General features: G+C 50.0%; 181 protein-coding genes, 1 tRNA gene and 1 CRISPR repeat array (2 of these 183 only partly in view). Of the genes, 67 read left to right on the top strand and 115 right to left on the bottom strand.

What is annotated here, in order from left to right; translation table 11 throughout:
* Together ACYVJM_RS17065 and ACYVJM_RS17060 are read right to left on the bottom strand one after the other, a co-directional pair.
* On the bottom strand, positions 1–409 hold the beginning of the coding sequence (locus ACYVJM_RS17065; RefSeq protein WP_461149434.1) for a fatty acid desaturase. 623 nt of this gene lie to the left of the window's left edge; the window shows 409 of its 1032 coding nt (coding positions 1–409); it begins with the start codon at positions 407–409; its stop codon lies beyond the left edge, outside the window.
* Positions 410–714: 305 nt separating this feature from the next.
* Positions 715–1407 carry a porin family protein gene (locus ACYVJM_RS17060; protein WP_461149433.1) on the bottom strand — a complete coding sequence of 231 codons (693 nt, stop codon included), beginning with the start codon at positions 1405–1407 and terminating at the stop codon, positions 715–717.
* A gap of 286 nt (positions 1408–1693) precedes the next feature.
* On the opposite strand from ACYVJM_RS17060, the gene ACYVJM_RS17055 reads away from it, so the two are divergent.
* On the top strand, positions 1694–2497 hold the full coding sequence (locus ACYVJM_RS17055; protein ID WP_461149432.1) for a lysophospholipid acyltransferase family protein: 804 nt from the start codon (positions 1694–1696) through the stop codon (positions 2495–2497).
* A 98-nt stretch (positions 2498–2595) separates the two neighbouring features.
* On the opposite strand, the gene ACYVJM_RS17050 is transcribed toward ACYVJM_RS17055, so the two are convergent.
* The 5 genes from ACYVJM_RS17050 to ACYVJM_RS17030 all read right to left on the bottom strand — a co-directional run bounded on the left by ACYVJM_RS17050 (position 2596) and on the right by ACYVJM_RS17030 (position 7469).
* Positions 2596–4017, bottom strand: coding sequence for an inorganic phosphate transporter (locus tag ACYVJM_RS17050; RefSeq protein ID WP_461149431.1), 1422 nt, complete (start codon positions 4015–4017; stop codon positions 2596–2598).
* A 293-nt stretch (positions 4018–4310) separates the two neighbouring features.
* Positions 4311–5360: a dual-specificity RNA methyltransferase RlmN gene (gene rlmN, locus ACYVJM_RS17045; RefSeq protein ID WP_461149430.1), complete on the bottom strand. Its 1050-nt coding sequence runs from the start codon at positions 5358–5360 to the stop codon at positions 4311–4313.
* A 43-nt stretch (positions 5361–5403) separates the two neighbouring features.
* Complete coding sequence (locus tag ACYVJM_RS17040; protein WP_461149429.1) at positions 5404–6249, bottom strand: carboxypeptidase-like regulatory domain-containing protein; 846 nt, start codon at positions 6247–6249, stop codon at positions 5404–5406.
* Between the two features lie 145 nt (positions 6250–6394).
* Positions 6395–6940 (bottom strand): CvpA family protein, encoded by a 546-nt coding sequence (locus ACYVJM_RS17035; RefSeq protein ID WP_461149428.1) that lies wholly within the window; start codon positions 6938–6940, stop codon positions 6395–6397.
* A gap of 79 nt (positions 6941–7019) precedes the next feature.
* On the bottom strand, positions 7020–7469 hold the full coding sequence (locus ACYVJM_RS17030) for a GatB/YqeY domain-containing protein (protein ID WP_461149427.1): 450 nt from the start codon (positions 7467–7469) through the stop codon (positions 7020–7022).
* 156 nt (positions 7470–7625) lie between these two features.
* Between ACYVJM_RS17030 and ACYVJM_RS17025 the strand changes: the two genes are divergently transcribed.
* Positions 7626–8354 carry a pyridoxine 5'-phosphate synthase gene (locus ACYVJM_RS17025; RefSeq protein ID WP_461149426.1) on the top strand — a complete coding sequence of 243 codons (729 nt, stop codon included), beginning with the start codon at positions 7626–7628 and terminating at the stop codon, positions 8352–8354.
* A 229-nt stretch (positions 8355–8583) separates the two neighbouring features.
* On the top strand, positions 8584–9660 hold the full coding sequence (gene mnmH / locus ACYVJM_RS17020; RefSeq protein WP_461149425.1) for a tRNA 2-selenouridine(34) synthase MnmH: 1077 nt from the start codon (positions 8584–8586) through the stop codon (positions 9658–9660).
* Here mnmH and ACYVJM_RS17015 read toward each other — a convergent pair.
* Positions 9641–10231, bottom strand: a complete 591-nt coding sequence (locus ACYVJM_RS17015) for a hypothetical protein (protein WP_461149424.1) — start codon at positions 10229–10231, stop codon at positions 9641–9643. The genes mnmH and ACYVJM_RS17015 overlap by 20 nt on opposite strands.
* 200 nt (positions 10232–10431) lie before the next feature.
* On the opposite strand from ACYVJM_RS17015, the gene prfA reads away from it, so the two are divergent.
* Positions 10432–11505, top strand: coding sequence for a peptide chain release factor 1 (gene prfA, locus ACYVJM_RS17010; RefSeq protein ID WP_461149423.1), 1074 nt, complete (start codon positions 10432–10434; stop codon positions 11503–11505).
* Positions 11506–11588: 83 nt separating this feature from the next.
* On the opposite strand, the gene ACYVJM_RS17005 is transcribed toward prfA, so the two are convergent.
* The 17 genes from ACYVJM_RS17005 to ACYVJM_RS16925 form a co-directional block, all read right to left on the bottom strand.
* Positions 11589–13100, bottom strand: coding sequence for a sulfatase family protein (locus tag ACYVJM_RS17005; protein WP_461149422.1), 1512 nt, complete (start codon positions 13098–13100; stop codon positions 11589–11591).
* 114 nt (positions 13101–13214) lie between these two features.
* Positions 13215–14534 carry a Gfo/Idh/MocA family protein gene (locus tag ACYVJM_RS17000; RefSeq protein ID WP_461149421.1) on the bottom strand — a complete coding sequence of 440 codons (1320 nt, stop codon included), beginning with the start codon at positions 14532–14534 and terminating at the stop codon, positions 13215–13217.
* Positions 14535–14685: 151 nt separating this feature from the next.
* On the bottom strand, positions 14686–16974 hold the full coding sequence (locus ACYVJM_RS16995; protein WP_461149420.1) for a DUF7133 domain-containing protein: 2289 nt from the start codon (positions 16972–16974) through the stop codon (positions 14686–14688).
* A gap of 17 nt (positions 16975–16991) precedes the next feature.
* On the bottom strand, positions 16992–17813 hold the full coding sequence (locus ACYVJM_RS16990) for a ceramidase domain-containing protein (RefSeq protein ID WP_461149419.1): 822 nt from the start codon (positions 17811–17813) through the stop codon (positions 16992–16994).
* Between the two features lie 136 nt (positions 17814–17949).
* Positions 17950–19416 carry a RagB/SusD family nutrient uptake outer membrane protein gene (locus ACYVJM_RS16985; protein ID WP_461149418.1) on the bottom strand — a complete coding sequence of 489 codons (1467 nt, stop codon included), beginning with the start codon at positions 19414–19416 and terminating at the stop codon, positions 17950–17952.
* Positions 19417–19436: 20 nt separating this feature from the next.
* Entirely contained in the window at positions 19437–22439 is a 3003-nt protein-coding gene (locus tag ACYVJM_RS16980) for a SusC/RagA family TonB-linked outer membrane protein (RefSeq protein ID WP_461149417.1), read from the bottom strand.
* Between the two features lie 412 nt (positions 22440–22851).
* Entirely contained in the window at positions 22852–25101 is a 2250-nt protein-coding gene (locus ACYVJM_RS16975) for a PVC-type heme-binding CxxCH protein (protein WP_461149416.1), read from the bottom strand.
* 194 nt (positions 25102–25295) lie between these two features.
* Positions 25296–26888, bottom strand: a complete 1593-nt coding sequence (locus tag ACYVJM_RS16970; RefSeq protein WP_461149415.1) for an arylsulfatase — start codon at positions 26886–26888, stop codon at positions 25296–25298.
* 192 nt (positions 26889–27080) lie between these two features.
* Positions 27081–30113 (bottom strand): DUF6797 domain-containing protein, encoded by a 3033-nt coding sequence (locus tag ACYVJM_RS16965; protein ID WP_461149414.1) that lies wholly within the window; start codon positions 30111–30113, stop codon positions 27081–27083.
* A gap of 143 nt (positions 30114–30256) precedes the next feature.
* Positions 30257–32638, bottom strand: coding sequence for a GH92 family glycosyl hydrolase (locus ACYVJM_RS16960; protein ID WP_461149413.1), 2382 nt, complete (start codon positions 32636–32638; stop codon positions 30257–30259).
* Positions 32639–32773: 135 nt separating this feature from the next.
* Positions 32774–33076, bottom strand: a complete 303-nt coding sequence (locus tag ACYVJM_RS16955; RefSeq protein WP_461149412.1) for a GIY-YIG nuclease family protein — start codon at positions 33074–33076, stop codon at positions 32774–32776.
* Positions 33077–33218: 142 nt separating this feature from the next.
* Positions 33219–35807, bottom strand: coding sequence for a glycoside hydrolase family 95 protein (locus ACYVJM_RS16950; RefSeq protein ID WP_461149411.1), 2589 nt, complete (start codon positions 35805–35807; stop codon positions 33219–33221).
* Between the two features lie 196 nt (positions 35808–36003).
* A complete protein-coding gene (locus ACYVJM_RS16945) occupies positions 36004–37710 on the bottom strand; it encodes a hypothetical protein (RefSeq protein WP_461149410.1) in 1707 nt (568 codons plus the stop codon).
* Between the two features lie 264 nt (positions 37711–37974).
* Complete coding sequence (locus tag ACYVJM_RS16940; RefSeq protein ID WP_461149409.1) at positions 37975–38463, bottom strand: GtrA family protein; 489 nt, start codon at positions 38461–38463, stop codon at positions 37975–37977.
* A gap of 252 nt (positions 38464–38715) precedes the next feature.
* Positions 38716–39474, bottom strand: coding sequence for a succinate dehydrogenase/fumarate reductase iron-sulfur subunit (locus tag ACYVJM_RS16935; RefSeq protein WP_461149408.1), 759 nt, complete (start codon positions 39472–39474; stop codon positions 38716–38718).
* Between the two features lie 25 nt (positions 39475–39499).
* Positions 39500–41437 (bottom strand): fumarate reductase/succinate dehydrogenase flavoprotein subunit, encoded by a 1938-nt coding sequence (locus ACYVJM_RS16930; protein ID WP_461149407.1) that lies wholly within the window; start codon positions 41435–41437, stop codon positions 39500–39502.
* An 89-nt stretch (positions 41438–41526) separates the two neighbouring features.
* Entirely contained in the window at positions 41527–42222 is a 696-nt protein-coding gene (locus ACYVJM_RS16925) for a succinate dehydrogenase cytochrome b subunit (RefSeq protein WP_461149406.1), read from the bottom strand.
* 372 nt (positions 42223–42594) lie between these two features.
* Here ACYVJM_RS16925 and fabD point away from each other — a divergent pair, with 372 nt between their 5' ends.
* The gene (fabD, locus tag ACYVJM_RS16920) at positions 42595–43470 is read left to right on the top strand and encodes an ACP S-malonyltransferase (protein ID WP_461149405.1); all 876 of its coding nucleotides are present in this window, start codon (positions 42595–42597) and stop codon (positions 43468–43470) included.
* A gap of 125 nt (positions 43471–43595) precedes the next feature.
* Positions 43596–43666: transfer RNA gene (locus tag ACYVJM_RS16915), tRNA-Gln, on the top strand.
* Positions 43667–43777: 111 nt separating this feature from the next.
* On the opposite strand, the gene treF is transcribed toward ACYVJM_RS16915, so the two are convergent.
* Positions 43778–45385: an alpha,alpha-trehalase TreF gene (gene treF / locus ACYVJM_RS16910; RefSeq protein ID WP_461149404.1), complete on the bottom strand. Its 1608-nt coding sequence runs from the start codon at positions 45383–45385 to the stop codon at positions 43778–43780.
* Between the two features lie 117 nt (positions 45386–45502).
* On the opposite strand from treF, the gene ACYVJM_RS16905 reads away from it, so the two are divergent.
* A complete protein-coding gene (locus ACYVJM_RS16905) occupies positions 45503–46399 on the top strand; it encodes a UbiA prenyltransferase family protein (protein ID WP_461149403.1) in 897 nt (298 codons plus the stop codon).
* Positions 46400–46472: 73 nt separating this feature from the next.
* Here ACYVJM_RS16905 and ACYVJM_RS16900 read toward each other — a convergent pair whose 3' ends face one another.
* Both ACYVJM_RS16900 and ACYVJM_RS16895 read right to left on the bottom strand, forming a co-directional pair.
* Positions 46473–46949, bottom strand: coding sequence for a hypothetical protein (locus tag ACYVJM_RS16900; protein WP_461149402.1), 477 nt, complete (start codon positions 46947–46949; stop codon positions 46473–46475).
* A 141-nt stretch (positions 46950–47090) separates the two neighbouring features.
* On the bottom strand, positions 47091–47498 hold the full coding sequence (locus ACYVJM_RS16895) for an Hsp20/alpha crystallin family protein (protein WP_461149401.1): 408 nt from the start codon (positions 47496–47498) through the stop codon (positions 47091–47093).
* A 284-nt stretch (positions 47499–47782) separates the two neighbouring features.
* Here ACYVJM_RS16895 and hemC point away from each other — a divergent pair, with 284 nt between their 5' ends.
* From hemC to ACYVJM_RS16880, 3 genes are all read left to right on the top strand, one after another.
* Complete coding sequence (gene hemC, locus ACYVJM_RS16890; RefSeq protein WP_461149400.1) at positions 47783–48712, top strand: hydroxymethylbilane synthase; 930 nt, start codon at positions 47783–47785, stop codon at positions 48710–48712.
* Positions 48709–49146, top strand: coding sequence for a GNAT family N-acetyltransferase (locus ACYVJM_RS16885; protein WP_461149399.1), 438 nt, complete (start codon positions 48709–48711; stop codon positions 49144–49146). Before hemC ends, ACYVJM_RS16885 begins: the two co-directional genes overlap by 4 nt.
* Before the next feature lie 84 nt (positions 49147–49230).
* Complete coding sequence (locus ACYVJM_RS16880; RefSeq protein ID WP_461149398.1) at positions 49231–50499, top strand: ABC transporter permease; 1269 nt, start codon at positions 49231–49233, stop codon at positions 50497–50499.
* A 55-nt stretch (positions 50500–50554) separates the two neighbouring features.
* Here ACYVJM_RS16880 and ACYVJM_RS16875 read toward each other — a convergent pair whose 3' ends face one another.
* The 5 genes from ACYVJM_RS16875 to ACYVJM_RS16855 all read right to left on the bottom strand — a co-directional run bounded on the left by ACYVJM_RS16875 (position 50555) and on the right by ACYVJM_RS16855 (position 57858).
* Positions 50555–51601, bottom strand: a complete 1047-nt coding sequence (locus ACYVJM_RS16875; RefSeq protein ID WP_461149397.1) for an adenylate/guanylate cyclase domain-containing protein — start codon at positions 51599–51601, stop codon at positions 50555–50557.
* On the bottom strand, positions 51598–51978 hold the full coding sequence (locus ACYVJM_RS16870) for a response regulator (protein WP_461149396.1): 381 nt from the start codon (positions 51976–51978) through the stop codon (positions 51598–51600). The genes ACYVJM_RS16875 and ACYVJM_RS16870 overlap by 4 nt, the downstream gene beginning before the upstream one ends.
* Before the next feature lie 72 nt (positions 51979–52050).
* Complete coding sequence (locus tag ACYVJM_RS16865) at positions 52051–53106, bottom strand: alpha/beta hydrolase family protein (RefSeq protein WP_461149395.1); 1056 nt, start codon at positions 53104–53106, stop codon at positions 52051–52053.
* 100 nt (positions 53107–53206) lie between these two features.
* Positions 53207–54640 carry a sensor histidine kinase gene (locus ACYVJM_RS16860; RefSeq protein WP_461149394.1) on the bottom strand — a complete coding sequence of 478 codons (1434 nt, stop codon included), beginning with the start codon at positions 54638–54640 and terminating at the stop codon, positions 53207–53209.
* Positions 54641–54690: 50 nt separating this feature from the next.
* The gene (locus ACYVJM_RS16855) at positions 54691–57858 is read right to left on the bottom strand and encodes a cyclic nucleotide-binding domain-containing protein (protein ID WP_461149393.1); all 3168 of its coding nucleotides are present in this window, start codon (positions 57856–57858) and stop codon (positions 54691–54693) included.
* Positions 57859–58208: 350 nt separating this feature from the next.
* Here ACYVJM_RS16855 and ACYVJM_RS16850 point away from each other — a divergent pair, with 350 nt between their 5' ends.
* The 3 genes from ACYVJM_RS16850 to odhB all read left to right on the top strand — a co-directional run bounded on the left by ACYVJM_RS16850 (position 58209) and on the right by odhB (position 64652).
* Positions 58209–59837, top strand: a complete 1629-nt coding sequence (locus ACYVJM_RS16850; RefSeq protein WP_461149392.1) for a SulP family inorganic anion transporter — start codon at positions 58209–58211, stop codon at positions 59835–59837.
* Positions 59838–60117: 280 nt separating this feature from the next.
* Positions 60118–62916 (top strand): 2-oxoglutarate dehydrogenase E1 component, encoded by a 2799-nt coding sequence (locus tag ACYVJM_RS16845; RefSeq protein WP_461149391.1) that lies wholly within the window; start codon positions 60118–60120, stop codon positions 62914–62916.
* Positions 62917–63017: 101 nt separating this feature from the next.
* Entirely contained in the window at positions 63018–64652 is a 1635-nt protein-coding gene (gene odhB / locus ACYVJM_RS16840) for a 2-oxoglutarate dehydrogenase complex dihydrolipoyllysine-residue succinyltransferase (protein WP_461149390.1), read from the top strand.
* A gap of 101 nt (positions 64653–64753) precedes the next feature.
* Here the strand turns inward: odhB and gpmI are convergent, their stop codons facing one another.
* The 4 genes from gpmI to eno form a co-directional block, all read right to left on the bottom strand.
* A complete protein-coding gene (gene gpmI / locus ACYVJM_RS16835; RefSeq protein ID WP_461149389.1) occupies positions 64754–66331 on the bottom strand; it encodes a 2,3-bisphosphoglycerate-independent phosphoglycerate mutase in 1578 nt (525 codons plus the stop codon).
* 90 nt (positions 66332–66421) lie between these two features.
* Complete coding sequence (locus ACYVJM_RS16830) at positions 66422–66955, bottom strand: low molecular weight protein-tyrosine-phosphatase (protein ID WP_461149388.1); 534 nt, start codon at positions 66953–66955, stop codon at positions 66422–66424.
* Between the two features lie 77 nt (positions 66956–67032).
* Entirely contained in the window at positions 67033–67344 is a 312-nt protein-coding gene (locus ACYVJM_RS16825) for an FtsB family cell division protein (RefSeq protein WP_461149387.1), read from the bottom strand.
* Between the two features lie 81 nt (positions 67345–67425).
* On the bottom strand, positions 67426–68706 hold the full coding sequence (gene eno / locus ACYVJM_RS16820) for a phosphopyruvate hydratase (RefSeq protein ID WP_461149386.1): 1281 nt from the start codon (positions 68704–68706) through the stop codon (positions 67426–67428).
* A 262-nt stretch (positions 68707–68968) separates the two neighbouring features.
* Between eno and ACYVJM_RS16815 the strand changes: the two genes are divergently transcribed.
* Both ACYVJM_RS16815 and recA read left to right on the top strand, forming a co-directional pair.
* A complete protein-coding gene (locus ACYVJM_RS16815; RefSeq protein ID WP_461149385.1) occupies positions 68969–69466 on the top strand; it encodes a hypothetical protein in 498 nt (165 codons plus the stop codon).
* A 175-nt stretch (positions 69467–69641) separates the two neighbouring features.
* Entirely contained in the window at positions 69642–70736 is a 1095-nt protein-coding gene (gene recA, locus ACYVJM_RS16810) for a recombinase RecA (protein WP_461149384.1), read from the top strand.
* Positions 70737–70818: 82 nt separating this feature from the next.
* Here the strand turns inward: recA and ACYVJM_RS16805 are convergent, their stop codons facing one another.
* The 4 genes from ACYVJM_RS16805 to uvrA form a co-directional block, all read right to left on the bottom strand.
* On the bottom strand, positions 70819–72105 hold the full coding sequence (locus tag ACYVJM_RS16805) for a citrate synthase (RefSeq protein ID WP_461149383.1): 1287 nt from the start codon (positions 72103–72105) through the stop codon (positions 70819–70821).
* Between the two features lie 280 nt (positions 72106–72385).
* Positions 72386–73612 carry a metal-dependent hydrolase family protein gene (locus tag ACYVJM_RS16800; protein ID WP_461149589.1) on the bottom strand — a complete coding sequence of 409 codons (1227 nt, stop codon included), beginning with the start codon at positions 73610–73612 and terminating at the stop codon, positions 72386–72388.
* Positions 73613–74021: 409 nt separating this feature from the next.
* Positions 74022–74414 carry a hypothetical protein gene (locus tag ACYVJM_RS16795; RefSeq protein WP_461149382.1) on the bottom strand — a complete coding sequence of 131 codons (393 nt, stop codon included), beginning with the start codon at positions 74412–74414 and terminating at the stop codon, positions 74022–74024.
* A 46-nt stretch (positions 74415–74460) separates the two neighbouring features.
* Positions 74461–77376, bottom strand: coding sequence for an excinuclease ABC subunit UvrA (gene uvrA / locus ACYVJM_RS16790; protein WP_461149381.1), 2916 nt, complete (start codon positions 77374–77376; stop codon positions 74461–74463).
* A gap of 147 nt (positions 77377–77523) precedes the next feature.
* Here uvrA and ACYVJM_RS16785 point away from each other — a divergent pair, with 147 nt between their 5' ends.
* From ACYVJM_RS16785 to ACYVJM_RS16760, 6 genes are all read left to right on the top strand, one after another.
* Positions 77524–77898 carry a helix-turn-helix domain-containing protein gene (locus ACYVJM_RS16785; RefSeq protein WP_461149380.1) on the top strand — a complete coding sequence of 125 codons (375 nt, stop codon included), beginning with the start codon at positions 77524–77526 and terminating at the stop codon, positions 77896–77898.
* 96 nt (positions 77899–77994) lie between these two features.
* Complete coding sequence (locus tag ACYVJM_RS16780; RefSeq protein ID WP_461149379.1) at positions 77995–78303, top strand: DUF3761 domain-containing protein; 309 nt, start codon at positions 77995–77997, stop codon at positions 78301–78303.
* Between the two features lie 118 nt (positions 78304–78421).
* Entirely contained in the window at positions 78422–78634 is a 213-nt protein-coding gene (locus tag ACYVJM_RS16775; protein WP_461149378.1) for a hypothetical protein, read from the top strand.
* A gap of 1 nt (position 78635) precedes the next feature.
* Positions 78636–79034: a type II toxin-antitoxin system VapC family toxin gene (locus ACYVJM_RS16770; protein WP_461149377.1), complete on the top strand. Its 399-nt coding sequence runs from the start codon at positions 78636–78638 to the stop codon at positions 79032–79034.
* Positions 79035–79276: 242 nt separating this feature from the next.
* On the top strand, positions 79277–80050 hold the full coding sequence (locus tag ACYVJM_RS16765) for an HNH endonuclease (RefSeq protein WP_461149376.1): 774 nt from the start codon (positions 79277–79279) through the stop codon (positions 80048–80050).
* Positions 80051–80369: 319 nt separating this feature from the next.
* On the top strand, positions 80370–81419 hold the full coding sequence (locus ACYVJM_RS16760; protein ID WP_012929521.1) for a ribonucleotide-diphosphate reductase subunit beta: 1050 nt from the start codon (positions 80370–80372) through the stop codon (positions 81417–81419).
* Positions 81420–81504: 85 nt separating this feature from the next.
* Here ACYVJM_RS16760 and ACYVJM_RS16755 read toward each other — a convergent pair whose 3' ends face one another.
* The 3 genes from ACYVJM_RS16755 to ACYVJM_RS16745 all read right to left on the bottom strand — a co-directional run bounded on the left by ACYVJM_RS16755 (position 81505) and on the right by ACYVJM_RS16745 (position 84078).
* Positions 81505–82452, bottom strand: a complete 948-nt coding sequence (locus ACYVJM_RS16755) for a glycosyltransferase family 2 protein (protein WP_461149375.1) — start codon at positions 82450–82452, stop codon at positions 81505–81507.
* 101 nt (positions 82453–82553) lie between these two features.
* Positions 82554–83009 carry a regulatory protein RecX gene (locus ACYVJM_RS16750; protein ID WP_461149374.1) on the bottom strand — a complete coding sequence of 152 codons (456 nt, stop codon included), beginning with the start codon at positions 83007–83009 and terminating at the stop codon, positions 82554–82556.
* 67 nt (positions 83010–83076) lie between these two features.
* On the bottom strand, positions 83077–84078 hold the full coding sequence (locus ACYVJM_RS16745) for a nucleoside hydrolase (RefSeq protein ID WP_461149373.1): 1002 nt from the start codon (positions 84076–84078) through the stop codon (positions 83077–83079).
* 104 nt (positions 84079–84182) lie between these two features.
* On the opposite strand from ACYVJM_RS16745, the gene ACYVJM_RS16740 reads away from it, so the two are divergent.
* The gene (locus ACYVJM_RS16740) at positions 84183–85355 is read left to right on the top strand and encodes a glutathionylspermidine synthase family protein (protein WP_461149372.1); all 1173 of its coding nucleotides are present in this window, start codon (positions 84183–84185) and stop codon (positions 85353–85355) included.
* Positions 85356–85429: 74 nt separating this feature from the next.
* Positions 85430–85777: a DoxX family protein gene (locus ACYVJM_RS16735; protein WP_461149371.1), complete on the top strand. Its 348-nt coding sequence runs from the start codon at positions 85430–85432 to the stop codon at positions 85775–85777.
* A gap of 36 nt (positions 85778–85813) precedes the next feature.
* Here ACYVJM_RS16735 and ACYVJM_RS16730 read toward each other — a convergent pair whose 3' ends face one another.
* Positions 85814–87613, bottom strand: coding sequence for a glycoside hydrolase family 9 protein (locus ACYVJM_RS16730; RefSeq protein ID WP_461149588.1), 1800 nt, complete (start codon positions 87611–87613; stop codon positions 85814–85816).
* Positions 87614–88200: 587 nt separating this feature from the next.
* Here ACYVJM_RS16730 and ACYVJM_RS16725 point away from each other — a divergent pair.
* Positions 88201–88893 carry a TetR/AcrR family transcriptional regulator gene (locus ACYVJM_RS16725; RefSeq protein WP_461149370.1) on the top strand — a complete coding sequence of 231 codons (693 nt, stop codon included), beginning with the start codon at positions 88201–88203 and terminating at the stop codon, positions 88891–88893.
* 248 nt (positions 88894–89141) lie between these two features.
* Here ACYVJM_RS16725 and ACYVJM_RS16720 read toward each other — a convergent pair whose 3' ends face one another.
* The 3 genes from ACYVJM_RS16720 to lpdA all read right to left on the bottom strand — a co-directional run bounded on the left by ACYVJM_RS16720 (position 89142) and on the right by lpdA (position 93568).
* Complete coding sequence (locus tag ACYVJM_RS16720) at positions 89142–90497, bottom strand: vanadium-dependent haloperoxidase (protein WP_461149369.1); 1356 nt, start codon at positions 90495–90497, stop codon at positions 89142–89144.
* Positions 90498–90680: 183 nt separating this feature from the next.
* Positions 90681–92045, bottom strand: coding sequence for a M28 family peptidase (locus ACYVJM_RS16715; protein WP_461149368.1), 1365 nt, complete (start codon positions 92043–92045; stop codon positions 90681–90683).
* Between the two features lie 92 nt (positions 92046–92137).
* Positions 92138–93568: a dihydrolipoyl dehydrogenase gene (gene lpdA, locus ACYVJM_RS16710; RefSeq protein WP_461149587.1), complete on the bottom strand. Its 1431-nt coding sequence runs from the start codon at positions 93566–93568 to the stop codon at positions 92138–92140.
* A 204-nt stretch (positions 93569–93772) separates the two neighbouring features.
* Between lpdA and ACYVJM_RS16705 the strand changes: the two genes are divergently transcribed.
* Positions 93773–94345: a hypothetical protein gene (locus tag ACYVJM_RS16705; protein ID WP_461149367.1), complete on the top strand. Its 573-nt coding sequence runs from the start codon at positions 93773–93775 to the stop codon at positions 94343–94345.
* Here the strand turns inward: ACYVJM_RS16705 and ACYVJM_RS16700 are convergent.
* Complete coding sequence (locus tag ACYVJM_RS16700) at positions 94342–96522, bottom strand: tetratricopeptide repeat-containing sensor histidine kinase (protein WP_461149366.1); 2181 nt, start codon at positions 96520–96522, stop codon at positions 94342–94344. The genes ACYVJM_RS16705 and ACYVJM_RS16700 overlap by 4 nt on opposite strands.
* A 519-nt stretch (positions 96523–97041) precedes the next feature.
* Here ACYVJM_RS16700 and ACYVJM_RS16695 point away from each other — a divergent pair.
* The 3 genes from ACYVJM_RS16695 to nth all read left to right on the top strand — a co-directional run bounded on the left by ACYVJM_RS16695 (position 97042) and on the right by nth (position 98645).
* Positions 97042–97641 (top strand): RNA polymerase sigma factor, encoded by a 600-nt coding sequence (locus tag ACYVJM_RS16695; RefSeq protein ID WP_012930482.1) that lies wholly within the window; start codon positions 97042–97044, stop codon positions 97639–97641.
* Positions 97616–97867: a hypothetical protein gene (locus tag ACYVJM_RS16690; protein WP_461149365.1), complete on the top strand. Its 252-nt coding sequence runs from the start codon at positions 97616–97618 to the stop codon at positions 97865–97867. Before ACYVJM_RS16695 ends, ACYVJM_RS16690 begins: the two co-directional genes overlap by 26 nt.
* Before the next feature lie 124 nt (positions 97868–97991).
* The gene (gene nth, locus ACYVJM_RS16685; RefSeq protein ID WP_461149364.1) at positions 97992–98645 is read left to right on the top strand and encodes an endonuclease III; all 654 of its coding nucleotides are present in this window, start codon (positions 97992–97994) and stop codon (positions 98643–98645) included.
* Positions 98646–98689: 44 nt separating this feature from the next.
* Here the strand turns inward: nth and ACYVJM_RS16680 are convergent, their stop codons facing one another.
* Positions 98690–99109: a nucleoside-diphosphate kinase gene (locus ACYVJM_RS16680; RefSeq protein ID WP_461149363.1), complete on the bottom strand. Its 420-nt coding sequence runs from the start codon at positions 99107–99109 to the stop codon at positions 98690–98692.
* Between the two features lie 281 nt (positions 99110–99390).
* Between ACYVJM_RS16680 and ACYVJM_RS16675 the strand changes: the two genes are divergently transcribed.
* The 3 genes from ACYVJM_RS16675 (at position 99391) to rdgB (ending at position 102111) form a co-directional block, all read left to right on the top strand.
* Positions 99391–100422: a DHH family phosphoesterase gene (locus ACYVJM_RS16675; protein WP_461149362.1), complete on the top strand. Its 1032-nt coding sequence runs from the start codon at positions 99391–99393 to the stop codon at positions 100420–100422.
* 117 nt (positions 100423–100539) lie between these two features.
* Positions 100540–101454: an FKBP-type peptidyl-prolyl cis-trans isomerase gene (locus ACYVJM_RS16670; RefSeq protein WP_461149361.1), complete on the top strand. Its 915-nt coding sequence runs from the start codon at positions 100540–100542 to the stop codon at positions 101452–101454.
* 63 nt (positions 101455–101517) lie between these two features.
* The gene (gene rdgB / locus ACYVJM_RS16665; RefSeq protein ID WP_461149360.1) at positions 101518–102111 is read left to right on the top strand and encodes an RdgB/HAM1 family non-canonical purine NTP pyrophosphatase; all 594 of its coding nucleotides are present in this window, start codon (positions 101518–101520) and stop codon (positions 102109–102111) included.
* Between the two features lie 90 nt (positions 102112–102201).
* Here rdgB and ACYVJM_RS16660 read toward each other — a convergent pair whose 3' ends face one another.
* From ACYVJM_RS16660 to ACYVJM_RS16605, 12 genes are all read right to left on the bottom strand, one after another.
* Positions 102202–104322 carry a peptidylprolyl isomerase gene (locus ACYVJM_RS16660; protein ID WP_461149359.1) on the bottom strand — a complete coding sequence of 707 codons (2121 nt, stop codon included), beginning with the start codon at positions 104320–104322 and terminating at the stop codon, positions 102202–102204.
* Positions 104323–104503: 181 nt separating this feature from the next.
* A complete protein-coding gene (locus tag ACYVJM_RS16655) occupies positions 104504–105055 on the bottom strand; it encodes a sll1863 family stress response protein (RefSeq protein ID WP_461149358.1) in 552 nt (183 codons plus the stop codon).
* Between the two features lie 111 nt (positions 105056–105166).
* The gene (locus ACYVJM_RS16650; protein WP_461149357.1) at positions 105167–105787 is read right to left on the bottom strand and encodes a thioredoxin family protein; all 621 of its coding nucleotides are present in this window, start codon (positions 105785–105787) and stop codon (positions 105167–105169) included.
* 176 nt (positions 105788–105963) lie between these two features.
* A CRISPR array of direct repeats spans positions 105964–107865; the repeat unit is 37 nt; unit sequence GTTTCAATCCTTCTTCTCGTGGATTAGCCTCTGGAAT.
* A gap of 196 nt (positions 107866–108061) precedes the next feature.
* Positions 108062–108649, bottom strand: coding sequence for a CRISPR-associated protein Cas4 (gene cas4 / locus ACYVJM_RS16645; RefSeq protein WP_461149356.1), 588 nt, complete (start codon positions 108647–108649; stop codon positions 108062–108064).
* A 2-nt stretch (positions 108650–108651) separates the two neighbouring features.
* Positions 108652–108942 carry a CRISPR-associated endonuclease Cas2 gene (gene cas2 / locus ACYVJM_RS16640; RefSeq protein ID WP_461149355.1) on the bottom strand — a complete coding sequence of 97 codons (291 nt, stop codon included), beginning with the start codon at positions 108940–108942 and terminating at the stop codon, positions 108652–108654.
* Entirely contained in the window at positions 108939–110027 is a 1089-nt protein-coding gene (gene cas1 / locus ACYVJM_RS16635; protein ID WP_461149354.1) for a CRISPR-associated endonuclease Cas1, read from the bottom strand. Before cas1 ends, cas2 begins: the two co-directional genes overlap by 4 nt.
* Before the next feature lie 50 nt (positions 110028–110077).
* Entirely contained in the window at positions 110078–110512 is a 435-nt protein-coding gene (locus tag ACYVJM_RS16630; protein WP_461149353.1) for a CRISPR-associated endonuclease Cas6, read from the bottom strand.
* Positions 110500–110805, bottom strand: coding sequence for a hypothetical protein (locus tag ACYVJM_RS16625; protein WP_461149352.1), 306 nt, complete (start codon positions 110803–110805; stop codon positions 110500–110502). Before ACYVJM_RS16625 ends, ACYVJM_RS16630 begins: the two co-directional genes overlap by 13 nt.
* 7 nt (positions 110806–110812) lie before the next feature.
* Positions 110813–113236 carry a CRISPR-associated helicase Cas3' gene (cas3, locus tag ACYVJM_RS16620; protein WP_461149351.1) on the bottom strand — a complete coding sequence of 808 codons (2424 nt, stop codon included), beginning with the start codon at positions 113234–113236 and terminating at the stop codon, positions 110813–110815.
* Positions 113236–113991, bottom strand: coding sequence for a type I-B CRISPR-associated protein Cas5b (gene cas5b / locus ACYVJM_RS16615; RefSeq protein WP_461149350.1), 756 nt, complete (start codon positions 113989–113991; stop codon positions 113236–113238). The genes cas3 and cas5b overlap by 1 nt, the downstream gene beginning before the upstream one ends.
* On the bottom strand, positions 113988–114884 hold the full coding sequence (gene cas7b, locus ACYVJM_RS16610) for a type I-B CRISPR-associated protein Cas7/Csh2 (RefSeq protein ID WP_461149349.1): 897 nt from the start codon (positions 114882–114884) through the stop codon (positions 113988–113990). The genes cas5b and cas7b overlap by 4 nt, the downstream gene beginning before the upstream one ends.
* Before the next feature lies 1 nt (position 114885).
* The gene (locus tag ACYVJM_RS16605) at positions 114886–116784 is read right to left on the bottom strand and encodes a TIGR02556 family CRISPR-associated protein (protein ID WP_461149348.1); all 1899 of its coding nucleotides are present in this window, start codon (positions 116782–116784) and stop codon (positions 114886–114888) included.
* 113 nt (positions 116785–116897) lie between these two features.
* Between ACYVJM_RS16605 and ACYVJM_RS16600 the strand changes: the two genes are divergently transcribed.
* A complete protein-coding gene (locus ACYVJM_RS16600) occupies positions 116898–117089 on the top strand; it encodes a hypothetical protein (RefSeq protein WP_461149347.1) in 192 nt (63 codons plus the stop codon).
* Between the two features lie 11 nt (positions 117090–117100).
* Here the strand turns inward: ACYVJM_RS16600 and ACYVJM_RS16595 are convergent, their stop codons facing one another.
* Positions 117101–117994 carry a helix-turn-helix transcriptional regulator gene (locus tag ACYVJM_RS16595; RefSeq protein WP_461149346.1) on the bottom strand — a complete coding sequence of 298 codons (894 nt, stop codon included), beginning with the start codon at positions 117992–117994 and terminating at the stop codon, positions 117101–117103.
* A 239-nt stretch (positions 117995–118233) separates the two neighbouring features.
* On the opposite strand from ACYVJM_RS16595, the gene ACYVJM_RS16590 reads away from it, so the two are divergent.
* From ACYVJM_RS16590 to ACYVJM_RS16575, 4 genes are all read left to right on the top strand, one after another.
* On the top strand, positions 118234–118845 hold the full coding sequence (locus tag ACYVJM_RS16590; RefSeq protein ID WP_461149345.1) for a TetR/AcrR family transcriptional regulator: 612 nt from the start codon (positions 118234–118236) through the stop codon (positions 118843–118845).
* Positions 118846–118888: 43 nt separating this feature from the next.
* Complete coding sequence (locus tag ACYVJM_RS16585) at positions 118889–120277, top strand: TolC family protein (RefSeq protein ID WP_461149344.1); 1389 nt, start codon at positions 118889–118891, stop codon at positions 120275–120277.
* A gap of 74 nt (positions 120278–120351) precedes the next feature.
* Entirely contained in the window at positions 120352–121428 is a 1077-nt protein-coding gene (locus ACYVJM_RS16580; RefSeq protein WP_461149343.1) for an efflux RND transporter periplasmic adaptor subunit, read from the top strand.
* Positions 121429–121521: 93 nt separating this feature from the next.
* Positions 121522–124617: an efflux RND transporter permease subunit gene (locus ACYVJM_RS16575; RefSeq protein ID WP_461149342.1), complete on the top strand. Its 3096-nt coding sequence runs from the start codon at positions 121522–121524 to the stop codon at positions 124615–124617.
* Positions 124618–124725: 108 nt separating this feature from the next.
* Here the strand turns inward: ACYVJM_RS16575 and ACYVJM_RS16570 are convergent, their stop codons facing one another.
* From ACYVJM_RS16570 to ACYVJM_RS16560, 3 genes are all read right to left on the bottom strand, one after another.
* Positions 124726–127776 carry an endonuclease/exonuclease/phosphatase family protein gene (locus ACYVJM_RS16570; RefSeq protein ID WP_461149341.1) on the bottom strand — a complete coding sequence of 1017 codons (3051 nt, stop codon included), beginning with the start codon at positions 127774–127776 and terminating at the stop codon, positions 124726–124728.
* 141 nt (positions 127777–127917) lie between these two features.
* On the bottom strand, positions 127918–129018 hold the full coding sequence (locus ACYVJM_RS16565) for a T9SS type A sorting domain-containing protein (RefSeq protein WP_461149340.1): 1101 nt from the start codon (positions 129016–129018) through the stop codon (positions 127918–127920).
* 66 nt (positions 129019–129084) lie between these two features.
* Positions 129085–130254, bottom strand: a complete 1170-nt coding sequence (locus ACYVJM_RS16560) for an AIR synthase related protein (protein ID WP_461149339.1) — start codon at positions 130252–130254, stop codon at positions 129085–129087.
* A 667-nt stretch (positions 130255–130921) separates the two neighbouring features.
* On the opposite strand from ACYVJM_RS16560, the gene ACYVJM_RS16555 reads away from it, so the two are divergent.
* From ACYVJM_RS16555 to ACYVJM_RS16530, 6 genes are all read left to right on the top strand, one after another.
* Positions 130922–131503, top strand: a complete 582-nt coding sequence (locus ACYVJM_RS16555; RefSeq protein WP_461149338.1) for a hypothetical protein — start codon at positions 130922–130924, stop codon at positions 131501–131503.
* Between the two features lie 138 nt (positions 131504–131641).
* A complete protein-coding gene (locus ACYVJM_RS16550; RefSeq protein ID WP_461149337.1) occupies positions 131642–134290 on the top strand; it encodes a VWD domain-containing protein in 2649 nt (882 codons plus the stop codon).
* Between the two features lie 147 nt (positions 134291–134437).
* Positions 134438–134563, top strand: coding sequence for a hypothetical protein (locus ACYVJM_RS16545; protein WP_461149336.1), 126 nt, complete (start codon positions 134438–134440; stop codon positions 134561–134563).
* Positions 134564–134727: 164 nt separating this feature from the next.
* Positions 134728–135096, top strand: coding sequence for a hypothetical protein (locus ACYVJM_RS16540; RefSeq protein WP_461149335.1), 369 nt, complete (start codon positions 134728–134730; stop codon positions 135094–135096).
* A 358-nt stretch (positions 135097–135454) separates the two neighbouring features.
* Positions 135455–135718, top strand: a complete 264-nt coding sequence (locus tag ACYVJM_RS16535) for a redox-active disulfide protein 2 (RefSeq protein ID WP_461149334.1) — start codon at positions 135455–135457, stop codon at positions 135716–135718.
* A 140-nt stretch (positions 135719–135858) separates the two neighbouring features.
* On the top strand, positions 135859–136233 hold the full coding sequence (locus tag ACYVJM_RS16530; protein WP_461149333.1) for a hypothetical protein: 375 nt from the start codon (positions 135859–135861) through the stop codon (positions 136231–136233).
* Between the two features lie 342 nt (positions 136234–136575).
* On the opposite strand, the gene ACYVJM_RS16525 is transcribed toward ACYVJM_RS16530, so the two are convergent.
* Positions 136576–137541 carry a Gfo/Idh/MocA family protein gene (locus ACYVJM_RS16525; RefSeq protein WP_461149332.1) on the bottom strand — a complete coding sequence of 322 codons (966 nt, stop codon included), beginning with the start codon at positions 137539–137541 and terminating at the stop codon, positions 136576–136578.
* 107 nt (positions 137542–137648) lie between these two features.
* Here ACYVJM_RS16525 and ACYVJM_RS16520 point away from each other — a divergent pair, with 107 nt between their 5' ends.
* Positions 137649–138500: a DUF481 domain-containing protein gene (locus ACYVJM_RS16520; protein WP_461149331.1), complete on the top strand. Its 852-nt coding sequence runs from the start codon at positions 137649–137651 to the stop codon at positions 138498–138500.
* Positions 138501–138741: 241 nt separating this feature from the next.
* Here ACYVJM_RS16520 and ACYVJM_RS16515 read toward each other — a convergent pair whose 3' ends face one another.
* The 4 genes from ACYVJM_RS16515 to ACYVJM_RS16500 form a co-directional block, all read right to left on the bottom strand.
* The gene (locus tag ACYVJM_RS16515) at positions 138742–139551 is read right to left on the bottom strand and encodes a LysM peptidoglycan-binding domain-containing protein (RefSeq protein ID WP_461149330.1); all 810 of its coding nucleotides are present in this window, start codon (positions 139549–139551) and stop codon (positions 138742–138744) included.
* 18 nt (positions 139552–139569) lie between these two features.
* Entirely contained in the window at positions 139570–140052 is a 483-nt protein-coding gene (purE, locus tag ACYVJM_RS16510; RefSeq protein ID WP_461149329.1) for a 5-(carboxyamino)imidazole ribonucleotide mutase, read from the bottom strand.
* Positions 140053–140238: 186 nt separating this feature from the next.
* On the bottom strand, positions 140239–141486 hold the full coding sequence (locus tag ACYVJM_RS16505) for a DUF1501 domain-containing protein (RefSeq protein WP_461149328.1): 1248 nt from the start codon (positions 141484–141486) through the stop codon (positions 140239–140241).
* A gap of 109 nt (positions 141487–141595) precedes the next feature.
* The gene (locus tag ACYVJM_RS16500) at positions 141596–143032 is read right to left on the bottom strand and encodes a DUF1800 domain-containing protein (protein ID WP_461149586.1); all 1437 of its coding nucleotides are present in this window, start codon (positions 143030–143032) and stop codon (positions 141596–141598) included.
* 361 nt (positions 143033–143393) lie between these two features.
* On the opposite strand from ACYVJM_RS16500, the gene ACYVJM_RS16495 reads away from it, so the two are divergent.
* The 3 genes from ACYVJM_RS16495 to ACYVJM_RS16485 all read left to right on the top strand — a co-directional run bounded on the left by ACYVJM_RS16495 (position 143394) and on the right by ACYVJM_RS16485 (position 151485).
* Positions 143394–144437, top strand: a complete 1044-nt coding sequence (locus ACYVJM_RS16495) for a hypothetical protein (protein WP_461149327.1) — start codon at positions 143394–143396, stop codon at positions 144435–144437.
* A 122-nt stretch (positions 144438–144559) separates the two neighbouring features.
* A complete protein-coding gene (locus ACYVJM_RS16490) occupies positions 144560–148615 on the top strand; it encodes a S8 family serine peptidase (protein ID WP_461149326.1) in 4056 nt (1351 codons plus the stop codon).
* 110 nt (positions 148616–148725) lie between these two features.
* Positions 148726–151485, top strand: coding sequence for a S8 family serine peptidase (locus ACYVJM_RS16485; RefSeq protein ID WP_461149325.1), 2760 nt, complete (start codon positions 148726–148728; stop codon positions 151483–151485).
* A 76-nt stretch (positions 151486–151561) separates the two neighbouring features.
* Here the strand turns inward: ACYVJM_RS16485 and ACYVJM_RS16480 are convergent, their stop codons facing one another.
* Positions 151562–153169, bottom strand: coding sequence for a S8 family peptidase (locus tag ACYVJM_RS16480; RefSeq protein ID WP_461149324.1), 1608 nt, complete (start codon positions 153167–153169; stop codon positions 151562–151564).
* 75 nt (positions 153170–153244) lie between these two features.
* The gene (locus tag ACYVJM_RS16475; protein ID WP_461149323.1) at positions 153245–154360 is read right to left on the bottom strand and encodes a DUF3500 domain-containing protein; all 1116 of its coding nucleotides are present in this window, start codon (positions 154358–154360) and stop codon (positions 153245–153247) included.
* A gap of 166 nt (positions 154361–154526) precedes the next feature.
* On the opposite strand from ACYVJM_RS16475, the gene ACYVJM_RS16470 reads away from it, so the two are divergent.
* Positions 154527–155636 (top strand): LBF_2804 family protein, encoded by a 1110-nt coding sequence (locus tag ACYVJM_RS16470; RefSeq protein WP_461149322.1) that lies wholly within the window; start codon positions 154527–154529, stop codon positions 155634–155636.
* 133 nt (positions 155637–155769) lie between these two features.
* Here ACYVJM_RS16470 and gldE read toward each other — a convergent pair whose 3' ends face one another.
* The 3 genes from gldE to mutY form a co-directional block, all read right to left on the bottom strand.
* Positions 155770–157131 (bottom strand): gliding motility-associated protein GldE, encoded by a 1362-nt coding sequence (gene gldE, locus ACYVJM_RS16465; protein WP_461149321.1) that lies wholly within the window; start codon positions 157129–157131, stop codon positions 155770–155772.
* Positions 157132–157170: 39 nt separating this feature from the next.
* Entirely contained in the window at positions 157171–157686 is a 516-nt protein-coding gene (locus tag ACYVJM_RS16460; RefSeq protein WP_461149320.1) for a single-stranded DNA-binding protein, read from the bottom strand.
* 73 nt (positions 157687–157759) lie between these two features.
* Positions 157760–158848, bottom strand: coding sequence for an A/G-specific adenine glycosylase (mutY, locus tag ACYVJM_RS16455; protein ID WP_461149319.1), 1089 nt, complete (start codon positions 158846–158848; stop codon positions 157760–157762).
* Positions 158849–158989: 141 nt separating this feature from the next.
* Here mutY and ACYVJM_RS16450 point away from each other — a divergent pair, with 141 nt between their 5' ends.
* The 3 genes from ACYVJM_RS16450 (at position 158990) to ACYVJM_RS16440 (ending at position 162179) form a co-directional block, all read left to right on the top strand.
* The gene (locus ACYVJM_RS16450) at positions 158990–159292 is read left to right on the top strand and encodes an HU family DNA-binding protein (protein WP_012930434.1); all 303 of its coding nucleotides are present in this window, start codon (positions 158990–158992) and stop codon (positions 159290–159292) included.
* A 55-nt stretch (positions 159293–159347) separates the two neighbouring features.
* A complete protein-coding gene (locus tag ACYVJM_RS16445; protein ID WP_461149318.1) occupies positions 159348–160226 on the top strand; it encodes a tetratricopeptide repeat protein in 879 nt (292 codons plus the stop codon).
* A 390-nt stretch (positions 160227–160616) separates the two neighbouring features.
* Entirely contained in the window at positions 160617–162179 is a 1563-nt protein-coding gene (locus ACYVJM_RS16440; RefSeq protein WP_461149317.1) for an Rne/Rng family ribonuclease, read from the top strand.
* Positions 162180–162265: 86 nt separating this feature from the next.
* Here ACYVJM_RS16440 and ACYVJM_RS16435 read toward each other — a convergent pair whose 3' ends face one another.
* Both ACYVJM_RS16435 and ACYVJM_RS16430 read right to left on the bottom strand, forming a co-directional pair.
* Positions 162266–163381 (bottom strand): lysophospholipid acyltransferase family protein, encoded by a 1116-nt coding sequence (locus ACYVJM_RS16435; protein ID WP_461149316.1) that lies wholly within the window; start codon positions 163379–163381, stop codon positions 162266–162268.
* Positions 163382–163393: 12 nt separating this feature from the next.
* A complete protein-coding gene (locus ACYVJM_RS16430; protein WP_461149315.1) occupies positions 163394–163558 on the bottom strand; it encodes a hypothetical protein in 165 nt (54 codons plus the stop codon).
* Between the two features lie 158 nt (positions 163559–163716).
* On the opposite strand from ACYVJM_RS16430, the gene ACYVJM_RS16425 reads away from it, so the two are divergent.
* Positions 163717–164739 (top strand): LytTR family DNA-binding domain-containing protein, encoded by a 1023-nt coding sequence (locus tag ACYVJM_RS16425; RefSeq protein ID WP_461149314.1) that lies wholly within the window; start codon positions 163717–163719, stop codon positions 164737–164739.
* On the opposite strand, the gene ACYVJM_RS16420 is transcribed toward ACYVJM_RS16425, so the two are convergent.
* Entirely contained in the window at positions 164723–165418 is a 696-nt protein-coding gene (locus tag ACYVJM_RS16420) for a LuxR C-terminal-related transcriptional regulator (RefSeq protein ID WP_461149313.1), read from the bottom strand. The genes ACYVJM_RS16425 and ACYVJM_RS16420 overlap by 17 nt on opposite strands.
* 61 nt (positions 165419–165479) lie before the next feature.
* Here ACYVJM_RS16420 and ACYVJM_RS16415 point away from each other — a divergent pair, with 61 nt between their 5' ends.
* Positions 165480–166031 (top strand): hypothetical protein, encoded by a 552-nt coding sequence (locus tag ACYVJM_RS16415; RefSeq protein ID WP_461149312.1) that lies wholly within the window; start codon positions 165480–165482, stop codon positions 166029–166031.
* Between the two features lie 67 nt (positions 166032–166098).
* Here ACYVJM_RS16415 and dnaG read toward each other — a convergent pair whose 3' ends face one another.
* The gene (gene dnaG, locus ACYVJM_RS16410; RefSeq protein ID WP_461149311.1) at positions 166099–168213 is read right to left on the bottom strand and encodes a DNA primase; all 2115 of its coding nucleotides are present in this window, start codon (positions 168211–168213) and stop codon (positions 166099–166101) included.
* A 173-nt stretch (positions 168214–168386) separates the two neighbouring features.
* Here dnaG and ACYVJM_RS16405 point away from each other — a divergent pair, with 173 nt between their 5' ends.
* A complete protein-coding gene (locus ACYVJM_RS16405; protein ID WP_461149310.1) occupies positions 168387–169802 on the top strand; it encodes a vanadium-dependent haloperoxidase in 1416 nt (471 codons plus the stop codon).
* Positions 169803–169895: 93 nt separating this feature from the next.
* On the opposite strand, the gene ACYVJM_RS16400 is transcribed toward ACYVJM_RS16405, so the two are convergent.
* The 3 genes from ACYVJM_RS16400 to ACYVJM_RS16390 form a co-directional block, all read right to left on the bottom strand.
* Positions 169896–171788: an amidophosphoribosyltransferase gene (locus ACYVJM_RS16400; protein ID WP_461149309.1), complete on the bottom strand. Its 1893-nt coding sequence runs from the start codon at positions 171786–171788 to the stop codon at positions 169896–169898.
* 104 nt (positions 171789–171892) lie between these two features.
* The gene (locus ACYVJM_RS16395; protein WP_461149308.1) at positions 171893–172531 is read right to left on the bottom strand and encodes a phosphatase PAP2 family protein; all 639 of its coding nucleotides are present in this window, start codon (positions 172529–172531) and stop codon (positions 171893–171895) included.
* 17 nt (positions 172532–172548) lie between these two features.
* The gene (locus ACYVJM_RS16390) at positions 172549–173025 is read right to left on the bottom strand and encodes a gliding motility lipoprotein GldH (RefSeq protein ID WP_461149307.1); all 477 of its coding nucleotides are present in this window, start codon (positions 173023–173025) and stop codon (positions 172549–172551) included.
* 111 nt (positions 173026–173136) lie between these two features.
* Between ACYVJM_RS16390 and ACYVJM_RS16385 the strand changes: the two genes are divergently transcribed.
* The 3 genes from ACYVJM_RS16385 to ACYVJM_RS16375 all read left to right on the top strand — a co-directional run bounded on the left by ACYVJM_RS16385 (position 173137) and on the right by ACYVJM_RS16375 (position 176397).
* The gene (locus tag ACYVJM_RS16385; RefSeq protein WP_461149306.1) at positions 173137–173496 is read left to right on the top strand and encodes a BlaI/MecI/CopY family transcriptional regulator; all 360 of its coding nucleotides are present in this window, start codon (positions 173137–173139) and stop codon (positions 173494–173496) included.
* Positions 173497–173568: 72 nt separating this feature from the next.
* Positions 173569–175428 (top strand): M56 family metallopeptidase, encoded by a 1860-nt coding sequence (locus tag ACYVJM_RS16380; RefSeq protein ID WP_461149305.1) that lies wholly within the window; start codon positions 173569–173571, stop codon positions 175426–175428.
* Between the two features lie 9 nt (positions 175429–175437).
* Positions 175438–176397: a hypothetical protein gene (locus ACYVJM_RS16375; protein ID WP_461149304.1), complete on the top strand. Its 960-nt coding sequence runs from the start codon at positions 175438–175440 to the stop codon at positions 176395–176397.
* Between the two features lie 39 nt (positions 176398–176436).
* On the opposite strand, the gene ACYVJM_RS16370 is transcribed toward ACYVJM_RS16375, so the two are convergent.
* From ACYVJM_RS16370 to recQ, 3 genes are all read right to left on the bottom strand, one after another.
* Entirely contained in the window at positions 176437–177633 is a 1197-nt protein-coding gene (locus ACYVJM_RS16370) for a PSP1 domain-containing protein (protein WP_461149303.1), read from the bottom strand.
* A gap of 82 nt (positions 177634–177715) precedes the next feature.
* Positions 177716–179002 carry a phosphoribosylamine--glycine ligase gene (gene purD, locus ACYVJM_RS16365; protein ID WP_461149302.1) on the bottom strand — a complete coding sequence of 429 codons (1287 nt, stop codon included), beginning with the start codon at positions 179000–179002 and terminating at the stop codon, positions 177716–177718.
* Between the two features lie 120 nt (positions 179003–179122).
* Positions 179123–181333, bottom strand: a complete 2211-nt coding sequence (gene recQ, locus ACYVJM_RS16360; RefSeq protein WP_461149301.1) for a DNA helicase RecQ — start codon at positions 181331–181333, stop codon at positions 179123–179125.
* A gap of 107 nt (positions 181334–181440) precedes the next feature.
* Between recQ and ACYVJM_RS16355 the strand changes: the two genes are divergently transcribed.
* From ACYVJM_RS16355 to proC, 7 genes are all read left to right on the top strand, one after another.
* Positions 181441–182409 carry a KpsF/GutQ family sugar-phosphate isomerase gene (locus ACYVJM_RS16355; RefSeq protein WP_461149300.1) on the top strand — a complete coding sequence of 323 codons (969 nt, stop codon included), beginning with the start codon at positions 181441–181443 and terminating at the stop codon, positions 182407–182409.
* A gap of 350 nt (positions 182410–182759) precedes the next feature.
* Positions 182760–183275, top strand: coding sequence for an RNA polymerase sigma factor (locus ACYVJM_RS16350; RefSeq protein WP_012930413.1), 516 nt, complete (start codon positions 182760–182762; stop codon positions 183273–183275).
* A gap of 337 nt (positions 183276–183612) precedes the next feature.
* Complete coding sequence (locus ACYVJM_RS16345) at positions 183613–185085, top strand: phytoene desaturase family protein (protein ID WP_461149299.1); 1473 nt, start codon at positions 183613–183615, stop codon at positions 185083–185085.
* A 96-nt stretch (positions 185086–185181) separates the two neighbouring features.
* Positions 185182–186018: a phytoene/squalene synthase family protein gene (locus tag ACYVJM_RS16340; protein WP_461149298.1), complete on the top strand. Its 837-nt coding sequence runs from the start codon at positions 185182–185184 to the stop codon at positions 186016–186018.
* 84 nt (positions 186019–186102) lie between these two features.
* Positions 186103–187584 carry an Asp-tRNA(Asn)/Glu-tRNA(Gln) amidotransferase subunit GatB gene (gene gatB / locus ACYVJM_RS16335; protein ID WP_461149297.1) on the top strand — a complete coding sequence of 494 codons (1482 nt, stop codon included), beginning with the start codon at positions 186103–186105 and terminating at the stop codon, positions 187582–187584.
* Between the two features lie 4 nt (positions 187585–187588).
* Complete coding sequence (locus ACYVJM_RS16330) at positions 187589–188725, top strand: redoxin domain-containing protein (protein WP_461149296.1); 1137 nt, start codon at positions 187589–187591, stop codon at positions 188723–188725.
* Positions 188726–188846: 121 nt separating this feature from the next.
* Positions 188847–189650 (top strand): pyrroline-5-carboxylate reductase, encoded by an 804-nt coding sequence (proC, locus tag ACYVJM_RS16325; RefSeq protein ID WP_461149295.1) that lies wholly within the window; start codon positions 188847–188849, stop codon positions 189648–189650.
* 91 nt (positions 189651–189741) lie between these two features.
* Here proC and purB read toward each other — a convergent pair whose 3' ends face one another.
* From purB to ACYVJM_RS16245, 16 genes are all read right to left on the bottom strand, one after another.
* Positions 189742–191082: an adenylosuccinate lyase gene (gene purB, locus ACYVJM_RS16320; RefSeq protein WP_461149294.1), complete on the bottom strand. Its 1341-nt coding sequence runs from the start codon at positions 191080–191082 to the stop codon at positions 189742–189744.
* A gap of 119 nt (positions 191083–191201) precedes the next feature.
* Positions 191202–192548 (bottom strand): DUF1207 domain-containing protein, encoded by a 1347-nt coding sequence (locus ACYVJM_RS16315; RefSeq protein ID WP_461149293.1) that lies wholly within the window; start codon positions 192546–192548, stop codon positions 191202–191204.
* A gap of 46 nt (positions 192549–192594) precedes the next feature.
* Positions 192595–193956 (bottom strand): dipeptidase, encoded by a 1362-nt coding sequence (locus tag ACYVJM_RS16310; RefSeq protein ID WP_461149292.1) that lies wholly within the window; start codon positions 193954–193956, stop codon positions 192595–192597.
* Positions 193957–194071: 115 nt separating this feature from the next.
* Complete coding sequence (gene plsY, locus ACYVJM_RS16305; protein WP_461149291.1) at positions 194072–194722, bottom strand: glycerol-3-phosphate 1-O-acyltransferase PlsY; 651 nt, start codon at positions 194720–194722, stop codon at positions 194072–194074.
* Positions 194723–194880: 158 nt separating this feature from the next.
* Complete coding sequence (locus tag ACYVJM_RS16300) at positions 194881–196161, bottom strand: M16 family metallopeptidase (RefSeq protein ID WP_461149585.1); 1281 nt, start codon at positions 196159–196161, stop codon at positions 194881–194883.
* 88 nt (positions 196162–196249) lie between these two features.
* Positions 196250–197452, bottom strand: coding sequence for a type IX secretion system outer membrane channel protein PorV (porV, locus tag ACYVJM_RS16295; protein WP_461149290.1), 1203 nt, complete (start codon positions 197450–197452; stop codon positions 196250–196252).
* Between the two features lie 116 nt (positions 197453–197568).
* A complete protein-coding gene (gene porU, locus ACYVJM_RS16290; RefSeq protein WP_461149289.1) occupies positions 197569–200895 on the bottom strand; it encodes a type IX secretion system sortase PorU in 3327 nt (1108 codons plus the stop codon).
* 131 nt (positions 200896–201026) lie between these two features.
* Entirely contained in the window at positions 201027–201638 is a 612-nt protein-coding gene (locus ACYVJM_RS16285; protein ID WP_461149288.1) for a SprT-like domain-containing protein, read from the bottom strand.
* Between the two features lie 67 nt (positions 201639–201705).
* Positions 201706–201897: a PG1828 family lipoprotein gene (locus tag ACYVJM_RS16280; protein WP_097126224.1), complete on the bottom strand. Its 192-nt coding sequence runs from the start codon at positions 201895–201897 to the stop codon at positions 201706–201708.
* Positions 201898–202065: 168 nt separating this feature from the next.
* Positions 202066–202497: a GtrA family protein gene (locus ACYVJM_RS16275; RefSeq protein WP_461149584.1), complete on the bottom strand. Its 432-nt coding sequence runs from the start codon at positions 202495–202497 to the stop codon at positions 202066–202068.
* Positions 202498–202662: 165 nt separating this feature from the next.
* Entirely contained in the window at positions 202663–204066 is a 1404-nt protein-coding gene (locus tag ACYVJM_RS16270; protein WP_461149287.1) for an NADH-quinone oxidoreductase subunit N, read from the bottom strand.
* A gap of 80 nt (positions 204067–204146) precedes the next feature.
* Positions 204147–205625 (bottom strand): complex I subunit 4 family protein, encoded by a 1479-nt coding sequence (locus tag ACYVJM_RS16265; protein WP_461149286.1) that lies wholly within the window; start codon positions 205623–205625, stop codon positions 204147–204149.
* 57 nt (positions 205626–205682) lie between these two features.
* Complete coding sequence (gene nuoL / locus ACYVJM_RS16260) at positions 205683–207611, bottom strand: NADH-quinone oxidoreductase subunit L (RefSeq protein ID WP_461149285.1); 1929 nt, start codon at positions 207609–207611, stop codon at positions 205683–205685.
* Between the two features lie 121 nt (positions 207612–207732).
* A complete protein-coding gene (gene nuoK, locus ACYVJM_RS16255; RefSeq protein WP_012930395.1) occupies positions 207733–208077 on the bottom strand; it encodes an NADH-quinone oxidoreductase subunit NuoK in 345 nt (114 codons plus the stop codon).
* Between the two features lie 175 nt (positions 208078–208252).
* Positions 208253–209065: an exonuclease domain-containing protein gene (locus tag ACYVJM_RS16250; protein ID WP_461149284.1), complete on the bottom strand. Its 813-nt coding sequence runs from the start codon at positions 209063–209065 to the stop codon at positions 208253–208255.
* Positions 209066–209121: 56 nt separating this feature from the next.
* Positions 209122–210702, bottom strand: coding sequence for an FAD-dependent oxidoreductase (locus ACYVJM_RS16245; protein WP_461149283.1), 1581 nt, complete (start codon positions 210700–210702; stop codon positions 209122–209124).
* Between the two features lie 121 nt (positions 210703–210823).
* Here ACYVJM_RS16245 and ACYVJM_RS16240 point away from each other — a divergent pair, with 121 nt between their 5' ends.
* Positions 210824–211699: a glycosyltransferase family protein gene (locus tag ACYVJM_RS16240; protein ID WP_461149583.1), complete on the top strand. Its 876-nt coding sequence runs from the start codon at positions 210824–210826 to the stop codon at positions 211697–211699.
* Positions 211700–211798: 99 nt separating this feature from the next.
* Here ACYVJM_RS16240 and ACYVJM_RS16235 read toward each other — a convergent pair whose 3' ends face one another.
* From ACYVJM_RS16235 to ACYVJM_RS16225, 3 genes are all read right to left on the bottom strand, one after another.
* Positions 211799–212191, bottom strand: coding sequence for an ExbD/TolR family protein (locus ACYVJM_RS16235; protein WP_012930391.1), 393 nt, complete (start codon positions 212189–212191; stop codon positions 211799–211801).
* Between the two features lie 77 nt (positions 212192–212268).
* On the bottom strand, positions 212269–212979 hold the full coding sequence (locus tag ACYVJM_RS16230; protein ID WP_461149282.1) for a MotA/TolQ/ExbB proton channel family protein: 711 nt from the start codon (positions 212977–212979) through the stop codon (positions 212269–212271).
* Between the two features lie 178 nt (positions 212980–213157).
* A complete protein-coding gene (locus ACYVJM_RS16225) occupies positions 213158–214129 on the bottom strand; it encodes a zinc-dependent alcohol dehydrogenase family protein (protein WP_461149281.1) in 972 nt (323 codons plus the stop codon).
* Between the two features lie 192 nt (positions 214130–214321).
* On the opposite strand from ACYVJM_RS16225, the gene ACYVJM_RS16220 reads away from it, so the two are divergent.
* Entirely contained in the window at positions 214322–215047 is a 726-nt protein-coding gene (locus ACYVJM_RS16220) for an MIP/aquaporin family protein (protein WP_461149280.1), read from the top strand.
* 53 nt (positions 215048–215100) lie between these two features.
* Entirely contained in the window at positions 215101–216603 is a 1503-nt protein-coding gene (gene glpK, locus ACYVJM_RS16215; protein ID WP_461149279.1) for a glycerol kinase GlpK, read from the top strand.
* A 57-nt stretch (positions 216604–216660) separates the two neighbouring features.
* On the opposite strand, the gene ACYVJM_RS16210 is transcribed toward glpK, so the two are convergent.
* From ACYVJM_RS16210 to ACYVJM_RS16165, 10 genes are all read right to left on the bottom strand, one after another.
* Entirely contained in the window at positions 216661–217776 is a 1116-nt protein-coding gene (locus ACYVJM_RS16210) for a mechanosensitive ion channel family protein (protein WP_461149278.1), read from the bottom strand.
* A 109-nt stretch (positions 217777–217885) separates the two neighbouring features.
* Entirely contained in the window at positions 217886–219340 is a 1455-nt protein-coding gene (locus ACYVJM_RS16205; RefSeq protein WP_461149277.1) for a DUF1501 domain-containing protein, read from the bottom strand.
* 144 nt (positions 219341–219484) lie between these two features.
* The gene (locus ACYVJM_RS16200) at positions 219485–222997 is read right to left on the bottom strand and encodes a DUF1553 domain-containing protein (RefSeq protein WP_461149276.1); all 3513 of its coding nucleotides are present in this window, start codon (positions 222995–222997) and stop codon (positions 219485–219487) included.
* Between the two features lie 305 nt (positions 222998–223302).
* Positions 223303–224826 carry a c-type cytochrome domain-containing protein gene (locus ACYVJM_RS16195; RefSeq protein ID WP_461149275.1) on the bottom strand — a complete coding sequence of 508 codons (1524 nt, stop codon included), beginning with the start codon at positions 224824–224826 and terminating at the stop codon, positions 223303–223305.
* A 16-nt stretch (positions 224827–224842) separates the two neighbouring features.
* Positions 224843–225913 (bottom strand): NHL repeat-containing protein, encoded by a 1071-nt coding sequence (locus ACYVJM_RS16190; RefSeq protein WP_461149274.1) that lies wholly within the window; start codon positions 225911–225913, stop codon positions 224843–224845.
* A 152-nt stretch (positions 225914–226065) separates the two neighbouring features.
* On the bottom strand, positions 226066–226512 hold the full coding sequence (locus ACYVJM_RS16185) for a DUF4890 domain-containing protein (RefSeq protein ID WP_461149273.1): 447 nt from the start codon (positions 226510–226512) through the stop codon (positions 226066–226068).
* A gap of 148 nt (positions 226513–226660) precedes the next feature.
* Positions 226661–227143, bottom strand: a complete 483-nt coding sequence (locus tag ACYVJM_RS16180; RefSeq protein WP_461149272.1) for a GAF domain-containing protein — start codon at positions 227141–227143, stop codon at positions 226661–226663.
* Positions 227144–227146: 3 nt separating this feature from the next.
* Positions 227147–227653: a hypothetical protein gene (locus ACYVJM_RS16175; protein WP_461149271.1), complete on the bottom strand. Its 507-nt coding sequence runs from the start codon at positions 227651–227653 to the stop codon at positions 227147–227149.
* A gap of 86 nt (positions 227654–227739) precedes the next feature.
* Entirely contained in the window at positions 227740–228576 is an 837-nt protein-coding gene (mreC, locus tag ACYVJM_RS16170) for a rod shape-determining protein MreC (RefSeq protein ID WP_461149582.1), read from the bottom strand.
* A 74-nt stretch (positions 228577–228650) separates the two neighbouring features.
* A complete protein-coding gene (locus tag ACYVJM_RS16165) occupies positions 228651–229676 on the bottom strand; it encodes a rod shape-determining protein (RefSeq protein ID WP_020604821.1) in 1026 nt (341 codons plus the stop codon).
* Between the two features lie 204 nt (positions 229677–229880).
* Between ACYVJM_RS16165 and ACYVJM_RS16160 the strand changes: the two genes are divergently transcribed.
* Positions 229881–230686, top strand: partial view of a GH3 auxin-responsive promoter family protein gene (locus ACYVJM_RS16160; RefSeq protein ID WP_461149270.1) — the 5' portion only. It continues 697 nt past the right edge of the window; only the first 806 of its 1503 coding nucleotides appear in the window; it begins with the start codon at positions 229881–229883; its stop codon lies beyond the right edge, outside the window.

The following is a 230686-nucleotide window of genomic DNA, read 5'->3' as shown; positions in this document are numbered from 1 at the left end:
CCAGTTCGTGAACACCCTGAAAAGCATGGTGCTTGATGTGGAAGTTCTTGAAGGTTAATGCCGTGGGGAAAACCGTTGGCAGGTTCGCGAAGATAGCCGCCCATGCGTTGGCCGACGGTTTGCGGAAAATCAGATTGTGAGCCGCTTCGTGGATACATACGAAGAGTGTATGCGCGGGAAAAGCGCCAATAAACCAGGCAGCTGCCACGATCACCCACCACGATTGATCCCGAACCAGGTATGCCATACCGGTCATCAGGATTACACATCCCAGCGCTACCCAAATTGTAGTCGGGTTCTTTTGCCCAATCAACTTTTTAATTTCAGGGTGCGATTTCAGAATTTGCCGGGTCCGAATACGGTGTGGTTCGGGAGCAGTTGAATGAACAAAATCAGATACCATTGCCATAAGTTAAGTGTCGCAAGTACAACGGGGACGCCCGTGCGGTTTGGTAATTAACGAGAAGTAAAATTAATACAATTCAACCGTGAAATTTCACTCAAGCAACCAAAATTCCCTGATTTTAACTACATTCTCATCCTAAACAAGAAAGGCGAAGTCGAGAGACTCCGCCTTTACTAACTCAGGTTGATTCAATAAAAAAATGAGTGAATGATGGGAATGGTAGAGTAGTGAAGTGGTGGAGTGATGAGTAAGTTAATTGAGTGCAGTGATAGTGGGCATTAACTTACCTCACTCATTCCACCAATCAACTAATAACCAATCGGGAATGAGTAACCCAGCGATACGGCTACGCCACGATTTCGAACGTTGACATTAACAACCGGTACCTGCACTTGGCGGGTGAACCCATGTGTATAGCGACCCTCGACAAAGAACTTACCGGCACCGGCATCCACGGCCAGCCCTAAGCCGCCCACGGCGCTAACATCCCAGGGGGTTAGCATACCGCCGTAATTAACATCTATATCAAATGGCTTTGTCGTGAACAGAGCAGATCCACGGGTACGGATACGGCCGTCGAAGGCGTAACTTACGGCCGGACCAGCGATAAAGTAAGGCTGAACAGGACCATCGGTCAGGTTAAATTTAAACAATAGGGGCACTTCAATCTGTTGTGACTGATAAGCGATCGAGGCCCCGATTGGCAGCGAGAAGCCGCCCAGATTAATATCAAAGCCTTCTTTTATAGCAACACCCTTACGTATGTACGACACCTCCGGGCGGAACGATACGCGATCACTGAGCGGAATATCAAGGAAAAGAGCACCGGTTGGTCCGATGGATGAATAGAAGTCTGGAGTTAAACTACCCAGGTATTCGGGTTTCGACGCAAAGCCGAAGTTAGCACCGCCCCGGATGCCGACCTGAACTTGAGCAAAGGTGCTTTGGGCCGCAAATAAGCCGAACAAAGCAATGACACCGGCAAGCACAATTCGTTTCATGGTTGTAAAGGGAAAATAGATGAGAAAAAATAGAAACCTGAACCTGGTTGTGTAAACTGTCGGCAATAGGCGAATTGGTTATTGTTGCGAATTTGATGGTTAGAGGAGGTAGCCAGCGAAAGGATTAATTCGGCTAAAAAAAAAGTTTTTCTTCCTTCCCGATAGCTGCTGAAGCCCCAGGTCATTCAGTCATGTTTCACATGTAAATCAGGGACTTGCACTTTTTCTTTAAAACATTGTAGCATACTTGTAACTTTACCAGCTAGTTGCGATTCCTACCCAGAAAATGAAGTACATAAAGCCAACTAAATTCAGTTACCTGCCCAAGTTCCTGATGCCGCTGGATATACTTGGCCTATTCGAGTGCGACCCCTTTGGTAACTCATTGCTGTTCAGACGAATAATAATTGGATTGGTTGGTTGGCTAACCTACGCACGCTACACGGTTGTGAACCGGATTCAGATTGAAGGGACAGAAAATCTGGAGAATTTACCAATCAACAACGTTCTGTTTTTATCCAATCACCAAACGTATTTTGCCGATGTTATTGCGTTTTTTCACATCTTCTGTGCGGTGAAGTGGGGCTTTCAAAACACCCTTTTACCCCCTGTCTACCTGTTCGGGCCCAGGGCGAGGCAGTACTACGTGGCGGCTTCAGAAACGATGAAAAAAGGCATTGTACCCCGCGTTTTTGCAGCGGGTGGCGCTTTGACCATCGAACGTTCGTGGCGGGCCGAGGGGCGCGAGGTGCAACGGGCAGTGGATAATTCGGCCAATGAGAAGATTGCCAAAGCACTGGCCCACGGCTGGGTTGTCAGCTTTCCGCAGGGCACAACGACACCCTATGCGCCGGTACGGAAGGGCACAGGGCACCTCATCAAGAATAATGAGCCCATTGTGGTGCCGGTCGTTATCAATGGATTTCGGCGAGCCTTCGATAAGAAAGGATTACGCTTCAAAAAACGAAACACACTCCTTACGGTTCAGTTTAAAGAACCGATGCAGTTCGGGCCCGACGAAACCGTTGACGAGATCGTCGCCAAAGTCCGTCATGCCATCGAGCAGGATGCCCCGGAATGGGTTCAGTAACATTTACAGGGTATAAACAAGAAACTAAACGCCATAGCTTCAAGCTATGGCGTTTAGTTTCTTGTTTATACCCTGTCATCAATTTTTCAGCCGTGTAACTACAATACCCAGCGGAAGAAGATATAGAGTGTGAACGATAAAAGCACCGAAACGGGCAGTGTAAGTATCCAGGCCAGCGCAATATTTTTGACCGTGCCCGCCTGTAGGTTCTTGACGCCTTTGTTAGCTACCATGCTCCCGGCAATACCCGACGAAAGCACATGGGTTGTACTCACGGGTAGTTTCAGCCAGGAAGCCATACCAATCATCATGGCCGCTACCAGCTCTGCCGATGCGCCCTGGGCATACGTCAGGTGTTGCTTACCAATTTTCTCGCCTACCGTCACCACAATCCGGCGCCAGCCAATCATGGTGCCAAGCCCCAGCGATAGGGCAATCATCAATATAACCCAAAGCGGTGCATAATCCGTAAACCGACGCAATCCGCCCTCTTCACCTAAGTTCTTATTTAATTGAGCTACCTGAGCCGCGCTGAGATTTGATCCTTCATCGGCCGTAATCTTTTTGATGTTGCTGTTAATAAGGAGCAAGTCCCGACGGACGTCCAGCCGTTTCTCGTTTGGAATTTTACCGTCAACAAGTCGGCCGTTTACCAGCGCACTTAACTCAGCCAGCTCTGTATTGGTTTGAACCACACGAGCGCGGTTCGTCGATGACAGATGCGTTGAATCCAGCGCACTCATGGTTTGCTGAATGGCCGTAACGTTCGTCTGCATCAGGCGCGGGTCAAGATCGGCCTTTACCGCAAAATGGTAAGGAACGATGCCGATCAGGATGAGCATAATCAGGCCCACGCCCTTCTGCCCATCGTTGCTGCCGTGAAAGAAACTAACCAGCGAGCAGGTCGCAATCAATATAGCCCGCACCCAGGCAGGCGGCTCCGTATTTTTCTTAGGCTCTTTAAATAATTGATCTTTAGCCTCTTCCGGTACCGAACGACGCAAAATGAACATCAGCACGATGGCCAGACTAAAGCCTAACAGCGGAGATAACAACAGCGCGTAACCTGTTTCAATGGCTTTATCCCAGTTAACGGCCGCTCCGGTTTTGTTCTCGGGCATCGTAGCAAATGCCAGGCCAACGCCTAAAATAGAGCCAATAAGGGTGTGTGAACTCGAACTGGGCAGGCCAAAATACCAGGTACCCAGATTCCAGATAATAGCACTGAGCAGCAGGGCAAGTACCATGGCTACGCTATGGTATACGTTCTGATCGACGAGTAACTCAACCGGGAGCAGGTTGACAATGCCCATGGCAACGCCAATGCCACCCAGCAAGACACCTGTAAAATTGCAAATCCCTGACCACACAACGGCAACCGTCGGTTTCAGGGAGTTCGTGTATATAACTGTTGCAACGGCATTGGCTGTATCGTGAAATCCGTTAACAAATTCGAAGGCGCAGGCAGCGAAAAGGCTGATAAAGAGGAGGATAAAAACATCCGTTTCTAATCCAAACATATTGGTGTATCTTCTATGGTTTTGCCGACGGTGGGTCCGTAAGCCTATGATTGCCACAAAAGTACGGGAAACTAGGCAGAGCAATATTACCAAATTGTTAAGTAGTGACCGGTCCGCCGTTGCGGTAATCCTTTGCGTCTCAGCCTGGACATGAGTAAAGAATGGCCTATGGAACAAGAAAAAAGCCTATTACAAATAGGCTTTTATAAGGGAAAGAATGGCCTTTATGAGACGCGAAGTATTGTCTCTACAAGACAGACGCAACGGAATGCCGGACCACGGCGGACCGGTCTCTACGCCTTTTTCCCGGCCAACTGCCCGCAGGCGGCATCAATGTCTTTACCCCGGCTCCGGCGGACGTTTACGATAACGCCTTTGTCTTCCAGATATCCGGCGAATTTGTCCAGCGTTTGCGGATCGGTATTCTTGAAATTGGCTTCGGCAATGGGGTTGTATTCGATGATGTTGACCTTGGCGGGTACACGCTTGGTGAATTTCCAAAGCTCCTGAGCGTCCTGAAGCGTATCGTTGAAATTGTAGAAGAGAATGTACTCAAACGTAATACGCGTGCCGGTTTTCTTGTAAAAGTACGTCAGCGCATCGCCCAGAGCCTCCAGCGTGTTGCTTTCGTTGATCGGCATGATCTGGTCGCGCTTCAGATCGTTGGCCGCGTGGAGCGACAAAGCAAGGTTAAACTTTACTTCGTCGTCGCCGAGTTGCCGGATCATCTTGGCAATGCCCGCCGTCGATACGGTAATTCGTTTCGGCGACATGCCCAGGCCATCGGGCGAGGTGATGCGGTCGACGGATTCGAGGACGTTTTTATAGTTCAGCAGCGGTTCGCCCATGCCCATGTACACGATGTTGGTCAGGGGCGCGTCGTAGTTTTCTTTGGCCTGCCGGTCAATAGCTACCACCTGGTCATAGATTTCAGCCGCATCGAGGTTGCGCTTCCGGTCCATATAGCCCGTGGCGCAGAACTTACACGTCAGCGAGCAGCCCACCTGGCTCGATACACAGGCGGTCATTCTATCTAAGTCATCATTGCGCAAAGCCGGAATCAGAACACCCTCAACCAGATTACCATCAAACAGCTTGAATGACGACTTGATCGTGCCATCGTTGCTTTTCTGCTGCTGATCGACGGTGAGCGGACGAATTTCGAAATTAGCGTTCAGCACCTCCCGCGTCGACAGCGACAGGTTTGTCATCTGCTCGAACGACGACGCCGATTTTTTCCAGAGCCATTCGTGCACCTGTTTGGCCCGGAAACCCTGTTCGCCGTTTTTAGTAAACCAGTCTTTTAACTGAACCGCCGTCAGTTTACGAATATCTTGTTTCATTATACTGGTACAACAGCTATACAGACTGGCAAAGTTTCCTGAGTCAGTCTTCGTAAAAATCAATCTTCACCTTAAACATGGGCGATGCATACCCCATTTTCATCGTTTTCCAGTCGCCCTGATTGATTCTTACACGTCCCTGTAATTCTTCGAATTCATTGGAAAGACCTATTTGCTGGCCATAGAATGTATTCACCGCTTTGCTATTGCGGTACTTTACATCGTAGTAGTATTTTTTATCATTCAGATTGAGCCATTCCATGGAGATAAAAACGCCGTTTTCGCCAAAGGGAATATTGAATTTACGCAAGTCTACCGTGCAATAGCGATTCGACCCGCTGGCATGGATTACCACATTTTCAGTTAATAAATCCTTGCCAGACATGTCGCCATCCGGCTCGTAAACACGAACTCTGAACGGGGTTTTATGCTTTCCAAAGCGCACGATATAGAAGCCTGCTGCATTTAAAAGGCCTTCTTTGTTCTCATCATTCGGGATGTATAAGGCAACTTCCCGCAACATGGAACCACCCATCTGACCAAAAATAAAGCCTTTATGGTCTTCAATAGCGCCTTTCCAAAGCGAGTTTATTTGCTTTCGTTTCCGGACGTTAGTGGCCTGTAAGGTAATTGGTGATTCGCTCAGGTGAAACGAGGTCGTGTTTAGCGCATCCGGCAAGGCTATTCGTAGAGTCTTATAGCCAATAGACTGAATATAGACCGTATCGTTGGTAATGCCTTTCGCGTCTATGACAAACTCACCCTTTTCGTTGGCATGGGCACCGATGGCGTTATTCTTCAGATAAATAGTAGCGTATGGTATAGCTCGTTGATTCTCTTTCGACAACACACGTCCCTGTAGCTGGGCGCAAGTAGTTGTAGCTAGCAAGAATGTTATGAGGCAGAGACTTAGGAAAGTTTTACTTTTCATCATTTTGCAAAAATGAGCGTATTCTGGAGAGACTCTGAACACACTCATTTGTACAAAATGCGTACCCATTTGAATGAGTAGAACAGCAAATGATCGGCTGAAGCTAATTCAACCGACCGAGACGGTCGGCGCTACTTCTCCATTTCTTCCCCTCTTCCAGTCCTTTGGGCACCCAAACAGCGGCTTTGTCCATCACTTTAGGCGCAATGGGCCGGATATATGGGTATAAAAAGGCGGTTTCTGTTTGGCGGGCGGGCATTTTCACGCCCATATAACTGAACAACCAAAGGATAACACTAATTCCAAAAACCCACGTAAAAAGGCCAACGGTGGCCCCGGCCACGCTATCAAACGTGCCTAATATGGAGTACTTTAACGACCGACGGATGGCAAATCCCATCTGGTTGATCATGATCACCGTCGGAAAAAAGATGACGGAGAAACCCAGCCATGGCAGGATTTTCCGGGCCAGTTCGCGGCTGATGTAGGGACTAAGCAGGTCAATGCCAAACGCCAGAAATTTAAACCCGACAATCATGGCCACCACAAACGCGATAATCGCCACGATCTCCACGAGCAGACCTTTGCGGTATCCGTTAAAAATCCCCCAGGCCAGGGGAATGAGCATGAGTAAATCGAGCGTGTTCATAGTGCAGGGGGCAGAAGGATAAGGGCAGAGGGTTCGGAACGGGACACAAGACTAAACCCTCTGCCCTTACCCCTATTCCCTATGCTAATAACGTTTTCACCATCGCCGAGATGGCTTTCCCATCGGCTTGCCCGGCGAGTTCTTTGGAGGCAACGCCCATTACTTTACCCAGATCGGAGGGCACCGATGCGCCCAAGCGGGTCATGATGGCCTGAAGTTTCGCCTTCAGTTCATCTTCCGAAAGCTGCTTGGGCAGATATTGTTCGATAACGGCGATTTCAGCTTCTTCAACGGCCAGTAAGTCGGCGCGGTTTTGCTGCCGGTAGATGTCCGCCGAATCTTTCCGCTGCTTTACAGCTTTGGTCAGAATTTTGGTTTCATCCTCAGGCTTCAGGTCGCCGGATTGTCCTTCTTTGGTTTCCTCGAGCAGGATCATTGATTTTACAGCCCGCAAGGCCCGCAATTTATCCTGATCCTTGGCCAGCATAGCCTGCTTTATATCGGCGTCAATTTGTTGTTTTAAAGACATAATGTAAAGAGCGAAAGAGTGAATGAGCGAAAGAGTGGTAGAAAACCAATGAACCTTCACTGTTTCGGCAAAGTTACGAAGTCAGACAACGTTATTCACTGCGGTCCGGCGTTCCGGTTCGCTCTTTCGTTCTTTTACTCTCTCGCTCATTGAAAAATGACACGTTTAAGCGTTAACATCAACAAAATTGCGACCATCCGTAACGCACGCGGTGGCAACAACCCCGATCTGGTGAAGGTCGCCCTCGATTGCGAACGATTCGGTGCGCAGGGAATTACGGTTCACCCCCGCCCCGACGAACGGCATATCCGCTATCAGGATGTGCTGGATTTGCACGAGGTCGTCACGACGGAATTCAATATTGAAGGTAACCCCGACGAGCGTTTCATCGAACTGGTGAAACGGGTGAAGCCCGCCCAGGTGACGCTCGTTCCCGATGCGGTCGATGCCATTACCTCCAACGCGGGCTGGGATACCATCCGCCACGCCGATCACCTTAGGTATCTGGTCGATACATTCAAAGCCGATGGCATTCGGGTGTCTATTTTCGTCGATGCTGATGAGCGCATGGTCGAAGGGGCCAAAGCCGTAGGGACCGACCGGATTGAATTATATACGGAACCCTACGCGGCCCACTACGCCGAAAACCGGGAAGCCGCCGTGGCACCGTTTGTTCGGGCGGCTCAACGCGCCATTGAGCTGGGCCTGGGCCTAAACGCGGGCCATGACCTGAGCCTGGAAAACCTGCGCTTCTTTGATGAGCAGGTGCCTGGCCTGGAGGAAGTATCCATCGGCCACGCGCTTGTTTGCGATGCCCTTTATTTTGGACTGGAGAACACGATTCAGATGTATTTACGCTGCCTTGACCGGGATTTAGCTGATTAATTTGACAGACTATGATTTGAAAGCGGGATTATGATTTAAAAGTAGGCAACTTTGATTAATTCAGTAGCCGTTTAAACTTATATGAATGCGTAGGCAACAGGCGTTTTTCCTAGAATGATGAATCTAGCAATGCAACAAAAGTTTGAGCAGTTACCAATACAAAAAGCCAGAACAGTTGCTTAGTGAAATCATAGCCCATCAAAAAAATCAAATAAATCCTGGTTCAGATATGGTCCGTAAACTATCCGTCGAAGAGTTTTTAGGCAAGGCGCGCACCCTGCCGGTCATTGACGTCCGGTCGCCGGGGGAGTATGACCATGCGCATATTCCGGGGGCGGTGAGTATTCCGCTTTTCGACAACGATGAACGGGCCCAGGTGGGTACCAAATACAAAAATGCGGGCAAAGACGCGGCTGTATTGATGGGCCTCAGTATGGTTGGACCGAAGCTGGCCGACTTTGTCAAGCAGTCGAAAAAACTGAACCCACAAGACAAGGAAGTACTGGTGCATTGCTGGCGCGGGGGTATGCGCAGCGGGTCGTTTGCCTGGCTGCTGGACACCGCCGGACTAGCTGCTTCAACGCTGGTGGGTGGCTACAAAGCTTACCGCAATGCCGTGCTCGACTCGTTTACCCAACCCCTCAAGCTGATTATTCTGGGCGGAAAAACGGGTAGTGGCAAAACCGATATTCTGAAAGAGCTGGCCCGACAGGGTGAACAGATTATTGATCTGGAAGGGCTTGCCAACCATAAAGGCTCATCGTACGGAGCCATTGGTCAACGCCCGCAGCCCGCATCGGAGCAGTTCGAAAACCTGATTTTCCAGACGCTGCTAACCTTGGATACCAGCCGCCGAATCTGGCTCGAAGATGAGAGCCGAAACATCGGATCGTGCTTTATTCCGATGGCCCTCTGGCAGCAGATGCGGGCGGCTCCGGTAGCGTTTATCGACCTTCCGAAGGCTGAGCGCGTCACTCGTCTGGTAACCGAATACGCCAACATCGACCACGGCCTACTCGTTGAAGCCACCGAGCGAATCCGCAAACGGCTGGGCGGCAAAGTAACGCAGGACGCCCTCAATGCGCTGACTAATCATGATTACGCCACCGTCGCCGATTTGACTCTCGACTACTACGACAAAGCGTACCTGCACGGCCTTTCCCACCGCGACCCGTCCACCATTCAAACGATTGAAACGGCTGAGGATAACCCGGCAGAAACCGCAAAACGATTAATTGAGTGGGTGGTGAGTACAGGCACGACGGCAACTAACGCCAGCCACAGCCTTACGACGACTTCTTCTTAACCGACGCACTCATCCGCCGGACCACTTCCCGCTTGTTGAAACCCAGATGCCAGACCGCGAAGGGCGTTTCCTGTTTGCCGAAACAAATATCACAAATGGGGCTGCTGAGCGCAACGGGCTTGTTGTATACGTAGGTTGTGTCGGTAAGCTTTTGGATGTTGGAGATCGGCGACTGCTTCTGTTTGGCACTGTATAGATAAGCATCCAGAATTTCCCGCTCTTTAGCACTCAGTCCTTTGTTCTGGATATCGGCCTCGCCCAGCAAGCGTATATCCAGCGCGTAGCGTTCGGCAATGGCTTTGGTGCGGGGCAGATTCTGTAACTGGCACAGCTTGGTACGGTCGGCGGGGTCCGTTGTTTTCTGAAGCTGGGTCGTGAGTTCTTTTTCCAGTACAGCCGTTACCTTACCGCCTAGGTCATCGACCGTTTCGACGAGATCGGCGTTTGTGATCCGCTTGATTTTCGAGTCGGCCATTTCCTGCTTCAACTCGTTAGTATAGCGAACCCGCTCTGGATTGCATTGGATCAAAAGGCTGATTAATAAACCGGAGATAAGTAGCGGGCGTATCATACACAGGAACTTAAAGGAATAGCGTTTCGTCATTTGTCTGGAAAACGATTTCGTTAGTAGCTTGGTTGCATTTAACGAATGCTAAACTGCCGGGGCACCGACCTACAGAATGCCGGACCACGGATTTTTCGTAATTTTGTTTTTCTTACCAGATACACCCTCTTGTCGTTCCGGGGAATGACAAAAAAAGTTATACATATATGCTTGATCAGTTAGAAGCCATCCGCGAACGCTTCAACGAAGTAGCTCAACAAATCGTGCAGCCCGAAGCGGTTTCGGACCAGAAGCGATTTATGAAGTTGAGTAAAGAATATAAGGACCTCGAAAAAATCGTCGTGCAGTACCAGGCGTACCTTCAACTGCTCGAAGAGATTGATAATGCAAAAAAAATCATCGCCACCGAAAAGGACGAAGATTTTCGGGAAATGGCCAAAGGCGAACTGGACGAACTGTTGCCCCGCCGGTCTGATCTGGAGGAAACGCTCAAGGAAATGCTGATGCCGAAAGACCCGAATGACAGCAAAAACGTCATCCTCGAGATTCGGGGCGGCACCGGGGGCGACGAAGCCGCCATTTTTGCGGGCGATATTTTCCGTATGTACCAACGGTTCTGTGAGAAAATGGGATGGCGCATGTCGCTGGTCGATTTTACGGAAGGTACTTCCGGTGGTTATAAAGAGATCATCACCGAAATCGAGGGGGAAGATGTGTACGGCAAACTGAAGTTCGAGTCGGGGGTTCATCGGGTGCAGCGTGTACCGGCTACCGAAACCCAGGGCCGGATTCATACCTCGGCCGCCAGCGTGGCCGTACTGCCCGAAGCCGAAGAGGTGGACGTGGACATTAACATGAACGACATTCGCAAAGACACGTTCTGTTCGTCGGGAGCGGGTGGTCAGTCGGTAAACACCACCTATTCGGCCGTGCGGTTAACGCACATTCCAACGGGGCTGGTGGTGCAGTGTCAGGACGAACGTTCACAGTTGAAGAACTTCGATAAAGCCCTGACGGTATTGCGGTCACGACTTTATGAGATTGAGTTGCAGAAACATAATGATGCGATTGCCTCGCAGCGTAAAACGATGGTGGGCAGTGGCGACCGTTCCGACAAGATCAGAACCTATAACTACCCACAAAGCCGCGTAACGGACCACCGCATCGGGCTTACGGTCTATAACCTGCCTGCGGTTATGGATGGCGGTATTGGCGAATTTATCGAGCAACTCCGCATCGCTGAAAATGCTGAAAGATTGAAAGAGGGCGCTACGGTGTAAGTCGTGTCTTCTTTTTTGAGACATAACAAGGGCGGCAAAATACTCTTTTGCCGCCCTTGTCGTTTCCGGTAATTGGTTTTACATCAATGTCCCTCTTTAATTTTCGTCAGCAAATCCGTTAGCTCCTTTACTTTTTCGGGATGTTGCTGGTACACATTGGTGGTTTCCAGTTGATCGGTGGCGAGGTTGTATAACTGCCCGATCGGCTCGCCTGCTTTGGGTTTGATTTCTTTGGGGTCTGTAAAACCGCCCGAGCCCAGCCCTTCGATCAGCTTCCAATCTCCCTTCCGAATGGCAAAGAAACCGATTGACGAACTATGCACGACGGCCGGCTGGTTCGGTACATCCTTGCTCTTCCCCGAAAGCACCGACAGGATGCTGTAGCTATCGTCCTGATTGGGATTGGTATTACCCAGAATCTCCCGGCACGTCGCCGTCAGGTTAGCCAGCGTTGTGGTGGCCTGACTCACCGTTCCGGCTTTCACGGTGCCGGGCCAGCGAACGATAAACGGAATGCGGTGGCCCCCTTCGAACGCATCGCCTTTCATACCCCTGAACCCGCCAGCGGCTCTGTGGTCGAAACGCTTCACGTAATCATCGCGCCAGTACGGCCCGTTATCACTGGTAAAAACAACGAGGGTATTACCGGCCAATCCCGTTTTTTCGAGAGCCGTTAACACCTCCCCCACGGCCGCGTCGACCTGCTGCACAAAATCGCCATATTCGCCCGCTTTCGATTTGCCCGTATAGTTTTTTGTCGGCATCCAGGGCGTGTGGGGGGCCGCCAGCGGTAAATACAGAAAGAACGGTTTTCGAGCGGTTTGGCGGTTCAAAAAACCAACCGCTTTCTCAACAAATCGGGGCAGTACGCCATGAAAATCGAAGGAGGGGGCCATGCTGCCTTCGCGCCAGAAAGGACCCGCGTAGCCCGACTCTATTTTGTTGCCTTTGGTGTAGCCAGTGGGCAATTCGGTCAGTTTATGATTTTCCAGGTAACAGTAGGGTGGCATATCGAGCGAAGCGGGCAGCACATATGAATAATCGAACCCTATTGTATTAGGTCCCTGTGCCGGATTCTGCGAAAAATCAATCACCGCCGGGTCCATCTCCGACTGGATGCCATACCCCGCCGACGCCAGCACCGACTCGCTGCCTTTCTTCGGAACCCAGTCTAAGCCCAGATGCCATTTGCCGATGACCGCCGTTTGGTATCCATTCCGTTTCAGCAACGAGGCCACCGTTGGACGATCCGCTTCGATCAGCGTTCGACTATAGCCGCGCAAAACGCCCACGGGTAAGCGACTGCGCCACGGATAACGCCCCGTCAGCAGGGAGTACCGGGTAGGCGTACACACACCCGAAGGCGAATGCGCATCCGTAAAGCGCATACCCTGTGCAGCCAGTTTATCAATGTTAGGGGTAGCAATCTTCCCCGTTGGGTTATAGACCGACACGTCGCCATACCCCAGGTCATCGGCCAGGATGTATACGATGTTAGGTGGTTGTGGGGTAGCGGACCTCATCGCCATGCCAATACAAATCAGCACACAGCCGATGATGCCTGCGACGACACTCCATTTGATAAATCCGGGCATAAAAGACTTTGTTTTTGACATCCGACCTGTGTAGTGCCGAGCGTCCCGGTCGGGTGTAAGGCAAATTACTTCACACCCGACCGGGACGCTCGGCACTACACAGGTCGGTACTACTTAAATCTTTATCCCCCACTCGTTTTTCATGGGGCGTCCCAGCAGCGCGTTGGCTTCGGCATCATTTTTAAACTGCTCTTTCTTTGGGTTCCACTGCAGCGAGCGGTTGAGCCGGTACGCAATGTTGCCTATGTTACAAACCGACGCCGTGCGGTGGCCAACCTCAACATCGCAGATGGGTTTGCTGCGCTTACGCATGGCATCCAGAAAATCCTTGTAGTGGTTGTCGCTGCGGTACACGTGTTTTTCGGTCTCTCCGATCTCTTTCGTGGCCAGCGAAGCCGGTGTCGTTTCAATCTTTCTCCGCTGCACTTTAATTTCACCTTCCGTTCCGACGAAGTGGATGGCGTTGTTCCAGTCCCATTTTTCGTGAGTCATCACAATGCCGTTATCGTATTTGTAGGTCAGGAATGGGTGATCTTTACCATCGGGCGCGATCACCTCTACCGGTCCGCTGTTGTCCATATCCAGCGACCACTGCACAATGTCGAACATATGGGCACCCCAGTCGGTCACCATGCCGCCACCAAACTCCCGGTAGTTGCGCCAGTTGGGAAACACATCTTTCGAGAGCGGTGGGGCTAATTCCGAGTTAAAGGCAACGGGTTCATTGGGGCCGAGCCACTTGCTCCAGTCCAGCCCATCGGGAATGGGCTCGGCGGGCAGATCGTAAGCCGTTGGTGGCGGGCCGACGTTCACTTTAATGGTTTTTACCTCGCCGATGTAGCCATTGCGAATCAGCTCGGCCGTTTGCCGGAACTCCGGCCACGACCGCTGCATGCTCCCCGTCTGAAACACGCGATTGTATTTACGGGCCGCGTCGACCATCGCCCGGCCTTCTTTCACGGTCAGGGCCAATGGCTTTTCGCAGTAAATATCTTTCCCTGCCTGAGCCGCCCGAACGGCCATAGCCGCGTGCCAGTGGTCGGGTGTGGCGATCACGACGGCGTCGACATCTTTCCGGGCCAGCAGTTCCCGAAAATCGGTATAGACCGGAATATCGGCGTATTTACCGGATTGAGGATTCTTTTCGTAATGAGCTTTGATCCGATCCAGACCTTGCTGCGCTTTGGCTTTGTAGACTTCGCTGATGGCGATGATCCGGGCTTCGTTCGTACCCAGAAACGACGACATCAGGCCTTTCCCCTGCTTACCGGTACCGATAAAACCCAGTGAAATGACATCGCTGGGTGCCAGGTATTTGGTGCCGTCGGGACGTTTGCCGCCCAGTACAAAGCGGGGAACGATCATAAAACCGGCCACAGCGGTGGCGGCTTTTTCAACGAAATCCCGGCGGTTAATGGTGTTGTCTTCTTTCATGTGTGTAGCGGCAAAAGATTAGGTTATAAACACAGAGAACACAAAGAATAGTTGTTGATTACTAGCCATTTAATCTTTATGTTCTCTGTGTTCAATTAACTTTATAGGAATACTGACCAGGATGCACCGACGGTTGGTGCTACACAAATTCCTACTTCAACGTCGTTGTGGGCAGGAGTTGTTTTTCCAGTTCGTCGATTGTCCAGGCTCCGCGCGAGGATGCGTAGGCTTCCCGTACTTTTTTAACCTCTTCAGGCTGTACCACCGCCGATTGCCGCCCTTTTATGGCGCGGGTCGATGTACCGACAAATTCGTAGCGGATGTAACTGGCAACCGAAGCAATCCATTCGTCGGTGTTGTCTTTCATAGAGGCCATTTCGCTGGGGTACTCTTTCCCTTCAATCGGGCCTTTCAGGCCGTGCAGCAAAATCCGAATGGCGTAGTCCCGGTCGTTGTTCACGTGTCTGGCTCCCCGTAGGGCCGGTGCCGCGTTGGTGGGCAAGCCGTTGCCATCGCCCCCGTGGCAGGGCGAACACATGCCTTTATAGATCTCACCCCCGCTCACGATCAGCTTCCGATCGGCTGCGGTAAATGCCCCCAGTTTCATGCCGTAAACTTTGGCATCTTCGTTACGGTCGATGCTGTTTTTGGCGCGGGCCAGCATTTCGTTTCCCGAATTCCGGGCCAGAATATCCTGAACCAGTTGCCGGGCCAGCTCATTCTTATTGGCTCCCAGCGATAAAATCAACTGCGTTTTCACGTCGTAATTTTCATCATTCACCAGACGGCCTACATGGGCAATCATGTCGCCGTCATTCTGTTTGAGATAACGTTCGCTGATCCAGACAGCCGCCCGTCGCATTTGCGCATCGGTATCTTTCAGAGCCGTATAGAGCATATCTTTATCAATGGCCTCCAGGCCTTCCAGCGTCCATAATGCGTGCAGGCGGCCTAGCGCTGAAGCCCCTTTCTGACCGCCAGCCATCTGTTTCAGCGTCGGAACAACCGACTTATCGCCGAGGAGTATGATCTGCTTCTGGGCATTATCCCGCCACCAGCCATTTGGATGATCCAGGTGTTTCACCAGATCGGCCGCCGGAACGTCGAGCATCTGGGGTTTAGGACCGGGTTTATAACCGTCGTGTACCAAACGCCAGATTCGCCCCCGCTGGTTGACTTTCGCGATGCCATACTGGTCGATTTTATTCCGAAGGAACGTCCCCTTTTTCGTCCAATTGGATTCCTGAATAATCCCCCGGTTCATGTCGATGATATACAACAGACCATCGGGACCGGTGTAGGTATTGACGGGCCGGAAGAAGAAATCGGTGCTGGCGATAAATTCCTTGTGTTTATAGACATTCTCCAGGTAGGTCTTCCCGTCCCGGTTCACGACTTTGGCCCGGCGGATAATCCGCGCGACGGGTTCGTTGATCAGGTAATCGCCCACCAGATCGGCCGGAAGGCGGTCGCCCCGGAAGATAGACTGGCCATTTCCCGACGTAAAGTGATTCAGCGTACTGTCCGGACGTAAGCGGGGCGGACCACCCTGCACTTCGGGATTGGAAATCCGCGACCAGACGGGGCTGAAGGTTTCTTCGTTGTAGGCATCAGCGAACTCCAGCGCCCCATATTTCGGGTTGATCTGGAAGCCCGATCCGGCGTTTTCGCCCCCGCCCCGGCTGTAAAACAACCGACCGTAGTTATCGTGCGTCAATCCCCACTGGCCATTGGAGCCGCTATGCAGAGAATCGGGCTTGAGCATCCCGCCCACATACCGGAACCGGATGGGATCAACGGTCTGGTAGATGTAGTTGTCCAGGTTCCAGACCAACCCGCTGCGCTGGTGTTCGAGGTTGCCGGGGGCCACCTTCCCAACGGTATACACGGCCCGTTTTTCATCGGCAACGCCATCGCCGTTGGTGTCTTTATAGCTGGAAATATCGTAGGTATCGGTTTCGTTCACCAGCAGTTCGTGGTTGACACACAGGATCATACGCGGCAGCATCAGGTCTTTGATGAACACCGAGCTTTTGTCCATTTTGCCGTCGTTGTTGGTATCTTCCAGCAGCATCACCCGGCTTTTTTTGTCCTTCGTACCGGTGCCGTCGGCGTCCTGCGTATAGGTTTCCATCTGGGCCACATACATACGGGCGTTACCGTCCCAGGCAATGGCCACGGGTTCAGTAATCATCGGCTCGCTGGCCACCAGTTCCATATGATAACCGGGGGGCAGCACAAACGCCTGCTGGCTTTGCTCGGGCGTTAAGGCCGTGACGGCAAACGGCGCCAGCGGCAGTGTGGTATCTTTATCGACGGCAGAAGCAGCCGCCACCGAAGCGGAGCTACCAGCTGGCGTGTTCGTTGCCATCTGCACTTTACACGCATAGATAAACGCGGATAAAGCCATCGTGCCAATCATCAATCGGTTACGCTTCATGCTAACAAGTAGTTGGTCTAGGGTTTAGTAAATCGGAAGAACGAATAGCTGCAAACGCTGCTCAGCGCCGTCAGCAAATGCCAAATCGAATGTCCTTGTATCAATGAATGCGGGTCGCAGCCAATTTTCTGCACATCCAGGGTGCGAAATCGAACGGCAACCACCATAAGCACCAGGCTGGCAATGGCTAACAGAATCGAGCGTTTTCTCCTGAACTGGAGATAATTTACCGCAATACCTACCAGCAGGGCCAGAATTAGTGAAGGCAACAAAACACTGCTGGAAATCAGTAAAGCAATTTTCAAAAACAGGAGTACAACAATGACTAAAGCAATGACCCAGACGTTTTTAACGGGTTGCGTCAATCTAATTTTATACAACACATGATACAACGCTATACTAACCAGAACGAGTGTAATACCATACGTGCCGTTCATATCGACCCGCTGGCCTATCCACGTCAGCGATGCGTGAAAAAAGGCGCTGCCAAAACTCAGGTAAATAAAGCAGATGCCCATCAGGGCCGAGAGCGCGGGAAACGATTCCAGCCGGTTCTGAATTTTCAGCCCCTGGTGTTTATGATCGTCCATAGCGATTTGCAGAATCAGTACGCCAAAGTAGAAGTACGCCAGATTGGAATACGTATTCATGGGCTGGTGAAAGAACCGGGCCACATGGTTGAATTCGCAGTATTCGACCACCAGCGCCGATTTGCTCACCACCATCCCGGCCCAGACTGCTCCACTGAAAAACGAATCGAGCCCCCACCAGATAACGAGCATGCCCAGCGTGAGAAGAAACGAGCGAATCAGGAGTTTAGTGATCGTTTGGGAGGGCATATGTAAGCCGTTTGAAAAAATGGTGTGCTTATAGTTGAAAAGAGCGAAACAAGCCATCTCTACCCCATAGCCTTACGCACAAAAAAGCCTCCCGGTTTAGGCGGGAGGCATGGTCAAGATAAGGTGAAGTCCAGCCTTACTTGATCAATGGATTGTTGGTCAGCTCGACATCGGGTATGAAATACGTGAATCGAGCAATGCTTCCGCCGGTGGGTGTTTTACCGGCCGCTTTCGCCAGCGCATCGGCCCGGCCGGTACGCACCATATCCCACCACCGTTTGCATTCATACATGAATTCATAGCCCCGCTCCTGGAAGATCAGATCGTCGAAAGTCGCTTTGGTGAGGCCAGTCGGGAAGTCGGCCACGGTGCTGGCGCGGGCTAAATCGACACCATAGGCGCGCCGTCGTACCTGATTGACGGCGTCGTAGGCTGCGTCCGTTGGTCCGTTGAGCTGATTCTCTGCTTCGGCAAAAATCAGGTAGGCTTCGGCAAAACGGTACAGGTAAAAATCGTTGCCCGAAGCGGTTTCTTCCGGGGCGGCTCCGTCGCGATACTTACCGAACATAAAGGCCGCATCGGGAATCATATTGGCCCTGATTTTTACGCCATTGATCGTAATGGAGTCAATCAGGTTCCAGCTTCGGCGCAAATCTTTCCGGTCCCAGTTCCGAATCAACGGCGCGTTCCGAACCATAAGCGCCGAAATACCCCGGGCGGCAAGCCCCGCCTGTAGTGCACGGCCTTCAAAAGCGTAAGTCGGCAGGAACGAACCCAGCGCTTTTTGCTGCGAAAATTTAATGGCAAAGATTTCTTCGGAATTGGTTGGTGCCGAAGGGGAATAGAGCGTTTCCAGCGACCGGACCAGATCGTAGCCGTATTTGGCTTTGTTATCGATCACCTCTTTGGCTTTGGTGCGGGCGTTGGCGTACTCTTTATTCCAGAGGTAAATTTCGGACAGCATCATTTTAGCCGCGCCCTGGGTAGCCCGTCCGGTGCTGGCATCCACTACTTTCAGCGGCAACGCCGTTTCGCAAAACGCCAGGTCTTTGATGAGCTGGTCGATGATCACTTTCGAATCAGACAACGGCAGGGCCGTATCGTTGGAGTTCGCAATAGGCGTCAGGCGTAGGGGTACGGCACCGAACATGCGCGTCAGCCACCAGTAGCAGGTTGCCCGAATAAACAGGGCTTCGGCCTTGAACGGGGCTTTGATGTCCGTTGCCAGCGTCTTGTCGTCCTCAATGGTCTTCAGGATCAGGTTTGCCTTGCCGATGGCTTCGTAGAAAGTGGTCCAGCGGGCAGTATTATCTCCACGCTGCGGCTCAAAATTGTAGTTCATGTAGTTGGTACCACCGCCTGCGGGCAACTGGCAGTACTCGGCGCACCCTTCCACGTCGCGCGTGAGGGTCGACTCCCAAAGCCGACCTCTCGAACGGGAAAGCGGCTCGTAGGCCCCGATGACGAACGCATCGAGCAGGGGCTTATTCAACACAGCAATCTGGTATTTGGCGGGGGGTACTTCGTCCAGTAATTTTTCGCAGCCCGACAAAACGCCCATCAGGAAAACCAGGGTGAGGGGGAGAATGTATGTATGTTTCATTGCCTGAATGTCAGTTAAGATTAAAGACTGATTGAAAGACCCAGTGTGACGGATTTAACGCCGGGATAAGCCCCGTTATCGACGCCCTGCTGCAGCGAATTGCCGCTAAAAGCATTCACTTCGGGATCGTATCCTTTGTACTTCGTCAGGGTAATCAGGTTCTGGCCGGACAGGTAGACGTTGGCCGCTTTGACAACTTTCTGGTTGCCCATCGGGAGCCGGTAATCCAGCCGGATGTTTCGCATCCGTATGTAGGCTCCATCTTCCAGAAACAGTTCCGACCGTCGGTGAATGTCCGATGCTTTGGGGTTCGGGTAGTAGTCGTAGATGTTGGCAACCCGGTTGTAGGCGGGCGTGGGTGTCGCCGACGTAAACAGCAGCTGATTGTCGATAATGTTGCCCTGCACACTCGACCAGGTCATGGTGAAGTTGACCCGCTTATAGCGGATGCTGTTCGTAACGCCAATGATCGAGGTTGGGTAGGGGCTGCCCAGCAACTGGTTATCCCGGCCGTCAATAATACCGTCGTTGTTCAGGTCTTCGAAAGCCAGTTCGCCTTTGGCATCCATCCCTTTCGTTTTCGGGCCATAGAACGCCGAAAGCGGGTCGCCGGGGGTGATTCGGGAATTGCCGGAACTGAACGGCAGGTTGTTTTTGGTGGCAACGACTTTGTTTTTATTGATCGACAGGTTGGCGTCGATCATCCAGCGGAGGTCGTTGGTGTTCAGAATATCGGCACCTAACTCCAGCTCGAACCCTTTGTTCTGCACCTCGCCCACGTTGTCGATGATAGTGTTGTACCCCGTTGACGGTGCCAACTGAACGGTGGCGAGCAGCGATCGGGTATTCTTGACGTAGAAGTCCAGCGACGCCCGGAACCGGTCGTTGAGCAGCCCGGCATCGAGGCCTATGTTGCTTTGCGTGGTGGTTTCCCAGGTGAGGTTGTCGTTGGGCAGCGTGGGCGAAAGGCCAACCGCTAACCCCGAACCGGCTCCCTGCGCCGTGTTGATGATGTTGCCAACCAGCAACGATTGGTAAGGCTGAATGGCGGGGTTACCCGATTGGCCCCAGCTGCCGCGTACTTTCAGGTTAGACAGGGCGCTGAACTTCTTAATAAATGCCTCTTCCGACGCTCTCCAGGCCAACCCTACCGACGGGAAAATACCGTACTTGTTGTTTTTACTGAAGACCGACGCGCCATCCCGCCGAAGACTGGCTGAAAATAAGTACCGGTCGTTATAATTTAAACGCAACCGGCCAAATGCCGAAACGAGGTTGTTCTTAACAATGTCGGTTACGGGTTTGGATACACTACCTGCCGCCGAAAAGTTATAGTTTTTCAAATCGTCATTAATGTATTTCGATCCCAGTAACTGGATAAGGTCCTGCTGGGCCGCCTGAACCGATCCGCCGACAACACCCTCGAAATCGACCTTCCCGAATTTCTTTTTGTATTCCAGAAAATCTTCGGCGACGACATTGATGGAGTTGGTCGTTGTCAACTGGCCAATGCCCACGCCGGAGCTTAACTGCGCCAGAACAATCGGGAAATACAAGTCGCCACGGGCCGTAAAGTAGTCGGCCCCGAAACGCGTGGTGTTCGTTAAACCCTCAATCAGCTTGATGCTGAAATCCATCCCGCCCTGAAAACGGGTTACGGTATTCCGATCCAGCGACTCTTTCGTAAAAGCCAGCGGGTTTTCTACGTCGATGCCGCTGAACGAGAACGGACGCGGGTTGCCGTAGGTCCCGTCCGCATTATACGTTGCTACCGTAGGCGAGGCCAGTACCATAGCCCCAACGCCGTTTTTGCCCATATAACGAGTAGGCGAGTTATCGGACGATGAGAACCCGTTCGACTGGGTCCGGGCGACGGTCATATACGTCCGCAGGCTCACCCGTGAGTTCAGTTGGGTATTCAGATTGAAACGCAGCGAGCCCCGGAAGAAGTTGGTGGCCAGAATGATGCCGGGCTGGGTCAGGTAGTTACCCGATACGTAATACTGGGTTTTATCGGTGCCGCCCGAGAAACTCAGCGTATGGTTCTGCTGCAAAGCCGACCGCACCACCTGATCCTGCCAATCGGTATTGGCGTTGGTGGCGTTGGTCACCTCCGCCGGAATCGCCAGGTTCGAGTTGGTGTAGTATCGTTTAACGAAATCCAGGTATTGTGTTCCGTTCATCAGATCCAGCTTTTTCTGGATGGTCTGATTGGTAAAACTAGCGTCGTAAGTGATTCTATTCTGGCCCGCTTTGCCGCTTTTGGTGGTAATCTGCACCACGCCATTGGCCCCTCTCGACCCGTAAATAGCCGTTGCCGAAGCATCTTTCAGCACTTCGATACTTTCAATGTCACTCGAATTGAAGGCCGACAGGCCATTAAGTGCCCGGTTATCGTTGTTGTACTGCGGCACACCATCAATAACAAACAGCGGCTCATTGCCCCCCGCAATGGACGTTACGCCACGCACCCGAATGGAGACACCGGCTCCCGGCTGGCCCGAACTCTGCTGCACCTGCACACCGGTCATGCGGCCCTGCATGGCGCTTTCTACACTGGTAACGGGCATTTCCTGAATAGTCGCCGATTTAATAGCTGCCGACGAACCGACGAACTCAGCCCGTTTCTGATTTCCGTAACCCGTTACGACTACTTCTTCCAGTGCTTTCGTATCGGGCTTGAGGCTAACGTTCAGCACCGTTTGGTTACCTACTTTAATCTCTTCTTTGAGGTAACCGACAAACGAGAACACCAGCACATCGCCCGTATTGACGTCAAGGCTGTATTTACCACTGATATCGGTCGTGACGCCGGTTGTGGTCCCTTTTTTCAAAATACTCACGCCCGGCAAACCAGCGCCATTCTCATCGGACACTGTACCGGAAATTTTCTGTAAAGCACTGTTAGTAAGCCAATTGGCAGACTTACCGGCGAATGAGACCTGTAGTTGAGCCACAAAAATCATCGCCCACAGAACACCCGCAACGAGCATCCTGCTTCTGTACCGTAAAAGGTTAGACATAAGGTAAAAGGTTAGAAATGGTAGAAAACTTGAAGAAGAAGCAAGCTGTCAGACTGCATAGCGGGTAGCAACTAATGACAGCCAAAACCGTAACCAATACATATTGAAACAATCCTATCAGTCAACCAAGCGCATCTTTATATAGACGTTACCATTTTTGACATACAGGTTACTGAAAATAAGTATTTATACGGATATGTTTTAAGTAATTCTAACCTTTTTGTCTGGGATATTATCAATAAATTATTGATTTATTTATTTATGCAATCGTTACCGGTAACGTTCCCGGAGCTATATATACCTGTATACATTTAAAAAGAAAATCACTTCCCGGACCTAAGTGGTTTCAGAAAGTGATTTTTTTACACAATAGCAACAATATTAAACTGCCGCTAAGACAATCCTGGCCTGCTTACTTCTCGAAATCATCTTCAAGCAATTGTTTCTCTGTCAAGACGCCACTCCCGGCGGGTTTGCGCTCTCGCATTTTTTTGACATCAGCGGCTGAAACCCGTTTCCCTTCTTTCGCCAGGGCGTTTTGGGTATATTGAATAATGTCGACAATGTCCTGATCGCTAATATCCTTGTTATTAAGCAGGGCGGGCATCTCGTTGTTCAGCTGGTAGAGTTTACCGTTCACGTGAATCGGTCCGCTGACGCCGTGGAGAATGATGGAAGCCAGCCGCTTCATCGACCCGTCGATGTACTCGGAGCCTTTGAGGGGCGGGGCCAGATCCTGAATCCCTTTTCCATCAGCCCCATGGCAGGTCGCGCAAATGGTTCGGAACAGTTTCAAGCCTTTTGTGCGGTTATCGACCTCGTTGACTTCGACCACATAAATCGAGTTCATCTGCTTTTTCAGCCGATTATTGATGGTCTGCGTCAGGTTATTTTTCAGAAAATCGCTCGGATTCATCGATGCCAGAAACACCTCTTCTTTTCCATCGAGGCCGCTGGTCAGGGCTTCCTGAACAACTTTCTGCGTCGCGTATTTTTTGTCTATTTCCGACAGAATGGGCAGGAAGGTATCATCCGACAGCTTCAGCCACGGGTTCAGCGCCATCGACAGGTATAGGTCGATCGTTTCGTTGTTCCGAGCCAGTAGTTCGGTGCTCATGGTCTTCATGCTGGCTACCCGTTGTGGTGTGGCGAATCGCTCCAGAAGGCCCAGGGCGTGCGCGATGGTTTCGGGCTGCTTCGACTGCTTTACAATGGCGCTCAGATTATCGAACGTAAGGGCGTTCAGACCATCCAGCACGTACAGTGCATGAATCGCCGTTGATAATTCGTTTCCGCCTTTGCTCAACGCGAGCAATTGATTGACAACCGTCAGGTCTCTCTTTTGAATCAATACCTGTTGCGCACGATCCCGTAGCCAACCGTTGGGGCTACTGAGCAAGGCGACTAACTGCGCCGTCGTCGCCCTGGTGAAATCGGGGACTGGATTGAGTTTGTTGGCTTTGCTCGTTATTTTCAGAATACGGCCCGCGTTCTGGAGCGTATCCAGTTTTTTACTGGCCAGTTGTTCGCTCAGGTATTGCGAGATATACGCCTTGTGCTGGATGATGCCCCGGTGCATGTCAACCACGTAGATAGCACCATCGGGGCCATCGAACAGGTTTACGGGCCGGAATCCCTCATCCGTCGAGGCTATAAACTCTTTACCCTCCGTTGCCTGACTGGCCGTGGTTTGAAGCCCTTTGAAGGTCAGAATGTTCCGTTTGATCAGGTTGGCTTCGGGCACGCAGACGAACGCATTCTGATTGAAGCCGTCCGGAAACGCACCACCTCGATACACCAGCGGACCGCAGGCCGCCGTCACTTCTTTTAGTATTCCCTTCTCGTCCAGCACACCCGTTTGGTAGCCTCGGTTGACGGACGTTTGGTGAATGGGATATACCCGATTGCTAGCCAGACGCTGATGCTCCGAGATAACGGGCTTAAAGTATTTGTTTCGGATTACTTTGTTGGGCAACACGAAATCGCCCTGCAAATTGGTGGAGTTGTTGTTGTAATAAAGCCGCCCGAAATTATCTCTCGTGATGCCCCACTGCCCCCGGTCGGTGGTCGGTTCTTTCACCCATTTGCCGTTTTTCAGCTGATACCGGAAGTTATAATTGGCGTTATAAATCCAGTTATCCATGTTCATCATCAGCCCGTTCGACGAGTGCTCCACGTTGCCGCCTTCGGCATAAATGGGATCGACCAGTGTTTTTTTGCCTGGCTTGTCGTTGACGATCTCAACGAACCACAGTTTGGGACCATCGACATACAAGAGTCCACCGTACACGTACGCCAAGGCTCTTGGCAGCACGAGTTTATCCAGAAACACTTTAGCATGGTCGGCCACGCCATCTTTGTTCCGGTCTTCCAGAATAGTGATTCGGCCGGTGGGTTCTTCCTCACCAATTCCTTCCAGATTGGGCATGTAGCCAATCATTTCGACCACCCACATCCGACCTTTGTTGTCGAAATCCATGCTGACGGGGGCTTTCAGCAACGACTCCGACGCAATGAGTTTTAGCTCGAATCCATCTTCCACCCGATAATCATCGAGCGAAAAAGCAGGTTTGGTGCCAGAGATTTGTTGAAAACCAACCATACCACTGGCAAGCAATACTAAGGAGGCAACTGCTAACGTAAAGCGTTTTGTCTTAGCCATATTTATTGAGTATTCGTCTGTTTATTTTTCCGGAAAGACTCGCAATATCACAACACCGTGATGATGGATTTCGGTTTTGATTGAATCTGTAAAATTGCCAAAAATCTGCTGACGCCACACATCGTGCAGCTGGTAATGCGTAAATATCATTCGGTATAGATGTTATGCGTGTAGATTGATCCTGTTGCAACCCGCTACTCCGACTTCCCGGCCGGACGCTCGCGAACACCTACTTTCTGCGCCCAGCTATCATAGTCGGCGCGCAGACTGGCTACGAGCTGGGGTTGTTTTTTGGCTAAATCGTTGGTTTCGCAGGGGTCGGCTTTGAGGTTGTACAGCTCCCAATCGGCGTCTTCGGTATCTTTCACCAACTTCCAGTCGGCTTTGCGGATGGCCTTGTTGCCTTCGTGTTCCCAGCAATAGGTGCGCGGTTCAGTCTTTTTGTTAGCCCACAGATAGGACAGACTCTTACCCGGCAAATCGCTGGCTGGCGACGCTTTGTTGGGAACGCCCGCCAGTTCAAGGCTGGTGGGCAGCAGGTCCATAACGTGGCCGACGCCCTCAACGTAGCCCGTTTTTGGCAAGATGCCGCGTGGCCATTGCATAATGCAGGGTGTAATCATGCCGCCCTCGTGCAGGAATCGCTTGTATTTCCGAAACGGCGTAACCGATACGTTGGCCCAGGGCGTATCATACGTGACGTACGAGCCGCGCTCGCCAATCTTTTTGGTGGGGTCGTTCAGCTTCCGGCTTTCCATATTTTCGTTGGAACTCCCGTTGTCCGACATGAACACGATGAGCGTATTGTCGTACTGCCCGTTGGCTTTTAAGGTCTTGATGAGCCGACCGATATTCTGGTCCATCCGGTCGATCATGGCGGCATACACGGCCATTTTCCGAATCCACTGTGCTTTATCGGTGGCTGATTTCCAGGCGGGTACATCGGCAGGGCGGGGCGTCAGTTGGTATCGCTTGTCGATCAGCCCGAGCTGTTGCATTTTTTGGTAGCGCCGGGTACGGGTCACATCCCACCCCTGCGCGTACAGTTTTTCGTATTTGGCGATATCCGACTCGTAAGCGTGCAGCGGAAAATGGGGGGCGGTGTAGGCCAGATACATAAAAAAGGGTTTGTCGGCCTGTTGCTGCTTCTGCTGGTTGAGGTACTGAACGGCATAATCCGTGAAGGCGTCGGTCATGTAAAAACCGTCGGTTGGCGGGGTAAACTCTTGATTATCAAGCACGACGAACCGCTTGCCTTTTTCGGCCGGGACGATTTCGTAATAGCTCGACGCGCCGGAGATCAGGCCGAAATAATGGTCGAAGCCGCGTTTCAGGGGCCAGTGTTCGGGCCGTTCGCCCACGTGCCATTTGCCGAGCATGTAAGTACTGTAGCCTGTTTCTTTCAGCCGTTCGGCAATGGTCGGGTAACGCGCATCCAGAAATCCCTGATAACTCCCCGGCTGAATAGCCGCATTGGGCATCGTAACCATCAGGCCCATGCCGACGGTATGCGGGTACTGCCCCGTCAGCAGTGAGGCCCGGGTTGGGCAGCAGCGGGCGTTGTTGTAAAAGCTCCGCAGCTTGATGCCGCCAGCCGCCAGTTTGTCAATGTTCGGCGTGTTGACTTCACCCCCATAGCAGCCAATATCCGAAAAACCCATGTCATCGGCCAGAATGAACAGAATATTCGGGCGTTTGACAGATTGTCCAACCGCTGGCTTACCGCTCGTGAAGAGCAGTAGAACCAGAAAAAGCAGCAGCCAGCTTTGCGGCCGGAACTGTATCATCTTACGTTCGGAGTTTTTTATAATTCTCACAGTAGTTGACGTGAATTATGGCTGATCTAAAAAGTTAATTATGCTCCCTTTTGTCATCCCGAGGCACGAGGGATCTTCGGTAATAGAAGGCATTGTTAGCGTTTACCGAAGATCCCTCCTGGCCGCACCGGCGGACCGGTCGGGATGACAAAAGCCAACTCATCACCTGACCCCGGCGAAAAGCTGGTTGTTGGCTTTTTGCAATCGGTGAATCGTGTTCTGCACCTTGCCTTTAAAGAGGTGCCCTTTCGCATCCGTCACCGAATAGGCAATGGTCATGATGTCGGTGGGTTTTATGTCGGGGAGCATAAGTTTCACGGTCTTTTTATCCTGACTCAATTTCACATTGGCAATGGTCATCGTCTGCGTGTTGTATCGGTCTGACCCATATTTCCGGCTCCTCCGAATATCCCAGCACTGTACGGTATAATTTCCGGGATTACGGCTATTTTTCTCGTCCAGCTCGCTGGCAAACGTCAGTGTAACGCCATCGGCTTCGGCCCCCAGCCGAGTGGGCAGCGGGACGGGTTTTCCAGTATAGCGAAGCCGGTAGAAATCGCCCCCTTTAATCGTTTGCGACGTCCCCCAGGCCGACATGCCACAGGCATACAGTTGCCCGTCGGCGGGGTTGAAGCGCCCGCGCATGATGCCGGTGCGGAATTTAACGCCCGGCAGGTCGATTACGCCACCCTGTTTCTGGCCGTTCACGTCCTGGGGCAGCACCAGCTGAATCTTGCCATAGCCGTATGAAAAACTGAGCAGGCTACCGTTCAGCGGGCCCCATTTCTTACTATCCACCCAGAGCAACTCCGACGGCGACCGGTCGAACTCCATATCGATCCAAACCAGCGGCTGCTCCATAGCCGCTTTGGTCGAGTCGTTGGGCGGGTTGTAGCCCCACATATTACCGTAGAATTTTCCCTTGCCGTCAATCCAGTTGACGCGGTTCATGGGGTTCCAGTAGCCTTGCTGATCGGTCACGATGAAACTACCGTCGGGGTTGATGCATACGCCATTAGCGGCCCGGAACCCAGTGGCAATAATTTGTGTAGTAGCGCCGTCTTTGCTAACTTTCAGCAGGGTTCCGTGCTGGGGAATCAGGGCTTCGCGGGCGTGACGGCCACTTTTGGCGTAATACAGGTTCCCTTCCCTATCAGCCTGCAAGCCCATAGCGAATTCGTGAAAATGATCGGTTACCTGATGATCGTGGTTGAAGCTTTCGTAAAAATCAGTCTCGCCATCGCCGTTCAGATCGCGGAGTAGCACCAGTTGGTCACGGCAGGTAACGTATATTTTTTCGTTCAGTACTTTAATGCCCAGCGGCTGGAAAAGCCCGGACGCGATGCGCTTCCAGCCAAGCCGCCCCCTGGCATCGGTCAGGCCCGTAACCCGCCACACGTCGCCATCCGTGGTGCATAAAACCGCCACATTGGGGTTCCTCATGAAGTCGATACCACTGAGCTTCATCCGCGACTTCCACGGATTGTCGTAGGGTGGCGACAGTTGATCGACGGCAAACAACCCGTCGTTTTTCCCCGGCGTAATGGTCGTGTAAAGCGTTTGCGGGTAGTGCGGCTTCCCGCCTTTGGTGTACCTATCGAGTGATTCGGGTTTGGGTGAACGGGCGGCAAACTCGTTCAGGGGTTTACTGCCGGACCGGGCCATGAACAGCTTGACGGTCGTTTTCGCCGTAGCCGAAAGCTGTAGCACAACGTACCCGTCCTCCTCTTTCAGCGATGCACCGGTACCGATGACTGCCACGTTAGTGCCCGCCCGCGCCACTCTGGTTTTGAGCCGCTGCTGCGCCGGATTGATGGTCAGGGTTCGGGTAAAAACTGGTTGCCCCTCCACTGTCTCCATCCCCAGCTTTTCCAAAATAGCGGCCTGACCGACGCTGTAAGCAATAATGACCGCATTCCCGTAATGATACAACCCTTTATAGTTGGCCCACGTTTTGGGTAACGGCCCAAACTGGCGACCGTCCCGCGCCGTAAATCGAGGGTCGTCGAACGAGTCGGTAACGGGATTTGCCCAGCCCGGCCCAACGGGGGTTTCGAAGTGCAGCTGGCCGATGGTTCGGGGGTAGGTTTCGTGATTATCGTTGAGCAGAATACCCTCCCAGTCGATAAACCCTTTGCCCGTCCAGCCACCGGCAACGCGCATAACATCGTGGTCGAAGATCATCCAGGCCTTCCCGGCCGATACGCCACCAACTCCGGTATCGACCCGCACGGCAATGCCTTTATAGGCAAAATTATTCTTCCGGTAATATTCATCCGCGTAGGGCACGGGCCGTGGCGAGTGAAACCGTTTGATGCCCGTTGCCGAATCGGCCAGCTCGTAGGTGTTGATGAAGAAATTCCCGTAATCCATGTCCGACCACGGATGATACGGCTGCACGGCAGGCCCTTTCGACGTTCCTTTTGGCAGGCTGGCGAGGTAGCCGGGCGTTACGCGCAGGTATTGCCCGGGGTTCTTTTCCTTGACGAAATTCTCCCGGATATACCCGATTACGTCGTACTTCTCCTGCGGGCTGAGCGTCATCTGGGGCGGCATGGATCCGTATCCTTTGGTAATGGTCTGATACATCGAAAACGGGTCGTATCCTGCCTTGAACCGTTGCGCCCAAAACTTATGCGACATGGGAATCGACCCTTCCGACTCCGGATGGCCGTGGCAATTGATACAGATCGCATTATAAATCCGCTCGCCACGGGTAAATCCGTCCCGGTCGAAATCCGCAAGTAACCCGGCATGGTCGAGGTTGGTTTCAGAGTTGCTCACTTCCTGATCTGTCAGAATGTAGGAAACGGTGGGCGGCTTGTAGGCAACGGCAGGTTCTACCGGCCGTCGGGCGGTTATCCGATAGGTTTTTGTGGCCGACGAAACGGTACCCGTAAACGTATCGCCGGAAAACGCGCCGGTTAGCTGGTAGGCTGTTTTTCGAAGCATAAAGCGGCCATTCAGCGTGTTACCCTCAATCGTCAACGGTTGTATGGGGATGGCTCCGTATTCAAATGAGCGTAAAACGCCGATGTAGGTCGCTTCTTTTCGGCTCAGCGTCAGAGTGCCGGAGAGTTCTTCGTCCAGCTTGATGGTGTATTCCCACGCCCCCTCAATGGGGTCCGCAACGAACCCGGCCAAACAAATAGCCAGCATGAACACTACTAAACCCGCTGCCGTATTTCGCTTCATAAGGACTAAGGCTTAATTATTTTATGAGTCTTTTGTCATCCCGACGCAGGAGGGATCTTCGGTAGAAGTAAAAAATAGTCCGCCTAGCGAAGATCCCTCCTGCGTCGGGATGACAAATTCATCTCACCTATTTTCACCAAACTTCATCGTCTTGCAGCCTCCGACGACATCGAGACGGGTGCCTGCTCGGGTTTGCTGCCCCAGGCTTTGTTCGGTTTGTCGCCCATTTGCAGGGTCAGCGTGCCGCCGTTGACGACCGTTTCGTGCAGCATCCAGGGCCGGTCGAGGGCCTTCCCATTCAGTTGCGCCGACTGAATGTAGAGGTTCTGCGCCGAGTTGTTCTTCGCGTCGATCACAAACTGTTTTCCTTTGTAATATTTCGGATTGAGCTTGATCGTGATCTTGTCGAAAATCGGGCTGCTGATTTCGTAGAAAGGTTCGGGCGTGGTGCCGCCGTTGGTCGAGAACAAGCCCGTTTTGAGCAGCACCGACAGGCTTCCCATCAGCCCCTGATCTTCGTCGCCACTGTAGCCGTAATCGGGGGAGAGGCCGCTGTATACTTTCTCGACGACCTGCCGGGTCCAATATTGCGTCAGCCAGGGTGCTCCCGCGTAGTTGAAGAGGTGCGCCGTTTGAATGCTGGGCTGATTACCGTAGTTGAGAAATACCCGGCGCAGTTCTTCCAGCGTCTCTTTGTCGTGCGACTTGCCCGACACAAAGTCATGCTGCTGCGCTTTCTCGAACGAGCTGTTCAGCTTAGCGGTAAAGGCTTCCCGTCCGCCCATGAGGGTAATCAGCCCCTGTACATCATGCGGCACAAACCAGGTATACTGGGCCGCGTTGCCCTCTTCCCAGCCGTTATCGTAGCGCAGAATATCGACCGGTTCGGCCCATTTACCACCCAGCGTTCGGTTCCACATCCAGCCCAGGTTAGGGTTCCAGATGTTTTTATAGTTCTGCGCCCGTTTCATAAACAGGGTATAATCGTCGGTTTTACCGAGCGATTTGGCCATCTGCGCCAGCGTATAATCCTGATAGGCGTATTCCAGGGTCTGAGTCGAGCCGTCCTGATGGAAACCGTAGCGGGTCGTGCTCATCGGGTGGGGAACGTACCCACGATCCAGGTAAAATTCGATGCCGCCCCCTTTAAACGTGTTGTGTTCGTACCCCGCCTTGCTCATCATGCCACCGGGAAAATGGTTTTTGCGCAGACCCTCGTAGGCTTTTTCGATGTTGAAGCCCCGGATGCCCTTCAGGTAAGCACTCACAATGAAAGGCGTGGTGGAAGCACCGGTCATCACGTAGGTGTAGTTGCCGCCCGCCGGTCCACGGGGAATGAGCCCGCCATCCTGATACATCATCACCATCGAGTTGACAAACGATTCGGTAACCTCCGGGTACACCAGATGCCAGAGCGTGTTAATGGTCCACTGTGCCCCCCAGAACGAGTCGGAGTTGTGGTGATTGAATTTAGGTTTACCGTTGGCATCCAGCGGAATCTGTTTGATGCGCCGTTCGGGACCGGTCATGTCGCTGTACTTGCCGTTTACGTCGGAGATAATGCGTCGGCCTTGCAGGGCATGCCAGAGGTCGGTGTAAAAGCGGCTTCGGGTGGTGTCGCTGCCGCCCTGCACCTCGATTCGGCTCAGCCAGTTGTTCCAGTCAGAGTGGCTTTCCTGCACGGTTTTCTCGAAATCCCAGTGCGGCAGTTCGGTCTTGAGGTTTATGCGGGCCTGTTCTTCGCTGACGTACGAAATGGCGACTTTCATCTTCCGCACCTCACCCGCTTTGGTTTTAAAGCTCAGGTACGTCCCCACGCGTTCACCCTCAATCACGCCATTGATCGTTTCCAGCTTTCCGTTCCGCCAGCCCCTGAACGAATCGAACGGTTTGTCGAAAACGGCGACGAAATAAACGGGCAGTACTTTCGGTCGACGAACGGTTGACGCCATAATCGCGTAGCCTTCAATTTCCTGATTACTCACCTTTTTCACGTAGCCTTTCTGCGTATCCGACGGCCCCAGGAAGGTGGAGAAATCAAACAGAATATGGCTCTGGGCCGAAGCTGGGTATGTGTATTTGTGAAAGCCGACACGGGTGGTCGACGTCAGTTCGGCGGTGATGTTGTAGGCATCAAGTACCACTTTATGGTAGCCGACTTTTACGATTTCTTTCTGATGCGAAAACCGCGAGCCGTACTGCTCGGCGCCCAAATGCCCCTTGAACTCCCCGGTCGTTGGCATCACCGGCACGCCCGATAACTGCCAGCCGTGAATATGGCTAAAGCACTTGATACTGTCCTGATGATACCGATAGCCCGCGCCCCAGTCGGCATTGATTCCATTGTCGGGACTGAGGTTGACCATGCCAAACGGACGGGAAGCCGAGTTAAAAAAGAACCAGCGCGAATTAGCCGCATCGACCAGCGGATTAACGAGGTCGACGGGTTGTTTTTGGGCAACAGCGGCTTGTGTGAGGCTGAGCGTGGCGGTGAGGGCGAGTATATAGTGTGTACGTTTTTTCATGGTTGTAGGTTGTTTTTTTTGTCATCCCGACGTCAGGAGGGATCTTCGGTAAATGCCAACAACACCTGCTCCTAGCGAAGATCCCTCCTACCGTCGGGATGACAAAAGGAGCAGGATGACAAAGAAGCCTTTTCATTATGGCTGAATATCATCATTTAGAAATCTCCATTCGGGATTTATTGAATTGATTAAAGCCACTTTCTTTTCCCTTCTCCAGCCTTTAATTTCCTTTTCACGCATGATTGCGTTGTTTACGTACTGATGATGTTCCCAATAAATTAACCAATGACAGTAATACTTACCCGCAAATTTCTCGGATTGCCCTCTCGACTCATAGTGCTCCTGTAATCGCCTGATTAAGTCGTTTGTCATGCCTGTATACAGCACCGTTTTTTCGGGATTTGTAACGATATAGACATAGAAAGCATACTTATTCATCGTACTATGTTTTTAAAATTCTCGACTCTACTTTTTGTCATCACAAAGGATTTTTTGCCATCTCGCACTTATATTATCCGGCGTTTTTGTCATCCCGACGTCAGGAGGGATGACAAAAACGCCGGATGACAAAAAACGTGGCCTATCGAACCTCATAAGTCTTCCCTTTCTCCGTATTCAACTCAATCGTAAATCCATTTACCAAAGGCCTCTGCCCTAACTTCGTTTGGCCTTTAATGAGTGGCGTCCCGGCGTCGACAAAGCTGAATAACGGATTCACGTTTCCTGAGGCACTACTACCGGCCGGTTGCACGCTCATCTTCTCATTTGTCCGAATTCGGCAGGTGCCCCCAAGGACTGAATGCACGATGGCTTTGGTCAACTTGCCCGCCTTCCATTCCATGTCGACGGTGAAGCCCCCACGCGTTTTGAGGCCCTTTACGCTGCCCGTATGCCAGGCCTGCGGCAGAGCGGGGAGCAGATGAATTTCGCCCGCGTGGCTCTGCACCAGCATTTCGGCAATACCTGCCGTTGCCCCGAAATTTCCGTCGATCTGAAACGGCGGATGGGCGCAAAACAGGTTGGGGTACGTCCCGCCACCCGCCATATGCGTCTTCTCGGTGGTAATGAGTTTGAACAAATTCGTGAGCAGCGATAACGCGTGATCGCCATCGTGCAAACGCGCCCAGATGTTCACTTTCCAGCCCATCGACCAGCCCGTTGCACCATCGCCCCGACGTTCCATGACCCGCTTGGCCGCAGCCGCCAACTCGGGTGTCGACTGGATATTGATCTGGTTACTGGGATGCATGGCGTAGAGGTGCGAGAAGTGGCGGTGCTGCACGTCTGCATCCTCAAAATCGTCCTGCCACTCCTGCAACTGGCCGTATTTACCAATCTGGTACGGCAGCAACTGCGCTAAGTTCTGTTTGACACTAGCCGTAAAATCGTCGTTCACACCCAACACTTTACAGGCTTCGACATAGCGCGAAAACGACTCCCTCACAATGGCCATGTCCATCGTTGGGCCGGGGCTGAACGTGGCTTGCTTGTTGCCCTCGTACAGAAAATTCTGCTCGGGCGAATGACCTACCGGCGTTGTCAGGTAACCCTGCTCGTTTTTCACCAGCCAGCCCTGATAAAACTGAACCGCCCCTTTCAGAAGGGGAAACAGGTCTTTTTTCAGAAATTCCTTATTGCCACTGAACAGGTATTTCTCCCAGAAATGACTCGTCAGCCACCCGGCCGCCATGGGCCAGAAGGCGCAGTTGCAGTTGTCGATGGGTTCGGCATGACGCCAGATGTCCATGTTGTGGTGCGCCACCCAGCCGTCGTTGCCGTACATGTTCCGGGCCGTTTCGCGCCCGTTGATGGCCAGCTCCTTCACCGCCTTGAAAAACGGCTCCTGACACTCCGACAGGTTGGTTAGTTCGGCGGGCCAGTAGTTCATCTGGGCATTGATATTAATGGTGTAGCCGCCATTCCAGGGAGGTGTCATCTGGTCGTTCCAGATGCCCTGCAAGTTGAGTGGCTGACCACCCGGCCTCGACCCGGCAATCATCAAATAACGCCCGAACTGAAAATAGAGCGCCGTAAACGATGGATCTTTTCCGTTTGCAAAAAGCTCGACGCGCTGATCGGTGGGGCGTCTCGATTGCTCGGTTTCGGCCGCTAATTGAATGTCAACCCGGTCGAATAGCCTTTTGTAGTCGGCCAGATGCGTCTGGTATAAGGCAGCGTAGGGCTTTCTCGCGATCGTTTTAAACCGCTGATCGAGAATCGGTTTGGGATCAATGCCCTGGTAGGCCGGACTTTTGTCGAAGCCATTAAAGCTGGTGGCCGCTGATAGTACAAAGACCACTTCTGAGGCATCCTGAACGGTTAGCGTATTTTTGTTCCGGCTGATACGTCCGCCGGTATTGATAGCTTTTACCCGCGTTTCAAACGCCATACCCAGGCCGTTTATCTGCTGGTCGTAAAGCATGTTCTCAATGCCCGGTCTGCGTTGGCCGTTCTTCTCGTAGACTTCGGGGTATTTGTACTGATCGCCCAATTTCTCAACCTGCTCAAACGTCCGTCTCAGGCCAAAACCGGGCACTTTTCCCCGCATCGTCAGCGTGTTACCTTGTACACTGTAGCTGGCTGTTGACTCGTGGGGCGTCGATAAACGGAGCGAACAATTGATTTTACCGGGACCATTTGCCGCGAGTTTCACCACAATGACGTGGTCGGGATAGCTGGCAAAATAGGTTCTGGTGTAGGTAGTGGCGCCGACTTTGTACTGCGTCGTAGCGGTGGCCGTTGCCAGATCGAGCTGACGTTTGTAGTTTGTAATGGCCTCCTTTTTGTGGTCAATGTCGATCCAGAAATCGCCCATGGGTTGGTAGAGCTGGTGATTTCGGCCCAGCCATTCGCGGGCAATCAGCGCCTGTGCTTCCTGATACTTTTTGGCCGCCAGCAACGCGCTGACCTGCCTAAATTCCTTCCGCACATTGAGTGTTTTGTACGTCCCGGTCGGGTCGCCCGAATAAAGCGTGCCTTCGTTTAGCTGCAGATGCTCTCGGGTTGGATCGCCAAATACCATAGCACCCATGTAGCCATTCCCCAGTGGTAACGCTTCCGGCCAAACAGTCGCGGGCTTCTCGTACCAGAGTGTATGGGAAGGACTTTGCCCGAACGACTGCAAATAAGGAAGCAGCAGCAAAAAAAGTAAACGACTCAATCGACTCATGCCTGGAACAGTCAGTTTCTCCTGACAGGAGAATATAGTTAGGGATTTGGATAAGTTTGTATGGCAAACTACCCCACCCCAACCCCTCCCCTGAAAACAGGGGAGGGGCTCCGTCTGATCACTTTTAGCCCCTCCCCTTATTTCAAGGGGAGGGGTTGGGGTGGGGTAGTTTACCACAAACTCTATCATCAGCAGTTTACCCCAGGAATATACTGTGTTTGAACGGCGTGTACCCGGTCAAATAAACGGTTGGCGCATCCATCGCCGGTAACGCGCCCCGCAGCTGCACACCTTTGTGCTCCGCTTTACCCGGCCCGAACCGGATGGTATCGGCACCAACGGTATACGTGCCCGCTTCGTCGGAGAAGACAAAGGCATTGTCTTTTTTAGGGTGTTTGGTAACGCCCCCCAGCGTGCCGCCCGGCCGAAAAATCAGCTCCAAGGCTACCGGAACATTATCCGTCCCCGAGAGGTCGATGTCGATTCGCAGCCCGTTATTGGCTTCGGTGATCGTAACGGTGGTGTCAAGTTTCTGAATTTCACTTTGAGGCCGGTCGGTTCTGGGCATTTTATCCCAGTCGCCGTTAGCATCAATTTTATCGGCGGCTATGGGTTGGTAATACGGCCCCTCCAGCGACTGGCGCATCACCCAGGTATTGCCCTGCTGCTCAATTTTGGCAGGCTGAAATTGCCCCTTGCCAAAGAACGACGCAGCTACACGCATTCCCTGCAAAACGGCATTGCCTTTATGAAAGGTCAACCAGGCTGCATTATTCGACAGCAGCGTAGTATCCCACCCCTCTCGCCGGATTCGTACCACACCCGAATACGGAAAGGCTTTGGCGTAATTCGTTGGCAGCGGTTTGCTGGCGGGCAGTTCGCTCCAGAGCGTAGGATCTTCCAGGAAATAATCGAGATAACCAGCCAGCTGCTCTTTCGGTGTGGTCTTTTCAATCAGCCGACACATAGCCGCCATCTCGCCGTTTTTGTCGAGCAACGCCATGTAGCGGTAGCAGTAATAATACCGTGACATATTGCCGATCGTGCCTTTATCCTGCCGATTCGACCCTTCCGTAACCACCTCGCCATTGGGATGTACGTAATACAGGGTCATCATCAGATTCCGGCGGACGGGCTCGAACAATTCCGTTTTTTTCAGGCCACGAGCCATAATAATCAGCGACCGGTCCACAATAGGCGAATAACTGTTCGTGCTCTTTTCGTTAAACTGTCCGTCGGGGTCGATGTCGATATGTTCGGCCAGCCACTGGTCGATGCGTTTTGTATAACGTAGATCGGGGAACAATTCATTTAATTTGGTCAGCGCTGCCGAGACGACCCAGCGGTGGTTAGGTGTGTGAATGCCTCCTACAATCAGCGCATCACCAGCCCTGGTCAGAAATGTTTTCAGCAATGCCAGGGCGGTACCTGTCCCTTTCGCATTCGACTCGTTCAGGAATCTATACGCCGGAACGATATTTTCCAGCACAAAGGCCGTATCGGGTGTTGAATGGAAGTTCGTGTCGAGGTAATCGATCGTACCGTCCGAATGCTGAAATTTGAGCATACATTGAGCCGCAGCCTCAATTTCCGACAGCAGTTTGGCCGACTGGTGATAGCTTGATTCGGGCGTTGCGAACAGCATACCGGCTTTCATCAGAAACCCGCTTGTGGATTGCGGGTTCGGCATGTCGGCATCGTTCAGGTAGCCTCCAACATACGGGCTGTTCGCATCCGTCACCTTTATGAGCCCATAGTTCGGCAGTTGTCGGTCGTTGATGGCAATCCAGTCGAGCAGCCAGGCCGGTTTGCGAACTGCGCTAGCGTAAACGTCTGTAAATCCAGCTAGCGGCAAAAGGCTGAGGGACGTCGCACCAATCGTAATAAAATTCCGTCTGTCCATGGCAAAGCGTCTTGTGAATAGCAGCCCTACAATCGAGCAGGGCCTTATGAGCCAGCGTGTTATAACCCGTAATCATCCCTTCTGCTCAACCGTCAGCCAGCAGATAAGTCTTTCTATGGAGCCGTGCTTAGTTGTCAGCCCTGTTTAGCAAAGAAAGGCCACAAGGATTTCTAACCCTTTGGTTGGTTATCCACAGGGAAAAGGTTCTCAGGAAGAAAGGAGGTGTTCTATCCGGGATCGGCTCGATGGCTGAACGATCCGGCCTTACAAGTTCAACAGCCGTTTCAGGCGTTCGTAAAAGCCAGTATTGTAGAAGGTAAATGTCTTGTGCAATACGTAATTACTCAAGAAACTCACGCCCATGCCTGTCGTGTGAGCGACTAATTTATTAACATTGACAAGCTTTACCGAAAAGGGAACGACAAGGGTTATAACCTCAAATTTCTTAACCGAGTAGTCGTATAGGAATGAAGAGCCATAGACCGTAATCAAGCACGAAACGATAGAGACTAGTGTAAATTTGATAGCTTCCCGCTGGGTTTTGGTTGAGTTCTTGGCATTGAAGGCGAAAAGCTTTGTCAGAAAGAAGCCCACCACAAAAGCAATGACGTAACCAGCCAGCAAGGCTTGTTCGTAACTAAACTGAAACCACTCCTGAAATAAACTGCCCGCTACAAGTTGTAAGGAAGCGCCTATTGCGGCAACAATAAAATAAGCAAGGATATCCCTGCGGTTGAAAAGCTCACTCGCCATAATCCACTAATAAGGAGACAAAGCTACACGACCTTTTCTGAATTAGCCTAAGTAGCCGATTACTAATTTTAGAAATACAATTTTTGATCTTCCCAAATGCATCATCAATAGCACGTTGAACTAAACGCTTTACCTGATTTTATTCCCTGTTTACTCAGCACCCATTACCCTAAAACACCTGCCGGACACCCATAAAAAAAGTCCGACGTTCAGTTCAGAACGTCGGACTTACTTACTAATAAAAGGCTTTGCTTAGCCTTGAACGTTTTCGGAAGACAACTTGGCGCCAAGATACTCGCGGTTCATGCGGGCAATATGATCGAGTGAAATAGACTTTGGGCACTCAACCGAACAGGCACCTGTAAACGAACAGGCTCCGAATCCTTCGGCGTCCATTTGCGCTACCATCCGCTCAGCCCGTTCCTTATGCTCCGAATGCCCTTGTGGCAAAATAGCCAGTTGAGACACTTTTGCCGAAACGAACAGCATAGCCGATGCATTTTTGCAGGCAGCTACGCAGGCACCGCAACCAATACAGGCCGCAGCGTCCATCGCTTCGTCTGCAATGGTGCGGGGAATCAGGATTTCGTTAGCATCACGCGCCGAACCCGTATTGACAGACACGTATCCGCCCGATTGGATGATCCGGTCAAACGCCGACCGGTCGACCATCAGGTCTTTGATGACCGGGAACGCCCGTGCCCGCCATGGTTCAACCACAATGGTGTCGCCATCGCTAAACGACCGCATATGCAGCTGGCAGGTTGTCGCACCGGTTTGCGGCCCGTGCGCCCGACCGTTGATGTACATTGAACACATGCCGCAAATACCTTCGCGGCAGTCGTGGTCGAACGTAACAGGATCCTCACCTTTCCGGGTTAACGAATCGTTCAAGACGTCGAACATCTCCAGGAAAGACATATCTTCCGATACGTTATCCAAATGGTAATCAACCAGTTTACCCGGCGTATCGTTATTTTTCTGTCTCCAGACTTTTAGGTTAATTTTCATGATTACAGTCAGTGGTTACCAACTATTATTTATAACTCCGCTGTGTCAGTTTCACGTTCTCGAATTCGAGAATCTCTTTATTAAGCACTTCGGGCTGACCATCACCCTGATACTCCCAGGCAGCAACGTAGGCGAAATTTTCATCATCACGCAGGGCTTCGCCATCGGGTGTCTGGTGTTCCTCACGGAAGTGACCACCGCAGGACTCTTCGCGGTTAAGCGCGTCGTCCACCATCAGTTCGCCCAGCTCAATGAAGTCGGCTACGCGAGCAGCCTGCTCCAGTGCCTGGTTCATTTCGTCAGAATCGCCCAGCACTTTTACATTGGTCCAGAACTCATTTTTCAGGGCCTGGATTTTCTGCTTGGCCAGCTTCAGCCCTTCGGCCGTGCGCGACATACCGCAGTATTCCCACATGATGTGGCCCAGTTCCTTGTGCAGTTCGTCAACAGGGCGCTCCCCTTTAATGGAAAGTAACTTCTGAATCTGAGCCTGTACTTTTTGTTCAGCCTCCTTAAAGGCTGGCGAATCAACGGGGATTTTATCCGCCGGTCCGATCGTTGCCAGATAGTCACCAACGGTGTACGGGATAACGAAGTACCCATCGGCCAGACCCTGCATCAACGCCGAAGCACCCAGGCGGTTAGCGCCGTGATCGGAGAAGTTAGCTTCGCCGAGCGCGTACAGGCCAGGAATCGTCGTCATCAGGTTGTAATCGACCCACAAACCGCCCATCGTATAGTGAACAGCAGGGTAAATCATCATCGGCAGTTCGTACGGGTTCTCGCCGGTGATCTTTTCGTACATCTCGAAAAGGTTACCGTATTTGGCTTCGATCGTTTTCCGACCGTCACGCTTGATGGCATCGGCAAAATCCAGGTAAACGGCCAGACCGGTTTTACTCACACCCCGACCTTCGTCGCAAACGTACTTGGCGTTACGCGAGGCTACGTCGCGGGGAACCAGGTTTCCGAAGGCCGGATAACGGCGCTCTAGGAAGTAGTCGCGGGCGTCTTCGGCCAGATCCGTCGGCTTTATTTCGCCTTTCTGGATGCGTACGGCGTCTTCTTTCGACTTGGGTGCCCACACCCGGCCATCGTTCCGCAGCGACTCCGACATCAGCGTCAGTTTCGACTGGTAGTGGCCCGATACCGGAATACAGGTTGGGTGAATCTGTGTGAAGCAGGGGTTCCCGAAGAAAGCGCCTTTTTTGTGTGCCCGCCAGGCAGCCGTCACGTTGCTGCCCATCGCGTTTGTCGACAGATAGAACACGTTGCCATAGCCACCCGTGCAAAGCAACACAGCGTGCGCCGAATGTGACTCGATTTTACCGGTGATCAGGTTACGGGTAATGATACCACGAGCCTTACCACCTTCAACCACGAGGTCGAGCATTTCAGTCCGTGGGTACAATTTCACTTTCCCGTTGGCTACCTGACGGCTCAGCGCCGAATAAGCACCCAACAGCAGTTGCTGACCCGTCTGACCCCGAGCGTAGAACGTACGCGACACCTGAGCACCACCGAACGAACGATTGGCCAGTGTACCGCCGTATTCACGCGCAAAAGGAACACCCTGGGCTACACATTGGTCAATAATGTTAACACTAACTTCGGCCAGGCGATGCACATTGCCTTCGCGTGCCCGATAGTCACCGCCTTTAATAGTATCGTAAAACAGCCGGAATACGCTGTCGCCGTCGTTCTGGTAGTTCTTGGCAGCGTTGATACCACCCTGAGCGGCAATTGAGTGCGCCCGACGGGGGCTATCCTGGAAACAGAACGCCTTGACGTTATAACCCAGCTCAGCCAGCGAAGCTGCCGCCGATGCGCCGGCCAGCCCTGTACCCACTACAATAATTTCGTATTTACGCTTGTTAGCCGGGTTGACCAGCTTCAGCGAAAACTTATGCCGGGACCACTTCTCGGCTAAGGGACCTGCGGGGATTTTTGACTCCAGTTTCATTTGTCCAATTGTCAATGAGTGAATGAGTGACTGAGTGAATAGACCGTTTCCAGCTAAAGTAGCCTCTGTGTTATCCACTCATTAACCCATTAAATTATATGGTGAACCTGTAAAAACACATAGATTGGCATGGCAGCGAACGCCAATGGAATGATGATCGCAAAGAAATATTTACCCAGCGTCTCAATGAGGGGCGTGTATTTCTTATGCCGAACACCGAGCGACTGGAAACCACTCTGAAACCCGTGAGCCAGGTGATACCCAAGCGCAACCATACAGACAACATACAGGAGTACATACCACCACTCCCCAAAAGCTACCTGCACCACAGCGTATAAATTCTTATACTGTTTGCCGTCATATTCGGCCATTGGGACCGAACCGAAGTGCATTTCGTACCAGAATGTACGCATGTGGATAATGATAAATAACAGAAGGATGGTTCCCAAAATACCCATATTCCGGGACGACCAGTCACTGTTCGCTTCCGGCTTACTGTACGCATACTTCACGGGCCGCGATGCCTGGTTATGGCGCGTTAGCACGAAGGCCATCAGCGCGTGAACCAGAATCGAGGTGTAAAGCAAATAGGAAACGGTCATAATAACCGGATTGTGGGTCATGAAGTACGTATACTCATTGAAGGCCCTCCCGCCATCACCCTTGAACAGCTGGAGATTACCAGCCATATGTACAATCAGAAAAGTACTTAAAAACAGTCCCGTCAGCGACATAATGACCTTGCGGCCGAGGGAGCTGGACAGAGTTTGTGTTACCCAAGCCATACGGTGAACGACACGAAAAATTTAGTGGTAAACTATTGAAGAAAAGCCGCTTTAAACGGCGCATCAAAGCTAAAGCACAATCCCGATGGAAACAAGGTTAAGCGGTATTATCAGCCGTTTTATAACTTTATTTACAGTCGGTATAAATTGCATTATTGCTCTACATTCTCAACAGTGTGTTCTAAATGTTTGTTCGACTTGATAAGGTTTTAATTAGATAGCTGTCAGGCGATAAAGCTGCTGCTTCCAACAGGCAGCTTGGCGTCCAATAAACCAATGATAAACAGAACATTAGTCCGATAACATGGATTTACCTTTTGAACAACCATAATTATCCGGCTATTTTGCACCATCAGTTAGTTCATCTTTATTATGAAAGCATACGTATTTCCCGGTCAGGGCTCCCAGTTTCGAGGTATGGGGCAAGACCTCTATCAACAGTCCGAAGCCGCACGCCGGTTATTTGACCAGGCCAATGAGGTGTTGGGTTATGATCTGACCACTATTATGTTTGAAGGAACCGATGAAGACCTCAAACAAACGATTTATACCCAGCCCGCCGTTTTCCTGCACGGTGTGGTTATGGCCTTGACCAATGAATCCTTCGTACCTGATATGGTAGCCGGTCATTCGTTGGGCGAGCTATCCGCTTTGACGGCCGCTGGTGTGCTCTCCTTTGAAGATGGACTGCGGCTGGCCTCCGTCCGGGCAACGGCCATGCAACGCGCCTGCGAACTGGTGCCGTCGACGATGGCGGCTGTGCTGGGTCTGGCCGATGAGGCCATTGAACGGGTATGCGCCGAAATTACCGAAGAGATTGTGGTACCAGCCAATTACAACTGCCCCGGCCAAGTGGTTATTTCGGGCAGTGTGGCGGGTATCCAACTGGCGGAAGAGCGCCTGAAAGCTGCCGGAGCCAAACGCGTTGTTTTGTTAGCTGTAGGCGGTGCTTTCCACTCGCCGTTTATGGAGCCAGCGCAGACCGAATTTGCCGAAGCCGTTCAAAATATGCCCTTCAGTGCGCCCCGATGCCCGGTTTATCAGAACGTCAACGCCGAACCCACTACCGATCCGGCACAAATCAAAGCCAACCTGATTGCTCAGTTGACCTCACCCGTGCGGTGGACCCAGTCCGTTGAACGCATGGTAGCCGACGGCGCTACGGAGTTTTATGAGTGCGGACCGGGTAAAGTGCTGCAGGGATTGATAAAAAAGATCAGTCCTGCCACGCCGATTGCCGGTATTTAAGATTGTATAGGCTCCTGAAAATCAACTAAAAGGCTACGTACTGGCATAAAAAAGGCTTTTTTTTTGTGCCAGTGCTTGCTTTTAACCCATCAGATAAAGTACCTTTGCACTCGCAATTACAAAACAGTCCGATAGTATAAGGGTAGTACGACAGATTTTGGTTCTGTTTGTGGAGGTTCGAATCCTTCTCGGACTACAAAAAAAGCCGCTTGATTTAGTTCAGGCGGCTTTTTCTGCTTTTAGCTGTAGTGCCGCCGGGAGAGATGACGTATTGATTACTCCCGGCGGCACTACAACTCAACGTCGACTATTTCTCGGTCAGTAGCTTTAAGAGCACCCCGTTTGTCCAGCCGAAGCCGTCCTGATTAGGGTACTCTCCGCCCTTTGCCCCTGCGGTGCTGATAACGTCATACTTCTCCACCATTTTGCCGGCGGCTTTATAAACCCGCAGATTTTCGTTTACCCAATTCATTTTGATCTTGGTAGCCAGCGGAACCTGCTTGTAGTTTCGAAGGCCCTGAATAGCTAACCATTGCAAGGGTGCCCAGCCATTGGGCGCATCCCATTGCTCGCCGGTGCGAACAAGGGTTGTTGTCAACCCCCCAGGCTTTAAAAACGATTTTTCCAGCGTTTGAGCTACTACCTGCGCCTGGGCAGGTGTCGCAATCCGAACAAAAAGTGGATAAACAGCTGCCAGTGAATAAACCGTCGACGGTTTTTCCGCTACAAAATCGTAATCAAAAAAGAACTGGTTTTTGGCATTCCAGCAATAGCGCTGAATAGCGTCACGTCGTTGCTGCGCCAGAACCGTGTACTTTTTCGAAAGGACTTTGTCGCCCTTCAGCCGGTAGCCTTCGGCCAGCGTCTGTTCCAGATTATATAGGAGCGCATTCAGATCGACGGGAATGAAGTCTGTTGTATGAATCGTTCTCAGGTTCTTTCCATCGCGAAACCATCGGCTGCTAAAATCCCAGCCCGATTCGGCCCCGGCGCGGATATGTTTATACAGTATGGCCGGCGTTTTAGTGCGTTTGGCCAGTTGAACATCCTCCCGGTACGACTCCGGCCGGGGTGTCATCTTATCGTCATAATAGCGATTCAGGTAAACGCCGTCCTCCAGCCGCACCACCCGCCGGTGAGCCGGGTGCTCGGCGGTCAATTGTTCCTGGCCGTCCATCCAGAAATTATACTCTCTTTGTAACTCAGGCAGGTAGGTAACCAGCACCCGGCGGCCCTGCACTTCGCTGAGCAGATTAACCATCAAGGAAAAAAACGGCGGCTGCGACCGGCCTAAAAAGTAAGTCCGGTTGCCATTCGGAATAAAACCGAACGTTCGGATCAGGTAGGCAAAATTGTCGATCATGTTCCGGATCAGGGTCGTCTGACCGGAGGCCTTCAGGCCCAGCATGGTGAAATAGCTATCCCAGTAGTAGATCTCCCCAAACCGCCCGCCGGGAACCACATACGGTTTCGGCAATGAAATCAATGAACCGGCGGGTGTGCCTGTTTGGGCAGCGGGCGATGCAGGCCGGGTAAGTACGGGCCATAGGTCGGTGATATGCTCCTGGGCCGTTTGTCCCGCCTTACTCGTATAGCCTGAGGCCGGTTTGACAGGCAGGGTGAAGTTTTGGAGAACAAACGCTTTCAGATCGAAATCCTTGCGCTGCCGCGCACTTTCGTAGTTGGCCAGAATGGTCGCTGCCGGAAATTTAGGCGTGCAATCGGCAAATGTTTTAGAGTCCGGGAAAACAGCCTTTAACTGGACGGCGTCAAATAACGGCCCGAACTGTTCGTCCGGACCAGCCAGGTTCAGTGTAGTTGAATGGGGTTTTTCGAGAACTTGCTGGCTCCAGCCGGGCGTCAGGCAAAACAGAGAAAACAGGAAGAGTACGCTAATCGTCGGGGGTAATTTCATAATATACTGTTTACCAACAGGACCGGATTCTGTCCGTGGCCTTTACCCGTATAAACCATTTTCTACCAGTTCTGTTAGTAAAAGGAATTTCCCCTAACACCTGCGGGACGCCAATTGATGATAACGACAACGGCTTATATTTTGGGGATGATAAGGCGGATTGCCAGGGTTTCCACCATCATTTTGGAGTTTCTTCTTTTCAGCAATGTCTACATAGCCATCTGTGCGGTCGTGATGTGCCAAACCACCGCCTGGCTGTTTCGGCTCACCTTACCGGAATCGTTTCTGCTGTTTACGTTTGTCGGTACGCTGGGCAGTTACTCGCTGCACTGGTTCCTGACCGATTCGTCCGCCGACTACACCCGACGGGGCCGCTGGAATTATCAGTATAGATCAATTCTGGCGAGCCTGTTTATAGGGGCTGCGCTAACGGGTGTATGGATGTTGTGGTACCTGCGGGTGTATCTGATCGAACTGCTACCCGTAGTGCTGATTACGTTTCTGTATTCGGCACCCAAAATCGACAGCCCACCCTTCCGGGCCATCCGCCGAATTGCGATCCTGAAAAGCTTGTATCTTACCTTCGTCTGGACGTATGTTACGGTCGTGCTGCCTTTTCTCGTCGTTTCTCCGCTTCAACGGCCTACCGGATTCCTGATGGCACTTTGGTTTCTCAATCGATTTCTGCTGATCTACAGTATCGCGCTCTGGTTCGACTACCGCGACCGGGATGTTGATCGCCAATCGAGGTGGCTAACCCTGGCTTCCCGACTAACCGATGCACAGTTATACCGATTTTTTTACAGTGTCGTTTTCTTTTTTGGCCTGACTCTGGTGGCGTTGTATCAGCATGGCTTTACGGTCTGGAACGTCCTCTGTATAGGGCTGCCCATGTGCTTGTTGACCCTGCTGGCCCAGCGGCTTCTGCGCAAGGCTTCCGATTATCTGTATTATATCGGCGTAGACGGCTTGCTGATGCTGTCGGGTATTCTGCTCGCCGTCACGCCTGTTTAGCTAGATACGAAGGTCGGTGCTTGTTCAGACACTTTGCCCAGACAGTCCTCCCCTGCCCCGGCGAACTACTTGCTCATTTGGCCTGACACTGTTTGATAGCGCTTTCGAAGTGCTGCTTCATGTCCTGCACCAGCTTTTCGTCCGTAGTCTTCAGATCGAAGGAGGTGTGCCCATCTTCTCCTTTTGAACGGATCTTTTTAGAGAAAATCCCGACTTTCATTTTTCCTTTTACCTTATCACCGGGAATATCGAGTACCAGCGTGTAAGTTCCCCCGCTGGCTGGCTTGTAACTTACCTTTTTAATTTCTTTCAGCGGCCAGTTCATGTCCAGCTTAACCCTAATTCCTTCTTCTTTTGTATCGACCTTCATGCTCATCTGACAGTCAGTGAAGTCGAACTGAGGGTTTACGGAATCTTCCTTATCAACTACCAGGTTATTGAGCTTTTCTTTGAGCCAGCCGGTATCAGCCGTAAGGGTTTGAGCCTGAGTGGATGCGGCAACGAAAAGACCCAGACTTATCAGGAGGTTGGTAAACGTATTACGAAGCATAAACAGTGTGTTGAGCGGTAAATGACCCAATATACTGAACTCCTGTAAAATCAAAAAGCCACTTCCGTAGAAGCGGCTTTGAACTCATCTATAGGCTACAGGACCAATGTAGATGTCCCGGATGGAAATGCAGGGTATAGATTAAAAAAGATTCTTGATGTCAATTCGGCGGTGCATGTGTTCTTTGTCTTTAAAAGGCAGCATAACCATTACCTGACCATGCTCGTGTACGGCCTCAATTTGATCGACATCAACAAAAGAGGGAATATCCAGCACGCGTAAAAACATAGGTACTGCCAATCGCTGGTTGTTTTCGTTATCCAGTGCCTGTCTGGATGTGCTGACCAGCAAAGTATAGAGAACGAGTTTATTGCCCTCGACAAGTACATTAAACGAATTGGCACTAACGCCGGGAGCCGTGAGGGTAATAACCAGACGCTCATCCTCACGCTCAACATTCATGGTTGTTTGAGTGGAACCACCGTAGAGCGTGTTTAGCAAGTCTATTTGACCGCCTGTTCCCTTAAACACATTTTCTATCGCTTTCATAGTGGATGTTGTTTACTGTTCAAGTAACTACTTAATAAACAAACGTCGTGCCTAATGAATTAATCCCATTTTTTTCAGTCAGGATGTCAGCAAAATCCGGTCGAAATCACCTGTTTAATGCCGTTTTGGCACGATACGGACATATTTACCCCTTTTTGCCGTTTTTTTGTCTGTAGAAGAATAGTGTTGCTATTTGTGGTCTGTATGTGGTTGTCTTTCTACACCTTACCACAATTTGGCTTCCTGTCTGAAAGCTGGTTTTCATGCCGTATCTTTGTTCTATCATGCATATTCGAATTGGTACAAGAAGCAGCCGCCTTGCCGTATGGCAGGCAGAACATATACAGGCATTACTCGAAAAGGGAGGCCTTACCTCAGAATTAGTCCTGATTGAAACCAAAGGCGATTTAGTACTCGACCGCTCGTTGGCCAAGATTGGCAGCAAAGGCGTTTTTACCCAGGAGCTGGAAGATCAACTCCGTACCGGAACCATCGACATTGCGGTGCACAGCGCTAAAGATTTGCCTTCCAACCTCCCGGCCGACTTACACATCATTGCCTTTACCGAGCGTGAGCCAGCCAACGATGTTCTCGTCAGTCGTAACAAATCACTTTCCTTACAGGGGGGCGAATCGTTTCGTATCGGGACCTCATCAACGCGTCGGGTAGCCATGCTCAAACATTACTGTCCGCATATTGCTACAGTCGATATGCGGGGAAATCTGCAAACCCGAATCCGTAAACTCGACGAAGGCTATTGCGATGCCCTGCTGCTGGCCTACGCCGGTGTACACCGCATGGGCTACGACGACCTGATTGTGGAACGCCTGCCCCTGGACGAATTTACACCCGCCGTTGGGCAGGGCAGTATTGCTATTGAAGTGGCGAAAGATGCCCTGAAAAGCGACGTAGCCGAAGCCATTACGCGCCTGATCGACCACGCGCCTACAGCGGCCTGCCTACGGGCCGAACGAGCTTTTCTGGCCCGGCTTGAAGGTGGTTGCAGCATTCCATCCTTTGCACTCGCCCAGTGGACAGACAATGAAACCGTTAGCCTGACGGGCGGACTCGTGAGTCTGGATGGCGATCAGCTACTGCGCGAAACCTTTTCCGGCTCCGCTGTAGAGTCTCCGCTGCTGGGGCATTCATTAGCCGAAGCCATTCTGGCACGCGGGGGCGACACCTTGTTACTTGACATTCGCGCACAGCTATGACCCCTACGATTGCCCGGTCGGACGACGACATCCGGCGCTGCTTACCGGCTATGCTGGCGCTGCGTAGTCATTTGAGCCCTGAACAGGCCTTTGAGCAAATCCGTTTCCAGCAAGCCAACGAACGCTTTGTGCTGGCCTTTGTTCCGGCCGAAGACCCCGCCGAACCTGCTCCGGCCGTAGTGGGCTATCGGATAATGAATTTTCTGTACTGCGGCAAAACGATTTACATTGATGACCTGTCCACGCTACCAAACGCACGGGGCAAGGGATATGCCAGCGCCCTGGTCGATTTTGTTGTTGATCAGGCCCGCCAACTAGGCTGCCAGTGTATATCGCTCGACTCGGGTCAGAACCCGGCCCGCTACGATGCCCACCGGCTGTATTTGAACAAAGGGTTCAATATTACCAGTCATCATTTCAAACTGGATCTGTAGCGGCTTTTCCGACACACGACAAAACATGCAAAAAAAGCCTTTCTTTACGTTTTTGCGCCCTTTACGGTTAAATCCTGATAGCCAATGAATCTGTTCCGAATTAGTTGGAGTAACCTGAAAGATAAACCTCTGAGCAGCTTCTTAAGCGGACTGCTCATGACATTCGGTATCACGATTATTTCGTTGCTGCTGTTGCTCAACAAGCAGTTGGATGATCAGTTTCGCAAAAACATAAAAGGAATTGACATGGTGCTTGGGGCCAAAGGCAGCCCGCTCCAGCTGATTCTGGCCAGTATCTACCAGATTGATTCCCCAACGGGCAACATTCCGCTCGATGAAGCCGAACGCCTAACCCGTAACCCAATGATCAAAACGGCGATTCCCCTGTCGATGGGCGACAATTACCAGTCGTTTCGCATTGTTGGAACCAACAAGAAATACCTCGATCATTTTGGCGCTACCGTAGCTCAGGGAAAGCTTTTTGAGAAGCCACTGGAAACGGTGATCGGCCCACGGGTTGCAGCCGTTACCGGCTTGAAAATCGGGGATATGTTCTCGGGCTCCCACGGCCTCGATAAAGACGGCGACGTACACGCTGACACCAAATACAAGGTTGTTGGTATCCTGAGTCCCACCAACACGGTTGCCGACCAGCTCATTGTAACGCCCCTGTCCAGCGTTTGGGCCATTCACGAGCATCATGAGGAACACGAAGGGGAACATTCTGATGAAGAACCACGGGCAACCGGGCCGGTGGCGGGACCAATGCTCGCCGGGCCGAGTGCCGGACCTACAGAGGAGCCCGGTGAGCCCCGCGAGATCACAAGCATGCTTATCAAGTTTCGGAATCCGCTGGGTATGATGCTGGCTCGGGGTATCAACAGCAACTCCAAACTTCAGGCAGCCCTGCCCAATATTGAAATAAACCGGCTATTCTCCCTACTTGGCGTGGGTGTCGAAACCCTGCGCGGGCTGGCTATCGTCATTATGCTGATTTCCGGCATTAGTGTATTCGTTTCGTTGTACAACTCTCTGAAAGAGCGACGCTACGAAATGGCCCTGATGCTATCGATGGGTGCTACCCGCGCGCAGCTTTTCGGAATGTTGCTTCTGGAAGGTCTGGTACTGGCTCTGATCGGCTTTGTTCTGGGCATCCTGCTCAGCCGTGTGGGGCTGTGGCTCTTTTCCAGCAGCGTTTCGTCGGAGTACCACTATAATCTGGCCGCATTCGGCATCTTGCCCGAAGAGTGGATTTTGCTCGGCGTAGCAATCCTTATTGGCCTGCTCGCGGCTGCCCTGCCCGCTCTGGGCGTCTACCGCATGAACATCTCCAGAACACTGGCTGAAGAGTAGAGAGAACGATGTAAGATGTATCTGGCCTAGAAAACAATACATCCTACATCATTCTTCACCCCAGCACATTGTACACCACCACGGGGGCTGATTTATTTTTGAGGGTCACTTCGCCGATACGCTCGCAGGTGAACGATTCAGCTATTTCCCGCTGGGCCGATTCAACGATGACAATCTGACCGGCCTGAGCAACGGTTTGTAAGCGCTGGGCCATATTGACGGCATCACCGATAACGGTATAATCTAACCGCCGGAGTGTAGCCGACCCAATATTCCCGGATACCATTTCGCCGGTGTTGATCCCGATGGATACCTGAGGGTGGTAATTCGGATGGTTGGGCAAATTATCCTCCAGAGCCGCAATCTGCGTCCGAACAGCCAATGCCGCTTCAACAGCCCGGTCGAAGTGGTATTCGCCCCTGAAAACAGCCATTACGGCATCGCCCATAAACTTATCGACGTGTCCGCCCTGGGCAATAATTTCTTTGACCATCACATCGAAGTATCGGTTGACGAGCCGCACGACCGTATCGGCCGACTCACGCTCCGAAATGGCGGTAAATCCGCAGATGTCGATGAACAGGACGGTGGCCAAGACGGTTTCGCTGGCTGAAATGGCAGTCTCAAACTCGGCCCGGCTCATGAACGTCAGCACCGACTCATCGACGTACATCCGCAGAATATTATTTTCTTTGATTGCCTGGAGTGTCTGTCGCAACTGAGCAACGTACTCCATGGTCTTCTGCATGGTCAGTTCCAGATCTTCGAAATTGACCGGTTTCGTTACGAAATCAAACGCCCCCCGGTTCATGGCTGTCCGGATATTATCCATATCGCCATAAGCCGACACAATGACCGCTTTGAGCATTGGGTTGCTTTCATGGAGCTTGATCAACAGCGTCAGTCCATCCATACCGGGCATGTTGATGTCGGTCAGGACCATGTCCACATCGGGTTGCTGCGCCAGCATTTCCAATGCCTCTACGCCATCGTGGGCAAACACGAATTCGTACTGCTTTTCTCTAATCTGTCGTCGAAACTTCTGTTTTATCAATAACTCAAGATCCGTCTCGTCGTCAACCACCAATATTTTGGCCTTCATGCTAAATCGTGAAGTTTTTGTTTGAGGACTGTGAAATCGAGTGGCTTTGTCAGAAAATCATTAGCCCCCAGTTCAACAGCCTGTTGTTGCGAATCGGGATCACCATAGGCCGTAATCATCATGACCACCGGCGACGGAGGAGTCTTAAAATCAGCCCGAATATGCCGTAACAGTTCAAAACCGCTCATACCAGGCATATTAATGTCCGATAAAATCAGAATAACTTCCGATTTATGACCTTCCAGGTACGTAAGCGCTTCTTCGCCCGAGTTCGCGAAATCCAGTTGAAACTGGGCACTGCGGATTTCACGCCGGAAACGCTGTAGAAAAAGGTCTTTTACGTCTAGCTCATCGTCAACTACTAAAATTTTCATCATAAGGAAGGGTAGGGTTCCAGTCAAAGATAAATGATTTAGCCTACGCCTTTGTAGGTTTACTCTGGTTCATGGTCAACGGGTGGCGGCAGGTGGATTCAGGTAACGGGCCAGAAACCGATAGACTTCCTCGCGCGATTCGTGCGCCAGCCGCGTATCGAGCCGGTTGAAACTGTGCCCACCCGGAGCGTCCTGATAAATCTTGTACTCAAATTTCTTGTCGTGTGCTTTCAGGGCATTAATCAGCGATTCGACCTCCAGCACGTTTACGTCTTCATCATTCGTATTGGTATGAATGAGCAACGGTGTTTTGAGCTTCTGTGCATTCCAGACCGGCGACCGCCGACGGTATTCAGCCACATTTTCGGACGGATCTTTACCGATATGCGTCGCTTCCGAGAATATTGTCCGGTAGTTTTGGGGCTTGTAGCCAAGGCGGGCAATGATATCGGTTACGGGTACGCCGGCATACGCTACCTTGTAATCGTCCGGGTGGTCAAAAATATTCATCAGCGAAATCATACCGCCATGGCTCCAGCCAATGATGCCTATGCGATCCGGGTCGACCTGCGCCATGTTTTCGACGGCCCAGCGTTTTCCGGCCAGCACATCATCATTTTCGTAGTCGCCGTAGTCAATCTGCTTATAAAATTCACTGCCATACCCGGCACTGCCTCTGTATTCAGGCGCGATGATCAGGTAACCCTGATCGAGCAGCTCCCGGACAACGTGGGCATACAATGTGCTGAAATCTCCGTGAATGCCATCGTGTACAAAAACGAGCAAGGGCAACTTCTTTGCCGATGCAAACTTCTTTGGCGTAAAGGTGTAGGCCGGTATAACAACCGGGTTATTAGCCCCCTGCCCCGTTGGGTTTTTGATAACGTGGGGTGGTTTGCTGCCATACCGGACTTTGTCGATAATGGCCACATCGCCCAACTTCTGGTACCAAAGCAGGTCATCAATGATTTTTGTTACTCCCTGATTAGCCATGCGGAGGTTTTCTTCAAGCATTCTAATCCGTTCGGCAAGGTCGGCAGGTGAAGCGGGAGCCGTAGTTGCGGGCGCGTTTTGCCCGTGAGCCGTGCAATGGATGAAAACTAAAAAAAGGACTATGTAAACGTTACGCATAGGATGATGAAGATTCGTTGATTACTTGATTTCACTTCAGGAGGATGTATTCATTGTTACTTAAAAAAGGTAATATACAAATAAACTATACCGGTTACTCTCAGCTTCGCAGTGTTATAATGAATTTAGAGCCCTCACCCACTTTGCTTTCGACCTCCAGCGTACCGCCATGCCCTTTCGTAATAATTTCATACGCAAGTGAAAGCCCCAGTCCGGTGCCCTCACCCGTGGGCTTGGTGGTGAAGAATGGCTGAAAAATTTTCTGCTTCACCTCGTCGGTGATACCCGTTCCATTATCCGCTACGGTAATCACCGCTTCATTATTGGTACAGCGGGTGCTCACGATAACCGTTGGGTGATAACTCAAGGGGCCTTCCTGTTTCTGGCGTTGCTGAACAGCATAAAAAGCATTCGTAAATAAATTGAGCAGTACCCGGCTGATGTCCTGTGGGACCAGACTGATTAACCCCAGCGACGGGTCCAGATCGGTACTAAAGAGGGCGTTGAAGCTTTTATCCTTTGCCCGTAAGCCATGATAAGCCAGACGGAGATACTCTTCGCACAGGGCATTTATATCCGTAGGTTCGCGCTGCCCGGTACTGGTCCGGGAGTGCTGAAGCATCCCTTTCACAATGGAGGAGGCCCGTCCGCCATGATAATTTATTTTCTGAAGATTCTGCTTCAGATCGGTTAATAGCTCGGCTTCAAGCTCGGTGTCGCGGTCGGGTTTAACCTGTTCGTCCACCAACTCGTCAATCAGCTCAATGCTGACTTCGGAAAAGTTATTGACAAAGTTGAGCGGATTTTGAATTTCATGGGCGATACCCGCCGTCAACTCGCCGAGCGAGGCCATTTTTTCACTTTGTATGAGTTGCGTCTGCGTCGATTTGAGTTCGACCAGGGCTAACTCCAGCTCCTCTTTTTGCCGGGTAATTTCGGCCGTTCGTTCGGCAACCAGATACTCGAGTTCCTGCTTCTTCGCTTCAATGATGCGCCGTTGCTCAGCTTCCAGCGCGCGTTCTTCGTCAATTTTCAGTTGTTGTTTTTTCTGCCGGTTGGCGACGAACAGGAAGGCAAATAGCCAGAAAGATGCGAACCCGGTTATGTTATCGAAAAAATCGTCGTGTGCCTTGGCGAAATCCGGAAATAGGTCCTGTATGATCTTCGAAATAGAGACGAAGAACATAAAGGGCGCCAGAGCAATTAAGAGGGTCCGTGCCGACTGGTTATCTTTAATAAGCCTTACGGTGTAGACAACCGCAACCAGGGCGACAATCCAGATAAGTCGTAGCGGGAAATCTTCATGAATTGCGGTGCTCAGGATGACGAAGGAGACATTGACGATCCAGAAACGCTGAAGTACACTGTCCCAGTGGGGTGTACGATTTTTCGTATCCAGAAATCGCCGTACCTGCCAGATAATAACTAAGGTTATAAACGACGAGAATATTTCATCCTGATTCATTGAGTCTGGTTGGGGTTTGGCTGTAGTGTGCGGGTCGTGCAAGATAGAAACCAAACCGAAGCCGAACAATAGCCCGACAAACCTTATGGACTACATTTCTAATCAAGAGGTTACACGTCTCACGAGGCTGTTACACGCTTGGCTAGTAGTTCATTCTGCCGCCGAATCCGACCTGACAAACTTTTCACTATACTCCGCAGCACCTCCCCCCTCTCTTCCATTAAATCATAGAAATCGTCCTGGTCAATACGCAGCAAGCGGACATCGGTAATGGCCTCTGCCGTAGCCGAACGGGATTCGGTGTCCAGCAGCGCCAACTCACCAAAGAAGTCGCCCCGACCAAATCGGGCCAGTTCCGTTTCGCCATCCAGAATAGCCACTTCGCCCGTGTAGATGACGTACATACCTGTGCCCAGATCACCCTTCCGAAAAATAGATACCCCCGCCTTGTGTTCCTCTTCTTTCATAATTGGTGTGATACTGGCCAGAACGTTTTCGGGCGTTTGGGCAAACAGACTGGCTTGAGACAATAGCAATACCCGGTCGTAAGCGGAAATCTGCTCGGTAGAATGGGTGGCGTGCGACATAAGCAAAGGAGATAAAGTACCAAAACGGGATTCCTGAGACTGCCGGGCCTGCAAGGCCTCGGCCGAGGGTAGTGTCCGAAGAACGACATCAATCGTCCAGGGTGAAAAAACGGTTTCACCCATCCGCAACACAAACGCCCTAATGGGTTCCTGATCATCGAACGGCCCCAGTTCAGCATCGAGAATGCGATTTTTTTCGGCGCGGGGCAGGTCATCTACCAGTACCTGAAGTGTTTGATAGGTGGCCCGTGGAATCAGGTTGTCCAGCATTTCGAGTGAATTGGCGCGCCGTTCGCGGGCCGGATGTCCGACACCCAGGCGAGCTCCGGCAATGGTTTCCGAGTCATAGAGCTGCATCAACACATCGAATAGCCGCTGCAGCAGTACAGCCAGTTCATAATCCAGTGTTTTTGTCAGGGCAGCATCCGTCAAACTCCCGTGAAGGAGCCGCTGCGCTAGCCCTATCTCTTCGTGCATAACCGCGCGAAAGAGCGCATCGTCTTCGGGTTCGTTCGGGAACCGGCGCAAGGCGCGGAGGGCGGCACTTCGCACAACTACATCGGGTTGCTGCACCAGCCCATTCAGCAGGTGGCGACTTTCGGGCGTCAGAATGGCTCCGCAAACAGCCGCTATACGCTCCAGCACCAGCCGGTCGGTAGTCGACTGCCGTACCTGACGCAGGGCCGACACGGTTTCGGCTCCACGGGCCTTGAGTGCCTGGGTAACGGCTCGTCCAATACTCTTGTGCGTTAGATTATCCAGCAAATACTGCGTCAGGCCAGCACTGGACAGATGGCCGGCCGCGTTGATAGCGGCTTTGCGAACATCGGCATTTGGACTTTCCAGCCGTTCTTTAACCAGCGCAGCAAAGCTGTTTAGCCTTAGGTTAGCAATAAGTACCAAGGCTATTTGCTGAAGTGCCGGGGCGGAATCGGCAGCTAATTTGGTCAACGCTGCAAGAGCCGCCGGATCGTGTGAGTTTAATTCCAGTACTCCATTGATAGCGCCCCGCCGGATGGAGAGGTCGGTATGATTGATCAGCGGAGCCAGCTCGGCAGCTTCTACGTTTATGCGCCGTCCCAGCAGATAAGCTGCCTGCTGGCGTAAGGCCGGGTCATCGTCTGTCAGGGCAATGTGCGTTACCTGACGCACAGGAAGGGCCTGTTTCATTCGGGCGGCTGCCGCCAGCGCTCTCCGGCGGACACCGGGGCTGGTATGCGCCAGCAGTGAAGGAATCTGTCGGCTAAGTTCTTCGGGATTGTGAGCATCCAGCCAGCTAATTGCCGTTAGTACGTCGTCGGGCCGATTACTTTGCAATTGCCGGAGCAGGCTGGCCTGCGCTACCATGGGCATAGCCAGTTGATCGCGCTCCAGAAACCGCCGACCGATGGCATCTGTCAACTCGTGCAGATACCGCTTGTACGTATGGCGCAACAGCCATACTGCTCCGGCCAGTACCGTAATCCAGACTAGGGCTCCACCGGCTTCGAGCGTTGTATGTAGCAGATAAATGAGCAATCCGGCAACGCCCAGGCCAATTGGTTCGTATAATCCTTTAGCCAGCGTGTGCCCCTTAAGCCGCTGAGGAGGGAGTAATGGCTGAAACAAAACCAGAAATACCGGGTCGAACAGCGCCCGGCGGGCTACTTCGAAAACCAGATACAGGCCACAGAAGTAAATCAGCGAAACCGTTTCGCTGCTGGTAAAATAGCGTAGCCCGATCAAACCAATCAACCCCGTTAATGCCAGCCAGGGCAGTACCAATAACGAACGCTGGATGCCAAACCGGTCGAGAACCTGCCGCGACATCAGCAACTTCACCAGCATAGCAACTCCATATGTCAGCGCCAGTACATAACTCACGTAGCGGATAACATCGGTCTGGTCGTGAAAGCGATGCTTTACGTTAATGAAGAAATTATACTCGATTTCTGTTGCCACGGCCGCCATCACCGCCAGACTCAGGCACATGTAAAAAATCAGCTCACTACCGCCAAACCGCTTGCCAATTAATCGGGACGGCTCCCGGCGGGCAGTCCGGTCAGCTCCTTGTGGTGCGTGAATATCGTGCGACTGGATGGTTAGCTGAAGAATGTAAAGTGCCGCCAGAAAGGATCCGAATGCAACCAGCAGTAACCGAAGCACGTCGGCATGGGCATGTACCAGGGCGGCCAGAATAGCGCCTATGGCTTTGGCAGGCATATCGCCGGAGCTAATCACGCCAAATAGCCGCTTACTCTGCCGGGTGTCGAATACAACAGCCGAGACCCCCCAGAATTCCAGATTTGTCAGTAGGTAGATAAGTCGGTAACCGGTCATGATGGCTACCGCAGCCATGATTGAATGACCTACGACCACCAGAATGGCCACAACAATGGTCATGACAACGGCGGCAATCAGCACCCGAACGGCCAGGCTGCGCAGAGCCAGATGATGCTCATAATACGCATAGATTTGACCGACACCGATCATAGCGGCAGCCGAGGCTATATAGGCAATGGGAAGGCTGGTTTCAGGCTGGTTTTCGAGCAGAATGGCATTGGCTGCTACATAAATGAGAATGGTGCCAATGCCAAGCAGAAAGTTATGAATAAAAAATAACCCCACCGTGCGGCTTTCCTCCGGCCGAATGCCCAATGCACGATGCCATCGCTGAGGAGGAGAAATAGGTTGAGAAGTAGAATCTGCACCAACAATCATAAGCGGGATTTACAACGCAATTTACCGTCAAATATACGCACCAGTGAATCAGAAGCAGGTAATCACTGCGTTAAATTGCGTCGTAGACAAAGCTTAAAAGGCTTTAAGCAAAAATTAATAAACAAGAGGTCTAAGGACTATACGTTAATATGTCATAAAGTCTATAGAATTAGTTCAATGCCTCAAAAAAGCAAATTATATTTTACCAATTTATTTTTTACCAAACAAAATCAATATTTTTATACATTTAGCTTATCATTAACTAGTTTTTAATCTGACCTTAATAGCAGGTTAATATCAGTTGTTGAATCTTGTCCGGTCTTAGACCCTGAACGCAACTGATAACCTAAATGGAAGCACAAGTCAAACCTATTATTCACGTTGTTCCGGCAAAAGGCCTTGCCGGGTTGAAAGAAAACTGGAAGTCCGATTTATTATCCGGATTCCTGGTTTCGCTGATTGCCTTGCCACTCAGTCTTGGTATTGCATCGGCCAGTAATTTCCCGCCGATTATGGGCGTGTTGACAGCCATCGTTGGTGGGTTGATTGTTGCGTTTTTTGCCGGTTCAGAGCCAACCATCAAAGGTCCCGCAGCGGGATTGATTGTGATTGTGGCCGGTTGCGTGGAAGAATTAGGAAAGGGTGACCTCGAACTGGGCTGGAAACTGACCCTGGGTGTTATCATAGCGGCTGGTGTCCTGCAAGTGGTTATGGGCGTGCTGAAAGTGGCCAAACTAGCCGACTTTTTTCCGCTGTCGGCCGTTCACGGTATGCTGGCGGCTATTGGTATCATCATCATGTCGAAGCAGATTCACCTGGCCGTTGGTATAGCCCCTTCAGAATTAAAAGGCAAAGAACCTCTGGAACTGCTGGCCATGGTGCCCCACAGTCTCAGCCATATGGAGTGGCACGTCGCAGTAATCGGGCTCGTCAGCCTGGTTATTCTTTTTAGCTGGCCGAACATCAAAAGCAAAGCGATCAAGCAAATCCCTCCCGCGCTGGTTGTACTCGTTGTAGCTGTTGCCCTGGGATTATACTTCCACCTGTCTGATACAAAACTATACAGCGCCATTAAACCACTGGTCAATCCCGGCGAGTTTAAGCTGTCGTACAATGCAAACTTTGGAGCCTGGTCGGGCGACATGCTGCCCATTGCTCTGAAATACCTCGCTATGTTCACCATTATTGGCTCGCTGGAGTCGCTGCTGACGGGCAAGGCCATCGACCTGCTTGATCCCTACAAGCGTAAATCGAATTTAAGCAAGGACTTAACGGCGGTCGGCGTAGGCAATATGGTATCAGCAGCCCTCGGTGGTCTGCCAATGATTTCAGAAGTGGCCCGTTCGTCGGCGAACCTGACCAATGGCGGCAAAACCCGCTGGGCAAACTTCTTTCACGGCGGATTCCTGCTGCTTTTTGTGGTGGCCCTTGTTCCGCTCATTAAACTTGTTCCGGTAGCAGCCCTGGCGGCTATCCTGATTGCCGTTGGGTTCCGGCTGGCTGCTCCCAAAGAGTTTCGCCATATGCACCACATCGGAGCTGAGCAATTGATCGTATTTGTGATTACAATTATAGCTACGCTGGCTACCGACCTGCTGGCAGGCATTGCGGTAGGTATTGCAGCCAAGTTTGTTATCCAGCTGGCACTCGGCCTGCCAATCAAATACCTTTTCAACCCCGAGCAGGAGCTTGTTTCCGAGGGATCTCACCATACACTAACCATCACCGGAGCGGCTGTATTTACCAATTACCTGTCGATCAAAAAGCAACTGGACACCATCCCGCAGGAAGCAGGTCAGCACGTCACGGTCGACTTACACAAAGCCCGGTTCGTAGACCATACCGTCATGGAAAACCTGCATAATTACGAGCGTGATTTTCAACTGGCGGGTGGCGAGTTCCACGTCATTAACCTCGATGAACACAAACCCATGTCGGCTCACCCGCTGGCGGCCCGTCGCAAAAAAGTGGCTGTTTAATCGTTCATTACTCAAACAAAAAGCCATCTCCACCGGGATGGCTTTTTGTTTGAGTAAAAAATAGGTTTTCTTGTCGGCGTCAGAACCTATAACGCACTATATGGTTTCATTTATAGTTCTCTTTTCAGAACTTATTTTTGCAAAAAATTCAATTTTTCAGGTCGTTGTTCGCTTAAACGGATAGCTATCAGCAATTGGTAGGATAAAATCAATAAATTTTGGGCCAACTCTGTAGCTGATACGCTACCTTTGCGGGTCAAAACAACGACGCGCCCCCGTCATGGATCAGTACTCATATATCGCCAATTCCGACGCGGCTTACGTAGATCAACTTTATCAGTCTTATAAACAAGACCCACAGACAGTTGACGAAAGCTGGCAGCAATTTTTTAAAGGGTTCGAGTTTTCACTCACCTACGGTGAAAAAGCCAGTGGAAACGGCACCGGCAGTCAGGCCGAGCCTGGCAAAAGCAACGGTGCCGCGCTGAACGGCTCATCCGGCAATGGCCAAACCACGGCCAAACCAGTGGATGCATCCCACGCCGAAAAAGAGGTATCGGTTGCCAGCTTAATCAAGGCATACCGGTCACGTGGCCACCTGCTCGCGAAAACCAATCCGCTCAGGGAACGCAAAGACCGGCAACCCCGCGTCGATCTTCCCGATTACGCGCTCTCCGAAGCCGACCTGGACACCGTTTTCGAATCAGGCAAACTGCTCGGAATCGGACCGGCTACGCTGCGGGTTATCATGGATTCGCTGCGAAAAATATATGCCGGTGAAATTGGCTTTGAGTACATGTACATCCGCGAGCTGGATGTAAAAAACTGGCTGCGTAACAAAATTGAGAAAGAAGCGCTCGTTTTCATGCCTACTCTGGATGAAAAGAAGCGTATCCTCGAAAAACTCAATGAAGCCACCGTTTTTGAAAACTTCCTCGCCACAAAATACCTCGGGCAGAAGCGCTTTTCGCTGGAAGGCGGTGAAGTGACCATTCCGGCCCTCGACACCATCATCAGCCAGGCGGCCGATATGGGTGTTGAAGAAGTAATGATTGGTATGGCGCACCGTGGACGGCTCAACGTACTGGCCAATATTCTGGGCAAGTCGTACGAGTCGATCTTCGATGGTTTTGAAGGAAACGTACCCGATCAGGTGCATGGCGATGGTGACGTTAAATACCACCTCGGCTATTCGAGCCTGACCGAAACTAAGTCGGGCAAGCAGATCAGCGTAAAGCTGGCTCCTAACCCATCGCACCTGGAAGCGGTTAACCCCGTTGTGGAAGGCTTTGTGCGGGCCCAGGCCGACGAAGAATACCAGGGCGATTTCACGAAGATCATGCCAATCCTGATCCACGGCGACGCTGCCGTTGCCGGTCAGGGTATTGTCTATGAAGTGACGCAAATGGCGAAACTGGCGGGTTACACAACCGGCGGTACCGTTCACTTTGTGATCAACAACCAGATTGGTTTTACCACCGATTTTGAAGATGCCCGCTCGTCGATCTATTGCTCGGATGTAGCCAAGATCATCGACGCACCTATTTTCCACGTCAACGGCGACGATCCGGAAGCGGTTATTTTCTGCGCCAAACTGGCGGTAGAGTTCCGGGAGAAGTTCAACCGGGATGTGTTTATCGATATGGTCTGCTACCGTCGTTACGGCCACAACGAAGCCGACGAGCCGAAGTTCACGCAGCCAACGATGTACAACATCATCGACAAGCACCAGAATCCACGCGAGATCTACAAAGACCTGCTCATCAAGCGGGGCGATGTCGATGCCGAACTGGCGCAGCGCATGGATACGGAATTCAAGAAGCAGTTGCAGGACCGGCTCGACCGCGTTAAGCAAAAAGCCGAAATTCCGTATAAACCACTGCGACTCGACCGCGACTGGTCCGAACTTCGTTTCAGTGAACCATCCGACTTCGAAAAGTCACCCGAAACGGGCGTACCGGCCGAAACGCTGCAAACCGTTGGTAAAGCACTGGTAAAATTACCGGAAGGCTTTAAGCCGCTGAAGCAGATCGACAAGCTTCTGAAAGATCGGCAGACGATGCTCAACGACACCAAAATGGTGAACTGGGGCACGGCCGAACTGCTGGCCTATGGCTCGCTGCTGCTCGAAGGCAGAGCCGTTCGGTTAAGTGGCCAGGATGTGCAGCGGGGTACATTCTCGCACCGCCATGCCGTACTGCATGATTCTGAGACGAATGCCTCGTACTCCTCACTGGATTACATTCAGGAGGATCAGCAGAAATTTCAGATTTACAACTCCTTGCTGTCAGAATACGGTGTACTGGGTTTTGAATATGGTTACGCCATGGCTAACCCGCATGCACTGGTGATTTGGGAAGCGCAGTTCGGTGACTTCTCGAACGGTGCCCAGCTCATCATCGACCAGTTTATTGCCGCTGCCGAATCGAAATGGGGGATTCAGAATGGGGTAACGATGCTGCTGCCTCACGGCTACGAAGGCCAGGGACCGGAGCACTCCAACGCCCGTCCTGAACGCTACCTTCAGCTCTACGCAGAATACAACATGGTAGTAGCTAACATCACAACGCCCGCTAACCTGTTCCACGCCATGCGTCGTCAGTTGGCCTGGACGTTCCGGAAGCCGCTGGTTATCATGTCGCCTAAGTCGCTGCTGCGCCATCCAAAATGTGTTTCTCCGCTGGAAGACCTTACCAAAGGGTCGTTCCAGGAAATCATTGACGACAGCTACGCACAGGCTAAAAAGGTGAAACGAGTGCTGCTTTGCACCGGTAAAGTCTATTATGACTTACTCGATAAGCAGCAGGCCGACCAGCGCGATGACGTAGCCATTGTACGGATCGAACAGTTGGCACCGCTTTCCAAAACACAACTGAACGCGGTGTTGGAGAAGTACAAGAAAGCCGAGATTTTCTGGGTACAGGAAGAACCGGAAAACATGGGTTACTGGACGTACCTGCTGCGCATTGGACTGACTTATCCGATCATCTCGCGGAAAGCCTCAGCTTCACCCGCTACCGGTTACCCAAAAATACATTCTCAGGAACAAGCCGACATCGTTCGAAGAGCGTTTGAATAAAAACAGTTGTAAGTTGCAAGTGCTTAGGTTGTCCGTAATTGCGCCAGCGCATTACCCGTATAACTTAGCCACTTGCAACTTGCTCACTTACAACTAAGTATATGGCCGTTGACATGAAAATCCCACCCGTGGGGGAATCCATTACCGAAGTAACTGTTGGTACCTGGTATAAAAAAGAAGGTGACCACGTAAAAATGGACGATGTACTTTGCGGACTCGACTCCGACAAGGCAACGTTTGAACTCACTGCCGAAGCCGACGGTGTTCTGCACATTCTGGCACAGGAAGGCGATGTGTTGCCTATTGGAGCCAGCATCTGCACCATCAACGGAGATGGCAGCGCCCCGGCAACTGCGCCCGCGGCCGAGCCCGCAAAAGCTGAAACTCCGGCTCCGCAAGCGCCTGCGCCCCAGTCTGCTCCAGCAATGCAGTCGGTAGCGGAACCCGCACAGGCGGCTGTAGCTACTCCAGCAGCGGCTACCAGTGTCATTGAAATGAAAGTTCCGGCCGTTGGCGAATCCGTTACGGAAGTGACCATTGCCTCGTGGAGCAAAAAAGATGGCGATCAGGTTGCCCTCGATGAAGTTCTCTGCGAACTCGAATCCGACAAGGCGACGTTCGAACTCCCCGCCGAAGCTGCCGGTATACTCCGCATTGTGGCCGAAGCAGGTGAGACGCTGCCCATTGGTGCGCTGATCGCTAAAATAGAAGTGGGTGCCTCAGCTCCTGCTCCGGCCGCAGCCCCCGCGCCACAGCCCGCTGCAAGTGCCCCTGCTGCCGATACATCGGCCAACGGACAGAATGGTACGAGCTATGCTGCGAATTATCCATCGCCGGCAGCCGCTAAAATTCTGGACGAGAAAGGCGTTAATGCACAACAGCTTCAGGGTACCGGCGTTGGCGGACGGATTACGAAAGAAGATGCGATGAAAGCATCACCCGCTCCGGCACCAACTCCAGCCCCGGCTGCTCAGCCAGCAGCCGCGAAACCAGCGGCTCCGGCACCTGCTCCGGCGGCTCCTTCCGCACCGGGTAGCCGTAACCAGCGCCGTGAAAAAATGACTTCCCTTCGCCGGACAATTGCCCGCCGATTGGTAGCAGTTAAAAATGAAACGGCTATGCTGACTACCTTCAACGAGGTAGACATGAAGCCAATCATGGACCTGCGGAATAAATTCAAAGATAAGTTCAAGGAGAAAAACGGTGTAGGCCTCGGCTTCATGTCGTTCTTCACGAAAGCCGTTTGTATTGCGCTCAAAGATTTCCCGGCGGTAAACGCCCAAATCGACGGCGATCAGATGGTATTCAACGATTTCTGCGACATTTCAATTGCCGTTTCTTCGGATCGGGGGCTGGTTGTTCCCGTTATCCGGAATGCCGAGCAGCTGAGTTTCGCGCAAATTGAGAAAGAAGTCGTTCGTCTGGCTGGTCTGGCTCGTGAAAACAAGCTGACTATCGAGCAAATGACGGGCGGTACGTTCACAATCACCAATGGCGGCACCTTCGGTTCGATGCTGTCGACGCCGATTATCAACGCCCCTCAGTCGGCTATTCTGGGCATGCACAACATCGTTGAGCGCGCTGTAGTCGTCAATGGTGAAATCGTTATCCGGCCGATCATGTACGTAGCCCTCTCGTACGACCACCGGATTATCGACGGTAAAGAATCGGTTAGCTTCCTGGTTCGCGTCAAGCAAATCCTGGAAGACCCAACCCGGATTCTGTTCGATATGTAATCGTTTAGTATTTGATAAAAAAGGCCGCCCCGAATGTCGGGGCGGCCTTTTTATTTTTGTCATCTCTCCTGCGTCGGGATGACAAAAAAATTCTTGAACCACTACTTCACAATCAGGCTCACGCCACCCATTTCGGCGGGTTGCGGGACGCCCATCAATTCCAAAATCGTTGGGGCAATATCAGCCAGTTTACCGTCTTTTAACGCTGGGTGATAGTCTTTATCGATCAGTATGCACGGTACCAGATTGGTTGTATGCGCCGTGTTGGGCGTACCGTCCTCATTGGTCATGAACTCGGCATTACCGTGGTCGGCGATGATAATGGTGGTGTAGCCGTGCGCCAGAGCTGCTTCGGTTACGGCCTGGGCGCAGGCATCGGCGGTTTCAGCAGCGATCTTCACCGCTTCAAATACGCCCGTGTGACCTACCATGTCGGTGTTGGCAAAGTTTAGACAGATGAAGTCCGGTTCTTCGCTTTCCAGTTCCGGAATAATGGCGTCACGGATATCATACGCAGCCATTTCCGGCTTTTGATCGTAGGTCTTAACGGGAATCGTTGTTTCTACGCCATTGGCATCGCGCACAACCATTTCTTTCGGCGATGGGCACAGCAGGCGTTTCTCACCGGTAAATGGCTCTTCGCGACCGCCCGAGAAAAAGAACGTAACGTGCGGATACTTCTCCGTTTCGGCAATACGAATCTGCTTCCGGCCGGCACCGGCAATAACTTCACCAATTGTGTTTTGCAGGTTGTCTTTATCAAAAATGACTTTCACATTCTCAAACTCGCTGTCGTAGTTTGTCATAGTGATGTATTCCAGCGATAGTTTCTTCATGTCCTGCTCCGGGAAATCCTTCTGCGTCAGAGCCTGGGTGATTTCGCGACCCCGGTCGGTACGGAAGTTAAAACACAGCACCACATCGCCCTCTTCGATCAGCGCCACTGGCGAACCGTCGGTATTGGCAACGATAAGTGGCTTGATGAACTCGTCCGTCACGCCCGCATCGTACGACGCCTGCAACGACGCGGCAATATCGGTAGCGGCCACTTTGGTGCCTTCGCCTTTCACCATGGCATCGTAGGCAATTTTAACCCGCTCCCAGCGATTGTCGCGGTCCATAGCATAGTAACGGCCAATGACCGTTGCGATCTGCCCCGTCGATACAGCCATATGCGCCTGTAGATCGGTCAGGTAGCCGATGCCGCCTTTGGGATCGGTATCGCGGCCATCTGTGAAAGCATGGACAAATACGTCGGTCAGACCGTGGCCCTGCGCGATAGACAACAGGCCTTTTACGTGTTCAATATGGGCATGAACGCCCCCATCGGACACCAGACCAATAAAATGCACTTTTTTACCGTTGGTTTTGGCATAGTTCAGCGCGTTAACCAGTACAGGTTCGGTATCGAGAGTGTGTTCCTCAACGGCTTTGTTCACTTTCACCAGATCCTGATAAACGACGCGGCCCGCACCCAGGTTCATGTGCCCAACTTCGGAGTTCCCCATCTGACCGGCGGGAAGCCCAACGGCCAGTCCGGAAGCCTCCAGTTTGCTGTGAGGATACTTGGGGTATAGCGAATTCATGAACGGTGTATTGGCCGCTTCAATAGCCGAAACTTCGGGTTTCAGCGGAATACCCCAGCCGTCGAGAATGATGAGAATTACTTTTTTGTCCATGATAAGTAAAGATTAAAAAGCGGAAGAGCGAACCGGAACGCCGGACCGGAGTGAAAGAGCGAAAACGTGAAAGCCGTTCGGCCCCTCTTCTCACTCTTTCGCTCCGGTCCGGCGTTCCGGTTCGCTCTTTCCCTCATTTAAGTTATGTTGCTGCACTAGATAAGTAAGCAATTGACGACAGCATCGGAGGGTAATCTGGTAGACCTCTTCAAACACGTCCGGCCCTTCGTAATAAGGGTCCGGCACATTGGGCTGATCGTTTACATCCGGATCGAACTCCCGAAGTAAAAAAATGGTATCGGCCGTATGAAGGCCTGTGCTTCGGTAATTCAGCTTTTCGATGGCTTCCAGATTCATTTCATCCATCGCCACAAAATAATCGAACAGGGCCAGGTCTTCGCCAATCAGCCGTCGGGCACGATGGGTAAGCGTAAGGCCATGTTCAAGGGCGTTTTCGCGGGTACGCCGATCGGGTAGCTGACCTATGTGAAATGAAGCTGTCCCGGCAGAATCGGTCTGAATCTGTTTATCCAGCCCGGCCTCGGCCACCAGCGTTCGAAACACCCCCTCCGCCACCGGCGACCGGCAGATGTTGCCATAACAAACGAAGAGAACGTTTAGCATGGGGCTAAAGGCAGGGAGCATGGGGTGAAGAACATAGGCGCATCGTTAACGCTATGCCCCGCGCCCCAGGCCCTAGGCTATTTTTCCAACTGTTCATTTTGTTCGTCGACAATAACGAATACATCTTCACCCGGCTTTTTCATCAGGTATTTTTCGCGGGCGAACTTCTCACGAAGACGGTCGTTGCCGAGCACTTCCTGCCGTTCGGTTTGTACAGCTTTGATCTTTTCCTGATAATACGCGGCATCACCGTCGAGCTTTCGAAGCTGCCACCAGTTGCGAATCTGTGTTGGCAAGTCGTTCGCGTCGAAAAAAGTCATCCACACCAACAAGCCCAGGCCGGTAGCGACGTAGAAATTTCGAACGAAGCGAAGAAGACGGTTTAACATAGGGGAGAAGGTTCAGGGCAGAGGGTTCAGGGCAGAGGTGAAATTATCCCATGCCCCAAACCCTCTGCCCCATTCCCTTTGCTAGAATTTAAGACCCGGGAAGTAAGCGGTTTCGCCCAGTTCCTCTTCGATACGGAGCAACTGGTTGTATTTCGCCATCCGGTCCGAACGCGACGCCGAACCCGTCTTGATCTGGCCCGTATTGAGCGCTACAGCTAAATCAGCAATGGTAGCGTCTTCGGTTTCGCCCGAACGGTGCGACATGATGTTTTTATAGGAATTCCGCTTCGCCAGGTTAACGGTGTCGATCGTTTCGGTCAGGGAGCCGATCTGGTTTACTTTCACCAGAATGGCGTTAGCGATGCCTTTATCGATACCTTCCTGCAAACGCGTCACGTTCGTTACGAACAGGTCGTCGCCAACCAGTTGTACGTTCGTGCCTTTCAGCGCGTCGGTATGTGCTTTCCAGCCTGCCCAATCGTCTTCGGCCATACCATCTTCAATCGAGAGAATTGGGTATTTGGTAGCCCAATCTTTCCAGAAGCCCGCCATTTCTGACGAGGTCAGTTTGTCGCCGGTCGATTTTTTGAAGTGATACATACCCGTTTCCGCATCGTAGAACTCCGATGTAGCGGCATCCATGGCAATCCAGACATCTTCGCCCGGCCGGTAGCCAGCCTTCTCGATTGCCTGCATGATGGTTTGAATCGCTTCTTCGTTCGATTTGATGTTTGGGGCAAATCCGCCTTCGTCACCTACGTTGGTAGCAAGGCCCATTTTCTTCAATACACCTTTAAGCGTATGGAAGATTTCGGTGCCCATTCGTAGCGCTTCGGAGAAGGTAGCCGCATTGGCGGGCATAACCATGAACTCCTGGAAGTCGATTGAGTTATCGGCGTGCGAACCCCCGTTCAGGATGTTCATCATGGGCACGGGCAGCGTGTTGGCATTTACACCACCAATGTAACGATAGAGTGGCAGATTGGCTTCCTGAGCAGCCGCTTTGGAAGCAGCCAGCGATACGCCCAGAATGGCGTTAGCGCCCAGACGACCTTTGTTTGGAGTACCGTCCAGCTCAAGCATAATTTTATCAATCATGCTTTGTTCAAAGACCGAAATGCCGACCAGTTCCGGATAAATCAGTTCGTTGACGTTTGAAACGGCTTTCAGAACGCCTTTACCCACATATACTTTGGAATCATCGTCGCGGAGTTCGACAGCTTCGTGTGTGCCGGTCGATGCGCCCGATGGAACGGCGGCCCGTCCCAGAAAACCGTTTTCGGTACGGACGTCCACTTCGACAGTCGGGTTACCACGTGAATCCAGGATCTGCCGGGCATGAATGCTTTGGATGGTACTCATTGCAAAATAATAAGAGGTGTTAACAACAAAAAATTTCTATCGCTCCGGCGTACCGGTTTGTCGGGTTTGACTACCAAGCAATTAGGCTGGTTAGCTAACCGACCACAAAGTAACGAAATACAGGGCAAAACTTTAGAAAAAGGATAGCGATTGCTACGTGACTTAATCAATAATTCATGGTCAACAGAGTCCTGAAACAGAACTTGCCAGAAAATGTTGTCTATTTGTGTGCTGATTATTTGCCACTAAACAAACCATACTCATGCGAGGACTATTATATTTTCTATTGTTTTTGTTAGTGATTTTCGGTGTTCTTTATGCGCTCACCGGCTGGAGTTACAGTGATGGCGAACGAGCCGGAACGGTTTCCAAGTTCAGTCGTCGGGGCTTTCTCTTCAAAACCTACGAAGGCGTGTTGAACGTAGGCGGCTTCTCGGGCGAAACGGGCTCATTAACTCCCCAATATTTTGATTTCTCGGTGAAAGATGACGCCGTAGCTGCTCAGGTCACTCAGGCCGTTAAAACAGGTCAGCGGGTAACGCTGCATTACGAAGAGAAGATCCTGAAATTTCCCTGGAATGGCGAAACCAAATACTACATTACGAGTGTAGAAATCGTTGGTCCTCCCGCTCGTCCCTACAGCGATGGTTCTGCTTATCCGGGCTATCAGCAGGGCCAGTCTCAGCCCCAGCAGGCACAGCCGCAAACCCAGCAGCCAGCGCCCGATCAACAGCCCGTCATGGCCGATACGCTGCGTTAAAATACTGCCCGACATAAGCCCGGCAACTGCCCTGAAAATGAGTCAGTTGCCGGGCTTATTCAGTATATATTGATTGATACGGTACAGGTGTCGAAACCCCTTAACTATTTTCAAAAGTCATTTGGTAATCTGCCCATTTTTGGGTAATTTTATCTGTTTAAACAACCATCCTAACATGGCAAAATCAGATACGGCGCAAGCCACAGCATCTGCTAATGACAGTAAATTAAAAGCCCTTCAAACAACCATTGAAAAACTGGATAAAGCCTTTGGCAAAGGCACGGTTATGCGTCTTAGCGAAAGCAAAGTCGTTGACATTCCGGTTATTTCTACGGGTTCATTAGGATTAGATCTAGCTCTAGGCATCGGCGGTATGCCCCGTGGCCGTGTCGTCGAAATCTATGGTCCGGAATCGTCAGGTAAAACGACGCTGACCATGCACTGCATTGCTGAAGCGCAAAAAGCAGGTGGTCTGGCAGCGTTCATCGACGCCGAGCACGCATTCGACCGGGTTTACGCCGAGAAGCTTGGCATCGATACAAAAAACCTGCTTATCTCACAGCCCGACAATGGCGAGCAGGCCCTTGAAATTGCCGAACACCTGATTAGCTCCGGCGCGATTGATATCATCGTTATTGACTCCGTTGCCGCTCTTGTTCCGAAAGCCGAGATTGAAGGCGAAATGGGCGAAAGCAAAATGGGTCTTCAGGCTCGTCTGATGTCGCAGGCCTTGCGGAAACTGACGGGTACGATCAACAAAACCGGTTGCTGCTGTATTTTCATCAACCAGCTGCGTGAAAAGATCGGTGTGATGTTCGGTAACCCCGAAACAACTACCGGTGGTAACGCCCTTAAATTCTACGCATCGGTTCGTCTGGATATCCGGCGTATCGGTCAGATTAAAGAAGGTGCCGACAACGTAGTAGGTAACCGTACGAAAGTGAAAGTTGTCAAGAATAAACTGGCTGCTCCTTTCAAAGTGGTTGAGTTCGACATCATGTACGGCCAGGGCATTTCTAAAGTTGGTGAGATCCTCGATCTGGCTGTAGAAATGGAAGTTGTTAAGAAATCAGGTTCCTGGTTCTCTTACGGCACCAGCCGTCTGGCACAGGGTCGTGACGCCGTGAAGGAGTTGCTGCTCGATAACCCCGAATTAATGGGCGAAATTGAAGGCAAAATCCGCTCAAAAATCGCTGATGATCAGGATGCCCTCCTTGATCCCGTCCTGGCCGCTACGGCTGACGACGACGAAGGCGAAATCGACGATTAGTAGTTTTGTAGTACTTGCATAAACGAGACGGGTGGCAAATGATTTTGCCACCCGTCTCGTTTATGCAAGTACTACAGAAAACTTACCGCTTCTCAATCGGGACAAACTCCCGCAGGGTGGAACCGGTGTAAATCTGACGCGGACGGCCGATGGGCTCTTTCGTTTCGCGCATTTCTTTCCATTGGGCAATCCAGCCCGGCAGACGACCGATGGCGAACATAACCGTAAACATATTCGTTGGGATGCCTAATGCCCGGTAGATGATTCCCGAATAGAAATCGACGTTCGGGTACAGCTTGCGTGATACGAAGTACTCATCATTCAGGGCTGCCTCTTCCAAACCTTTGGCAATTTCGAGAACAGGGTCGTTCACGCCCAGTTTCGCCAGTACATCATCAGCGGCTTTCTTAATGATCTTAGCGCGGGGATCGAAGTTTTTGTACACCCGGTGCCCGAAACCGAACAGACGGAAGCCCGTTGTTTTGGCGTTCTTGGCCATTTCGACATACTTTGACACATCACCACCGTCGGCTTTGATGTTTTCGAGCATTTCAATCACTTCCTGATTGGCACCACCATGCAAGGGTCCCCATAAAGCACTGATACCCGCCGAAATAGACGAATAGATATTGGCCTGCGACGAACCTACCAGACGAACTGTCGATGTGGAGCAGTTCTGTTCGTGATCGGCGTGTAGGATAAGGAGAACATTAAGAGCTTCGGCAACGACCGGATCAACTTTATACTCTTCGACCGGCAGCGAGAACATCATGTTCAGGAAGTTCGGGATATAGTCGAGGGTATTTTTAGGGTAGTTGGTTGGGTGACCCAGTGCCCGCTTGTAGGACCAGGTAGCAATGGTTGGTAGTTTGGCCAGCAACCGGATGATGTGCAAGTCGGTTTTATCTTCTTCCTTACCACTTTCCAGGTCGGGATAAAAGGCACTCATGGCACTTACCAGCGATGCCAGAACCCCCATTGGGTGCGCTTTAACCGGAAAACCATCGAAAATTTTCCGCATATCCTCATTCACCAGCGTGTGCCGTCGAATGGCCGTTTCGAAGGTGGAGAACTCCTCTTGTGTTGGCAGTTCTCCGTAAATCAACAGATAGGCAACTTCCAGAAATGAGGCCTTGGCGGCTAAATCTTCAATAGAGTACCCCCGGTATTGCAGAATGCCCAACTCACCATCCAGGAATGTGATGGCACTTTTGGTGGCACCGGTGTTTTTATAACCACGATCTAAAGTAACGTAGCCAGTCTGATCACGAAGGTTCGAGATGTCGAAGGCTTTTTCATGTTCGGTTCCCTCTAAGGTTGGAAATGAATATGTTTTACCATCGACGGTTAATTCAGCGGAGTTTGCCATACAAAAAACAGGGTAGAGAATCAGAGATAATGAGTTAGGCTTTTTTTAAGCATTGGGATACCTCATAACGAAATGAACCCGTTTCGTCGGGGTATCGCAGCGGTCCGAAAACAACTGTAAAACCAACAAAACGAGTTCACCGAACCAGCGGCTCAGTGAGGTAAGGACATGTCCGGCGAAATTAGTCCAAAAACCCAAACGACAGATGAAATTGTATAAAAAAAGCCATGTTACGTTTGTATTAAGCTATAACCGAAAGTTTTTCCCATAAGTTTACCGGTCAACGCTTTGAAAAAACGCCCCCTTTCATAACCATCTGAACGCGTTGTACATCGGTGATTGTTTTTGTTGGATCACCTTGAACCGCAACTAAATCGGCTAGCAAACCTGGCCGAATACGACCTCGATCCGTTAATTTGAAAACGTCGGCGTTAATGGAAGTAACAGAACGCATAACGTCGATTGGCTTCATACCATAGTCGACCATCAATACAAGTTCGCGGGCATTGTCGCCATGACTGAAGACACCCACGTCGCCACCGGCGCAGATTGTGACGCCAGCTGCCAGCGCCTGCTTGAATATGTCCCGCTTCTGTTTAAGCCGTTCGGGTTCGGGGTCCTGCCCTTTTTTCCAGCCCCGGTATTGGCTAATCGCATCACCAGCCGCTAATGTTGGGCAAAGTGCCGTACTGTGCTGTTTCATCAGGGCGAAGATCTCCGGGGTTCCGGCATCGCCGTGTTCAACGGTTTCGCAGCCGCCCAGAATAGCACGGCGCATTCCCTCTGCCGTACTGGCATGGGCTACCACGCCCCGGCCGCTGCTTCGGGCGGTTTCGACAATAAGCTTAATCTCCTCAAGGGTGTATGTTGGGCGGGCTTCGGCCATGAGTCCCCAGCGGTAATCGGCGTAGATTTTGATAGCGTCGGCTCCTTTGCCGATCTGCCGCCGAACAGCCTGTATGAGCGCGTCGTGCCCATCGGCTTCTTCGGCTCCCTGCGGCACGTCGATGTCGGGGCTAAACCCTTTAGGCGCGTAACTCCCGGTGGCGATAAGCGCCCGCGTTACGATCATCATACGCGGCCCCGGTATAATGCCTTTATTGATCGCCTGTTTCAAGCCGACATCGTCATAATCGGCCCCTTCGGTACCCAGATCGCGCACGGTAGTGAAGCCCGCTTCGAGTGTTTTTTTAGCATGAACAGTGGCCCTAGCCACCCGTAGCGAGCGGGCTTCTTTCAGCACCTGATCGTCCCAGGGGGTTTCGTTATACGGATGCAGCAATAAATGCGAATGACCTTCAATCAGACCGGGTGTTAAGGTCGTTCCTTTCAGATCGACAACCGTAGCGCCCGCTATCGAAATACTGTTCGTTGGACCAACGGCGTCAATTTTATCGTCTTTCACCCGCACGACCCAGCCTTCGTGCATGGTTTCGCCATCGAAAACGCGGTCGGGACGGAGGAGGTACACCGTCTGGGCCAAGCTTTGGTATGGCCCTATCAGCATAAAGGAAAATAAGCCAAGGCCAAGCCAGAGCCTGGTCCAGACAGCGCAAAGATTGCTCGAAATCATTATATTCAGGGTTTATGTATGTTCATTTCCAATCTTGCCAGTGGTTACATAGCCTGGCCTTCATAGGATTTTGTATAACGTATTGTACGATGCGATGGAGTTCGTTGCGGTCGCGCACCAGGCGGTCGTAATTCTTATCGGCCCAAAATGGGCCTGTTCTTTAAAGAATTTGATTACACTAGCTCTCTGAAAAACTTTTAATACTTTGTAAAACGCTCTTTAATGACTGAGTCTTCTTTTCTGGCACATTGTCAAAAAGGTGAATACAAGATGAATGTGATTCGACATTAGTGTATAAGCAATCAAATCGTAACCGGGTCAAGCTCTGGATTGGCCCGGACACCTACCGTAACCGCCGTAGCAGACCCTCCCCAAATACCAGCACCATCAGGCCCGGCAGCAGGATAGCACCGGCCCGGAAACCGGCACCGGTTAGCTTATAAATACCTGTGTTGTATTGGGTAAAACTCTGGAATAAATAATAGGCCGATGCGGCCAGTAACGCTACGGTAATCCCCAAAGCCACAGGCTTACTCAACTGCCCTACGGCCCAGACGATAAGCAGGCACAGGCCAACAACCACCGCAACGGTTCCCAACGCTTTGGGGAACGTTGCGAGATAAGAGTAGTCAAAAAAGAACACCCCAGCCTTACCGATAAGGTTGGGGTGCGAAAGAAGCCAGCCGTCCAGAACGACCAGCACTAAAAGCAAGATGTAAAAGAAAGGGTTACGCATAAAACGGTTTTCTCAGGCTGTATTAGACCAGCGAAGATAACAGCTTTTATGCCTTCTCGCCCGTTAATTCCATCTTCAAAAACTTGCCGGTATAGCTTCCCTTCACCTCGGCCACCTTTTCAGGAGGACCTTCGGCAATGATGTTACCACCTTTGTTACCGCCCTCCGGACCAAGGTCGATGAGGTGATCCGACACCTTGATGACGTCCAGATTGTGCTCGATAATGAGGACCGTATTCCCTTTGTCGGCGAGTTTGTTCAGCACGTCGAGCAGGTGCGCGATGTCCTGAAAGTGGAGGCCGGTGGTAGGTTCGTCCAGAATATAGAGCGTCTTACCGGTATCTTTCTTGGATAGTTCTTCGGCAAGTTTCACCCGTTGCGCTTCGCCACCCGATAATGTCGTGGCGTGTTGCCCAAGGGTAATATAGCCCAGACCCACATCGTTCAGCGTCGTTACTTTGCGGAGAATTTTGGGTTGGCTGGCGAAGAAGTCCAGCGCCTGCTCAACGGTCATGTCGAGGACATCGGCAATGGATTTGCCTTTAAAACGGACTTCCAGCGTCTCACGGTTGAAGCGTTTGCCTTTGCAGGTTTCGCACATCACGTGAACATCAGGCAGGAACTCCATTTCGATTTTCTTCATGCCTGCCCCTTCGCAATCTTCACAACGGCCACCCTTCACATTAAACGAGAACCGACCGGGTTTGTATCCCCGGATTTTGGCTTCGGGCAGTTCGGCGAACAGGGTTCTGATTTCTGAGAACATACCTGTATAAGTTGCCGGATTGGAACGTGGGGTTCGACCAATCGGCGACTGATCGACTTCGATTACTTTGTCCAGATGCTCCAGTCCGTCCACCGTTTTAAACGCCAGCGGCTCGCGCTTCGACTTGTAAAAATGGCGATTAAGGATCGGGAATAACGTTTCGTGAATCAGCGACGATTTACCGCTGCCCGACACACCCGTGATGGTGACCATTCGGCCCAGCGGCAAGCGTAGGGTTACATTCTTCAGATTATGTCCCGTTGCGTTCTTGATGACCAGAAACTTCCCGTTGCCTTTCCGGCGTTCGGTTGGGACTTCAATGGCGCGTCGGCCGCTCAGGTAATCGGCGGTGGTACTGCTGCCCGCCACGCCGATGTACTTGTTTTGGAGAAATTCGTCGGGTGTTCCCTGATTGACAACCTGCCCGCCATGCCGCCCGGCACCGGGACCGATGTCGAGGATAAAGTCCGATTCGAGCATCATGTCTTTGTCGTGCTCCACCACCAGAACGGTGTTACCCAGATCGCGCAGGTTCTTGAGCGAGTCGATCAGTTTTACGTTGTCGCGCTGGTGCAGACCAATGCTCGGCTCGTCCATGATGTACAGCACACCCACCAGTTGCGTCCCGATCTGGGTCGCCAGCCGGATACGCTGCGCTTCACCACCCGACAGTGTCCGCAAGGGGCGGTCGAGGGTCAGGTAATCGAGGCCAATATCGAGCAGGAAACCAATCCGTTTGCGGATCTCTTTCAGAATCTCTTTCCCGATCACATTCTGACGGTTGGTCATCCGGTCTTCTACCCCGTCGAACCAGGCCGTCAGTTCCGAAATGTCCATGCGGGCTAATTCGGAGATATTTTTTTCGTCGATCTTGAAGAAGAGTGACTCCTTCTTCAATCGGGCACCATGACACTCCGGGCAGGACTTTATCACCATAAAGTCCTTGAGCCACTCCTGAATTTTATCGGTACTGTTTTCCTGCTGGCGTTTCAGGAAGTTGACAATACCCTCGAACTTAAAACTGTAATAATCCTCGCCCACATACTTCTTTGAGGGTACGGTGGCTTCCTCTTCAGTCCCGTACATGAGGGCATGCATCAGGTCGTCGGGAAATTTGTTTACCGGCGAGGTGAGGTTCAGCTTGTATTTCTTCAGAATGGCTTCGATCTCCTTAAATATCCACAACTCACGGTATTCGCCCAGGGGGGCAATAGCGCCCCGGCTAATGCTCAGCGACTTATCGGGGATGACCGATTCTTCCGTTATTTCTTCAATAACACCCAGCCCATTACACACCGGGCAGGCTCCGTAAGGCGAGTTAAAGGAAAATGAGTTCGGTGAGGGTTCGTCATAGCTGATGCCCGATTCGGGGTCCATCAGGTTCTGCGAGAAATAGACCAGCTTTCCGTCGGCATCCAGCATCTGCATGGCACCTTTACCCTGCTTCATGGCCGTTTGTATGGACTGACTGAGCCGGTAGCGGTCCTCTGCTTTCGGCACGAGCCGGTCAATAACGATTTCAATGTCGTGGATTTTGTAGCGGTCGAGCTGCATCTTGGGCACAATGTCCTGCACCACGCCATCTACCCGCACTTTAGTGTAGCCCGTTTTGGCAATCTGGACGAACAGTTCGCGGTAATGCCCTTTGCGGCTTCGGATAATGGGAGCCAGCAAAGTGACCTTCTTACCCTCGTATTGTTCCAGAATGGTATCAATAATCTGGTCCTGCGACTGCCGTTCCATCTTCCGGCCCGTTACGTACGAATACGCTTCACCCGCCCGGGCGTAGAGCAGACGCAGAAAATCGTAAATCTCGGTCGTGGTACCCACCGTAGACCGGGGGTTCTTGGAAGTCGTTTTCTGCTCGATGGAAATCACCGGACTCAGGCCATTGATCTTGTCGACATCGGGCCGTTCCATATCGCCGATAAACGAGCGGGCATAGGCCGAAAAGCTCTCCATGTATCGACGTTGCCCTTCGGCATAAATGGTATCGAAGGCCAGCGACGATTTACCGCTTCCGCTGATGCCCGTTACAACCACCAGCTTGTTGCGGGGAATAACGACGTCGATGTTTTTGAGGTTATGTTCGCGGGCACCCAGCACTTCGATCTGGTCGTAGCCCGTCAGGTCAATATCAGTCAGACCGGCCTGGCGCTCGGTCGTTTTTTCTTCTGTCACGTTCGGTTGGCTCATTCTAAACAACAACGTAAAACGAGCGGGGGTAGTTTCCGGGAATTTTTGTAAAAACAAATACTGTCTTTGTCTTTTCTCAATACAACATCCAACTTGCTTATATTCGGTTCTCCGATGCGATAAATGACATACAAATCCTCTGAAACCATGAGCGAAATGATAATCAGGCCCATTAAAAGTGCCAGTCAGTATGAACAGGTGATGGCACAGATTGACCAGCTACTAGATTGTCCACCCAATTCGCCGGAAGCTGATCTGCTGGAGGTTCTCTCAATTTTAGCAGATGACTATGAGAACAAAACAACCCCTATTTTACCTCCAGATCCTATTGATGCAATCCGCTATCAGGCCGACGAACTAGGTCTGTCATCAAAAGAGTTAGCTGCTTTACTAGGAGGTAAAAATCGCTTATCAGAGGTATTGAATCGTAAGCGTCCTTTAACGCTGAAGATGATAAAAACCCTGTTTCAACAGTTACACATCCCGGCAGAAAGCTTGCTGGCAGCTCAAGAGAGTCAATAAACATTTAATCTGGCCAAAGCAGCCATCCGGAAATGTATAGAGATAACATACCGAACAAATGCTTACGCCTAACCTCTGCTCAACGTTTTCAAGTCTGTGCGCCCCTATCTGCTCCTCACAGTTATTTTCTTAATCAATGCGGTTTCGTGGATCGCCGAAGCCCAAACCCCGGCCTATCGTTCGCGAATCCCGGTTCGGCATCATCGTACCCATCGACCGACTCGCCCGGCAGCCGGTTCGGTTGACTACTACACCAATAGCGCAGGCAACCGGGTTCAATCGCCGACCTTCTACACAGCTCCCCCGGCGGGTGCTACAGCCGAGTGTCGGGATGGCACTTACAGTTTCAGCCAGTCAAGGCGCGGTACCTGCTCGCACCATGGCGGGGTGAAACGCTGGTTTTGAGACAAAGTACTCGTCAATGACGTTATATAGGAAGCCTCATTCAATAGCGAACGAGCCGTCGGGCACAGGAACACAACTCACTCTGTATTTACTATATTTACTAAAAAACGCAGTACCTATGCTAACCGCTATTCAAGGAACTTACGACAACGGTCAGATTATTTGGGACGAGGTTCCGCCCGTTCAAAAACCAACCAAAGTGATTGTGACGTTTTTAGAGGAGAAACCTGATGCTATTAAAAAAAAGCGTAAAGCAGGTTCTCTAGAGGGTCGCGGTTCTATCCCTGCCAATTTCAACGAGCCGCTTACTGATCTAAGCGATTATATGTAAGATGAGATTACTGATCGATACGCAAATTTTTATTTGGTTTCAGTTAAACGATCCCCAATTACCAAAGTCAATCAGGCTACTTATCGAAGATCTGAAAAATGACGTATTCGTAAGCCATCTAAGCTTCATGGAGGTTATTATCAAACAGGTAGTCAATCGATTACCTACGTTCACAATTCAGACCGAAGAACTTATTGAAAAGGCTGAAACCGATGGGTTTATAATACTCCCTACTTCACTTGCTCATATTTCAGCTTATAAACGAATTCCATTCTTCGACGATCACCGAGACCCCTTTGACAGATTACTTCTGGCTACAGCTTTAGCCGAACAAATGTCCCTCATATCCGCTGATGAAAAGTTTAGCCGCTATCAGGACCTAGTGGATATCATCTGGTAAATACGTCTACTCACAACTCACTATTAGGGGCACCTGCCCGCATCATAACGGGGTGAAACGCTGGCTCTGAGACGAAGCCTGTACAGAAGTAGTTGTATAAAAATAAACGCTCCTTTTTCGGAACGACGATTTGATAGAGCCTAAATAATGAAAAGCTACCGGCAAAACCAGATGTAGTACTCGCTAAGAACAAAACCAATATTTTCGGGCATGGGGTACTTTAACAACCTATAAAATGACGTATGGCACGAACCGATTTATGGACTAGAGAGGAAACCATTCTTGCATTCAATCTTTATTTCAAAATTCCATACGGCACTATCCACGGAGGAAACCCTAAAGTGCGTGAACTGGCTGAACTTATAGGACGGTCTAAAGGGTCTGTGGGACGAAAAATGCAGAATCTCGCGAGTTTTGACCCAGTTCAGCAGACTCGTGGCATCAAAGGATTATCGCACGCCAGTAAACTTGATGCAGAAATTTTTAAAGAGTTTGTCAGCAATTGGGCTGAACTCGCCTATGAAAGCGAAAAAATTCTGGCTGAAAAGCGTCACATTCCCCTTGAAGAGAAGGTAGAAAGTGATGAACACGAGTGGCAAAATAGAAGTGGTAAGGATGTGGTTCGTTCCGTCAAAACGAGAGTGGGTCAAAACTTCTTTAGGAGTGCCGTCCTGAATAATTTTGACTCAAAATGTGCGATTTCTGGTATCAATATCCCCGAGATGCTCAGGGCCAGTCACATTGTGCCCTGGTCGAAAGATGAACGAACACGTGTAAACCCTGAAAATGGCTTATGCTTGTCCTCCTTATATGATGACGCTTTTGACAGAGGTTTTATTGGGGTAAGTACCGATTATAAAGTTATCCTGGCTGAAAAGTTAAAGAGACGTAGTAAAGAGCCATATTTTCAGGAGCACTTTGGCAAGATTGACAATATCGCTATCAGATATCCAAGCAAATTTTTTCCGCGCAAAGAGTTTCTGGAATATCATTTGGATCAGATTTTCGATAAATGACTTACAGCACTCAGGCCAATCAACTTACGTTATTACGAAACCTTTTCAGCCCTAAATTAACAAAAGGCAGAAACAGTTTTCCTCTCTCTTCGTAACACTGAACTATTTCAAGAACTTCCTCATACTCCAAAAAGCCTATCTTCTGATTACCAGAACATTACACAATCTTATCATTTGTCTCTTCCTGAGTATATGACTCATTCAGCTTGCAGAAGCGGGCAGAAAGCCTAATTTTGTTAATCCGATTTTCATCGCTTAGAGCGACGCTCAGCCCATTCGCCCGGTTGAACATTTACATAAAACAACGCATTCCAGATACATGGTACAGACTGACGTAATTGAACCGATTTTAGAAGAAGACAAAGGCCGCTTTGTACTGTTCCCCATCAAACACTGGGACATTTGGGAATACTATAAAACCCACGAAGCCTCGTTCTGGACCGCCGAGGAAATCGACCTCGGCCAAGACATGAAAGACTGGAACAGCCTCAACGACGGCGAACGCCACTTCATCTCGCACGTGCTGGCGTTCTTCGCTGCGTCGGATGGGATTGTCAATGAAAACCTGGCCGTCAACTTCCTCTCGGAGGTACAGTATGCCGAGGCTAAATGCTTCTACGGATTTCAGGTGATGATGGAGAATATCCACTCCGAAACCTACTCCCTGCTCATTGACACCTATATTAAAGATCCCGTTGAGAAAGACCGGCTGCTGAACGCCATCGACACCATCCCCTGCGTACAGAAAAAAGCCGAATGGGCCTTGCGCTGGATCGATAACGGTTCGTTTGCCGAGCGGCTGATTGCGTTTGCCGTGGTCGAAGGTATCTTCTTCTCAGGTTCGTTCTGCTCCATTTACTGGCTCAAGAAGCGGGGTATGATGCCTGGCCTCACATTCTCGAACGAGCTGATCTCCCGCGACGAAGGTTTGCACCGCGATTTCGCCTGCATGCTGTATACGGACCACATCGTCAACAAGCTGCCTGAGTCGCAGATTTACGACATTATCCGGAATGCCGTTGAGATTGAGCAGGAGTTCGTAGCCGATGCGCTGCCTGTATCGCTCATCGGAATGAACGCCGAGTTGATGAAGCAGTACATTGCCTTCGTGGCCGATCACCTGCTGGTGACGCTCGGTCTGCGAAAAATGTACAACGTAGCCAATCCGTTCGATTTTATGGATATGATCTCGTTACAAGGCAAAACCAACTTCTTCGAGAAGCGGGTTGGTGAGTACCAGCGTGGCGAGGTGATGTCGAAATTCAAAGCGATGAAAGCCGCTTCGTTACAGCCTCAGGACGCCGAGAACCCGGCCCCTGTTGCCGTTGCCGAAGAACCGAAAGGCATTACGTTCGACGCTGACTTTTAATTGTCTGACGACTTATTCCCTGATAAAACAAACGCCATATCTTGAGGATATGGCGTTTGTTTTATCAGGAAGTCCATTTCCTTCGCTAGTTGATTACCTGACGGTAACGCAAACTCTCCCGCATGGGGCTGCCCCGCCCAATAAACCAGGCCAGACGCCCATAAATAGGATCCCGGCGAAACTTCCGCCCATTCTTGATGACGTAGTAAGCTCTGAACAATGCCCGTTCGGGCCAGGTATGGTACTTTCGGAAGTAATGAAAGAGAGAGATGTAGTACTCTTTCTCGATGTCATAGTTGCGGGTTGTGCTTTGCCCGGTAAAATGTACGTATTCCGCCTGCGGCACCAGATACGATTTGTAGCCTTTCAGCAGCAGCCGCTTGGCAAGGTCCTCTTCTTCGACATAGAGAAAATGAGATACGTCGAAGCCACCGATCAGGTTGAAAGCCGATGCCCGGACGAAAAGCGTGCTGCCCATCACAAACGGCACTTGTAAAGGCTCGGTATATACCTGCCGGACGGAGGGGTACAGGGCCGGATTAAGCGACCGAACAAACCCGTGGCCGAGAATTTTACTGCCCAGCGTGGGCAAATAGCCAAAGGTCACCTGCCGGGAGCCGTCGCCGGCAAACATCTGCGCGCCACATAGACCCGCATCGGGTGTACTGTCCATAAACGCAGCTAACTGCGTACATACGTCGGTTCGCAGTACGCAATCGTTGTTCAGGAAATAATAATAATCGGCTGTAGGGTCGGCCAGTTGTACACCCAGCATATTCCCGCCCGAGAAGCCCAGGTTAATACGACTCCGAATCAGTTGAATGCGCGGGCCGGTAGACGGGGCTCGGCTCACGATGGGCAATAATGCGTCATAATCCGTGGCGACCGAGTTATTATCGACAATGACAATCTCATAGTCAACGCCACCACTGGCTACGGGTGCGGTCTTTTCAATAATCGAATCGACGCAGTCGTACGTAAATTGATGCGAGTTGTAATTGATCAGAACAATAGAGACTTTTCGCGACTTCATACCCGCAAAGAACCGGCAATTGTTGGGGGAAAACAACTGTAGGACAGTGGGCCAATCACGTTATTCGCAGCCTTAAAACGCGGTCTCCCGGTCATCCTGCGCTATTCGTCGCCCAATACAGAAAAGATCAGCTCCGATTCGTAACCTTTGCTGAGTGCATAGCGCACCAGCTTTTGTTTAATAACCAACGGGTTATCGTCGCGCAGACTTTGCCGTTTTTTGGCCAGCAAATCCGAGAGTGTGCCCCGGTAGTCGTCGGGAGCGATTTCCTTCATGGCCTGGTCAAGGTTGTAGCCTGTAATACCCCGCTGCTGCAGGTGCTGCTTTATTTTTCGCTTTCCCCAGCCTTTCACCCGGAATTTCCCCCCCGCAAAAGACTTTGCAAAGCGCTCCTCATTCAGGTAGTTCTGCTGGATCAATTCGGCAATTACCTCTTCGGCATCGTCGCCCCAGATGCCCCACTCCTTCAGGCGGTCGCGGACTTCCTGCTGCGTACGTTCCTGATACGCGCAAAACATGGCGGCCTTGCGAAGCGCATCCTTTACTGATTCTGTCATATAGAAAGATAACACGCACAGCGCCGAAATTGCTCACCGCAACCCACTCGACCGCCTGTTTTTTGCGTCAATGTTTTACCGGCTGATGCTGCATCAACTCATTGATCAGCGTTTCGACCTCAGAGATGGGCCGGCTTACGACCAGGTATTCATGCCCTTTCCCGGCATCGTTCCAGCCATTGGACCCGTCGGCGTTCATCGTCAGCCGACCCGATTTAACGGTATAATACGGTGCATAGCCCTTTACCCCAACCAAAACAGCGGTCTGGTCCCAGCTCATCCGACCATTTTTGTCCTCGGCGGCTTTGGGCAGCGAGATTCGAAAAACATCTTTTACCGGACTGTTCCGGATACGGGCGTTTTGCGTAAGTGGCAAACCGGAGTGGATCTTCTCGCCTATTTCGAACCCACTCATGAGAATCGGCGTGGGCCAGTTCGCAAAAACGGTCTTCGACGAAGCCACATCCCGATGGACGTTGTACTCCCGACCACTCGGGAATTTGCCTGCCATGCTCACCAGCTTCTTTACTTTTTTTGTCACGAGTTCTTTGCCCGATAGGCTGGAGTACTGATCGGGAGAAGAGTTGAGCAGATTGGCCAGATTGGTCAGAAAACCAACCGTAATGATGGTAACACTTTGGTCGGGTTGTTTGGCCAGCAGTTGACGGTATAACGCCACGGCATCCGGCACCTCGCTGTTCGACTTGACCTTGTGCGGGTAACGCGCCACCAGCGTATCGGACCAGTGCTGCGTGTCTTTATCACCCACGGCTTCTCCTTTTGGGACGCCAATGGGTATGTATGGGCGGTTAAAATACGTGTTCAGTACGCTCAGCACCGGGGTCACATTCGGGTAGTTGGTGCTGGCAATGGTGGCCAGAATGCGCGCCTGGCCCGCATCGGCATAGGCATGAAGCATGGTAATGGCCCCAACATCGTCGTAGTCCGGCCCCATGTCGGTGTCGAAAATGACCGAAACCGGCTGGCTTTTCGGGGCCGATTGTCCATACGATGAACCGGCTGTCAGAGCCAGCAACACACTGGCAAAAAATAAATAGGGTCGAATCATCAGGTTAAACGAGATTTGCGGGCCGGTTCATGACCAACTACCGGCCTGTGGAGTTACAAATAGATTGATACGTGTCGTAATTCACCAGTTAAAGGACTCTTGCTATGATCTCTCTTAAATCACTACCTACATCTCCGGACGCCCAGTTACGAAATCTTGGCTGGGACTGGATGCTTGGCCAGGATACACTGCCTTATCTGTCCAATGAAGTTGTAACCATAAAGTCTCCCGAAGCAGATGCCTACTATGAAGCGGCCAATGAATTATTTGAGATGTTCATAGCCGCCGGACAGCAGATCATCGACGAGAATCGATTTGCCGAAGCGGGCATTCCCGACAACCTGATCGACCTGATAAAACTGTCCTGGAACGACGATCGCCATATTCACCTCTACGGCCGCTTTGATCTGGCCGGGGGCATTAACGGGCAACCTATCAAGCTAATCGAGTTCAACGCCGACACTGCCACCTGCTTACCCGAAACCGCCGTTGTTCAATATGCACACCTGCGCGCCAACGGACTCGACGACAGCCAGCAGTTCAACGCAGTCTTTGAGACCTTAACGGGCCAGTTTGAAGAACTGCTGGCCGTAAACCCCGACTTGCAGCCAACGCTGCTGCTCTCGGCCATGCGGGGCTTTCCCGAAGACGACGCCAACGTAGCCTTACTGGGCGAAGCGGCCCGGGAAGCGGGGTATGATATCGAATTCGATTTTGTCGATAACGTTGATTTTTCGGCTGAAGAGGGCATTTTCTGGCAAAACCCGAAAAACGGCGAGTTCGAAAAGCTTGACTTCTGGTTTAAGCTCGTGCCCTGGGAATCCATCGCCGAAGATGAACCCGAACTGGTCCAGATTCTGACCGAGATAGTGCGCAAGCGACTGGCCGTTGTGCTGAACCCGGCCTATACGCTGCTGTTTCAGTCCAAGTACATCCTGAAAGTCTTGTGGGAGCTTTATCCCAATCATCCCCTTCTGCTCGAAACCGACACAAAACCACTGGCCGGAAAACCCTGCGTTGAGAAAGTATTGTTTGGGCGGGAAGGTGCCAACACCCGTATTCTAAATCCGGACGGCAGCGAGCGCCAGACTACCGAGGGCGACTATGGCGACTACCCTAAAATCTATCAGGAATACGTCGATTTCCCGAAAGACTCGGCAGGAAATTCGTATCAGGCCGGTGTTTTTTACGCGGGCGAAGGCTGCGGCCTGGGTTTCCGGCGCGGGGGGCTCATTCTGGATAACACGGCCGGTTTTGTAGGGCATGTTGTTGAGTAACGCGTCAAAGTCAAGTTTATCGACTAGCTTAGTACGGCTCTGGCGAGGTTGCCAGAGCCGCTATCTAAACACGCATGTCGAATTTAAGTCTTTACATTCAGGCCGTTGTCTATATCGCTGCCGGGCTGAACCATTTTATCAGTCCAAAAACCTATCTGGCTATCATGCCGCCCTACATTCCGGCGCATAACTTGATGGTTATTCTAAGTGGTATTGCCGAAGTTCTGCTGGGCGTTGGCCTGCTTTTTCCAGCTACCCGATCGCTGTCTGCCTGGGGGCTCATTCTACTGCTGATCGCTATCTTTCCGGCGAATGTTCACATGGCTATTTCCAGTCGATTTGCCAAACTTCCCGCCTGGCTCCGTTGGGGCCGGTTGCCACTCCAGGGGCTGCTAATCTGGTGGGCTTATCAGTATACGTAAGGATCGAACATGAAGCATCGGCCGGAGAAGTGGGCACTACAACTTTGTCTGTAACGCTTCGATAGCTGCCGCCAGATACACGAGTGGCGCATTCCAGTTAATGGCGATTTCGTTGGAGGCATACGAACAGGAATCATCCAGAAACGTTTCGTCGGCCGAGGTAGCGGTGTAACCGGGACATTTATCCTGCTTCGGTGCATTCCCATTTGGTCCGCCCGATAACAGGCCCGGTACGGGTTCGTCGATACCATCGGCTACGGAGGGGCGGTGGTGCGGCTTCATCACCGATTTGTCGCCAAACCCCGTCAGGAATGAATAGCCCGTTGCATTGCGGCCCAGCAGATAGTCGAGGTTGGTCAGGGCAAAGCGCAGATAACGGCCATCTTTGGTGAGGTTATACGCCTGAATGAGTGCAATACCTTGGTTAGCCGCAACGGAACTACTCCCCCAACTATAATCCCGCGCCGATTTACCCATTACCGTACCATACGCCTGCTGGTCTGTTCCCTGAATAAGGTCATCGGCAAAGGCAACTAGTTGCTTTTTCACCGATGCGTTTCCCTGCTTGCCAAGTGGCGTAAGTTCATTCGAAAAGCGGGCGAGTGTGTAATAACCCAGCAAACGGACCTGGTTCCAGGAGGGCAAACTCAGTTTCTCGTCGGATTTGAGCTTTGCTGCCGTATAATAAGCATCATCTTTTGTCGTCACATACAGTTCAAGGGCGGCCCAAACCCACTCATCGCTCGCATCGCGATCTTCATAACTCCCCGTTACCACATCGGGGTCGAACTGCGTATTCATCTCGTTCTGACGATAAACGGCATTGGGGTTTTGCTCAGCCCACTTCCAGGCCTTCACAGCCGCCGTCCGACAGGAGTCCGACAAGCCGGGCAATGCTTTGTTGTACTGTTTAAACACCCGGCTGGCCTGCGCCAGTACGGCAGCGAAATCTAGCGTGGCGGTAATACTTTTCTGGATAACGTAGCGGTCTTTCACCGCTTTATCCGGCATGACCATGCCATCGAAACTTGGGTTCGACAGTTTATGGTAGACGCCCCCATCGGCCGGGTCCTGCATGGTCAGCATCCAGCGCAGGTTCCAGAGCACTTCGTCCAGCAGATCGGGAACAGCATTACCCGTTTCCGGAATGTTGGTATCGAACGATTTAAAGTAACCAGGAAAATCTTCGTACGAAGAAAGTAGCGTACCCACCGTAATGCCCGAATTCACAATGTATTTGTTGTAATCTCCCGCATCATACCAGCCCCTAGGCGATGAAATAGCCGTGCCTGCCGGACGCCCCGGCGAAGCCGCTGAGGGGTGAATCAACACCCGTGTATCCGGATGACCGGCCGGGCGAGCCCATTTACCGGCATACTTTTTGGGTAAGTCGGTAGACACCCGCTGGTAATAAAACCCCTTCAGAGCGCCAATGGCTGCGGCCCGGTGTACATCCGGCCGAATCTCGATCGGATACGAGTGTCCCAGACCTGGTACGACAATTAGGTATGTCCCCTTCTGTTTAAAGGGCGAAAAATCGGCGAACTGGCTTGTCTTGCCTGAGATCTGATTTTTTTTAGGTTCACTCAATGTACCCGTAAACACAACTTTTTTCTGATCGGGCGATGTAATCTGAAAAGTTTTGACTGTTGTAGACGCGTCTTTTTCATTGACCACCACGGCTATTTTAGTTGCCTGCGGATAAAATCCTACTTGATTAAGCCGGATGCTTGTTGTTAATGATTGACCATTGGCAAGTTTAGCGCCTGACAGAACCAGTATTATCAAATAAACGCGCACTCGTTTTATAAAAGAAAGTTGTACGAATAAATACATAGCAATAATTGACAGATATTTCATAATACGGAGCTGCTTGTATGGCTATTTTACTCATTCACTTTTCCTTTAAATTACCTCAATTGTCAATTTTTAACTACATATAGATTTTTATATAACACAAACAGTGGAGGCCAAACCACTTTACAGCTTCATTCTCCTTTTTCGCTGAGCGATAATCGATGAAGGCACAATTACTTATAATTTATCAATGTACATGATTATAGACAAAAAATTTACAGATTAGAATAATACACTAAATTTTCGGCAAACGATTTGTGGATACCTAATAGTATTTACGAATTGACCAATAAATTACTATTTACATCTCATATAGCAATTCAATTAAACATTTGTTCATAAATAATAGAATTAAATTAATTAAAAATGAAATACAGTTGAAAGATAAATAGTAGGCAAAAAGTTACTTCTTATAAAATTGACTCTTGAAACTTAGGATAGTTGTGCATTACGTGTACGAATTGACACTTGTATAAAACCTGATTTTGTAGAAATAGTGACCTCAAGTGACTTTTCTTAACACCATTAGTCCAAGGGGTGACATCTACTTGAATTACTGACTTATTATGAATGCAATCATCATGGACAAGGATGAAAAAATCAGGCGGAACCGCGCAAAGACCACCCAGCGTATTGTTGAAGCTCTGGAAGAAGTTATAGCCGAACGTGGTATCGAAGGCGTAGGCGTGAACCGAGTTGCGGAGAAAGCAAATGTTAGTAAAGTACTTATATACAGGTATTTTGGTGGCATGGAAGGCCTGTTCGAATACTATGTGAAGATGGGGAAGTTGTTCCCGATATTCTCCCCCTCCGTCTTAGATCAGATTCGCCCGTTACACGAATCGGATATTGCCCGAATCTGGTATCGGCAGGTAATCCAAACCTATCGGTATTTCCGTACGTTCAAAGCCGCCCGCGAAGTACTTAAAGCAAGTGTTATCGAGAACGACCCTATTGCCGAAACAACAGCCCGTGCACAGGATGAGGAAATGACACGACTGGTTAGCCAGCTCTCTTTCGTAAAGGGTGCAGATACTCAGGCCATTTCGGCGATTATCCTTGGCGCTATGACGTATCTGACCATCATGGCGCAAAACGACCGTACCATGATTAGCATTGACCTACGGAGCGAAGCAGGTTGGAACCGCATCGAAAACGCGGTCAAATCCATCTATATCTCGTTGAACAAGATGGCGATTCATACTAAAGATGTAGAACTTGAACTTCAGTCTTCTCACTTCCCTGTAGCTCAATGGTAACAAAAAAATAGAGCCGTTTACAGCAGAGATTCAGCTGTCGAAGTCAACATTGAACCTGTTTGTAAACGGCTTATTTTTACCTCAGTTGACCGGTCTTCAGTGGTGGCCTAACCCCCAACGCCATTCAGAACGGCCAGTAGCATCTCTCCCCCTCCCGTAGCAAACCCTATCAGCGGCTTCGGCCAGTATACCAACAAGCGGCACTTCGTTGTCACAAGGATAAGCGGGTACGTCGGTAAACCGGTAAACTAGCGTTGCGCTACTGCCGATTTGCGGGTATGAATTTTTTCGACGATCCATTTACCTACTTTTTCGCCTTCTACCTGTCCATTCACCAGCGCCGACCGATAGTGGATGCCGCCATACAACCGGCTGATCGACGCTTCGTCGGCAGCAGCCCGGATGGAGGAGAACGACCGTACACCATGGCCATACGGAAACTCGGTCGAATCAGTGAAAGCGACGTTATCACCCATGAGGTTTGTCAGTACGGTGGCGGCAGCCGTCGAGATTACACTGTGTCCGCTTGGATACTCCGGGAAGGGAGGTGTTTGCAGGAAAGGCGTCCACTTAGGGTCCATTGACTTATTGATGACTGTTTCGGGCCGAACCGTTTTGCTGCGATACTTCTCGTCCCAGCACGAAATAAAGCCATCGCTCAACGCAAAGGACGTGAGCGCATAAGCTTCGACCGTTTGCATCAGGCCCAGTTTCTTCTTGCGGGCAACGGTTTGGGCAATTGCCAGCCAGTGTCCGCCGGGCGTCATTTTCTTGCTGGCATACATTACGTGCCCGGCTACGTTCATGACAAATGCATTATCATCCCAGAAATAAGCGATATCCTGCTTTTGTCTATCCAGATTTTTACCGATCTGATAAACCTCATCCAGTTCTTTGGCATAAGGACTGCCCTTGGTAAGGTTGTAGGGGAACGGACGGGGGGGCATAAACTGGTTGCAGGTATCCATACCCCAGCAGCGGAGTTTGTTCCACTGCGGCTCGGCCGCGTCCATATACGCTGGCGGAGTTGGCACCCAGGACCCTTCTTCATTCGTAACCGTATGCTTGAAGCCGCGGGTTTGCTTGTAGCTGTCTTTAGCCGCGTAATCCAGAACATGCTTGGCAACGGCCTCTCCATACGCCAGCGAGCGGTCATAAACCTCATCTGGAACACCATCTTTCTTGTACTGTTCGTAAAAAGGCTTCTCGAATGTATCGTAAAAATCGACTGAGAAAGTCAGCGCGCGGGCAACGGTCAGGAAAGCACGGGCACTGGCTAGCGGGAAGCAGTACTCCTTACCCGGTTCCGGTTTTGGCCCACTCTGAAATCGCTTCAATTTACCCCCCAGCGATTCGTACTGACTATCAAAGGGTACCAGCGCTTCGTACCCAGCCAGGTTGGCGTATGAATAAATACGACTGGCAACGGGGGGAGAAAAAATGTCGTGGATAACGACCTCTGTCAATTTGTTCAACGCCGAATTATAGTATTCGGGATTGGCAGCCTTTGCGTTATACTCAGCCGGGGTAGCGGGCTTCTGACAAGCGGTCAACCCGACCAGCAGAACTGCCAGTAGATAACCAAAGCGAAGCGAAAAGTTCATACGATTAAATAACAAGTTGGCGTATTAAGCAATGGCAAAATTAGTTGCTTAGAATTTACAAAATTAACGGAAAATATCAGACAAAAGAAAGATTATTATCAGCTTCTAAAATACCCGGGAAAGCTCAGGCTATGTTTTGCAGGAACAGCATAAATAACCAGAACTTTCCCGAAAAACTACCTGCTACAGCCCGTATTGGTCCAGTAGATATACCAAAGCCGCCATAGAAGCCGCACCGAGTTCAAGCTCCCGCTGGCTCACCGTTTCAAATTTATCGACGGTGGTATGGTGGTAATCAAAATACCGCTGCGAATCCGGTTTGAAGCCGAACAGCACCGTACCAGACTGAGCCAGCGGGCCAATGTCGGCTCCTCCCCCACCCGCGCCAATTTCCAACAGGCCATAAGGAGCCAGCAGCGGTTTCCAGGGCATTACTTTAGCCCGTTGGTCGGGCGTACCCACAATACCGAAACCGCGTGGGGTGAATCCACCATTGTCCGATTCAACGGCGGCAATGTGTTTCTCGTTATTCTTTTTGGCCAGGTCAGCATATTGAACACCCCCACGAAGTCCATTTTCTTCGTTCATGAACATCACCGCCCGGATCGTCCGCTTTGGCTTGATACCCAGCGCCTTCATGATTCGTAATACTTCAATTGACTGCACACAACCCGCCCCGTCGTCGTGCGCCCCTTCGGCCAGATCCCAGGAATCGAGGTGACCGCCAACAACGATGATCTCCTCCGGTTTCTCACTGCCTTTGATCTCGCCAACTACGTTATATGACTTGGCATCGGGCAAGGTTTCGCAGTTCTGTTTGAAATAGAAAGTCAGGTTTGGGTTCTCGGCCAGCGACTTGCTCAACAGATCGGCCGCATTGGTACTAATAGCCGCCGTAGGAATCAGGGGAACGCCCGTTCCATAACGCATACCGCCCACGTGCGGATTGTCGTCGTGTACGTTAGTCATCGACCGAACAATGGCACCAACAGCACCCAGCTTGGCAGCTTCGGTAGCGCCATTGGCCCGTTGGTCGACAGCCCCGCCATAGGCTTCAAACGTGTTAATCTTAGTAGGGTCCATCGGGCGGTTATAAAAGACAATTTTGCCTTTCACTTTATCCGGTCCCAGTGCTCGTAACTCTGGAAAGCTTTTCACTTCGATCACACCCGCTTCAACGCCTTTCGGACCCGTAGCTACAGAACCGCCCAGAGCTGCGATCGGCACCGTCACCTTCTGTTTCCCATTTTGAATATAGGCTACCTCTTTAGCCCCGCGCACCCAATGGGGCACCAGTACATCCTGTAAAAACACCCGATCAAAGCCTTCTTTCTCCATCACCTGCTTCGTCCAGTCGACGGCTTTTTGAGCGCCGGCGGAGCCGCTCAGGCGCGGACCGATCTGCTTGGTCAGGTAGCGCAGCCAGTCGTAGGATTTGCCATTGGCCAGGGCTTCGTTGTAAATTTTTCGAATGGTTACAGAATCGGCGGTTTGGGCCTGGGCGTAGCCAACCAACAGGGTAAAGAGAAGAGTAATTGTTTTTTTCATGGCAGGCGGTTGTATTGGTTAAGAGGGCAATATACAGAAAAGCCCGGCTGCTTTTGAGCAACCGGGCTTGTGCATTTTTTATCGTAGGCACCTTACATGTTGATTGCCCGGTTGTCTGTAGCGGCCAGACAGGCTTCCTTGAACGCTTCGGTATAAGTCGGGTGGGCGTGCGACATGCGCGACACGTCTTCGGCCGATGCCCGGAACTCCATAGCGACAACGGCTTCGGCAATCATGTCGGCTGTGCGGGCACCAATCATGTGAACGCCCAGAATCTCGTCGGTATCCTTATGAGCCAGCACTTTCACCAGCCCGTCGACGTCCATACTCGCGCGGGCACGGCCCAGCGCCTTGAATGGGAACGAACCGACTTTATAGGGAATGCCTTCCTGCTTCACCTCTTCTTCGGTGTAGCCTACCGAAGCCACTTCCGGCCAGGTATATACCACACCCGGAATGAGTCGATAGTGAATGTGTGGCTTTTGACCAACAATGGTTTCGGCAATGAACGTACCTTCCTCTTCGGCTTTGTGGGCCAGCATGGCACCCCGAATTACGTCGCCCAGCGCATAGATGTGCGGAACGCTGGTGCGGAGGTGATTGTCTACTTCGAGTTTACCCCGAGCGTCGGTTTTCAGACCGGCCGCTTCCAGATTCAGCCCGTCGGTGTAGGGACGACGACCCACCGAAACCAGACAGTAATCGCCGGTAAGCGTGATCTGCTCGCCTTTGGGTGTATCGACACTTACAATGACTTCATCGCCGGTGTTCTCAACTTTGGTCACTTTATGGCTGAAGTAGAAATCGGCACCGAGTTTTTTGATCGCTTTCTGAAGTTCTTTGCCCATCGTTTTATCCATTGTAGGGATCATCGAATCGGCGAACTCCACGAACGACACTTTCGAACCCAGCCGGGCATATACCGAGCCTAACTCGGCACCAATTACGCCCGCTCCGATCACGATCATGTGTTTGGGGATCTCCTGAAGCGTGAGGGCTTCGGTGGAGGTGATCACCCGTTTTTTGTCGATTGGCATGGATGGAAACGACATCGGTTTCGATCCCGTGGCAATCACAATATTTTTTCCTTTGATGATCTGCTCAGACCCATCCTCTTTGGTAATTTTGATGGTATGCGGATCAACAAACGAACCGACGCCGTGCAGTTCGTCGATTTTATTTTTCTTCATCAGAAAGGTAATCCCTTTCGTCGTTTGGTCAACCACGCTGGCTTTGCGGGCAATCATCTGTGCCAGATCGACCTGTAGATCGGCCAGCTTGATACCGTGTTCGGCAAAGGTGTGTGCGGCATTGTAATAATGCTCCGACGAGTCGAGCAGCGCCTTGGATGGAATGCAGCCTACGTTCAGGCAGGTACCGCCCAGGGATGGGTATTTCTCGATAATGGCCGTTTTCAGTCCGAGTTGAGCGCAACGGATTGCACCTGTATAGCCCCCCGGCCCCGAACCAATCACAATAACATCGTATTCCATGAATGAGGTTGTTTTTTTGTGGCTTCTGATTTGACGTTTGTTCAATTGCCAGCGGAAAATCTACCCATCCGGCAGGCAACTGTAATCACCAAACCACAAACTACAAACTGTTTACTTAGAAAGCGTTCTGACTGCAAATTTGGTTCAGAATTTGATTGCCCAAACCGATTTGTAAAAATTCGTGTTGGTGGTACCGGAAGGCCTATCTCTTTCGAGGCTATTTTAACCTGTTTTATGCGTTTTGTTTATCCCGTTCTTTTGCTATCCCTACTGTCAATCAGTGGTTGTACTAACCCCGCTCAGCCAAATCAACCGAATGTTTATTTCGATGTGCTGACGTACGTAAAAGGGCAAATCAGCGACCTTTCGACCCGGAAACCCCTTACCCGAAAGACGGTTGCCATCAACGAAAAACGTAATCAGCAAACGACGAACGAAATCAACTGGAGCCGTGAGCTGGAATTATTTACGCAGGTCGATATTAATAAACCTGCCCTCCGCAGCAGTTACCAGATAACCCGCCCCGATTCGCTGACCTACCAATACACACTCAAAAACTCGGAAGAGCGGCTAACGGTGCGGTCACTTCAGGTGCGGCTAGACTCGACCACCCGCAAGCCTAGCCGGATTGAGGCTGTTTTGCAGACAAAGAATCCATTGTATGCGTCGGAACGGCATCTTATCCTGAGCAGCGGGCCAACGGCCAATAACCAATGGGGATTACAGGAATACACGGTTTCGGGATTCCAGAAACTGCCCCTTTTCGACAAAAATGAGTTTCTGGTGAACGGAAAGGTTCAACCTTAAGCCGCTGTGAGGTTGGGCGAGACGGGCAGAATAAAAATAAAGGTCGTTCCCTCTCCCGCTTCGGAGTGAATTTCGTACCGGCCCCGAATCAGGTCCATCCGGGCCTGGATGTTATGAAGTCCCATGCCGGTTGCATTGGCCGGATTCATGCCGCAACCATTGTCCTTCACGATCATATTCAGTTCATTGTTGAACCGCCGGAACAGAATATCCGCTTCGGTAGCTTCCGAGTGCCGTAGAATATTACTGCAAAGTTCTATACAGATTGAATACAGGTTGAACTCGGCGGTCTTGTCCAGACGAGGTAATTCGGCATTATCCAGTCGAAAAATGATCTTCTGAGTAACGTTGAGCTTGTTGACCAGCCGCATTAGAGCTTCCGACAGCCCCTGCTTCTCCAACTCGTCGGGCTGCAAATTGTGCGACAGGTAGCGGATTTCGGCGAATGCCTCTTTGGTCATGTTGAGCAAATTATAATAAATCTGCTGTTCCCGGTCTGTCATGTGGGAAGGACTAAGAGCCGACATGCTGGTTTTGATAGCAGCCAGCAAGCCACCCAGACTGTCGTGCAGATCGGCGGCCATTCGTTTCCGTTCGAGCGTCTGCCCGCGCAGGAGCGCTTCTTCAATCTCGCGATTTTTGGCCCGCAACTGGTCATTGGCCAGCTTCAGCTCCACCGTTCGGGCAAACACTTTATCTTCCAAATCCCAGTTTAGACTTTCTATTTCTCGTTTCTGCCGATTGATCAGTCGATTTTTACGGTAATAGAGAACAACAAAACCCAGAAGCATGGCCAGGCCGCCTACCAGAATCACCCGCATCAGGTTAGCCTCTTCAATGTCGTGACTCAGTTTATCAATATGAGCCCGTTGTTCCAGCCGGGTTTTCTGTGCTTCAGCTTTTAGTCGTTCTGTTTCGATCCGCTGTTGCAGTTGCGTCATCCGGGTTTCACCGGCCAATTGCTCCCGTTCGGCTTCGGCCCGTAAGCGGGCTATTTCTGCCTGCCGACGCAGGTTAATAAATTGCTGCTGCTGAATAAGCCGCTCTTTATCGGCGGCTAGACGCACCTGATTGATGTCGTACTTCTTCTGCACTGCCGACAGTTCCTCAACCCGTTTAAGGCTTGTCAGACTGTCGCGGAGTACACTATACTCTTCATACATGGCCAGGGCTTTCGCGGGCTGATTAGCCAACCGATACGCCTGGTAGAGAGACTGCGTAGCGAGCTGGCGAATGCGTATAAATCCCGACTCCCGCGCAATAGCAACGGACTTTTCACCAAACTCAATGGCCAGGTCCGGTTTATTTATCAAGGTATATCCTTCAGACAGCCTTGCCCAAACGGCGGCCTGTCCAGCCCGGTCATGTAGCTGAGTCCACACAGCAAGGGCATCGTCAAAGAATTTGATTGCCTGTTCGGGCTGATGACGGCTGATAAAAAAATCGCCTAACCGCTCATTCGTATACGCTACATTTATTTGGGAGCGAGCCTCGATCGCCATCTGCCGGCTGGCTTCATACTGCTGGCGAGCCTGCTCATACTGGCCTCTAATTTCATACACTTCGCCAATTTGCGTAACAGCCTGGCTAATCAGCAGTTTGCGATTTTTTGGGGTTAGAGACGTATTAAACCCAAGCAGGGTTTGGGAAAGGCGATAGCTTTGAAGGGCATTATCATATTCTTTCATCAGCAGATAAATATCCCCCATATTCATCTGCACCTGCCAGCGTGGAGAGCTTTCACGAGGCAGCTTTATGCACAGTTCCGATGCCCGCTGGTTAATCCGCAGTGCCTGAGGGTAATCACCTTTAACCGTTCGAAGGTAGTATTCCTGTAACATCAAGCCCCGCACAGCGTATAACGTATTATGGTAGCGTAAGGCCTGATCGACCAATTGAGAAGCATATATAAAACTACTATCCCGCTGCTCACCGCGCATCTGTTTAAACACAAGGGCCATAAACCGGAGTCCTTCCAGACGTGCCGTATCCGTACTCAGGCTACGCGGCAAGGTAGCCGCCATTTGCCGATAGGTACGACCAAGAGTCAATAAACTATCCATGTATACGGTATCCCCCCGCCGATCAAAATTCAGTTCCGGCAGTTTTGGATGCAGTTGCCCAAAGCAGGTAGCGCCCCACCCCAGCAACAGAATAAAAAGCCAATGTGATTTCATAGGGCACTTATCAGCTTACCCATTAGCTTATAAGAAGCTCTAAAGTAGTCATTTAGTATAGCAAATCAATAGTTTGTCTAAACTTTCCACCTTGTTAAAAACACTATTGATGTATCGGCAACATTAATTTGCCTCACCTGAAAGGACGGTAAACGCACGAAGTTGCGGGCAGACTTTAATGCAGCGACTGCAAACTTGTCAACTTTAAAAAAAAGTTAAATTTATTTTAAACTAATCGCCCGATTTTGGAATCTATACTATAGAATCAGACGTAAGTACAATAATTTCCAAGAATAAGCTAGGTTTGCAAGTATAATTGCTACTTTTTCACGTAATTTGTTTAATTAATTTTTTTTGCTGAAAAAAGTACCGTTTGGCAGATTTTTTGCACCGATTACTTGCAGTTAAATGCCTTTTTTTAGTACTTTTAAGGCTGGAACAAGGAAAATTTTCAAAAAACATAACTCCTCCATACACTATCGGAACACTGCTCTACGTTACCTAATTGTCTTACTGAAAATGGAAAAAGCCCAGGTAAACGACAGTGAGTTGATTTCCCTGTACATCCGTGGTAATGAAAAAGCCTTTGCCAAATTAGTGCAACGGCACAAATCGAAAATTTACACCACTATATACCTGATTGTCAAAGATCAGTACATTGCGGAAGACCTAATGCAAGACACGTTCATCAAGGCCGTGGATACCATTAAGTCGGGTAAATATAACGAGGAGGGAAAATTTCTACCTTGGATCATTCGAATTGCTCACAACTTGGCCATTGACTATTTCCGAAAAGATAAACGCTACCCCAGTGTGGTGTTTGAAGACGGAAGCAGTGTTTTCAATACGCTTGAGTTTGCGGAGGATTCAGTTGAATCACTCCAGATTCGACAGGAAACACACGAGCATTTGCGCGAGTTGATACAGCGATTGCCAGAACAACAGCGTCAGGTGCTTATCATGCGGCACTACGAGGAAATGAGTTTCCAAGAGATTGCCGATGCAACCGGCGTCAGCATCAACACGGCTTTGGGACGTATGCGTTATGCGTTAATTAATTTGCGCAAACAACTGAGCAAACGTTCGCCGAGTTATGATAAAAACATTTACCCAAGATGATGTAGTCCGGTATGTCTATGAGGAGACCTCACCCGAGGAAAACCTGCTCATTGAAGACGCTTTAATGTCTGAACCGGACCTGATGACGTTTTTCCTCGAAGCCCTCGAATTAAGGGCTTTGATGAACAGAATTGAACGTCAGCCACGTGTCAACACGGTTCAATCAATTCTCAATTATTCAAAAAACCATCCGGCAAACCCGCCTGCTAAGTTACGACATACGTAACTGGCAGATGGGTTTACTATGTAACGTGGTCGAAAGGCCGCACGGCCGAAGGCTAAGCTATAGCTATTGTAGTTACAGTTTAGCCTTCGGCTATGCGACGTTATGGCTATGCTACGCTACAACTATGCAGAAAAAAGAACGGTTTCGGCGTTTTATTGAGTATTTCACAGAGCATTACCCCGACCCAAAAACAGAACTTCACTTTAGCAATCCATACGAATTACTGGTAGCGGTAATTCTGTCGGCTCAGTGTACAGATAAACGTATCAATCAGATCTCACCGGCTCTCTTCGCCCGATTTCCGGAAGCCGAGTCGCTGGCTGCGGCTTCGGTTGAAGAGGTATTCTCTTATATACGGAGTGTTTCGTACCCTAACAACAAGGCAAAACACCTGGTTGGAATGGCCAATGCGTTAATGAATCGGTTTGGAGGAGAAATTCCGGCCACCGTAGAGGAGCTACAGACCTTACCCGGCGTTGGCCGTAAGACAGCCCACGTAATACTGTCGATTGTCTATAACGAACCGACAATGGCCGTCGACACGCACGTGTTTCGTGTATCGCACCGACTCGGGTTGGCTCCATTAACGGCAAACACACCGCTGGCTGTGGAGAAAGCACTCACGGCGCACATTCCAAAACAACACGTTCCCAAGGCGCACCACTGGCTCATTTTGCATGGTCGCTACGTGTGCCTCGCCCGCGCCCCCAAATGCGACGTGTGCGCATTGAAGGAGTTTTGTAAGTATTATTCTAAAATAGGAGTGAGGAGTTGCTGACACATGTATTTCGCCAGTGCGTCAGCAACTCCTCGCTCCTACTACTAAAACTCCTCCGTCGAAGCAAAGAAGAAATTGCCTTCAATCGCTGCATTCTCGTCTGAATCGGAACCGTGAATGGCGTTCGATTCTATTGACTTGGCATACAGCTTCCGGATGGTGCCTTCTTCGGCCTGCGCTGGATTGGTAGCACCAATGAGCTTGCGAAAATCAGCAACAGCGTTTTCTTTTTCCAGAATCATCGGTACAATAGCACCAGACGACATGTAGTCACAAAGACCCTGGTAAAATGGCCGTTCGCTGTGTACAGCATAAAACTGACCAGCCCGTTCGCCCGTGAGCTGCGTTTTTTTCATTGCTACAATGCGGAAGCCCGCTTCTTCAATCATCTTGATAATTGCACCAATATGCCCGTCTGCTACGGCATCGGGCTTAATCATCGTGAACGTTCGGTTCGTTGCCATTCTAAGTTTTTCTGTTCGAGATTTATTTTTCTGCGTGAGTTCCTTCTATGTACGAAGCGCTCACCCAGTTTATGCAGTACTGTCAATTCGACTAACCTGCGTAGCTTGGGGCAAAGGTAGGGTTTTACCGGCTAATGTGTACGTAGACCGGGAAGGAGCGGTGCATGCACCGTCAAAAGACAGTCAACGCGACAAACTTGCCGGGCATCGGGGCAAATCGTCTGTCGGAATTAGTATTATTCGTACTTTTGAGTTTCGATTATGGCTGTGGCCATTTGTATATGCAAGATATTGACGCAATTGGCGCGATTATCGGACTACCGCCCGGCGGAGCCGCCCGAAACGTGCTGATTACCACTCACCAGAACCCCGATGCCGATGCCATGGGATCATCGCTGGGGCTGGCGGGCTACCTTCGTAAGAAAGGTCATCTGGTAACGGTTGTTACACCGACCGACTACTCCCAGAATTTACACTGGATGTCCGGCAACGAAAACGTTATTGCGTTTGATGAGAAAGTGCGTGTGTCGGTCAGTGAGTTATTTGAGCGGGCAGATGTTATCTTTTGTCTCGACTTTTCAGCACTCGAACGTATCCGCGAGCTGGCACCCATGGTGCGGCAGTCAAGGGCACGTAAAATTCTGATCGATCATCACCTCGAACCGGAATCATTTGCCGACCTGGCCCTGTGGGACCCGACGGCAGCCGCAACGGCCGAACTGGTTTTCCAGCTTATTGTCGCCCTGGGCGACAAACACCTGATCGATGTGCCCATTGCAGAATGCCTCTATTCGGGATTAATGACCGATACCGGGTCTTTTCGGCATCCCAACACCACGGGTAATGTCCACCGCATGGCCGCCGAACTGGTGGATTTGCAGATCGACGTTAGCAGCATCCACCGGCGTATTTTCGACAACGTAACCCTCGATAAGTTTCGGTTGCTGGGATACGTTCTGAACGAAAAACTCAAGGTATTACCCGAGTATAAGTTTGCCTACATTACCCTGACCGACGCCGAACTAAAGCGATATCGCTCGAAAACCGGCGACACGGAAGGGATGGTAAATTATGCTCTGGCAGTTGACGGCGTAGTTATGGCCGCTATTTTAATCGACCGGAATGATGAAATTCGTATGTCGTTTCGTTCTATAGGTAATTTCTCCGTCCGGGATCTGGCCAGTAAGCATTTTAATGGCGGAGGGCATCGAAATGCAGCCGGTGGACGTACTAAATTGTCCCTTGCCGATACCGAACAGAAACTTTTGACCGTATTACCCGAGTACCAGCAATTGCTGCTGGAAACAGTATAGAAAAATTTACGGTAATCGGTTTGCAGTTTACGGTAGTAAGCCGATGCAGTGCGAGTATTCCCGTAAACGATGAATCCAGTACCGTAAACATCTTACGTATAAACCAAGTAATCTCACATGTCTCTTAAAAATTTCGGGAAAGCCGCCCTACTCGTCGCTGTTGTAGCGGCCTGCGGTAAAAACCGCCAACAGGTGACGGAAAACGGCCTGAAGTACACAATTCACGAGCAAACAGAAGGGAATCGTAAAGGTAAGGTTGGTGATATTCTGACCCTGCACCTGACTCTGATGAATAACAAGGATTCTGTTCTGCGCGATACCCACAAAGAAGGCACTCCGTTCCAGATGTTGTTGCAGGTACCGCCTTTCAAAGGATCGTATGAAGAAGGGTTAACCATGCTGGGAAAAGGTGATAGCGCTACATTCTACGTTAGCGCCGACTCGCTGTTTACCAAAGCCATGCAACCCCTGCCTCCAGGTGTGCAAAAAGGCACCGACATTGGGATTGCGGTGAAGATCCTGAATGTACAGACCGAAGACGAGTATAAGAAAGCACAGGCGGCTGATTTTGATAGGCAGAAAGGCGTTGACGCGAAAATTATCGAAAACTACATCGCTAAAAACGGTTTGGCCGGTAAAGCCCAGAAAACAGAATCGGGGGTTTATTACGTAGTCACCAAGCCGGGTACTGGCCCCACACCCAATAAAGGTGATGTCGTGCAGGTGCATTATACCGGTAAACTCCTGGACGGCAAAGTATTCGACAGCTCACGCACAAACCCACAGGCGGGTGGAAAGCCAGCTCAGTTCCAAATTGGGGTTGGCATGGTCATTCCAGGCTGGGAAGAAGGTGTAAGCAAGCTACATAAAGGCGAATCGGCTACGCTGATTATTCCGTCTACGCTGGCTTATGGCCCACGTGGCAATCAGGGTATTGCGCCGAACTCGGTTCTGTTGTTCGACATCGACCTGATCGATATCCAGAAAGGTCAGCCCGGACAGCCCGGCGGTATGCCGCAGCCCGGCCGGTAAGTATTCCTTTATTCTACGAAAGCCGTTTGCAGTTATCGCTGCAAACGGCTTTTTTTGTTTACTATGGAACTTTGCTTTGCCACGAACAACCAACATAAATTAGCCGAAGTGGCCGCTAAACTCGGCGGCTCATTCACGCTTAAAACCCTTCAGGACATCGGTTGTACCGATGAGTTGCCCGAAACATCCGGGACAATTCCGGGCAACTCACGCCAGAAAGCCGATTACGTCTGGACGCATTTTGGTGTTTCCTGTTTTGCTGATGACTCCGGTCTGGAAGTCGACGCGCTGAACGGCGAGCCAGGCGTCGATTCGGCCTTTTACTCCGGTAGCCGGGATAGTGAAAGGAACATTCAGAAGCTATTGGCCAATCTGACCAATAAGCCCAGCCGCAAGGCACGGTTTATAACCGTATTTACCCTGGTACTGCACGGGCGGGATGCCGGACCGGTCGTGCACCAATTCGAAGGTGTTATCGAGGGGCAGATTGTAACGGCACCACGCGGGTCGGGGGGCTTTGGCTATGACCCCGTCTTTCTGCCGGATGGCTACGACCGCACCTTCGCTGAAATGACGATCGACGAAAAAGGTTTGATCAGCCACCGGTCGCGGGCATTAACTAAAATGATAACGTATCTGCAGGAGCAGGTTAAATAGCGCCCGTGGCGCGGGTGGGAACCTACGTTACGACAAAAAAGCCCCCGTCTGGAAGCAGACGGGGGCTTTTCATACATTGTTAATTAAACACTAATAGAACTTAGCCCGGCGGTCTTCAACTTTAGCCGCATCTTTAATGGCTTCGTTGATATAGAAACCAACACGTTGGGTATTGTTCTGCTGAATTTGCGTTTTGTAGAGCGCGTAATCGGCAATGGATGGAGCAGGCGTCACGGAAACTGTTTCCATGATTATAACACCACCTTCGCTGGCAAATGGCTTCGTACGCTTACCGGGTTTCAGACCAAACGCTTTTCCGAGGGCAACAGGATCAACACCGGCGCTGCGGAGAAAACCCGTTGCCAGGTTAACATCCTCAACGGTTTCAACCAGAGCACCGGCACCGTACTTCTGCGAAATGGATTCCAGCGTACCGCTGGCGTTACCAAGTTTGCTGATGATCTGCTCGCCTTTCAGTTCGTTGCGAACTTTAGCCGTCAGTTCATTCCGGAAATCGTTGATGCTCACTTTGTCTTTCGACGTCTTGTTGGTCAGGACGGCAATAACATACTGATCACCTACTTCAAACGGCTCCGACACCGTGTTTATGTCCGTTTTATCGTTAAACGCCCACCGAACGATCTGCCGCACTTCCGAACCCGTTAGCGCATTAATCTGGTTAGCACCTTCCGGAATACGATCGGCCGTAGCCACAACCAGCGATTTATCTTCTTTCACCTTGGCGTCAAACTCTTCTTTGGAGTGTACATCCGAAGCAAACTGATCTGCTTTGCGCAGCGCTTCATCGCGGGTGGTCTGGCTTGGCGTGATTGCCTTACCAATGGCCGCTATGCGGTAAAGTACATTCGTTTTTGGCTGCGTCACATTGATGATATGGTATCCAAACTCAGTTTCGATCAGGCGGGGAATCAACCCAGCCGACGTAGCACCGAACACGGCCGTTTCAAACGGCTTCACCATCTGGCCATTATTCTTGAAATAACCCAGATCGCCACCCACCGAACGGGAACCGTCATCGCTGTTGGTTTGAGCCAGGGCTTCGAAGCTGGCACCACCCTGAATCTGCTTCAGGATGCCTTCTGCCCGGCGACGTGCATCAGCTTTGGCTGAATCCGCCAACCCTTTCGTTTGAATCAGGATGTGGCTGGCACGGGCCGTGTAACTGGTATCGCGCTTGGTACCGCCGTATTTATAAATAAAATAGGTGTTTCCTTCGCGGAAAGGTCCATAAATACCACCGGGAGCAAACGTTGGAATGGCAGCCCGAAGTTGTTCCGGCATTTCGCCAGCCGTTAGGTAAAGGGGTACCCGAACGTCGCTATTTTGCTGGGCAAAAGTCGAATCGTTGGTAGCAGCACCTAGGCCACGAGCCAGGGATTTAATTTGTGTATACAGGGCTGAGCTGTCTTCTTTGGACGGAGCGACCGAGAATGTCACATACTGAATAGACCGGCTATCTGCACCAGGGTATTCATCTTTATGCTTCGAAAGGTAATCTTCCAGTTGCGAATCCGTCACTTTCACCGTCGTGTCGTTGATGGTGTAGTAGGGCACGAACAGGAATTTCACGTTCGCTTTTGTATTCTGCGCCTGGTACTCTTTCTGTGCTTCGGCCGTGGTGGCAAAAACCGATAGGCGCATCAAGCCTTCGTACTTTTCACGCAGTCGATCTGAAGCCAGGTTTTTCTCAAAACCAGCCCAGGCAGCCTGTTGCTGAGCCGGTAAGTTTTTCAGGCCTTTGAGGTAACTGATAATAGAGCTTTTGTCGAACACACCGGTTTGCGGGTTCGTGAACGCCTGACGAACGGCCGGGCTGATATTGTTCCCCTGCACCATGTCGACCAGTTCCTCACTTGTGACTTTGAGGCCCAGTTTGTCGAACTCTTTCTGATAGGCGATTTCAAACAGAAGCTGATTCCAGGCCTGCTCCCGGATCTGTACGAGATCCTGCTCAGCAGGCGCCCGGCCGCTTTGTTGTTCAAACTGCGCCCTCAGCTCGTCCACTTTGGCATTGAAATCCTGATAATCAATGGATTGTCCAGCAATCTCACCAACTTCCTGCTGGTTTCCGCCGAAGAGCAAACTACGGCCTCCGAGCAAATCACCACCCACAATGAACAGAATCAAACTGACGGCAATAATACCAACAGCCAGTCCCGAACGTTCTCTGATCTTATTAATGACAGACATTTCGCTTTTAACAGTCAATTTAGCCCGCAAAATAACAATTTTCCCCGTTGGAATACAAGAGATAACTGTATATCTATCCTCAAATCTGAGGAAAAGGCTCTACACTCTTCTAAACAAATAAGGTGCCGACTTTTCCATGAAAGCCAGCACCTTATCAAGTTTGGTAACGAAAATGCGTTGTTTAGTTGTTATCTCGCTTCAGCTTGTCGCCTGCTTTATCAAACGCATCGCCTATTTCGCGGCCAGCCTGTTTGAATCCTGATTTAACATCCTGCCAAGCATCGGCTGTCGCGTTTTTAGCGTGGTCGATATCTTCGCCCAGTTCTTTCCGTTGCTCTTCCAGCTTTTCGCGCTGCCGATCTGTTTCAGCTTTCGCCTTATCACTTTGTTTATCAGCTTTTGCCTTTAATTCATCGATTTTAGCATCCAGTTTATCCTTCTGAACGTTCATTTTGGCCACTGCCTCATCCCGTTCGCGCCGGAAGTCGGCGGCTACTTCATCGGATTTGGCTTCGGCCTTATCCCCCGTTTCTTTCAAATCTTCGCGGGCTTCAGCCGTTGCATCTTTGGTATCGGCCGAGATCGCATCCCCGGTCTTCTCGAGAGCATCTTCCGTACGCGACTCGTTCTTGTTGTCTGATCCGCAAGCCTGCAGTAATGCCAATGAAGCTACCAGCATAAGCGTACCGGCCGTGTTCTTGATTCGTGTTAGTGTTAATGGATGTTTGATCATAATCGTATTGAGTAAGTTGATTCTCACGAACTGGTTCGCAAATGATATGCCAGAAATCCGGTTTGTGTAGTACCGACCTGGGCTTTCGGTACTACACAAACCGGATTTCTCTTAGTTTTTCCACTTGATAGCGCAACCAATAGGCTTGGTAATGGGCGACTGCACCGGCCGGCCGGCCAGCAGACTACTGACGGCTTCGTCGATGTACCGACGTTGTACGCTGCTTCCGTCCTGAGGGCTGTCATCAATCGTTCCTACGTATTCAACAATGAACTGCCCACCTGTTTGCTTCAGCACAAACACTTCGGGTGTACGGGTAGCGCCGAAAGCCTTAGCCGTTGTCTGCGTCTCGTCCATTCCATAAGCAAATGGGTAGTTCTTTTCGCGTGAGCGAACCTGCATATTCTGAAACGAGTCGTCATCATACGCTTTGGGATCGTTGGGCATGATGGCGAGCACCGGATACCCTTGCGTCGCGAATTTTCGGTCAAGACCAATCAGACGGTCTTCGTAGGCTTTCGCAAACGGGCAATGGTTGCTCATGAAGACTACAATTACGCCCCGCTGGTCTTTATAATCGGCCAGGGTAATCTGGCGGCTATCCACATTCTTAAGCCGAAAATCGGCTACGGCATCCCCCAAATTATATCCTTTGGAGCTCTGCGCCACAACCGGCAGTGTGAATGCTAACAGCAGGGTGGCAGTACAAATCCAACTCAGGAATGATTTCATTATGATTTTCGCTACGTTTAGCCATTAGATAACAAACGTAGCAGAAAGATTAACGTGTACCTGTATAAACGAGGGGTACGGTATGGAAAACAAGTTAAAAGCAGCGTTTGCGATTCGGCGAAAGGCGTTGATAATCTGCTATTGTTCTTCATCAGTTTTTCCACCAGACCCTTCCCGTTTCAATCCTTCTTCTCGTGGATTAGCCTCTGGAATGTCGCAAATCCGATCAATGTGGGAACACGCATATATAGTTTCAATCCTTCTTCTCGTGGATTAGCCTCTGGAATTGTTGATAGGGCTGTTTCTGTTTGCCCAGCCTGAAGGTTTCAATCCTTCTTCTCGTGGATTAGCCTCTGGAATACCCCGGAGTCGTCCTTTTTGGCCGTGTACAGGCTGTGTTTCAATCCTTCTTCTCGTGGATTAGCCTCTGGAATAAAGTTGCCGTTATTGGTGCCGAGAGACCAATAACGTTTCAATCCTTCTTCTCGTGGATTAGCCTCTGGAATTGCTCGATACCTCCGTTCCGCCGTCTGCTCGTTTGGGTTTCAATCCTTCTTCTCGTGGATTAGCCTCTGGAATAGTGCCACTTCCAGTATCGATACGTCAAGTTAATCGTTTCAATCCTTCTTCTCGTGGATTAGCCTCTGGAATACCGTCAGTACCACATCAGCCAACGTCATGTCATCGGTTTCAATCCTTCTTCTCGTGGATTAGCCTCTGGAATTCGCCTTTTTCAATACCCGGTATCCGGCATCGTCGAGTTTCAATCCTTCTTCTCGTGGATTAGCCTCTGGAATATCGACGGGCTGGATTTCTACCAGACGATCGCCAACCGTTTCAATCCTTCTTCTCGTGGATTAGCCTCTGGAATACTGTGATCTTATAGCAATCCCTTGGGTTGACGAGCGTTTCAATCCTTCTTCTCGTGGATTAGCCTCTGGAATGCGTCCGTTCAGATTGGCGATCGTCTGATAGAAATCGTTTCAATCCTTCTTCTCGTGGATTAGCCTCTGGAATCGACTCTCCGAAAGATCATGACCAACTACCTGACAGGTTTCAATCCTTCTTCTCGTGGATTAGCCTCTGGAATATTTGTCTGTCAAATCACAGCAACGATATTATTAGGGTTTCAATCCTTCTTCTCGTGGATTAGCCTCTGGAATGGCTTAAGTATCGGATGAAGATTTGCCCGATCTAAAAGTTTCAATCCTTCTTCTCGTGGATTAGCCTCTGGAATTCCCCTTTCCTCTGTCCCGTACCGAGTCTTTGTGTGGTTTCAATCCTTCTTCTCGTGGATTAGCCTCTGGAATAGCACCGGGGAGGGTGTAGACCCTTCCCCAGTTGTCGTAGTTTCAATCCTTCTTCTCGTGGATTAGCCTCTGGAATATATGTTCGGGCGATTCTTTGGCCCGAAGCTGATTGGTTTCAATCCTTCTTCTCGTGGATTAGCCTCTGGAATTATTCTTTTGGGTAGCTAGTAGCTGTTTTTGAAACTGTTTCAATCCTTCTTCTCGTGGATTAGCCTCTGGAATTGAGCTCGTGGATTAGCCTCTGGAATTGAGAAAGCGAAATCAAGCATTTCTGGTATGACTGGTTTCAATCCTTCTTCTCGTGGATTAGCCTCTGGAATGCTCCACATGAATCGGCTCAGCCGAACCGTGACGAAGTTTCAATCCTTCTTCTCGTGGATTAGCCTCTGGAATGTTTGGCGGCCAACTGCCGGTCAGTGTAGTTGTAGACGGTAGGGCGGTTTCAATCCTTCTTCTCGTGGATTAGCCTCTGGAATTTAAGGTTGTTGGCGAGAACCGTTTACCAGATAACAGTTTCAATCCTTCTTCTCGTGGATTAGCCTCTGGAATTGCTCGATACCTCCGTTCCGCCGTCTGCTCGTTTGGGTTTCAATCCTTCTTCTCGTGGATTAGCCTCTGGAATATTATTCACAATTAACCTGTCACACGGTATGGCTACGTTTCAATCCTTCTTCTCGTGGATTAGCCTCTGGAATTATCGACTACGTACAGAAGATGACCGACAGAACCATGTTTCAATCCTTCTTCTCGTGGATTAGCCTCTGGAATACGTCGGGAGCCGTAATTCGCTCATTGGCAAGGGAATAAACCCTTCCTGCGAATGCTCTTTTTTGTTTGTTAGCAGGTCAAAGTACATATAAAACGGGTAATTTCCAGGCGTTTTCCGTAAACATAACTTAATGACAATCAATAAATTAAAGCCCTTTTTCAAAGCTATCAAAATACGTTGCCATCCGGAATACGCCTACTTAATACAAATATTTCGGTATGTGCAAGTTACACAACGGGCTTTCGCCTTAGTAGCCTTCGGATAAAAATTTCGATCAATAATTATAAAAATCGCTTCGGCTGCCCGTTTTACTTCAGCTTTGTTCTCCTCGCGAATCGGCAGCTCCACCACCCGGTTGTTGCTACGCGTATACACGAGAAAACCCCGGTCAACCGGCCGACCGAAGTTCGCTTCTATGAGCCAGGCATAACAGTATAACTGTGTCCGGTATGTTTCAAACACCTTATCCTTGTACTCGGCAAACTTGTAATCCAGCGGAGCCATCGTCCTATCACCGAAGCCCAGCACCTCATCCACCACGCCCCGAATCAGCTCATTCGTCAGGTATTGATCGGCATACTTCTCCGTGACCGGTGCCCCCGGACGGCCAAGTCGTTTACGGAGGTAGTCTTTATTCCGCTCCAGCCGTTCGTCGTGCAGGTTCCGCCCCCGCATCACTTTGTAATTCTTTTCCTCATACTGTGGGATCGCCAACACATACTCGAAATACGTAAAACGCGGACAGAATAAATACTCGATGATGTGCGATGGAGTGAGGGTCATGGCTAAAAAAACAACGCCTTGATTTCGTCGGTGACTAATTTTTTGTCGAAGGCCTGCCCCAGCAAAGCCGTTTGCTGTAACTCGCCCCGACTCATCGAAAAAATATACACCTTGTCGGTGTCTTCGTCGATTAGCTCTTCCAGTTGAAGTTGCAGAGTGTCTTTCTGGTTCTGCGTCAGCGTACCCAGAAAACACGAAAACTGCACCCGGTACAAACCCACCTGCTGACAGCGTTTGGCCGCTTTCGTACGCGCCTTATCCTTAACAATATCGTAGAGTACCCACACAATCATAGCTTTACAAGGTCGGGCAGTCCACCCGTTTTACCGATGAGTTCGTTCGCAAACTGATGCGCGTCGAGTTGCATACAATGACTGCGGACGAGGTTCCGCCCCCGGTAGCGAATGGGGTCATTGTCCATAAATTCGTTGAAGGCATTCACCAGTAAAGCTTTGCCATCGGCATTCAGGGAGAGCCCGGCAGTGGTAGATACCGATGCCCGCGATCCTGCCACTTCACTCACGTGCGACCGGTCGGCACTCCTGATATTGACTTTTTTGGCCGTAAATAACCGAAACACCACTTCATCGACCCAACCCCGATACGGTTCAATGAAGTCATACACCATGCTCAGCTGATTGTAATCGTCGCGGTGCAGAAACCCCACATAGGGATCGAGCCCGGCCATCATCAGCGTTTTTTCGACTTTGCCGTAAAGCATACCGTAGCCGTAGTTCAGAAACCCGTTGAACGCATCCTGCGCGGGCCGACTGCTCCGCCCGTTGAACTGGTATTCTTTCGGCAACACATAACTCAGCGTCTCGAAATATAACCGACCCGCCGTACCCTCCAACCCGCGCAACGTATCGGCCACATCGGCTACACAGGTGGCACCTGCCGTTTGCCCACTTGCCGACGCCAGCGTACTGATCGACAGGGACAAGGCTTCCATACGGGTCAGTTTGTCGTCCAGAAAATCGGCATGTTGCGGACGGTGTTTTTTCAGTCCCCGAATAAAGCACGTCTGATTATCGAGCTTGCCCAGCAGCCAGGACCGCACCCACCGGAGCCCATCAGGCCCCAGACTAGCCTCTAACTGCCGCTTTCTGATTTTGGTGGTGCTCCCCAGCTTGGCGTGCCACACCCGCCCAATGGGGTCGCCCTGCTGCTCAATGAACACGATGTCAACGTTATGGCGCATGGCCAGCCGAACGGCATCCGTACTGAGCGAAGTGCCCGTCGCCAGCAGAATATGCGTCACCTTCTCGGCTGAGTAGGTCGCGTTGATGACTTTACCATCCTCGCCCTTCCGCCGAACGTCGAACATGGCATCTTTTACGTGCAGGTATGTCCCGTAGGTGCTGATGTGGAGTTGCATAAAAAGGGAGGAATGGGAGGAGGGAGAAAAGGCGAGAAAGGGTGGTCAGTTTATCCCTTTCCTCCTTCCTCCCTTTTTACTGTCCCAAACCCCCTCGACACCGCCTTACCCAGACCGATGCCATCGGGCAAGATAACGTTCGTCAGGAAGTGGCCCGCAAAGGCGATCATGGTCTGGTTTTTAAATTGGGTGCTGCGTTCCTGCACCGAGAGCCGTACCATGATGCGTTCGTGGGGTTCGAGCCATAGGCCAAATTCACGAAACAGAGCCAGGAGCTGGCTGGTCAACACCCGTTTTAGCTGGGCGTGTTGTTCGGCTTCGGCATAGCGCCGGTAGTCGCGGAAGTTGTTTTGATTGAGCGCCATCCAAAGCGTTTCGAACCGGTACTCGATGAGGTCATCCGCAAGGCCAATGGGTGCCTGTTCATGGCGAATGTGCTTGCTCAGTACGGGGAATGTTTCGTTTTCAATTTTCACTTCCCGCATCTGCAAAAACAACTGCGTGAGCAAAGTAGCCCCCTCCCCAGCCCCACCAGCGTTGGTACCTGATCGAGTACTTTATACTGCACCAATGGGTAGGCATACCGAAACTTTACAGCCACGGCCCCATCGGCTTCGGCGGGCATATCGGCCTCCAGGTGGTTATGCAGCAGGGGCGAATGCTCCTTGAACAACTCGCCGAAATAGCCCCGCAGCTTATGCGCATCCCGCGTACGCAACGCAATTTCGGGAAAGGTAATAGTCGTGATGGGAATCAGGGTTTGGGTAAGGTGTGGCATGGAGTGGTTAGTGATTAAACGTGTGTGGTTGAACAATAGGAACGTACCCGGTATTGTTACGAAAATCATCAAATGCATAAGTGTAGCACGAAGACGGGTTATTCTGATACGACACATAAAAGAAATACTCTTTTTCGCCATCAAAAACAATCTGCTTGGCTTTCAACCCACTCTTTTCATAGGGTAGCGGTATGTTTACGACGTACTCATAGAACCTGGCTTTTATTAGAGCGAACTCTCGCTTCCGTTCGTAAGGCTTTAAGTCCTTCTTTTCACTAATCACAACGTACTGTTGCCAGAGGCTTTCAGCTTCGTCGTTAAGCTGCACATAAACTGATTCAGTATCTCGTTCTTCTACAAACTGAAATTCACCAACTTTCTTAAAATCTAATGCCTGTAGAGCAGTCAGTTCTGGCGACACCAACACGTCGGCCTGCTTTTTTACTTCATTGAAGTAAGCCTCTATTAACTCCAGGTAGCCGTGCTCATCAACCTCAGTTATGGACTTCAGGACATTACCTGTTTTAACCAGCAGATCACCGCCATATACCATACCACTTGCCCGCTTCATCTCTGTAATAGCATACAAAAACACCTCGCTGATTTCTCCCTTTTCATTGTATCGATTGGCCCGACCAGCCGCCTGTATGATTGAGTCAAGCGGAGCCATTGCCCGAAATACGGTGTGGACCGACACGTCGACACCGGCCTCGATCAGTTGGGTTGAGATAATGACCTGCTGTTTTGGCCCTGCGTAATTCTTAATCCGGTCAATAATCCGTTTGCGCTCAAAAGGCGTAATCAACGTAGTGAGGTAATACACATCTACCGTTTCAGGGTCCAGCGCATTTGCTACTTTTTTAAAGCATTCTAACGTTGCGTTCTTCGTATTTAGAATGACCAGCACATTTTTGTCCCGGTGATCGTCACAATACGTGATCACGTCCTGCGTAAACTCATTAAAGCTAACCTCCTGATTCGTTCGGTTGATGAGTTTTGTTCGGTTGAACAGATCGTTTCGGAAGTACGAGCGATAGTTGGGCACCAGTTCAGTAATCTCTTCATCAGGCTTGAAAATTAACGGTTGCGTAGCCGACATTAAGATGAAGTAACAATTATAGCGTTTGCCAAGGGTCGTAAACGCCTGTCGAATCAGCGGCCATAACTCGTACTTAATCTGCTGAATCTCATCCAGAATAATGACCGAGTTAACGAGATTAGGCAGCTTGAGCAATTTCGTTTTGTCATTGGAAAAGAGCGATTCCAACAACTGAACGAACGTTGTCACGACGATTCCCGACTGCCATGTTTCAATCAAAAACTGACTTTTATCCTGATCCAGTACATCATCACCTGTTTTATAAGCTGGTTCTGCTAAGTGGTGATGTTTGAGTAGAATATCTGATGATGGCTTGTTAAAGACGTCCTCAAATACGCTGAAGTTTTGGTCGATAATCGACGTAAACGGAATTGTAATGACGAGTCGGCCAGCCAGCAAACCCAACTTTTGCTGCATCGCCAGCCCAACAGCCAATGAGGTCAGCGTTTTGCCTAAACCAGTGGGTAATGTGATAGAGTACAGATGCTGGTTTACCGAAAATATCTGCTCCAGTTCTGCCAGCGTTTCATGGTACGCCTGGTTTTTCAGACCGTCCAACACAGTTTTGGGCGAATCAAACCCGCGCCGTTTTCGGTAATTATCTAGCGCAGAAAGTGAAGGTCGTTCGTCACCCTGACCAGTGATTCCTTTTAAGATTACGTCTGACTTATCAGAAAGAAGCAGCGTTCCGTAGAACAATTGATGCCAGTAGTAGTAACGGTTTTTAGCGTCGTGCGCTAAGCTGTCATAGTCACCGAGATCAAAGAAATCCAGTTCAAAATCTCCGTATTCATCAACGTATTCCTTTTTTTGAATATATCTTTTGAAAGGCTGCCAGTCGAATCTAAAATTGACTACAACCATTAGTTCGTCAAGAATCTCCTGAATCAGCGGTTCATCGTCAAAAACGTCTATTTGTTCGGATAAAATATCGGCTTTGGTATCGAGTGACAACTCCGTTTTGAAGTCATTCAAATTACCGTGGTGACGTTTCACCGCCGTGAATACCAGGTACGGCAACAGTTGGCGATCAGTATCCGTCAACTCGAATGCAGACAGATATTGCGACACAACCTGTTTTGCCAGTAATGATGACAGTAAAGCGTGTTCCTTAGGGCCTATAACCTGATGGTCAGGCGTTAAGAGATAGTGCTGAAAGTACCTGGTTCCTTTCGCTATGTCGTGGCACACCCCGGCCAGATAGCCTACATCAGCCAATAAACCAGTGGGTAAATCAAAGTTGGTTACCCGACTTTGTAGTAGGTTACGGCATGAGTCGGCCACGTTTTGCGTGTGGTCAATGAGCGGAACGCCGGGGTGTGAGTATAGCATCAGAGAAATAGAATATTGCCAAAATCAGGTATTTCAAACCATTCGTTCGCCTGAACCATGACCGAACCACCATCGGCGTTGACAAGCACTTCGCCGTACCGCATTACGACCCGATCACGACTAAGTTCAATCGGCATTGTTTCTACGTAATAATGGGCTGTCTGGTCAAACTCAATGGGTGGCGTCGTAGTCAGCAATGACAGATTCACAGCCGATTGCACAGGTACGTACCCAGCCGAAGCGGTACGAACAACACCACTTGTAATTCGCGCTTCCTGAAGGGTCGCCGTAAACTGGCTCAATCCTAAATAGGGTGTAAAATGGTGCGAACGGGTGATCAACCGATCGGCTAGCTGATCGAACAGAACCCCGTCCTTGAGTCGGACAAATACCCGGAAAGCCGGATTCTTTAGAAGCTCAAACTCGATCTGGGTACGTCCACTTTTGCGAATCTCATAAAACGAATTGCCCGTGTCCAGCAGGTTAAAGCCAATGTTTACCTTCTTAACGGGCGCAAGTAACTGGACGGCCAACTGACAAACATCGGCACTGAAAAGCTCCTGAATAGGCAAGGCATTATCAGCAAATCGACCGGGAGCCGTTTCCCGCTCAACGCCCAACACAGCCCCCAACACGCCCGTTAAGGCCGTTCGGGTAGGAATTGGGTACGTTAGCGGTGACGTTGTGGTGTTGAACTTGCGAAAGTGACCGTATTCGCCCGACAACTCAAAGACGATCAGGCGGTTGTCGTTCATAGCGCAAGAAGTCCGTTGGTGAGTGGTTGTGACGTTTTCAACCGAGGATCTATCCGTACCGTAACGCTGCTGATTTTATCTTTTTGGGAAACGAGTTCAGCCATCAGAACAGATACATCGAGCGTGTAGTCGTCAGTACTACGCAGTTGCATTTCATTCTTCTCTGTAATCAGTTTCAGCCGTTGCCGTAATCCACCGATATAGTACGGTTCATTGTATTCGACGGTGATCAGCAGCAGAGGAGTTTGTCCAAACTTCGAGCGTGAAATCAGGTTTTTAGTGCCCTCCCAAATTCCTTCCAACAACAACGCTTTGTCCTCGTCGGTCATTTGCGAATAAGCAGCCGCTTTCTCGTTAATAATGCCGTTGAAGCCAATCAGGGCGTAAGGCACTTTATACTCCGTACGGAATGTTGCCTGTCCCTTTCCGTCGCCCGAGGCAAATGCACCCGTTCCCTGGTCTGTGATAATGTCAGTTTTGTTGAGGGATTTACCCATCTGAAACTGCGTTGGACCGACCAGTGTAATCGAGTCTTTGTCGAGAGGTAAAACACCGCCAAACGTTCGTACATCAATGCACCGGTCTAGAACCGTCTGCTTGCTTTCTTGAAAATCTCTAGCCCTTCGTTTCCCATCTGCAACAAACGTCTTTCCCTTATCTTCGTACTTGGTTTCGCGCACAAAAATGTCTCTCCCATCTGTGCCGTTATAGCCTTTATATTCATACCAGTAATCCCGAATAGTACGCTTCAGACGAACATCCGAAACCAATACTCTATTTTCTTCGGAATCATACCGAGGACGATTTTCATTCAGCGGATCGCCGTTAGGATTAGCGTTTTCCGTTTCGTAAAGGAATAGAATCTCCGTGCGCTTGGATAGGAGTGTTGCCATGTTAGTTAGTAGAATTAGTTGTGTTGGTTTGTTGGGCTTCGGTACGGAATCGGCTGGCCATTTCCATGCCTGCCACGAAATAAAAAGAGAGTTCGTTGTTCGAAATGGTGGGTAGTTTATAGCTATTCAGAATGAAATACTCACTTATGATTTGACTCAATGAATCGTATCGTTTGCCGTAATCTCTGTACTGAGCCAGCTTGGCTAAGGCTTCGATATAAATACCCTTCAGCGTCTCGGGGTTGAGGTTATACCCTTTCAACTTCTTCTCGAAAGGCGTACCTCCGTCAAGCTCACGCCGTTGAATGTTAAGTAGTAAACGTACCAATACACCTACTGCGAACACCCCAACTTTGTAGTTGTCATCCAAAAAATGAGGATTGTCAGCAACGAATTGTTTGAACGTAGTTTCGTCGAAGGCACGGCCAAATTTTTCGTCAGCCTTCTCGACACTGGTTTCTTCTGAAATCATATTTATTTGGGGATTAGTGGTTATTAACTGCAACTCTGACAGATAATTCAATAAATAATGAGCTTTCAATACGGTCAGGTTTACGGGCTCTACGTACCCGTCTGAGGTTTGAGCTTTGTTATAGTTGGCCCGTATCACCGCCATGAATCGGCTGTAGAGCGTTTGCCGGTTGATAGGTCGCCCAACGAACACATCGTTCACGATTCCGAAGAAATCATCTTCGTAAAACTGCTTGAACACGCCAAAGGAGAAGGTCAGATTTTGCGGCTCATTCTTGATTCGATACGAATTTTTATAAATGGGCTGCTGGTTAATAATTTCGGGCACGGTCGAGAATAACGTGCGAAACCGGGATGGAACAATCTCCTCCAACAAGAGTTTGATCTTGATCGCTTTAGTCGTTGGGTTCTCTTCAAAAAACAGGAGGTTTAGTGTGAAATAGTTGGCCTCTTTGCCGATCTCCTGCATGATTCGGTCTTCAACCCGCTTTTCCTTCGAGGCCTCAGACAATTGAAATTCAAGCTCAGTGATTAGCTTAAGTGCTTTCTCCAATCCGCCTTTGTCGGTACTCAATACGGTTTTCGGAATTGCGTAATAGCTGGTGCCGTAGAAGTACTTTTTCAGTTTCTGCGCGACGTACTTTTGACCATACTCAAAATCAAGCGAGCAGTCAGAGCAGATAGGATAGTTTTTCCAGTTGTTACGCTGACTAAAGAACCCACTGACCATACCCGGCTTATCAACCGTGGCGTATTTGAATGGCGACGCAAAGCCATGTAGCAAAGGCTTATTTTGCAGACAGATCGAGCAAAGCTGGTTAGCCCCCTGCGACGTTACGTTGTACTTTTCTGATTTACCCGACGTACCATGCAACAGAACCTGCTGTTGAAAAATGGGGAAGTCAGCCAGATACTTACGCTCCCCATCGAACTCGAAACAGAAACTCAACCCGGATGACTGCTGCCGCTTCTTATCCATCAGGGCATACGCACTCTGTAAGGCAAGAAGAATCGTGTCATAGTCAGACGTAAGGCGATCTTGCAAAGCCAGCAACATGCCTAAGTCGTATTGATAGTTGGAAACCCGACATAGCGCAATGGCTTTTTTGACCTGATTGCCAACCAGCGTGTTGAGCTTCTTCGCTAAATCGCCCGCTTTCGTCGTGAACGTTACGTCCCCACCATTAGCAGCTCCCTTTCGGTATACGTACTTCTGATATGATGTTTCATTCGCTTTCTCTGTATCAACTCCCTCGAAGCGGCAAATAAGTTGGCTGTCTTCGGTAGTGAAAGAGAACACCGCTAGCAGGACATCATAATTCACCCCTGCTCCGGGAAACATGTTCTCCACGTACAACTGATACGGCTCAGTTTGTCCGCTCTTCTGTAAGGATAGCCGACCGATGGCGGCAACTGCTTTATCCTGCATACCTCTTCTTATTTTCTTGTGAGCAAAGTAATTCTCGAAAAGTGACACAGCTTGTCACAAAATTTTATTCATCTTTATTGTTTCGGCAGCAACACTCAGATGGCCTACTTAACATGCATATCATTCAAATTCCCGTTCCATATACAGCAGCTCAGCGTTTTCAATCTTTGTCAGAGCAGCAACAAACGTTGGTTAGCCAACTTGTAGCCGATTGTATTGACGACCCAATCAAGCTAGCCGAAGCTATGGATTACCTCCGCTTTAGAGCCGAAAAAGCAAGCTCGACGTCTAATGGGTTAGGGTAACCATTAAGAGCTTACCAACTAAACTCCCCCACCCTTCCCCGCAAATAGTCCCGAAACGCGTCCGGGCTATCGACGTGCACCTGGCCGGGAAGGCCCAGCACAAACCGGCCAATGCCTACCCAGCTGCGTACCGTACCCGCATATACGTACGGATAATTTTCATCATCTGGCTGTTTCATCAGATCAGGTCGAGTCAACGGGTATTCTTCCGTTAAGAAGTGATAGGCCTGATAGGTGAGTCGTAGTTTTACGTTTCTTGGTTCGCCCGGCCAGTCGAACGGGTCGGTAAGCACTTCGCTGGGTGGGTTGGTCTGCGGAGTTTCCAGCAACAGAACATCTTCGATACGCTGGGTCTTGAACGTTTTCACCATGTCGGATTCGGGCTCGAAGGCCGTCAACCGGGTAAAATTCTCGGAGAAGCTATACGGCTCCACCAGCCGGTCGCCGATGGAATTACTGTTGATCGAATGATACCGCAACAGCCGCACCTGCTGCCGGTTGCGGACAGCTTCGGCCAGTCGCGCTACTACCTGACTCTGGTGCTGATCGACCAGTCCATTAGCAAGCGGCAATAAGGTAGACTGGTTATAAATTTTCTGGCGGAGCGGAGCCAGAAGCGGATTAGTCTCCGAAAGCGTAGCCAACGCCTGCCGTAACAGTTGGGCCTCCTCTTCTGTGAAAGGAACCTGCTGCTTTCGCTCGTCTTCAAAAATAAAGAAACGGGGCGGTCGTTTTCCCTCCTTGTCAGTGCAATAGCCGGCCTCTTCCAAGGCATCTATATAGCGTCGGGCATGACGTGGAGCACATTCAAGAATTTGCGCCAACTGGGCCAGGGTTTTACCGGGGCGCTGTTTCAATAGCCGGATCAGCTTGAGCGTGCGCGTTAGATTCTGCTGGGCAGCCATTTTATAAATATAAATAATTGCGGATAGATGAGCTTTCAATTACGACAACTCCAGCAGTAAATGAAAGCTAGTTGACCTAAGCCTCAACGCTATCTACCTGAACAATCACTTATCCTTAATCAATAGCCCATATTATATCCTTAAATACTACCGCTCACTCAATCCAATCGAAAAAATAGCACGCTTTACTTGTTTACTGAACACTGTTCAGTAAGTTTGCATTGTTAACTAACCAACCAATGGGAATCACAGAACGAAAAGAACGGGAACGTGAAGAGATGCGGCAGCTTATTCTGGAAGCGGCCCTGAAGTTGTTTCTGACGAATGGGTTCGACAAGGTTAGCATTCGCAATATTGCCGACAAAATTGAGTACAGCCCCGCTACAATCTATCTGTATTTCAAAGACAAGAATGAACTGCTGTTTGCTTTGCACCAGCGCGGTTTTGCCAAGATGGTAGCCGAGTTTCAGCCGTTACGTTTGTTGAACGACCCCTTCGAGAAACTGGTCGAAATGGGGCGCTCCTATATCCGGTTTGCGGTGGAGAACCCGGAATTGTTCGACCTGATGTTTATCATGACCGCCCCCATGGATAAGCTCGATAAGGAAGACTGGGTGGAAGGCGATCAGGCATTCGGACTGCTCATGCAGGTCGTGCAGGAATGCATGGATGCCGGTGTTTTTCAGAAACACGACGTTCAGTCGACGTCGATGATGATCTGGAGTGGCATTCATGGATATACCGCTCTGTTTCTGCGGAAACGGCTGGGCATGTTTGCCGAATGCGATGTACCCGTAATTATGGACGATGCTTTCAATCTGTTCTGCGAAACGCTCCGAAAAGGGCTATAAAATTTTTTTACCCATACACTAAACACTGTTCATTAACTGACCCATGATTACAAGTCTCATCACCAGGCACATTCGCTATCTGGGACTATTGATCCCTCTCTCGATAGCAGCACAACCCGCGCCAACCGGCGCTTCGGTAATACTGGAGGGATATGTTCGGGAAGGGCTGACCAACAATCTGGCGCTCCGGCAGGAATCGCTGGAAATTAGCCGCGTTACCGAATCCCTGAACCAGGCAAAATCCCTGTTTTACCCGCGCGTAGCTTTTAGCCCGACTTATTCGTTGGCGGCAGGTGGCCGTCGACTGGAGTTCCCGGTGGGCGATCTGCTCAATCCCGCTTACAAAGCCCTCAATCAGCTGACGGGCTCGGATAGGTTTCCCACAAACATCGAGAACGTTAACCAGTTGTTGGCTCCCAACAATTTTCACGACACAAAATTTAGTGTCAGCTACGCCATTTTCAATACAGACATTCAATACAACTACCTTATTCAGAAACAATTACTTACCTCGCAGCAAGCCCGTCGGCGAGTCGTTGAAAACGAGTTGCGCTACACCATCGCTACGGCTTACTACCAGTATCTTCAAACGTTGGATGCTATCCGTATCTTCCAGAACTCGCGCGATGTGCTTACAGAACTCGCTCGACTGAACGAGAAACTGGTCCGTAATAATGTGGCGACCAAAGAAGTGGTGACCTCAGCCCGTTACGAAACCAGCAAGGTTGATCAGCAACTCGCCGTGGCACAAAAAAACCGCGAAACGGCCCGTGCCTACTTCAATTTTCTGCTGAACCGCGACTTGCAGGCCACCATTGACGTCGATTCTTCCCTCACGAAAATTCTGCCCGAGTCGCCGGAAAACGTGGCCGATTTGCAACGGGCTGCCTTGCTGGGTCGGCAGGAGCTGGCCCAGGTAACAAGCTCACTGGGAGCGGCCCAAACGGCGGTGAAACTGGCCGAAGCCAACGCTAAAATTCCAAACGTATTTGTCGGCGCCAATACTGGTTTCCAAGGTTTTGGCTACACGTTCCAGAATCAGGCCTACGTAGTGGCGCAGGTGGGTTTACAGTGGGATCTATTCCGGGGGTACGAAAAGCGGTCGAAGATCCAACAGGCTAAAATTCAGACCGATGCGCTTCAAACACGGCTGACGGAAGTGCAGCGGCAGATTCAGCTGCAGGTAGTACAGGCTTACTACGATCTGGATGCAGCCACCGAAAGTCTGGCCGCTACGCAAAGCGGAGTGGCCAACGCCGACCAGACATTTAAAGTGATCGACAGCAAATACCGCAATGGGCAATCGCTGCTGATCGAGTTTCTACGCTACCAGAATGACCGGCTTACGGCTCAGCTTCAGCATTCACTGGCGCGTATGGACGTACTTGTAAAACGGGCCGCGCTGGACCGCGCCGTAGCAGTCGGGCAATAATACGATCGGTACAGCGCAATTACTCCTTCCTATCTCAAGTGACTTAGTCAACTTATTAGCAAACAATTGACCACATGAAACCAATACATTTTCTTCTCCCGCTGTTACTGGCTGTCGCAACCAAGTCGTGCAGCACCAAAGCCGATAAAGCCCCCACCCATGAGGCAGCACCAACCGCCGAGGACGTCGTTATTCCCGTTAAACTAACGCCGGTCAGTACGGTTGTCCGGGCTGAGCCGGTTGTGGCTTCCGGCCTGGTCTCGTCGGCTCAGGAAGCCCGGTTATCGTTTAAGGTTGGCGGCATCGTCGACCGGATGTTTGTGGAAGAAGGGCAATCCGTCCGCAAAGGGCAACTGCTCGCCACCCTCGACCTGACCGAAATCAATGCTCAGGTCAATCAGGCGCAGCTGGCCAATGAAAAAGCCGAACGTGACCTTAACCGCGTGAAAAGCCTCTACGCCGACACAGCCGCCACTCTCGAACAACTTCAAAATGCCACCACGGGCACAAGCGTGGCGAAACAGAGTCTGACCATTGCTCAGTTCAACCGGAGTTATGCACAGATTCGCTCGACAGTAGACGGAACGGTTACCCGCAAGGTGACCAATGCCGGGGAGTTTGTACCCGCCGGTGCATCGGTTTACCTGATTTCCTCAAACCGACGCAGCGACTGGGTCGTGCGTGTGGGCGTATCCGACAAAGACTGGGCGCGGCTACGGTTGGGCAATCGGGCCAGCATCAGCCTCGACGCTTATCCCGGCAAAACGTTTAACGGCACCGTTACGGAACTGGCACAGGCTGCCGATCCGGTCAACAAACTCTACGAAGTGGAAGTACGCGTTGATCCTGGTACGACCAAATTTGCCCCCGGCCTGTTCGCCAAGGTAACGCTTGTCCCCAGCCAGAGCCGTAGTTACGTCCTTGTGCCGGTTGAAGCCATTGTAGAAGGCAACGGAAAAGATGGATTTGTGTACGTACTGGCCGATAATCGACCAGCAACAGGACCGTTACATGTTCGCAAAACCCCGGTACAGATCGGATTTCTGGAGGGCGACAAGGTTTTGCTGACGAATGGGCTATCCGGCATCAAAGACGTAGTTACGGCGGGTTCCGCCTTTCTTACTGAAGAATCGACTGTTATTGTCAAATAATCCTCTGCGAATCTTTGTGTCTCTCTGTGCACCTCAGTGTAATAGCTGTGCCACAGAGATGCACAAAGCTAGCACAGAGCTACACTGAGAATCATGAACCTATCATCTTTTTCCGTCAAGAACTGGCAGTTTATGCTGGTGCTGTTTCTGGGGGTGGCCGCGCTTGGCGTCAACTCCCTGCTGAACATGCCCCGGGGCGAAGACCCCGAATTTATTGCTCCCGAGTTTGCGGTAGCCGTCGTTTATCCCGGCACCGATGCCCTCGATATGGAAGAACTGGTCGTTGACCCGGCCGAAAAGCGATTCAACGAACTCGACAATATCAAACACGTTATCACCAGCGTAGACGACGGACTGGCTGTGTTCCGTATCTCCTACGAATATGGCGAAGATCCGGACGAAAAATACCAGGAAGTGGTGCGGGAAGTGGGGGCCTTGAAACAGGAACTTCCCACCGATGTTTTCAAGATCGATATCCTTAAGTTTTCGCCCTCCGACGTTAATATTGTGCAAGTGGCACTGCAATCTGAAGTAGCCTCAGACAAGGAGTTGGGCAACTACGCCGATGAGTTGAAGAAACGGCTCGAAAAAGTCACAAGCCTGAAAAATGTTCAGGACTGGGGCTATGCTGCTGGCGTTGTGCGCGTGTCGCTCAACATTGAAAAGATGGCTCAGCAGGGCATAACGACCAACCGGGTTATTGGCGCATTGCAGGCTGAAAATGCAAACATTCCGGGTGGCAGCGTTCAGGTAGGCAGCCGCAAATTTAACGTAAAAACGGCCGGCGACTACCAGTCGCTGGATGAGATTCGGAATACCATTGTATCGAGCAGCGGGCCCGGCGTAGCTGCGCAGAAAATCATCTACCTGCGCGACATTGCAGATGTCGACTACAACCTCGAAGACGAAACGCACATTACCCGGCTCGACGGACATCGGGCGGTACTGGTAACGGCCAGCCAGAAAATAGGCGAAAACATTGATAAGGTGGGGAAAAAGATCAACCCAATTATCGAGGACTTCGGCAAATCGCTCCCTCCGCACATCAAGCTGGTCAAGAATTTCGACCAGGCCGCCAGTGTCAACAAACGGCTGTCGCACTTTGCGCTCGATTTTGCCATTGCCATTCTGCTGGTATCGCTCACCTTGCTGCCACTGGGTTTTCGGGCGGCTGTGGTTGTTATGATTTCCATACCCCTTTCGCTGTCCATTGGTTTGTCGCTGCTCAACGCTTTTGGCTACAGCATCAATCAGCTGAGTATTGTTGGTTTAATTGTGGCGTTGGGCATTCTGGTCGACGACAGCATCGTGGTGGTGGAGAACATCGAAAGGTACCTGCGCGCCGGGTACTCTAAAAAGGAAGCAGCCATCAAAGCCACAAGCCAGATTACGCTGGCGGTCATTGGCTGTACCGTTACGCTGATTCTTGCGTTTTTACCCCTCCTCTTTCTGCCCGAAGCCTCCGGTGATTTTATCCGGTCGCTGCCCATGGCGGTCGTGACCACCATTCTGGCCTCGCTGGTGGTTTCCCTGACCATCGTGCCGTTTCTGTCGAGCCGAATTTTGAAAGAAGAGCACAATCCGGAAGGCAATATTTTTATGCGGTCGTTAAAAAAGCTCATCAGCGGTTCTTACAGCCGGTTGCTGAACGTTGCGCTGGATCGCCCGGTCGTTACGTTACTGATCGCGCTGGCTATTTTTGGTGGTGCCCTGTCGCTGGCCGGTAAAGTAGGGTTTGGGCTATTTCCAGCCTCCGAAAAACCGCAGTTCCTGATCAACATCGAAACGCCCGACGGCAGTAGCCTGAGCGAAACGAACCGGGTGGCCCGGTATGTCGAGGGCAAATTGAAAGGCAACCCCGCCGTTCAGCATTTTACCACAAACGTTGGCCGGGGCAACCCACGCATATATTACAACATCATTCAACGGAATGAGTCGGCCAACTTCTCGCAATTTTATGTACAGCTTAATGACGTGGCGCCCCCCGAAAAACGAGCGATCATTGATAAATACCGCGATGAGTTTGCACTGTATCCCAACGCTAAAATCGAAGTTAAAGATTTTGAGCAGGGGCCCAATCAGGAAGCGCCGGTAGCCATCCGCGTGTTTGGCGAGAATCTGGACACCCTCCGGACAGTAGCCGCTAAAGTGGAGACTGTTCTGAAACAAACCCCGGGTACCATTTACGTAAACAACCCGCTGGCCAATCGAAAAACGGACCTCCGCGTTAAGATCAATAAAGAGAAAGCGGGTTTACTGGGCCTGTCCATCGCGGATATAAACCGCACCATCCGTCTGGCTATTGCGGGTCTGAATGTCGGTACGTTCAAAGCCCCCAACGACGATGACGATTACACGATCAACGTCACCCTGCCCAAAGGACGCCTTACCGACCAGTCTGTACTGGACAACTTATACGTAAATAGTGTAACCGGTGGTGCGGTACCCCTGCGTCAGGTTGCCGACCTGCAATTCGAGACAGGTACCAACCTCATCCGGCATTACGATAAAGATCGTTTTGTGACCGTAACGGCCTTCGTTAAAACGGGCTTCCTGGTCGATAATGTCTATACCGATGTGCTGCAGAAACTGGATGCGATGAAGTTCCCCGCCGGTTTCCGGTACGTGGCTGCGGGTGAGCTGGAAAGCCGCGAGCAGTCGTTTGGGGGCCTTGGTACCATTATCCTGATTACGATTTTCGGGTTCCTGGCCGTGCTGATTCTGGAGTTCGGCACTATAAAAAGCACGCTGATTGTATTGTCGGTTATTCCGTTGGGTATTATTGGCGCTATTGCGGCCCTGCTGCTGACCGGCAACCCCTTCTCGTTTGTGGCCATCATTGGGTTGATCGCCCTGATTGGTATTGAGGTTAAAAACTCGATTTTACTGGTGGACTTCACCAACCACCTGCGCGAAGGGGGCGTACCGCTGGTAGACGCGATCAAAGAAGCGGGCGAAGTGCGGTTTGTGCCCATTGTGCTAACCTCCCTAACGGCTATTGGCGGGTTAATGCCACTGGCTCTGGAGGGTAATCCGCTGTATTCTCCGCTGGCCTGGGTGTTGATTGGCGGTCTGATTTCCAGCACCCTGCTTTCCCGCATTGTGACGCCGGTACTGTACAAATTACTACCGCCGAGGGTTGAACTAAAAGAAATTACGCCCGTTGAACAGGAGCCGGTTTTGGTCTAAGAGACAAGGCGTATCACGGTTTTGGTCTAAAAAGATAAGGCGTGCCACGGTTCCAACCGTGGCACGCCTTATCTTTTTAGACCATCCCTCGGCAGTCAGTACGCTGGTTTACCTCACTACCACTTTCCGGACAATGCGCGTCGTTCCCGAATCGACCCGCAGCAGGTATACGCCGGGGTTAAGCGTCTGTGTGGTTGTGAACAGCAACGATCCGTCTGCCTGGGTTTGGCTCTGCATAGAAAGCTCACGTCCGGTGGAGGTCGTTAAGCGATATACAGCGTTGGGCAGGTTACGAACAGCCACCCGGATAGCCTGATTCTCGCTTGGGTTACCCAGCAGTTCCATGGTGGGCGTTAGGTTGTCCATCACTACGGATACGATGGTCGAGTAAGCCACCTGCCCGTCAAGGTCAACCTGTTTTAATCGGTAATAATTGGTGCCGCTCAGGGGATGCTCATCGACCAGACCGTAGTTTTTTGTGGCTTGTGCATTTCCCGCAGCCGTCACGCGGCCAATCGCCCCGAACTCACGCGCATCAACACTCCGTTCGACCTCGAAATAGGCGCTGTTCGCTTCGTTGGCCGTTGTCCAGGATATACTAACGGTCTCGCCAATGGCCTTTGCCCCGAAAGACGAAAGACGAACCGGTAAGGGATTGGCGAACGAGAACCGGGCAAAGGTTGGGTAATGGTCTGACGTAGTGAGAGCGTAATTGACAACGGCTGGCCGAACAGAAGCAACCGATCCGGCAATGTACGCCGTCGCCAGTTCATTCGAGACCGTGATATGGTCGATCGCATCGGTAAAGTTCGCATCGGTGTTACAGCCACTCGTGCTTAGTTCGCTGGAAACTACTTTGTAGTTCGCGGCATCGCTCACGAAATTGGCATACGACGACGGATTACCGGCGGCAATGGATTGATCGACATCATCATTGTAATCACCAGCCATAATCAGGTTAGCGCTTCCGTAAGTAGCGTCCAATTCCGTTTTGAGGTCTATGATATCCTGTTTCCGACGGTTATAATCAGCCTGCGCCGAGCCTGATTTAGCGTGGACATCCACGATATGTAATTTTCGGGTCTGACCGGCCACGGTTACATTGGCAACAAACAGGTAAGGCAGGCGACCCGATGCCCAGGCATCACTGCGGGGCGTTGTGGTATAGCTGTATTTATCGGCCAGCAACGGTTTACTTTCGGCAGGAATCATCGAAACTACGCTGGTCTTGTACATTACGCAGACTTTCTGGTTGAGGTTCGTCGGGTTGAATCCCTGCGGATTCCCACTGGCATCGCACAAATCCTGAAAGAAATACGATGTGTACTGATCCGAACAGCTAAGGGCATACCCCGTTGGCATATTGGCGATCAGCAGATCTTTGTCGCTCACCTCCTGCAAGACATAGATATCGGCATTGAAAGCATCCATCACCGACCGAACGTTTTGCGCCTGAAGAGCTTCGTTCGTTGGGCCGTTATCGGCATAGGTTCTGGAGCCATTGGTACAGGTATACGAACCGCCATCGAAGCCGTACCATTCGAGGTTCCAGCTCACCACACTTAACGTCTGGTCATTATCGGTAATGGTTCGGTTGGCCGGGCAGGTGGTAATGGTTGGCGGTGGCGGTGCCACTTCCGAGCCGGGAATATCGAAAATGGCGCGGGGATTAAGCTGCACTACATTCTTCGATGCATCGGTTGGTATGTAGCGATCGGCAATGCCCGTTACCGACAGCGCCCCCGTAGGTTTCGTTGCCCCCACCAGATCGGACGCACTCGTTACGAACAACTCGGCGGCACCATCGCTGGTTGTGAGCGGGTAAGTTCCGGCGGCTCCTCCCTGAAAGGTTCCGCCCGAGCCTCCAATGGTTGCGTTTTGAACAGCCACCAATTGCCCTTCAAAGGCCCCGGAAGTAAGCTGGGTTATGGTAATGACCTGGGGTGTAACGGGCTGGTTGGTAGCATTGACCTTTAAAAACGCCGTCACACCGTTGATTTCTTTTTTTCCCTGGAAGAGCGCTACCGGTCCGCTTACCTGCACCAGATCGCCGAGTTGTACCTGGTTTCCATAACTAGTGGTGGGGTCGTAGACGGCTATGCCCCCGGTATCATCCTGTATATAAAATAATTTGCCCCCAAACTGGCTGCTCACCGTTACGCGCCCCTGAATGATTACCGTAGTACCAACCTGCCCGCGGGCTGTGGCAATCGACACCGGACCATTGGCCACATCGACGGTGCCACTCACCGTCACATTTTGCGACACAGCACCGGCCACGTTCGTGATTGTGCCGTTTACCGTACCGCTGACCGCTCCCGTAAGCCGGACGCTAATGGCCGTTGGCGTAATGGTTCCGCCCGATTGGGCAAGCGTTTGCGTGGCAGCATAGGTAGTTCCGTTGTCTTTACTCACCTCATAGCCCGTTGGCGCGGTTATGGTGAGATCACTCGCAAGATTTGCCCCGGAAACCGTGTACGATTTGGCGGATGAAGGCGTACCGGGTACCGTGGCGAAAGCAAGCAGCGAGCCCGGAATCACCGAAATAAGCGGTGCCGTTGGGTCACTGGGGCCCGTGCTTCCGCTTACCTGGACATTATCAAATCGCCAGGTTCCGCCCGAGCCGCTGGCCCCATAGCCATAAATCCGAAAGGTTACCGGCGTGCTCAGATTTTGGAAGGCGGTACTGGCGCTCAGCGATACCACCCGCGACGTAAATGAACCACTTGAGGTAGGTGACGTGGTCGATGTGGGCGTGGTGTTAATGTCTGTGGCATAGTTGTCCAGGCTGGATCGCAGTGTCCAGGTTGTCGGCCCCGTGCCGGACCGCTGTTCATCGAAGCTTAGCTGCGCTAGAGCCATGGTGTAACTGGCCACTGGCCCCAGGCTGAACTGGATGTACTTGTTGGCATCCGGGCTGGCTACGTTCCAGCCCGTTCCGGTATAAGCCCGTCCACCCCCATTGCCGGCTACGAACGTAACGCTGGTTACGCCCGATCCAAAAGCGGCATTGTCGGCGGTGATTGTCGGGGCGACAGCGGCTGTTAGTGAACCGGGTGTTCCTTCAAAATTCCACTGAGCCAGCGTTGTCTGGGCAAAGCCCGCACTGGTCATCAACCATAAAGAGGCAGCGAACAGCAACTGTAAAATTCGATTCATCGTTGAGTTTGATTAAATACCTTGACTTACCAAAAATACACCCGGATCAATTAAGGAATTATTAAGTTTCGCCTTTGATGTCCTTTTGCCCGAAAAACCGACTGTCCGGTCATTTTGTCGGGATAATGTGCTACTCGAGACTTACAGAATAAGCACTTTAACTAGCTTAATGCTGTCATTTAACTGTATTTCCAGCGAGTATACGCCCGGCGATAGAGGACGCGCGAAAAGCAGATCGGCTTCACCCGACCCGCGTTCCAGTCGTCCCTCAATTGGCTGACCTGTACCGGAAAGCAATCGAATGGCTGTTACATCGGCATTCCAGAGCCGGACATGAATACGGTCGGGGCTGGCCGGATTTGGGTACACGGCCACCACCGGGTCGGACTGCCGGATGATGGCCGATATAGGCTTATACGTGTGCACTGAACCATTAAAATCCACTTGGCTCAGCCGGTAATAGTTGATCCCGGAGAAGGGATTAGAATCGGTCAGGCCATAATATTGCCGCTCGTTGGTGGTACCTCCGGCAGCAACCTCGCCAATGGTGACGAACTCACGTAAATCCGGGCTGCGTTCAACTCTGAAGTGGCTGGCATTACGCTCACTCGCCGTTTCCCAGGCGAGTTGAACCCGGTCTCCCTCGGGGGTTGCGTTGAACGACAGTAAGGTAACCGGCAGCACACTGGCATTTATCTGAATCTCATCCAGCTTAAGTGTCCCGCCCCCGGCGGCCGGATTACAGGCATAGATGCGGAACGTCACAGCACCCGCCTGATTCATAAAGCCTGCCCCGTTCAGGGCTATAGACGCTACCTGAAAATTTGTATTGACCCCTTGTGAATGGATATCACTGCCGAATCCATCGGCACTCGACCGTACGGTCAGTTGCGTCGGTCCCTGAGCCGAACGAGCGAAGGCAAAGGACAGGGAAGTAAGCGTCAGGGTAGCCGTGCCAACGCGCTGAACGGAAAACTGAACGTATTCGGTCTGATTGCAGCTTGCAGTCGACCAGTTCTGCACGTTAACGCCCAGGTTTACATAGCCCGTTGTGTAGGGGTTAACCGCCAGCCGGTTTACGCCCGTATAGGTAACGCTGGATGCCGTGACCAATCCACTCGATGCGGTACCGTTATCATTACCCTCAAATGTCCAGGAAGCCGTGAAAGGCGTTGTCTGGGCGCAGACAGACACTATTGGCAGCCACCCAAAAAGCAGACTAATGCACAGCGCTTTCTTCATACAAAAGCCTCAATGCGCTTATCACATCAAGGCTCTTGCAAGGTATCAATAAAATTAACAAGTCACTTAATATACAAATTCACCGACTTCGCTTCGTATAGTTACCTGTTTCCCGGCAAAGGCTTCGACCCGCCCAATCACCTGGGCGTCGATACCGAATGATTGCGAGATGTCAACGACCTGCTGTGCGTAAGCTTCCGACAGGTATATTTCTAACCGGTGCCCCATGTTGAAGACCTTGTACATTTCCTGCCAGCTCGTACCGCTCTCCGACTGGATCAGTTGAAAGAGGGGCGGAATTGGGAACAGATTATCCTTAATAATGTGCAGGTTATCAACAAAGTGCAGCACTTTCGTTTGCGCCCCGCCCGAGCAATGAACCATCCCGTGAATCTGGGGCCGGAGTTCATCCAGCAGGCGTTTGGCAACGGGGGCATAGGTGCGCGTAGGCGACAGGATAAGCTGGCCAACGGTAGTGTCGACGCTTCCGGTCGATACGGTGTCCGTCAACCGTTTGGAACCGCTGTAGATCAAGGATGTATCGATGGACGGATCGAAACTTTCGGGGTATTGACCGGCCAGGTAGTGAGCCAGTACATCATGACGAGCCGAGGTGAGTCCGTTGCTCCCCATCCCGCCGTTGTAGGTTGTTTCGTACGTTGCCTGTCCGAACGACGCCAGACCGACAATGACGTCCCCGGCCTGAATCCGGTCGTTACTGATCACCTGGTCGCGACGCATCCGGGCAATGACCGTACTGTCGACAATAACCGTACGAACCAGATCGCCAACATCAGCGGTTTCGCCCCCGGTGCTATAGATTTCGATACCATGATCACGGAGCATCTGGAGCACCTCTTCGGTACCGTTTATGATTTCCGCAATAACCTCGCCCGGTATCAGGTTTTTATTACGGCCGATGGTCGACGACAGCAGCATGGGTCCGGTAGCTCCGGCACAGATCAGATCGTCGGTATTCATCACGACGGCATCCTGGGCAATGCCTTTCCAGACGCTCAGATCGCCGGTTTCGCGCCAGTATAAGTAAGCCAGTGATGATTTCGTACCGGCTCCATCGGCATGCATGATGGTACAGAAATCCGGATCACCCGCCAGCGTATCGGGCACAATTTTGCAGAAAGCTTTGGGGAATAACCCCTTATCGAGCTGGGCAATGGCGTTGTGAACGTCTTCTTTACTGGCGGAAACTCCGCGCTGGGCATACCGATCTGTCATGCCGCAAAGGTAAGGAGAAAAGCCTCCAACCCCCAAAAGGGGCTTTAACAAACGGTATCGAGTTAGTTTAAGTCCTCTGGGGGTTAGGGGCTCTTCTCCTTTGGCACTTTACCATCACTATCCGGATATTTTATTTTTTGACAATCCTATAAATAAACCTTTTATGAGCAATTGTATTTGTTTTAGTAAACCTAATTAATTACGATTGTGACATAATTGTTCACACTACGATTAAAGTCGATTTTACACAGATACTTAACTTTATCCAACTGGTATACAGAGAATAGTTGTTTAGTGACTTTGCATCCAATGATATGTTGGGTGAAGTGAACAGTACGTAACGTAGCGGTCAGGTTTCGTGCGACAGGTTGCACGGCTCGACAGGTCGGCTTTTAGGCTTCCATCTTGGAGTTACTTGTGACAGGATAAACGCCCCGGATAGGCAAGTCAGTTAGATCTCGACTGGTTAATAAATTGAGTTGGGAATGCAAACCTTGTGCTGTTAGTTTCCAATTCCGTGTAGCAACTGACAGGGAGAACGGCCCAACATGGTAGCTTTTTTTTGCCCGCTTTCTATAGACAATCCAGCCGGGTTGGACAGGCGTTGTAAGTCGACTTCGACAAGAGAAATGAGTTCAACTAAGCAGTCAATCCATATTAAGCAACCATGAAAAAAATTACACAAAAGTTAGGGATAATGCTGATAGGAGCTTTATCCCTCATTTTTTCATCTTGTGGTTCTTCTGAAGATCAACAAGCGTATGAACGTCAGCAGGCTGAACAACAGCGCATCGAACAGGAACAAGCTGAACAACGACGTATTGAACAAGAACAAGCGGAGCAAAGACAAAAAATTGCTTACATAAATGCGATCAATTCGGTTTTACAATCAGATGCTAGAACTTCTAACATTAGTGACTATGGAAGTCGAACATCTGCTATGAGAAACATAGACATAACACAATGTCCACAAGACTTTGGTGTCGCTTATGTAGATCATATTCATGCCTGGGAAAACAGAGCTAAAATTGAAAAAGCCCGAAATGAATTAAAAGAATATGGAGGATTAGCGGCCGCGGCTGGATTGGTAGCAACGCTAAGTGATTCTGAAATCACACCATTCAGCGATTATGTTGAGGCAACAAATAAACTTCAAGCTCTTGCTAATGAGCAAGATACTGAAATACGTCGGACTTGGCAAATTGTTGAGCGTAGTGCCGTAAGTTACGGCGCAACCCTTCCTCATTAAATTGTATTAGTCAAGACTTAATCTGACAAACCACTCCGCGCTGCCAGTTCTCCGCAAACAGTAGGCACGCCACCGGAGCCAAATAAAGTTATTCTGACTTTTTGTATTGCTATCACAACCACATAACATATCTAAGCCATGAAGCCATTAATTACTCGCTCACTTCTGGTTATTTTACTTTTCTGTGTAGTTGGTATAGGGTGTAAAAAAAACGAACCAGATCAAGTAGCTCCTGACTCAAGAAATTCTACAACTACATTTGTACTTACGGCAACAAATCAAATCAATGAGAGATATGTTATCTTAATTGATTTATCAACTAATTTTATTGGCTCAACTAAGAGAAGTACTATAGTTGGTCTCTCCATAAAATTCAACACAATTTCAAATATTGAAATAGACAATATTATTACAAAAACAGTAGATTTGATAAATATACAAGACCCTAAAATATACAATAAAAAACTATCTACTTTTATTGAAGAACAACTTAAAATAGTTAGTAGTTATTCCAAAACTTCATCATTGTCGTCTGATAAAGTTTTGGAATTAATAACGGTAGGAAAAGCGGAAATTGCGTTTTCGAATATTAAAACAAAGAAAGACTGGCTAAGTTCATTACTGCAATCGCTAACATTATCAAATAGTGCTTATGCTCAACAATCGCAACCAATGAACGTTGTAGTTGACGAGACAGTAAGGGCAATAACAAACGCTAGAGAGGATTGTGCATTAAATATAGGTGTAGGGCTACAATGTGAGGAACAAGCGATAGATTTAGGAAAAGCGGGAGCTAAATTATTGCCACTTGTAGGACAGGCAGTTAATGATGCGCTTAACCCACAAAATCCAACATCCGCAGGAGATGTTTATAATGGTTATAAAAATCTCCCCAAATCAAACCCTGCTCACGGTACTGGTGACCCACACTTTTTAACATTCGATGGGGTAAGCTATGATTTTCAGGGGCATGGCGAATTCGTATCAACTAAATCTACAATTGATAACTTCGAGATACAAGTACGTCAAGAAGACGCTTATAAAACGGGGTACGTTACGATGAACACGGGCATCGCTATTCAGACAGGAACTGATGTCGTTTGCGTAACTGTGAAACCGTATAAGCTCTTCATTAATAAGCAGGCACAGGACTTAACAGCCCTTACAACTTTATCACTCAAAGACGGGGCATCCATCACCAAAACCAAACTGAATAATGTTGATGCCCTGAACATTATAAACAAAAACGGCGATGTGGTTCAAGTCGTTTTTCAAAACGTTGATTACCTCGACTATTTCATCTACTTGGCCGACAACCGTAAGAGCAAAGTAATTGGGCTTCTTGGCAACTATGACGGGGATAAAACCAACGACATATTGACCCGTTCAGGTGAAAACATCCTCGTCAATAGAAGCCTGTCTTTTGATAAACTTTATCCTGTCTATACAGATAGCTGGCGAATTACTCAAGCCAACTCGCTTTTCTACTATGATGCAGGGAAAAGTACAGATACATATACGCAGAAAGATTTCCCACGCAGTTTGCAAACACTGACTACGGCCCAGAAAGCAAATGCCGAGAGCGTTTGTCGTGCTGCTGGTGTAAGTTCAGAGCCATTTTTGAGTAACTGCATTTTCGATGTCGCCATTACCAATAATAATGCGTTAGTGAATTCAGCTCTTTTGGCTCAACAAAATGATAGCCGTACCTCGCTACCTGTACCCATTATTCAGGAAGCTGTAAACGTGAAACGGATAGTTGTTACTGGCCAAACTTCAGCTTATATTCTGAAAACTGATGGTACGCTGTGGGCCTCTGGATGGAATGACTTCGGACGCTTTGGTATTGGTGAAGCAGCCTTTGATAACAAAAATATATTCAAAAAAATAATGGATGGTGTTCAAGATATTGCAGGTGGAGGTGCTAACCACATGCTATTTCTTAAAAACGATAATACTGTCTGGGCTGCCGGGTACAATAGTATTGGACAAGTTGGCAATGGTTCAACTAACGGTGGTAATGTACTTACTGCGGTTAAAATAATGGACGGCGGCAAAGCTTTATATGTAGTAGGATTCAGTAGTTATGTGATAAAAACCGATAACACTCTCTGGGCATTTGGAGAAGGGGTAAAACGGATTGACGGTTCGCAAAATAATACTTACGTCCCGACCAAAGTTTGGGACGGTGTAAAAGATATTTCAGTCGGAGATGGTGGCCATGTGTTGATTCTTAAAACGGACAACACACTGTGGGGCAGTGGAGATAATCTCTACGGTCAATTAAACCCAGCAACTAATTTCCAATACTATCCGCCTATTAAGTTATTAGATAACGTTAGGTCTATTTCGACGGGTAGAGAATCTAGTTTGGCAGTGAAAATGGACAATACTCTTTGGGGGGCAGGCAACAATCGCTTTGGGGAATTGGGCAATGGCAATAATTCTCAGCAACGAGGCTTTGTTAAAATCATGGATGGCGTTCAAAATGTTTCGACAGGTCTTTTCCATACGCTAATCCTCAAAACTGATAATACACTTTGGGCTACTGGCTCAAACAACGGTGGACAGTTTGGGAATGGTACGAATACAGATAGGAACAGTGCTGTTCAAGTAATGACAAACGTAAAATACATGGCTACTGGTGGTGGTGCCCCTAACGGAGGAATATCATTTATTGTTAAAAATGATAATACGGTGTGGGCAACAGGCTATAACATAGCAGGTACTTTGGGTGATGGCACTACGATTAGCCGGTCGTTGTTCGTACCAATTAACGTTAAGTAATTAAGATTCATTTTTATTGGCGGGTCAGTGTCTCGATGATAAGTGGTGTGTTGCAAAGGGTAGGTGTTCGGTTTGGTTCTTATAGGCTACAGAAACCTCTGCAACAGGCAGCGTGTCGGTATTCATAGGTCAAACTTACGCTCTGCGATGGCTGGCGACAAGTTGCGGGCCATGCACTCGATGGCCAAAAGGCCTGGACTGCGTGTTGTCAATAAGTTCGCGGGTCAGACGTTCCAGCGTTCGGGCGATAAGCAGCGGGCCGCGCACTCATAAGCGACACCCAACAGACGAAGGTCGTAAAGGCTCGCTACGCTCACCATCAGCCCCCGTGTAGGTGTTGTGTGTCGGGTTAATCGGAGTGCGTTAGTCAGGTTTTGGGCGACAATTTGAACGCCCCGAGAAGGCAAACTTAAAAAATCAGTTCCAGTAACTTAACCATGAAACGTTCACTGTTTTTCCTAATTACTGCCATCGTTTCTGCATTTGCGGGGTTTGTCATGTCGTTCCCTCCAAATTCTATAGTTGAAGGACATCATTGGATACCCTTCCTACAAATCTCATTTCACCATTCAGGAGGACTTATTTTTTCCTTAGCGGTTCTAAATTTTCTGGTTCGCCATCATGGAGATTCGGCTACGTTGAAGGCAGTTTTAATTTGTAATTTGGTCAATCACGCCATTAGCGCTGTACATGACCTGATGGCTTACAATCAGGGAATTATAGGTCTTGAATCATTGCCTTTTTTCACTAGTCATTTTTTCATTGGTGGGTTCTCGCTGTATTATTTGAGTAAAATCAAGGCGTAGTTCGCTCCGCGTGGGTTGGCCTCGTGCGACAGGTTGCTCGCCCCCATTTTCAGGCAGTCAGCCCAACGAAAACATGGACACAATGATTATAAGTAACTAATTTTCAGTTAATTATCTTCAAATCCATCAGCACCTGCGGTCGTTGGGTGAACTTAATAAGCAAGTAAAACGCGTGTTTGCCATCGTCTCGGCGACAGGCCAAACCTCTTGGGAGGTAGCGTTTAGACTTACATTTTCGGGTTTCGGCCGACAACGAAAACACTCCGCTTGGAATAGGTTGGGCTCCCAAGTCCGGCTCCTCGGCGACAGAGTAAACGCCCCCTATAAAGTAACTTTTTCTTAACACTGAATGAGACGAATGAAAAGCCAGAAAATCGAAGAGATGAGCAATGAGGCTTTGCTCAAACACAAAAAAACAACAGAGCTCGCAACGGGTATGTTGGCGGGGGTGCTTTCGGTACTGCTAGTTATGGTCGTGCTTTTGGCAATCAAAAAAGGACTTGATGCAACGAGCATCAGTCTGGGCGTGATTCCTTTTGCACTTATGCCAATACTGTTTCTAAACTGGAACAGTTTAAAAGCAATAAAGAAAGAACTCAACTCCAGACAAAACGTGGTTTGAGGAGTAACATGGTGATTCTGGCGCATAAATTGACCTTTTAACAAATAAAATTACCTCATCATGACTCACCCTCTCTTCCTGTTAGCAGTAGTCGGACTTGCGTCTGCCTTGATGGGTATGTTTATTGCCATCCTATTTAAATGCCCAATAAGCCTGACACTTTTAAACAAACGCTCAAATTTGGGTTGTTAGGCACACTGCTCGGGCTAGTGATCTTTGTCATCCTCTGGACTATCCAGAAAAACGAAACCAATAGTTGGGCAGCAACCGGCGACATTTCCGTCATTCCCTTCTATACGATGTTGGCGGGTGTCTTTTTGGGAGTGTATCTGACCAATCGGGCTGCCTTTACCACGACTGGCAAGGTCAGCAGCTTTGGCGTACTTGGTTTTCCATATTTTGTTTTGGGTCTTGGATTTGATAACCCCTATTCAAAAGCTGTCTTCCTGATTACTTCACTCATGTTCTTTGGCGTTGCCCTACGTGCTCGCCTGAAGAACAAAGCAGAGCTATAAACACTGTTTTCTAGTCCGACGAACAGTAATTTCCTTACTTCGTAGTTTTACGGTTACGATGGACAAGAAACATCTGTAGACCAGCACGTTGGCGTGCTAAACAAGGATGAGGTTGTAACAAAGGCAGTTAGTCTGTTGTGTGAAGCAAATAAACTCGGCGTACAAGACAGCTCCTCTGCGATAAGTTACACGCCCGAGTAGACGTTTACTTTACCGTCGGAAACTCCGCGCTCGGCAAGCCGATCTGTCGGGCGCATAAAGGAGAAAAGCCCCCAATGTACATAAAGGGGGCTTTAATAAACGGTGTCGAGTTAGTCTTATTTCCCCTCAGGGGTTGGGTTTTTAATAAACAATACCGGCTTCCGCCCGGACGGCGTCGAGCAGATCGATCAGGTTCAGGCTATCGGTAAGCGACCAGAGCGGGCTTTCGGTTTTCCCCTCGGCCAGACATTGCATCACGTGGGCGGCTTCGTAGTCGTAGCCGTGCGTAGTGCGCGAAAAGTCAAACACGGTAGGCTCACCTTCGGCGGGTTCCAGCGAAATAGCCATCGTTTCGTGGAAACGGCCGTGTACGCGAATCTGACCCGTTTCGCCCTGAATGAGTCCAACACAATCCGTTTTTGCCTGCAAGGTGCTGTCCAGCAAGGCAATTTGTCCATCACCATAGGTAAGCACCATACCGCATTGTTCGTCGGCACCCGTTGGGCCAAAGATAGCGGAGGCTTTGATCGTTTGGGGTTTGCCCAGGATCAGATAAGAGAAAAACAGCGGGTAGATCCCTATATCGAGCAGCGAACCACCGCCCAGCGCTTTGTCGAACAGGCGGCCTTCGGGCGAAAAGGGCGCTTTGAACCCAAAATCAGCTTTTACGGACACCACCTTGCCAATAGCTCCGGCCTGAACCAGTTCCAGCGCTTTCACCACACCCGGCATGAACCGGCTCCAGAGGGCTTCCATCAGGAATACACCCTTTGTTCGGGCCAGATCGACCATTTCCCGAACCTGTTCGCCGTCCATGGCAAGTGGTTTTTCGCCCAGTACGGGTATCCCTCCTTTAAGCAGCATCAGCACATTTTCGTGATGTTTCGTGTGCGGAGTGGCCACGTAAACCACATCCAGATCGGGAAGCGATAACAGGTCTTCGTACGAACCCAGCGCATGGGGGGCATTGTACTGGCTGGCAAACTCCTGGGCACGTTGCAGATTGGTTGACGCAACTGCATACAGTTGAGCATCGGGCAGCGTAAGCAGATCCTGTGCAAATTTATGGGCAATGCGGCCCGGTCCTAAAATTCCCCAGCGAGTCATGGTAAAAGGCGTAACGGAGTAGTTGGTTATAGGATAAGTTGACCGATCGGCCAGTCGTCAAATGTATCTTTTTTTTCTAAGTTGCGCCCTCAACATCTCAGCTTTCTGTGAAAAACCTCCCGTTAATCGTTCTACTATCCGTATTTTTCTTCACGTCTATTGGCTCGTATGCCCAGATTGTAGAGCAGCCGGACCCGCTGCGGCCGTCGCTGCCCGACTCCAGCAAAGTCAGTAAAACCGATTCAAGTACAACCGCTGCTACCCAGCCTAAAGTAGATTCAACAAAACTACCGAAGCCCGTAACGCGCATCTTCCGTTACCGCCTTAGTGCTGATGGAACCGTAACGGCGGGCAATGTGAACCGCACCCTGCTACAACTGGCCAGCTCCTTCGACTACCAGCTAAGCAATTATTTTAAGCTATCGAGTAATCCGTCGTTTGTGTATGGAAAGCAGAATAAGCTGCTGGCCGAACGAGAGTGGTTCGGCGATTTCCGAACCACCTATCGATCTCAAAAAAAGTTATACTATCTGGCTTTTGGCTCCTATGAGCGCAGTAACCTCCGGCAGATCAACCACCGCTGGACGGCAGCCGGTGGACTGGGGTACAAACTCCTAAACCGCCAGCGAGCGTATATCTCCATTACGGATGTGGTGATGCATGAGCGAACCGATTTCATCGAACTCAACGATATTTCCATCGTTCGTAACTCACTACGCCTGTTTGGCGAATACTCTTTCGACAAGGACCGCTTTAAGATTACCCATACCACCTTTTACCAGCCTGCACTAGGCCAGTACAATGTACGGTGGAATGCCAGCCTGAGTGTACAGATCAAATTGACGGCCTACACAAGCCTGCGCTCTACGGTTGCCAACGCCTATGAAAGCCTGATTGCTCCCGGCCTCCAAAACAATGACTTCCGGTTTACACTAGGGCTGGTGTATGAGCGGAAATGAGTTTTTTTAAGGATTGAGGAGTTAGGAGTTGCTGACGCGGGCGAGACTGGCGCGGGCTTGAACGGCAAATTCGCGTGAACTGGCGCGGGTATTTACCCGTGCCTTTCATATAGCCGGCATTCGCTGTCGGTAGTCAACAAAGTGTCAGTAAATACTGACGAAATAAAAAGGCACGGGTAAATACCCGCGCCAGCCTCGCATACGTCAGTAACTTCTAGCTCCTCACTCCTATTACTAAAAATCACTGTTTGTCAGGAAAGGGAATAATCAGCTTTTCGCCACGGGTGGCGATATCTTTGTCTTTTCTGTTGGCCCGCATGATCGCTTCCTTGCTGACGCCGTATTTCTGCGCCACCACCCGCAACACATCGCCCGGACCAACCGTATGAACAGCCATGGCTTTCACCTTTAATTTGGTGACGCCCGCTTTGATATCGCTTTCTGATACACCGGGGTTCAGTTCTTTCAGGGTGTTGATCTTCATATTATACCGATTTGCAACACCATAAAAGGTCTCTCCGGCACCAACAGTGTACGTACTCGATACGCCACCGGGTTTGACCGCCACGCGGTCTACTTTGGCTTTATCTGCCTCGTCGGTTTTGGGCTTCTCGGGTTTTGGTTTTTCGACGGGTTTCTCCGCTTTCGGGCGCTCCGCTTCCGGTTTTTCAATCGCTTTTTCGTCCGGACCGGGTTTGCCGCCGGTTGTTTCCCGATTGTCTTCGGCTACTTCTTCCGCTTTCGCGTTTGCTTCGGGCGCATCGGCCGGTGGTGTTGCCTGCGATAAATCGACGGGAGCCGGCTGCGAAGACGTATCCTGCTCCTGGGGAGTCATCAGCATTTCCGGTTCGTTTTGAGCGATTGGTTGCTGCGTAACGGTATCGAGCGCCACATTGGTTAACTCATCCGAACCATTGGTATCATCTGTGATATAGCCGTAACCAACGTAAAGCAACGCGGCAATCAGGCCCACCAGCACGACAAGCGTGATAGCGGGTAAACTTGAATTTCCAGCCGGACGAGGATTGGCGGATTTATTGTCGGCATCCATAACGAAAACTGGATTGGATTAGGGTCTGGTTAACTGGCGACTCATGTCGGCCACTTTTTCCTTTAAATTTTCCTTGAACTGACTCAGGTTTTGGGCAACGGCTTCGTCGAATGTACCAACGATCTGAGCCGCCAGAATACCGGCATTACGGGCGCCATCCAGGGCCATTGTGGCGACCGGTACGCCACCGGGCATTTGAAGAATAGACAGCACGGAGTCCCAGCCATCAATTGAATTACTGGATTTAACCGGAACTCCAATAACGGGCAGAATTGTCAGCGAAGCAACCATGCCCGGTAGATGTGCCGCTCCCCCCGCCCCGGCGATAATTACCCGTAACCCACGGCTGCGGGCTGCTTTCGCGTAATCGACCATTTTTTCGGGTGTGCGATGGGCCGATACAATGTCCATTTCCCACGTTACCCCTAACTCTGTTAACACGTCGGCGGCCTCCTGCATGACCTTGCGGTCGGAGAGGCTTCCCATAATTATACCTACCATTTAGAAGATTATGAATTGACTCTCTGCGAAATAACGGAGTTTATGGCACATTCTGCCCGTATTTCCCTTTTTTTTGTTCTATAGTCAGTCAATGGGCTTATTCCATGTTCTAACCCTGTACGCGACTTTCAGTTTAGAAAAAGTCGGAAAAACTGCCCCGGGCGAAATGGCAGAACACCTCCTTACTTACATAATCTTGAGACCATCGAATTTGCGGCCCAGAATGGCCACATCGTCAACGCCCAGATAGTCATGTAGCAGGGTAGCATATATCTGACGAAAATCAACGGAATAGGTAAGGTCACCGTCCGTCAACCTGGTCAGATTTGGAGCCTCATTCAGGACGCGCCGGGCGGGCAGACCGCCCCCAATCAGAAACACGTTATTAGCGGTGCCGTGGTCGGTGCCGTTACTGGCGTTCTGTTTCACCCGCCGACCAAACTCCGAGAAAGTCATCAGCAGCACATCGTTCTGACGTCCGGCGGTTTTCAGATCGGCCATAAACGCTCCAACGGCTTCGGCATATTGCCCCAGCAGCCGCTCCTGCTGACCGGGCTGGTTAATGTGCGTATCGAACCCGGAAATAGACACGTAATAAACGCTCGTATCGACCCCAGCCTGAATCAGCTGCGATACGGTTTTAAGCCGGTTCCCCAGCTCATGGTTCGGATAGGTTGTAAGCACAGTACCGGCGGGTACCGAACTGGTCGGCTGGCTCGTTCGGCTTACTTTATCATAGACATAGTCGGCAGAGGAGACCGTTTCGGCGAGGGTTTTGTAAAGATACGCTACCGATTCGGGTTCGTGTGCGGCATGTGGCTGCGCTCCCGACTTGCTCAGCCCCGTAACGAGGCTGCTTCGGGTTTGATTGTACAGCTTTTTCGGTTCCAGCACGGCCATGCCATTTAACTTACTGCCTTTCATAGCCAGACTCAGGGTATCATCGACCTCAATGGTACGATACGGTTGTTGGGCTTTCCCGGCACAGGCAGCATCCAGATAGCGGCCTATCCATCCTGTATTTACGTACGTGTCGGAATCGCTGGCGGTTTGCCAGATGTCCATCGAGCGGAAGTGAGATCGGTCGGGATTGGGGTAACCAACGTTGTTGATCACTGTCAGGAGGCCGTCATCATACAACGCTTTCAGGGGTCCCATGGCCGGATGCAGACCTATTTCGTCGTTCAACTGAAGCACTTTTTCGGGCCGGATGGCAATAGTTGGGCGCTCCCGGTAATAAATGTCATTCCGGTAATGGATAACGGTATTGAGCCCGTCATTCCCACCCGACAATTGTACAACTACCAGAATCTTACCGGTTGAAGCCGGGCCTTTCCCCAGCATCTGCGACTCATAGGCTTTTAGAAAGTGCGGAATCAGCATCGTTCCCGCCGTTGTAAATGCCGACTGTTTGAGAAAGTGTCTACGGTTCATAGTCAAAGAGTAAAAGGCTGAAAGAGCGAAAGCTTTCCGGTTTAATAAACTCCGGACAATTACCTTTTTTCATTTCCAGATTGGTTTTCGCTCTTTCAATCTTTCGCCATTAAGTGAGTTGATACTCCGGCAGGCTCATGATGGCAGCCGTTAGCATATGAATGCGTTCGGGGCGTGTCTGGCCGGGTTTTAGTTGACTCTCAAGTACGATTCGTTGGTCCGGACGTAGCGGAAAGGGCAGCAGTGCTGCCGTCAGGGCATCCGTTAGCCCGGCATCGGGTGTATCGGCAAAAGCCTGCTCAAAATCGGCCCAGCCGACGGTCGTTCGAAACTTCGCATTTCCTTTACGGGCCAACAACTGGGTGTTCACATCGCCGTCTTCTTTAGGCCGAACCAGCACATCGGCGGCTTTGAGGACGTAGTTGGGCAACTGCATTCGAAACAACAGGCTCGATGAGTCGATCCAGTTTTTACCCCCCGGCCAACCGGCTACGTTGGGTGGATAAAACAGCAGTTGACCCAGTGTTCGCTGAACGAAAATCTGCGGCTGAGGTTGGTCGAACTGAACACCCAGGGTATGACGCATGCCAGCCAGTAGCTCTACGGGTGATTTAATGTGCGCGCCGATGTTCTTAGGGTCGTAGAACCAGTCGGCGGTAAAGATCTGCTCCATCAGGCCGCTAATGTCATAGCCGCTCCTGTAAAACTGATCGGCCAGTTCATCGATCCGGTTTTTGTCTTCATTCTCATTGACAAAAAAGCGGTAAATTTTAGCTGTAACGAAGCGGGCGGTCTGCCGGTTTTCGAGCAACATCGCCACCACATCTTCGCCCTTGAAGGAGCCCGTTTTACCAAAGATCGTCTTCTCGCCTTCGTCATGAACCCGCTCCCGAAACACGAACTGCCCTTCGGGCGTAAACTGCCAGCCCGTAAACGCGCGGGCCGCTTCTTTAATGTCGTGTTCCGAATAGTTGCCACGGCCCAGGGTGAAGAGTTCCATCACCTCGCGGGCGAAGTTCTCATTAGGGGCGTTTTTCCGGTTTTGCTGGTTATTGAGGAATTGCAACATGGCTGGTTCTTTGGAAACCGCCATCAGTAAATCACCAAATTTACCCAGGGCGTTTTGCCGAAGTGTGTTGGCATACTGCTGCATGAGCAGCGGATTCCGGCCCTGTGCCCGGCAGGCAAAATGACCATGCCAGAACAAGGCCATCTTCTCGCGCAATGCGCCTTTACCCGTGGCCATCCGGTCAATCCACAACAGGTTGAGATCCCGCACCTTTTCAGCATTATCCCGAATGCGCTCTTTAAGCATCTCTTTATCGAGTTGCCCATCGCGCAACATACCTTTCAACTGCTGCTTTGTTTCGTTTTGTTCGGGTTCCACAACGCGCAATTCTGCGGTAGTTTCGCTATCTCTGAACAGTTGGCGGACTACTTTTCGCAGGGGCTTTCGGTCTGCTTCGGTTAACTCGGCGGGAGTGGCTCCAAAAGCCGCCCGGGCGAACAGATAACGAGTTTGTTGCTGTCTGGTCAGTTTGTCCATGATGGGTACCCATTGGCTATTGCGGTATGACAAGATAAGTAACGAAGCGTTTAAGAGATTTGGGGATTAAATTTTAGCCAAGTCAGTTCAGCCGACCGGCACAGACAACAGTTACTGCCCTGCCTATCTGAATCGGTAAGTTGGCTTAATACCATTAAGTATACTCAGTAACGAAAAAAGCTACTGATCGCCATCAGGAGGCCTCTTTGTAAAGACTATCTGTCACAAAAAATAGTAATGAGTATTCTTTATATCTTTTTGTAAATACATGAAAATTTCCACATTTTGGCCTCTAAAAATCAGGAAAGCTATTTCCTGAAATTGGAACATAACCTTCTCTTATTAACCCCACCAAATCAATATGCGATTTTTTACACTTTACCTTTTCCTGGTAACGGTAGGTAATTCGTTCGGACAAATGACCGAATTAAACTTCGACTTTTCCTGTAAAGGGACAACCACAGGCTTTCAATCGGTTAAAGTCATTTATAACCGCAGTCAAAATCAACTCCTTGGCCTCGTTCAGAGCGGAGCTTCCAACAAGTCAACGGAAATCGTCTGTGCGAACCTTGCCGACAGTCTGGCAGCGTATTTTAGGGATTCAACGAGTCAGGCGTTGAAAACGCCCCTTGTCGTAGTTCTTAATGAATTCTTTCTCAATGAGACACATAGCACCGGCAATGAAACAGGGCGACTCCGACTGTTTATGCAGCTTTTTACGTCAAACTCTGCGGATCAGTTCACTGAGTTGATGACTATTGACACCATCTACACAAACACAGGGCGGGATGTTACCAAAGCTTTGCTACGCTCGGTTAGTGACCAGTTTTGTCTTCTTTCGAAACAGGCTTTCCAACTAGCCGGGCAACAGGTACCAGCCGAGATAACCAGGTATAGCTATCAGGATCTGCTGGTTCTCGATAGCCTAGAAAAACATAAACTGCCCATGTATACCACCAGCCATGCGCAAGCCGGTATCTACAGAAATTACACGCAGTTTAAATTAAACAAACCGGAACCCGTTGCTGAGCTGGAAATTGACGAACGAAAAAGCGGAATACAGGTATATACCTGGGACGAAAAACACAAGAAGAGAACCAAGTTACGACCAGACGGTTTATTTGCCGTTTCGGACGGCACTATGTTGCTGCGGGCCACAGGCTTGGGTTTTTACAAGATGATGAAAGAAGGTGATGACTTCTTTTACTGGCGGCCAAGGCCTAACTATGCCAGCTCAGGGACTGCACCGCTATTTATGAGCATCATGTTTGGGGCGGTAGGTGGCTTGGCGGCCGGAGCGATACAGGCCAATTCTAAAGAGTCCAATCAATGGCTTTTGCAGAAGGTGAACTACCGAAAGGGCAATTCGGTACCCGTTTCCTGGGTATATGGCAAACCAAAGTAAGGCATTAAAAAGTCAATAAAACAACCGATACAGCCAAACGGTTACGCAACAGAATCCCACTGTCTTACGTAAAGAGTATACGTATTTCATTGAGTGCTGTATCGGCTTTATTATACTTATTTATGTCTCAACGTTTATGGTCTCGCACTGGTGGGTTGACCGTCCTTTTAGGGTCGACCACTTTCTCACTTTTAACGGCACAATCTCTGCCTCAGTACAGTGCCCCGCAGCGGGTACAACAGAGCCAGCTTAGAAAAACGATTGAACAGGCCCAAACCGAAAACTACCGAACAGCCGTGTTGGCAGCGCAGCGGCTAAATCGCCCCATCAAGCAAATCTCGCCCTCCGGTCGGGTCATGATGCTGCGCGAGATTACGGCTACCGGCGAACTCATTTATGATGCGACATACAGCACCACAAAAGCAGGTATAAGCACCCGAACCAATTCGCTGTATGCGGGCGGGAGCCTGAGCGTTTCGCTTTCAGGAAGTACACTAACCAATAAACTCGGGGTTTGGGATGGTGGCAGAGTTCGGGAGACCCATGTTGAGTTCCGGAATGGAACGGGCAGCCGGGTTGTGCAGGTCGATTCGTCAGCTACGCTGGTAAGTCACTCAACCCACGTAGCGGGTATTATGATGGCTGCCGGTGTTAATCCGCAGGTAAAAGGCATGGCCTTTGGTACCAACCTACGCGCCTACGACTTCAATTCCGATGTGACCGAGATGAGTGCCGCAGCCCCTAACCTGCTCATATCGAATCACTCCTACGGCTCCAATTCAGGCTGGGTGTATAACGACACCCGAACCACCACGACAAAATGGGAATGGTGGGGCGATACCACCGTCAGTAAAACTGAAGACTACAAGTTCGGTTTTTATAACTCCGCAACGGCTACCTGGGACCGGATCGCGCAAAATTCGCCGTACTACCTGATCGTGAAGGCCGCAGGCAATGACCACGGTTCCAGCGGACCCGGTGCCGGACAGCCCTATTACCTCGGCAGCAGCCGGAATACCAGTACGCAGGCCCGTGATGACCAGCAGGGATATGACCAGATCAGTACATACGCCAACGCGAAAAACATCCTGACTGTAGCGGCTGTTGGGAATCTGAATTTCGGTTATAATCAATCGGCGGATGTGCCGCTGAGCGATTTTACCAGTTGGGGGCCAACAGACGATGGCCGTATCAAACCCGACATCTCCGGCATTGGCGTCGGTATCCTGTCGTCCAGTTCGGAAAGCGATAGCGCCTATGTCGTTTATGACGGCACCTCCATGGCAACGCCCAATGTAGCGGGTACCCTGTTGCTTCTGCAGGAATTATATTCTCAACAAAACAGTGGGAAATTCATGCGGTCGTCCACCCTGAAAGGGCTTGCCCTGCATACGGCCGATGAAGCCGGTACAGCCCCCGGTCCTGATTATCGATACGGCTGGGGTTTGTTAAATGCAGAACAGGCCGGACGGGTCATTTTAAACACCAACCAGAATCACTTGCTCGATGAGCGTACCCTCGACCAAGCCGAAACCTACTCGCTAACGGTGGTGGCGTCTGGACTTGGACCGCTGGTTTCTACCATTTGCTGGACAGACCCCGCCGGTACCGCCAGCACGGTTTCGGCCGCGAACCTGAATAACCGGACGCCCAAGCTTGTCAACGACCTCGATGTACGCATCAGCGATGGTACCACCACTACCCTCCCTTGGGTACTTGATCCTAACAACCCATCGGCAGCGGCTACACGGGGCGACAATATTCGCGATAACGTGGAGCAGGTACTGATCAGCAACCCAATACCAGGCCGTTCTTACACGATTACCGTCACCAGCAAGGGCACATTAGGCGGGAACAAGCAGGATTATGCCCTGCTCGTCAGCGGCATCGGTGGAAAAGCGTATTGTACGTCGGGAGCCACCTCAACGGCCGACACAAAAATAAATCAGGTACAATTCAGCAATATCAACCAGGCAGGAGCTGCGGGCTGTACGTCCTATACTGATTTCTCACAAGCTGTTGGCACGGTACAGATTGGACAGCAGATTCCGCTCACCGTATCCTTAGGCACTTGTGGCGCGACGCGTAACGTAATCGTGAAAGCCTTCGCCGACTGGAATCAGAACGGAAGCTTCGACGACGCGGGCGAAACCGTGGCCGTATCGGGGGTGTTGCAGAACTCCGCCCAGTTTACCGCCACGGTAACCATTCCCACCAATGTCCAGACGGCCCAGAATGTACGCTTTCGTATTGTAGCTGTCGAAACCGAAAATACCGCTTCCGTTGTAGCCTGTGGTAGTTACGGCAACGGCGAAACGCAGGACTATGTCCTGAATGTAATCCAGACAACGAACGATGTAGGCGTAATGGCACTTGTTTCGCCCGAGTCGAATTTTTGCGCTCAGACGGGTTCTACTCTTACGGTAGCGGTCCGGCTTCATAATTATGGTACGGCAAACCAGACCAATGTGCCAGTCAGTGTTCGGATTACGGATGCGAGCAACAACCCCGTTACGACCCTCAGCGGTACCGTTCCTGAGCTCACCGCCTTTCGGGAAAGTACCGTCTCTCTTCAACTACCGGCCAGCGTCGTACTGGCTCCCGGCCAAACGTACCAGTTCATCATCTCGTCGGGCCTTGGCACAGACCAGAATGCAGCAAACAATAACCTTACGGTAACCCGTTCGACAGCCCTCGCCCCAACAAACGGCGTGTTTTCGGTCACTCGCTGCGGCAGCGATACGACCATTTCACTCCGGAACATAGGCGAAGGAACGGCTTTCTGGTACGACGCTCCAACAGGCGGCAATCTGGTGGCAGCAGGCAACCAGGTGGCAGTTAAGTCGATCCCCGCCAGCGGTCAGCTCTATGCTTCACTGAACACGTTTTCGGGCACAATCGGCCCAGTCAACAAAAACGCGTTTGGGGGCGGATCGTACGGGACGGCGTTCCAACCTGCCCCGCTCATTACCACACAGGTGCCGCTCCTGCTTGAAAGTGCCCGGCTGTATATCGGCTCGGCAGGCACAATTACGTTCACGGTTCGAAAGTACGACAACACCGCCGTATCGAGCGTAACGCTGGATGTGACACCTACCCGCACCCAAAGTCTGACAACATCCAGTGGCGGCACCTATCCCGACGACCCGAACGATGAAGGTGCCGTTTACCCGTTAAATTTGCGAATTCCGGCAGCGGGCGATTATAAGATTACGATCGATTACGGGGATGGGGCGTCTATTTTCCGAAGTAATTCGGCCGTTACGGGGCTACCCTATCAGCTAAAAACGCAAAGTGGTCAGCCGGTCGTTACTATCAAAGGGGCTCTGTTTAACAGCGGCACATCGACAGATACCTTAAAAACGGCCTGGTATTATTTTTATAACATGAGCGTCCGATCGCTGGACTGCCCCGGTCCGCAACGCGTTGCAGTTACTCCGGTAACGGGTACAGGTACTACGGCAACGATAACGCCCAACGGCTCAACCAGCGTTTGTCAGGGAGCCAGTGTTCTTTTGCAGGCGAATACAGGAACCGGGCTTACATATCAATGGTATCGAAACGGACAGGCTATTTCGGGTGCCACCAGCAGTACACTCCTGACCGCTGCGGCCGGAAGTTACATTGTTCAGGTATCAAACAATTGCCTGCCGGTCAATTCGGCTGCGGTAGCCATCACCCTGCAAACAGCGCAAACGCCCACCATTACGACCAATGGGTTTACGCTAACGTCGAACGCGACAACCAATATTCAGTGGTTGCTCGATGGCGTACCCATTGCCGGCGCCACCTCTCCAACCTATACGGTCGTAAAAAGCGGGCGTTATTCCGTGAAAGGTAGTGTCAATGGCTGTGGGGAATTAATTTCAGGTGACGTTTATCTGACCATTCTGGCAACCGAACCCATTACGGACGATGTTAACCTGAGCGTGTATCCAAATCCGGCTACTCGGCAAATTACAGTTTCGCTGGCCGATGTTTCCGTTTCGACCAAAGTACCTACGGTGCGTCTGACGAACCTCACGGGTCAAACAGTTCGTACGGGAACCCTTCAACGGGATGGAAAAAGTTATTCAACAATATTTGATGTTGCAGACTTACCAGGCGGTACGTTTTTTGTGGTTGTAGAAGACGACCGGGCGCAAAACGTTCGGGTGAAACGGATTCGCAAGCAATAACGTCTACCCCTCTGCAGCTATTACAGACATACGATTTTATCAATACACGTAAACCACAACGCAGTACTTGGGCTTTTCCAGTACTTGTGTTGTGGTTTATGTGTAGTTTCATGAACCGGGTTCATGCGCAGTTGCCCGGCCCAAAAGCTACACTAACGTGGCAGCAGGCGTTGACTCAACGGTATGATCGTTTACAGAAGCGTACTCGTCAACTGGCAAAGCAGCATCGCTGGCCCCTTAGCAAAAACTATTCCAATCAGCGAATGCTGACCTTGATGGAGGTAGATGCACTGGGGCAACCCGTTTATTATACGCTCCATAATGCAGAAGCAGCCAGGGGAACACAAACTCAGGATTTATATGGTACAGGTTCCCTGCCCATTTCGCTGTCGGGCAATAGCGCCGTTAGCAACGGTCGGCTTGGCTTATGGGATGGCGGGCGGGTACGGACATCGCACCAGGAGTTTGCTGGCACTACAACGGGCAGCAGCCGGATTGTACAGCAGGATAATACAACGCCCGTAAACGACCATACCACTCACCTGGCGGGAACCCTGATCGGTAAAGGCGTACGTGAACAAGCAAAAGGAATGGCTTTTGGAGCGCAACTGACGGTGTGGGATTACACGAACGACATCACCGAGCTAACAAAGGCGGCTCCTGGCCTGCTGGTTTCCAATCACTCCTACGGGCCGGTTGCCGGTTGGGTCTATAACGACACTCGACCCGGCACCAACCCTGATCTGAAATGGGAATGGTGGGGAAATACGACTATCAGTCCCACAGAAGACTACCTCTTTGGTTTTTATACCGCAAAAGCCAGCGACCTGGACCAGATTGCGTACAACAACCCATTTTTTCTGATGGTCCGTTCGGCGGATAATAAGCGTGGCGAAACCGGACCTCCCGCCGGAACACCTTATTTTCTAAAAAACACATCCGTTCAAAGTGACCTACCCCGTAGCCGAAACGATGCGTATGACGTGATTCCGGGCGAAGCAACGGCCAAAAATGTGTTGACCGTTGGTGCCGCTACGCTATCGTTTACCGATCAGGGCAAGCCGACCCTAATTGGCTCAACCCCTTTTAGCGGTTGGGGACCTACTGATGATGGCCGTATAAAACCGGATCTATTAGGCGTTGGAACGGGAATTTTCTCGTCAATATCCACCAGCGATACCACTTACGGCAACTATACCGGTACGTCAATGGCTTCGGCCAATGTAGCCGGGTCGTTGTTCTTACTACAGGAATTATATGCTATCAAAAGAGGGCCAGGCATGCCAGCCAGCGGGCAGTTCATGCGAGCCGCAACGCTTAAGGGACTAGCCCTGCACACCGCCACCCGGCCTGGCCCTGCAACGGGGCCTAACTACCAGTTTGGCTGGGGTTTACTGAACACCAATGCTGCCGCCCGTGTGCTGTTAAATCAGGATATGGCGCACCTCATCCTGGAAAAGTCCCTGGTTTCTGGCGGCACCTTTACCCAATCCATTGTCGCCCAGGGTAACGAACCATTGATCATAACCCTTTCCTGGACCGACCCAGAAGCAACGGCATCGAGTCTGTCGAGCAGTTCACTCAATAACAGGAGCCCTAAGCTTATCAATGATCTTGATTTACGGGTTAACAACGGCCAGCAAACAAACCTACCCTTTACTCTTGACCCCGCTCGCCCGGAGCAGGCAGCCAAACGCGGAGATAACAACCGGGATAACGTAGAGCAGGTTTACATAGCCGATCCGGTAGCAGGTCAAACGTATACGCTGGTTGTTTCCCATAAAGGGTCAATGACCTATTCCAGTCAGCCTTTTTCGGTGGTGATAAGCGGCCTTCGCCGGGTTAATTGCCAACTAGCCACGTCAATCCAGCCGGCTAAGGACACAACTATTTGCGCGGGCAAGTCTATTATTCTATCGGCCTCGACTAAATCTGCTGGCTTACAGTATCAATGGCTACGGAACGGCGTGGCTATTGCCAACGCGAAATCGGATACGTACGAGACGAGTCTGGCCGGCTCTTACCTCGTAAAAGTTACCGACGTGAACGGCTGCTCGGCCGTTTCACTACCGGTTCAGGTACAGGTTCGTTCATTGAACTTAACATTAACACCGGCCAGTCCTCAATGGCTTTGCGTTACCCGCGATACGATCCCGTTACGCCTTGCTGACGTACAACAGTTTACAACTACCAACGACGCCGTTATTGACTGGTTACACAATGACCAGCTTATTGCCGATGCGCATTCAATCAATTTGAACGTAACCCAGCCCGGCGCCTATCAAGTACGCTTAACAAAGGATGGCTGTCAGTATGTATCGCCACAAGCGCAGGTGCTTCTTTCATCCGTGAACGAGGTAACCATCTTACCCGAAGAAACGGAACTTATTCTACCACAGGGTGCCTCCGTTACACTCATAGCACCGATCGATACCTCATACCACTACCAGTGGTACCGGGATGGGCAAAGCTTAGTAAATGCCCGCGACTTCAAGTTATCGGTCACTCAGGCTGGCACGTACAAAGTAGCCATAACCCAGCAGAAATGCATGGGCTGGTCGACGGACAGACTGGTACAGACTACTGTTGTGACCGGTATAACTCCAGATCCATTGGCTGCATTTACTATATACCCTAACCCAGCCGAGCATACACTCTCAATTCGGTACAGTAATCCTTCGGTCGTTCAACAGGCGCAGGTAAGCTTATACGACCTACGGGGCGTTTTGCTACAACCTCCTTTTTTGTTGAAAACACAAAATGGACAGTTTGAAGGGGCTATTTCCATAGTGGACCTAGCGCCGGGAACCTACATCCTTCGGCTTACCGATGGGCACTTCACCCAACTAGATCGGTTCATAAAAAAGTAGCGGGAACCCTTAACCATTGGCTTAGAGATTCCCGCTGCTTATGCTATTTACCGGCTACTTCCAGCCCCTGCAACTGCTATTTTCCTTTACCTGATGTCGCTGCATCCTGCGCCAGAGCCAGCTTTACGGCATCGTACAGGTTCACAACGCCACCCGTTTTCGACAAAGTCGAGAAGTCGACGGTATCTGTAGATTCCGGCTTTGTTACTTTGGTTTTATAAGGCGTTGCCGATTCAAGGATAATCCGTTTGATGTCGGCGTAAGTCAGTTTAGGGAAGTACGATTTTAGAACAGCCGCTACGCCAGCTACTACGGGCGATGCCATACTGGTTCCGCTGTTGTTCTCGTATTTGCTGCCGGGCACCGTCGAATAAATGTCCTTACCGGGCGCAAACACGTCAACATTTTGTTTTCCGTAGTTTGAGAAACTGGCCACCAGATCGGCGGTGTTCGGCTCGGCGCTGGCACCCACCGTAATCACGTTTGGAATAGCCGACCCGTCAATGAAGCGGGGAGCGGGGTAATTGGCAGCAGTGTCGATGTCTTTTCCGTCGTTACCGGCCGCATGAATCATCAAAACGCCTTTTGAGAGGGCATACCGTTCTGCATCTTCAACGGTTTTACGCTGGGGTGAATAATCTTTACCAAAGCTCATGTTGATGATTTTGGCACCATTATCGACCGCGTACCGGATGGCATTGGCTACGTCTTTATCGCGTTCGTCACCGTCAGGAACGGCACGAACACCCATTATCTGAACGGCATCGGCAATACCCATAATACCCAGATTATTGGTCCGGTCGGCACCAATGATACCCGCAACGTGCGTCCCGTGATCAGGCCGGGGACCGGCGATATCAGGATTACCGTAATCCCGCTGGTTCATGTCGTCCGGGTTGTCTCCTACGATCGTGCGGCTGTTGAAATCAGGGTTGTAGTTGTATTCAGCGCGTGATTTGAGTTGGTCATTGTACTTTTCCAACTCACCCATTACCACATCGGTATTTGGCGCATTCTGCTGGCGCAGCAACCGGAGTATACCCAATACAGGCCGTTTCAGGGACACATCGGATAGTGTATCGGCCGCTTTACTCAAGGTAATTGTATCCAGCTTGGATACGTTAAGGGCTTTTTTCAGCGTGGCAACAGCTTCTGAATACTGTTTATAAAACTGGCTGATTCCCTGATATTCTGTTTTGTATTTGGTCTGGTTTTTTTCAACCTCCGCCTTCGTCTTTACGTATAGATCGTATTCTTTCTGCTGATCTGGCTTTAGGGCTTTCCGGTCTTTGCCTTCGTATTTTGGCTTTAGCTGGGCATAAAGACGCGTCACTTCGGCGGTTTCGAAATCGACATTACGTCCGTCTTTACCACCGATAAAATTCCAGCCGTGAACGTCGTCCACGTACCCATTTTTATCGTCGTCTTTCCCGTTTCCGGCAATTTCTTTAGGGTTGACCCACAACACCCGACGCAAGTCCTCATGGGTGGTATCAATGCCACCGTCAATAACGGCAACAATGACGGGGGTTGGTTTACGACCGTTGAGCAGTTCGCGGTAGGTACGTTCAACACTTATACCGGCGGTATTATTGGTTTTATCCTGCAGATACCACTGCGTTTCCTGCGCCGATGCTGCCATAGAAAGCAGGCAAACGGATGCGCTGATAAGGAGTTTCTTCATGAAGTATGAACAAAAAATATTCACAAATTACGAAGAAACTGCCTTATATCTAGCTTAAAAATTGTTAAATGGCCCTCAGGGTTTGACAGCATGGCTACTTTGGTAGTGCTGCCGCAGCAAATCTTCGCCCCAGTCATTGGTCAAATCCCGAACTACCGTATGTATGTGGTTAGCATTCGTTTGCGTGTTGTCGTACTCGATCAGGATGGTAGGCCCGTGAATACGGTAGTACCAGCCTTTCCCATCGCCTAACTCGGGCGTCAGGTCGCCAGCCCAGGCAAAGTGCAGGTTATCCAGACCAGCCTTTGTTAGCTTATCCATCTGTTGCTTTGCCAGCGTAATCCGGTAATTGGTCAAGTAGGCCTGTAGTAAGTTCATGAACAGCTTCCGTTGCTCAGGTGTCATCTCAGACACCATCAGCCCATCCATTTTGTCGATTGTAGCAACCCGTTTATTGCTGGTTACGATATCGGGATAAGCTATAGGGGCAATGACCGCTTTCTTCCGCTGTTCTTCATTGAGCGATTTCAACAGGATGAAAGCCTGCTCGGTTTCCTGTTTTAATATGGACCTTCCTTTCTGCGGCAGGTCGTTCACGCGGGGGTCAGACATGCGCTTATCGGCCATTTTGGTATCGTACCGTAACACACCGGGATTGCTGCCGAAAAACGTGGGTGTCTGCGCAATTACCTTACCGGTCAGCGACATAAACTGTAAAGACAGATGGTGCCCTTCAATACGCCAGCTCCAGGGCGTTTTTGCATCCGGCTCCCCGAAAATAGTGAACGAGTAATTTTCCGGATCACGATAAACATCATTAGGCGGCCGGTTATCAATAACACGAAGCACATTTTCCATGTCGATAATGGACGTTGCCTTGTCGTATCCCTGCTGACTGAGTCCCGTTTTAAGCATGGCCATGGCAGCCTGACGTTGTTCCGGACTCATCTGCTTCAGGGGTAAGCCCTTACGCTCACGCGGAACAAAATGCCAGTTGAAGCGCTCGTTATCATCGAACGGGAAGGTTGCCTGTTTTCGCTGGTCGGCGGAGAGCAAGGTTACGAACGCCGTTGCGGCATCGAGCATTTCATCTTTAACACGCTGTTGGGCCGGCGTAGTTTTAGGCGATGGGGCTACCTGCTGAGCCACTGCTTGTCCTGCAATCAGGCAGCACAAAAGAAACCGTTTCATAGGGAAACATATTAATATCTACTTTACAAAGCCGCGTTCCTAAAACATATACTTATCATGTTGTAACTACCGTTCAATCAATTACTTTCAACGATTAGCGTTCCTTTTGGTAACAACCGTAGCCCTTTCGCAGTTTACAGATTAACTCACTGTCAACGTTAAGAATATGTCTACTCGGCCACCCAATGATAGCCTAGGTCCACTCGATCACCTGGCGCTACGCTACCTGCGCCAGTCCCTCGATACACCCCATCCAGCCGATGAACCATACGTACTGAATCCTGTTGAAAGTCGCGTTATTCGCCGAACGAAAATCGTTACGCTAACCATGGCTTCCTTTTTAGGAGTTATGGGCGTTCTATTGTTGTACGGGCCTCAATATATGTGGCCATACCTCTTCACCAACACCACATTCAGGCTTTTTGGTAATGTCTTCGCCTTACCCCTGGTTACCATCTTTTATGGCTTGCTTTTGGTGTATCTGGAAGTCTATCTGCTGGTTGCCCTTAACCTGCGGGGGGTTAAAATGATCATGCACGTTTGCCAATTCCCAAACGCTCATGATGCGCAGTACGAACGACACTTGCAGGCATTAGCCAAGGCCGCTCTCGAAAAAACGAATAGAGGTGTTCTACGCCTTGGTATCAGCCCTTACCTAAACATGCCACGCTGGGGGCTTACGCTATTCTTCCTGATAAATACGGCCAAAGCAGCGCTCAGCAGTGTTGCCTTGAAGTTTTTTATAAAACGCTTCTTCGGCCAATATGCCCTGCGGCAGGTGACCGAGTTGGCCGGGATGCCCATTTACGCATTCTGGAACGCGTGGGCCTCCTGGCATGTACTCCACGAAGCCCAAGTTCGGGTAATGGCCCCAACCACTATTCGCGAGTTTGTACATGAACTGCATGAAGAATGGGGCAAGAATGATGAGTTTAGCCCGTTGATCCTGGAAGCGCTGCAGTATGTCTCTATTTTAAAACGACAATACAATTATGCGCACTTCCTGCTTACAGAAACCCTCATCGATCGGTTCGCTCTACAAGCAGATATGCCCATAAGCGACAATTTCCTGGAAAAGTTAGCTAAAGCGCCGGCTTCTGTACAGCGTAGTTTGGAGAGACTGCTGGTTTTTGGCGTACTGGTAGACGGGAAATTGTCTTACCTCGAAAAACGGCGGCTCGGCGAATTACGTAAGCATGGTTTTCTAACCTATTCTGTCGTAGAGATCAAGCGTATTGGTGATGATTACAACATGGGCCGTGGACTATGGGTATAGTCCTTCGCTTGACAACAGATTTTAATCGGGTTATGTAAATAGTCATCGGCGGGTACTATTATTCTGGCTTTCAGTTAGCTAATAGTAACCGACGTAAACAGTATATATTAGTCCTACAAAGCAGGAATGCTCACTATCTGGATGGTGCCAATACCTGTTCCTGCTTTACAGTATCATCCTTTCGTACACGCACTTCATTAATCCGCTTATCATCTGCCGATACGATTTGAAACGTGAAGTTTGAATAAACCACTTCTTCACCCGATTTAGGTAGCCGGTTGAATAGTTCAAGCAGCAAGCCGCCCAGCGACTCACTCTCCCCCTGCACCGCTTCAAATGTAGTGGCATCAACGTTTAATACCCGGCATACATCGGTAAGCGGTATTTTACCTTCAAATACCACCGTATGTTCATCTTCCCGTCGATAGCCCAGCGGTGTCTCATCATCGAATTCGTCATTGATGTCGCCAAAGATTTCTTCGATTATATCTTCGAGCGTCACCAGACCGCGCGTTCCTCCATACTCATCAACGACAATCGCCATATGCACGCGCTTTTTCTGGAAATCCTGCAACAGGTCATCGACTTTCTTGTTTTCAGGAATGAAAAATGCTGGCCTTAGCAATGACAGCCAATGAAAAGAATCATCTTCGTGAATGTGGGTCAGTAAGTCTTTGATGTAAAGAATACCTTCAATCTGGTCGAGCGACTCTTTGTAAACAGGTACTCTGGAATACCCTGATAGATTGATCTGCTCCATCAGTTCGCTAAAAGTCAGATCATCCTCAACAGCTGAAATATCCAGCCTTGCCCGCATCACCTGCCGTGCGGTTAGGTTGCTGAAGTTAACAATTCCTTTAAGGATTTCCTTTTCTTCAACGGTCGCGTTGGTACCCGTCAACTCAACTGCCTGACTTAGTTCTTCAACAGACAGCTTGTAGCCTTTGCGCTCGATCCGTTTGTCGACCTGATTGCTTAAGTTAACCAGCACCATGGCCAATGGGCGAAAGACCATCAGACCAATCTGGGCCAGCGATGCCGTTTTTCGGGCAACGGTAAGGTTGTTCTGACTGGCGTATACTTTAGGGACAATTTCGCCAAAAAGTACAATGGCAATCGTAGTTACGAGTGTCACAACAGGCAATACCCAGTTCTCCGCCCGGGATGTTAAAGAAAATTGCCAGGTCAGGTAAGTGACAATGACCACAATCGCAATGTTCAGTAAATTATTGAAGATAACGAGTGAGGCAAGAAGTCGCTTGGGCCGTTCGAGAAGGGTGGCAATACGACGATCGGCAGTCAATACGCTATCGCGGCACTGGGCACGATCATCGGGTGACAACGAGAAGAAAGCGGCCTCTGAAGCTGATACCAAACCAGCCAGTGTAAGCAGCAATAAAATTAAGGCCGTATAGGGGCCGTATAAATCAAAATAGGTGCCCCAGCCGTCTGTGGCCAGGAGCACCTGTCGAGGAAGAGGATCACTAAGGTCCATGTATATCAAATCTCGTTCAACAATTGAGCGCTGCGTAGTTTAGAACGGTAAGTCGTCATCACCACTGTTGCTCTCAAACGGTACTGGTTCGGGCTCCCGACGGGCCGGAGCCGCCTGTTGACGGGGAGCGGCCTGCGGTGCGGATTGCTGGCGGGGAGCCGCTTGTGCCGGGGCCGCCTGCTGGCGCGGAGCCTCGTACGCAGGTTCCTCTGAGCGCCCGTCATTGGGGCTTCCCAGAAGCTGCATGGTATTAGCCCGCACACGCAGGGAAGTACGCTCTTTCCCTTCTTTGTCCGTCCACAACTCTGTCCGCAAGCGGCCTTCAACGTAAACGGAATTCCCTTTCTTTAAATATTTTTCGGCGACTTTAGCTTGCTCGTTCCATAATTCAACCCGGAACCACTCGGTTTGCTCTACTTTCTCGCCGTTTCTATTTGTATATTTTTCGGTCGTTGCCACATTAAACGTCGCGACAACAGCACCACCGTCCAGATAACGTACTTCAGGATCAGCACCTAAGTTGCCGATGATTGTCATCTTGTTAAGACTTGCCATGCTCTTGGTTTTGTTGGTTATCTACGAAAATGGGTAGTGTTAAAGAAGATTAAAGATACTGAAATATACCGACTCATGCAAACTGTTTCGCCAAATAGTTTGTAATCAATACGGGCTTGGGTAGTATACTTATTTCCTCCATTGAATACCACTGTAAATCAATCGGCAAACTGCCGACAGCCTTTTCCGGTAAGTCAATCAGAAAAAAAGTAGCCCGTAGTCGCTGGTGAGACAGCAGTTGCGTCGCTTCAACGGGAGCATCTACCAGCTTTCCTTCGTTTACTAAACTACTGATGGGTTCGGATAAGGGTATATCCCGCAACGCAGTTTTGGGTTCATCGGTTTCCACTAAGTGAAAATCATACAGGTTTTGCCAAATGTCGCGGGCCACTCGCTCATGCAGTGCCAGACGTCCATTTTGTCGAAAAACCAGATAACTGAAAAATCTTTCCCGCACCGGAGCCTTTTTTGATTTAACGGGTAACTGGTGCTGACGGCCAGTTAAATAAGCAACACATTGCTGCTGAACGGGGCACAGCAAACAGTCGGGTGCGACAGGTGTACAGTGGATCGCTCCAAACTCCATAATAGCCTGGTTATAGGTAGCCGGATCTACCGACGCCTGAATCAACCGCATCGCTAATGTGGCAAACGTTTTTTTAGCCGTTGTTGTCGTAATGTCTTCTGTAATACTAAACACCCGGGCCAGTACCCGATACACATTCCCATCAACGACGGGCACCCGTTCACCAAACGCAAAAGAAGCAATAGCGGCCGCGGTGTAAGCACCTATCCCCTTCATTTTCAACAAGTCATGATAGGTGTCCGGAAACTTACCGGCTAATTTCTCCGTTATGTGGCGGGCAGTCTGGTGAAGATTTCGAGCTCGTGAATAATAACCCAGGCCTTGCCAGAGACGAAGCAGTTCACGTTCATCGGCAGTAGCCATATCCGAGATGGTCGGGTAGGCGGCTACAAAGCGCTCATAGTAGGGTTTACCCTGCGCCACACGGGTTTGCTGGAGTATAATTTCAGACAACCAGATATAATAGGGATTAAGCGTATGACGCCAGGGGAGGTCACGTTTGTGGATCGCATACCACTGCTCAAGTGTGGGAGCAAAAGTGATTTCGATATCGTTAGAGTCTGATTGCCAATCCAAAATAAACAAGAAAAATAAGACGTTACCTTATAAAAACGGAAGCACAGGGTTTTATAATTTATGGGAAACCCCTACCTTTGTGCTCCCATTTTTGAGAGCCCAATTTTCAACAATACAGTAAACGTTAAAGTTTAAGAAGTCGTGACGAAAGCAGATGTAATTGCCGAGATCTCCGATAAGACCGGAATTGACAAGGCAGAAGTGACCAACACACTGGAAACTTTTTTTTCAGTAGTTAAAGACTCGCTGGCCGAGGGAGAGAACATTTACGTGAGAGGGTTCGGCAGCTTCATCAATAAGAAAAGAGCCAAGAAAGTAGCCCGGAATATCTCTAAAAACACCGCTATGGTAATTGACGAGCACTTCATTCCGAGCTTTAAGCCCGCCAAAGTATTTGTTGAACAGGTGAAAACCAGCGACAAAGCTAAAGTAGCAGCTGAGTAAACAATTAACGAAAACTGAGCAAGTCTGGGCGTTTGCATCATGACGACTTTACCCCATGAATAAATCTGTGTTGTTTGTTATCGTACTGGCTTCGGCCCTGACGGCCGGGTTGTACTCCCTGCCCAAAGTGGTTGTGCGCAATGACAATAAGCAGCTTAGTGCATCCAGCGAGGGAGGTCATGCGACGCAAACGCCCACAGTTGCGCAGTCGGGTACTGATTCGCTTAACGTTACAGGAAAAGGAGCCGATGCCTCGGCAATCCATGAGAAGCCAATATCGCCGGAGCAACAAAAGCGCTTACGAACACTGGAAACTGAGTTTGCCTCGGCAGGCCCAACCCAGAAAGAACCCATTGGAGAGAAACTGATTGCCCTTTTTCGCGACCTGACCCGCTATGACAGCGCGGCTCATTATGCTGGATTAGTGGCCATGGCACAGCCCAATGAGCGGAACCTGCTGCGTGCAGGCGACGAACACTTCGAAGCGTATACCTTCGCAGTAGATGATAAAAAAACCGCTCTCTTAGGCCAGAAAACACGCGAGTTTTACCAGCAGGCGCTGGCTAAAAACCCGAATTTGCTGTCGGCCAAGGCTAACATGGCTATGACCTATGTCAATACGGATACGCCCATGCAGGGAATCATGCTGCTGCGTGAAGTATTGAAACAGGACCCGGCAAATGAACTGGCTCTGTTCAACTTGGGCTTGTTATCCATGCGGTCAAATCAGTATGAACGGGCTATAGAGCGATTCCGGCAGATTCTGGTGAATAACCCTACCAGCCGGAAAGCACAGTTTTACCTGGGTATCAGTTTAGCAGAAGCCGGTCAGAAAGCGGAAGCAAAACAGGTATTGGCTCAGGTGAAAAAGCAGGAGAAAGACCCGCAAATTTTAGCGGCTGTACGCGAGTACGAAGAGCGGCTTTCAAAATGAATAATGCAGAATGAATAATGATTAGAGATAGTACATTATTCATTTTACCTTATTTATTGATTTTAAGGGCCTGATCAGGTGATCGGCCGACACGTATTTTCAACCATTAAACACTGTTTAACTATGCCTTGCGGTAAGAAACGGAAACGGCACAAAATTGCCACACACAAGCGGAAAAAACGGCTCAGAAAAAACCGGCACAAGAAAAAATAGTTTGTAGTTTGTGGTTTGTAGTTTTAACGATGAGCAGCAGCCTAATGGCCAGTGCATTACCTAACTTCAACTGAAAACTACAAACTACAAACTTTTAATAGAAGCCTCGGCCGGTCTGTAAAGTCCGAACGTGGCTTCTTTCTTTTTATATTGCCATTCTAACCGTACATTCATCTTGTGAGTAATGAATTAGTTATCAGTTCGACTCAGAAAGGTGATCGGATTGCGCTCTTGCAGAACAAGAGATTGCTGGAGTATCACGAAGAAGAGTTAGACAGCAGCTTTACCGTTGGCGATCTATACTTAGGAACAGTCAAAAAACTATCTTCAGGCCTCAACGCTGCTTTTGTGGACGTTGGGCATGAGAAAGATGGCTTTTTGCACTATCAGGACTTGGGACCGAATATCAATTCGCTCAACAAGCTTGTTAAAGACGTAATCGCCAAGCGCGTCACGACCGGGCGGCTCAACCAGAATCAGTTGGAGCCGGTTATCGATAAGATTGGGAAAATCGATAAGGTACTGACAAAGAACGCTCCCATTCTGGTTCAGATAGTTAAAGAACCTATCTCGACCAAAGGTCCACGCCTTTCCTGCGATATTTCTATTGCCGGACGTTATTTAGTCCTGGTGCCGTTTTCGGATGGGGTCAACCTGTCCAAAAAAATTACCGACCGTGGTGAGCGGTCAAGGCTCATGCGGCTCATGTCGTCGCTTAAGCCTAAAAACTTTGGTGTAATTGTTCGTACCGTTGCGCAGGACAAAGACGTTGAAGAACTCGATCGAGATTTGCAGCATTCACTTGCCAAATGGGATCAGGCAATTAAATCGCTTTCAGAAGCGAAACCCCGTGACAGAATTCTGGGCGAAATGAATCGGGCTTCGTCTATCTTACGCGACATGCTCAATGAATCGTTTGAGAGCATTACCGTGGATACCCGTGAATCGTTCGACGAAATCAGGGATTACATTCATACTATTGCCCCGGATAAGGAGAAAATCGTTAAACTCCATACCGGTAAGACCAAGGTTTTTGAAGCATTAGGTTTGGAAAAACAACTCAAATCGTTGTTTGGACGCTCCGTTAGCTTACCTGGTGGCGGCTATTTGATCATTGAACACACCGAAGCGTTGCACGTTATTGACGTCAACAGCGGTAATAAATCAAATTCGGAAGAGGACCAGGAAGCAACGGCCATTAGCGTAAACCGCGAAGCTGCTAAAGAAATAGCTCGCCAGCTTCGATTGCGTGATATGGGTGGTATCATCGTCATTGATTTCATTGACATGAAGAAAGCAGAAAACAAGAAACTTCTGCAAGACATCATGCGCGATGAAATGAAGCCGGAGCGTTCGAAGTTTACCATCCTCCCATTAACGAAGTTTGGCCTGATGCAGATAACCCGACAGCGGGTTAGACCAGAAATGAACATTGTTACCCGCGAGGTTTGCCCAACCTGCGGAGGTACCGGCACCATTCAGGCTAGCGTTCTGGTAACCGATGTTATTGAAAATAACCTCGATTATATGCTGACGAAGCAAAATGAACGTGGCATCTCTATTTCTATGAATCCGTTTTTATACGCTTATTATACTAAAGGTATCTACTCAAGACAGATGCAATGGTATGTAAAGTACAAAACCTGGGTTAAGATTGTCAAGGATACGTCTTTAGGTATTGTTAACTTTAAGTTTTTCAATAAGACAGGAGAAGAAATAGAAGTTAGCAATAATACCTAATCGTATAGTAAAATTTTACCATACCGTTTAAAAGACAAACCTCAGAACAATTGTTCTGAGGTTTGTCTTTTAAACAATAGATTATATTAGCAAAGGACTTCCATTTCTAATAACTCTCCAAATACTTCCTGTCCAACTACATCCTGTACAGAGTCGATTTTATGCAGGTTCATGAGGAGGTCCCGTAAGTCTTCTGTTATTTCATACGTCTGGTAATTCTGTCTGTCGAAGAGGATAGGGGCCTGCTGAAGATCACACAGCGAATATCGTTCTTCATTAAAAGTTGGTTGGCATCCAGTACGTCTGAATGTCCTGTTTTTTATCTTTTCAGGTTCTAAAAATAGATGGATGTAATTCCACCCTTCCCATTGTTCGGGATACTTGTTCAAAAAGGGCCAGAATGCATCATATAACTGTTGCAACGCTTCCTGGCAATAGATCTCCCGGTCACTCTGTATAATTGGCCGGATCGGCTCAAGAAAGTGTAGGGTATTCATACGATCGGCACCTCTATAGCTAACGACAGGCACGATGGGAACTCCTGTTGCATGAGATAGATAGCCAACCCCTTTACGGGTTAGAACATGGCGCTGACCAAATCGTACAGATAAAAATTGTGTCTCTTCTCCAGGTTCGGGATAGGTTTCCGGACTGCCATCAACATAAACAATCAGTGAACGACCGGCTTTTAGCTCCCGGAGAACGGTCAACCCTGCAGATGGGCTACCGGCTTCAACTACTCGAAATACATTCGTTAAACCATGCTTTTTACGTAATCCTGCTATGTGTTCTGCCATGCCATCGCCCTGACTTCGATTCATGTTGCTGCCTACAAGCAGCACGCAATCAACTCCCTGCCGGAAAAGTACGCTCGTGAGCAAGCGATAAGATCCAAGATGGTAAGTACAGTAAATACGAGGGCCTTCTGCTTTACTCCCTACTTTCCGCCTTCCACGTAGTTTTACCAGGTCACCAGCGCTCAAAAACTGCTGATCGAAGGTGGTGAAAACTTGCTGCAACAATAGATCCCTGAACATGGTTGCATGTTTTTGGCGGGGTATTGCCGGCAAAATGTTTTCAATTGTGGCGGAGAACGTGGTGAACTTCATGAGGTAGCCTTGCTCTTTGGCAAGGTCTACCTTCTCGAAGTGTTCTCGGCAGTAATCAAGTTCTTGTTTGTAAAGTTGCTTTGCTGTTAGCATGGCATAAACAGATTAGCGGGTGGCCACTATTTTACCGCTTGGACCCAAATCCCATTCGCTGCAGCAACGGGGAGTGTCGCCAAGAAATTTAAGAATGTTAGCTGATTCGGCTTTAGCGACTGAGTTAGAGATTGCTTTTACAACTTGGGCTGGTTTGATAGCGAATTGCTTTTTCATGATGGTTATTGATTGGCTTGTGTTTGTAGTTCGTTTTTGTTGATACAAAGCTACCGGCTTAATCAAGGGTCATCAATGGTGAAAAATGTCCGAATTAGCGCTTGGAATTAGTTAATTATTACCACTATCTTAGTAGGAGTTTTGAATAAGGAGACAGCATGAAGGAAATTCAATTAACGCGGGGCTTCCTAAGAAAACCAATCAATGGCGTATTGATTCTGCTGAGCATCGTACTGCTAATCGAGGCTCTATCCTGGTCTATTGGGTATAACATAAAAGCATACAAAGTGCAGGAAGCCGGTGGCTATTTGCATTATGTAAGCCTATTGCTGCGCTCGTTAATTATTCCTGAGCTGGTTACTCTTTTCATTACAATAGCTCTCGTTAATCTCTTCCATCGGTGGCTTAATCTAAAGAGTATTGAAAATGACTGGCGGTCGATTGGAAATTACCAACTACAGTTTCTCCCGGTTTTATTGATTGCCTTCTGGATTTTCAATCCGATTACCCAAACCGTTCGATACCTGCTGGTCTTTTTTCCTGACTATTCAATAAGTGGTTACTGGGAGAAATACATAGTCGATACGTTTCGATGGAACGTATACTTTATCTATCTATTTCCAATCCTTCTGGTGGGATATATTGCACTTAACATATCTCTGCTCCAGGACTATCTTAAACAGCGTCGTGAAGCTCTTGAAGCTGCTGAGGCCGAAGCAGCAAAAGTCGCTCAAGAAGCCTTGGCTTTGTCAGCCACTTTTTCACCTAAACAAGTTGTCCCATCACCGTACTTGTCTTATTTAAAAGGAAAAAATTCAATCGGCGAATTAGACTTTCCGGTTAACGATGTTTATTACTTTACTATTGAAGAGCGATTTTACTATGCTGAGTTAGCAAAAGGGCGCTATTTAATTAGTAAAACGCTCAATGACCTCGAAGCGGAATTAGATCCCACTCAGTTCTTCCGTATTAAGCGTGATTATATTGTTAACCGGCAGGCGGTGTTAAACTACGCTTATTGGGAAAATGGCAAGTATATTGTCCGGCTAAACACGCTCGAGGGACATGATATAATTGTTCCCCGAGCCCGAATGCAGGAATTCAGAGAGTGGCTTCAAAACAATCAGCGCCCCCTCTCCAGCAAAGATCCGCTCGAAACTACCTTTACAGATAGTTTTTGACGGCAATACTGTACTTTGGTAACTGGCGGCAACTGCTCAGCTCCAGTTTTTTTGCGATATGTGCTTTATGATTTACGGCTGTTCGATAGCTGATGTTTAATTTCTCGGCAATCTCACTGGCTGTATTACCATTGGCAATCATTCGTAAGACTTCACGCTCCCGCTGCGTTAATCGGCTGAGTTCATCACGCGTTCTATCAGAAATTACTTCCAAACCGAAGTTCTTAAGTAAGTTCATGAACCCGTTGCTATAGTAGCACCCCCCGTTACTCACTGTTTGGAAACACCGGTACAATTCATCCAGTCCATCTGTGGCATACAGAAAGCCAAAGAACCCAATCTTCATGGCATTGGCTACCACTCTCAGATCTGGATTTCGGGTATATAAAATGAATTTAGTCTGCTGGTTCGACTCCTGCATCTGCTCAACAATATCAAAGCTACGCTGTCCTGAAATCTCTGATTCCAGAATAACACATTGGGGGCGCTTAACCCGAATCTGCTGGAGTGTGTCTTCCATCTCCACTGCTCGACCCACCACATTGTAGCCTTGCTCCTTCAAAAGCTGACTCAATACTTCACAATTAAACTGTTCTGATTGCGCAACGAGAATAGAAAAGTCTCGTCGGCGAATCGCGAATTTTTTAGTGATCTCCTCATCACTGACGAATTGGCTCATGACATTCTTCACGTATAGATGGATCAATGTAACACAGTTGCATACTATTCTGTAACACTCAATGTTTGAAATCACCATTTTCCCGGACGAAATCAACCAATTAGATGAAACAATTTGGGTGATTTCGTCCGGGAAAATGGTGATTTCACGCATAACGGCTTGCTTTCAGCATAAAGTCAGGTCTACTTTTGGTTATCCAATTGCAAAAAACACATTTGACCATCGGGCGATGAATCAGGAAGAATCAGCAATATCGTTTGGCTACGAAGCCTCAGAAGAGGAGATCCAGAAAGTCATTTTGGCGTGGGCACAGGCAACGGAAGCATTTCATTATCGCTTCGCTAAATTGGATCGAATCATTACTACTTTACAGGCTATGGGCCGTCGGCATACACCGGCAAACCGGGCTCGTTTAACTCGACTCATCGAACTACGCCAGCACATGGGCGATGTTATGATGACTTTACTACTGGACATGTCTGGTTCAAAACCAGGCAAGTCGAATCAATTGTCAAAGCCAGGTCAACTTCACTCTCATGCCAGTCTGCTGGATGAATTGAATCGAAAAATTGATGCCGAGTTACTTGGTGTCTCTACAGTAGCTCAAGCTTAGTGTTCACCCCTCCCTATTGATAAAGGTTGGCTCCACTTTAGTAAGTTGGAGCCTTTTTTTATGACCATCAGCCAGAAATAACAGTTCCAAGCAGACTCGATATTTCGATGTCTATCCGTTTAAAGTGCATAAATTCCGTTAACAACTGATCGGCTTCTTCCGGCGATTTATTGCCCGATTCCCGGAGCAGTTGTTGCAGGGTTGCCATGCGTTGTTCGGCCAGCAGTTTTTTAATACGCAGAATGTTCCGGTAAGCAGCATCGGCCAAAATTCCAACCTCCTCTTCCGACGGGACGAAGATTTCGTGCTTTAACCATCCTTCACTAATCTCGTAGCGCGGTGTAGTTAGGTGAATAGCCTGATTTTGAATTTCCGCCCCACCCGGCCATTCTGATGTCTCAGAACGACGATTTAGAAAATCATTGGCCGTCAGAATATCCCCACGCGAATACGCTTCCCTGAAGAGCGTTAAAATAAGGTTGTAAGGGGGTGTTTGAAAATCAATATCATGCAGTTCACTCAGTACGTACTGACACAACGTTATACCCGGCTCCAGTTCGCGTACACCGTAGTTGATCAGTAACCGCACACATTCCTCTTCCTGGTAGGATAACGGCGCTCTGACGCCTTTTGTGCGCTCATCCGTAAAGAATTTGCCCGGTGCTACCGCTTCGGCCGGAAAATCCATGTCAGGGTGATCAGGAGCAAAGCCATCCAGAAGCGAATTGATGTCATCGAGAGAAGGCTCACCGGAGGGCGCCGACACAGGGTTCGCCGTTGTTTTTCTACCGGATGAATCCCCTGTTCGCTGTTGACGCTCGGAATCCTTTTTGCTCTGATCCTGCTGCTTTCGTAACAGTCGATTTATTTCCGATATGACCGATTGCTCACTGACGTGAAAGACCTGCGCTACCCGCTGAGACAGTGTCTGGCGTTTAAGCGCATCCGGAATTTTGGTGATACTGACACAAACGTCGGAGATACCTTCGGCCCGTTTTAATGGATTGTCGCCCGCTTCGGTGAGCCACCGGCTGGCTTTAAAGTCGATAAAATCCTGAGCATGCTCCCGTATATAGGTCTTAAACGCATCGGCCCCGATCTTGTGGACGTAACTGTCCGGGTCTTCGCCATCCGGCAAGAGCAGAAGGCGAAGGTTCAAGCCCTCCTCCAGTACCATATCCAGCCCACGCAAAGCCGCTTTGATACCGGCGGCATCACCATCGTACAGAATAGTGACGTTCGGTGTGAAGCGTGAAATTAAGCGAATCTGGTCGGTTGTTAAGGATGTTCCCGACGAAGCGACCACGTTTTTAATTCCAGCCTGGTGCAGAGAAATTACATCTGTGTAGCCTTCGGTCAGGTAACAGACGTCTTCCTGCCGTATAGCCTGTTTGGCCTGATAGATGCCGTACAGAACCTGGCTTTTATGATAAACTGCCGTTTCCGGCGAGTTAAGGTATTTAGGTGCCGCGCCACCGGGCTGGTTCTTATCGGTTTTTAGAATCCTCGCCCCAAAAGCAATGACCCGCCCCGACACATTATGGATCGGGAACATAACCCGTCCCCGGAACCGGTCAAATGCTTTACTATCGCCCCCGGCCGAACCTTCTTTTACCAGGATAAGACCGGCTTTCTCCAGTAGATCCCGGCTATATCCACGGCGCAATCCCTCTTTCAAAAGCGCGTCCCACTGGTCAAGCGTATAGCCCAGCTCAAAGGCATCCATGGTAGGATTCGTAAAGCCACGCTCCCGGAAATAGCTCAGGCCAATGCTTTTACCTTCGTCAGTTGTTTTAAGCGTTTCCTGAAAAAACGTTTTAGCAAAATTCAGAACGATCAGCAGACTCTCCCGTTCGTTTTGCCGTAGCAAGTCTTCTGGGGTTTGTTCCTGCTCTTCGATCTCAATGCCGTACTTCTTGGCCAGATAGCGTAAGGCTTCACCGTACCCGATATTCTCAATATCCATGATAAAACGCACGGAGTCTCCCGCTTTCCCACAACCAAAGCATTTATAGATCTGCCGGGTTGGGTTAACGTTAAATGACGGCGTTTTCTCATTATGAAACGGGCAACAGGCAATGTAGTTACTACCTCGTTTCTTCAGCGACACGAAATCATTTATTACCTCCAGAATGTCGGCTGATTGGCGAATTCGTTCGACGGTTTCTTCAGGAATACGCATTGAATAAATAGTGATTAGTCTATTAATCAAAGGTACGCCGAAAGTTATGTTTTCGTGTACACAGACAATCGGGGCGAGTCACCGTATTAATCTATCTGGCAACATTTTTGCTAATTCTAATTGAAGCTCAGACTCCTATTTATTTGGTAGTACATCTTATGCCGTAATAATTTATGATTTCACCTTTTTACTTTCTCCAAATCAGGGGCTCTCATTACCCCGTCGCCTTTAAGAGTAACCGGAGTGGTCTATTGCTTAGTCTGATTGTATTGTCTTTTTTACAGTCCTGTCGGGTACAGCCAACAGACCCGGAACCCCTGATGCCACTGGGCAAAACGGCTGATTTATATACAGGTAACGTAGCCACTCAATGGGCGGCTCTACAGCTCAAACTAACGAGAACAACCCCCGGATTCACTCCTCCGGTGGCCGCCAGAGCCTATGGGTACGCGGGTCTTACCCTATATGAAGCAGTCGTACCCGGCATAACAACCCGGCGATCACTCGTGGGCCAGCTGCAGGGACTTACTGCATTACCTCAGGCACAATCCGGTAAAGTTTACAATTGGGCGTTAAGTGCCAACGCGGCCGAAGCGACCATTTTACGAAACCTTTACCCAACAACAAGTGCGGCCAACAAGACTACACTGGATTCATTGGAAACAGCACTACAAGCAGCATTTAAGGATACCGACGAAACCGTTAACCAACGCTCAATTGAGTTTGGAAAAAAAATTGCGGATGCAATTTTTGACTGGTCCAAGTCCGACGGGGGTGACGCTGGCTACAGCCGAAACTTTCCGGCCAGCTACATTGTGCCCACGGGTGCTGGTCTTTGGCAGCCCACAGAAAACGGGCAGAAGATTCCTATGCAACCTTATTGGGGTCAAAACAGAACGTTCGTGAAAACCAATGACGAACTGCCAATGCCTAAGCCGCTGCCGTACTCAACAGACGCAAAATCGGAAACTTTTGGCCAGTACATGGATGTGTATAATAAGTCAAAAAGACTGACTCAAACTGAGAAAGAGATTGCTGTCTGGTGGGCCGATAACCCGGCTGAAACGTTTACACCTCCCGGCCACTCGTACAACATCGCCCGGATTGCCGCATTGACCGACAAAGCCACACTTGCAAAAGCGGTTGAGACCTTCGCGCGCACAGGAATTGCGGTCGCCGATGCCTTTACGCTCTGCTGGCGCTGTAAGTACACTTACAATAATATGCGTCCTTACACATACGTCAGACTGGCCATCGACCCAAACTGGATTCCCTTCTGGCCAGCGCCACCTTTTCCAGGCTACCCATCCGGCCATGCCACCCAGTCATCGTCGGCGGCTACCGTGTTAAATGCAATTTACGGCGAAAACTTTGCGTTTACGGACGATTCGCATAGTAACCGGGCAAAAGATGCCACCCGGAATGTTGAGTTCAAGGCGCGTTCGTTTACATCATTTACACAGGCAGCCCAAGAATCAGCCGATTCGCGTTTCTATGGTAACATACATACCAAACAAGACAACGAAACCGGCCTGGTTGAGGGCAAAAAGATAGGTGCCAACATAAACGCCCTTATCTGGCAGAAGTAACTGGTATAAACGTAAAGTGGGTGGAGTAAGTGAAAGCAGTTCTATACTGACCTGCTTTCACTTACTCCACCCACTTTACGTTTATACTAAATCTTAGTACGCTCTTACCAGTTTCCCTTCCATGAAGTTCACAAAGGCCTTGTTCACAACATTATTGCCGCCCGGAGTTGGGTAGTTGCCCGTAAAGTACCAGTCGCCGGAATGGTTTGGACAGGCTTTATGGAGATTTTCAACGGTCTGGTAAACAACGGCGATCTCAGCATTCAGGTCGGCGGGGGTAACGATTTCCGCAACCTTACGAGATAGTTCGTCGTGTGTAAACGGCTCAAAGATCGCCTTAACGTAGTTTTGTTTGTTTGCGTTGCCAGACTCTATGGCCGCTACACACTGGCCGTACACTTCCTCCAGTAAATCTTCCTGTCCCCGGTCGCGGAGTAGCTCAAGTGCCGCCCGGAAACCAATGAACTCTTTGAACTTCGACATGTCGATGCCGTAGCAATCGGGGAATCGAATCTGCGGGGCCGAAGAAACAATGATGATTTTCTTGGGACCAAGCCGATCCAGCATTCGCAGAATGCTTTTCTCCAGCGTAGTGCCCCGAACAATGGAGTCATCGACCACAACTACATTATCCTTGCCTTTCTTGATCACCTCGAAGGTGGTATCGTACACATGCGACACCATATCGTCCCGCTGCGAATCGTCGGCAATAAAGGTGCGTAGTTTTACATCTTTGGCCACCAGCTTTTCAATTCGTGGTCGGAATGACAGCACCCGGTCCAGTTCTTCTTCGAAAAGGATACCGTCCATGATGGCTTTCTTACGCTGCTTGGCCAGGTAATCTTCCAATCCTTCTACCATACCGAAGAAAGCCGTTTCGGCTGTGTTTGGTATGTAGGAAAAGACCGTGTTTTCGAGATCGTAGTCTATTTCTTCGAGGATCTGCGGAATCAGCAGTTTTCCCAGCGTTTTGCGCTCATTATAAATATCGGGGTCGGTAGCCCGTGAGAAGTAGATCCGCTCGAAACTGCATGATTTCTTCTCAATGGGTTTTACAAACTCCTGTTCCCTATACTCACCGTATTTGTCAACGATAAGTGCATGACCGGGTTTTACTTCCTGTATGGCACTGTAGTCGACGTTGAAAGCGGTTTTAATGGCTGGTTTTTCGGATGCAACCACCACAACTTCGTCATCGGCATAGTAATAAGCGGGACGAATACCGGCCGGGTCGCGGGCTACGAAAGCCGCCCCGTAACCAGTCATGCCAACCATGGCATAGCCGCCGTCAAAATCACGGCAGGAACGGTGCAGAACGCGTTGTAAATCGAGATTATCTTCAATAATATCCGACAGATCGGGGTTTTCATAAATGCCCTTGAACCGCTCGAACACCCGCTGATTTTCTTCATCCAGGAAGTGCCCGATTTTTTCCATCACCGTTACGGTGTCAACCTTATCCTTCGGATGCTGACCCAGCGAAACGAGCTTATCAAACAGCTCTTCAACATTGGTCATGTTGAAATTACCCGCCACGACCAGATTCCGGCTGCGCCAGTTGCTTTGTCGAAGCATGGGATGGCAGTTTTCGATCTCGTTCGCTCCGTGCGTGCCGTAGCGGAGGTGACCCATCCAGACTTCGCCCGTGAAAGCGATGTTTTCCTGAAGCCACTTAGCGTCTTTAGCTTTTTCTTTGTTGCCTTTGAGCGCTTTACGAAATTTCTTGTTAACCTTCTCGAAGATGTCCGTTACGGGCCGTTGATCGACGGAACGGTAGCGGCTGATGTAGCGGTGCCCGGCTGGTACATCCAGTTTAATGTTGGCAATACCGGCGCCGTCCTGCCCGCGATTCACCTGCTTTTCCATAAGCAGGTAAAGTTTGTTAGCGCCGTAGAGCGCTGTACCGTACTTGTCAATGTAATATTGGTACGGTTTGCGCAGCCGGATCAGGGCAATACCGCACTCATGTTTGATGGCGTCGCTCATGAGGGAGTTTGTCGATGCACGTTGATTTGGTAATATTGAGGTAACGGCTCAGCTTTGGCAATGGTTCGGCAGAGCTCTAAACAAAAGTAGGCAAAAACGGCAAGCTATTTATCTGACGGTAGCTTCGTTTTCGTCGCCCAATTGCACATTAATCGAAATATAATCACCGACGAAATAGTGCCAACCAACGAACCAACAAACACATCTTCAACGAAATGCTGGAATAGATAAACGCGCGAATACCCCGCCAGAACACCCAATAACAGCCAAATCCAGCCCCTATTTTTATTGTCATCCAGAAACGCCATCAGGCTAAACAGAGCGAAAGCCGTAATAGTATGCCCCGATGGAAAGCTGTTATAACTGAAAATATCCAGGCCTTCGATGAGGTGATATTGAAAGCTTGAATGTTCAAAATATTTTAGAGGACGGGGCGAACCTTTAAAGACCACTTTCTTCAGAAATTCGGAGGTTAAAGTCGACAGCGCGAAACTGGCGAAGGCCATCAACCCGATACGCCGGTTAAAAAAAACGAGAAGCAGACAGACCACAGCAAAAAAAATCCCATCGCCCAGGTAGGTGATGTACGGAAAAAGAGCGTCGGCAGCCGGGCTATTACGCGTGTTCACCCATTGCATTAGCTGCTCCTGGGAAAAAATCAGTTGGAGTACGCCAAACAGCAGCAGCAGGAAAGCATATGGAAGAAAAAAGAGCCGGTTTTTACGCAAAAAATCAGTTACCATTAGCAGCACAAGTCGGTTTAATGAGAAGGAGCGGCTTTTTCGACCGTAATGCCGACACTCATGACGTTAAGCAGCGGGTCCTGACGCATGTACTGCTTTAGCTGCATGGTATATTTACCGGGTTTTGGAAAACGGTAGTTACGCTTCATCAGGAACTTGTGGTCGAAGAGATCACCCAGGCCATCGCCATTAGGTTTGCCCGTTTTAGGGTCCATCAGAATTAACTCATCCAGACGGGATTCGAGTTCTTTACCAGAAGCGTCGCGCAGGTAGCGAGTCAGGTAAAGATTGTAATATCCGTATGACAGGCTGTTGCGAAGATTATAGTAAATGTTGTAGGGAACCGATGTATCCTTGATTTCGAAGGTGAACGAAGGTGCATTTTTAATATACCACTTTCCATCCTCAATATCGGTGTATTCTTTATAAACGGCGTTTGTGTCGCAACTGCCGACCAGTAACGCCACGAGTAATACTAACCCCAATCGTTTCATAGACCTAACTCAATATAGTACACAAATCTACAACGGGGCGGCTGGCTTTTCAAACGCCAAAAAACTACTTAATTAGTTTGCAAACGATAAAAATAGTTTTAGCTTTGTTCTATGGAAAAGTTAACAGCTAAAGAAGAAGAAGTTATGCAGGTGCTCTGGAAGATGGAGCAAGGGTACGTAAAAGATATGGTGCCCCAGTTTACAAACCCGCCATTGCATTATAATACGGTTTCGACCATTGTACGCAACCTCGAAGAAAAGGGATATATCGGCCATAAAGCATACGGTAACACCCACGAATATTACCCGATAATCAGTAAAGAAGCCTACCAGAATCGATTTGTTCTTACCAAAGTGGTCGATGAATATTTCGATAACTCCTATAAGAATCTAGTCAGTTACTTTGCGCAAAATGAGAAGATCTCTGCCGATGAACTGCGGGAAATCCTGGCGATGATCGAGAAGAAATAGTGGTACTCTCCCGGATTAACGTCCGGTTTCTATAAAAAATTAGCCGGGCACTATCCAGGATTTGTTACCGCTATGGAAACGTTACGCTATGTTGTGTTGGTCAATGGCCTGCTGGCCGTTGTAAGTGTTGCTTTCTATATACTGCTCCGGCGGGAAACCTTTTTTGGTGCCAATCGACTGGCGTTGTGGCTGGGTCTGGCCAGCTCGGTTGTCCTCCCATTACTCGAACTCCCTGACTGGCGTCCGCAGCCGGTTCGATCGGTCATGCAGCATACGGCTCAGGTTATTATACCCAAAGTGCTTTCAGAGCCGCGCACTCCTTACCCTGACGTAACGATTACCTTTCCCAACTTAAAGACCTATCGGGCTTTTCAGGCGCAACAGCAGCAATTTGTCTGGTCATGGCAAAACGGGCTGGTCCTGCTTTATTTTCTTGGTGTCCTGTTGCTCCTTATTCGGTTCATTGGTCAGTTGTTTTCTCTCCGCAAACTTATCCGAAGGTCTATCCAGGAGCGTTCTACCGACTTTATACTGGTGCAAAGTGCCGCCATCCCCTCTCCTTTCTCCTTTTTTAGCTGGGTATTTGTTAATCCAAACCAGCACACACCTGATGAATTAGATCAGATTCTTCGGCACGAACGGGTTCATGTGCGCGAGCGGCACAGCTTCGATATGATCGGGGCCGAGCTTGTCTGTATTCTTTTCTGGTACAATCCGGCGGCTTATCTGTTTCGAAAATTGCTTCAGCAGACGCTTGAGTTCAGCGCCGACCAGACCGTACTGGCGGAGGGCGTCGATGCGAAACTGTATCAATATAATTTACTGAAAGTGAGTTTATCCGGTGGTCAATCGACTATTACAAACCACTTTAACAGGTCGCAACTCAAATCCCGGATTGTCATGCTCAACCGATCTAAATCTACCCAATTAAGCTGGCTCAAGTACCCTGTTCTCGTACTGGCTGCCTTAACTGTAGCTTCTGCCTTTGCGCGGCCTCAGCTAAACGCATTAGCCAAACACTTGCCCAGCAAGGTTTCCTCGGCCTTGCTAAGTGGACCGTTAAAAAAAATGCCCCAGCCGATCGAAGAACAAGACATATCCGTTGACAGAACGACGACTCTCCCGGCCGATCGTACTCTTGATATACAGCTCATTCAGCCGGCCCAATCAACGGTAGACTCCATCAGTCAGCAAACCAAAAAAGATTCGACTCGAGTCAGCCCTTCCCGCTACATGGCTTATCAGGGAGATTATTTATACTGGATAGTAACCCCTAAAACAACATTTGACGATTTTGTAATAATGAAGCAGGAGTTTGCCAAACATGGCAGCACTATGCAACTTAACGAAGTCAAGTATGATCCGCTTTATGCATACATAGAACGAATTGTGTTTACTATTCAGCGGGCATCGGGCGGAATGGCGCGTTGTGACGAAACAGAAGACGACAGCAAACCCATTCCATCCATTGCCGGACTTCTTGGCACTGGTCCCAAAGCCGGCAGTGCCGGTACAGGTGCTTTGAAGTACTACAAAAATGATTTTCCGGAAGCTCTACGCAAAACGGCGGCCCTAGACGAAGCGGGTGTTGCCCAATTTATTCAAGCTCATCGGCTAGACTACTTGATTCAGGACGGCGAACGGAAGTTCAAGGATTTGGGAAACGGTGCAAGTACATACTCAAAAGAGTACTTTAAAAGTAAATCAACTCGAAACAGTGGCCTGACTGTTAACACGGATGGTTCGTTAGCAGTCGATCAAGATTTGGGGGCTATTAAAGTTTTTATCAATAACGAGCCGGTAGAACGGGAAGCTATAAGCAACTGGAAAGTCAATCAGTTATATTCAGTCGTTAAAAAATTACAGTACAATCCGGCAAAAAAAGAATCCTTTACCTCTGCGCTCTTAATCTACACCACTGAAGATAAATAAAACAGTTGCATGTATTCCTTCACCAACCAATTCAGCGGACCAACTTTGCGCCAGCGGGTTGGCATGATCAACAGCCAACGCTCCGGGCCATGGGCATGGTGGCGCTATGCTCTTTGGATCATACTAACGGGTAGCATGGTATTTGCCTGCCAGCACAAGGTTAAGGAACAGATTCACATACCAGGTCATGTATGGAGCCCCAAAACGCTGGCAGCCAACACACCAACGCGGGCTATGGTCGTTGATTTAGAAGACAAAGCAACCTGGTACCGCCATATGGCACTTTTTACTGATAAATTTGGAACAGAGGTCGTTCAAAGTAAGCCTGTGGTGCTACAGCTTAAAGGCAATCAATTTATACTGCCAGACGATTACAAGTATGAATCGGCGGTCTACATTGATGGAAAAGCAGTATCTGCTGATGCCTTGTCGAAGCTGGCACCTGAATTTGTCAGCGAATTATTTGTCATGCACCAGTGGGAAAACATGCCTGACGTCGATACGAAAGCCAAGCCTTATCAGATTTTAATTCAGACGAGTCCTGAACCTATTCTATTCAGCAGGAAGCGAAACCAGTTCTTTACGCTGCTCCAGGCAGCAGCGATTTCTAAGCATCCGCTCGGGGAGACGTTTTCGTTCAACATGAATCAGCTGCTCGAAGCGACATTCTTCCATAATAAAGACGCACTGGTCGAACGAACCAAGAACGAACACCTGAGCGTGTACGACGATTACGCCAAATCGGTAGAAGTTGCCATAAATAACATTCCTGCCACAGTTGCCGATGTAAAGGACATTCATGTTCGGGAAGTTGCCCGGCTGTATACCCAGGAGCGGCCCTATAGCGAGTGGTTCCGGGCCGATTATCCGCTCCCCAGATTTCGCCTGAACATACAAACCGCACCCAAGCGTGCCAAACGCGACAGCAGTTACTACGTCTTTAGTCCATTCTATACTGGTGATTTTTAAAAGCAACAAACCCCGACCAGCAAGGTCGGGGTTTGTTATTTAATTGACTTTACCGTTTTGGGCCGGTCTTGGCGTACCGCTTTCCGGCCCCCTCGACTTCTTCTTTTTCTTCTTCGAAGGCGTCCGGGTCGTGTACTTGGCGTCCAGCTTTTGCAGATCGCTGTTGAGCGCTGCTGCCGTAGTCGGCTCCTTCTCACCAATGGGCGTCAACACTTCGAACGACTCGGGTATGATACCTCGTTTGTTCAGTTCAACGATTTCCAGTACCCGAATAATTGGTAGCGGATGCCAGGTACTTTCGGCGCTGTAGCCAAACCACATGAGCTTCCGAAATATATCAGTCTTTTGCAGATAAGCGCGTCCCTTTTGGGTTTCCAGCGGCTTTTCAATCGTTGGAATATCCCGAAGCGCATCCATGTAGGTATCCAGTTCGTAGTTCAGACAGCATTTCAAGCGGCCGCACTGACCCGACAGCTTAGCCGGATTCAACGACAGATTCTGGTACCTAGCCGCCGAAGTAGCGATGTTTTTGAAATCGGTTAGCCAGGTCGAGCAACATAGCTCGCGCCCGCAGGAGCCAATACCTCCCAACCGACCCGCTTCCTGACGGAGGCTGATCTGCCGCATTTCGATACGCGCCTTAAACTCACCGGCCAGCATCTTGATCAACTCACGAAAATCGACCCGCTCTTCAGACGAATAATAGAATGTAGCCTTCGTATTATCAGACTGAAATTCAACGTCCGACAATTTCATATTGAGCTTCAGTTCCCGGGCAATTTCGCGGGAGCGGTACAAAGCGGGCAAATCCCGCAGAACGGCCTGTTCGTGGCGTTCCATATCTTTTGGCGTAGCGATCCGATGAATGACTTTGGTATCATCATTAATTTTCACAGCTCGTTTCTTCACCTGTAACCGTACCAGTTCCCCCTGAAGGGAGACCGCGCCGATGTGAAAGCCCGATTGCATTTCGACCACCACATAATCACCCGTAGTTAAATCAAGCAGATGAACATTTCGGTAATATTCTTTCCGTCCACCTTTAAATTTAACCTCAACTACATCGTATCGTTGGCCCGGCATGGCGATGTCACTCAGCCAGTCGAACGAATTCAGTTTATTGCAGCCTCCAGTGCTACACCCTCCGCTACCGCATCCTTTTGTGGCTGTTTTCTCGCCATCAGATGCGCCACGTTGGGTTCCACACCCGCCGGTTGCACAAGATTTGCAGGACATGTATATATATAATTTACGACCTGCGAACGACTAAGTACAATGGCGCTGGTGCCTGAATCATACCGTTTCATTCGCAAATCAGTTAGTCGGAGTACCGAATCAGGTCGAGCCCGATGTCTTTACGGTACTGTTTTCCGTCAAATTGTACTATCCGGGCCGCTTCCTGCGACTTCCTGACAGCGTTTTCAAGCGAGTTGGCCTGTGCGGTAATCGCCAGTACCCGTCCACCATTGGTCAACACGTGACCGTTTTTTTCCAGCGTTCCTGCATGAAACGCTGTCACATCTTCTAAACGTTCTAAATCCGAAATGATTTTACCGGTTACATAATCGCCGGGATATCCACCCGATACTAGCATGGTTGTTACGGCCGTTTGTGGCGATACCTGAACGCTAAGTTTGTCCAGTTCACCAGCAGCCGTAGCTTGCATCAGTTCGGCAAAATCACTTTGGATACGGGGTAACACGACTTCCGTTTCAGGATCGCCCATGCGTGCATTGTACTCGATCACGTAGGGTTCTCCGTTTACTTTCATCAACCCAACAAAGATAAAGCCCTGGTAGTTAATATTTTCCTGCTGTAAACCAGCCAGTGTAGGCTTTACTACTTTGTCTTCTACCTTTTGTAAAAAGGATTTACTCGCAAAAACTACCGGCGACACAGCACCCATACCACCTGTATTAGGCCCGGTATCCTGCTCGCCAATGCGTTTGTAGTCCTTGGCTTCAGGTAAAATCTTATAATTAACACCATCGGTCAGTACAAAGACCGACAACTCAATGCCTCGCAAAAACTGCTCCACAACAACTTTACTGCCTGCTGCCCCGAACTTTTGCCCGTCGAGCATATCCCGCATTGCCGTTTGAGCATCTGCAACTGTTTCGGCAATAATGACCCCCTTACCGGCCGCCAGCCCATCTGCTTTAATAACAATGGGGAGTGCGTGTTTTTCCAGGTAATCGAGCCCTTCCTGAAGCGTATCGACGGTAAAGGTTTGTGAAGCGGCCGTTGGTATGCCGTACCGAAGCATGAATTGCTTGGAGAAGTCTTTACTACCTTCCAACTGGGCACCCTGCGCATCGGGACCAACAATACCAAGGCTGGATAGATCGGGCTGTTCGCGAAGAAAATCAACAATACCCTTTACCAGCGGCTCTTCAGGACCTACGATCAACAGGTTGATTTCTTTATCCCGAATGGCCTCAGCAACGGCCGGAAAATCATTATAACTTATTGACAGATTTGTAGCCACCTGTGCTGTTCCGGCATTACCCGGCGCTACAAAGAGTGTATCACATAACGGACTCTGCGCTAGTTTCCAGGCAAAAGCATGTTCGCGCCCCCCCGATCCAAGTATTAGTATATTCATAAATTAGTTGGTAAGCCGGTAAGTTGGTAAGCCAGTACGTTGGTTACGAGACTACCCGTGCGGTCAGTACACATGCATCTACTGACTCACCAACTTACCGGCTTGCTGACTTACCGACTTTTAATTAGCTACTTCCGACAGGAACTTGATGCGCATAAGGCGCAGGTCTTGTTCGGTGAAATCATCTCCTCCAAATTCACGTAAGGCTACGGCGATGTTATCGCTCTCAGCGTGCATGAAGTATTCGTAGATTTCCTCTTGCCGGTCTTTATCCATTACCTGATTAATGTAGTAATCGAGGTTTAGCCGAGTACCTGAGTAACAGATGTGTTCAATCTCCTCCATCAGGTCTTCCATACTCAGTGACTTCGATTCAGCGATTTCATCTAAGTCAACTTTCCGGTCGATCTGCTGAATGATAAAGATTTTGACTTTCGACTTATTGACGGTCGACTTGATAACTACGTCTTTAGCCGTCTCAATGTCATTATCTTCAACGTATTTGGTAATCAGGTCAATAAACTGTTTACCAAACTTCTGCACCTTACCCATACCCACGCCATTGATCTGGGCCATTTCCTCACGTGTGGTGGGGTATGTGGTGGCCATCTCCTCCATGGATGTCTCCTGGAAAATAACGTAAGGTGGCAGATTCTTCTCTTTGGCAAGCCGTTTCCGCAGTGCTTTTAACAGGCCCAGCAACTCTTCGTCATAGGCAATTCCACCCGATGACGGCGCCGAGTCTTTGTCCTCTTCCTCCTTTATATCAGCGCTTTGCTGCTCGTAATCATGATCCTTTGTGAGCGTAACCGGGTAAGGATCTTCAATGTAGTTCAGGCCACGCTGGGTTAACTTCAGAATACCGTAGTTATCAACATCCTTTTCGAGATAGCCGTAAATGGTAATTTGCTTGATGACCGAACACCAGAAATTGCAATCTTCATTGAACTCAAGTCCTTTACCATATACAGCAAGACGGTCGTGTTCGTAGCTGGTCACATACTGATTGCTGGTGGCCGTTAACACATCGGCCAGGTGAGCAACGTCGAAACGCTGATCGGTTTGGAGAACGGTTTGAAGGGCCAGTACAACCTCGTGCTGTGCTTTGAACTTCTCCGGCGATTTCAAACAGTTGTCGCAGAAACCGCAGTCTTTCTCCATAAACTCACCAAAGTACCCCAACAGCTGCCGCCGACGGCAAACCCCGAGGTTGGCATACGATACCATTTCGGTGAGCAGGTGCTTGGCGTTATCGCGTTCGGTAACGGGCTTGTCTTTATTGAATTTTTCCAGCTTCACGATATCATCGAAGCTGTAGAACATCAGGCAGTTTCCTTCCAGACCATCACGACCTGCCCGGCCGGTTTCCTGATAATATCCTTCGAGGGATTTGGGAGCATCGTAGTGAATAACAAACCGGACATCCGGCTTATCAATGCCCATACCAAAGGCAATGGTGGCGCAGATAACGTCCACATCTTCGTTCAGAAAGGCATCCTGGTTGTTCATCCGGGTAACCGGGTCCAGACCAGCATGGTAAGGCAATGCCTTTACGTCATTTACCCGGAGCAGTTCGGCAATCTCTTCGACTGTTTTACGGCTCAGGCAGTAAATGATCCCTGACTTACCTTTGTTTTGCTTGATGTATTTGATAAGTTGCTTTTTGGCATCGACCTTCGGCCTTATCTCGTAGTATAAGTTCTTCCGGTTAAACGATGTCTTGTACAGATTGGCATCTTCCATCTGCAGGTTCTTCTGAATATCCTGCTGCACTTTGGGCGTGGCTGTTGCCGTGAGTGCAATGACGGGTAAGTTGCCAATGTTATCGACTATTCCCCGGATTTTCCGGTACTCCGGACGAAAGTCGTGCCCCCATTCCGAAATACAGTGGGCTTCATCAATAGCAACAAATGAGATGTTCGCTTTCTTAAGAAAATCCAAGTTTTCTTCCTTCGTCAACGACTCGGGAGCAATATACAGCAGCTTGAGAGAGCCGTTAAGCGTATCCTTTTTTACCTTGTTCATCTCCGCTTTTGAAAGCGTTGAGTTCAGGAATTGTGCATTGATACCAAAGGCGTTTAATTGGTCAACCTGATTCTTCATTAACGCGATCAGGGGCGAAATGACGACGGCAGTACCCTCACTTACAATAGCGGGCAGTTGATAGCAAAGAGACTTACCCGCACCAGTGGGCATAATAACAAATGTATTCCGCCCTGCCAGAATACTATATATAATAGCTTCTTGCTCGCCCCGAAACTGGCTATACCCGAAAATTTCCTTTAGCCGCTCTCTAAGAGTTGAATGGACCGACTGATCAACCTGCATCATTCTACAAATCGTACAAAAGTTACTTTACTCTATGCGCTTGCTGTATCTTTGCTATATAAAGTTAGCGAATATACACTGCAAACCATTCCTTATTATCAAAACTGACGTTGAAAGTAATAAAAAATCCTAAGACTATTGCCCGTTCGGTTTTGCTGGCCGAGGCTGACGCAATCCGTAAAGCCGTTGATTTACTGGATGAGCAATTCAATGAAACAGTCGAAACGATCCTCCATTCGCCGGGCCGCCTGGTTGTAACCGGTGTTGGAAAAAGCGCGCTGGTAGGGCAGAAAATAGTTGCCACTATGAATTCGACAGGCACCCCGTCTTTGTTTATGCATGCTGCCGATGCTATTCACGGTGACTTAGGCATGATTCAGACCAACGATGTCGTTTTGCTGATTTCAAAGAGTGGTAATACGGCTGAAATTAAGGTATTGATTCCTTTGCTGAAGCGCACGGGTGTTCGCCTGATTGCCCTGGTTAGTGCCCGCGACTCGTACCTGGCCAAGCATGCCGACCACGTTCTTCACGCGTATGCAGAAATAGAAGCCGACCCGCTCAATCTGGCTCCCACAACAAGCACAACGGTTGCGCTGGCTATTGGCGATGCGCTGGCCGTTAGTTTGCTCGAAGTCCGCGGTTTTACACGGCAGGATTTTGCCCGTTATCATCCCGGTGGTTCACTGGGGAAGCGGCTGTATTTGAAAGTTGCTGATATTTTTCCACATAACACCTGCCCCAAGGTTCTGCCCGATACGCCACTTCGAGAGGTTATCTTTATGATTTCCGCTAATCGACTGGGTGCAACGGCGGTTGTCGACAAAGACGGTACTCTTGCAGGCATTGTAACCGATGGCGATATACGCCGAACGGCCTATGATCACAATGCTTTCTGGGAGCTTTGCGCCCAGGATGTCATGACAACCCAGCCCGTGTGCGTAAATCCCGATGAATATGCTGTCGTAGCGCTACAATTGATGCAGGAAAGAGACATTTCCCAACTAGTTGTTGCTGATGATACACAAGTTCTGGGGTTCATTCATCTACACGATCTTCTTCGAGAGGGGCTTATTTAATTTTACAACTATTTAGTTATCTTATTTTTATATTTTACCTGAGAAGTCCCGCGTTTTCCCCTTTCCAGAGGAAATATGGCGGGACTTCTCACGTTTTGTGGAATATAAACAGACAATTGTTAAACAAAATCCACACTATTGATTCCACAGAATGGGGGAAATATTCCACACTCCACAATACGGCACTATTCCTTTTTGGCACTGTAATCCAAATTTAACCTAATACAACTTATTGATAAACAGATACTTACTAACAAGGGAGTACCCTTACTAATGGAAACCGACAAGACTGGTCGTCTTTTTGTCTAAATGCTAGTACAATCGATTCAACAGAAAAACTTATAACAGCCATGACCGCTCTCGAATTTACTAACCATATTGGCAAAGTGTCTAAATCGCTACGTCCATTCGCTCTTCGTTTAACTAAGGATGTTGAAGATGCAAATGACCTGTTACAAGATACCTTATTGAAAGCATTTACGAATCGCGACAAATACACCGACGGTACAAATTTGAAAGCCTGGCTCTATACGATTATGAAGAATACGTTCATCACCAACTACCAACGGATGGTGCGCAAGAACACATTCATCGATACGACCGATAATCTTCACTACATTAACTCGATTGAGAGCAGCACCGATAACCTGGCCTACTCTTCTTTCGCTCAGGATGATATAAACCGGGCCGTAAATGGTTTGGAAGACACATATAAAACACCGTTTATGATGCACTTCCGTGGTTTCAAATACCATGAAATAGCAGCAAAACTTAATATCCCTATCGGAACTGTGAAAAACAGAATTCACATTGCCCGCAAGGAGTTGAAAGGACAACTAAAAGTTTACGCATATTTTAATGCCTAGACGAGACTTTTTTAAAAGTCTGCCGTCTAAGGTTCATTGATTGAGTAGTTTTTGGTTAAAAAGAGGAAGGTTCGAAAAGTTGGGTAGGCTTCTACCCAACTTTTTTCGTTTTAAGGCTTTCAAGATCAATAAATTAGATTTTGTACCCGCCGTCACTACCGATACTTTAACGTATTCGTAACGCTGGTATTAGTGCTTAATTGAAGCAGCTAACGGATTTATCTAGCTCCGTTCGTACCTTTCCGGACAGGTATTTTGTAGAAATTTTAAGCCATTTAGCTTGAACAAAATTCTTCATCAATTACTTTTCCACTTTTTAACAATCATTCTTGTACTAATGCCCAAGCGAGTTCTTGTTATAGGAGCCGGATTTGCCGGGCTGGCTGCTGCAACCAGCTTAGCGGATAAAGGTTACGATGTTACCATTCTTGAAAAAAACTCTGTACCTGGTGGACGCGCGCGCGTATTTGAGGCAGAAGGATTTACGTTCGATATGGGGCCGAGCTGGTACTGGATGCCCGACGTTTTCGATACCTACTTCGCCCGTTTTGGCAAGAAGACAAGTGATTATTATAATCTTGTTCGCCTTGACCCCTCTTATAAAGTTGTTTTTGGCCCCAACGAAGCCGTAGACCTCCCCGCTGGACTGGATAATTTAGAAGCCCTTTTTGAAGGAATTGAACCAGGCAGCGGTAACAGACTACAACAATTCCTAAAGCAGGCATCTTACAAATACGAGGTTGGCATGAACAAATTCGTTTGGAAGCCAAGCCGGTCGGTAACCGAATTTTTAAGTCTGAAACTGCTATTCGATGTTACGCGGCTTGATGTGTTCCAATCGTTTGCATCGCATGCCCGCAAATTTTTCACTCACCCTCGTTTGCTGGAAATTGTTGAGTTTCCGGTCCTGTTTCTGGGCGCTACGCCCGAAAACACGCCTGCCATGTACAGCTTGATGAACTACGCTGAAATGGCACTGGGCACCTGGTATCCAATGGGCGGTATGCACGAGATCGTAAAAGCCATGGTTCGGCTGGCCGAAGAGAAGGGCGTTAAAATTTTACTGAATCAGACCGTACAGAAGATCGATGTATTGAAAAAGAACGCCCAGCGCGTAGTCACTTCGGACGGTATTTTCGAAACCGATGTGGTGGTGGCCGGTGCCGATTATAACCACGTTGAAACAAGCCTAATCGACGCAAAAGACCGGAACTACGATGACGCATACTGGAAAAGTCGTGTAATGGCGCCCTCTTCCTTATTATTTTATCTGGGTGTTAATAAGCGATTGCCCCGGTTACTGCACCATAATTTATTTTTTGACGAAGACTTCAAAATTCACGCGCAGGAAATTTACGAGTCTCCTCGCTGGCCATCCAAGCCCTTGTTCTATGCATCGGCTCCCTCCAAAACAGACCCCAGCGTTGCTCCCGAAGGGTGTGAGAACCTGTTTTTGCTGATTCCCGTAGCCCCCGACTTAACCGATGATGAAGCGACTCGCGAACACTATTATAACCTGATAATGAACCGCCTGGAAGCCTATGTGGGCGAAGATATTCGTAGTCATGTTATCTTTAAGCGTAGTTATGCACATAATGATTTTAAGCAGGATTACAACGCGTTCCGGGGCAATGCGTATGGGCTGGCAAACACCCTGCGACAAACGGCAATTCTGAAACCGTCCCTGAAAAATAAACACGTTACTAACTTGTTTTACACCGGCCAGCTAACCGTACCTGGACCGGGGGTACCGCCTTCGCTCATATCAGGGTTGGTTGTAGCCGACGAGGTCGCGAAAGAGTTCAGCTAGTTGCTGACATAAAGTACAAGAACGAGAGTCATCTGCCATTTCTTCGATGCGCTGGCTTCCTTTTTAACCCTAAATAATACTATACGCTTAATTTTTATGATGGCATTGTTCAATAAAACGGCACTGGAATGCAGTAAACTCATTACTGAACAGTACAGTACGTCGTTTACATTAGGTATCAAAACGCTTGATCGTAAATTTCACTTACCTATCTATGCCATCTATGGATTTGTGCGATATGCCGATGAGATTGTGGACACGTTCCATGATTATGATAAAAAGACGCTCCTGCTACGCTTCAAACATGATACCTATCAGGCCATTGAGGAAGGGATCAGTCTAAATCCAATCCTGCAATCCTTTCAACTCGTGGTGAACGAGTACAAAATTGACCACGAACTGATCGAAGCTTTCTTGAAGAGTATGGAGATGGATCTATATTATCAGGATTACGATGCCAACGGATACAAAGAATACATTTATGGTTCGGCAGAGGTGGTTGGTCTGATGTGCCTTCGGGTTTTCTGCGAGGGTGACCTGGCCGAATTTGACCGGCTTCGGGGAGCAGCTTGTAAGCTGGGGTCTGCCTTTCAGAAAGTAAACTTCCTGCGCGATCTTAAAAGTGATTTCGTTGATCGGGGACGAACATACTTCCCCGGCGTCGACTTCAAAGACTTCGGTCTCGATGCCAAGAAACTCATCGAAGCTGATATTCAGAAAGACTTCGATGAGGCCTACATTGGCATTATGAATCTACCAAAAGGGGCCAGAATGGGCGTTTATCTGGCGTATATTTATTACCAGACGCTATTCAATAAAATTAAGCAACTGTCAGCTTCCCGTATTCAGCGGGAGCGGGTTAGAGTGCCTAATCCACAAAAGTTTGCCCTGCTTGCCCAAACCTACGTTAAGCATAGGCTCAATGTCCTGTAAGTGCTCTGGTACGGCATCCCAAAGTAGCTGCTAGCCCCTGTTCTATTTCTCCCTATCTTTGTCTAAAATTTTTAATTTCTGCCAATGATAGCCGAAGCGACCCTTTCGCCGGAGGTTCTGTCTCAATACGAAGCCGTTATTGGGCTGGAAGTACACTGCCAGTTGCTTACGCAAAGCAAAATATTCGCGTCTGATACCAACGCGTTCGGTGCTGAGCCAAACACGAACATCAGCGTCATTACGCTTGGGCATCCGGGTACGCTGCCTAAACTAAATCGTAAAGCCGTTGATTACGCTGTGCGCATGGGGCTAGCCTGCGGTAGTACGATCACGCGCCACAACGTATTCGCCCGTAAAAATTACTTTTATCCTGATCTGCCAAAAGGCTACCAGCTCTCGCAGGATAAAGGGCCAATCTGCGTTGGTGGCGGTATTTTAGTTAAGGTAAAAGACCCTGTTACGGGTCATCCTTACCAGACAACCATTCAGATTCACCACATCCATCTCGAAGAAGACGCCGGAAAATCCATCCACGATGGCGATACATGGGCTACGCAGCTCGACTATAACCGCGCCGGTACACCCCTTATCGAAATGGTGACCGATCCCTGCATTCGTACCGCCGATGAAGCGGGCCAGTACCTGACGGAAGTTCGGCGATTGGTCCGGTATCTGGACATCTGCGATGGCAATATGGAGGAGGGTTCTCTGCGCTGCGACGTCAATGTTTCCATTCGACCTAAAGGTGCAACACATCTCGGCACGAAGGTTGAAGTAAAAAACCTGAATTCGATTCGGAATGTGATGCGGGCTGTAGACAGCGAGTTTCTACGGCAGGTTGAATTAACTGAATCGGGCGGACGCATCACGCAGGAAACACGTACGTTTGACGCGGCCACCGGACTCAGCTATGCCATGCGCGAGAAGGAAACGATGAATGATTACCGTTACTTTCCCGACCCCGACCTGACGCCCGTCGTCATTTCAGATGCATGGCTAGCCGACATCCAGGCCCAAATGCCGGTACTTCCGGCCGAGTTGTATCAGAAGTTCACAACGATCTACGGCCTGCCCGAATATGATGCCGCCTTATTGACCGATGCTAAAGAACTGGCCGAGTATTACGAAGCCGTCTGTACGACGACCGCAAATTATAAGGCCGTTTCGAACTGGATTATGGGGCCGGTAAAAGGTCATCTCAACGAAAAAACGCTGCGGGAACGTCAGTTTCCGGTTTCGGCAGAACGGCTGGCGGCCTTGATCAATCTGGTCGACGGAGGCATCGTCAGTCAAACGGCTGCTCAGCAGGTGTTTACCCTGATGATTGACCAACCAAATGCAACGCCGGAGGACATTGCCAAAGCGAATGGATTAGTACAGAATCGCAATACCGACGCCCTCCAGACGTTGGTAGAAGAGGTACTGGCAGCCTGGCCCGACAAAGTGGAGCAATACCGGAAAGGCAAGAAAAACCTGTTGGGCCTGTTTGTTGGGGAGGTGATGAAGAAATCGAAAGGTTCGGCCGACCCAAAATTGGTAAATGAGTTATTAGCCAAGATATTATAGGTACATGAAAAATCTATTTTTAAACGTAGCCGGTCTGGTCGCCATTAGCCTCACGGTTAATGCGCAGGCCACCAAGCCGTTTACCGTAACGGGTAAAGTCAATAAAGCAACACCAGGCAGCTACGTCTATCTGGAAACCAATTCGCAGCCAACGCACAAGCTGGACTCGACCAAAATTGCAGCCGGCAACACCTTTACCATGACCGGTAAAGTGGCCGACGGGGGCGAGGTATTTGTCCTGAATGTGGGTGGTGGTCAAAAAATGGCGTTATTGGTAGAAGGGGGCGAAACACTGAACGTAGTAGCCGATGGCTACCGGATGGATGCTAAAACCGGACAGACTGGGCAGGCAACCGTTACGGGCTCCAAAAACATGGAGTATTACAACAAGCTCAACACGCTCCGTACGGATATGGAAGCGAAAGTAGCGGTCTGGAACAAACAGGTGGCGGCTGCTACCGAAAAGAAGGATAATAAACGGGTCTCGCAGATTGAACAGGAGTATCAAACCGCCGAGCAGGATGTTGTCAACAAAGTAAAGGCCATGCTGCCCGAAATGGGAACGTCATTAGTGTCTTTATTCGCCCTGAACTTCATTAACATCGACACCGATTTTGCCACGTACGAGTCGCTGGCACAACGGTTCGAGAAAGAAAACCCAAACAGCCCACACGCTAAATCACTCATTGGCCGGGTTGCCCGGATAAAAGGTGTATCGGTAGGGGCGCCCGCCCCGGAAATAGCGTTGAATGATACAACGGGCACGCCCGTGCCGCTATCGTCTTTACGGGGCAAGTATGTACTGATCGACTTCTGGGCATCGTGGTGCGGTCCCTGCCGGGCCGAAAACCCCAATGTTGTCCGGATGTATAACAAGTTTAAAGACAAAGGTTTTGCCATTTACAGCGTTTCGCTGGATCAGGCGAAAGCCAACTGGACGAAAGCTATCCGGAATGATAACCTCACCTGGACCCACGTGTCGGATCTGAAATTCTGGCAGTCGGCAGCGGCCCAGCAATACGGCGTTCAGGCGATTCCAGCTACGTTTTTGCTCGATAAGGACGGGAAGATCATTGCCAAGAACCTGCGGGGCGATGCCCTGGAACAGAAATTGGAAGAAATTCTGAAAGGTGGGCAATGAGTTGACCGCAAGTCGTTAGTTTTGTGGGGTCAGGTTCTCGAACCTGACCTTTTTGTTTTGGTCAAGTGCCAAACGTATACTTCATCAACCCTGACTCATTCACCAATACAATCATTGACCAATGAAAATCGCTATCGTGGGTTGTGGCAATATGGGTATGGCCTTCGCCAAATCATTTTTGCAGTACGATCTGGTAAAGAAGGAAAATTTACTTCTTATTGAAAAAAGCGCAGACCGTTCTGAAGCGCTCAAAAATGAAAAAGCCGGTGTTGTTGTCGATACAATTGGTCCACACGTTGGCGAAACGGATCTGATTATTTTGTCGGTCAAGCCGCAGGATTTCAACAGTGTTCACGAAGCCCTGCGGGAGGTTGTACAGCCGCACCAGGTGATCCTGTCCATTATGGCCGGTATTCCTATTAACCAGATTCAGGAGAAATTAGGACATCCACTCGTTGTTCGGGCCATGCCCAATACACCCGCTATGCTGGGCATGGGCATCACCGGCTTCACGGCGGCTAAAGAAGTAGATTTAACCAGCCTGCGCCGGGTTGAAAACCTGATAAACGCCACCGGTCGATCTATTTTCCTGGAAGATGAGTCAATGCTCGATGCCGTTACAGCGCTCAGTGGCAGTGGTCCGGCTTATTTTTACTTCGTTGTGAAGGCAATGATCGACGCCGGGAAGCAAATGGGCTTCGACGATTCGGTTTCGGCACTGCTGGTCAAACAAACGATGCTTGGGGCGTACCACCTCATCAACACCGCCGATAAGTCGCTGGACGAACTAATCAAAGCCGTAGCCTCTAAAGGTGGTACCACCGAGGCAGCCCTGCGTGAGTTTGAGAGCGGTGGCCTGGCTGATACGCTCGTAGCGGGTATCAAAGCCGCTCAGGTTCGAGCAACGGAGCTATCGAAAGAGTAATGTAGTAATACCGACCGTCCCGGCCGGTTGTGTTGAGTGTATTGCTCAATGGCACACCCAACCGGGACGGTCGGTATTACAAAAGTTGGCCCTACAAGCCCGTATAGCTAAACGGCGTTATAGATCGTAACTCTCCTTTTACAGCCTCTGACACGTTCAATTCATCAATAAATACACGAATACCATCGGCCGTGATTTTTTGATTTGTGCGCGTCAGGGCTTTCAGGGCTTCATAGGGCTTTGGATATCCTTCACGGCGGAGAATAGTTTGAATTCCCTCTGCAACGACAGCCCAATTATCGTCAAGATCGGCCGAAATAGCCGCCGGGTTCAATTCCAGTTTGTTGAGCCCTTTCAACAGCGATTTAAGGGCAATGACTGAGTGCGCAAACGGAACGCCAATGCTCCGCAATACCGTCGAATCGGTCAGGTCGCGCTGAAGTCGGGAAATGGGAAGTTTACCAGACAGGTGTTCGAACAAGGCATTGGCAATACCAAGGTTTCCTTCCGAATTTTCGAAATCAATGGGGTTCACTTTATGGGGCATCGCCGACGAACCAACCTCCCCTTCTTTCAGCTTCTGCTTGAAATAATTCATGGACACATACGTCCAGATATCGCGGTCGAGGTCGATCAGGATCGTGTTTAACCGCTTGAAGGAGTCAAGCGTAGCGGCCATCATATCGTAATGCTCGATCTGCGTCGTGAACTGGCTACGAACCATCCCGAGGCTCTCGACAAATTTGTCACCAAACTGTTTCCAGTCTTCGCCCGGATAGGCCACGACATGCGCGTTGAAATTGCCCGTTGCACCCCCAAATTTGGCGGTCGTCGGAATGTCGGCCAGTAGGTGTAGCTGCTTCTCAATCCGCTCAACAAACACCAGCAGCTCTTTACCCAGTCGGGTTGGCGAGGCTGGCTGGCCGTGCGTGCGGGCCAGCATGGGTACGTCTTTCCAGGACTCAGCTAACTCCTGCAACCGCATGAACACCTGCCGATATAGCGGAACAATCTCCGTATCGAGCGCATCGCTCAGCAGCAACGGAATGGCGGTATTATTTATATCCTGTGAGGTTAGTCCAAAGTGAACGAACTCCAGGAACGGCTCGACCGGCGAACCCGCCAATTTCTCTTTTATGAAGTATTCTACCGCTTTAACGTCGTGGTTCGTTGTTTTCTCGATTTCCTTGATCCGTAGTGCATCCGTTTCGGTGAACGTTTCATAGATCGCCCGAAGAGCCGGAAACTGAGTTGGGTCAACCCCTTTCAATTGCGGGACCTGCCACTCGCAGAGAGCAATGAAATATTCAATTTCGATCCTGACCCGGTAGTGAATAAGGCCTAGTTCCGAGAAATAAGGTGCCAGCACGTCAACCTGTGACCGATAGCGACCATCGACCGGTGAGATGGCCGTTAATGCAGATAATTCCATGTGTTATGTATGATATAGGATGTAGGATATGGGATGTAGGACGTAGGCCGTAAATCGCACAGTGTAATTGTTGTGCGATCCGCATCATATAGCCTACATTATACATCTTATAGCCTACATCAAAACGGGTTTAGGTATAGACCGATACCCAGCCAGGTGGTTTGCTGCTGCTCGAACTGGCTGTAGGGCCGGAAACCGGAGTAACCTTCCAGCAGGAACGTCAGGTTATTTTGTGTTCGTCCTAACTCAAAGCCAATACCGGCATGAATACCTGGTCTGAAATCGGTTTGCTGCCAGAACTTAATATCGGCACCACCCACCAGCCGGGTGGCTTTAGTCGAAGGCTTTTTATAGAACGCTCCCAGTTGTGCACTCAGTGGCTTACGCTCTTCTGTTTTACGCAGCACAACTCCAAGCCCGCCGTACACTCGCCAGTTATTCACAACCCGACTATAGGTGGCATCCAGCAATTCGTAGTTCACGGAGTTAGGCGACGGAGCCGTTAGTTTGTTCCGATAGATGTAATCATCACCCAGATGAGACGACAGATGATACACCCGGAAACGGTAATTGTGCTCTCCCCGGCGAACATTATAGATGATACTAATTTTGTAATCTGTATTTATAATTCGACGAAGAGCTTTATCAGTCACGTCGTCATGAAAAGCCTCAAACTGCGTGAAGGATGCCAAATCAAGTACCCACTCTTCGGCATGACTGGCGTCGGTACTTCGGCGGTAAAATGGTTTGGCGAACCCGAATGCGAACGGCACAATGCTACCCTTGTATTTCTGTCCTTCAGTCCAGTAAAGCGGCAGAAGACTTCCGTACGTTTGTGCTTCGAGCGGGTCCAGTAAGATAGGGTCGAACAAGTGTCCTTTGGGAAGAAACTCCTGCGTTGGCCGGCTAACCGATTCTTCACGGCTACTAACCGGCGCTACAGACGTCGAATCAACCGGACGGGCCTTCCGCTCCCGCTTTACCCGTTCGGGACGGGGTGCCTTCACCGGCTCCGGCACTATGGGCGCGGGCTCGGTTGCAGGCTGGGTTGTGGTCGCAGGCTCGACAACTGGTTCCTTTCTGCGTTTTTCGCGCTTCTCATTTTTGGTCGGCTCCACAGCAGGTGGTGTCGAAGCCGCTGGTTGATCGACGGCGGGCGTTGTTGTTGTTGCAGCGGGGGCGGTTACCGGCTTAGGCGCAGGCGGTTGAACAGGCTCAGGTGCCTTACCTGCTTTTTTGGCCTGCCGCTGGCGTTCTTTCTCGGCCTGTTTTGCTTCGTACTCGCGCTGTTTCTGTGCCCACTCGGCTCTTATCTGGCGCTCACGCTGTACCTCCCTGTCTATTTTCTCCTTTTGTCGTTGTTCAGCAGGAGTTAAGACGCGGGTGGGTGGCGTAACGGGTGTTTGCGCTAAAGCTATTGTTCCTACGTATAAAGTCAGTATAAGAACCGACAGTGTTTTTTTCATAAACTAAAGGCCTGGATAATAGAAAAACAAGTTGCTGAAAACCTTATTACTGTTTAAGGGCAGCATAATGTTTGTAGAAATACGGAATCGTTTCAATTCCCTTATAGAAGTTAAACAGACCGTAACTTTCATTAGGCGAGTGCAGTGCATCGCTATCCAGCCCAAAGCCCATCAGAATAGACTTGATCCCCAGCTCCTGTTCAAAAAGAGCCATGATCGGGATGCTACCGCCCCCTCGGGTCGGAATGGGCTTCTTACCCCAGGCATCTTCGAAGGCTTTGCTGGCGGCTTCAAACTCAACGGAATCGACAGGTGTCACATACGGCATACCGCCATGGTGCGGCTCTACAGTTACAGTAACACCGGGAGGAGCAATGGACAGGAAGTGGTTGGTGAACAGGTCAGTAATTTCGTCCGGCGTCTGATTCGGAACCAGACGCATACTGATTTTGGCCGATGCTTTAGAAGGCAACACTGTTTTGGCACCTTCGCCCGTGTATCCGCCCCAAATTCCGTTCACATCGAGCGTCGGCCGAATAGATGTCCGTTCGTTAGTCGAGTAGCCCGCTTCGCCCATCACATCATTGATACCCAAATCGCGCTTGTACTCATCCAAGTCGAAAGGAGCCTTGGCAAGCTCAGCCCGTTCTTCATCGCTCAGATCGGCCACGTTATCGTAAAAACCCGGAATGGTGATACGGCCTTTTTCGTCGTGCAGGGAGGCAATCATCTCGCACAATACATTAATTGGGTTGGCAACTCCGCCCCCATACACCCCCGAATGCAAATCGCGGTTAGCACCCGTTACATGCACTTCCACATACGATAAACCACGCAATCCTGTTTCCAGAGACGGGGTTTCGTTTGAGATAATGCTTGTATCGGAGACCAGGATCACATCGGCCTTCAGCATCTCTTTATGTTCGGCAACGAAGATGCCGAGGTGGTCGGAGCCGACTTCTTCTTCTCCCTCAATCATCACTTTTACGTTGCACGGCAAACCATCCGTAGCGACCATGGCTTCAATGGCTTTGATGTGCATGTAAAACTGACCTTTGTCGTCGCAGGCACCCCGGGCGTAAATCCGTTCGTTACGAATGGTTGGTTCAAACGGAGGAGTATGCCATAACTCGTACGGATCGGCGGGTTGTACGTCGTAATGACCATACACCAGTACCGTTGGCTTTGCCGGATCAACGAGTTTTTCGGCATAGACAATCGGATGACCCGGCGTTTCGAACAGCCGGGCGTTGTCCAGACCAGCCGCTTCCAGCTTATCTTTTACAAACTCGGCGGCACGACGAACATCGCCTTTGAAGTTTGAATCGGCCGAAACCGATGGAATGCGCAATAACTCCAGCAGTTCATCTAAAAACCGCTGTTTATTTGTTTCCAGGTAAGTAGTCATTATCGAATAGCATTGCACCATTAAAAATTCACCCCGAAGTTACGCACTTTTTGCGCAACGTCGGGGCGTTGATTTGTTCAAGCATCAGGCTTCGGTTCTACCTCATCCTTCGGTTTTATCTTTTTTTTCGCAAACGAATCAGAACGGTGCGGTTTTCCTGGCCCCGAATCAACCGGGCGATGTTTTTTTGGTGCGTCAGCACAACAAGCAGGAAAACGACAAAGCCGAAAACGATTAACAGCGGGCTTTCCTTCTCACCAAAAATTTGCAGTAACAGCAGGACCGGGAAAGCCAGAGCGGCCAGAATTGATCCCAGCGAGACGTATTGCGAAGCAATAACGACCAGTAGAAAAATCCCGATGCAGACGGCGGCCATTTCGGGGTGTGTTGCCAGTACCAGACCGAGTAAGGTTGCGACGCCTTTGCCCCCCTTGAATCCAGCAAAAACCGGGTACAAATGCCCCATAACAGCCACGAGACCGAACACGATTTTGAAGGTCATGATTTCATTCTCTGTGATGACATCGGCATACCAGAGTAAGGTCGACAGGATAGCCGCCGTATACCCTTTAAGCACATCGACCAGCATAACGATCGTACCAGCGCGTTTGCCCAATACCCGAAATGTATTGGTCGCTCCGGCATTTCCACTGCCGTACTGCCGAATGTCAAGACCGAAAAAGCCCTGACCGTACCAAACAGCCGTTGGAATTGAGCCTAACAGGTAAGCTACGACTACCGTAATGCTAATGAGAAGGATATTCATCAACAGAAATGAGTTATTACTGAACAAAAGGAATGATCAACTTTATTAATCATTCCTCGAATAAAGGGTGTAACCCCAAAATTAAGGTATTGTTACTAAACGATCAACCATTGTAACCTATGAAACAACTATACTATTAATTAACCTTTTGAACGGTCCTATTTGCCTCCTACGACAACTTCCTGCAAATCGCCGGAAGCAAGGTATCGACTAGCGGTCTCCATAACATCGGCCGGAGTAACTTGTCTGATTTTCTGAATATAAGTTGTCAGGAAATCGGCGGGCATTCCATCGAGTAAGATCACCTTGTATCGGTCAGCGATTTCAAAGGGTGTATTCAGCGACCCCACAAATTCACCGGCCATGTAATTCTGTACCGTTTCCAGCTCATCCGTCGAGACGGGTTCGGTTTGCAACGTCTTTATTTCCTTTCTAATCTCATCCAGGGTCTGCTGGGTGTTTTCCTTATTGACATCCGTTCCGATCAGGAAATACCCATCCTGTCGGAAGGACGGCATATTTGATGAGATCCCATAGGTAAAGCCTTTTTCTTCCCGAATATTCTTCATAAGCCGGGAGCCAAAATAGCCGCCTAAAATCTCATTCGTGACGAGCATCTTGAAAAAATCAGGATGCGATCGGGTAAATAATCGCCGACCCACCCGAATTGATGACTGAACGCTGTCAGGCTTATCTGCCAATACGGGCACCCCATCGTCGACGTGTGCATTACCGTCAAAAGTCGGACTTACGTCAGTACGAAGCGGCAGCTGACCCAACTCGCGGTTAATCGATAACACTTCATTTTCGGAAGCATGACCAGCCATTACTATCTGAAATGGACGCTCATTGATAACCCGGCTAAAGAATTCGACGACATCCTGCCGGGTGAGTTTTTCAACATTTTCCGGCCGTTGACTACGACCATACGGGTGGTCGGCACCAAATAATTTTTCCCGAAACAGAACGCCGGCCAGGTAGGCATTCTTCTCGTAGTTGACCCGCAGGTTCTGGAGCGTAATATTCCGAAGATCATCCAGCTCTTTCTGCGGAAAGGTTGCTTCGGTAAGCATTTCCCGAAGCACAGACAGCACATCGGGCAAAAATTTGGTGAGGCAATAAATAACAATACTGGCCCGGTCAGGGCCACTGTTGAGTTCCAGAAAGGCGCCGTATCGGTCAATGTATTCACTAAGCTGGGCCGACGTGCGGGTGGTTGTCCCTTCGGCTAGCATCTTCATAGCAAAGAAGGCACTTCCCGGCACCTGTTCATACCAGGTACCCGCATTAAATACGCACTCCAGGCGCAAAACTGGCTGTTGAGCCACCGAGATCAGGTGTAAAGGAATCCCGTTGTCCAGTCGATGCGACTGTACTGCTGGCAGGCGTATTTCCTGGATAGCCTGAAAACCGGGTGATTGTGTACGGTCGAGCGTCATGTTTGTATATGTACGAAAGAGTGAAAGAGCGAAAAAGCCATCCGGCTCACTTCGCTCTTTCACTCTTTCGTTTGTTTACGCTTACTAATTAATTTGAGTCATCCGACAAGGCTTCATCATCGCCAACCCGGTTGCCTTTGTTGAAATTGAACAGCAGAGAAATCCGGAACGTTTCAGATAATGGGCTTCCCTGTTTTACGGGCAGCAAGTACGAGAAATCGACTCCAAAACGATCCTGTAGTCGTAAGCCAATACCAGTTGTTACGTATTTACGACCACCTTTGGCGTTCGACTCGTTAAAATATCCCACTCGAGCCGCAAACTGGTCGTTATACCAATACTCGACACCGGTCGAAATGGTTATTTCTTTCAGTTCCTCGCTAAAACCGCCGGGCGCATCGGCAAACGAGCCAAAGACAGAACTAAAGTAGTTCTTATTGGCATTGACGTTTGTTTGTACACCGTTAATAACCTGGATATCAGGCGTAGGAACCATGAGCTTATTGGCATCCAGTACAAAGTTAAACTTGTTGTATTGGTCTGAAAACAGCGTAAATCGGGTACCCAACCGCAAATTGGTCGGGATAAAATAACTCTGGGTACCACCATAATTGATCCGGCCACCAAGGTTGGAAATCATACCACCAAAGGCCCAGCCAATTCCCTTACCCGTTGCGTTATCACGAAACTCATTCTGATAATAGGCACTAATGTCTGCCGCAGCAGTTGAACCTGGTTTCAATCCGGCATTCGCGCTTCCCGCAGCCAAGTTGGAGCTTAGGTATTTTAAATCAACAGCAAGCGAAAAATTTTGCGAAAGCCGCTGGGCGAAGGTGGCTGTTACTGCATACTCACGCGAGTTGAACGATCCGGCAGCTACGCCACTGGCGGTTGTAAAATCAACCGTTCCCAAGTCGAAATACATGAGTGAGCCGCCCACCACCGAGTTCTTACCTACTTTAGAGTAGCCACTTAGGTAAGTATAATACATGTCACCAATCAGGTTGCGCAGCCAGGGTGTGTAGGAGATGGAGGCTCCTTTGTCCTGCTTGGCAAATACCAGTTTCGAGGGATTCCAGAAAATAGCATTCGCATCAGCCTCTCCCAGCGCTACACCCGCTTCACCCAACGCACCAGAACGGGCATCTGGTGTGAAATTTAAGAAAGGAACCGATGAGGTGGGGATATTTTGCTGCGCGCCATTAAGCGTCGTTATTTGAGATTGAGCAGAGACGACAAACGAAAGAAAACTACATGCGCCGAGAAGAACACGGAAAAAATTGCGCTTCATATAATGAGAGTTGGTCAACGACAGCAACTGATGATAGTATAATAGCAGCCCTGTGCGGTCAAAATTACAATGAAAGGTTGGATTACAAAAAGTGAGATGCTGTTAAGTATGCGAAATCATTTAGTTAATAGTATACGACATGTTTTTATAGCCTCTGAGCCATCCGTTGCAGAACGCACCTGAAACTGAACAAAATACGTACCATTTGGTAATGGTTGCCCCGATTGACTGGTGCCCGTCCAGACGCCGACATCCAGCGCAGCGGCACAATCGGTACACTGCCCTGACTGTTGATTGAGTAAATGTCCATTAAGATTATATACTGTCGATGTCCAGTCTAGTGGCTCACCTGATCGATTCAATTCGGCTACGAATGTTGTCTGGACACTTACTGGGTTTGGACTTGCCCGTAGTGATTGTACTTCCAGACCTGGGCGCTTCGAAACTAATAAGCTCAACGCACCCTCCGCTGAATTATTGTTGATGTCCCAAGCTTTGACCCGAATTGTATATGTGCCGGGTGCAACATCACGGAAGGTATACAGAACATCACCTTGGCGTCCGTCAGCTCCATTAGCAATGTAATTTTCGTTTAAAATAACCGCTGGCTGGTCGTTTAGCTGGGCAGTGAGTTCGTGGCCCAGGCCGGTACGGGAAATATTGATGCCTTTGTTGTCAGCCAGACCAATCCGCAGCGTTACGTCAGGGCCAGCCACCCGCATCCGTTCTCCTTCTTTGCTGGCTCCCACAGCAGAGAGCGTTACTGTGGGAGGCTCATTATCAAGGGTATCCGTACCAGCACTCCCCCCTATCAGTAAACTTTCGTAACTGCCCAACGCATCAAGGGTACTATCCGATTGTATAGCATATAAATAGAGTTTTCCTGCCCCAACCGTATAGTCAATATCTTTAGGCATCGTAAACTTCGCCGTGAATTTCCCCTGCAGCACTGGTACCTGCCCCGCAAAAATTGGATTCGCAAACACCTGATAAGTCATCTTCGGACTGCCGGCTTCCAAACCTAAGGTCGTTCGTTTTACGGCTTTGTCGTACAGAGCCAGCCGGAGTACTCCCGAAAAATTTGATAGCCGCTGGGTCTGCTGCCGGATTTCGCCCGACAACTGAACTGTCTGCAAAGCCTTTAGCGTGTCTGCCTGGCCAGCGGCTACTGGCCTACCGTTCACCTGCGTTAGCACGGCCTGCGCCGTTGGATAGGCTAACTGCAGGGATGGATCGCCCAGAAGTGCGAAGTTTCGGTTAACCGGACCGCTTAAGCTGTTGTTCTTGGTACTTCGCATAACATCGCCTAAACGAGGCATCTGGCCATTGACGGGCTTAAAAACAGCATCATAAAAAGCTTGGTTGAGCAGCAGATTTGTATTGGCATATACGGGCCGGGTAGTCGTCAAAAGCCCAATTGCGCCACCTGTCCGGCTCAGTAAGGTTAATTCTGCACCAGAACTTACGCTCGGGTCGTCATAACGTCCGAACTGACAGGTAGCTGTCACAAACAAGGGCAGGCGTTTGTTTTTCCAGGAAAGTATGTCCTGGAGCGTAACGATCTGTTCATCGGCCAGGCCCAGAATCCCACCATGACCACTGTAGTTGATGATAAGCTGGCCATCGGCAATTCCCTGATTTATCAATTTATTGACCGCAGGCACCTTCTGCCCGGTGCTGGTATTTTCCTGCGGATAATCGTCCAGAAACACCCGCTGTGGCCGGTAAGCCGGGGCGGTTTTCTCAACGCTGCGAGCCATCTGATCGGCATCCTGCTGATGAATATTATAGTCACCATCATCGGCTATCAGCATCAGACGGGTTTGCCAGTCGCCGGTAAGTGACGGGTCAGAACTGTATCGAATCAACTTATCGACTACCGTACGAGCTTCCTCTGCGGATTTCGCCGGGAGTCGGCCTACCCCAATGTCCATGTTATAATCACCATTCTGATTTTCGGGCCATTCTCCTTCATTTTTGTCCATGAACCCATAATAATCGTCTGACGAATAACTCAGTACGGGATGTAATGACTCCCGGCTTTCGTAAACGGGCACCATGTTAGCCAGTTGAGCCGGACTCACTGAGCCGCCTATATTTCGATAATTGAATGTGGCATCGCCAAAGAGCAACACATACCGAAGGTTAGTTGGCTGCTGTTGATAAAAGTACCGCACCATATCCCGAATCGCCGTCGGATCTGGCTGGCCCGAGCCAAATTCATTGAAGGTTTGCTGAGTTGTAACGACCAGCACAGAAAGTTTGTCATGATCGCGCCGGAACTGGGCCAGTCGGTCGGCCTGGTCACGCCAGGCCGCCGGGGTCACGATCAGCAGATTGGGGACGGGCTGCGCCTGTATATTTTGATTGGCAATTCCTTGCAAGGATGCAGGAGACAGCACCTGGGCATCGGTAAATAAAAAATAATCGCTGACTTTAGCCCACATCCAGCCTGCTTCCTGGGCTGCCGATAACACATAGGCCTGTGAAACAGGCATCAGCGGATTCGTCACATCCCAAACGCGCAGATTAGTTGTTGCCTGCCGAACCGCATATTGACCCGCCGTCAAGCGACGAACCCAGGTTGGCTTATCATACTGCCGAAGTTCGCGCCGGGTTTGTAAGGCCAGGAAGTTTAAATAGCCCTGTGCCGAATACTGCGCATTTTTACGGAATGTCAGTGCCAGCCGAATTGAATTAACGGCGGTTGTCAGCCTGGCCAGAAATGTGTCGGTTCGGGCAACGCCCTGATAATCATATTCGTAACCCGAAATAGTGGACATGGGCATCGTTCCAACTAACTGATCGTTGAGTTGAAGCCTGAACTGCGTGGCCGAAGGTGCTCCAGCAACGGCCGAAGCGGTTAACCGAACGGGGGTATTGGCCAGCAGCCCCGGAACATCAAACGAAACAGTCTTCGTCGTATCTAAGGTTAAGTAATCGGCCAGCCACTCCCGGCCTGAACGTACGGCAGGTACTTTAAGTAAGTCCTGTTCGTAAAATTGATAATCCTCAAACGTCGTAACAGTCGGAGTAGCCGACACACTGCCCGATGGCCGCTCAGCCATACGCAGACCCGCCGTATCGCCAATGGTTAAGAAATAGAAGGTTGTATCGGAATAGGCATTGAGCTGGTGTACAAACCGGTGGGTTGTTGAATCGTAACGGATAACGTGCGGGCTTTGCCCAAAAAACAAAAGAGCGTCCGTTGCGTCAAACCGACCATCTGCTCCACCCTGTACCTGAATGGCATTTTCGATTAAATCGGCTGGACGTGGGCTGGCGTTGGCCTGAGGCAACATAGCACCGCCGTTTCCGTATAGCCGCAACCGGCGGGGATCAGCACTGGTAAAAGCGGGGTTGAGCTGCGCTAATTGAGATTGGCTGAGTCGGTAAACGCCGGATTGGGTGACACCTATTTTAACCCACGTACCTGTTTTCAAAACAGATTGCGCCAGTGTTTGTGACTGACAGATAAACAGGAAACAATGGACGCAGAGAACCACAGTCAGTTTTACCCAAACACAGTGTTTTGGCTGTCCAGTAAGTCTACTTGTCCATCCCGGCTTTCTCATTATTCTTTCATTTCCACCCACGCATGAGCCAGTATGGCATATGACCTCCCCGACGACATCTCTTTACAAACGACGCGTGTTCGTCGAAGCGTACCCCGTAAGTACGTCTTTTTGCCAAACGCGAATAACTTCCCTTCGGGTACATGACTAAGGAGTATTTTATGCTCCGTTGCAGCAGCTACCTCTAGGACATCCAGCTGGCGCAGCGCCATCATCAGAGCCGGGTTTGCATAGGTACTGGCAGCTGGTTTTGACATATACTGCCGAAGCGGTTCCAAGATTTCCTTCGGAAAAACGGCATCGGTCATAATTGGCTGCATCAGTTGCTGAAAAGCCGTTTGCCAAGCTTTACCGTGTGGCTGAGTCCGTCGTTTATACTGGCTGTTCACCGCAGCGTGGGCTACTTCATGAACGTAGGTGATCAGAAACGCATAGGGATTCAGGTTGACATTGACTGTAATCTGAGTTTGGTTATGGGGAAGCACCCGAAAATCTCCTAGGCGTGTACGCCGGGGCCTGACAACCCGAAAAGTAAACTTGTACTGTTGCCACAGCTGATAACAATAAGTAGCAGCGGTTGGTGGGAAATACGTGTTGAAGGAATCCGTCAAGGTATAAAAAACAAAAAAGCCCTATAAAAATAAGGCTTTTTTGTAAATCGTAAAGAAGAAGAACGAATTACTTCGCGCTGTCTGCAGGAGCAGCAGCCGAATCAGCCGACATCGTCGAAGCTGAATCCGTCATCGTCGTTGTGTCGGTTGACATAACAGCGGTCGAATCGGTCGTGGTTTCTTCAGTCTTTGGTTTGCTCTGGCAAGCGGCAAATGTCAGCATGCTGCCAACGAACAATAAGGCGAATACTTTTTTCATTACCTTCAGTGATTGTTTTAGGTTTTCGATTGCAAATATAGTTTTTTCCTGAGTAATCCAATAGTGAGTGCAATTAAATGCTATAAGACAATGATCTCTATAGAAATAGTACTATATAGAATTGTCTTTATAGAAGATAAGACTTCCTATTGAAAGACCTTTTTTTTACTACTTAGACGAGCGAGATAGTATTCTATTATACATTCCGGTGCTTCGGAATGTAAGCAATTTGTGTCCAAAGTAATTCGCTAGAAAGCTGAATCCCATTCCAACAACGTGAGACCCTTTTTCCCGCCAAAATGTACTTATGTTCGGAAAGAGTGGATTGGCAATCCATTCCAGAGTAGCTACGGACATACCTACCTGAACAACCCAGGCAACCAGAGCGATGATCCCAAATTTTATCAGTTCCCGACCTGTATTTCCCGTCTGCTTAGCCGAGAAGGCAAAAATTTTGGTCGGCACAAAACTCACAATTGTAGCGGTCAAGTAACCAAGAAATACACTGGCTGAGTAGTCGAACGACTTGCGGTATAAGATCTGGCTGAAAAAATTGACAGATGCACCAAACACAGCCGTCAAAAAAAACGAGAGGAACATCTTGTTTTTTGGCGCTTTCAGCGGATTGATACGGCTCTCGCGGGCTACTTTACTTGACAAAAGTAATCGGTTTATCTTGTTACAAATTTGGGTTACTACTCTAAAATTACAAACTCGATAGCCAACCTGTATGTAAAGTTAGGATATGGCCTGTACAATCATTTATCAGAATAGTCCCTGTAACAAACCGGGAGCAACGCCCAGTCCCAATGTCAGGATAGTGGCCGCTACCAATACGTATTTGTAGAAAGGTGCTACCCGAATAGGTTCAGTTGCACCGTCGCGGAAATACATGGCAATAATGACCCGGAAGTAGTAGTAAATACCAACTGCCGACATCAGTACAGCAACGACGAGCAACCAGATTTGGCCCCGCTCAACGGCCGTCGAGAACATGTAAAACTTACCCCAGAATCCAGCTGTCAGCGGGATGCCAGCCAGCGACAGCATAGAAACCGTCATGGCGAAACCTAGTAGAGGATTCTGACGAGCCAGACCATTGAACGTATCGAAACTCTCGGTCGAGACACCTTCTTTCGAGATCGTTTGTGTACTCTTTTGTTGAGCCACCAGCAGCAACACGCCAAACGCCGAGATCGTAGCTACGGAATAAGCCAGTGAATAGAAAACGATAGCCTGCTTCGTTTGTGCGCCAAGTGCAGCCAGACCGATCAACAGATATCCGGCATGTGATATGCTGGAGTAAGCCATCATACGCTTAAAGCTATTCTGATAAACGGCGGTCAGATTGCCAATAATGAGGGTAACGGCGGTAATAATGGCCAAAATTGTCCACCAGAAATTGTATACGCCACCAAACGAAACCGACAGCAACCGGAATAATGCAGCAAAGCCAGCCGTTTTCACTACGGTAGACATAAAGGCCGTGAAAATCGTAGGGGCACCATCATACACATCGGGCGTCCAGAAATGGAAAGGCGCGGCAGACACTTTAAACAGTAAGCCGATGAGCAGTAGCAGCAGTCCAACGTAAAGCAATAACGAAAGTCCCTGCTGGTTAGCCGCGTAGCCGCCAATACCCGCCAGAGTGAACGAGCCGGTAGCACCGTAGAGGAGCGCCATGCCAAACAGCATAATTCCCGTAGTAAAGGCCCCCATCAGGAAGTACTTCAGAGCCGCTTCATTCGAACGTAAGTTCCGTTTGTCGCTACCGGTCAGTACATACATAGCTACAGACAGAATTTCAACACCAACGAACAGCATAATCAGATTCTCGAAAGCAATCATCATTACGGCCCCAACCAGCGAGAACAAAATGATGCCGTAGTACTCGGCGGGCTGTGCTTCATCGTTTTCGATAAAACTACCCAACAAGGCCACAACCAGGAAGGCAGAGCCTAATACAATGGCAATAAAGACCATAGCCAGGTTATTAACCCGGAGCATGTCGTTGAAATACAGGTAGGTTGTGTTCCAGTCGAGGAAATTAACTGCCAGGGTGACCAGCAGAAAGAACAAGGTTGCAGGCAGCAAAATCGCCTTCGACTTCATAAAGCCAAGAAACAACAGCGCTATGCCAAAAACCGATAATAGAACGATGGGAAGCATAAATTTTACGGTTTATGAGTTACGATTTATGGTTCATAGTCGGTCATTGAAACGACCGGAACCAGGCACCGTAGACTTTTTTATTTCATTGACACAGCCGTTGTACCGATGTACTTCATCAGGTTTGCCACGGCGGGTTCGGTTACTTTGAGGAATGTATGCGGGTAAACACCAATCCAGAAGACCATCACGACCAGCGGAATAAATACCCAGCTCTCGGAGGTGGTCAGATCGGTAAAGGATTCGGTACGGGATGTAGTGGGGCCAAACATACTTTTCTTGAACATCCGCAGCATATAAACAGCGCCGAAAATAATGGTGAAGCCAGCCGCCAGGCCCAGATAGTGGTTAAAGGTATAAACACCATGCAGTAGCAGAAACTCGCCCACAAACCCGTTGGTGAGTGGCAGAGCAACGCTTCCCAGCAGCATAATCATGAAATAGACCGTGAGCTTAGGCGTCGACTGGGTGATGCCGCCCAACTGATCGAGTTGACGCGTGCTGGTGCGGGAGAATATAACATCGGCAACGAAAAACATACCTACTACATTAATACCGTGGGCCAGCATTTGAATAAGCGCCCCCTGCATACCGGTTTCGGTTTGCGAGAAAACTCCGGCCGCCATCAGTCCAACGTGTGAAAATGAAGAATAAGCGATCAGACGCTTCATGTCGCGCTGCCGAATAGCAATGATCGCGCCGTAAACAATACCGATAACGGATAGAATAATGGCCGTTTTACCCCAGGTCTCCACTCCCAGCGGAACGATGGGCAGAATGAATCGGATCAAACCGTATACGCCCATTTTCAGCATAATCCCAGCCAGCAGCATGGTAGCCGGTGTCGGCGATTCGACGTAAGTGTCGGGTTGCCAGGTGTGAAATGGAAACACCGGCATTTTAATGGCGAAGGCAATGAAGAACGCCCAGAAAAGCCAGTTTTCGGCTTGGGGAGTCAGGTTGAGCTTGTAAAAATCAGCAATTGCTGACGAGTGGGCGGCTGCCGCCGTTGGGGGCGTCTGGTAATAGAGATACACCAGCGCGATCAGCATGAACAAGCTGCCGAAAATGGTGTATACGAAGAATTTGAACGTAACCGGAATCCGGTTATCTCCTCCCCACATAGCTGCCAGGAAGTAAATCGGAATCAGGGCTGCCTCAAAGAAGAGGTAAAACAGGAATCCATCGCGGGCCGTGAACACACCCATCAGCGCAGCCTGCATAAACAGCATCAGCGCATAAAAGGTAGCGGGTTGTTTATACGTCCGATCGAAGGTCGACAGAACAATGAACGGAACCAGCAATCCCGTCAGTAAAACCAGCAACACGCTGATACCGTCGATTCCAGCGCTCAACCGGATACCCAGCGAGCCGATCCACGGATAGTCGAAGGCAAACTGCGAGCTGGCATCGGGCGTAAAGCTAAAAAACGCATAACCAGCGCAGGCGAATTCGACCAGTGCAGCCAGTAAAGCGGCCTGCTTCGCTCGTTCGCCCCCAAAAAAGAAAATCAGGCTAGCAGCTACGGCCGGGAAAAGAATCAGGAATAAAGTAAGCATATAATCGATTTACGATATACGATGGACGAATGACGTTAAGTACGCCAACGATCTGCATTATAAGCGAATAAAGAACCGAAGGGCAAAAATGACGACTATACTCACGACCATGGCCAGCACGTAAAAGCCGATGGAACCGCTTTGCAGTAATCGTAATTGGGCCGAAATTTTCTGAACAATCCAGGCCACGCCGTTGACAATGCCATCGACGAGCCCTTCGCCGAAGCTATAGAAGGTATCGCCAAGCCCGCGAATTGGCCGGACAATAATGGTTTCGTACAGCTCATCAACGTAGTACTTATTATAGATAACCTGTTCAGGCAACGACCGCTCCGCCGATTCGGGTGCCGGTACGGCCTGACGGCTGATGTACATGACATAGGCAATAATGAGCGCCAGCAAAGCCACCCCGGCCGAAACGGCCATGAGTATGTACTCGGTGCTGTGTTCGATGGTCGATTCAGCGAATGCTTCGGGGCTTACCTGCTTCGAGCCTTCGAAAATAGGGGCCATGAAGCCGCTTAGCCAGCCGCCACCGGGTAAGTTCAGGCCACCACCAATAATGGAGAGAATCGCCAGCACGACCAACGGTGCCGTCATGGTAGCTGGCGACTCGTGCAGGTGGTGCCGCTGCTCTTCCGTTCCGCGGAACTCGCCGAAGAAAGTCAGGAACAATAACCGGAACATATAGAAAGAGGTCAGGCCGGAACCCAGAACACCCAGTCCCCACAGCAATTTGTTATGTTCGAATACATGCGCCAGGATCTCATCTTTCGAGAAGAAACCGGCAAAAGGAGGAAGACCCGAAATGGCAATAGTACCAATCAGGAACGTAATAAAGGTAACGGGCAGGGCTTTGCGCAAACCACCCATTTTACGAATGTCCTGCTCGTCGGACATGGCGTGAATGACGCTACCGGCTCCGAGGAACAACAACGCTTTGAAGAAGGCGTGGGTAATAACGTGGAACATGCCCGCGGTATAAGCCGTGGCGCTCAAACCCAGGAACATATAGCCCAGCTGCGAAACAGTCGAGTAAGCCAGTACTTTCTTAATATCATTTTGCAGCAGGCCGATTGAAGCAGCCAGCAGCGCGGTAACGATGGCAATACCACCAATGATTTCGAGCGTCAGCGGAGACAGTGTATATAATACGTTCGAACGGACAACCATATAGATGCCGGCCGTTACCATGGTTGCTGCGTGAATCAGGGCTGACACGGGCGTTGGACCAGCCATCGCATCGGGCAGCCAGGTATAGAGCGGCACCTGCGCCGATTTACCCATGGCACCTACAAACAGGAGCAGCGTAATGGCCAGAATCGTTTTGTCGCCAACCGCCAGACTGGTTGCCTGCTTAAAAATATCGACGTATTCAACCGTGCCGAACGTATTGATGAGCATGAATATGCCCAATAAAAAACCCAAATCGCCAATTCGGTTCATAACGAAGGCTTTTCGGGCGGCATTATTGTAACTGATGTTTTTGTTCCAGAAGCCGATCAGCAGGTAAGAGCAAAGTCCCACACCTTCCCAGCCAATGAACATAATGACGTAGTTTGATCCCATCACCAGCAGCAACATAAAGAAAATGAAGAGGTTCAGGAAAGCCATGAACTTACCAAACCCATCATCGTGGCTCATGTAGCCAATGCTATACAGGTGAATTAGTGAACCAACACCCGTTACCACCAGCAACATCAGCAACGATAGCTGATCGATCTGGAACGAGAAGTTGATGTGTAAATCGCCTACGCTGATCCAGTCAAAAAGGGTAGCGATCTGCGGGCCAGCATTAGCGGACAGATTGGCGTTTCCCAGAAATGCCCCGAATAAATAGGCGGAAGTCAGGAAAGATGCCAGAACGGCAACAGTTGATATGGCCCCGGCTAAACCTTTTGGCACCCGACGAAAGCCCAGGCCATTGATCAAAAAGCCAATAAGCGGGAAGAGCGGAATTAACGCACAGAGTAATTCTATTTTCATTTTTTTAGTCTGTAAGTTAGTAAGTCAACAAGTTGGTGAGTAGCCGACTGCACCAGCGATCCAGTGCGTATCTATATAATGCATCAGCTACCAACTAACTGACTGACCTACTGACTAAATATTACCATTTCAGTTTATTGAGCAATCCTACGTCGATGGAGCGGGTATTGCGGTAGATCATGACAATAATAGCCAGCCCAACCGATACTTCGGCAGCGGCAACAGCCATAATGAAAAAGACGAATACCTGTCCAGCCGAATCAGAACGATACGATGAAAATGCGATTAATAACAAATTGACCGCATTGAGCATGAGCTCGATGGACATGAAGATGATGATAGCGTTTCGCCGGGTCAGTACACCAATGATGCCGATGACGAACAGTGAGGTACTGAGAATCAGGTAGTACGTGAGCGGTATTTGCTGAATGACTTCCGGAATGAGGACGTCCTGCGTGGGTTGCATGGCTTGCCGGTTAATACAAAGTTCCGCAAAGGTAAAGATTATTCGGAATTGCGGTAACGGTGTTTTACGTTCCTGACGAGAATACGTTAAACATAAAGGATATAAACAGCGCTTTCAGACGGGATTAAGGGTACTTACAAATACCTAAATCCCGTCTATTAAATCGCCGGACCCATTATTTTCCGTTACTGAACATGCGAAGGCGGATTTCCGTCAACCGGCGTTTTGTATCGAGCGGAAAATCGCCTTTGAGTATCCAGTCGTAGAAAGAAGGCTCTTTCTTCAATACCTCCAGTATGGGCGCACCTTTGTGTTTTCCGAAATTAAATACTTCCTCGCCCTTTTCATTAAGCACCATGCGACCGGCCAGGTCGATGTTTTTATTAGCGGTGAGGCTATGAAGCATATCGATATCATTTTCGAATACCACATCGGCTCCGCTGTCCGATTTTGCCACCATACCCATGTACCGCTGTACCTGCGCATCCAGCACCTCGAGGGTAGCAATGGTATCGGCCTCGGCACCATGCGCACCAATCAGCTCCTTGTTGCAGTAAAATCTATAAGCAGCCGACAGATTCCGCGGCTCCATAAGGTGAAAAATCCGCTGGGCATCGACCATCCGACGGTTCTTCATGTCGAAGTCTACGTTGGCCCGTAAAAACTCTTCAACCAGCAGCGGTACATCGAATCGGTTACAGTTGAAACCTGCCAGATCGCACCCATCCAGAAACTGAGCCAGCGTTCGGGCAACGGTCTTGAATGGAGGAGCATCCTGAACATCGTCGTCATAAATTCCGTGAATCAGGCTTGACTCCAGCGGAATGGGCATCCCCGGATGAACACGCTGGTTTTTAGTGATCACCTCACCTCCCGGCAACGCCTTGATGATGCAGATGTCAATGATCCGGTCTTTGGCAATGTTGATGCCCGTCGTTTCGAGGTCGAAAAAAGCGAGTGGCTTTCTGAGTACAAGTTGATGCGTCATAATCAAACCGAAATTTCGTGCGGTTCGATAACAAAGGTAAACAGGTTTCAGTGGAATCAGGCTTTTTTAAGCTCGTCAACCCACTTTACTCCGTTCCGGACAGCTTCTACCGATGGCATTCTGCCTGCCTGCATCAACTCCCGGATAGCAATAATGTCCTGATCGCGTTTGAGACCGGCTACGGCTTTAATCTGCTGGTCTTGAACGTAGAAAGCCAGAAACGATTCGTCGGTTTCGGGGTTTCCGTCATATAGTATATCGTCAACCTGTGTGGTGTGCCCAACATAATTGATCCGTTTCCCCTGCTGGTTCGTCCAGAAGAAGGGGACCATCTCATAGGGGGTTTCTTTCCCCGCCATATTCAACCCGGCCACGTGTCCCTGCTGACCGGCCACTTTCCAGTGTTCAATGCGCTGTGTTCCGTCCGTCGTCGGGTAATGGACAATGTCCCCCGCAGCATATAAGCCGTCCGTTATTTTCAGATACTCATCGGTCCGCACTCCTCCATCTTTCTCGGTGGCAATGTCTTTTATAAAGTCCGTTTGGGGTTTGACGCCCGCTCCGATCAGTACAAAATCGGCGGGAAGGCGCTCGCCATTGTCGAGAACCACTGCACTAACGGTGGCCTCCCCTTCCAGATGGTCCAATCTACGACCCAGATGAAACCGAATGCCCGCTGCCTCATGCCACCCCTGAATGACCCGGCCAATTCGGGCACCCAAAATTTTCTCAAAAGGGGTCGTTTCCGGACCAACAACATCCACTTCGCTACCAAGCTTGTGTAAGCTCATGGCACCTTCCAGGCCAATGAACGAACTACCCACAATAACGACCCGCTTCCCTTGTTTTCCCAGGTCGCGCAGAGTCTGGCTATCATGTAGGCTCCGCAGCGTATATACACCCTTGAGGGCAGTATCGACAGCTGGTAATTTATTGGGTTTCCCACCCGAACACAAAAGCGCCTTGTTATAGACAACTGTTTCGCCGGATGCGAGTTCGATTTGTTTCGTTTGCGGGTTGAGTCCTGTTACTGATTGATTTGTCCGAACCTCAATACCATAACTTTGGTAAAATTCCTCCGGGCGGAGTGCCATCCATTCGTCGGGTGCTTCGCCCTGTAAATAATCCTTTGAGCAGTTTGGCCGGTCATACGGTGGTTCTCCACTGGCAGTCAGCATAACGATTTTACCACTGAATCCCCCTTCGCGCAGGCCCTCGGCGGCAAACGCACCCGCTCCGCCACTGCCCACAATTACATAGGTTTCGGGATTGGCGGTATCTGGAGTGGTCATTGGGTTTTCCAGACTCTCTTTGTCTGTGGTTAGTCGGACAAACACCTGATCCCCTTCAATGCGTACCTCGTGCGTGGGCAACCCATTCAGCGCCGGTGCTTCGAGCCGATGGCCATCCCTGATGTCGAAGCAGGCGTTGTGCCACGGACAAACCAGCCGATGTCCGTTCAGCAATCCCTTCGCTAAGGGGCCCTGATAATGGGAACATTTCGGGTGAAGGGCATAGAACTGTCCATCGGCGCGGGCCAGTAGCACGTCGGTATCACCCACACGCACTTCTTTCAGATCGCCATCGGCCAGGTCATCAATATGGCATACAGGGGCTTCGGTATAGTCGGCTATCATGGCAGGTTATGTTTGTCCTATAAACCGCCGTATTCACTAATTTGATTTGACCCAACGCGAAAACTACGGTTATTACCTAATTTTGACCGCTAAATCGACGATTCCGCCGACCTATACCATCATGAAAGTAGCAGGATTCACCTTCATTAGAAATGCCATTCACTATGATTACCCAATCGTTGAAGCCATCACCTCCATTCTACCGCTTTGCGACGAATTCGTGGTGGCCGTTGGTAATTCGGAGGATGATACCCTGGCGTTGATCCGAAATATCCCTTCCGATAAAATCAGAATTATTGAAACGGTTTGGGATGATAGTTTACGGGAAGGCGGAAAAGTACTGGCTCAGGAAACCGACAAAGCGCTGGCGGCCATCTCGCCCGACGTCGACTGGGCCTTTTACATCCAGGGCGACGAAGTGATGCACGAACAGTACATTCCGGTTGTAAAACAGGCGATGGAAACGTACCTGACCGACAGCAAAGTAGAAGGACTTTTGTTTAAATACGTCCACTTCTATGGTTCCTACAACTATTATGGGGATTCAAGAAGATGGTACCGTCGCGAAATACGGATTGTTCGCCCGTTCAATCAGGTGTACGCCTATCGGGATGCACAAGGGTTTCGCCGAAGTGATAATAAAAAGCTGAAAGTCAAGCTTATTGATGCCTACATTTACCATTACGGCTGGGTAAAATCGCTGGAAAAGATAAAGAAGAAGTACAATTATTTTTACCGCTTCTGGCATTCCGACGAGCAAATGAACATTCCCCAAAAAGAAGCAGAAAACTTCCAGTTTGCCCGGCACATTGATTCGCTGGCCTTGTTTGAAGGGACGCATCCGGCTGTGATGCAGGCGCGTATTAAACGGGATAATATCCAGTTTGACTTTGATACCCGGCAGCAGAATTATTCCACAAGGGTTAAAGTTCTGGCCTGGGTAGAACGATTGACCGGCTGGCGTATTGGCGAGTACAAGAATTATAAAATAGTTTAACCGTACTTTTTTATACAATACAGACCGTCCCGGCCGGGTGCGTAAGGTTGAACTTTACACACCTGACCGGGACGGTCTGTATTATACAAAAGGCTTGGTTTATTTGGAGGTGGCCATCACCATTTTGATATTTAGCTTGGCCCCGGTTTGCAGTACATCGACCAAATCCTGAACGGTTAAGGTCTTATCAAAACGAACCACAACGGTTGGCTCGGCAATACCGGCCATAATTTGCTTCAGTTCATTTTCCAGATTGGCCGGATCGACCGGCTTCTTATCGATGTAGTATTTCTTGTCGGCATCAACCGACAGTGTTACCTGTTTTTTGCTCAATTGCTGCGTCGAGGCCGCTTTAGGCAACAACAGCTTGATGACATTAGGATTCGCTACCGTTGAGATGATCAGAAAGAACAACAGCAGGAAAAACATGATGTCGTTCAGGGATGAAGTCGCAACTTCGGCAGCAAATTTACTTTTACGTCGGAGTTTCATAATGTAGTACCGACCGTCCCGGTCGGCCGTGATAGACGTTATCTGGGCAAAACCCGACCGTCTCGGTCGGCATTACTCTACCGCATCCGGGCCGTTTCGGTCGTTGGTTTTTGAAGGACTTCAATGAACTCGAAGGCGTTTACTTCCAGTGCGAGGGTAAACCGTTCGATCATCATGTTGAGCAGGTGATAGCCCGTGTAAGCAATAACGCCCACGATCAGACCGGAGCCCGAGGTAATCATTTTTTCGTACAGACCACCGGCGATGATACCCACGCTGATGTTATCGGATAACGAGATGTCGTAGAAAATACGAATGATACCGGAGATGGTACCGATGAAGCCCAGCATCGGGGCGATACCGGCAATAATCCCGAGATAGCCCATATTTCGTTCCAGCCGTGATAGCTCGATCTGACCAACCGTTTCGATAGTTCCTTCAATTTCGCGGATTGGAGAGCCAATTCGGCCAATGGCTTTCTCGAACACCCGGCCCATGGCAGTACGCTGATTTTTAGCGAATGATTCGGCCGATTTGATATTTCCTTGCGCCACCATATCCCGAATGTTATCGATGAAGTTAGCGTCGTACCGACTTTGAGACCGGATCACGAAATACCGCTCGAAAATGAGATACAGAGCCGAAAACAGCAGAAACGCGATGGGAATCATCACCCAACCGCCTTTGGCTACCAGATCAAATAATTGCAGTGTTTGGGGTTGAGCAGCCGTTGTGGCCGACAGTGATGCGGCCGTGGTATCAACAGCCGGAACCTGGAGCAAGAGCATACGAACGAGTCGAGTAAGTGGATGTGAGTAAACCTGCGGTCGTTATTGAAACAAACGTACTGAACGATATATTGTTGTCAAAGATAAGGAAGCCTCCCGAAAACATACAGAAAATTAGCGAAAGCAACCTGTCGCCAGGCAGCTTCCTTCATCAACCGAGCAAAATAGCGTATGGCTGTCAAGGCTTTAGCAGGATCTTCCCCCGGCGCCCCGGCCGGTCGGCATGTTCGACGGCTTCGGCAATTTGCTCCAGTGGATAAGACGCTTCAACAGGCATTTGAATTTTCCCGGATGCCAGTAAGCTTATCACATTTTGTGCCACTTCTTGCCGGGTGTGACTATCTACCCGACGCATCCAATCCGTAAGCCAAAATCCTTTAACGGTCAACTCCCGAAAAATCATTAAACCAGCATTCAGATTAGGGTCCTGTAAACTCATCAACCCGTAAATAATCATGGTGCCACCTCTGGCAAGGCACTTAACCGCTTCGGTGGCGATATGGCCCCCAACGGCATCGAGCACGCAGGCCACGCCTGTTCCATCGGTAATCTGCTTCACACGAGCGGCCATGTTTTCGGTTTCGGTATTGATCACCTCGGTCAGCCCGAGTGCCTTCAGTTCGTCGTTCATATCGTCGCGTCGAACCGTACCAATGGTTTTGATACCCCGCATGGCACAGAGTTGAATCACCATTTTACCGAAGGCCGACCCAGCCGCCGTAAGCATCAGCCAGCCGCCCTCCGGCACACCGGCATCCTGAACCATAGCATAGGCGGTAAACGGATTGACAAACAATTGAGCGGCCACTTCGTCTGAGATGGCATCGGGTACTGGAATTAGGCTTCGGTGGTGGGCAACGGCATACTCGGACCAGGTGCCCACGCTGGTAAAACTTACCCGCATACCCGTTCGCATCTGAACGCCTTCTCCAAGGGCTTCGACAATACCTACCCCTTCAAAACCTGCCCCGGAAGGTAACTGCGGACGAATTCCGTACAGATTCTGGACGAACATGATATCGGACGGGTTTACCGGGGCAGCAATGACCTTGATAAGCACATCGTTCGGCCCCGGTTCAGGAACGGCCAGGTCAGTAAGCTTAAGAATTTCCGTTGGCTTTCCGGTTTCAGTAAATAAGATGCTTTTCATAAGGATGACTAGATGGATTGATAAAGGGAATCCGGTTGTAATGCACGGGGCAGGAGATGAATTTTTCTAAGGGTTTGGAATAGGGCCAAAAATATGACTTAATTCGCACAAACTATTCCTAAACCTTGAGCACAATAGCTGGTATGGCCAATAGCTACTTACCACTACCCGCTTAGCCACCAATTTCTACAAATGCAAACATCTCCCTTTCTTGGTGAATTAATTGGTACAATGGTTCTCATACTTCTTGGCAACGGCGTTGTAGCCAATGTAGTTTTGAAACAAACTAAAGGTGAAGCATCGGGCTGGATTGTCATTACCGCAGGCTGGGCCTTTGCGGTGACGATGGGCGTTTTTGTTGCCAAAGCTTTCGGCAGCGTCGATGCCCACCTAAATCCAGCGGTAACCGTTGCGTTTGCCGTTGCCACCAGCGACTTCAGCCACATCGTGCCTTACATCACGGCGCAGATGATCGGCGCCTTTTTGGGAGCAACCTTGGTCTGGTTGCATTACCTGCCCCATTGGGCCGCCACCCCTGACCATGATGCCAAATTAGCCTGTTTCGCCACGGGTCCTGCCATTCGGAAACCGGGTGCTAACTTTCTGAGCGAGGCTATGGCTACCCTGGTGCTTATTCTGGGTCTGGCGGGTATTTCGTCCAAACATTTGGGGGAGTTGGCCATTGGTGTTGGACCTTATCTGGTAGGTATCCTGGTGTGGAGTATAGGCCTCTCCCTCGGCGGCACCACTGGTTACGCCATGAGCCCCGCCCGCGATTTCAGCCCACGACTTGCCCATGCACTCCTGCCAATTCCTGCGAAAGGCTCATCCGACTGGAGCTACGCCTGGATACCCATTGTGGGGCCATTGGCAGGCGCTGTTGTTGGCGGGTTACTGATTCACTGGTTTACACTGTAATTACCATCAGGAACTGTACCAAAACTCATTTCTTACTACGTTTTAAAAACCCTATGCCCTCCTACATAGCCGCCATTGACCAGGGAACCACCAGTACCCGTTGTATTGTCTTCGACCGACAGGGCAAGATCGTTTCCGTTGCTCAGAAAGAACACAAACAGATTTACCCGCAGCCGGGCTGGGTAGAGCATGACCCGGAAGAAATCTGGCGCAACACACTCGAAGTGATTGCCCTGGCTCGTATTAAAGGTAAACTCTCTGTTCAGGATATCAAGGCCGTTGGCATTACCAACCAGCGCGAAACCACCGTTGTCTGGAACCGCCGAACGGGCAAACCATACTACAACGCCATTGTGTGGCAAGACATGCGTACCGCCGATCTGGTCAATGAGTTCTCCGCTAATGGCCACGGACAGGATCGGTTTCGGGAGAAAACGGGTCTGCCCCTGGCGACTTACTTTAGCGGTCTGAAACTAAAGTGGTTACTGGATCATGTGCCGGGGCTACGGGAAGATGCCGAACGGGGCGACGCGGTCTTCGGCAACATGGACACGTTTGTGGTTTGGAACCTGACGGGCGGCACAAATGGTGGTTTGCACCTCACCGACGTGACCAACGCCAGCCGGACGCAACTCATGAATCTGCACACCCTCGACTGGGATGATAGTCTGCTAAGTGACTTTACAGTGCCCCGCATCATGCTGCCACAAATACGCCCCAGCAGTGAAGTGTATGGAACAGTATCATCGGAGGTGTTACCGGGTGTTCCGGTAGCGGGTATTCTCGGCGATCAGCAGGCCGCCCTCGTTGGTCAGACCTGCTACGAACCAGGACAGGCCAAAAACACCTATGGCACTGGCTGTTTCCTGCTCATGAATACTGGCACCGAGCTTCGTAAATCGACCTGTGGGCTACTGACCACCGTAGCTTACCAGTTTCAGAATGAGCCGGTTCACTACGCGCTCGAAGGTAGTGTAGCGATTACGGGTGCGCTGGTACAGTGGCTGCGCGATAATTTGGGGATAATTAAAAAAAGCACAGATATCGAAACACTGGCCCGGACTGTTGAGGATAATGGGGGCGCTTATTTCGTACCGGCCTTTTCAGGACTCTATGCCCCCCACTGGAAAGCCGACGCCCGGGGCGTTATTGCCGGCCTAACGCGTTTTGTTAACAAAGGCCATATTGCGCGGGCGGTTCTGGAAGCAACGGCTTACCAAACCGTCGATGTGGTACGGGCGATGGAACAGGATGCGGGTGTATCGCTCAAATCCCTGCGCGTGGATGGCGGGATGGTTGTTAACTCGCTATTGATGCAGTTTCAGTCCGATGTATTAAATGGCCCTGTTATCTGTCCCCGCATGACAGAAACAACAGCCCTCGGAGCCGCGTATGCCGCCGGGCTGGCCGTTGGTTACTGGCAGAATCTGGATGACTTACGCCAGAACTGGGGCATTGCCAAAACGTATGAACCCAACATGGACGACGCCCAGCGTACAAAGCTCATGCGCGGCTGGCAGAAAGCCATCGAGCGGTCGTTTGGGTGGGAAGAGTAAGTAATGTATGCTATGGGGTGTAGGATGTATCTCTAACAATGCATCATACACCCTATATCATACATCTTTTGAAGCTGGTTTCAACTCTTCGGCCAGCATCAGACGTGTTTGCGGCAGACTTTCGGGGTACTCGTCACGCAGAAAAGCGATGAGTTGTTCACGCATGTGGCAACGTAAATCGAAGGCCGACGGCGAATCGGGAGCCGAGACCAGAATACGAACAACAATGCAGGTGGGTTGTGTATCGGTTACCTGTACGGCAAAACTTTCTCCGGTCCAAAGCGGATCATTCTCGGCAACCTGTCGGGCCTTTTCGCGGAGTTTGTCGATGGGCACTTTGTAATCCAAATAAAGAAAGATGCTGCCAATGATGGAGGCATCAGAACGAGTCCAGTTTTCGAAGGGCGTTTCGACAAAATACGTAATGGGCAATATCAACCGGCGACGGTCCCATATACGAACAATGACGCTGGTCAGGTTGATCTCTTCAACGCGGCCCCATTCTTTTTCCACCACCACGGCATCCCCCAACCGAATCTGCTGATTGAAAGCAATTTGAATACCCGCCATCAGGTTAGCCAGCGTTTTTTGAGCCGCAAAACCAATTAGTACTGATACCACGCCCGCCGACGTCAACACGCTCAACCCTACCTTCCGGCTTCCCTGAAAGGAAATCAGCAGCAGCGACCCGCCCACCAGAATAATCCCGGCAGCCAGTATCCTCCGGAAAAACCGCACTTGAGTGACAAATTTCCGATGCGATAAATTTACATCCTGCACCGTATCATACTGCCGAACAAGCAGCAACTCGCCTACTTTGAGCAATTGAACTACAAGCCAGGTTGATGTGATTAGGAAAAGTACTTCGGCCGTTTTATCTGCAACCGGATGCCGACGTAAAAATCGCGCGGACTGGATGTTGGTTGCCAGCAGGAAACAGAGCGAAGGCATAAAGGACCAGAACGCCCACCGTACATGCGCCTTAAGAAAACCCAGCGTCTGAAAGGGTCGGCGTCGAACGATGAACCGGACGATTTGCGTCACGACAAAATCGATGGCCAGCCCAACCAAAACAGCCATAATGAGCAAAACCCACCCTGATAAATCCCGGTTAGGTATGTAACCAAACCACCGAACGGTAGCCCGAATCCATATTTCAAGTTGCTGTAGCATGGCGCAAAAGTAAAAGAGCCACGCCGAAAAGACGTAGCTCCTTACTTTATGGTGCTAAAAAGACGCGAACAATTCTGTATTATGTATTGAAAAACAGCTTATCACTAAACTACGCCAGCAGCGGCTTCACCACTTTCCCATGTACATCGGTTAACCGGTATCGGCGCCCCTGGCTTTTGAAGGTCAATTTCTCGTGGTCGATGCCGAGCAGATGCAGGACCGTCGCCTGGAAATCGTGAACATGAACCGGGTCTTTGACAACGTTGTAGCCAAAGTCGTCGGTTTCGCCATAAACCATACCTTTCTTTACTCCGGCGCCAGCCATCCAGACCGAAAACGCACGGGGATGGTGATCCCGACCGTAATTATCGCGGGTGAGCTTTCCCTGTGAGTACGCCCCACGACCAAACTCACCGCCCCAGATCACAAGTGTATCATCCAGTAAACCACGCTGCTTCAAGTCCATGATCAGCGCAGCCGAGGGCTGGTCAACACTTTTCGCCTGCGTTTTAATATCGTTGGGCAGGTTACCGTGCTGATCCCATCCCTGATGGTACAACTGGATAAACTTAACATCTTTCTCGACCAGTTTACGGGCCAGCAGGCAGTTGGCGGCAAACGTACCGGGCTTGCGGCTGTCTGGACCGTACATATCGAAAATGTAATTTGGCTCTTTCGAAATATCGAGCGTTTCAGGAACCGATGTTTGCATCCGATACGCCATTTCATACTGTGCCATCCGGTTGTTTATTTCCGGGTCCAGCACATGCTTAAACTGCTCCTGGTGCAGTTTACCCAAATAGTCGAGCATCCGCCGACGGCTGGTTTTGTCGACACCGGGTGGGTTATTGAGGTAATATACCGGGTCCGGCCCCGACCGGAACACCACGCCCTGATGCACGGAAGGCAGGAAGCCATTGCTCCAGAGTTTGGCATATAGCGGCTGGTCACCATCGCGCCCTTTGGACAGAAGTACCACGAAGGATGGAAGATTCTGATTGTCTGAACCCAGACCATAGCTAATCCAGGAGCCAAAACTAGGTCGCCCGGCTTGTTGGCTACCCGTCTGGAAGAACGTTACTGCCGGATCGTGGTTGATGGCTTCGGTATGCAGCGAGCGGATAAAGGTTAAATCCCCGGCAATCTTTGAGGTGTGGGGCAGTAACTCACTGAGCCACATTTGACCGGGTCCGTACTGGGCAAATTTGTACTTCGATGCCGCCAATGGAAACCGGCTTTGCCCGGCACTCATGCCCGTCAGCCGTTGACCATTGCGTACAGAAGCCGGCAAATCCTGCCCCCACATGGTTTCGAGCTTTGGCTTATAGTCGAACAACTCCAGTTGAGAAGGGGCGCCACTTTGAAACAAGTAGATAACCCGCTTCACTTTTGGGGGAAAGTGCGGCTTACCCACCGCCGGGTTTTCGCCGGGCGAGCTTGCTCCACCGAATAGATGGGTCGGATTGAGCAATGAAGCTAACGCAATGGCTCCCAAACCAGCACTGGATTTCCCCAGAAAGGTTCGGCGACTAAGTTGGTCGTGTATTTCGTCCTGAATATCCATAAACTGTTTGACTTCTTCTGTCGCTGGCGCGAGTATTTACTCGTGCCGGTAATTTGGCCAGCGTTCGCTGGCAGATTAACCAATCTCCTTACGCCAGCGAATGCTGGCTAGATTACCGGCACGAGTAAATACTCGCGCCAGCGCTTATCGCTTCACAATTGCTTCATCGAAATTCATTATCGTACTCGCTACCACTGTCCAGGCAGCCAGTTCGGCGGGGTTGAGCTTTTTATTTACGGGGTATTCCCCTACTGACAACAACTCCGCTGCCCGTTTCGGATTCTGTTTGAAGTCCGTCAATTCTTCGGCATACAACTGTTTGACCAGTCTTATCTCTTCCGGGCGTGCCGGGCGGCTGATGACAGCTTTAAAAATAGCGGTAATGCCGGCGTCTGTAGCGCCGACCGCCGATGCATTGAACTGCCCCGTCTGCACTACTTTTTGTGCCAGCACCCGGGCAGCCTCCACAAACTGGGGGTCGTTCAGGGTTACAAGGGCCTGTAAAGGTGTGCTCGTTTTCTGCCGTTTGACAATGCAGGTGTGCCGTTCGGCTGCGTCGAAATTCAGCATCATAGGCGCGGGCGACGACCGTTTCCAGATCGTGTACATCGACCGGCGGTACAGGCTATCGCCATGATCCTGCTCGTATTTCACGGCATTGCGGGTAGCTAAGGCTTCCCAGATACCGGATGGCTGATAGGGTAATACACTCGGGCCACCAATCTGCCGGACCAGTAGCCCACTGGCTGCCAGTGCATTATCCCGAACCTGCTCCGCCGACATACGGTAACTCGGCCCGCGCGTCAGGTAGGTATTATCCGGGTCAGCTTCCCGAACGTTTTCAGGTACACTCGACGATTGCCGGTACGTTGCCGACATCACGATCAGTTTGTGCATGGCTTTCGTATTCCATTGCCCACCCGATTCGCCCATGTCGCGGAACTTCGTCGCCAGGTAGTCCAGCAATTCGGGATGGCTGGGCAACGCGCCCTGATTTCCAAAATCATCGCTATTCTTGGCCAGCCCCTGCCCGAAATATTGCTGCCACATGCGGTTCACCATCACCCGGCTAAACAGCGGATTTTCGGGGGCCAGTAACCACTTCGCCAGTCCGAGCCGGTTCGTGGGCATATCGTCGTCCAACGGATTCAGACTGTGTAGAACAGCTGGCTTTACAACTTCGCCGGGAGCATCGTAGGCCCCTCGTTTGAGTAAATGTGTTTCGCGCGGCACCGACCGTTCCTGCATAACCATCAACTGATCGGAGTTGGTGTAGAGCGTGATTTGCTCACCCCGCAGTTGCATTGCCTTAGCGTAATTCGTTTTATAAACGGGGTCCTGCGTTCTGACATAATACGTATACAAGCCCGTCCGCTGTGCCGGTGTTCGATTGGCAGCGGGCGTTTGCAGCGCGGCCATGAGCGCATCCCGCTGACCCGCCAGCGCAGGCATTTCGAGGGGCGTCAGGCAACGCTTGTATATTCGCAGTTCATCGACGGCAAAATCTTTGTAGAAGTTATCGTGCATCCGACCTACATAGAAGGGATGCTGCGCCCAATGGCTTTTGTTCTTGCCGTATACCATACTGTGAATCAGGTTATCGGCAATGACCTTCGTGCGAAGTGGCCGCCCATTCAGGTACAGGGAAATCCCGCTGGCTCTACCGGTTCCATCGTAGGTAAAAGCGACTTGAAACCACTGATGCACCGGGACTTTTTCAACCGTCTCAACATCGATGGCATTGGCGGGCCAAACATGACTAAACGCCAGTTTGAGCCGACCGTCGCTCAGCAAATCAAGCTGGTAGCCCCGCTGGCCGTCCATTGGTCCGGTGGTTCGTCCCATCAGGGTCAGGGCCATATTTGGCTTGGCCAGGTTGAACCAGCTGCTGATGGTAAACGGCTCGTTTTGCTCGAAGACCGCGAAGTTTCCGGGTAGTTCAATGAAACTGTCGCCCGCCAGATACCGGGCTTTTCCGAATCGACCTGGCACCGAATAAGCCACCTTGTCGGGGTCGCCACCTAATCGGGCAGGTATGGTATCGTTAACCGTATTAGCAAAGGCATTACGGGGGTCTTCCCAAAGCTCTTCCTTTGTTTTACGTTTAGGCGGTTCCTTTTTCTCGGGCTTTTTATCTTCGGGCTTTCCGGCTTTGGCAATGCCCTCCTTTTTGCGTTTCGCTTCTTCTTCGCGTTTCTTCTTTTCGTCTTCGAGTTTCCGCTGCTCGTTTTTTGCTTTTACATAAGCCCCAATATCTGTCCGGTCGGCCTCATCGAACGTGTAATGGGCCAACAAACCGGAGTCAATGGATGAGACGGCACGCGTTTTCGCCAACCATTGCCCAAAACGCTGCTGATAATCGGGCCGGTTTAGATTGAGCTGTTGTTGAACCGGCGTCAGCTTTTCGCGGATAAAGCGCAGTTTCGCTTCCGTTTCGGGCTTGGTGAGGGTAATCGTCGGGGCAGCTTCGCCATTATAAGGGATCTGCCCCCGGTCGTTGTTACTATCGAAGAAGGCGTAAAGTGAGTAATAATCTTTCTGGCTGATGGGGTCGTATTTGTGGTCGTGGCAACGAGCGCACTCGACCGTTAGCCCCAGCATGGCTTTCCCAAAAGTATTGGTTCGGTCGGCAACGTACTCGGTTCGGTACTCCTCATCCACAATACCCCCTTCCTGGCTCTGCTGGTGATTGCGGTTGAAAGCCGTTGCAATGAGTTTTTCGCGCTTGTCTTTCGAGCTATTGAGATTGGGCAGCAAATCACCGGCCAACTGCCAGGTTATAAATCGGTCGAACGAAAGATTGTGGTTATAGGCCCGGATGACCCAGTCTCGATACGGCCACATAGTACGCAGGCCGTCGTCCTGGTATCCATGCGTATCGGCGTAACGCGCTACATCGAGCCACTCGACCGCCTGCCGTTCGCCATAATGCGGACTGTTGAGCAGTCGATTAACTACTTTTTCGTAGGCATTGGGTGATTTATCGTTTAGAAACGCGTCGACTTCGGCGGGTGTTGGCGGTAAGCCTGTCAGGTCGAGACTGACCCGGCGGAGCAAGGTTGTTTTATCAGCTTCGGGCGCGTGGCTTACTTTTTTCGCTTCCTGTTTGGCCAGAATGAACCGGTCAATATCGTTGACAACCCATTTTTCGTCTTTTACTTTCGGAAGCTCCGGCAGGGTCGGTGCAATGAGCGACCAGTGCTCTTTGTATTCGGCCCCCTGTTCGACCCAGCGAATCAGCATTGCCTTTTCTTCCGTCGTCAGCGTAAGGTTTGATTTGGGCGTGGGCATCATCTCCTCAGGATCGGTGCTGAGGATGCGGCTAACCAGTTCGCTCTTGGCCAGATTACCCGGCACGATGGCTTTATGGCCGCTTTTCGCCAGGGCTTCGTAAGCACCGTCGGGCGTATCCAGGCGTAACCCCGCCTGCTGCTTGGCTTTGTCGGGACCGTGACACGCAAAACAGCGGTCAGACAGAATGGGTTTTACATGCAGATTATAATCAACTTTTTCGGGGAGCGTACTTTCGACGGCTATAATTTCGGCCGGTTTTTCGACTGAACTCTGGCAGGAAGTTAGCCAGATAGACCCGCCGAACAGGCCAGCCGTTGCGCTGAGAATAGCGTACCTAAATCGTATGTCTGACCAGACGAGCATACCAACGAACTGATTGATTATGAAACGAATTTACAAATTTAACACCATAAGGCACGTTAAAATCGTACTATCTTATCTTGATGATAGACTATTTTGTCAGGAAGCCACGAAAAGGTAAGTGGTGTAGATTAAGGGTATGTTTAGGCATTCGGACTCGACGCCACCTCATAAGTTATGGTCTGACAGGGCCGGCGTTTCAAGTCCAACGCAATAGTAGAAACCCGGCAAAACGGGAAGTTGCTATGCCATAGAAATAAGAGCATGGCTATAAAAGGAGCACGCGTCAATTGTCCTCAAACGCAATTTTACTTCTTAGCTTCTCCAGCTTTAGGTTCGCCCACTTTTACAAATTCGGCTACGGCCTGTTCGCTGATGCCCCCAATCACTTCCAGCTTAGGCAGGGCCGTTTTCAACCTGGCAATACCTTCTTCTGTCACTTTGGTTTGCCAGAGATAAACCGTTTTTAGGCTCTTTAGCTCAGCCAGTTCAGCGAGTCCGGCATCCGTAACGGCGGTTCCGTATAGATTCAGGTATTCCAGATAAGCTAGTCCCTTCAACTGTTTCAGACCTGCGTCGGTTACCTTAGTTTCTTCCAGATGGAGTTTTTGCAGGTTTTTCAGCTTGGCCACCTGCGCCAATGCCGCGTCAGAAATCTCCGTATCACCCAGTTTGAGCCACACGATCTGGTTGCTCAGTTTGGGTAATTCAGCCGCCTGCGCATCGCTGAACGTGCGGGCATTAACGGCACTTACTTCCAGTTGGTTCTGCTCCTTTGACAGGGGCAACACCAGCAGATTCAGCTTCTTCAATTCATCAATGACTTTCGAATCAGCGGCTGGCACTTTCATGGTCAACACCGGCGAATCGGGCGCAGGACCGGCAGCAACCGACGTAGCTCCGTTCTCTATTGGGCCACCACCGCCAAGAGATGCCAATACCGGACGAATAGCATCATTCACTTTCAGATCGGAAACCTTCTTGTCGAAGGGAGCGCCCTGATCGATCCACCACGTCAGCAAAGCTATGTCGCTTTCCTTTAACTGATTTTTACCTTTGGGCGGCATGTGAAGATCATCATCTTCAGGCAAGAGGCATACTTTTACCAGTTCGCTCGACTTGCTGTTGCCCGCGACAAATACCGGCCCATCTTCGTAGCCTTTCTTGATCATCTCGGGCGAATCCAGACGTAATCCACCTTTCGACTTTCCGGCGTTATGGCATTGTACACAACGGCTATGAAGAATCGGGTTGACAATTTGCTGATACACCATTGCCTGATTGACATCGGTAATGGGTTCAACCTTCAACTCTTTTAACTTCGGTTCTACGCCAGTTATGGCCCGAATGGGACCGGGCATGTACTGGGTCAGGTAATCGGAGCCGTGGGTCAAATTACCGCCCTGGTGTCCGGCCGCCAGCAGCAGCAGCAGCGCGATTCCCAGCGCGGGCAGATACATCAGTTGGGCAAACGAAAAAATACGACCCAGATTCTCGGATTTTACCGACCAGGCCAGCCAGGCGAACACGGCCACGCCGATACCCTCCCACATGTGGTCGTTCAGGGTTTCTTCTTCGTAGCCGCCACCCAGCGATAGCATATAGCCGAACACGCAAGCCATCGTAGCACTCACCGCCGACCAGAACAAAATCAGCGTAATAGTGTGCGGACTAACTGAATTACGGCGGGTCAGCCGGTCAATTTCGAGCAGACCGGCAATCAGCAAAAAGCCAATGGGCAAGTGAACAATGAGTGGGTGAAAATGCCCCCAGAACAATACCCAATCGGAGGGGGAGGATGGATTCGCTTGCAACAAAATCAACTCGCTCATAGGTCAGGCCAGACTATCAGGCAACGCGCTCTAATTTAATAGGATATGTTTTTTTCGACGCCCACTGAGCTACATAAATGCTATCGTCCTCGTCCACCAGCACATCGTGCGGATGTAAGAACGGCGAATTCGTACGGTCTTTACGTTGCTCCGCCAGTTTACCGTCCTGATAGGTCGGTGCCGAGCCGCCGGGCGTGGAAATGACTTTGTCGTTCTTGTCCAGAATCTGAATATAGCCCGAATCCGGATAGGCATCGGACGTGCTCCGGAATACGGCTCCGTAGATATTCTCTCCTCGAATGACCGGGCGACAGATGTACGAGCCGGGCAGCGCAATCGTCGACTGGTATTTACCATCAAGCGAGAACCGCTTCAGGGCATTGTGCCGCCGGTCGGTAACCAGCAGCGTTGGGTTAGCCGCTACCCGACGGTCTACCGTAATGCCGTGGCAACAATCGAAGGTTTCGTTCGTATCGCCCTTGCCGCCCCACTGCCGGATCAGTTTACCATTTTTGTCGTATTGCGTCACGTAATTTAAGCCGTAACCATCCACCACGTAAATATCTCCATTAGCGGGATTAATGGCAGTTTCGGTTGGCTTGAACTGCGAAGGATAATCGTATTTACCGGTTTCTCTCGGGTAGTCCAGCTTCATTAGCTCCTTGCCCTTCAGGTCGGTTTTAATCACCTGATTACGATCGGTATCGCAAATCAGCAGATACTGATTATTGCCCTCGCCACCGAGTGTCAGGCCGTGTCCGCCGGGGTAGCTATGACCCCAGGTTTCGAGCAGTTTTCCCGATTTATCGTAAATCAGGATGTTGTTCTTCGTCTCGTTGGTTAGCAGGATAATGCGTCCTTTCGCATCCTGTACCATCTCGTGGCAATCGTTGACCGGATTTTTGCCTGCATCCAGCACCCCCCAGCCCGGTACGGCCCGGTATTTAAAGCCGTTATGACCTATTGTTGGTGCTTCAGCCGCCTTCGAGTAAGATCTGCCCGATAGCAGTGTTGGAGCCGCAACAGTTGTTGCGCTTGCCAGAGAGGCCTGTTTGAGAAACAGCCGACGTGAAAGGGGGGATGCCATGACAGTAGTGCTAAAGTTTAGATGGAAAGTCTTAAGTAGCTAAACTTTACTGCAAATAACGAAGACAACGCCTTGAATACTTACAAAAAAGAAAGTTGGCTGAACTAGTATCTATGTACCAGTCCAGCCAGCTTTCTTCTTTATTGATGCGCCTACTTTTGGCTATCGTTATCCCCCTCCGCACCCCGACGACCGTGCTTCATATGGCCTTTCATAGCATCTAATTTAGCGAACTGATCTGGTGTCAGAATACTTTTCAACGCAGCCTTGTACTCGTCAGCATTCGTTTTCAAGGCTTGCTGTTTAGCCCGATTATCATCCGAACCAGCCTGAATGGCGTTGACCTTCTGCGCACGTGTCAAGGTAGCATCGTAAACTTTCTGCGACGTAGCCTGGTCGAGCCCCAGCGCCTGGGTCATGCGGTCGGTCATTTTTTTAGCACGTGTAGCTGGGTCACCCATCTGACGCTGCATAGGCCGGTTCCGCCCCATACGCGTATTGGTCTGTGAAGGCACATCAGGCGTTGCTGTTTGTTGTGCCAGCAAGGGAAGTGAGAAGAAAGAGAGCAGCAGCCCACTCAAAGCGATTTTCTTAAACATGGTTCTTCAGTAGTTTATTGTGAACCTAAGACTGAAGCTGCGCTCTGTGGTTTAAGAAGGAGAAGCGATTTAACGGGATCTTAACAAATTTTATGTTTCTCGCCGTTGTAAACCGCCGGGCAAGTCAGATTGATGAAACGTCTTTCGTTCAGAACGTCATGATCAGGCCCGCAATCTTTTCCAGCTCTTTGGCGTCGACCTCGCTAAAGTCGTTCAGTTGATCACTGTCAACGTCCAGCACCATCGTCACGTTGCCATCACGATCAAACACCGGTACCACGACTTCTGATTTTGACGCCGAACTACAGGCAATGTGCCCCGGAAACTGGTCAACATCAGGTACCAGAATCGTTTCCTGACGTGTGTAAGCTGCCCCGCAAACACCTTTATCGAAGGCGATGCGCGTACAGGCGATAGGGCCCTGAAACGGTCCCAGCACCAGTTGATTTTCTTTTTTGAGATAAAACCCAACCCAGAAAAAGCCAAAGGCTTCTTTCAGCGCAGCGGCAATATTGGCCAGATTGGCAATCAGGTCGGGCTCACCCTCAACAAGGGCAGTTATCTGCGGGATCAGGCTATCGTAAATAGCTTGCCTATCCGAAGTTTGAGGGAGAATAAGCGTTTCAGCCATGGCTTAATTTCTGGTAAAGAACTGAATCAGAACTATACTCACCGTCGTAAATAACGTACTGGCCCCCACCCGAATAAGGGTTGGAATAATTAACGACAGGCTATTCGCTTCAATGAAAAAGAGAGCCGTATGATGTACAAGCGTCAGGATAAATATATAGCGAAAAAAGGCACTAAGACCCAGTGAACGCAGCGAGAAAGCAATGCGTGTTTCCAGGCCCGGTACATCAATCTGGGAGCGCACTACCAGGGGTCGGCAGTAGGCCATTAGTACAGAAGCCGCAGCATGCATCCCTAACGTGTTGTAAAACATGTCGATAATAATACCCGTCAAGAACGCGATCAGCAGTAACCACGTCAGGCTAATTTCATTTGGCATGAGCAGAATACAGGCAATGTAGATAAAACAGAAAGCATAATCGAACAGGACCAGATTCCGCGCCAGCAGTATCTGAAGTACCAGGTACAACAGAAACAGGAATGACGTAGACAGTATTTCGCGTAGGGTCATTTTAGATGTCGGAAAGCCGGTAAGTCAACAAGTCGGCAAGTGGCTGAGGCCTGCGTTACCAACTTATTGACTTATTTTCTTATAGGCTATTTTTCGTTTTCGATTTGTTTTTCTAGTTGTTCCTGTTCGCCCTGAAGGCGATTTTCGACAACGTATACGTAAGATAAGGTGCTGAAATTCGTCGCCAGGTTGAGCGTAATATCATGGAACGTCATATTGGGCTGAACGCCAACCGAACGAACGCGACCTACTAAAATGCCGGGGGGGAAGGTTGAGTTGTATTCAGAGGTCACCACCGAATCACCTTTGCCAAGGATCTCGTTCCGTGAGATATCATTCAATTTTATCAGATGCGGGTCACCACCATCCCACTTGGCAGAGCCAATGTTTTTCGACTTTATAAGCTGCGATGACACCAGAAACTCGGAATGCAGGATAGACGTAATCACTGAAAAATGTTGATTACACACTTTCACCTTACCCACTACGCCTGTTGGCGAAATAACACCCATTCCCGGACGGATACCATCATCAGTACCTTTATCAATGGTGATGTAGTTGTTGGCAAACTGTGTTGTATTGTCCACCACTTTGGCTACGGTAAACTTGAACCGGTCGGCAAAGGCAGAATCCGCCTGGTATTGTACCGGCGCTGCCGGTTTGCTTTGAAGCAGCTTCGTCAGCTGAGCGTTGAGCCGCTGGTTTTCCAGGGCCAGATCGGCGTTAACCTGGCGAAGGCTGGTGTATTCATTGGCCGCGTTTGACAAGGCCAGTACCTGAGCCGCATACCGATTCGACGTATTAAAATACGTAACACTCCAGTAATTGCTGGTATTGATAATGAAGTAGAAGCAAAGTACTTCCAGCAATACGAATAAAATGAAGTTGCGGCTACGGACAAAAAAATCGACTAACTCTCCCATATACAGTAGCGCCGGGCCATAGGCCCGGCTGTACGGCTTATTCAATACAGCCGGGTCTGTGGCCCGGCACTACATTAGCTAATCAGAACCGATCGGTACATGTCCAGGTTCTTGATAACCTCGCCGGTACCTTTTACAACGGCTTTGAGCGGGTCATCGGCCACATGGATCGGCAACTTGGTTTTAGCACCCAGGCGTTTGTCAAGGCCATGCAGCAGTGCACCACCGCCCGTTAAGTGAATACCATTGGTATAAATATCAGCCGAAAGCTCCGGTGGCGAAATCTCTAACGCTTTCATGGTAGCCTCTTCAATCTTCGAGATCGATTTATCGAGCGCGTACGCAATTTCGCTGTAGGTAACTTTAATTTCTTTCGGAATACCGGTCATCAAATCGCGGCCACGGATTTCGTAGTCGGCAGGTGGGTTGTCGAGTTCAGGTAAGGCCGAACCCACTTCCATTTTAATCTGCTCGGCCGACCGTTCGCCAATGAGGAGGTTATGCTCACGACGCATGTAGTCAACAATATCGCGGGTGAACACATCACCGGCAATGCGGATAGACTGCTCACAAACAATACCCGACAGGGCAATAACGGCAATCTCGGTGGTACCACCCCCGATGTCGACAATCATTGTTCCGTTGGGCTGGGTAATATCAATGCCAATACCAATAGCGGCCGCAATGGGCTCATGCACCATGTACACTTCTTTGGCACCGGCGTGTTCTGCAGAATCTTTAACAGCCCGCTTTTCTACCTCCGTAATACCCGATGGAATACAAATAACCATCCGGTGGGAAGGCGAAAACAGCTTGCTGCCGGTATCAATCATTTTAATCATCCCCCGAATCATCAGCTCGGCGGCTGTAAAATCGGCGATGACACCGTCTTTCAGTGGGCGAATGGTTTTAATGTTTTCGTTGGTCTTTTCGTGCATTTGCATGGCTTTGTGACCAATGGCCAGCACTTTCCCGCTGACTTTGTCCATTGCAATAATGGAAGGCTCATCCACTACAATCCGATCCTTATGAATAATCAAGGTATTCGCCGTGCCCAGGTCAATAGCAATGTCGCTGGTTAAAAAATTGAAAAGTCCCATCAATATAAGTTGACGCAGAACGTCTTATAGCAAGTACTGTTTTTTGAAATGTGTGCAAAAATATAGATTATTAATCACAATGATGAATGATGAATTACGAATCATATTGTAAATGATGGCAAAAGTGCTTTGTGTATCATTTTCCAACGCACAGGCGGCCCGCTATCATTCATGATTGTGATTATACTTTACCTTTGTGTAATTATGGGAATTCGTTCAATCCTGAGTAAGCCATTAGCCAAGTTTGTCGTAGAACGGCAACATGCCTGGATGTATCAACCCGCTGAAGCACAGCAACGCTGTTTTCAGAAATTGATGGCGGGTGGCCGTGCAACTGTTTTTGGTAAAGATCATCGCTTACAGGACGTGAACACGGTTCAGGAGTTTCGGCAGGCGGTTCCCGTCCGGGATTATGAAGACCTGAAACCATATATTGAACAGATTCTAGCCGGTGGATCTGACGTACTTTGGAGAGGGAAACCGCTTTATTTTGCCAAAACATCCGGCACCACATCGGGTACCAAATACATTCCAATTACCCACGACTCTATTCCCAATCATATCAATTCGGCCCGCGATGCACTGTTGAATTATATCAATGAAACGGGGAACAGTGCGTTTCTGGATAAAAAATTAATTTTTTTATCGGGCAGTCCCGAACTGACCCAAAAAGCAGGCATAAACATCGGACGCCTTTCGGGTATTGCCAACCACCACGTGCCGGCTTACCTCCGCACCAATCAACTGCCCAGCTACGAAACCAACGTCATCGAGGATTGGGAAACTAAACTCGAACGAATCATTGACGAAACGATCACTCAACCCATGTCCCTGATTTCGGGGATTCCGCCCTGGGTTCAGATGTATTTCGACCGGATTCAGCAACGGACCGGTAAGTTGATCAAAGACGTTTTTCCGGATTTTTCGGTGTTCGTTTACGGTGGCGTCAACTTCGAGCCGTACCGTGCCAAGCTGTTCGAGAGCATCGGCAAACGTATCGACTCCATTGA

The organism is Spirosoma pulveris (assembly GCF_054781875.1).
The sequence above is the reverse complement of the archived record's forward strand: the minus strand, read 5'-3'. Positions and strand labels throughout refer to the sequence as shown.

Excerpts from the sequence above, each read along its gene's own strand:
- ACYVJM_RS17060 (WP_461149433.1), bottom strand. The coding sequence starts at position 1,407 with ATGAAACGAATTGTGCTTGCCGGTGTCATTGCTTTGTTCGGCTTATTT.
- ACYVJM_RS17055 (WP_461149432.1), top strand. The coding sequence starts at position 1,694 with ATGAAGTACATAAAGCCAACTAAATTCAGTTACCTGCCCAAGTTCCTG.
- ACYVJM_RS17050 (WP_461149431.1), bottom strand. The coding sequence starts at position 4,017 with ATGTTTGGATTAGAAACGGATGTTTTTATCCTCCTCTTTATCAGCCTT.
- rlmN (WP_461149430.1), bottom strand. The coding sequence starts at position 5,360 with ATGAAACAAGATATTCGTAAACTGACGGCGGTTCAGTTAAAAGACTGG.
- ACYVJM_RS17035 (WP_461149428.1), bottom strand. The coding sequence starts at position 6,940 with ATGAACACGCTCGATTTACTCATGCTCATTCCCCTGGCCTGGGGGATT.
- ACYVJM_RS17030 (WP_461149427.1), bottom strand. The coding sequence starts at position 7,469 with ATGTCTTTAAAACAACAAATTGACGCCGATATAAAGCAGGCTATGCTG.
- ACYVJM_RS17025 (WP_461149426.1), top strand. The coding sequence starts at position 7,626 with ATGACACGTTTAAGCGTTAACATCAACAAAATTGCGACCATCCGTAAC.
- mnmH (WP_461149425.1), top strand. The coding sequence starts at position 8,584 with ATGGTCCGTAAACTATCCGTCGAAGAGTTTTTAGGCAAGGCGCGCACC.
- ACYVJM_RS17015 (WP_461149424.1), bottom strand. The coding sequence starts at position 10,231 with ATGATACGCCCGCTACTTATCTCCGGTTTATTAATCAGCCTTTTGATC.
- prfA (WP_461149423.1), top strand. The coding sequence starts at position 10,432 with ATGCTTGATCAGTTAGAAGCCATCCGCGAACGCTTCAACGAAGTAGCT.
- ACYVJM_RS17005 (WP_461149422.1), bottom strand. The coding sequence starts at position 13,100 with ATGCCCGGATTTATCAAATGGAGTGTCGTCGCAGGCATCATCGGCTGT.
- ACYVJM_RS17000 (WP_461149421.1), bottom strand. The coding sequence starts at position 14,534 with ATGAAAGAAGACAACACCATTAACCGCCGGGATTTCGTTGAAAAAGCC.
- ACYVJM_RS16995 (WP_461149420.1), bottom strand. The coding sequence starts at position 16,974 with ATGAAGCGTAACCGATTGATGATTGGCACGATGGCTTTATCCGCGTTT.
- ACYVJM_RS16990 (WP_461149419.1), bottom strand. The coding sequence starts at position 17,813 with ATGCCCTCCCAAACGATCACTAAACTCCTGATTCGCTCGTTTCTTCTC.
- ACYVJM_RS16985 (WP_461149418.1), bottom strand. The coding sequence starts at position 19,416 with ATGAAACATACATACATTCTCCCCCTCACCCTGGTTTTCCTGATGGGC.
- ACYVJM_RS16980 (WP_461149417.1), bottom strand. The coding sequence starts at position 22,439 with ATGTCTAACCTTTTACGGTACAGAAGCAGGATGCTCGTTGCGGGTGTT.
- ACYVJM_RS16975 (WP_461149416.1), bottom strand. The coding sequence starts at position 25,101 with ATGGCTAAGACAAAACGCTTTACGTTAGCAGTTGCCTCCTTAGTATTG.
- ACYVJM_RS16970 (WP_461149415.1), bottom strand. The coding sequence starts at position 26,888 with ATGATACAGTTCCGGCCGCAAAGCTGGCTGCTGCTTTTTCTGGTTCTA.
- ACYVJM_RS16965 (WP_461149414.1), bottom strand. The coding sequence starts at position 30,113 with ATGAAGCGAAATACGGCAGCGGGTTTAGTAGTGTTCATGCTGGCTATT.
- ACYVJM_RS16960 (WP_461149413.1), bottom strand. The coding sequence starts at position 32,638 with ATGAAAAAACGTACACACTATATACTCGCCCTCACCGCCACGCTCAGC.
- ACYVJM_RS16955 (WP_461149412.1), bottom strand. The coding sequence starts at position 33,076 with ATGAATAAGTATGCTTTCTATGTCTATATCGTTACAAATCCCGAAAAA.
- ACYVJM_RS16950 (WP_461149411.1), bottom strand. The coding sequence starts at position 35,807 with ATGAGTCGATTGAGTCGTTTACTTTTTTTGCTGCTGCTTCCTTATTTG.
- ACYVJM_RS16945 (WP_461149410.1), bottom strand. The coding sequence starts at position 37,710 with ATGGACAGACGGAATTTTATTACGATTGGTGCGACGTCCCTCAGCCTT.
- ACYVJM_RS16940 (WP_461149409.1), bottom strand. The coding sequence starts at position 38,463 with ATGGCGAGTGAGCTTTTCAACCGCAGGGATATCCTTGCTTATTTTATT.
- ACYVJM_RS16935 (WP_461149408.1), bottom strand. The coding sequence starts at position 39,474 with ATGAAAATTAACCTAAAAGTCTGGAGACAGAAAAATAACGATACGCCG.
- ACYVJM_RS16930 (WP_461149407.1), bottom strand. The coding sequence starts at position 41,437 with ATGAAACTGGAGTCAAAAATCCCCGCAGGTCCCTTAGCCGAGAAGTGG.
- ACYVJM_RS16925 (WP_461149406.1), bottom strand. The coding sequence starts at position 42,222 with ATGGCTTGGGTAACACAAACTCTGTCCAGCTCCCTCGGCCGCAAGGTC.
- fabD (WP_461149405.1), top strand. The coding sequence starts at position 42,595 with ATGAAAGCATACGTATTTCCCGGTCAGGGCTCCCAGTTTCGAGGTATG.
- treF (WP_461149404.1), bottom strand. The coding sequence starts at position 45,385 with ATGAAATTACCCCCGACGATTAGCGTACTCTTCCTGTTTTCTCTGTTT.
- ACYVJM_RS16905 (WP_461149403.1), top strand. The coding sequence starts at position 45,503 with ATGATAACGACAACGGCTTATATTTTGGGGATGATAAGGCGGATTGCC.
- ACYVJM_RS16900 (WP_461149402.1), bottom strand. The coding sequence starts at position 46,949 with ATGCTTCGTAATACGTTTACCAACCTCCTGATAAGTCTGGGTCTTTTC.
- ACYVJM_RS16895 (WP_461149401.1), bottom strand. The coding sequence starts at position 47,498 with ATGAAAGCGATAGAAAATGTGTTTAAGGGAACAGGCGGTCAAATAGAC.
- hemC (WP_461149400.1), top strand. The coding sequence starts at position 47,783 with ATGCATATTCGAATTGGTACAAGAAGCAGCCGCCTTGCCGTATGGCAG.
- ACYVJM_RS16885 (WP_461149399.1), top strand. The coding sequence starts at position 48,709 with ATGACCCCTACGATTGCCCGGTCGGACGACGACATCCGGCGCTGCTTA.
- ACYVJM_RS16880 (WP_461149398.1), top strand. The coding sequence starts at position 49,231 with ATGAATCTGTTCCGAATTAGTTGGAGTAACCTGAAAGATAAACCTCTG.
- ACYVJM_RS16875 (WP_461149397.1), bottom strand. The coding sequence starts at position 51,601 with ATGAAGGCCAAAATATTGGTGGTTGACGACGAGACGGATCTTGAGTTA.
- ACYVJM_RS16870 (WP_461149396.1), bottom strand. The coding sequence starts at position 51,978 with ATGATGAAAATTTTAGTAGTTGACGATGAGCTAGACGTAAAAGACCTT.
- ACYVJM_RS16865 (WP_461149395.1), bottom strand. The coding sequence starts at position 53,106 with ATGCGTAACGTTTACATAGTCCTTTTTTTAGTTTTCATCCATTGCACG.
- ACYVJM_RS16855 (WP_461149393.1), bottom strand. The coding sequence starts at position 57,858 with ATGATTGTTGGTGCAGATTCTACTTCTCAACCTATTTCTCCTCCTCAG.
- ACYVJM_RS16850 (WP_461149392.1), top strand. The coding sequence starts at position 58,209 with ATGGAAGCACAAGTCAAACCTATTATTCACGTTGTTCCGGCAAAAGGC.
- ACYVJM_RS16845 (WP_461149391.1), top strand. The coding sequence starts at position 60,118 with ATGGATCAGTACTCATATATCGCCAATTCCGACGCGGCTTACGTAGAT.
- odhB (WP_461149390.1), top strand. The coding sequence starts at position 63,018 with ATGGCCGTTGACATGAAAATCCCACCCGTGGGGGAATCCATTACCGAA.
- gpmI (WP_461149389.1), bottom strand. The coding sequence starts at position 66,331 with ATGGACAAAAAAGTAATTCTCATCATTCTCGACGGCTGGGGTATTCCG.
- ACYVJM_RS16830 (WP_461149388.1), bottom strand. The coding sequence starts at position 66,955 with ATGCTAAACGTTCTCTTCGTTTGTTATGGCAACATCTGCCGGTCGCCG.
- ACYVJM_RS16825 (WP_461149387.1), bottom strand. The coding sequence starts at position 67,344 with ATGTTAAACCGTCTTCTTCGCTTCGTTCGAAATTTCTACGTCGCTACC.
- eno (WP_461149386.1), bottom strand. The coding sequence starts at position 68,706 with ATGAGTACCATCCAAAGCATTCATGCCCGGCAGATCCTGGATTCACGT.
- ACYVJM_RS16815 (WP_461149385.1), top strand. The coding sequence starts at position 68,969 with ATGCGAGGACTATTATATTTTCTATTGTTTTTGTTAGTGATTTTCGGT.
- recA (WP_461149384.1), top strand. The coding sequence starts at position 69,642 with ATGGCAAAATCAGATACGGCGCAAGCCACAGCATCTGCTAATGACAGT.
- ACYVJM_RS16805 (WP_461149383.1), bottom strand. The coding sequence starts at position 72,105 with ATGGCAAACTCCGCTGAATTAACCGTCGATGGTAAAACATATTCATTT.
- ACYVJM_RS16800 (WP_461149589.1), bottom strand. The coding sequence starts at position 73,612 with ATGCTGATAGGGCCATACCAAAGCTTGGCCCAGACGGTGTACCTCCTC.
- ACYVJM_RS16795 (WP_461149382.1), bottom strand. The coding sequence starts at position 74,414 with ATGCGTAACCCTTTCTTTTACATCTTGCTTTTAGTGCTGGTCGTTCTG.
- uvrA (WP_461149381.1), bottom strand. The coding sequence starts at position 77,376 with ATGAGCCAACCGAACGTGACAGAAGAAAAAACGACCGAGCGCCAGGCC.
- ACYVJM_RS16785 (WP_461149380.1), top strand. The coding sequence starts at position 77,524 with ATGAGCGAAATGATAATCAGGCCCATTAAAAGTGCCAGTCAGTATGAA.
- ACYVJM_RS16775 (WP_461149378.1), top strand. The coding sequence starts at position 78,422 with ATGCTAACCGCTATTCAAGGAACTTACGACAACGGTCAGATTATTTGG.
- ACYVJM_RS16770 (WP_461149377.1), top strand. The coding sequence starts at position 78,636 with ATGAGATTACTGATCGATACGCAAATTTTTATTTGGTTTCAGTTAAAC.
- ACYVJM_RS16765 (WP_461149376.1), top strand. The coding sequence starts at position 79,277 with ATGGCACGAACCGATTTATGGACTAGAGAGGAAACCATTCTTGCATTC.
- ACYVJM_RS16760 (WP_012929521.1), top strand. The coding sequence starts at position 80,370 with ATGGTACAGACTGACGTAATTGAACCGATTTTAGAAGAAGACAAAGGC.
- ACYVJM_RS16755 (WP_461149375.1), bottom strand. The coding sequence starts at position 82,452 with ATGAAGTCGCGAAAAGTCTCTATTGTTCTGATCAATTACAACTCGCAT.
- ACYVJM_RS16750 (WP_461149374.1), bottom strand. The coding sequence starts at position 83,009 with ATGACAGAATCAGTAAAGGATGCGCTTCGCAAGGCCGCCATGTTTTGC.
- ACYVJM_RS16745 (WP_461149373.1), bottom strand. The coding sequence starts at position 84,078 with ATGATTCGACCCTATTTATTTTTTGCCAGTGTGTTGCTGGCTCTGACA.
- ACYVJM_RS16740 (WP_461149372.1), top strand. The coding sequence starts at position 84,183 with ATGATCTCTCTTAAATCACTACCTACATCTCCGGACGCCCAGTTACGA.
- ACYVJM_RS16735 (WP_461149371.1), top strand. The coding sequence starts at position 85,430 with ATGTCGAATTTAAGTCTTTACATTCAGGCCGTTGTCTATATCGCTGCC.
- ACYVJM_RS16730 (WP_461149588.1), bottom strand. The coding sequence starts at position 87,613 with ATGTATTTATTCGTACAACTTTCTTTTATAAAACGAGTGCGCGTTTAT.
- ACYVJM_RS16725 (WP_461149370.1), top strand. The coding sequence starts at position 88,201 with ATGAATGCAATCATCATGGACAAGGATGAAAAAATCAGGCGGAACCGC.
- ACYVJM_RS16720 (WP_461149369.1), bottom strand. The coding sequence starts at position 90,497 with ATGAACTTTTCGCTTCGCTTTGGTTATCTACTGGCAGTTCTGCTGGTC.
- ACYVJM_RS16715 (WP_461149368.1), bottom strand. The coding sequence starts at position 92,045 with ATGAAAAAAACAATTACTCTTCTCTTTACCCTGTTGGTTGGCTACGCC.
- ACYVJM_RS16705 (WP_461149367.1), top strand. The coding sequence starts at position 93,773 with ATGCGTTTTGTTTATCCCGTTCTTTTGCTATCCCTACTGTCAATCAGT.
- ACYVJM_RS16700 (WP_461149366.1), bottom strand. The coding sequence starts at position 96,522 with ATGAAATCACATTGGCTTTTTATTCTGTTGCTGGGGTGGGGCGCTACC.
- ACYVJM_RS16695 (WP_012930482.1), top strand. The coding sequence starts at position 97,042 with ATGGAAAAAGCCCAGGTAAACGACAGTGAGTTGATTTCCCTGTACATC.
- ACYVJM_RS16690 (WP_461149365.1), top strand. The coding sequence starts at position 97,616 with ATGATAAAAACATTTACCCAAGATGATGTAGTCCGGTATGTCTATGAG.
- nth (WP_461149364.1), top strand. The coding sequence starts at position 97,992 with ATGCAGAAAAAAGAACGGTTTCGGCGTTTTATTGAGTATTTCACAGAG.
- ACYVJM_RS16680 (WP_461149363.1), bottom strand. The coding sequence starts at position 99,109 with ATGGCAACGAACCGAACGTTCACGATGATTAAGCCCGATGCCGTAGCA.
- ACYVJM_RS16675 (WP_461149362.1), top strand. The coding sequence starts at position 99,391 with ATGCAAGATATTGACGCAATTGGCGCGATTATCGGACTACCGCCCGGC.
- ACYVJM_RS16670 (WP_461149361.1), top strand. The coding sequence starts at position 100,540 with ATGTCTCTTAAAAATTTCGGGAAAGCCGCCCTACTCGTCGCTGTTGTA.
- rdgB (WP_461149360.1), top strand. The coding sequence starts at position 101,518 with ATGGAACTTTGCTTTGCCACGAACAACCAACATAAATTAGCCGAAGTG.
- ACYVJM_RS16660 (WP_461149359.1), bottom strand. The coding sequence starts at position 104,322 with ATGTCTGTCATTAATAAGATCAGAGAACGTTCGGGACTGGCTGTTGGT.
- ACYVJM_RS16655 (WP_461149358.1), bottom strand. The coding sequence starts at position 105,055 with ATGATCAAACATCCATTAACACTAACACGAATCAAGAACACGGCCGGT.
- ACYVJM_RS16650 (WP_461149357.1), bottom strand. The coding sequence starts at position 105,787 with ATGAAATCATTCCTGAGTTGGATTTGTACTGCCACCCTGCTGTTAGCA.
- cas4 (WP_461149356.1), bottom strand. The coding sequence starts at position 108,649 with ATGACCCTCACTCCATCGCACATCATCGAGTATTTATTCTGTCCGCGT.
- cas2 (WP_461149355.1), bottom strand. The coding sequence starts at position 108,942 with ATGATTGTGTGGGTACTCTACGATATTGTTAAGGATAAGGCGCGTACG.
- cas1 (WP_461149354.1), bottom strand. The coding sequence starts at position 110,027 with ATGCAACTCCACATCAGCACCTACGGGACATACCTGCACGTAAAAGAT.
- ACYVJM_RS16630 (WP_461149353.1), bottom strand. The coding sequence starts at position 110,512 with ATGCGGGAAGTGAAAATTGAAAACGAAACATTCCCCGTACTGAGCAAG.
- ACYVJM_RS16625 (WP_461149352.1), bottom strand. The coding sequence starts at position 110,805 with ATGCCACACCTTACCCAAACCCTGATTCCCATCACGACTATTACCTTT.
- cas3 (WP_461149351.1), bottom strand. The coding sequence starts at position 113,236 with ATGCTATACTCACACCCCGGCGTTCCGCTCATTGACCACACGCAAAAC.
- cas5b (WP_461149350.1), bottom strand. The coding sequence starts at position 113,991 with ATGAACGACAACCGCCTGATCGTCTTTGAGTTGTCGGGCGAATACGGT.
- cas7b (WP_461149349.1), bottom strand. The coding sequence starts at position 114,884 with ATGGCAACACTCCTATCCAAGCGCACGGAGATTCTATTCCTTTACGAA.
- ACYVJM_RS16605 (WP_461149348.1), bottom strand. The coding sequence starts at position 116,784 with ATGCAGGATAAAGCAGTTGCCGCCATCGGTCGGCTATCCTTACAGAAG.
- ACYVJM_RS16600 (WP_461149347.1), top strand. The coding sequence starts at position 116,898 with ATGCATATCATTCAAATTCCCGTTCCATATACAGCAGCTCAGCGTTTT.
- ACYVJM_RS16595 (WP_461149346.1), bottom strand. The coding sequence starts at position 117,994 with ATGGCTGCCCAGCAGAATCTAACGCGCACGCTCAAGCTGATCCGGCTA.
- ACYVJM_RS16590 (WP_461149345.1), top strand. The coding sequence starts at position 118,234 with ATGGGAATCACAGAACGAAAAGAACGGGAACGTGAAGAGATGCGGCAG.
- ACYVJM_RS16585 (WP_461149344.1), top strand. The coding sequence starts at position 118,889 with ATGATTACAAGTCTCATCACCAGGCACATTCGCTATCTGGGACTATTG.
- ACYVJM_RS16580 (WP_461149343.1), top strand. The coding sequence starts at position 120,352 with ATGAAACCAATACATTTTCTTCTCCCGCTGTTACTGGCTGTCGCAACC.
- ACYVJM_RS16575 (WP_461149342.1), top strand. The coding sequence starts at position 121,522 with ATGAACCTATCATCTTTTTCCGTCAAGAACTGGCAGTTTATGCTGGTG.
- ACYVJM_RS16570 (WP_461149341.1), bottom strand. The coding sequence starts at position 127,776 with ATGAATCGAATTTTACAGTTGCTGTTCGCTGCCTCTTTATGGTTGATG.
- ACYVJM_RS16565 (WP_461149340.1), bottom strand. The coding sequence starts at position 129,018 with ATGAAGAAAGCGCTGTGCATTAGTCTGCTTTTTGGGTGGCTGCCAATA.
- ACYVJM_RS16560 (WP_461149339.1), bottom strand. The coding sequence starts at position 130,254 with ATGACAGATCGGTATGCCCAGCGCGGAGTTTCCGCCAGTAAAGAAGAC.
- ACYVJM_RS16555 (WP_461149338.1), top strand. The coding sequence starts at position 130,922 with ATGAAAAAAATTACACAAAAGTTAGGGATAATGCTGATAGGAGCTTTA.
- ACYVJM_RS16550 (WP_461149337.1), top strand. The coding sequence starts at position 131,642 with ATGAAGCCATTAATTACTCGCTCACTTCTGGTTATTTTACTTTTCTGT.
- ACYVJM_RS16545 (WP_461149336.1), top strand. The coding sequence starts at position 134,438 with ATGGCTGGCGACAAGTTGCGGGCCATGCACTCGATGGCCAAAAGGCCT.
- ACYVJM_RS16540 (WP_461149335.1), top strand. The coding sequence starts at position 134,728 with ATGAAACGTTCACTGTTTTTCCTAATTACTGCCATCGTTTCTGCATTT.
- ACYVJM_RS16535 (WP_461149334.1), top strand. The coding sequence starts at position 135,455 with ATGAAAAGCCAGAAAATCGAAGAGATGAGCAATGAGGCTTTGCTCAAA.
- ACYVJM_RS16530 (WP_461149333.1), top strand. The coding sequence starts at position 135,859 with ATGCCCAATAAGCCTGACACTTTTAAACAAACGCTCAAATTTGGGTTG.
- ACYVJM_RS16525 (WP_461149332.1), bottom strand. The coding sequence starts at position 137,541 with ATGACTCGCTGGGGAATTTTAGGACCGGGCCGCATTGCCCATAAATTT.
- ACYVJM_RS16515 (WP_461149330.1), bottom strand. The coding sequence starts at position 139,551 with ATGGATGCCGACAATAAATCCGCCAATCCTCGTCCGGCTGGAAATTCA.
- purE (WP_461149329.1), bottom strand. The coding sequence starts at position 140,052 with ATGGTAGGTATAATTATGGGAAGCCTCTCCGACCGCAAGGTCATGCAG.
- ACYVJM_RS16505 (WP_461149328.1), bottom strand. The coding sequence starts at position 141,486 with ATGAACCGTAGACACTTTCTCAAACAGTCGGCATTTACAACGGCGGGA.
- ACYVJM_RS16500 (WP_461149586.1), bottom strand. The coding sequence starts at position 143,032 with ATGGACAAACTGACCAGACAGCAACAAACTCGTTATCTGTTCGCCCGG.
- ACYVJM_RS16495 (WP_461149327.1), top strand. The coding sequence starts at position 143,394 with ATGCGATTTTTTACACTTTACCTTTTCCTGGTAACGGTAGGTAATTCG.
- ACYVJM_RS16490 (WP_461149326.1), top strand. The coding sequence starts at position 144,560 with ATGTCTCAACGTTTATGGTCTCGCACTGGTGGGTTGACCGTCCTTTTA.
- ACYVJM_RS16485 (WP_461149325.1), top strand. The coding sequence starts at position 148,726 with ATGAACCGGGTTCATGCGCAGTTGCCCGGCCCAAAAGCTACACTAACG.
- ACYVJM_RS16480 (WP_461149324.1), bottom strand. The coding sequence starts at position 153,169 with ATGAAGAAACTCCTTATCAGCGCATCCGTTTGCCTGCTTTCTATGGCA.
- ACYVJM_RS16475 (WP_461149323.1), bottom strand. The coding sequence starts at position 154,360 with ATGAAACGGTTTCTTTTGTGCTGCCTGATTGCAGGACAAGCAGTGGCT.
- ACYVJM_RS16470 (WP_461149322.1), top strand. The coding sequence starts at position 154,527 with ATGTCTACTCGGCCACCCAATGATAGCCTAGGTCCACTCGATCACCTG.
- gldE (WP_461149321.1), bottom strand. The coding sequence starts at position 157,131 with ATGGACCTTAGTGATCCTCTTCCTCGACAGGTGCTCCTGGCCACAGAC.
- ACYVJM_RS16460 (WP_461149320.1), bottom strand. The coding sequence starts at position 157,686 with ATGGCAAGTCTTAACAAGATGACAATCATCGGCAACTTAGGTGCTGAT.
- ACYVJM_RS16445 (WP_461149318.1), top strand. The coding sequence starts at position 159,348 with ATGAATAAATCTGTGTTGTTTGTTATCGTACTGGCTTCGGCCCTGACG.
- ACYVJM_RS16435 (WP_461149316.1), bottom strand. The coding sequence starts at position 163,381 with ATGCTAACAGCAAAGCAACTTTACAAACAAGAACTTGATTACTGCCGA.
- ACYVJM_RS16430 (WP_461149315.1), bottom strand. The coding sequence starts at position 163,558 with ATGAAAAAGCAATTCGCTATCAAACCAGCCCAAGTTGTAAAAGCAATC.
- ACYVJM_RS16425 (WP_461149314.1), top strand. The coding sequence starts at position 163,717 with ATGAAGGAAATTCAATTAACGCGGGGCTTCCTAAGAAAACCAATCAAT.
- ACYVJM_RS16420 (WP_461149313.1), bottom strand. The coding sequence starts at position 165,418 with ATGAGCCAATTCGTCAGTGATGAGGAGATCACTAAAAAATTCGCGATT.
- ACYVJM_RS16415 (WP_461149312.1), top strand. The coding sequence starts at position 165,480 with ATGTTTGAAATCACCATTTTCCCGGACGAAATCAACCAATTAGATGAA.
- dnaG (WP_461149311.1), bottom strand. The coding sequence starts at position 168,213 with ATGCGTATTCCTGAAGAAACCGTCGAACGAATTCGCCAATCAGCCGAC.
- ACYVJM_RS16405 (WP_461149310.1), top strand. The coding sequence starts at position 168,387 with ATGATTTCACCTTTTTACTTTCTCCAAATCAGGGGCTCTCATTACCCC.
- ACYVJM_RS16400 (WP_461149309.1), bottom strand. The coding sequence starts at position 171,788 with ATGAGCGACGCCATCAAACATGAGTGCGGTATTGCCCTGATCCGGCTG.
- ACYVJM_RS16395 (WP_461149308.1), bottom strand. The coding sequence starts at position 172,531 with ATGGTAACTGATTTTTTGCGTAAAAACCGGCTCTTTTTTCTTCCATAT.
- ACYVJM_RS16390 (WP_461149307.1), bottom strand. The coding sequence starts at position 173,025 with ATGAAACGATTGGGGTTAGTATTACTCGTGGCGTTACTGGTCGGCAGT.
- ACYVJM_RS16385 (WP_461149306.1), top strand. The coding sequence starts at position 173,137 with ATGGAAAAGTTAACAGCTAAAGAAGAAGAAGTTATGCAGGTGCTCTGG.
- ACYVJM_RS16380 (WP_461149305.1), top strand. The coding sequence starts at position 173,569 with ATGGAAACGTTACGCTATGTTGTGTTGGTCAATGGCCTGCTGGCCGTT.
- ACYVJM_RS16375 (WP_461149304.1), top strand. The coding sequence starts at position 175,438 with ATGTATTCCTTCACCAACCAATTCAGCGGACCAACTTTGCGCCAGCGG.
- ACYVJM_RS16370 (WP_461149303.1), bottom strand. The coding sequence starts at position 177,633 with ATGTCCTGCAAATCTTGTGCAACCGGCGGGTGTGGAACCCAACGTGGC.
- purD (WP_461149302.1), bottom strand. The coding sequence starts at position 179,002 with ATGAATATACTAATACTTGGATCGGGGGGGCGCGAACATGCTTTTGCC.
- recQ (WP_461149301.1), bottom strand. The coding sequence starts at position 181,333 with ATGATGCAGGTTGATCAGTCGGTCCATTCAACTCTTAGAGAGCGGCTA.
- ACYVJM_RS16350 (WP_012930413.1), top strand. The coding sequence starts at position 182,760 with ATGACCGCTCTCGAATTTACTAACCATATTGGCAAAGTGTCTAAATCG.
- ACYVJM_RS16345 (WP_461149299.1), top strand. The coding sequence starts at position 183,613 with ATGCCCAAGCGAGTTCTTGTTATAGGAGCCGGATTTGCCGGGCTGGCT.
- ACYVJM_RS16340 (WP_461149298.1), top strand. The coding sequence starts at position 185,182 with ATGATGGCATTGTTCAATAAAACGGCACTGGAATGCAGTAAACTCATT.
- gatB (WP_461149297.1), top strand. The coding sequence starts at position 186,103 with ATGATAGCCGAAGCGACCCTTTCGCCGGAGGTTCTGTCTCAATACGAA.
- ACYVJM_RS16330 (WP_461149296.1), top strand. The coding sequence starts at position 187,589 with ATGAAAAATCTATTTTTAAACGTAGCCGGTCTGGTCGCCATTAGCCTC.
- proC (WP_461149295.1), top strand. The coding sequence starts at position 188,847 with ATGAAAATCGCTATCGTGGGTTGTGGCAATATGGGTATGGCCTTCGCC.
- purB (WP_461149294.1), bottom strand. The coding sequence starts at position 191,082 with ATGGAATTATCTGCATTAACGGCCATCTCACCGGTCGATGGTCGCTAT.
- ACYVJM_RS16315 (WP_461149293.1), bottom strand. The coding sequence starts at position 192,548 with ATGAAAAAAACACTGTCGGTTCTTATACTGACTTTATACGTAGGAACA.
- ACYVJM_RS16310 (WP_461149292.1), bottom strand. The coding sequence starts at position 193,956 with ATGACTACTTACCTGGAAACAAATAAACAGCGGTTTTTAGATGAACTG.
- plsY (WP_461149291.1), bottom strand. The coding sequence starts at position 194,722 with ATGAATATCCTTCTCATTAGCATTACGGTAGTCGTAGCTTACCTGTTA.
- ACYVJM_RS16300 (WP_461149585.1), bottom strand. The coding sequence starts at position 196,161 with ATGACGCTCGACCGTACACAATCACCCGGTTTTCAGGCTATCCAGGAA.
- porV (WP_461149290.1), bottom strand. The coding sequence starts at position 197,452 with ATGAAGCGCAATTTTTTCCGTGTTCTTCTCGGCGCATGTAGTTTTCTT.
- ACYVJM_RS16280 (WP_097126224.1), bottom strand. The coding sequence starts at position 201,897 with ATGAAAAAAGTATTCGCCTTATTGTTCGTTGGCAGCATGCTGACATTT.
- ACYVJM_RS16275 (WP_461149584.1), bottom strand. The coding sequence starts at position 202,497 with ATGTTCCTCTCGTTTTTTTTGACGGCTGTGTTTGGTGCATCTGTCAAT.
- ACYVJM_RS16270 (WP_461149287.1), bottom strand. The coding sequence starts at position 204,066 with ATGCTTCCCATCGTTCTATTATCGGTTTTTGGCATAGCGCTGTTGTTT.
- ACYVJM_RS16265 (WP_461149286.1), bottom strand. The coding sequence starts at position 205,625 with ATGCTTACTTTATTCCTGATTCTTTTCCCGGCCGTAGCTGCTAGCCTG.
- nuoL (WP_461149285.1), bottom strand. The coding sequence starts at position 207,611 with ATGAAAATAGAATTACTCTGTGCGTTAATTCCGCTCTTCCCGCTTATT.
- nuoK (WP_012930395.1), bottom strand. The coding sequence starts at position 208,077 with ATGCAACCCACGCAGGACGTCCTCATTCCGGAAGTCATTCAGCAAATA.
- ACYVJM_RS16250 (WP_461149284.1), bottom strand. The coding sequence starts at position 209,065 with ATGACGCATCAACTTGTACTCAGAAAGCCACTCGCTTTTTTCGACCTC.
- ACYVJM_RS16245 (WP_461149283.1), bottom strand. The coding sequence starts at position 210,702 with ATGATAGCCGACTATACCGAAGCCCCTGTATGCCATATTGATGACCTG.
- ACYVJM_RS16240 (WP_461149583.1), top strand. The coding sequence starts at position 210,824 with ATGAAAGTAGCAGGATTCACCTTCATTAGAAATGCCATTCACTATGAT.
- ACYVJM_RS16235 (WP_012930391.1), bottom strand. The coding sequence starts at position 212,191 with ATGAAACTCCGACGTAAAAGTAAATTTGCTGCCGAAGTTGCGACTTCA.
- ACYVJM_RS16230 (WP_461149282.1), bottom strand. The coding sequence starts at position 212,979 with ATGCTCTTGCTCCAGGTTCCGGCTGTTGATACCACGGCCGCATCACTG.
- ACYVJM_RS16225 (WP_461149281.1), bottom strand. The coding sequence starts at position 214,129 with ATGAAAAGCATCTTATTTACTGAAACCGGAAAGCCAACGGAAATTCTT.
- ACYVJM_RS16220 (WP_461149280.1), top strand. The coding sequence starts at position 214,322 with ATGCAAACATCTCCCTTTCTTGGTGAATTAATTGGTACAATGGTTCTC.
- glpK (WP_461149279.1), top strand. The coding sequence starts at position 215,101 with ATGCCCTCCTACATAGCCGCCATTGACCAGGGAACCACCAGTACCCGT.
- ACYVJM_RS16210 (WP_461149278.1), bottom strand. The coding sequence starts at position 217,776 with ATGCTACAGCAACTTGAAATATGGATTCGGGCTACCGTTCGGTGGTTT.
- ACYVJM_RS16205 (WP_461149277.1), bottom strand. The coding sequence starts at position 219,340 with ATGGATATTCAGGACGAAATACACGACCAACTTAGTCGCCGAACCTTT.
- ACYVJM_RS16200 (WP_461149276.1), bottom strand. The coding sequence starts at position 222,997 with ATGCTCGTCTGGTCAGACATACGATTTAGGTACGCTATTCTCAGCGCA.
- ACYVJM_RS16195 (WP_461149275.1), bottom strand. The coding sequence starts at position 224,826 with ATGAGCGAGTTGATTTTGTTGCAAGCGAATCCATCCTCCCCCTCCGAT.
- ACYVJM_RS16190 (WP_461149274.1), bottom strand. The coding sequence starts at position 225,913 with ATGGCATCCCCCCTTTCACGTCGGCTGTTTCTCAAACAGGCCTCTCTG.
- ACYVJM_RS16185 (WP_461149273.1), bottom strand. The coding sequence starts at position 226,512 with ATGTTTAAGAAAATCGCTTTGAGTGGGCTGCTGCTCTCTTTCTTCTCA.
- ACYVJM_RS16180 (WP_461149272.1), bottom strand. The coding sequence starts at position 227,143 with ATGGCTGAAACGCTTATTCTCCCTCAAACTTCGGATAGGCAAGCTATT.
- ACYVJM_RS16175 (WP_461149271.1), bottom strand. The coding sequence starts at position 227,653 with ATGACCCTACGCGAAATACTGTCTACGTCATTCCTGTTTCTGTTGTAC.
- mreC (WP_461149582.1), bottom strand. The coding sequence starts at position 228,576 with ATGGGAGAGTTAGTCGATTTTTTTGTCCGTAGCCGCAACTTCATTTTA.
- ACYVJM_RS16165 (WP_020604821.1), bottom strand. The coding sequence starts at position 229,676 with ATGGGACTTTTCAATTTTTTAACCAGCGACATTGCTATTGACCTGGGC.